This window comes from Vibrio sp. 1-2 (7-a) (assembly GCF_013048515.1).
Taxonomy (GTDB): Bacteria; Pseudomonadota; Gammaproteobacteria; order Enterobacterales; family Vibrionaceae; genus Vibrio; species Vibrio diabolicus.
Map to the genome: position 1 here is coordinate 56,424 of NZ_VHSQ01000005.1, position 228,340 is coordinate 284,763.

The window sequence follows — 228,340 nt, forward strand, 5'->3', positions numbered from 1 at the left end:
GGTCGTTGAGGTAATCACCAAACGTCATGGTTTCTGCCGGAGTAAAATTCATCGTCTCTTGAAGGTGCTGAATGGCCGCGCCTTTAGAGGCCTCGGCATTCATCACATCCAGCCAAATTTTTGCGCTCACCACGACTTTATGCGTTGCGCCAAACTTCGCGTTCATGGTCGGGAACAGGAGCTCTTCCGAACCGTCAAAGTGACAAATTGCCACCTTAATAAACTCGTCTTCGACCTCAAGCAAATCCGGCACATATTCACAGCGGTGGTAGTACTTTTGAAATTCTTCCAGCGATTGCTGATCATGCGTTTCGATGTACGCCGAGCGCTTGCCACACAATACGATGTTCGCCCCGTCAATTTCACGAGCCGCTTTCACAATCTCCGCCACTTCCGCTTTAGGAATGGTGCAACTGTAGAGCTCTTTGTCTTGGTACATCACCAAGGTGCCGTTTTCGGCCACATACAACACTCGATCTTTGATTGGCGCGAACGTGTCTCGCAGACTGTAATACTGACGACCAGACGCAGCGGAGAACAAAATATCTTGCTCTTCCAGTTGCAAAAACAGGTCGAAAAACTCTGGATCCAAACGACCGTACTGGTCAAGCAATGTGCCATCCATATCGGAAGCAATAAATTTGATGCGAACTTGTGACATTAACTAAAACTCTAAATGACGCTGCGAAAATATATCCATGTAAGGTACAGGATCTTGTATGAATCTCAAGTCGGGATGACGACGCCTTTCGCTATTACCAAGGATGCTGTTTAAAGTAATCTTCACTGTGATCGATGAAAGCTCTCACCGCAGGAGACAAGTGTTTACGTGATGAATACAGCGCGTAAATGTTGAGATCATTTGGCTTCCAATCCGGCAACACCGACTCAAGCTGACCCGATTTGAGATAGATATTGCTCAAGTAAGTTGGCAACATCGAAATACCCATGCCTTGCAAAGCGCCATGCAATAACGCTGTGGCCTCATTGCTGGTTAGGCGACACTCAATTCCCACCGATTCGAACTGCTCGCCCTGAGACAAATGCCACACGTGACGCTCAAAGTTTTTGTAACCCAAACAGTCGTGTGAAGATAAATCTCGCGGATGCGCGATCGCGCGATGAGTTTGCAAGTATTGCGGCGATGCCACCAACACCGATTCACACACCGCAATCGGCTTACCAATCAAAGAAGGATCGGGATCTGACGCAATTCGGATTGCCAGATCGATGCGTTGCTCGGTTAGATCACTCACTGAATCTTGCAGATCTATGTCGATATGCACTTTGGGGTGATTTTGCATAAAACTGTTTACTGCTGGGATCAACTGTGAGAATCCAAATGAAGTGCTAGACGCGAGACGGATTTTTCCGGACAGCTCACCATCAACGGCAATGTTCGACGTCAACGTATCGGCCTGTTTTAACCAGCGCTCAATCTGAGGCAAGCTGCGTTCCCCTGCGGTGGTGAGCGACACTTTGCGCGTGGTGCGGTGCAACAAACGAGTTTGCAACCAGTTCTCCATCGCCTCTACATAACGAGTCACCATTGGCCGAGACATGTCTAACCGCTCTGCGGTCGCGGTAAAACTGCCAGAATACACCACATCCACAAATACTTTTGCTGCCGTTACTCTGTCCATACATTTGCTCGAAATAAGAAATAGTGATGCACATTATTGTGTATTTTTCCGAGCGTATCAATTTCCTAATATAGCTCCCGTTCCCAAGCCATGGTCGCTTGGCCCCAAATTCTTTAGGAGCTTATTATGAAAAAATTCACTTTGATTGCTGCATCCATTTTAATGGCAAGCCCTGTTCTAGCGGCAAACCACTCTCCCCTTACTCTTGAGGTTTACAACGCCGACGGTAACAGCTTCCACGTAAACTCAACCTTGGTATACGGTGAGACTGACGCCATGGTTATCGACACTGGCTTCACCAAAGCTGACGCGATGCGCATTGCCGCTAAAGTGCTGGACTCAGGCAAAACACTTAAAACCATTTTTATCAGCCAAGCGGACCCAGATTACTACTTTGGCGCAGAGGCCTTACACCAACAGTTCCCTGATGCGCAGATCATCACAACGCCTGCGGTTCAAAAAATTATTAAAGAGAAATTGGCTGGAAAGCTGGCGTACTGGGGGCCAAAGCTTGGCGCAAACGCACCGGTAAAACCAGTGATCCCTGTCGCGTACGATAAAGCATCATTAGAGCTAGAAGGTCATAAGATTGAAATCCGTGGTAACCATGGCACATCAGCACACCGCCCTTACCTATGGATTCCAGATAACAAAGCGATTCTAGGTAACGTAGCCGTGTACTCAAACGTACATTTGTGGATGGCAGATGCCGCTGACCAAACCGCCATCAATGCTTGGGAGCAGCAACTTAGCGAGATGCTTGCGCTTAAACCTCAAGTGGTCATTCCTGGTCACATGAAAGCAGGCACAAAGCTGAACGCAGACACCATTCGCTACTCGCAACAATACTTGCAGGATTTTCAGCAAGCGAAAAAACACAGCAATAACAGCGCTCAACTCATTGACACCATGTCTGCGAAATACCCAGAAGCTCAATTGCCAATCGCGCTAGAAATCGGTGCGAAAGTGCATACTGGTGAAATGTCATGGTAACCGTGCATTACTTCTTCGATCCCATGTGTGGTTGGTGCTACGGGGCATCACCACTCATCGAAGCCTTGATGGACACCTCTCAATTTAAGGTAGAGCTTCATCCCGGCGGCATGATTGAGAAACGCGCGATTGAACCTGAATTTCGTCAGCACATCATCAACAGTGACGCTCGTATCGCAACCGAAACCGGAGCAACGTTTGGTGAAGCATATCTGCAACGCGTGAAAAGCGAAGATGCGTTTGTTCTTGATTCTTATCTACCAACACAAGCGATCTTGAGTGCGGAAAAAATGGGGGTGAATCCATGGTACATGCTAAAGGCCATCCAATCTGCGCATTATCAGCTCGGGTTAAAAGTGAATGAAGCATCGATGCTCAAAGCCATTGCAGAATCGCTAGGTTTAGCAAACAATGTGTGGGAGCAAAACATGACGTTAAGCGAAGCCGAGCTAAACGAGAGAATTCGCTCTAGCCGACAGTTGATGCGCCAGTTACACGTTGGTGGTTATCCAACCCTGATTGCAGAAGTAAATGGCGAGTACTTGACCTTGCCGCACTCGACCTACTACGACAAACCGGCACAGTGGAAGCTTGCATTACAAAAACTGCAATAAGCTCTTCCCCACTCGCTCTTGTTCTTAATCCAAGAGCGAGTGCCAACACCGACATGGCAATCCTGACTCAAACAGGTACAATCCTCGCTCGAATTTTTACTCGCGCGGATACCCACCATGCACTCGCCTGAACATTGTTTTACTCGTTTTACTGCTGATACTTCTGGCTATGAATTACCAACGCAGTTTACGTTTCCGTTCTACTACACGCCGCATCCTCTTTGCGTTATGGCCGCAAAGCAATTGCAACAGCACCTATTAGCGCAAACCGACTTCGAACACGATTTTGGTTTAGTTAATGAAGAAACGGGGCGAGGCAAAATGTTTGGCGTATTGCTGGTAAAAAGCCCTCAAGGCGAGCTCGGCTTTTTAAGTGCATTTTCTGGCAAAATTGCTGACCAAAACTTGATTCCAGGATTTGTCCCTCCTGTGTACGACATGCTGACCGATGAAGGCTTCTTCCGCGCAGAAACGGATGCCATCAACGCCGCCAATGCGGAGTACAAAACCTGTGCCGCGAATCCGGAATTGGCGGAGCTTAAAGCGCAAATCCAAGCCGACCGAGCCGCTTATCAGCAAGAGGAGCAAACACAGCGCCAAGTGATGATTGACGGCCGCGCCGCACGCAAACGACAGCGCCAACAGGGCGAGCAAACACTCAATGCCGATGACCTCAAAATCTTGTTGGATGAGTTGGGTAAACAAAGTGTCGCCGAGAAAAACGTTCTCAAATACTTAAAGCAAGCGTGGGATGAAAAGCTTGCAATCAAAGAAGCGCGCTTGGCCGAGTTAGAGCAGCAACTTGCTCATCTGAAAGAGCAGCGCAAGACACTCTCCAACGCTTTGCAGCACAAACTGCATAAACAATACCGCTTTCTAAACAGCCATGGCGAAGCACGCGACTTGGTGGACATTTTTGCGGACACCACAAACCCAGTCCCACCAGCAGGCGCGGGGGAGTGTGCTGCGCCAAAACTGCTTCAATACGCGTTTAAACACGGATTCAAACCGCTGGCGCTGGCAGAATTTTGGTGGGGTGTGTCGCCAAAGTCTGAAGTTCGCCAACACAAAAAGTTCTACCCATCGTGTAATAGCAAATGTCAGCCGATTTTAGGTCATATGATGCAGGGGCTGGATGTCGAACCCAACCCATTGGCGGAGAATTGGGCAGAAGACAAAGAGCTAGAGATAATCTACCAAGACGACGCTATGGTCGTCGTCAACAAGCCCTCGGGCTTACTTTCAGTGCCGGGTAAAACCATCAAAGACTCTGCTTATTCGCGCCTACAAGCGATGTTCCCTGATGTGGAAGGGCCGTTTGTGATTCATCGCCTCGACATGGCGACCTCTGGCATTTTGGTGTTTGCCTTAACTAAGCGCGCGAACAAAAGTCTGCAAAAACAGTTTATGGCTCGCGGCGTACAAAAACGTTATATGGCACTACTCGAAGGCGTATTGAACGAGCCTGAAGGGGAAATTTCACTGCCAGTGCGTGGTGACCCAGACGACCGCCCACGTCAACTGGTGTGTTTTGAACACGGGAAACATGCAGAAACCTACTGGCAACTGATTGAAGTGAAAGATGGACGCAGCAAGGTATACATGTATCCGAAAACCGGGCGAACTCACCAACTACGTGTACACAGTGCTCATCACATGGGGTTAAATATGCCGATGGTTGGTGATGGTTTATACGGCGAAAAAGCGAATCGCTTACACCTGCATGCTGAGATGCTAGAGCTGGATCATCCATACAGCAAAGAGCGCATGGTGTTCAGAGCTGAGTGCGAATTCTAACTTCTTCCAGATTTTAAATAACAAAAAGGCACTGACTATCAGTGCCTTTTTTGGTTTCTAACAACAGAATAAGCGTGATGCGTGATACAGCAAACCGTTAGCTCACCTTAAACTTGGTCCACACCTGAGAGCGCCAACGCCTTGCCATGATGATACCACGCACCCATTCATCGAGAGCGATTGCCATCCAAGCCCCTAAAACGCCATAACCCATGTGGATGCCAAAGATGTAGGAGAAAAGCACGCCTAGTCCCCACATACTCAAAATCCCCATTTGCACTGGGAACTTGATGTCACCCGCGCCTTTCAGCCCCGCGATAAAAATCAGGTTAAACACACGTCCGGCTTCGAGCAAAATTGAGCCCATGACTAACGAACCGGCCAATGCGAGTATTTCTGGTTGATCGGTAAATACGCGCAAAATCTCTTCTCTAAACAGGTAAATCAGTGTGGTTGCCGCTGTTGATGCCACAAATCCCACTAAGAAGTAGATTTGTACGCGTTTTAAAATGCTGCTCACCCAACCTTTACCGATGTAGTAACCAGTCTGAATTTGCGCAGCCTGACCAATTGCCAACGCGAAAGCAAACGAGAAACGGGCAATGTTTTGTGCATAAGTGAAAGCCGCCAACGATGCCGTCCCCATTTGCACCACAAAGTACACAATGCAGATTTGCGCCACGTTATAAGACAGCACTTCACCCGCGTTCATGCCGCCGATTTTTAAGATTTTTTTGTAAATCTCTGCGGGCACTTGTTTCATGGTCGACATTGGTAGTTCAATGCTGCTGCGAGCGAGAATAAACCATAACATTAACGTACCGATGACTTGGCTGACGACAGTTGCTATTGCTACACCTTGCACACCATACACAGGTAAACCGAATGGCTGGTAAAGCGCAATGTAGTTACCAATGATGTTGAACACACCCGAGATCAAGTTCACCACCATTGGAGAGCGCGAATAGCCATGGCTACGCAGAATGGTCGTAAAAACAACGCCAATCGTAACGTTAAACGTCATCGCACCGCTGATCAGCAGATATTCACGTGCGTATTGCTCGACTTGTGCCTCCAAACCGTAATATGGGAGCAGGAATATCGCGCCAAGCACAGCAATCACACTCAATAGCACACCGATGATCACAGACAGCGCAATACTTGCAACGCCGACGCTCACAGACTCTTGCTCGCGCCCTGCGCCATTGTATTGGGCAATCAAAATCCCCGTTCCGCTGCTGACAAACGTCGAAACGATGATTAAGAAAAAGGTAATCTGCGTGATCACACCAACAGCGGATACGGCTTTGTCCGAGTAGCCACTCAGCATGAACACGTCACTGGTTCCTAAAGCCGTCCGTAGCAAAATTTCGACAAGAATCGGCCAAGCCAATGCCACGATGGACATTCGTTGGTTGATGTTTTGGCTTTTAGGCATGTTTTTAACCTTTCCTACAACTAAAAACTGCCTCACAAAATGTGTGAAGCAGTTTGGAAAAAGAGTAACTCGAATGAAGCTCGATATGAGGTCGTGATTTAGCGCGGATTCTAGTCGCATATTGGTCACAACGACAACAATATTTCGCTCTGTTTCGGAAAAATATTTCTAATGCTTTTTCACAACGAAAAACTCATTGCCGGAACTTAGAGGTCGTTGATTGACGAACAATGAGCTCAATAAGTAGAAGGCGCAGTTCATGCTACTCCCAACAGAGTTGAGTCAGGATAGATCCTGCAAATACGGCGGTGGAAATGCATTACTTTGAATTATTAATCGAACCATCTGAAACCATAAAGATCCGCCATGGAAAACTTTATAAGCCTGTGTTGCGCTTTGAGCACTCTCACCAAACCACACTTCTAGGCCCATACTAAAAATGACTGACATCACATTTGGAAACTTTGTTGTTCTATTCATCGCTAAAATACCGCCTAGAATAAGCGTACACGTTAATTAAGCAAGGATACGTAATGTCGACATTGGCTGGAGCACGCTTAGAGGAAATGGCGGATATCCGCTCAACAAGAAAAAAGAAAATTGTCTTTTTATGCTCCAGTATCGCCGCGGCATGTTTAACTTATGGCTCTATTGCTCAATTGTTTGAGGATAATTGGGGATTAAGCTTTTTCCATGCTCTGTGTGCCTTAGCCTGTTTAGGTATCAGTTATGTAATAAAGGTCCAACGACATCATCAATATGCCGACCTATGGCTGAGTGCAGTCTTGATGTTCGAAGGGTTATTGCTACTTCTGTATAACGATGCCCCCTCAGGTAAACTATTATGGCTATACCCCATTGTCGCCACTCTGGTGCTGATCAATGAGTTTAAAGTCGGTCTGCTGTTTAGTGGCACCTATATCTTACTGATCTTTTTTGGCGTCGTTTTTTTAGATCGGCTACCAACAGCCAGTGACATCATAGAACGACGATTTATGCTGACCCTGATAGCAACTGCATTTGTGTGTCACACATTCTCGTATTACTACACAAAAGTCCTCAACTACATTCAAACACTTTATCGTGAAGGGATTGAAGAGTTGGCGTATTTTGACCAACTCACAGGGCTTGCCAACCGCTGGAGCTTTGAAACTTGGGCGCGAGCAAAGCTCGATGAGATCAACCATTCATCTGATGACAGTATCACTGCTCTGGTCTTCCTAGATATTGATAACTTCAAACATATTAACGACACCTACGGACACGATATTGGTGACCAAGTGCTTCAAGCCTTTGCAACTCGATTAAAAAACAATGTTCGCCATAAAGACAGAAAAACCGACAAACACGACTACTCCATCGCTCGATTTGCGGGCGACGAGTTTGTGCTCATGCTGTACGACATAAACAGTAAAGATGACCTCGACAGCATTTTGAAGCGTATTGTGAATCTATTCCCAAAAGGCTACCGAAGCTACGATATGATTAACGAGTTAACGATGAGTGTGGGCGCTGCTATCTACAAACAAGATGCGAAGGATTTATCTGAATTGACTCGGTGCGCAGATAAAGCAATGTATGCGGCTAAACACACAGGGAAAAACCAATACGCGTATTACGAGCACTGCAATACCGAAGAGAAGTCAGCCTCTGAAACGCCGGCTGTGTCAGAAGCTTGCTAACGGTTAAGCGAATACATGCATCACCCATAGCCCCAGCACCAGAAATACGATTAGCCACACAGCTTGCAGCACTCTGCTCGGCTTATCTTGCTGGCGACCGAATTGGCCTTTAAACGCACGGTCCTTCACTTTGCCCATTAAGCCTTTTCCTAGAGCACGTCGATAGAATTCACGTCTCTTATGGGCTGCATTGGCGACCTCGGTAAAACGATGTCTTTGCTCATTGGTGAGATCTTTGTCCTCGTAACGAGGAGGGAGATCAGAATGCTTGCGTTGTACTGCCATCACTTCCTCCCTGGTCGATGGGTACATTTTTATTAAGTATATACCCAAATAACCAAAAGATGCGTTATAAGTGAAGGACATAGACGAAAAAACCACCCGAAGGTGGCTTTGTTACAGGCAAAAAGGACGCTTTAGAAGTACTCACATAAATACGCAGTCGCGTCTTTCACTTGAAGCTCAAATGAGGAGTTCCCTTCCACTTCAAAAAACTCACCACTTTGGTAAGTCGTCCAATCACTCTCGCCGACACGCTTGACCACAAGTGCACCTTTTACAACCGTCATACGCTCAGGCGCTTGAGTGCCGAACGTGTATTCACCAGGAAGCATTACACCAACGCTAACGTCCTGATCATTCTGGTTAAAGCCTAGTGATTTTACACTACCTGCAAAATAGCTATTTTCCTTAATACTCATTATTGGTTTCCTTATCAAAAGTCCGCTCTTTTTTACCTTGTTTCTTCCTGTTACTCAAGCTCTGAAAGCCATTAAGCTCAACGTTATAAAGCACATCCTTTGCTACTGAGCGAGGCCACCTTTTTCTAGGCTTAACCAGACGACGTAATTAGTGAGATAAAGTCGGTGAATTAGTTAACGCTAGCAAACAATAAAACCATCAATAAGAGTGTATCCGAATGTAAAAGTGGACATTAGATCATAATTTCTTAGTCTTAATGGCGGGATTGTTTGTTTTTGAGAAGGAAGGTTTCCACCATATTAAAAAAGGGAAGAAAAGTAGACCAATGACGGACTCAGCTCGCCGAAGGCGGAAAACAAGACAGGAACCAAAACTTTCATTTTGGGCTCGCAACCAATCCAAAGTCCTCAAAAGCGCATTTGCCGTTTTCGGGGTGGGTCTTTTGACGTTTTTCAGCTATCAAATCCACCTATCCTATCAAGACCATATTGACCCGGAAAAAGTCTACGGCGAGTGGATTGAGATCGGCGCGCCACCCTACCAAACAGAACGTCTGACTTTCACAGAGGATGGGGTATATCGAAACCATCGACTCATCACGACAGAATTTGAATTCGATGGAAAGATCATCACGTTGAACACTGGATTAGGAAAAACCGCGTACCAGATCTCGGGCTCTCACCTTTCACCTCAGATTCGCCGTATTGAGCCTCTTATTCCAGATCAACGATTCATCCGTAAGGGATTTGAGCATACCGTTCAAGGCTCAGAAACCGGAGCGGCTTCAAAACGTCGCGCTGCATTAAGTGAACATTTCAGCCGTGACTAGCACGTCTTCACGGCTATTTCTCCTTTCAACTCTCTTTCTACTTCAATGAAACAAAACCTTAATAAACAATGAAATAAGGTATTCATCGCATTTATCCCACCCGATACTGAGTAAACAATAATTTTAGTTTCTGCTGAGATTTTATAAATTATTGACTCAGTCTGACACTTTCTGTGTAACAGAGTGCGAGTTTTAGTTAAGTTCTCTCAAGTGCCTCGAAAACCGTCTTAATTTTTTTTGACGAAAAAAAACTCTCTGAAATGCTGAGTGTGATGCTTTTGCACATGGAGTAAATCCAATCATCTTATCTGGTGCAAGAGCAGCCTATGTTCTAGGTAGAACATGAATCCAAGGATTGAGAGAGAAGTTATGATTCGATTTAACCTATGTGCAGCTGGCGTTGCTTTAGCACTATCAGGTGCTGCAGTTGCGGCTCCAACCGCGCCAAGTATCGATATGTACGGTTCCAACAACCTTCAGTTTTCTAAAATTGAACTCGCGATGGAAACCACGTCAGGCTACTACGACATGGTGAAATACCATGAGCAAGCGAAGATCACTGTTAAGTTTAACCAGTGGAGTGGCACGCCAGGTGATACTTACAACGTCTATTTTGATGGTGCAAAAGTAGCAACCGGCCCAATCACTGGTAGCCAAACAACAGCGACATTTGAATATGGTCAGGGCGGCCTATACCAAATGGAAATCGAGGCGTGTGATGCGACAGGTTGTGCGAAAAGCGCACCAGCTGAAATCACGATTGCAGATACCGATGGTTCTCACTTGAAGCCACTGACGATGAATGTTGATCCAAACAACAAAACGTACAATACCGATCCAAGCGTCGTGATGGGTACGTATTTTGTTGAGTGGGGCATCTATGGTCGTGACTACACGGTCGATAACATGCCAGTCGACAACTTGACTCACATCCTTTACGGTTTTATCCCAATTTGTGGCCCAAATGAGTCTGTGAAGTCTGTTGGCGGCAACAGCTTCAATGCACTACAAACTGCTTGTACAGGTGTACCTGATTATGAAGTCGTGATCCACGACCCTTGGGCTGCTTATCAGAAGAGCTTCCCACAAGCTGGTCATGAATACAGCACACCTATCAAGGGTAACTACGCAATGCTAATGGCATTGAAACAACGTAACCCTGATCTAAAAATCATCCCATCTATCGGTGGCTGGACGCTGTCTGACCCATTCTTCGATTTCGTAGACAAGAAAAACCGAGACACATTTGTCGCATCGGTTAAGAAGTTCCTGAAAACTTGGAAATTCTACGACGGTGTTGATATCGACTGGGAATTCCCTGGTGGTGGCGGTGCAGCCGCGGATAAGGGCGACCCTGTAAACGATGGCCCAGCTTACATCGCACTGATGCGCGAACTGCGCGTAATGCTTGATGAATTAGAAGCTGAGACAGGCCGTACTTACGAGCTAACGTCCGCTATCGGTGTCGGTTACGACAAGATTGAAGACGTAGACTATGCAGATGCGGTTCAATACATGGACTACATCTTCGCGATGACTTACGACTTCTATGGCGGTTGGAACAACGTTCCTGGTCACCAGACTGCGCTTTACTGTGGTTCATTCATGCGCCCTGGTCAGTGTGACGGTAGTGGCGTTGATGAAAACGGCGAAGCTTACAAAGGCCCTGCGTACACAGCAGATAATGGTATCCAACTTCTTCTTGCTCAAGGCGTTCCTGCGAACAAGCTAGTCCTTGGTACTGCAATGTACGGCCGTGGCTGGGAAGGCGTAACACCGGATACGCTCACTGATCCAAACGACCCAATGACAGGTACTGCGACAGGTAAACTGAAAGGCAGCACTGCACAAGGTGTTTGGGAAGATGGCGTAATCGACTACAAAGGCATTAAGTCATTCATGCTAGGTGCCAACAACACTGGCATCAACGGCTTCGAGTACGGCTACGATGCCCAAGCAGAAGCACCATGGGTATGGAACCGTACTACGGGCGAGTTGATCACATTTGATGACCATCGCTCAGTTCTAGCAAAAGGTAGCTACGCTAAGTCTCTAGGTCTAGCGGGTCTATTCTCTTGGGAAATCGACGCGGATAACGGTGACATTCTCAACGCAATGCACGAAGGTATGGCTGGCGGTGTGGTTCCTCAACCAAACCGTAAACCAACCGCAGCTGCTGGCGCAGATCAATCTGTAACTGGCCCTGCAAGTGTGGTTCTAGATGGTAGCCTATCGAAAGACTCTGACGGCACTATCGCAAGCTACGCTTGGGAGCAAGTCTCTGGTACAGCAGTGGTACTAGCAGGTGCCAGCACTGCGAAAGCAAGCTTTGATGCAGCAGAAGTTACTGTTGAGGAGCAATTAACTTTCAAGCTGACAGTGACTGACAACGAAGGTGCAACGGCATCTGACCTTGTTGTAGTAACGGTGAAGCCAGCAGGTGTGGTTGACCCAGCGAACAATGCGCCAGTAGCGCAAGTTGTTGCTCCAGCAACAGCAAACGCTGGTGACGTTGTGGTTGTAGATGCGTCAGCCTCTAGCGATGCAGACAACGATACTCTTACTTTCAACTGGACGCTTCCTCAAGGTTTGAACGCAACGGTTGAAGGTTCTAAAGTCACGTTCACTGCTGCTGAATACCCGCAAGACACTAGCCTAAGCTTTACCGTAAGTGTGAGCGACGGCAAAGCGTCTTCAACGGCAAGCGCAACTGTTGTTGTTGCACAGCATACAACCGACCCAAACCCTGGTACCTGTGACAACGCATGGGATGCAAGCGCAGTGTACACAGGCGGCAACCAAGTCACTCATGCAGGTAAAACTTGGGAAGCGAAATGGTGGACTCAGGGTGACGATCCTAGCCAATCTGGCGAATGGGGCGTTTGGAAAGAAGTTGGCGTAGCTAACTGTAACTAAGCCCGACCTTGCAGATTTTCTGTAAAGTTAACGCTCAAAGGACAGCTTCGGCTGTCCTTTTTTTGTTTTTATCTCATAACGAGAAAAGCGATACCATAGACGAAAAACAATCCTAGGTATTGATTTCAAATCGAATTAGCCCAAAACGGACCGAGCCAATTAGCAAGCATGAAGATTACCAAGCACGATCGAGTAAACGGTCAAAACTACTGAAGACTTGTGCACACTTCATCACTCGGCCATGGCCTTGACCTTGCGTTGTCACTAACTCAACATTTTCAATCTCTTCAGCGGCTTGTGCAGAGATACTGTACTTAGTGAACTTATCCTGCTCATCATGAACAATGATGGCTGGAGACGAGCGCTCTGCCAAACGCTTCAGCGGATCAATTGACTGTAATGGGTAACCAAATTGATCTTCAACTTCTGAAACCACAGCATTAAAAAGCTTCATCGAATAACCTGAACGCGCAATGCTACCGAATAGGTTCTCTACGTAATTCAATACCGGTGCAATAAGCAGTAAAGGCTTGTTTTCTAATTTGCTATGTCTGCACTCAAGAGCAGAAGCGGTGCCCATGCTGTGCCCAACTAGACCAACAATATCGTCTACCGTATCTAACACATCTTCTAACCCTTTGACAAAACCCGGAATGTGCCCATACTGCCCTTCACTCTCACCATGTGCTGGATGATCGTATGCCAAAGCGGTGAAACCTTTCGACGCAATATGTTCCATCAACGGATAAAACTGACTTGCGGTGCCAGACCAACCATGAGTTAACACCCAAATAGGTCCAGAGCCCAAAGTGTAGGTTTTGATAATGCCTGCATGCCCTTTAATTTCACCCTTGGCAAGTCCTTGAGGTTCGGTGTTTTTAGGTGCTGTGCGAGCAGGTGTCAGGAGCAACTTACGCGCGGTATTCTTTGCATGGGAAGGGGCCAGCGTATGGTGTAAACGCGTACTGATGTTCACCAAACTGCGCTTAATACTGAAACGTTGCGATGTATTAAAGTAAATTTTTTCACTCATGATTATGTCCTTAACTATCAGCTACGCACAAAAATAGAACGGTCGTGCTTTTTATGCTGATAAGAAAGAGCGAACTCAGCCGCTCTTTATGATTTTATGTCTACAAATCTGGAAAGCGAATAACTGGTATCAGCCTTTCCAGCGAGAAAATAAGTTGTCGATCCCTTGCCAAAACAGGCGCAAGCTTTCTTCCTCACCTTTAATTGAGTAAAAAACATGCGCACTCAAATAAAGACCGTATAAATCAAACGTTGCTTGGCGTGTATCTAAGTCTGCTTCAAATTCTTGCTTCTCTTTGCCTTTCGCTATTTGGATCTCCAAATAGCTCAGCCAAGTGTCTATGGATTTACGCAGTCCGGCCTGAAGTGGGCAATCTTTATCTGCCGTGTCATTCCAAGCGTCTAGAAACATACAACTTCCTTGAAATGCGTGGTTCCAAGTCATCCAAGAGTCGAGCAACCCTCGAATTTTACGTTCGATATTGCCATCCCCTGCTTCACGAACAGGCTCAATAACCCGAGCAGCGAACACTTTATTGGCGTGCTCCAATACCGATAGTTGTAAATTCAACTTCGAATTGAAGTGAGCAAACAGACCACTTTTCGACATACCGCATTGCTTGGCTAACTCACCAATCGTAAGACTTTCTAATCCGTCTTCGCTGGCGATCTCAAAAGCCCGTTGCAGAATAAACTCTTTTGTCACTTTTCCTTTTTGCATAATCTTATTTTTAGCACGATCGTTCTTTTTTGCAATCTAGAGTTAACTGGTCTAACCATACATTAGTGTCATTTTCGACTCGCTAATCACGTATTGAGTTGGTTAATAGGTTAATAATTAAGAAGTTTGAAGTAAGTCTTAAATTTAAACACAGCTTCAGTGTAAGCGCGAGTCTGTTGACTTTTTCTCGCATTAATTCAGCCACAACCTGCTACTTTCACCTAAGTTTTTTTATTTAGGTAAGTAATGTAATGGCAAAGAAACAAAAAATAGCCAGCTTAGAGTTTGCGCGTATTATTGCGATGTTTGCAATTATAGGATTGCACTGCCAGATGGCCCTGACATACTGGCAATGGGATGGAATACCGTGGGTTGGTTATATGCTCAACCAATTGGCTCGTTTTGCTGTGCCACTGTTTTTTCTCATTTCTGGTTATCTTATCCAGCCCAAGTTAAGCCGCGCACCTATCGAAACACTAAAAAACTACGCCAAACCACTGATGAAGGTTTGGCTCATTTGGAGCGTGATCAGTTTATTGATGCCATTCCAGTGGCAAACTGTCGCTGAGGCGGGGTATCTCGCCGAAAGGCAGGGCTACTGGGGCTACTTAATGTCGACCCCGTTCAATTCACTCGTCGAAGGCGGGCTCGTTCACCTGTGGTTTATTCCAGCTCTGGTCATTGCCGTTGCCTTAATTGCCTTCCTCGTGCATATCAATATGGCTCAATTGGTACTGCCAACCGCCGTATTGCTATACATATACGGCGTGTTTGCTGGCAGTTATTCGACCATTACCGATCTGCCAGCGCCTTTCTTTACTCGTAATGGACCGTTTTTCAGTACTTTGCTGGTAACACTGGGTTATCTAGCACGAGAAGAACAGTGGCGATGGTCGCGAAACAATACGATTCGATGCATTCTTCTTGGTATGGCGCTGTATTTTGGTGAAGCTTATTGGCTAATGCAACACGAGGTCGCTTTTAATTCTCACGACTTCCTGTTTGGTACTGTTATCTGGGCCGTGGGTGTCTTCATGTGGCTCTTAGTCCACCCACATTTTGGCGATATGCCTTGGGTATTCAAACTATCTCCTAGCGTGTTAGGCATTTATGTTAGCCATCTGCTTGTGATAATTATTATGATGAATGTCGCTGGATTTATCGGGTTGCAACACCTCGCGAAAGACGCATTTATTTATCCTGCAACGATTGTCGCAACCATAATACTTGTGAAAGCAATTGAGGCTTCGCCGTTGAGAAAATGGCTGCTGCGCTAAATCCATTCAGTGCTCGATATAGCTAGCTCTAGCTCAAAAGGGTTAGAGCTAGCCAGTTAAAAATGAGATTTCTCTCTCACTGACCAATTTTTGACTTTCTAATCCTTCAGAATTTGCCGTCACTCACAAAAAACATTGTTCATTTCCTTTAAATTGGCTCGACTATTACAACATTGCTCATTAAACGGAGGCTGTATGTGGGCAGGTCAAGGACTCGTTCCTTTTTTAGAGATTAGCCATTGGTTAACTTACGGTTTGTATGCCGCTGTGGTTTTATTTGGCGCAGCAAGCATTGCGTCACTCAGAAAATAGTGGCGCACACTATCATTTCCTAACTCCTGCTGTTAATTCGAGCTCTCTCACAACTAACTCATTAATTTGTGGCTAATATTTCTCCAACCAGACAAAGGAGAAATGTCTATGCCAATCTATCCAATTGTGGCTTTCTGCTGTTTGTTATTCTCTAGCGCCACCTTTGCTGCCCCCACCAATGAACTGAACCTTGTTAATTCTGGTGTCGGCTACGCGGCTCTCATTATCTTTTCGATTGCTTACATACTGGTTATGTTGGAAGAGTATCTGAAAATGAGAAAATCCAAGCCTGTGCTGCTCGCTGCAGGGTTAATTTGGATTCTGATTGGCTACACCTTTGCTCAACACAACCAGCCAGAAATCGCCAAATCCGCACTAGAGCACAACTTGTTGGAATACGCGGAACTGCTGCTGTTTTTGTTAGTAGCGATGACTTACATCAATGCTATGGAAGAGCGCAAACTCTTCGATGCCTTACAGGCGTGGATGGTCGGCAAAGGCTTTGGCTTCAAAAAGCTGTTTTGGCTGACGGGGTTTCTCGCCTTTATTATTTCACCGATTGCCGATAACTTAACCACAGCCCTCTTGATGTGCGCTGTGGTGATGAAAGTCTCTGGTGATAATCCTAGATTCGTGAATCTTGCCTGTATCAACATTGTTATCGCTGCCAACGCTGGCGGTGCATTCAGCCCATTTGGTGACATTACGACCCTGATGGTGTGGCAAGCCGGGCATGTCAGCTTTGCTGAATTCATCCCGTTATTCGTCCCGTCACTGGTGAACTATTTGGTTCCTGCGTTTTTGATGTCACTCTTTGTTCCAAACACCAAACCGAATACGATTCACCAACACGTAGAACTGAAACGCGGCGCGAGACGTATTGTCGCACTATTCATTCTGACGATTGCCACCGCAGTCTCTTTCCACGCTTTACTGCACTTCCCACCCGTTATGGGCATGATGATGGGCTTGGCTTACCTACAATTTTTCGGTTATTTCTTACGCCAAACACTCAAACATTCTTTGGCAAAAAAAGCGGCCATGGCAATTGCCAATGGCGACGATCACGCATTAAAACGCTTAGGTTCAGTCGTTCCGTTTGACGTGTTCCACCGTGTATCTCGCGCAGAATGGGATACCTTGCTGTTCTTCTACGGCGTAGTGATGTGTGTCGGCGGTTTGAGCTTACTTGGCTATCTCGAACTGGTTTCAAACGTCATGTACAACCAATGGAATCCTGTCTGGGCCAACGTGATGGTTGGTGTTCTATCTGCCATCGTCGATAACATTCCGGTTATGTTTGCTGTACTGACCATGGAACCAAGCATGTCGATGGGGAACTGGTTACTTGTCACATTGACTGCGGGTGTGGGGGGCAGCTTGCTTTCAATTGGCTCTGCGGCAGGTGTCGCATTAATGGGAGCCGCGCGTGGTCAATATACCTTCTTTGGCCACCTAAAATGGGCTCCCGTCATCGCCTTGGGTTATGCCGCCAGTATTGCAGTGCATTTGTGGATGAATAGCGGTTTATTTACCTAAAAGCACCGCGCGTCAGGCGCTTAACTTGCGATATAACCTAGCGGTCGGATGGATGGTTAACGCCATCCATCACTTCGATAGTTCCCAATTCATATGGGTTGATGCCCTCTAAACAGCCGACATTATAGCCGTACTCACTCGGGTCAGAGCGACGCTGATGGTGCGTATAAATACCACATTCGCCACAGAAAAAGTGCTTCGCTGTGCGAGTGTTAAATTGATACAGCTTCAAAACGTCTTCGCCTTGCACGATACGAATACCATTCAGAGGCACAGATGCCACAATCGCGCCGCGACGTCGACACATGGAGCAATCACATCGCCTCGGCTTCTCAATACCATTAGGTAAGGCAAGTTCCAGCTCAACTTTTCCGCAGTGACAACTCAGTCGATGTAATGCGTTGATTTGGGTAGTGCCGACTTTCTTAATCATAACTTTTCCTTGTTGTTTTTCTACCTGTGTACATTATGTTAAACAGGCTAGCATCAGCACAATCTTGTCCAAAAACTCGACATTCATCACTTTTCGCGACATTTTATTGGCCGATTTGTTAGTTGCTATTTTGGCAACTGTTTATCGCGTTGAATGGACGTGTTGTCTCCGGCGCGGTTTTTAAACCAAGGAAAAAATTTTATGGATAAAGATCATAGTCTAAGAGAGAATCTCTTGGCTCTGACGCTCGGCAGTGCATTAGTGTCGCTTGGGGTAATATTTTTCAGCAAAGTAGGATTGCTCACCGGCGGTACGGCTGGTTTGGCGATCTTCCTTACCAAAGTGAGTGACTTCAGCTTTGGTCAGATATTTTTCGCTCTCAACCTCCCTTTTTATATTTTGTCTGTAATGCGCATGGGATGGCGCTTCACCATTAATACCTTCATTGCGGTCTCGATTGTTTCTTTTGCGGTCGATCATCTGCACCATGTGATTGAAATTTCACGAATCGAACCTTTCTATGCAGCACTTCTAGGTGGTGGGTTAATTGGAATAGGTATGTTGGTGATTTTCCGTCACAAGATGAGTTTAGGCGGTTTTAACATTCTAGCGTTGTACCTTCAGGAACGTTTTGGGATTCGAGCTGGTAAAGTTCAGATGGCGCTCGATTGTGCCATCGTAGTGATGTCGCTGTTCATTGTGGATGTGCACCTTATCGCTCTATCCGTCCTGGGTGCCGTGGCGACAAACTTGATTTTGGCGATGAACCATAAACCAGGACGATACCAGGCAAAAGCGCAAATAGCATAATCAACATCGTGTAATGAGTGAACTTACAAAATATGAGCCCGAGCCATTCGCTCGGGGCTTTTTTATTCAACGTTGAGATCATGTCAACGAACTCGTTGTGCAGTATTGCTGCATCCCCACATCCACTTGAGCTTTATATTTCTGGCTAAGATGGAAGTGCACTTGCATCAGCAAATCATGCGCATGGAACAGCTCAAACGCGTCACCACCATTTTGCTGACAAATGGCTTCGCAGCGCTCGGCATGCTGCTTGGCTTGTCCGGCTTCACCCGCTTTGAGTAAGCTCATCGCTAAGCGATACTCAGCACGTTCTTCTTGCATCCAACCACCCGCCACTTTCCAGTAATCCAACGCGAGCTTCGCCGCTTCTAGCATCCTCGATTTTTCCACATCCGTGCGCTCAGCCAGCGCTTCATACTGGCACGCCAAGTTGTTTGCTGTGATTGCGATAGAGCGCGCTAGCGGCCCTTCAGCATCTTGTGGTGTCATACCTAGCGCGGCTTTCTCCAACCATTGGCTCGCCAGTTCAAGCTGAGCAAGCGCAGAAAGTTCATTCGAAATCAGAGCGTAAACTCGGCGTTGGTCATGCTCTTCCAATAATTCCATATTGTCAGTGCCATCTACGAAGTAGCGCGCAACGGCAATACTGCGTTGCAATGCCGAACTCTCGGCAACCTTGCGTTCATCAAAGCGCTCTAAACAAGCAAGAAACGGTTCTGGACGCTGGAGGTGCCCAATCGCGGTGTGCAGCATCAATGCGAATATTCGCTCGATGTGGCTAACGTTTTCCACCTCACTCAGAGCCGTTTCCAATTGAGCATAAGTTTGTTCGGGCTGTGCTTCGTGATGCTGCCAACACTCACTCATGAATGCATCAAAATCCGTTTTGAAAGGCATGTCCTTATTATCCTTTTTCTATTCGTATAACGAATATGAAACTCTACACTATCGTTTCCCCTGTGAAGCACGCTTAATCACAATATGAGAATCGCCTCACTTAAAGTGGTGTACCTTGCTCCAACGCAAGTAAACGTTGCTTGCGCTCTACTCCACCAGCATACCCTGTCAATTTACCGCTTTTGCCAATAACGCGATGACAAGGCACCACGATAGAAATAGGATTTTTTCCGTTTGCCAACCCAACAGCGCGCACAGCTTTAGGGTTGCCAATCGCGTTGGCGAGATCTTGATAGCTCCACGTCTCGCCGTATGGAATGGTCGTTAGTGCCTGCCAAACTTGATTTTGAAAATCCGTGCCTGTAGCCGCCAAAGGCAGCTCAAATTCATTACGTAGGCCAGAAAAATATTCATTCAACTGGGTAACAGCTTGGCGCAAAACCGGGTGTTGATCGTCTCGCGCTCCCAGTACACTCGGCTTAGTGGTGCATGTTTCAAACCAAATGCCAAGCAAGCCCTCAGCGTTAGATTGGATGGTCACCGTTCCTAATGGGCTCGGCATTTCGGTATAAAATGTTTTCATGATTGATTCCATAAGTGAAACGTCGCGTAGCTTCCCCAAGGGGCCGCAGTGTGCGTATTCAGTGATGGGTAACGCTGCATCACCTTCTTCACCACTAAGTCTTTATCTAAAAAGCAATCGGGTTGAGATTGCCCTCGCAGTTGAGCATAACTGACTGTCCAAGGTCCAATGCCTTTCAAAGCAAGCCACTGCTGGGGGTCGGCTTCTGAGTTGTCCTGCATGAACTGGGCGAAGCGCACTAGCGTCTCTTTACGGCTTTGCGGCATGCGCAAAAAGCTCACGTCGGCGTTCGCAATATCACTGGGAGTCGGGAAAAAACGTTTATCTGACTCTCCACTAAGTGTGGCCACCAATAAGTTAAGTTGACCAATCGCCGCTTTAACCGACACTTGTTGGCCTAAAATCGCTCGAACTCCGGCTTCCCATGCATCCCATACACCAGGAATCCGAATACCTTTACTCGACACAAGCCCCGGTGCAACATAATCCAAATGCTGCTCAACAGTACAAATATCGGCGTCAAGATCGAACATACGACGAATGTCAGACACCAAGTTTTGCAGCTTCGTTACGTCTTCAATTTCAAACGCTAGCTCTAGGTACCCTTCACCTTTGGTTGCTTTAAACCATGCTTTACTGGTATCCAGACAAACATTGCGCTGGTAACTCTCATCACTCACCAGCTCAACCCCCTCAATCGCTCGTAAACGGTAAAAGTTCAACATGTGCTGCCAATTCAATTCACCTCGATAAGGCAAGGCAATTCGATTGCTACCCATACCGTCAAACTCTTTGCGACGGACTTGAGAAGGCGTCAGCTTGAGAAACTTTTGGAAAGCATCGTTAAAACGGCGCGTACTGTTAAAACCAGACGCAAACCCTACCTCGGTGACCGACATAGAACTGGAATGAAGCAACTGTTTGGCGAACATTAATTGTTGATATTGCGCATACTGCTTGGGTGACATGCCTAGATACTGCTCAAACAACATACGTAAGTAGCGATCCGAAATCCCAACACGCTCTGCTAGCTCAGACACCGAGTGGTGATGCAACTCCCCTCGATCAATTAACGAAATCGCTCGTTGAAAGGTCGTTTCTACGCCTTTCCATGCCCAAGAACCCGGCGCGCTATCAGGTCGACAGCGCAAACAAGGACGGTACCCCGCTTGGAGAGCTTGCGCTTTATCGGTGAAGTACTCTACATTTTCTTCTTTAGGTAAATTAGCCGGACAAATTGGGCGACAAAAGATCCCCGTTGTTTTCACTGCCACATAAAATCGCCCATCAAAACGGCTGTCTCGCGCGACTCGCGCCTTATGACACTGCTCGAAAGTCAGTGAGGTATGGGGGTGAATAAACATAGTGCTTTCCTTGCTCATGCCTTTTGTCATTTATTGTTCATAGGCATCGTTCAATATAGTGTTATTGTAGCTTGCTTAAGCGCCTACAATTAGCCATTTTCGGAACTCAATATTGAGATTTATTGGCATTAGCGCTTTTGTACACTAAAGTTAGATTCAGAACATCACAACAACGTCGGCTAAAGGGAATTGGCATGGACTTACACACTTGCGTAATTGTACTAAGAAACCAAAAGGTTATTACCAGTAAATCCGTAGATCATTCAATTGGAATTATCGAACGAGACTCAGATAACGAGATCTCAGAAATTCAAATTAATGCCACGGATGGACGTAATATTCGAACCTATCACTACAACAATGTAGAGGAGTCACTAGAGAGCTTAATGAACCTCTGACGGTTTTCTTTAACACACCTTTCTCCCTTGTTAATAGCGAAAGCAATAGAGCACAGCAACCTGTGCTCTTTTTTTGTTTAACAGCAAAAATGTTTATCGAAAATAATGATGGTTCCTGACTTAAAACACGACAAAACTGGCATAAAAAACTCATAAAAAACACTCAAGCAACTGATTAAAAATAACAAAAAACCATTATTCAACTTTTTAGAACGAGTTTATCAAAATACTCCCGTTATTTTTATTCTCACCGCCACCTAAACTGTTCTCAACAGCACGGGAGCACACGCTTCCCACTCATTGAAAAGAGTCAGAGGACAGAATCATGAAAGCACTATTACAGAAAATCACCACTTCAAACGCAGGTTACAGCGCACTATCACTTCGCATTCCAATCGGCATTATCTTTATGGCGCACGGCGCACAAAAACTGTTTGGTTGGTTTGGTGGCTACGGGCTAGAAGGCACAGGTCAGTGGATGGCATCCATCGGTTTAGGTCCTGGCGTGCTAATGGCATTCCTTGCGGGCAGCGCAGAGTTCTTTGGCGGCTTGTTCATCTTGCTTGGCCTACTAACTCGCCCGGCAGCCGTTGCTTTAGCGTTCACGATGGTGGTAGCGATATTCTCCGTCCACTTTGAAAACGGTTTGTTCATGGCAAACAACGGTTACGAGTTTGGCTTAGCTTTACTGGCAGCAAGTGTTTCACTGGCGTTTTCTGGCGCAGGTAAGGCCGCGCTAGATAACTTCTTGAACAAAAAACTCTCTTAGGGAGGCTCTATGATTACGGTAAGACATGCAGCAGACCGAGGTCGAGCAAACTTTGGCTGGCTTGATAGCAGACATACGTTTTCTTTCGGTAGCTATTACGATCCTCAACATATGGGCTTTTCTGAGCTGAGAGTCATTAATGACGATGTAGTCCAACCTGGCGCAGGTTTTGATACACATGGCCATCGTGATATGGAGATCATCAGCTATGTGCTGGAAGGTGTTATCGCACACAAAGACAGCGAAGGTAACGTGAAAACATTACCTGCTGGGGAATTCCAACTCATGTCGGCAGGGAAAGGGATTTACCACAGTGAGTACAATGCGTCGAACCGCGACACGCTGCGCTTTCTACAAATTTGGATTCAGCCAAATACATTTGGAACCAAACCAGGTTATCAGCAAAAAGACTTTGGTCGCACGCCTGGATTAACAACTATCGCGACTCCAACAGGAGAAAACGGTACGCTACTTATTAAGCAAGATGCCACATTACATCAGTTAATTCTTGAACCAAATAGCGAACTTAACTTTGAGATAGAATCGGGTAGAAACTTATTCGTTCACCAAGTAACGGGGAGCCTTAGCATCGACAATACCACCTTGACGGCGGGCGACGGCGCGAAGATCGAACAGAAAAGTAAGGTTGTTTTACACAATACATCGAACGAGAGCACAACCGCCCTGCTATTTGACTTGCCATAACTATCGATTCATCGAGATAAAAAGAAAGCCGCCTGGATTTTCCAAGGCGGCTTTTTAATTTCTCTGACTTTTCACTCAAAGCTATTCGCCGGAAGTGCCGGAACCAATTTGCTGAAAACTGTAAGCCGTCAGTGGATCAATCTCTTTGACAATTTCTTCCACTTGCTTAATCGCGTCTACAGACGAGCTAGCTTTACGATAGCTCAAATAGATAGGGCGACACCAATCTTCTACGCCAGACACCTTGTGAAGCTGCCCGTTGGCGATAAAGGGCTCTACCAGAGAGATGGGTAAGTAAGCGGCACCGCCCTTCTCTAAAATAAAGTCCAATGCTATACGCGCTGTTGAGGTGCGCAGATACGGAGCCGGGATCTTAGGGTGACGTTCAGAATGTTCTGATGAGAAGCGCGTTCCCCAATCCACATACACGTATTTGTTTTCAAAAACGGTGTCTAAAGAGTCTTTCTCAGTCGATACCAGAACGAGAACAACATCGGCCACTTTTTTGCAGTTAAGCTCATCAGCTTTGATTTGGTCGAACGCAAATGCCATATCTAACGTGCGCTCTAGCAAGCTGCGACTGAGCATTTCCCGCCCCATCACTTCTGCCATGAAGCCATAGCCTCCAAATGAATCCGTGACGACACTTAAACAGTTCTGCAAGTAGGCGTCCCAAATATTTGGCGTACCGCCTAACGTTAATTGCAGCGCTTTGCCATCTTCAAGCGATAACTCTAGCTTCGCTTGTTGCAATGTGGTGACCATCACCTCTGCATAACTGATTAAGCGCTCACCTGCAGAGGTCAACTTTATGTTATTTCGATCACGAATAAACAATTGCGTATCGAAGTAACTTTCCAATTGTTTGATACGTGCGCTCACTGCAGCTTGGGTAATATAAAGATTCTCAGCGGCGCGTCCGAAGTGACGAACCCTTGCCAGCTCTAAAAATGTTCGAAAGACTTTTACATCCATAAACCATCTCCTGGTTAATATAAAACCAGATTAACAACTAATTAAAATCATGACGACAAAAAAGTTTTGTTTTTCTTTTGTTAGCTTTACGCCTAATTTTCGCCGTAGTTCACTACATTCATCAATAACGGTTACAGAGGCTGTTGACATGTCTGACACTGAATTCCGTCATGGCAAAAAACGTTTTTACGACAACGTAAAATTCCCACGCGGCTTTGCAAAGTCTGGCGATTTTACTCTCTCGGAAGAGGAAATCCTAACAATTTATGGGGATACTATGCTTGGCTTAGAGTCAGGCGAATTAACACCTGAAAATAGCGAAGAGAAACACTTCATCAAGGTGCTAGAAAACCCAGGCAAAGCAAAAACAAAACTTGAGCGTACGTGGCTAAAGTACACCCAACTTGCTCGTGGTCGCAAGCGCTTCCACACGCTAAATGGTCGTAATAAGCCTGACGCGACAGAAGATTACATTGAAGAGAGTTTGGTCGAAGACGATTAATAACCAAATAAACTAATTCTCGCCTTTTTCTAGCAGTAGGCAGTAGGCGAAAGCTCGTTTGGTTTGACTGAGCGAGCAAAACAAGCTCATTTCTTCTCCTAAAGCCCAAGGGCGCGTTCTCCCAAGGGCTTTTTTAGTATTTAGTGCTAGTCTACTTGGCAAGCATCGCGATCTTTTTCAAAAAGCTCTCTTTCAAGTGCTCTTGGTCGTACTCCAATTGATAGGTATTGTGGAAGCCAACCTTTAGCTCAACACCATTCCCTCGTAAGAAAACGTTGTACCCGTCGTAATCGGAAAACGCTTCTACACCTTCATACATTTTGCCAAATTCGGTTGGTGTACCGTTGTTCATCACACATTCGTAAGCCTGTAGTACTTTGCTCGGATCTAACTCATTTTTCATACCGAATTCCTCACTGGTTTACACATTTCAATTATGGTTAAGGAATGAGCGTCGTGCCATGTCCATCCCATAATATTTGAAGTTCGTGTGCGGTTTCACACTCTGTAGGTTGTTAAAAAACAAGGTTAAGTGCGAAGACAGAACTTAATTTATATCATAAATTTTATCTATCAATTCGTCAGTTTCATAATGCAATTTCTTTGTAAAAAATCGGCTTATAAAAGCATTTAGATATAAAAACAGTCGATAAAATCAACACTGGTTAAAGAAAAAGCAAAATTTTGACCTAAAACAATAGCAGTTCGTCATTACTTATTTTATAATGCGAATTAATGTTTCGGTACATCGTAAATTCCAATAACTAGGGGCACAAAATGAGACTTATCCCGTTAACTCGAGCAGCACAAGTAGGTAAGTGGGCAGCTGCGCATATCGCTAAGCGTATCAACGACTTTAAACCTACTGCTGAGCGTCCATTCGTTCTGGGTCTACCAACTGGTGGCACTCCTCTAGCAACCTACAAAGCCCTAATCGAGCTTTACCAAGCCGGCGAAGTGAGCTTCAAAAACGTCGTGACTTTCAACATGGATGAGTACATTGGCATCCCTGCAGATCACCCAGAGTCTTACCGCTCGTTCATGTACAACAACTTCTTTAATCACATTGATATCCAAGAAGAAAACATCAACCTACTGAACGGTAACACTGACGATCACGACGCAGAATGTAAGCGTTACGAAGACAAAATTAAGTCTTACGGCAAGATCAACCTGTTCATGGGCGGCGTGGGTAACGACGGTCACATCGCGTTCAACGAGCCAGCGTCATCTCTGTCTTCTCGTACTCGTATCAAGACACTGACTGAAGACACTCGCATTGCGAACTCTCGCTTCTTTGACGGCGATATCAACCAAGTGCCTAAATACGCACTGACTATCGGTGTGGGTACACTGCTAGACGCAGAAGAAGTGATGATTCTGGTAACAGGTCATAACAAAGCTCAAGCACTTGAAGCAGCAGTAGAAGGTTGTGTAAACCACCTATGGACGGTTTCTGCACTTCAACTTCACCCTAAAGCAGTGATCGTATGTGACGAGCCAGCTCAACAAGAACTGAAAGTGAAGACAGTGAAGTACTTCTCGGAGCTAGAAGCGGAAAACATCAAAGGTTTTTAATCCATAGGATGACAGCCTAGATGCACGCTAAAAATACGAAACCCGTGATCAATCACGGGTTTTTTCTTATCTGAACAGCGGGCTTAAGTCGTTAATAAGCTTTAATACCAAACTGACGAAGACGCTTAGGCAGCACTTCATCTAACTTGTCTAGTTCACTCGGTTCGACTTCGATAAGGTTAAAATGATGCTGCTCATAAACAGTACGAATGGTCTCACGGTCAGCCTCAGCCATCTCCCCAGTATCACTTCCCCAAAACTGTAAATAGACTTTACCGCCTGGCAAATAAAAATCACTGGTGACATCTTGGTCAATCGGCAGTTGACGCTCATAAGCGTGCACCACACCAGCCAAGTACAGCCAGTTGTCGATGAGCAACTCCCCCTTAGAACGCACGTAATGCCCATCTAATGTTCGGTGTTTGGCTTCAAACTTTTGGCGAAAGCTTGAGTACGATTTATCCGTGGAGTGTGACTCCGCATCTTGCCCTAAAAATTCAATGACAGACTGCTTAAGACGCTTATTACGCAGCACCACATCGTGCCATACGACAAAGGTATTTTGTGTCTCTTTATCGGTTCTTTGCTGGCCACCAGCGCGTATACCAGCTTCAGTGACACTCCAACCTTCTTCAGATTTGGCGATCCACCCCAACTCACTCAACAGTTGGTTCATGCGCTTCGCATTCAGTTTCAGCTTTTCACCCAGCTGCGTGGCGCTTAATGTTTTCCCTGAGCTGGAAGTCAGCTCAATATGTAAATTGGTCGGCCAGACGATGAACAGGCCAAATTTAGGGTGATCCACATACTCGCCGCCAAACTTGGCGCCTTCTTCCGTCAGAATCCATTTTTCGTCTTGGCGAACAATGTAGCCAGCACGTTTGAGATCGGCAAACAACAGCTTGGCTTCAACCTTGCGCATTTTCGCTAATGCCGACGTCGATATTTTTTCAGACATGTGGGTACCTCATGCTGCTGTAAAACTGAACACTATGTCATCATAGTAACGTATTGATTTCACGGCTTGAAGTCAGAGAAACAAGATTTCGTGTTACAAATAACAAAGCCAATCTCAAGGGACTGGCTTTGTTATGTTAAGTTGAAAGAAGCGGGGGCTATTTAATAAAAGCAATGCAGCCTTGCAAAATCACTAAGTTCACAATGTCGATGAAGAATGCACCGACAATTGGTACTACCATAAATGCTTGTGGTGATGGACCATAACGACTCACGATAGAGCCCATATTCATGACCGCAGTCGGTGTGGCACCTAAACCGAAACCACAATGTCCACTGGCGATCACCGCGGCATCGTAATTACTGCCCATCATGCGGAATGTTACGTAATAAGTGAACACCGCGAGTACGGCAGACTGAATAGCAAGAATAATAAGGAATGGGATCGCAAGATCAAAGATATTCCACAATTTCAAGCTCATCAGAGCCATGGCAAGGAACAGCGATAGCGAAACCGTACCAAGAATATCAATGGTTTCTAAATCAACCTTGCGCACCTTGGTCACTTCCATGATGTTGGTGATGACAACACCAATAAACAGCGCATAAACAAAATCTGGGATCATCAACCACTTGATGCCAAAACTGCTCACCCAACTCTCCAGATAGCTCGCGCCTGTCACGCAAAGCAAAATAATGGATAAGCTTTCTACAACTCTTTTTGCCGTGACACGATCTTCTTCATGTTCGTTATAGGTCACCAATTCAGGGAAACTCTGATGACTTTGGTTGGTGCGTCCGTATTCCGATTCTAAGTTGTGCTTGTTGAGTAACTTTTGCGCGACAGGACTGCCAATAATCCCGCCCATGACCAAGCCAAACGTAGCAGAAGCCATCGCCACTTCTAGGACATTGTGCAAACCATACATTTCTTGAAAAGTTTGCGACCACGCCGCACCAGTTCCATGTCCGCCAGAAAGCGTAATAGAGCCGGCGATCAACCCCATGAGTGGATCTAACCCCAATGCGGTTGCTAAGGATACGCCGACCGCATTTTGGATAAGAATGTAGACCGATGCCACAACAAGGAAGATGAAAACCTTCGCACCGCCTTTAATCAGTTGGGTGTAATTTGCCGCTAAGCCAACCGTCGCAAAAAACATCAGCATAAAGGTGTTTTGCAGTGGTAAATCAAATGATACATCCACACCATTTAAGTGCATCGTCGTGATCACGCAAGCCACCACTAGACCACCAACAATTGGCTCTGGGATATTGAATTTCTTTAAGGTTGGTAATTTGGTGTTAATGAACTGCCCTAAAAATAACACGCAAATTGCGACGAGAAACGACTCTTGTGGGCCGATAGATATTACCTGATTCATGAGACCTCTTTACTCTCCTCTTTCTCATTCATTGAGCAAGCGCCCAACGTGAGATAGGTGCCTAAGTCAATCAGATTGCCTCTCGAACCTTTTGTTTTCTAGGGTGTATTTGCCACAAATTCTCATCATGTAAGAAATTGATTTACCCAAAATCCCACTGATTATCATTATATGAGAATACCAATACCAAGCTGGTGGTAAATGCCTTGATTGGATTAGAAAAATAACACTTCTCAACTTATGAGAAGTGTTTAATTTATGTTCATAAGAAAGTCTTCAAAATAGCTATCACATAGGTAGATATTTAGGGAAAGCGAAGGCTGGTACATACGCTTTATTTTAAATTATTACTTTCTCTCCGGCACACTAGGTGTTATACCTATATATAACACCATTTCAGCCAAGAGATTCACTCATGACCAATTGGCATGATCGCCAACCGATTTTTCGACAGTTGGCTGACCAGATCACTCAACAAATACTGCAAGGTATCTGGCAAGAAGGCGATGCTCTGCCCTCCGTTCGTAGCATCTCTGCGGATATGAAAATTAACCACCTCACCGTCATGAAAGGCTATCAATTGCTTGTTGATGAGGGATTAGTGGAGAAAAAACGCGGTCAAGGTATGTTTGTCGCTTCAGGGGCAAAGCTCAAATTGCTCGCAGACGAGAAGGCACGTTTTCTTCAACAACAAATTCCGCAGATAGCCGACACAATACAGCGTCTGGATATGTCACTCGACGAATTCATTCAACAACTAAAACCACACTTGAAAGGTGACCAATGAGCGCATTAGTCAGTGTAAACAATGTCTCCAAGCAATATCAGCAACAAGGAGAAGCACTGCATGAAGTGAGTTTCGACCTACATGCAGGACAAGTACTAGGCTTACTCGGCCATAATGGCGCAGGTAAATCAACGCTTATTAATGCCCTACTCGGCGCACATGAATATCAAGGCACTGTTCGTATCAACGGATTTGAACCCATTATGCAACGCGACAAAATAATGCAGAGCTTGTCCTACATCTCGGATGTGAACGTTCTGCCAGATTGGATGACTGTCGCTCAACTGCTTAACTATACCGAAGGCGTGCATCCAGGGTTCAATCGCGCTCAAGCAGATACGCTGCTTCGTCAAACGGACATCAAACCTCGTGCGCGCATCAAATCTTTATCCAAAGGGATGAAGGTGCAATTGCACCTTGCGATTGTAATCGCGACTAACACCCAAATCCTCATATTGGATGAACCGACACTCGGGTTAGATCTCGTTTATCGTGATACGTTTTATCGTCACTTATTGGAATGGTTTCACGACGGCGAGCGCGTGTTGATCATCGCCAGTCATGAAGTATCAGAGATTGAGCACTTGCTGACAGATGTGCTGATTCTTAAGCATGGTCGCCCCGTTCTGCAAACCTCGATGGACAGTATCAGTGAAGACTACTTCATCCTTGAGGCCAGCGACGAATACCGCACACAAATTGAAGCGATGAACCCACTCTCGTCACAAAAAGGCCTCGGTTCAACGAAATGGTTACTCACTGCCCAGTATGCCCAACAAGCAGAAACAATGGGGGCCATCCATGGGGTGAAGTTAGCGGATCTATTTTTAGCATTGCAGAAGGAGGCAGCGTAATGCGTTCAGTTGTCGCGATGTTGCAAAAAGAGTGGTTAGAAAACCCTCTTGTTTTACGTATTCCACTGTTTGTGTTGGCATGTGGACTTATCCTCTTTGTCAGTTTAATGAGTAACGACACTCTACAACACAATATGTTTTTTCAAATGAGCTTTGGTGGTGATGTTAGTGACATTCACAAAGAGCTTGGTGACGATGTAAACATGTTGATTACCGGCGGGGCGGGACTGCTGTCTATCTTATTAGCCGTTCAATACTTCCCGAGAACACTGCGCAAAGAACGCGCGGAGGGCAGTATTATGTTTTGGCGTAGTATGCCGGTCAGCGACATAAAAACTCACTTAGTGAAGCTAGGGTTTGGCTTATTGGTGATTCCGCTCGTTTGCTCGGCGCTTGTGCTCGCAGCAGATTTGATGTTGTGGTTGCTGAACATCTCTACCGATCACCAATTGGCTTTATTGTACCGCCAAGCCTCGTTAGGTTACGTGCTGCTGCATTGGGGAGAGTTTTTAATCAGAATGTTGTTCGCCGGTATTCTACTGTTACCGCTGGCATTAACCGCAATGGCTATTTCTCAGAAAGTGAACTCACCACTGGTCGTTTTGTTTATCGCTATTTATGCGCTGCGCTGGATGCCAATCGCACTATTTGGCTATTACGGCCTAGATCAGTTCTTCTCCGAAGTGCTTTACCTTCCACTGCACGCCATTGTTGCACCAAGCCCATTTAATGCAATTCCTCAGGCGGGCTGGTTAAACGTTGGCATTTACGCTTTCATCGGCGTTCTTGGTTGGACAGCTAGTCTCAAGTTCAGCCGAACCATTCAATAATCCGTCGTTCGATAAACGGCCAAAATCGAGCCATAAAAAAACGGTCACAACCTGTGTTGTGACCGTTTTTATTTCGACCTTAGGAGATCATGAACTTAAATTTAACCAAGGAATGAAATGTAACCTTGTAAAATGATTAAGTTAACGATGTCGATAAAGAAAGCCCCCACAATTGGCACCACCATAAATGCCTGCGGCGACGGGCCAAATCGGTTAACGATAGAGCCCATGTTCATCACGGCTGTTGGGGTTGCCCCCAAGCCAAAACCACAGTGACCCCCCGCAATAACCGCAGCGTCGTAATTGCGTCCCATCACTTTGAACGTAACGTAGTAAGTGAAGATAGCTAAGACCACAGACTGCACAGCCAAAATGACCAAGAATGGAATCGCTAAGTCAAAGATATTCCATAACTTCAAGCTCATTAATGCCATCGCCAAGAACAATGACAAAGAAACGGTACCGAGCATATCGACAGTTTCTGCATCTAACTTACGAAGCTTGGTCACCTCTAAGAAGTTCGTGATGATCACACCAATGAACAGCGCATATACAAAGTCTGGAATCATCAACCATGAGATTTCATACGTGCTGACCCATTGCTCAACATACTTCGCACCCGTAACACAGATCAGTAGGAAGAAGAGTTTCTCCACCACTTTTTTCGCCGTTACTTTATCTTCTTCGTATTCGTTGTAGGTCACCAACTCAGGGAATTTTTCGTGAGTTTTGGCATCTCGACCACCACGACCATACTCCGATTCAATGCTGTTTTTTTCTACGAGGCGCTGTGCCACTGGGCTACCAATGATACCGCCGATGATCAAACCAAAAGTGGCTGATGCCATCGCTATTTCCAAAACGTTATCCAATCCATACACGTCTTGGAAGGTTTGTGACCACGCTGCACCTGTACCATGGCCACCAGACAGAGTAATCGAGCCAGCAATTAACCCCATCAAAGGATCTAAACCGAGCGCCGCCGCGAGTGAAACGCCAACGCCGTTTTGTATGATGATGTAAAACGATGCGACAGCTAAGAAGATAAAAACCTTCGCACCTCCTTTCATCAACTGAGTGTAATTTGCGGCCAAACCAACCGTCGCAAAAAACATTAACATAAACGTATTTTGTAACGGCAAATCGAACTCCAAGTCGATGCCGTTGAAATGAAGAGCAGTAATCATGCAGGCCACAATAAGGCCACCTACAATCGGCTCAGGTATGTTGAACTTCTTTAAAATCGGTAGCTTAGCATTAATAAAATGCCCCAGGAAAAGCACACTGATTGCGACCAAGAAGGACTCCAGTGCACCTACAGATATTAAATGATTCATATCGCCTCTTATTATTGTTCTCTTCATCCTCCGTAATGATCGAGTGTTAATTTAACCTTCATTCAATAGCAAATGTTCTCTCTTTACTGTTTCGAAAATACTCAAAAGTTGGTGTAGATGCGCCTTAGGCTAGTTTAAGGGACGCTCCTTTAGCGATGTGTCAGTTTTCCGCTGTTAGCAAGCCCTTAAATGTGAAAGGAGCCGATATAGCTCCTTCAAATGCCCCCTCGCAATACCTGTGCGTTACTGCTTGGGGTATAGTGTTGTGAGTAAATTCTGGGTGACACTTTCTGAACCACATTGGGCTCCCTTACTTAAACAGAATGTGTCAATTACTATCAAACAAAGTTCCTTCCCGTTGTAACCTCTAAACGCCGAGATCGCGTTCAAAACAATTGGGTTTGCTTGTTCCTGTCGTAGTTTTTTAACTCTGGCTCATGGTGTGTAAACGAACCGAATCCAAGGAAACTCTCAAGCTGCAACAAACGTTTTCGTCACAACGGAGCCGGATTATAACATATTGCTGATAATTTTCTTCAATTCAGTGACATTCACCACTTCCATAATTCCACTCCATAATGATTAACTGCTGAATGGCATTTTTACAGACAAAAGAGCGAAGCGAATTCAACTTAGCCTCACCCCCAAAATAAACCTTAAAAGCCAATCACTTATCTATCGTCTCCTGAGTAAAACGTGTTTTGATAGGCTTTCTGGAGGGCCCAGCAACCAAAATGTACGGTGTTGTCATGGTAGTCTTTCGAGGCTAACTACCCGGTTCTGGGTGATAAAAACAATCCCAATTATGCATCACACAAAAACATGTATAATTTTTATGTAAGTTATTCAAATAACAAGAGCCCTACATGAAAATTCATTCGCGTTTCCCTGTGCTATTACTCTGTGCTATCTCATCTGCCACTGCAGCGGAAAATATCCGTATTGAATATTCTCCCGTGGAAACAACCCATGAAAACATCGCCCTGCAATCTATCCAAAACAGCGATGTAAACCCAATTTTTGTTGAGCTATCTCAGATCCACTTTCCATTTCGCAAACCACTCACACTGGTTTACGGCGGAGAAGATGGCCCAATGTACGATCCCGATACGCACACGATACACATTCCCTACACTTTTTATTTGGAATCACTCAATTACTTCTCCAATAACCAGTATGAAGAACGCCTTGGAAAATCCCCAAAAACAGGGGCGTTAGATACGTTATTACACACCTTGCTGCATGAAGCCGGGCATGCTTACATCGAAGATCAAAACATCCCTGTTCTCGGAAAAGAAGAAGATGCCGTCGATAATTTTGCCACGATCTTAATGATTGACTTCCTAGAAGATGGCGCAGAGATGGCCATTAGCGCCGCCGACATGTTCGCATTTGAGTCCGATGACAGACCGGACTACTACGACTTCGGTGAGTACATTGATGAACACAGTTTTGATTTGCAACGCTACTTCTCTACCTTATGTTTGGTGTACGGCAGTGATCCGGAACAGTACAAGTCGCTTCTCGATGAAGTTGAAAAAGACTACCTACGAGATCGCAAAGACTTTTGCCAATACAACTACGAGAACATACGCGCGAATTGGAACCACTACCTGCAACATAATGAACCAAAAGAAAAATCGCCACGTAGAACTCAGTAAGCCAAATCAAATAATAAGACGATCGCAATGACAAAACTCACCATATTTTATGACGGAACTTGCCCACTGTGCGCCAAAGAAATGCACGCACTTAAGCGACGAGATGTAAAACAAGCGATAAAAATCGTCGATATCTACAGCGATGAATTTTCTGATTACCCACAGATAGACGCGCAAAAAGCCAATACGATTTTGCATGCGCTGAATGACAACAATGAACTGATACTTGGTCTTGATGTGACTCACCGAGCATGGCAGTTGGTCGGACGAGGTTGGCTATATGCACCACTACGTTGGCCATTACTCAAACCAATTGCCGACTGGCTTTACCTGCGTTTTGCCAACAATAGGTATCGTGTCTCATACTGGCTTACTGGTAGCTCCCGCTGCAACTCGGGCCAATGCTCTCGCTAATTGTGATCCTGCTTAAAAATGTGAGTCTCTCTCGTCCACGATCACCAACTTCCTGTACTTCTCACCCGCCAACTCGGTTAATCTGCAATCAGTACAAAAATAAATATTAACTCTTTTATTTGGTAAAGCTATTGAAGTTTACCAGTTTGTAACGCTGCGCCGAGACGTAAGGAAGTACCTATGAATCTAACGATAAGAAAGCGACTTTATATTCTTTCCATCATTCCCGTGTTAACGATTGCTTTGGGTATGATGTGGTTTACCTACCTCCAAACCAGTACCTACAACCAACAACAAATCAATCATACGCACACGACGATGATGGCGATGAAGAAAGCGGAACTGAAAAACTATGTGCAGATGGCTCATTCCGCACTCAAACCGTTATTGGATCGTAATGCCTCATTGCAAGAAGCTATTCCAGTGCTCAAAGAGCTAGAGTTCGGCCAATCAGGTTATATTTTTGCGTACGACTCAAAAGGCGTGCGTGTTGTTGTCGGAAAAAACAACAAAGGGGTTGGAGAAAACTTCTATAACCTTCAAGACAAAAAAGGCAACTACCTGATCCAAGACCTGTTGAAAAACGCCAAAACGGGTGACTTCACAACCTACTACTTCCCTAAGTTAGGGCAAACCGAAGCATTACCAAAACTCAGCTACTCCATGTTCATTCCCAAGTGGGATATTATGATTGGCACAGGTTTTTATACTGATGATATCGATGCGATCATTACAGAGATGGAAAACACAGCAAACGATGAGCTAAACAATACCTTAGCCGCTATTGCTATGTTTTGTGTCTCTATTGCCGTTGTCGTGGCCATTTTTGCCGTACTCGTCAACCGTAGCATTATGCGCCCTATCGAACAGTTTGACAGCTCAATCCAATCTTTCGCGCAAGGTGACGCCGACTTAACCGCGCGTATGGAAGAATCTAGCGTGCCAGAATTTAAGCAGCTCGCGCATAACTTCAATATCTTCGTTGAGAGCTTGCAAGGAATTATTAAGAGCGTCAGCCATGTCGGACAAGAGGTAGTATCAGAAACGAACAACATGTCTCAACGCGCCTCACAAGTGGATGAATTGGCTTCTGGTCAACGTGAGGAAACGGAACAAGTCGCGACAGCAATGACAGAAATGACGGCCACCGCTCACGAGATCTCTGGCAATGCAAACCAAGCCGCCGATTCCGCTAAAAACGCCGATGACAACGCACAACAAGCGAAGCACATCGTAGATTCCGCCGCTAATTCCGTTGAAGCGCTAGCAAATGAGGTATCTGAAGCAAGCACTGTAATTTCACGTCTAGAGAGTGACGTGCAGAACATCTCATCCTCACTTGAAGTCATCCAAGATATTGCTGAACAAACCAACTTGCTTGCGCTAAATGCCGCCATTGAAGCAGCACGAGCGGGCGACCAAGGACGCGGATTCGCAGTTGTCGCGGATGAAGTGCGTAAGCTTGCAAGCCGCACTCAGGACAGCACAGGTGACATTCACAAGATGATCGATCAACTTAAAGCAGGATCGGATGCCGCAGTAAAAGCGATGGAATCTAGCCAAGCACGTGGCGAAGCGACAGTAGAAGAAGCACGTGCTGCATCGGTTGCGCTGCAAGATATTCAAGCAGCGATTGCGAATATCATGGACATGAACACGCTGATCGCTACCGCGACCGAAGAGCAAAGCCAAGTTGGACAAGAGATTTCACAACGCATCGAAGTCATTTCTCAGCAAAGTAGTCAATCGGCACACCTTGCCAATCAAAATCGCTCGGGCAGCCAAAACCTCAATCACAAAGCCAACGAGCTTTACGACTTGGTGGGACGCTTCACGGTTTAACTTCCTTAACCATACTTAATAGTAGAAACAGCGACGCCTTAACGTCGCTGTTTTTATTTCTGCTATCCTCAAGCGACTTAGCTATAATGCCGCCAACTAAGCACCCATAAGGGCAAAACCAGATGATTATCATGACCACCAATTTCGGTGACATCGAAATTGAATTGAATCTAGAACGAGCGCCAGTTAGCTCAAAGAACTTCAAAAAATACTGTGAAGATGGCTTTTACGACGGCACCATTTTCCACCGCGTTATCGACGGCTTTATGATCCAAGGTGGCGGTCACACCGAAGACATGGCAGAAAAGCCAACACGCGCCCCAATCGCAAACGAAGCAAACCGTGGTCTAAAGAACCTTGTTGGCACTATCGCAATGGCGCGTACCGATGCACCGCACTCTGCAACGGCACAGTTTTTCATTAACTTGGAAGACAACGATTTCCTAGACCACACCGCAACCACCAACCTAGGCTGGGGTTACGCGGTATTTGGTAAAGTGACCGCGGGTATGGATGTCGTAAATCGCATCGCGAAAGTGAAAACAACTTCTAAGCTTGGTCATGATGATGTGCCATGCGATCCAATCATTATTGAGAAGGTGACGATCAGCGAATAAGCACACTCGCCTCTTCGAAGAAGTCGTCACTATAAAACGATAAAAGCGCCTAACGTCTTATGACTTAGGCGCTTTTTGTTTTGAAGGCTCAGCTTATTAGTTTAAGTTTAGTAACGGAGTTATTGATAGAAAAGCTCGGCTTTTGCTCCAACCAAATCCAGCTCAGAGTCCTGAAAATCAGCCAGATATTCCGCGACAAGGTTGTACCCGACCCAATACCCCATGTACTTCGGCCAGCGGCTTTCATCACTGCCAAGAAAGTAAGCATCGAAGTTGTAATCTAAACTGGTCAGCTTGTCTTTCATCTCAGCATAGAAAGGACGCCAATCTTGATCTTTGATGTTCTCAAACAAGCTCGGAGTGACGCCACCATTCACCTTACGTTCGAAATGACAAGCTAACCCTTCCATAATCAGCACATCACCAAGTGCAACGCCATTCTCTCCTGCTCGCATACGGAACAGGTGATGCAACTCATGCGCTAGCACCGCAGCTAGTTCTTTCTCAATCACGTTTTTAATATCTGCACGTTGAGTATCAAGCAAAATTTCTACACGATGGGCGCTTAAGCAATAGCCACCAATCCCCGTCTGCGGTACGTCATTGCGATCAAACGGGCTAATGGTCAGGTCAACGTTACTTAAATCAAAGTAACTAGAAAGCTGTGAGCTCAGGTCATCAAGTTTCTGATGTAAATACTCAGCGAGTGGAGACAACTCTCCCGTCGCATTTAAGAGGGTGACGCGATAACTCATTTATCTTCCTTGATAATGTAGGTTAAGAGCAGCGAGTTTACAGTGTAAAGAGTGAGCAGTTCTAGCGATTACATCCCTTTGAACAAACTTTGAGATGCACGGCTCACAGCGAGCTTGTTTTCCCCAATGTGAACAAACATTCTTCCAGCAAAGTCTTTGTTTACTTTGCTAATTTTGCACACTTGCACCACGCTTGAACGGTGCACTTGCCAGAACTGTTCTGGGTTAAGCTGCCCTATCAACTCTTTCAACGATGTGCGAATCAAATACTCCTGCACTTTACCTTGTCCTTGTTGGGCATACACAGAAACGTATTTTTCTTCCGCTTTGAAATACAGCACATCAGACGTGGCGATCAGATGAATATCTTCCCCTTGCGTTGCTTTGATCCACTGAAGATATTGCGGCGTTTGTGGCGCGGATAATTGTTGTAACTGTTCTAACAGGCTGTTCATCTGCACATTGCTGCTTTCTTGCTCTCGCTTAGCAAGGCGTGCTTTCACTCTTTCACACGTCGTCAGGAGGCGCTCATCCGAGATAGGCTTGAGCAAATAATCGGCGGCATTTTGCTCAAAAGCTTTGATGGCGTAATCATCGTACGCAGTGACAAACACAATCAAAGGTGGGTTGGCGAGTTGATTGAGTTTTTGCGCTAATGTCATGCCATCCAAAACTGGCATACGAATATCGAGAAACGCAATATCAGGTTGATTTTGCTCAATGGCTTGCAACGCTTGTTCACCATCGGCGACTTTGGCTATTACCTCTAGCTCAGGCCACACTTCAGCTAGGCTTTTATCAAGATGACGCCTCAATAGCGGTTCATCATCAGCAATAATGGCAGTAAACCCTGTATTCATTCCTTTCTTCCTTGATTACGATTCCATTGGCCAGCGCAAGCGAACACAAACGCCACCCTGAGCAGACTCACTGATAGAGACCTCTCCTTGCCCTGCGAACAAAGCTTCAACTCGCTGCTTGAGATTACTTAGACCCACGCCAGAGCCCATGTGCCCACTAACATGATTTAAGCCAACACCTGTGTCTCTGACTTCAATCTGCAAGTTCTGTTGTTTGCGCTTGATGAGCAAACTGACTTCGCCGCCTTCTCGCTTTGGCTCAATACCGTGAACAATGGCATTCTCCACCAAAGGTTGCAGCATCATCGGTGGCAGTTCTGTTGTTCCTAAACCGTCTTCTACTTCAATTTTGTAGCTTAGACGTCCATCCAGACGTATCTTCTGAATACTCAAGTAGGCTTCAATTAAGGCAATTTCATTCTCAATCGTGGTGTGCTCTTCACGTGAGCTTTTTAGCGTCGCACGTAATAGTGCGGTAAGTTGATCCAACATCTGCTTGGCCTTATCAACGTCCTGGGACATCAACGCGCTGATATTTGCCAAGGTATTAAATAGGAAATGCGGTTCAATCTGGCTTTGCATCTGCTTAAGCTGACTTAGCAACAGTGCACGTTCCTGCTCTGCCTTTTCACGCTTGATACTCTCTAATTCACGCTGAGCAATCGCTTCTTTCTCTCGTGAGTGGAAATAAAAGTAACACATGCCGCTGAATAACAAGCCCATCAGCAACACTGGCAGCATGCCCGAAATGCCGAAGTATTCACCGAGCCAAAACTGCGCATTAATGACGCCAAACAACAAACAGGCGGTCAGTGACAAAGCAATTTCTAGTCTACGAGGGATGCTAGGAAACAACTTGTCGACTAACCAAGAGAAGAACAAGGCGGAGTAACCAAAACCAAAGCTCACCAATACATGCACATAGTAAGGACCACCCCAAACAGACAATGTCATTACCGAGATAAACAAACAGAATAAAGTCGTGACAACCACACTGCGTAGCCATCCACTTTCTACCATTAACTTAGCTGAATACATTTAGAATTTCCCTTTGATGTTAAATACAATCATATGCTTATCATTGATTTGTGCGTAAGTAGATTGGTCGTCTCCGGTTAAAAAGCGTGCGGCAACTTCCACTTCTACACTTTGATCGCCAGTATCAATCCATTGGTAGTTAAGCCACTGCGTGACAATCACACCGCCACCTTGTGGCGACAGCATCACATCCAACGTAGGGGTTACATCACTTAGCCAGCCCATATCCGCTTCGCCGTTCCATGCAGCCCACGCTTCCACATCCCAACTCCAGTGCAGCATTACGTTATGCTGAACGATATTGGCATGCTGAAACCCTTGGGCGTAGCTTGTCGCAAGTAGAGCGCTGCTAGCCAACAGAGAGTTGTTAGGTTCAGGGATCTGAGAGAGTGATTCGCCACGCTCTATTGCTTGCTGCCATTCGCTTTTCGACCATGCTCGGCTGTCGTACCAATATTCAGCAATCACGTTGTGTCCGGCTTGGTTTGCCCAGTTCACCCCAACTAAAGCTTGGAATGCACTTCCCTGCTCCTCAACTGAAACGGGTTGGTAAAGATCATCCTGCTGAAACTGATAGCCGACACTTTGCTTTTGCCACAGCATGGAACCGTGCATGGCGATGTATTCATCCCACACGGCAATGGCACTGGCTCCGAGTAAACCTCGGCGCACATCATCGTAATAACCAATAAGTTGATACTCGGTGTCACCCACCAGCGCATAACGACGAATACCAACACCTTGTTGCTCTGCGGCTTGATCAAGTGCACTTTGGTCTTGTTGCCCCCAGCTTGAATCGGTCGCAATGACGGTCCATTCGCCGGCCATATCGTAGTGTGAAAGTGAAAACACACCCGCACCCTCTTCTGCGACTAAGCCAACCGGGTTTTGTCGATAAGGCTTAAACAGATCCAAAGGTCGGTAGCCATAACCCACGCCCCAATCCACGCGCAACTTACCCAAACTCACATCAAGAGTGGTATCACCGACTTGCCACTCCCCTAGCCAAGCAAGCTCTCTAATCAGCAATTGGTTATCAGCTTCACTCCACCAATCACTCTTTCCTTGTTGATTGAGGTACAAACCTTGGCTATACAGAGCGAACAAACCACTGAAGTTCTGATAATTCACCTGCACATCCAACAGTGCATTAAGTGAATCACGAGAACTGCCCTGCGCCTGCATAAATGCGCTATCACGCTGCTTGGCAGTTTCGTAGCTGACAGCCCAATCCCACTCAAAACTCAGTTCATCATTGGCAAAAGCAGGGGCTGACGCGCCCACACACAATGAGGCAGCAAGCAACAAACTGGTGCTTTTGTTAAGGTTAGGCTGGTGCGGTTTCATGTAACTTCCTTGCTCGTTTTCATGGATCTATTTACGGAGTTCAGGCTAAAGCTGAGTCGTATTGGCTTTAGGCAGATAGCTTGGGTTGTAGAACTTGTTATCCAGTTGCCAAGGCACGATTTCTTGGTACTCGATAACGGTCTTTTTGCTCGGCTGAATGCTATCAAGCAAGGTCATCTCACTGACGTAGTCTTCACCGTTGTCGCTTGCACGTCCGTATTGCGCTTGCTTGGCGAGCTTGCCCGAGCGCAAGTAAAGATCAGCTTTGATTGGAAACGCATCTTGCTCAGACAACCACAAGTCGATCTTCTGATAGCTCGCCCCTTTGGTTTTCGCGGTTAACGCAAGGTGATAAGCCACGACACTTTCTCCGTTCACCGAAACAGTTTCTGTCGCTTTCCATTCACCTTGATAATCTTGGCTCCACGTCAGGGTTGAAATATCGCCGATAGACGCTTCACCGAGCAGCTTTTGCATCGGCGTAATGCGAATCGGGCGACGGCTCTTTGGCATTTGCAGCCAGTAGTTGTCGCCCATCATCAACATCTTTTGCCCGGCTTCAACCGCAGATTTGAACACCACCAACGATTCACGATTTGGACGCGTGTACACGTGGTAAAGGCGAGTTTTATCTAATTCTTGGTCTTGATATAGGCGCACTAATGACACCACTTTGGAGGAGTCATCTTGCAAACGGTAGCTGTCTGCTTTTTCAATCAATTGCGCAACTTGCTGTGCATCTAGTGCTGTTTCATTCGCACTGGCATTCATGCCTACAACGCCGCTTGCCGTCAGCAATGCAATTGGTAATAGTGATTTGAAATTAAACATAAATCAGTGCCTCCGTAATTGGCTTGTTCACCCCTTTGCGCGCCGAGAAAAACGCCGCAACCAAACAAATCATCAATACTGCGAATCCTGCGACAGCCACCAGCTCCCAAGAGAAGTAAATCGTTAATGGGTAACCTTCTGTGCGTCCTGGCGGTGGCGGCATTTGCACATCCACGACCATCAGTAAGACGGTAACTAACGCAGTAAACAAAGCGCCGATTAAGCTGCCAATCACCGCAAGTAACCCTGCTTCGCGCAAGAACCCAGCAATGATTTCGCGAGGATAGCTACCAAGAGCTGACAAGGTGCCGATTTCACGTGTACGCTCGGTGACCGACATGGTCATGGTGTTGAACAGCGCGACAAAGACCACCAACGCCATTACTGCGCCCATGATGCCGAAGATGCGGTCGTACAAATCTTTCACTTTGAGATAGAAGAACGCGCGCTCTTGCCAAGGCGTAATCTCAATATCTTGGTCGCCAAAGTTCTGCTTTTGCTTACTCAGGACCGAAGCCACTTGTTGCTCGACTTGGCTCGTTAAACTGGTATCGAACAGGAAGACAGATAACGCACTGACTTTGTCTGAACCGAGCAACGATTGCGCGCTGTTGATGTGCACGTAAAGCTGGCGTTTATCAAGCTCTGGTACGCCGGTTGAATAGATGCCACGGACTTTGAAGTCATACGCGTTCAATGCGCCATCGGTTGTGGTCGCCAGCAAGGTGATCCAATCACCAACGTGCACGCTTAGGTTGTTCGCCAAATCAAAGCCAAGCATCACTTCTGGCTCTGCTGGGTCATAACGCGATGCATGAATGTTGGAAAGTGTTTGCCCTTCGCGCACATCCAAAAACGGTCCTTTCATATCGAATTCGCGTTCGTTAACGCCAATGCCGATAAAGATCGAAGACTTGTTGCCGTTGGAAATCAAACCACTGAACTCAACTCGTGGCTGCACGCCTCGCACTTCATTCAAGCCAATCAATTGCTTGGTGATGTCGTCTGCATGAGTTAACCCATTACTCAGTGGCATCTCTTCTTCTTTAGCGAAGTAACCTGGCGTGGTTAACGTCAGATGCCCCGTATCACGCGCTGTCGATTCTTTCAAACTGTCGTAGGTGTACAGACCAAAACCACCCGCACTGGTTAAGGCAAACACGGCAATGGCGATGATCAGCATCGACAATAAACTGCGACGGCGATTGCGTTGTAGGTTCAACCAGGCAAGGCGAACTGAAACTGGAATTAGCTTGCCCATGAGACCTCCTCCACACTTGCGTGCGTTTGGGTAATTTTGCCATCCACCAATTCAATGGTGCGATCACAACGGGATGCCATACGAGGGTCGTGTGTGGCGACAATAAAAGTGGTGCCAAGCTCGTGTCCAAGTCCTTTCATAATGTCGATGACCTTGTTGGCAGTTTGGCTGTCAAGGCTTGCGGTTGGCTCATCGGCAATCACCAATGCCGGTTTGTGCACTAAGGCGCGCGCAATTGCCACGCGTTGTTGCTGACCGCCTGATAGGTTGTCTGGCATGTGATGAATAAACTCGCCTAAGCCAACGTGCTCTAGCATTTGTGTGGCGAGCTCGGTTTGTTCCGTTTTTGAAAAACCGTTGAGATGCAGCGGATAAGCCACGTTCTCTAGCGCCGTCATCACGGGGACAAGGTTGAATTTTTGGAACACAAAGCCAAGCTTTTCACGACGCATTTTCGCCGCCTGCATTTGTCCGGTTGGGTATGGGCTGCCGGCAAATGTCACCTGACCTTGGTATTGAGTATCCAGCATGCCAAGCACGTTAAGTAAGGTGCTCTTGCCTGAGCCAGACGGCCCGCACAATGCCACCATTTCGCCGGCAAATACTTCACCAGACACGTCTCGCAATGCACGCACCGTTTGGCTGCCAAGGGCGTAATCGCGACTAAGTTGATTAAAAACGATCATGACGCCTCCCTAATATTTCGCTAGCAGCGCTTTCGCGGTTTGCGTTTCTAGATTGCTGTCGCCCAATTGCTCCATTTGCGCTAACCATGTTTTGGCTTGTTGAACATCTTCAGCGCGCAATGCAGCTTCAATGGCGTAGCGATAAATCCAAGACGTTGCCGCAAAAGGTTGCTGACTAAAACTCGATTCATCGAGCAGAGAAAGGTACAGCTCGTAGCCACGCTCAAAGTGATTGAACATGTCAGGTAAAGAGGTAAACGTAGTGGCTGCCATGGCGGTGGCTAGTTGGTATTCCGGCAAGCCTTGTAAACGTTGTTGTTCTTGCAGTGGTACTGGCTGATTCGCCATTAAATCCAAACCCTTTTGGATTGTGGCAAGACCGCGCTCGGTGAACTTCATCTTGTTCCAAGGCATAAACGCCTCACGACCTTGCAACGTCTCAGCACTGCCTAAATACACCAAGGTCACCGGCGTTGCGCCCTGCTCTTCGAGTTGTTTGGATAGTTCGCCGTAAACGGTATCAACCAAACCAGAATCACCCTGCGCTGCTTGGTTGAATTGACTGAGTGTACGCTCGCTTGGGTTAGCCAGTACCAGATTGCTGCTGAGTGCAAATGCGGCGATAAACGTACTTGCCAGTTTGAGAGTTTTGATTGAGCGAGATTGAGAAACCATCATGTACTGTCCTTAGTTGAACGTGATTTGATGGTTTCAGATTAATGGAGAAGATCGCACGCTGCTTTTGCATGCGACCAATGGCAGTTATTTAGAATGAACGGTTGTTTGCTGCGATGAATGACATTCCATCCTTAAAGAGAACATTTATCCCAGCTTGTTTGTAAGCGTCTGTCTTTCACCACAATAGGAATAAAAATACTGGCTTAAAACCTGCGTCTAGTGTATTTATCCATTCCACAGCTTTCCAAGCAGCTTACCCATAACAGACGACATCGACGCTCCTCTCATACACACCTTTGCATGGTGTCTGTTATTTCCAAATAGGATTCTTAGCATCGGAATAGTTCGAACTCTCGAGTTCTGGTTGTTTTCGCGCTCGAACTGGGTGCGTTATTAGGTCGTAGAAAATGAATAAGCGTTTTTTCCCCAGGGTCGATTTGCCACTGCTGATGGCGATCATTCCGATCATGCTATTGAGTACACTAACACTTTGGAGTGCCAGTGGCTTTAATGAGGCCATGCTCTTCAAGCATTTAGCACGCTGCGGACTGACCTTGGTTTGTATATTGGTCATGTCATCGATTCCCGCCACTAGCTATCAACGCTCAGCTCCATATCTCTACATTATTGCGATTGCGCTGCTACTTGCTGTCGCTTTGTTTGGCGATAGCACTAATGGCTCTCAACGTTGGCTCGATATTGGCTTTTTTCGCTTTCAACCCTCGGAGCTAATCAAACTCTCGATTCCAATCATGATCGCGTGGATGCTACATATTGAAGGTGGCAGACCAGATAGTAGGAAAATCGCATTCTGCTTACTCATCACAATGATTCCTGCGGGGTTAATAGCGCTACAACCGGATTTAGACGGTGCAGTTTTTACCGTCATTTACGCCTTATTCGTTTTATTTTTAGCTGGCATGAGCTGGAAAATAATCGGTGGCTTTGTCGCGAGTATATTAACGTTGGCGCCAATTTTGTGGTTCTTCGTCATGGAGACGTATCAAAAAAGCCGCGTTACTCAGTTCTTGCACCCGGAGTCGGATCCGTTAGGTTCGGGCTACCAAATCATCCAATCTTTAATTGCGATAGGCTCCGGCGGAATGAAAGGCAAAGGTTGGATGAATGCTACGCAAGGAACACTTGGCTTTATTCCAGAAAGTCATACGGACTTTATTTTTTCGACTTATGCCGAGGAGTGGGGTTTTGTTGGTAGTTTAGTCTTGCTCGCACTGTACTTGTTTATTACCGCGCGCGTCATGTTGCTTGCATGTCAGTCTGAACACTTTTTTAGTCGGCTTGTGAGTGGTGCATTAGCGATGAGCTTTTTCCTGTATGCTTTTATCAACACAGGCATGGTGAGCGGCTTGTTGCCTGTAATGGGAAGCCCTCTACCGTTCTTTAGTTACGGCGGCACGGCCATGCTGACGCAAGGCATCTGTTTTGGTGTGATCATGTCACTGTGTTATTCCAAATATCGCAACGCATAATGCTGCTAGCAAAGAGAGTGATCAAAAAAGGCTTCCCTCGGGAAGCCTTTTTACAACGGTGGAAGCTAAGAAATTATAGCTCTGCGTTGTGGTAAACCTGCTGAACGTCGTCACAGTCATCTAGAAGATCTAAGAATTTCTGGAACTTCTCAGCATCTTCACCCGCTACTGGAGTGTGAGTTTGAGGAACGAAAGTGATTTCTTCCACATCGATCGTTAGATCTGGGAACGCACCATTTAGTGCTGTTTTCGTCTTGAAGAACTCTGTATGAGGAGCGAATACAGTGATCACTCCGTCTTCTAGCTCAACGTCAGTTACGTCCACATCTTCCATCATTAGCGTTTCTAGGATGATTTCATCATCGTCGCCTTTGAACTGGAATACCGCTTGGTGATCGAACATGTGAGAAACTGAGCCCTCAACACCAATTTTCGCACCCACTTTAACAAAGCATTGGCGTACATCTTGGAAAGTACGGTTGCCGTTATCGGTCAGACAGTCAACGATAACACTAGTACCGCCAGGGCCGAAGCCTTCGTAGCGCGCTGGTTGGTAATCTTCACCACCGCCGCCACTCGCTTTGTCTAGTGCTTTGTCGATAACGTGCGCTGGTACCTGATCTTTTTTCGCTTTCGCGATCAGGTGGCGAAGAGACAAGTTCATGTCTGGGTCACTACCGCCGTTTTTCGCGCACATGTAAATTTCTTTACCGTATTTGGAATAAACTTTAATTTTCGCGCCTGCAGTTTTCGCCATAGAGGCTTTGCGCACTTCAAAACTTCTTCCCATCGGGATGTCTCTCTAAATTCAAATTTAATGCGAAGGATTTTAGCAAAAAGCGAAACCTTTTCAATTTCGCTTAGCAAAGGAATGGGGAGGTTACCTCATTCGCCACATAGTTTTATACCGTTGTCACGATTCGCGTTAAGCGACACCCATTACTCGTTTGTACTTTTCGACCGATTGCTGAAAAAACGCTTTTTCATCAGCATCGTTAATCTTGGACAACTGTTCTTCTATTGCTTCAGGACCAGATTTGGCCTCTCTGAGCTTCCAAACCAAAAACGACGCTTGTTTATCCAGTTCGATTTTGTTTTTTTCATCAGGCGGCAATAGGGATAGATTGAACGACATTTACAGCCTCAAGGTACTTTAAATACTAGCCGCGCACTATAGCATACAGAGTTACAATTGCAGAATAGAAACGCACTTAACTTGATCAATTTCAAGTTAACTATTTGGGACCCGCACTGATTTTCAGCGCTTTTGGTAAAAACTGCTCGAATATTTGATGCAACCGATCTTTGGTCACAGGTTTGGCGACAAACTCATTCATACCGACGTCAAAGCAATGTTGTTGATCTTCTTTAATAACATTGGCACTCAACGCAATAATGGGAACGTGTTTCCCCCACTCTCCCATTTGTCGAATACGCTCAGTAGTAATGAAGCCATCCATTACTGGCATTTGGCAATCCATAAACACCAAGTCAAAAGCTTGCTTCTCACATAGCTGAAGCGCTTCTTCACCATGATTTGCGACGCTCACTCGAACGCCGAGCTTTTCCAACATAATACGCACGACTTTCTGGTTTACGATGGTATCTTCAACAATCAATACCCAAGGTTGATTGTCATGCTGGAGGCTGGTTTCATTATCTTCAACTTTTGGAAACGTCAAAACATTAGGTCGTTCCGAGTAGGTAGACCGTGCTTTTACTACAACTGGAATCGAAAACTCAAAACAACTACCGAGCCCCAACTCACTTGTCAGCTGGATTTCTCCTCCCATTAAGTTCACCAACTGAGCACCAATCGCCAAACCAAGGCCGGTACCACCGTACTTTCTGGTTGTACTGCCATCGGCTTGTTGGAAACGTTCGAAGATCGCTTGTTGGTTCTCTTTCGCAATACCAATGCCAGAATCAACGACGCGAAATCGAATCATGGCGACATCATGCTCTTGACGTGTTAACTCAACAAGAAGCTTCACATGACCACGATCAGTAAATTTGATCGCGTTGCTCAACAAATTGTTCAATACCTGTTTTAAGCGCGCAGCATCACCTTGCACTTCCGCTGGCAAGTGAGGATCAATATCGCTAAGCAATTGCAGATTCTTCTGCTTGGCTTTGACGGTATGTAAGCTGCTCACATCATCCAAAATACGGCGCAGATCATAACTCGCATTTTCTAATTCGACTTTACCTGCTTCTACTTTAGAAAAGTCGAGAATATCGTCGATGATCGTCATTAAAGAGTGAGAAGAACTATCGATGATCTCTACAAACTCTTTTTGCTGAGGATCGAGTTTGGTGTCACCCAGTAATGAAGCGACACCAATAATGCCATTCATCGGTGTTCGAATTTCATGGCTCATGGTGGCAAGAAATTCACTTTTTTTGCGGTTGGCGACTTCCGCTCTATCTCTTTCTTCTTCAAGCTCAGTCTGATGTTCACGGACTTTCTCAACGCTTCGGTTGTATTTCTCCGCCAACACGCTCACTTCATCAAAACACCAACGCTTTGGGAGCGTAACTTTGCTTGGGACCTTCCCGCCACTAAAATCGCTCACTGCGCCAGAAAGCAGTTGGAGAGGATTGACCAAGAGGCGGAAGGCGACCCAAAGCACGCCAATTATGAGCAATAGGATCTTGATCGCTTCTGTCGTGAGCAAGAAAAAAAATTGTTGCCAAAGATCTTCATAAATCGAGCTCAGATCCGCCTGAACAGTCAATGTCGCCAGATCATAGGTTTTATCACCAACACGATATTGCATCGGCCAACTTCTTTCTACGACATCCTCAGAAAGAGCGGTGCCCAGTTCGATGATAACTTCATCTTCATTAGCAATACGTAAATAATCCACAGAGGGCATGCGCATTGCGCCCTCTGCCTGAGTGAGTAACAGCTCCCTATCCTCCACCCATAAGCTGGCAGAAAAGCTCGATAAGTAACTGGATTCGACCTGCTTTAGCTCGACGTGCAAATGGGCTACATCTTCGTTAAAAACTCGATATAAACTCACAGCGGAAATAATGACGGTAAAGATTAAACTCAACGTTAGCACCGCCAACATAAGTTGGTTACCGATACTAAATCGACGTTGAGATCGCTCTTTTTCATCCATATGAAATCGCTCCGATAAACTTGCGCTACTCTAAATATAGCCACGCGTAAATAATAATCGAGGATACGATGAAAAGACTTCTACTTAGATTGGCTTTTAGTTTTATTGCGATAGGAACTTATGCTACTGCCGCTGAAGTGAACTATTACGTTATCGCCGACCAAGCAAGGCCATTTCAAATAGAACAACAGGGGCAAATGCATTCCGGGATTGTGACTGACATAGTCAGTGCCATTTTCGCTGAATCGGATTATCAGGTGAATTATCACACTTATCCGTTTAAACGAATGATTTCCATATTAGAAGAAGGTGGCGAACCAAACTGGCTAACTTACGGCAGCCCAAATTGGGGCAAGGTGCAATCAGAAAATTTGTCTGAAGAGCCCATTTACACTGTAAAACATGTATTGGTCTCTAGTAGTGAGAAACCGTTAGAGTTCAAGAATATGGACACCATGCATGGCCGATCTATCGTATTGCTACTCGGTTTTGATTATCCGAATTTAATCCCATTCTTTGAGGATGGTAGTGTGAATGAAATGCGAGTGAAAGATTATGAGGCTGCATATCGAGTAGTAACCCGAACACCAGGAGATACAGCCTTCGTCGAAATGGAATCGCGCGTTATGTACAACTTAAAACGCCTCAATTTGCCACTTGAGGATTTTCAGATCCAACCTTTCAGTTCAGTTATCCCCGACTACTCAATCTATTTGGCCTTTTCGCCCCAAATGCAACCAGAAACTCAGGACTACATCAATACACGTTTGGTTGAGTTAAAAACATCGGGCGAAATTGATGAGATCATTCAAAGATATCAATAAATGGCCTAACGAATGAAAACGCCAACGATAGTATCGATGGCGTTTTCATCTATTGATGACATAGATGATGCTTTACTTGGTGTGATTGACAAACTTAGGATCAAACATGTGCCCTAATTTACTCGCCTTAGTTTGCAAGTAGTGTTGATTGCTCGGATTATTACCTTCTTGCAAGGGCACACGCTCAATGACGTTGATATCAACCGCTTTTAACGCAGCCAGCTTACGTGGGTTGTTCGTCATTAGTCGCACCGCATCAATGCCCAAATGCTCTAACATCCCTTTACAGAATGCGTAATCACGCATATCGGCAGCAAAGCCCAAACGTTCATTGGCTTCTACAGTATCGGCGCCATCGTCCTGGAGGTGATAAGCTCGAATTTTATTAATCAAGCCAATACCACGTCCTTCTTGACGCAAATAAAGCAGTACACCACATCCCTCTTCGACAATATTTTGTAGCGCCCTGTTGAGCTGAAAACCACAGTCGCAACGTGTACTAAACAAGGCATCGCCAGTAAGACACTCCGAATGCAACCGAATAAGCGGTGCAGCGCTGTTTGCAGGCTCCCCATACACGAGGGCAAGATGCTCTTTGTTCGTGGCAGTTTCAACGAAGCCATACATCATAAATGTGCCCCATTGGGTTGGCAATTTGGCTTTATCGATGAACTTCACGAGATTGTAGGGCTCGACATGTCTCAGCTCAGCCCGAACGTTCATCAGAATTTCTCCTAAATGATTTTCTCCTTTACCGTCTCCCCCATCCCCCCAAAAGGCATCTTTGTGAGAATGCTCTGTAAGACAAGCGTTACCCGTTCTCATTAACTGCTGCGCTAAAGGTGGATTTTGCAGAAACTTTTCTCTAACGATGAAAGCCATAACGGCCAACTTCATATCCTCCCAGTCACTTCTGACGAAATGTTCGTACTTTCGGCTTAAGGCGAATGCTTCATCGGGAGTGCTCGCGTGTTGAATTTTGCTTTGTAACTGCGCATCGAGGAACTTTTGGGCTTGATAATAATGTTCGCTGGTGGGCCAAGTTTGGGAGGATATATTAACTGGGGCATGGCAAAAGTTGGAAAGAAAACCGTGGGGCTCATCGGGCTCATAAAAAAGGATTTGGTCAACCATACTCGCGCTCCTTGCTTTGTGGTCGCGATAATCAACAAAAAGCATATCGCTATTTATATATCTTTTAGTAACGCTAGGTAAGATTGTCAAACTTCTACACAGATGAAAATGAGTTTGGATCTAGAACTTTTTAGGTGAAATAGAGGTGAATTAGAACGTATGGATAAGAAAAATAAAGAGATGTGAGATGTTGTGGTAAGACGCAATGGCTAAAATGGAGCGAAAAATAAAAAGGGCAGCCCGACGACTACCCTATGGATTGCTATACCAAACTAGAGCAATCAGTGTATCAAGCCAAGCTCCCTTGCTTCTTCAATGGTCAATCCACTTTCACGGATTTCACGTAGCGCTTCAATGCGTCTTCTGGCTTCTGCTGATTTCACTGTTTTCTCAGGCTTCACAACGGCTTCTTCATCAGGTAATTCCCATTTGTGAGCGATGTTGGTCATCTCGTCATGGTCGATAGAATTAATGGACATATTTCCTCCGAACACACCATGTTTTCGATGCGTAATCTATAGCAAAACAGGAACGAGGTGGTAAGAAAAACTGTAGGGAAATGTGACCCCTCCCGCCCTTTCGTTAACTCCTTAATAGATCCATCATTTAAGTTTTGCCAAGGGGCAAATTTACGATTAGATTTGAATAATTCCCCCTAAGAAAAGTGTGCTGATCCAGCTCTCAATTCTCGTCTTCCTTGACTTCATTAACAACGCCGGATACCACTTTTTATTTCGCCTAACTTTCGAGTCACTTCACTGATTCACCGCTTGCCACTTTCTAAAAACCATCACACCTGATAATGATAATAATTATCTTTTACATTAGTAAGGTGTTTATATGGATGGTATTAACTTAAATCATGCATACCACAATAATCCGGTCATCCAGATCCGAGATTTATGCGTCGATTACATCACCGATCATGGTGATTTCAATGCGGTAAAATCCGTCAGCTTCGATATCGGCAAAGGAGAAGTATTTGGACTTGCTGGTGAATCGGGGTGTGGCAAAAGCACGATCGCATTCTCGATCAATCGTCTCCATAAGCCGCCAGCGTTCATTTCTGGCGGTAAAATATTGTTTGATAGCAAAGACATTCTTAGCCTCTCAGATTCTGAGCTAACCGCTCTGAGGTGGAGTGAAATCGCCATGGTGTTTCAAAGCGCGATGAACTCACTCAACCCTGTCTTAACGATCCAAGAGCAATTCGCAGACGTATTGCGTCATCACCAAGGACTCACCAACGCTCAAGCGAAAGATCGAGCAGAAAAACTATTGGACTTGGTCAATATTCCACGAGAACGGTTAACGGAATACCCTCACCAATTTTCAGGTGGAATGCGTCAGCGCTTGGTGATTGCTATTGCTTTGTCTTTGAACCCTAAGCTGATCATTATGGATGAGCCCACAACCGCTTTAGATGTGGTGGTACAAAGGGAGATTTTACAGCAAATCTATCAGCTTAGAGATGAATTTGGCTTCTCAGTACTCTTTATTACGCACGACTTGGCGCTGATGAGCCAATTGTGTGATCGCATTGCCATCATGCGGCATGGAGAAATCGTCGAAGTTAATCAGGCATACGAAATTCGTAATAATCCTCAACATCCCTACACACAAAAGCTATGGGCTTCTTTCCCAAACATCCACGACGTCCACAAACAACCAGAGCGACCAGGAGCGCAATCATGAATCAGCCTATCATCCAAATGAAAAACGTGATTAAAGAATTCAGAGTAGGCGGTGGTTTAGCGAAAGAGGAAACCTTCCGTGCGCTCCAAGGCGTGAGCTTTGATCTGTATGCAGGAAAAACGCTGGCTTTGGTTGGAGAATCAGGCTGCGGTAAAAGTACGTGTGCTCGCTTGATCACTAAAGTCTATCCGGCAACAGAAGGCGAGATCCTTTTCAATGGCACTAATATCAATGAGATTACGTCACGCTCAGCGCTCCAAGAGTATCGCAGTAAAGTACAAATGGTGTTTCAAGATCCGTTTGGCTCACTCAATCCAACTCATACCATTCGCCATCATCTCACACGCCCTTTAAAGATTCATAAGCAAATCCAAAGCGAGCGTGACATTCCTGCCCGCTTGGAAGCGCTTTTAAAGCTGGTGGAACTACCTGAAGAGACATTAAATAAGTTTCCTCACGAGCTTAGTGGTGGACAACGTCAGCGAGTAAACTTAGCACGTGCTCTCGCCGTCGGTTCGCAAATCATTCTTGCGGATGAGCCAACATCGATGCTGGATGTCTCCATTCGCCTCGGGGTACTGAATCTAATGCAGCGCATGAAGCAAGAGCTAGGAATCGGCTTTTTGTACATCACTCATGATTTGGCGACCGCACACTACATCGCGGAAGAAACAGCTGTGATGTACAAAGGGCAAATCGTTGAATGGGGTGATACACACTCAATACTGAAGAATCCGCAGCACCCGTACACCAAACTATTGATTTCAGCCGTTCCCGATCCAGATCTTCCTTTTGGTAACTTAGTGAAAAGTGAACCAAACTATTCGATAGATGCCGATGAAATTCGTAGTCGTAGCAGCATCATTGTCGACGAATTTGATCAAATAGGACCCAATCACTATGTAAAACAATGGACTGAGGCTGCGTAATGGAATTGAGGACTTGGCAAGATCAGATCGCCATGTGGTATGAACATCGGAAGCATGATCAAGTTGAAAAACTGGAAGCGATCTTATATCAAGCGCCCGACGGCGTGTTTGGTCCAGAACTGAACGAAGTTCAAAGCAAAGCGATTGCTTGCTGGCTAGACGGTTGTTTACGTGTGTTTCAACATGCTAGGTACCGAGATCCTCAAAAAGCGTATCAAACCTTGCTTTACACGAGCGCAAAGCTCGAGCAAGCGGCATGTCAGGTATCGACCGATATTCTGATCAAAGATTGGTGTTTAAAGCGACTTCAGCACCTTACCGTTTTAGCGTTAGAGTTTTGTAATCAGCAATGTGATCAAAATGAGTGGCAAAAACAAGCACATAACTTGATCGAGTCGCATGTTGCTTTGATGCGTTCTTTACATTGGAATGAAGCCAAGAAGCATGATCAAGGTTTATCTCATTAATCTGGAAAAATGATCAAGGCTTACTTTGAGGAATTTGAGGTAAAAAAAAGCGAGTTTCCTGAGGAGAAACTCGCGAAGTCTATTCAGAATGAATGTAACAATATGAGCCAATCTATTAATCATCAGAAAGGACAAAAGGTTGTCTATTCGTGATAAATAGTAGTCTCAGGCTTGGCTCCTAATGTCAGTGATTTGTTAGAGTTAAGTCTGTTTTTTATCATCGAAAGACATTGTTACATTTCAAATCAATACGCCACGCCTATTGCTTGATACACATCAAGCAACGCTTTTAAATCGCCATTTCATCCAGAGCGCGGAATACCATTTCATCCATGTGGCCATCGAAGATTTGACGGCACACCTTCCTACGTACCGCTAATCCAGCAATCAAGCGTTCAATGGTAAGATGCTTAATATCATTTTGAGTGTTAAACAGCTCGACGGTTTTGCTTAATGTCTCATAAGGAATTGGCTCATCCCCTACCCTTAGCCAATCAAGCTTCTCTATGTAATCAGAGCACTCTTCTTTGATTGAGGCATACGAGTGCCCTGTCATCGCAGATAAAGCCGTTATACTGCGTTCTAGAGCCTCTGGTGAGGTATATTTAGATAAAGTAATGGTGATCTCGTCTGCATTGATCTCTACCAGGTGTTTTCTTTGCTTCACGCGGCGGCCTAAATTCCCTCTTGGAGATGGCGCTTTGCGTTGGATAGGCTCAAATTCGCCGTCTATGATGCCTGAGAGCTCTTCAAGCTGTTGTCGGGTAACCATCTCATTACGAAGTGGGTTTGGCAGCGTAGGCGCCATGTTACGCTTTCCTGCGTTGGTTGTTCGCGCACGTGAATAACGTAAGACTTCTTCCACATCGCATTTAATATCGATCTGGTAGTCCATCAATTTGTCATTCTCGATCATAGTTTCGATTGTCAGGTGATAACCCCACAAATTCACGACAAACAGCTCATCCGTTCCCTTACCATCCGATAAACGCTTCAGCTCTCGGATCAAATCCATCGAGAATCGTCGCCATTCGATGTTACGTGCCAGCTTCTGGTTTAATTCACTCAGCAGCATGCAGTCAGTATGACGACGCACCATGCGGCTACGGAAGAAAGAATACAGTTGGAATACCAAAGTATGTTGCTTCAAGATCTCTGGTGGGAACAAGAAGAAATAATCACGCGTTAATAGTTCTTCATAAAACGAAGGCTCCCAAACCAAAATGTACAAGTTTGGCTTGATACGAATTTCACCATCGCTTCCCTCTACAGGCGCTTCTTCAGACGCAGTGATGGTTCGAGCAAGAAAACGAAAACGATCACTTTTGAATCCTTCTGGCATGTTTTCACTTAGCCAACGACCAGTAAGTTCATGCAGCTGGAAATCGGTAAACTCAATACGATCAATGCTGTCGCGAATAGAATCACGTGCTGGACCACTGTCTTTTTTGCCTCGAAGCGACAAAATATCAGTAATGTATAACGGCGTCTTGTTCGGCACGTGTGCTGCGTCGAGTTGATACTGATCTTTGTGATGATCATGGTATTGCACGGTCAACGTGAACAGAGCAAACAAGGTCATCAGATCATCCACAGTCATGATATTTTTGGATGATCGCGTTTCAATAACCGCTTTTGTGCCAGAGATCGACACCATGGATTTCTGATAACTTTTTCGAGTTCTTGGTGGTGCAAGTGCTTGGTCAATGATCCCAGCCCAATTCGTTGGAGACACGACAAATTGATCGGCTTCATCTTTCATCGTTGGAGGGGTATTCAACCCATGTTCATTCAACAAACGCTTGTTCACTTTGGTTTGAGCCAATGCTTTTGAACGTTTTTGCTTTTCGTTTTGGCGTACTTTGTCTGTAACAAGACTTGTTGCACCCAACACTGAAATAAGCTGATTAGGATTAACAAACTTATGTAACATCGTCTTACCAGCAAGTCCTTCTTCAAACCGCACTGGAGTTTGAGTAAACAAACCAATGTTTACTGCTGCACGTAAGCGTTGTTGCAGAGCTGCACGAGTGAGTTGTCCGTCCGTTGCTTCCACAATCTCTGTGGTTGAAACCAATCCATCTTTGCTGCTGAAACCTCGCAATGAGATCAGATTAAGCAACTCTAAGATGCTTTTGGTCACCCCTTTGAAATGTTGGTACTGCTCTACCCAATCTGCAGAGGATTCATGTACCTCAAAAAGATGGCCATCCTTATGGCTTCTAGGTGCTTTAATCAGAATTTTTTCATCAGCCGTCATTTTAGATCCAGATCACACTAGCCGTAGTTGTGCTATGGTTCCGAAGAATAAAGAAAAACAGATCATAAATAAAGAAAAAAGATTGTTTTTTAAATAACTGATCTTTTTGATTAATCTGATCTTAATTGATTATATGATCTAATGATCTGGCTATCGTTTTCCCGCTAAGTGCATGTTCTATAAAGTGATTATTTTCATGCATGTCGGAACTATGATCATGTTAATTCTGAAACTATGATCAACAATAGCCTGAAAGCATGATCACATTTGCTCGTAAGCATGATCATTAAGTTTATGAAAAGATGATCAAAAGAGTCTTGAAACGATGATCATGATGTTTTTACAGGTTATCCACAGATGCTGTGTTTAATAATGATCTTAATGAGAATTTTATTGAGCATTGTCGATGTTATTGATACTCGGATCGATGATCAAGAGCTGAGATAGCTATCGTTCTGGAGACAATATTGATGATAAATTACGCATGTGATGAAAATACATCCAAGTAGCTCTTATTCCGCAGTAAAACCTAGTTTCGGACTATTCTTAGGAAGCATGATCATGAGAGTAAGATTTATCATAGTCACTTGAACAATTTCATTGTTCCGGCTTCTCTATCCACTAATTTCTTCTCCATCCCCCATTCTGACTGCATTCAACCGTAAATTAGAGACAAAAACTCATGCTTCCGAGAGATTCTATAGCTTGATCATATTTCCGATTGATGGATCTTATTTAATCCGCGTGTTTACACCCTCGTCTACTCTATTTTTCCATGATCATGCTTTCGTATTTGTGTTTTATCATGGAAGCATGATCATAAGTATGCCTTGATCATACTTCCATAGGAACATCACTTGAACTGCCCTTTTTGGCTCGGATACATGATCAAGGTTGTTATTAGCGTTCATGTTGAAAGATTGCTTTCTATTTTTTGTTTAAATTAGGTTGGCCTAACATAATCCGTAATTTAGCTTAAGAATATAATCGTTCCGGTAGAAAATTGATTTACATTGTAAATGAGTGACGCTGTAACACTTTTATTTTTAAGTTTAAGGTGTCCATTTATTCGAAGATTGTTTAATTAAAAATAGTTATGTTTTTTACCATAAATCATAAAAGCGTCGATTTGAGTGTTTTTTTATGTGATGGTTATTCAAAATGTTCGTGCACCTTTTTGTTGTTTTTGGTCTTTATTGCTGTACAATTGCAAGCATAAATCCTTCCAACGGAATTTGGCATGAAAAGAGAAAAAACGATTGAAAACCTTCTTGAGTTGGCGGAGCTGACTCAGCAGGTTCAAGCTGACCGTATTGAAATTGTTTTAGAAGAGCGAAGCGATAACTACTTCCCACCAATGTCTAAGGCGATGATGGAAACCCGTTCAGGTTTAACTCGTCGTAAGCTCGATGACGCGATTGGTAAGATGGAAGCGGCTGGCCATCAATTTACTAAAAATAACGCGAATCATTATTCAATTACGTTAGAAGAAGCACATATGCTTATGGATGCGGCTGAAGTGCCTAAATTTCATGAGCGTAAGAAGAATTCAGGTAACAAACCTTGGATTATTAACGTGCAGAACCAGAAGGGTGGTACAGGTAAATCAATGACAGCGGTCCATTTAGCGGCATGTTTAGCGCTAAATTTGGATAAACGCTACCGTATTTGTTTAATCGACTTAGACCCACAAGGCTCACTACGTTTATTCCTCAACCCGCAAATCAGCATGGCAGAGCATGATAATATCTATTCTGCGGTAGACATTATGTTGGGTAACGTGCCTGATGGTGTGGAAATTGACAGTGAATTTTTGCGTAAAAACGTATTGCTGCCAACGCAATACCCGAACTTAAAGTCGATTTCAGCGTTTCCAGAAGACGCAATGTTTAATGCTGAAGCATGGCAAACGCTATCTGAAGATCCATCACTCGATATCGTTCGTCTGCTAAAAGAGCAACTGATTGATAAAATTGCTGATGACTTCGATATCATCATGATTGATACCGGCCCACACGTTGACCCACTAGTATGGAATGCGATGTATGCATCAAATGCGTTGTTAATCCCTTGTGCGGCTAAGCGTCTGGACTGGGCTTCAACAGTAAACTTCTTCCAGCATTTGCCTACGGTATATGAAATGTTTCCGGAAGACTGGAATGGTCTTGAGTTTGTTCGCTTGATGCCAACCATGTTTGAGGACGACAATAAGAAGCAAGTTTCTGTTTTAACTGAAATGAACTATCTTCTAGGTGACCAAGTTATGATGGCTACTATCCCTCGTAGCCGTGCGTTTGAAACCTGTGCCGATACCTACAGCACAGTATTTGATCTGACAGTAAGCGATTTTGAAGGCGGTAAGAAGACGCTAGCCACCGCACAAGATGCTGTTCATAAAAGCGCACTGGAATTAGAGCGTGTGCTGCATTCTAATTGGCCGTCATTGAATCAGGGGTAATAAGTAAATGGCTTTGAAAACGTCTGAATTAAACGCGAAATTATTTGGCAAAACGAATAAACGTCGTGTTGTGACTCCACAAGAGGCGCAAACCGCGGCAAAAGAAAAAGCTCAAACGATTGAGCTAGCTGTCGCAGGTGAAAACATTGTTCAGTTTGAACTTGTTCGTATTCCTGCAGAGAAAGTCGCGACAGAAACAACGGTGTTTGTTGATAACGCTCGTGAGCAATCGTTCTTAAACGAACATGCTTTATCTGATGTTTTAGTCACACTCAAAGAGCGTGGCCAACAATATCCAGCGGTGGGTCGTAGAACTAAAGATGGCAAGATTGAAGTTTTAGATGGTAGCCGTCGTCGCATGTCTTGTATCCTCGCGGAGCAAGATTTTTTGGTTTATGTTGCTGACAATATCAATACTGACCATGCAAAGTTTTTGTCTGATGTGGCAAATGCTCACAAGCCGCTCTCTTTGTACGAAAAAGGTAAAGAGATGCAGGCTAAACTAGATAGTGGTGAAGCTGAAGATCAGAAAGCATTGGCGAAAATGTTCCAGTGCAGTGAAGCGTTGGTAAGTGGCGCTTTAAAAGCGGCGGCATTACCGTTAGAACTGCTTCAAGCGTATCCCAATGTCGGCGATCTTGGTCGTCCAACTATCGTGAAACTGCACAAACAGTTTTCAACGTTGACGCCAGAGCAGCAGCAAGAGCTGTTAGATAAGTGTCGCTCTAGCGAAGGCTTTTTATGGCAGCGAAGCACAGCTCAAGGCGTTGCTCGTCTGACAAAAGAAGTCACGGAAAGCATCGAAAACTGGATTGCTGAGCTTGCACCAGCAAAACCTGGCAAGAAGACCGAAAAAGTCGACTTAGTAAAAGGTCGAGCAAGCTACAGCCGAAAAGGTAGCAGTCTGGCGTTGAACTTGAAGAAAGTTGACGACAGCTTGATGGAAGAGATTCTTGCCTTTGTGCAAAACAAGCTGCAATAACAAAAGATGATTGAATCAACCGCCCCCGGGCGGTTTTTTTATATCTGAGAAGCGTCAAATTAAAGATGTGATACCATTGCGTCAGTTCAACGTTGGATAGACAAAATGCAGACACAATCTGATTTCCTTTCATCACTTCAACAACAAGCTCACCAATCTTTCCAAAGATTCGGCATCGTTATTCAAGGCGAGTCTTCTTGGCAAGATGCATTGGTGTCAGAGTTCCATAAAACACAGATGTATCAACGTTGGTTTTGTGTCGGCGATTTTGGTTTGGAAAACGCATACAGTGTTTCGCCTAAACAAGGGCACATGTTGTTAGGCAGAGAGTGTGACGTTCTATTGTTTGATGCTCGAAATGGTTTTGACGCAAATAGCTTTACCGCCGCGCTTGGTTCATTGGTTGGCGGTGGTCTTCTTATTGTCATTACTGAGTCGCGACAACCTACGAATTTTGCTCAGCAATGGATGCACAAACAATGGGAGAAGCTCGTTGTTATTGAGCAAGACAAAGCATTGCCAACGGCTCCAGACATCAAGCAAGCAGAAAAAGAAAGCCACTACACGGAACAAGAACATGCCATTTCTCTAATTGAAAAGGTGGTAACTGGACATCGAAAGCGACCGTTAGTTTTGACCGCTGATCGTGGGCGCGGAAAAACAAGCGCCCTCGGCATTGCGTGTGCGAACTTATTACAGCAGAAGCCACTTAGAATCTTAATTACGGCACCATCTATAAAAGCTGTTGAGCCTGTTTACCAACATGCTTTACGTTTACTCCCTAACGCACAGCGTATTAAGAAGGACAGATTAGAATTAGGGCAGGGAGCCATTCAATTTATTGCTCCTGACGAACTTCTATTGAGCCGACCTGAATGTGATTTGTTACTTGTCGATGAAGCGGCTGCAATTCCAGTTCCTATGCTCAAAATCATTACCGAACATTATCATCGACTCGTTTTTTCTACGACTATTCACGGTTATGAAGGTTGTGGCCGGGGCTTTACGATTAAATTTGTTGATTGGCTTCAGAAACAGCGTTTGGGAATGAAAACATGGCACATGACACAGCCCATCCGCTGGAGCATGAATGATGCACTCGAATCATGGCTCTATGACGCGTTTTTGTTGGATGCGGAGTTAATGCACCATCAACTTAACCAGGTCGACTCAATTTCCCTTTCTAAAGCCGATAAGGACGATTTGATATCGCAGCCTAGTTTGCTGCGCGAGTGCTTTGCTCTTTTGGTGAATGCTCATTATCAGACCTCGCCGAATGATTTGATTCACCTTTTGCAAGACGACAACAGTCAGCTCTATTTTGCTAAGCAAGATAATGCGGTTGTGGGGGTAATATTAGCGGTCGAAGAGGGGGGGCTTGACGCTGAATTGGTTGAAGAAATTCAGCTTGGTAAGCGTCGTCCTAAAGGACACTTAGCCCCAGTTACGATTGCAAACCAATTAGGATTTCCGAATGTCGCGAATCTATCGACGCTGCGAGTCATGAGAATTGCTGTTCATCCGGAATTGCAAGGAAGAGGCATCGGTCAAAAAATGCTGCAGCAACTTGATCAAATGTCGGCTAAACACATTGCTTACTTATCCACGAGTTTCGGTGCGACGGAAGAGTTGGTCCATTTCTGGCGACAATCGAACTTCCGTGCAATTCGCTTAGGGTCAATGCGCGATGCTGCTAGCGGTTGTTATTCAGTCTTGATGGTCAAAGCTTGTGATTCCAAACAGACGGCTTGGGTCGATGAATCTCAGGCGCTATTTGAAGAAATGTTGTCTAACAATGTGGCTGACGTCTATCCAAAATTAGAAGCCTCAATTTTTCGAGCTCTATTACCGCAACCTTTGGGAATGAGTCCACTTCATCCCGCTAAGTTATTACTAATTGAATGCTATGCTGATGGTGGTAACAGTTATGAGTCCGTGTCTGCTTGGCTTCAGCAGTGGTTACTTAACTTAGGTTTGAACTCCGCTTCCGACTTGATGATCAGTAAGCTTTTTCTTAACCGTAGTTGGACTGAATGTGCTCAGCAATTTGGTTTACCTGGAAGAAGGCAAGTTGAGCAGCAGTTAAGGGACGAAGTTAGACACATTTGGAACGATTTACACTGTAAACAATAAAGGGAAATTTACACTGTAAATGAAATAAAAAGGAGCTGATTTTACACTGTAAATCCAGCTCCTTTTTATTTCTGTGTGTATTTTGATTGAGCTTTAGGTTAAATCGAAATGCTCTCCTAATATCTGTTTAACCGTTATTAATGGATTACTTTCTTTAGTGACGTGAGCCCTATAATAAGAAATGCGAGGTTTGTTCAGAAAACGGATTTGGGTAGACTGAAAGTGTTGATGGGAAGCAAAGTGGTAAGGGTATGTGGAAGCTGTGTCTTGAGTTATCTGAAGATAAGACCAAGGTGATAGCCCGTCTTCCGGGAGAAGTGGACCTCGGTGGTGAGCTAAATCAAAATGAATTAAACGAGCAGCTCGTCGCAATGAACGCTGAAAAGATGTTTGTTGTTGAGGGGGAAGTCGTGAGATTCATTAACTGCGCCAAAGAACGTAAAGCCGAAGCTTACGAAGGCATCGTCATTGCGGAAAAACGCAACGCGCAAGTTGAGGTTGAATTATCGAATAATGACATGCTCGCCAGTATGAACGTTGTCGGCGCGTACGGAGGCCGAGGTTTACGTGGCCCCGAGATTGTTCAAGCCCTTGCTCAAGCGCGAGTTTCGAAAGGCATCAACAAACTGGCTTTGAAGAAAGTGTTGGTTGTCAGCACTCAGCTCAAACCCGGCGAAACTTTTTCTCAACCTGTAGCGGTTGGTAAGCAACCTATCAAAGGCAAAGACGCTCTTTTTACTCCTCTCGTTAAAGACATCACCAAACGCATCCTCAAACCCAAAGACGGCCAATCTGCTAGCGACAAAATTGATTTACGTAACCTCGGTGAAACTATCGCGGTTGACGTAGGCGATGAGGTGATGCGCCGCACGCCTGCGACCAAAGGTACGCCAGGTTTTACTGTTCAAGGGCGAGTGATTCCTCCACAAGCTGGAAAAGACAGCCCAATGAAGCTAGGCAAGGGCACCGAGATAAGCAAGCGCGACCCAAACCTATTGATTGCATCGGTATCCGGTACGCCTCTGATTAAAGACAAAACCATTGAAGTTGATAACGCACTTTGCCTCAATAGCGTTGGCGTGAATACAGGTCACGTGAAATTTAAAGGGAATGTGATTATCGGTGGCAACATTGAATCCGGAATGATTGTTAAAGCTACGGGCTCTATTACTGTAGGCGGCTTCATTGAATCGGCTGACGTACAAGCGCAAGACGACATTCAAGTTGGTAAAGGGATCATTGGCCACACCGTGAGTGATGGCCAGCCAAAGAGTTGTCACGTCAAAGCCAAAGGTTCGATTCGTGCCAGCTACGCCCAATATTGTGATTTGCAAGCCGGCGAAGATATTGAGTTGGCGGTGCACAGCATGAATAATGATATTGTTTGTGGGCGCAATCTGACGGTGCTAGACGCGAACGGTAGGAACGGCACGCTCAGCGGCGGAGATGCAAAAGTCGGTGGCAAAGTGGTGTGCTTACAATTGGGCGTAGAAGGCGACACCGCCACTAAGGTAGAAGCGTTCGCACGCTATTCTGCATTTAAGGAACGATTAGCAGAGCTTAAAGAACAATACAAACGCGCTCAAGAAGGCACGATGGATGTGATTCGTAAAGAGCTCGAATTTAAGAAACGTCCTAAAGCCGAACGTACCGACGAAGAACAAGCTCAGATTGACGTGATGAAAACACAAAACAACGAGCAGCTTGAAGCGATAAAGCAAAAGCTAGAACAAACGGAACATGACTTTGAAGTCGCGTTAGAAGAAAATATTGTCGAAGCCAAAGAGCGTGTCTTCACTCGCGTGACGGTGCAGTTTGGCGACGAACAAGTAACGACAAAGCGCACTCATGGCGGTTGTTCGTTCCGTTTCAATCAATACGAAATTAAAGTCTCGGCGAACTTGGAAGAAGAGGACGTCGCTGCGGTTTAAGCTTTCTTACTCACTGAGCCCACACGTCGCAACAAGATGTGTGGGCTTTTTTATCTACAAATCGACAATGTGCTCTTGATAGTAGTCCGCAAGCACACCGACTTGGCTGCTACACATTACTTTCATTGCTTGTTTAATATGTTCTATTGGCCAGTTCCACCATTGGATATTGAGTAGAGTTTCAATCTCTTTATCGCTAAATCGTTGACGTACGACTTGGTTGTTTCCAACCACCACAGAATAAGGTTGCACGTCTTTCGTCACTACGGCGCGTGCTCCGATGACGGCTCCATCGCCGATGTTTACTCCGGGCATGATCATCGCCTCACTGCCAATCCAAACATCATTCCCCACCACTGTATCTCCGGCACGCTCGAAACCGTCTTGTACGCCTTCTCCAAATTTTTCAGGAGAGAAGGGGAATGTCGAAATCCAGTCAATGCGATGACCTTGATTTCCTGCCATCATGAAGGTGGCTCCAGAAGCGATGGAACAAAACTTGCCGATGATTAATTTGTCGATGCTATCGGGTTCTCTACTTTGCCATTCTTGAAGTGTGACGGGGTCACCCAACAAGTAGCGTACCGCTTGCTCTTCGAAGCTTTTTTGATGATAGAAGCCCGAGTAATAGCTGTAATCGCCAACGATGATATTGGGATTTGTGATGTGATCTTTAATGACTTGACCTTTTAACCACGTGTCGAAAACACTCATAACTCATCTTTTCAAATTTAGGTTGTACAGAGTTTAGATGCTTTCTATTATTTCCAGTAGTTTGATTTTAGAGATTCAGAATTACTGTATGGAAATAAAATGGCTCAGTTACGTACCACTTTACGTCGCTTTGTGCGAAGAGCGAAGTATTGCTGGCGCGGCAAAGCGCCTGAATTGTTCGAATGCGCATGTAAGTCGGCAACTTAAACAGCTTGAAGACATATTGTCGGTGCAGCTTATTCAGCGAACTACGCGCCAGTTTAATTTGACCTACGATGGTTTGCGGTTTTATCAGCAGGTAAAGAAACTGCTTGAAGGCGCTGAGCAGATCAATGAGCAAGTCATGGCAAACGAGATCGTATCGGGAAAATTGAGAATAGCGGCGTCTGCTTCTTTCGGAGCCGCGTTACTCAGCCAAACATTGATCGAGTTTCGATTGCAGCATCCACAAGTGAGCGTCGAAGTGATCTTTACAGAGACACCTCTCGACTTGATTGAAGCTGGGTTTGATATCGCATTCTACTTTACCGAGACTCCTCCAGAGGGATACGTCGGCCATCAGCTACGCACTTTACACTGTAAACCGATCGCTCATCGCTCGTATTTAGCTGATAAACCAAATATAAGCACGCCAGAGGAGCTTGGCGACTTGGAGCACATCCTTTATAAAAGCCGCGACTTGGTGTTAGATAAATGGACGTTTACGCATAAGCAAACTCAGCAGCAGTACAGCATTGAGTTAGAAAGTACGCTGAGTTTTAATCTTGTCCAGTCCATGTTGGATGCTACTTTGGCTGGCTGTGGTGTAGCCATGTTAGATGAATTTGCACTGGCTAAACTCGAACCTGCACAAAAAGAACAACTAATGAGTTTGCTGCCAGATTGGCAAACGGATGCGATTTTGCCGCTTTATCTGCTTTACCCAAAACGTGAGCACTTACCAAGAAGAACGCGAGCGTTCATTGATCACTTTAGGAACATATATTCTGTCGGCGAATAACGACAACAAACTTAGCAACAATTGAGGAAGCAAAGGAATGCGAAAACACTGTCACCAGTTTTCCTGATGCAGGCGTGTTGGTCAAAACAGGTAACGAAGAAAACATATTGCGAGGGTGAGCTTCTTCAAATCAGCATTAAAGGCAATAACTACTGACCGGACACAGAAGAAGCTCATGGATTCAGCTAACTTACATTAAGTATCGTGCTTACAGCTCGTAACGCAGACCTAAGTGGTAGTAGCTTTCGTCTGCGTGCGCACCGCCAAACGAGACTTCTTGTCCATTGCTGTAGCCACGCGAACCGTTACGATCAACGTAGTTTGTGTAGATAGAAGAACGAGGAGTCAGTTTGTATTGCACTTCTAGCGTTGTATCTTTCAGCTCTAGCTCGTCACCATCACTGTTTTCTAAAGAACGATAACCAGCACGCAATGCCCATTTGTCATTTACACTGTAAACCGCCGTCAATTCCATCACTTTGTCGGTACTGGTTTGCGAGTAATAGCCCTCTAGTTCATCTTCCGAGTACAACGCACCCAACATCAAATCACCTAGGTAGTAACGCGTACCTGCGCCCCAGAATGTGTAATCGGTGTCGTTGCTTTCACGTGCATCACCTTTATTTTTCTGCATCGCTACCACTGGTGCCAAGGTACCCAAATTCCCCATGTCTAGCGTATAACGCAGTGCAGCGTTGTAACCGTAGTCGAGCTCAGAAGTGTTGTTTCCTAAAATGTACGCGACAGAAAAATCGAAATTACCTAAGCTGTTTTGGTATTGCAGCGTGCCATCTTGACGGAAAACTTGCGTCGCGGTTTTGTCGACTTTATTCGCTTGGCGCGCCATAGAAACATCGGAAGAGGCGAACACATCACCAATGTCGGTAAACATAATCAACCCAGATGCCACGCGACCACCAGTAATGCGACCATAATCTTTCGCATCAACACCCGCCCATACATAACGTGCAGTCAGAGACGGTTTGTCGTTTACTTGGTTTGCGTATTCAGCGGCACCCACTTGGTATTGCGCTTGGCCGATGATCGACGCGTACTCGTTGATGGTTTGTGAACCGTTTAAACCAATACGGCCATCAAACTCGCCATTTGCATCGCCGTGCTCGTCATTTTTACTGGTGACATTGAAACCAAGACGAGAGTAAATATTTAAAACTGACCCATCTTCCGCTTGATACAGCTGCGCTGCCATTGCGTTTGATGCCATCAACGTAGGGAGAAGTAGAGTCAAAATGTGCTTTTTCATGATTAACGACCTTTCATTTCTATTATTTTAGGTACGACAAAGCCCCTTCCGAGTAACGGAATAAGAAAAATTGTCGTGAAGTAGAGAGAGGGGGCGCCCTTGTTTGCCAAGGGCGCGAGCTAGTCCATTCCTATAGGGGAAGAATGATTTAGCTTAAATCGACGTCTTTGCAGCCAAAGAAGTAAGTCGCGAGGAAGCCGACGATGTAAGAGATAAGCAGGCCAGCAACAAACACCATCATGCCCGGGAAGATGCCATTTTCTGATGTCATGAGAGGAATCGCCACGATACCGGACGGGCCAAACACCGTATTAAGACCAACTGGTAAGCCAAGGTAAGAAACTAAACCGATAAAGAAGCCGCCCGCAGCGCCGCCAATACAAGCGGTAACGAATGGTTTTACGCGTGGTAATGTCACGCCGTAAATCAATGGTTCGCCAATGCCTAGAAGGCCAGGAATAATAGCGCCTTTAACTTGAGTGCGCAGTAGAGCGTCTTTTTTGGCTTTGAAATACAGCGCCATTGACGCGCCAACCTGACCGCCACCAGCCATCGCCAGGATAGGGAATAGCGAGTTAAAGCCCTGTGCTTCCATCAATGCAAAGTACACTGGAACAAAACCCTGGTGGATGCCAAATACCACAGAAATTAAGAACAAACCTGCCAAGATTGCAGCGCCTAATGGGTTATCGTTCAAGTTGAGGAACAACCAAGACATCCCTTTAAACAGCTCGCCGCCGATTGGCATGATGATCAAGAAGGTTACCGCACCCATGATCAACAGAGTGATAACGGACGTTAAGATCATGTCCAGATCATCTGGCATGTATTGACGAACCTTACGCTCGACTTGCGCACCGATGATCGCCGCCAAAAGTACGCCGATAATGTTGCCGCGCGGATCAATCGCAAAGCCGAAAAACTCGTTCATGCCAGAGTAAATGCCGGATGTCGCCTCAGGGTTGTAACCCAGTACAAACAAAGAGGCGAGAATGGCACCATTAACACCAGAGCCGCCAAACGCTTGCTGCGCGTTGTAACCAATCAGAATACTTAAGAAAGCAAACAGACCCTTACCAAAGACTTTCATGTAGGCGATCAAATCCAACATAAACTGGCTTGGTGTCTGGTCGAGAACAAACATCTGTTCCAATAACGTCGCAAAACCTAGCAACAAACCAGCTGCAATAAAGCCAGGGATCAACGGCGTAAAGATGGTGGCAAACTTGCTTAAAAAACGCTGAACCGCACTGGTTTGTTTGCTCTTCATCTGTTTTTTCTGCTCGGCCGCGACGGCAGAAAGATCTTGTTGCGGCATATCTGGTTCTTCACTGTCACCAGAAGTTAAGCTGTCGATCAATTGATTCATCATCTCAGCCGCTTGTTGAGCTTTTCCGGGACCGAGAATGATCTGAAATTGCTCATCGCTTTCCACCACACCCATTACGCCGGGAATTTGCTTGATAACAGACTGATCAGCCAAACCATTGTTGGCGAGCGATAAACGCAAACGCGTCATACAGTTACCACATTTGCTTACGTTGCTGCTGCCACCCACTGCGGACAGCAACTGCGATACTGTGTTTGAAGTTATTTTTGCCATAGGGTCTATCCTTCAGAACTCGGATTATTTAGTTATTATTTAGTGCTGCGCGAATAAAACCGTTGTGCGCGGCGAGGCGTGATTTGGCTTGTTCGGCATCCAAATCGGCCAAAATCATTAAGATGGCAGTTTTGCAGTGGCGATCGCAGGCATTTAATGCTCGCTCTGCTTCTTCTTTTGATGCGCCAGTTGCTTCTACAACAATGTTGGTTTGGCGTTGGATGAGCTTGGCGTTGGTGGCCTCTACATCCACCATTAAGTTACCAAATACCTTACCGCTACGAATCATTGCGCCTGTCGTGAGCATGTTTAACACCAGTTTTTGTGCAGTGCCGGCTTTCATGCGAGAAGAGCCAGTAACGACCTCTGCGCCAACAATCGGCAGAATCGCGATGTCGGCCGCTTTTGCCATGGCACATTCTGGATTACAGGCGATAGATGCGGTCGTAGCTCCGATGGATTTAGCGTACTCCAAACCACCTATCACATAAGGTGTGCGGCCACTTGCTGCAATGCCTACAACCACGTCATGCTTGGTGAGGTGAAGCGCCTTTAAGTCGTCTTGACCCATTTTCGCGTTGTCTTCTGCGTTTTCTACCGCTTTCAAAATCGCCTGATGTCCACCAGCAATTAAGCCAATCACCATATCTGGATGCGTGCCGTAGGTAGGAGGACACTCGCTCGCATCAAGAATGCCTAAGCGACCTGACGTACCGGCTCCCATGTAAATTAAACGGCCACCATTTGCAAAAGCTTGGGTAATTGCGTCAACTGTCTCTGCAATTTGTGGTAGCACCGCTTTTACCGCGAGCGGGACTTTTTGATCCTCTTCATTAATGACTTGCAGCATCTCGATGGTCGAAAGCGTATCGATCTCGGCACTGGCTGGGTTACGGCTTTCTGTCACCAATCGGCTTAAATCAATTTTCATGTTTTGCACTCTTCGTAATGTTTAATCTGAGGGCGATTTTATGGAATAAAATATTCAGGTTTGGTGATAAAAATCACACTTGAGGTTATTCTTTATGCAGGAGAAATTTGGAATAATGAGAGAAAATATACGTCTATTACATCCGGGATTAACTGGCTTGGTTAGAATAATCAGGGGGTTAAATCAAACTCCTATTATTTTTGTTTTGGAATAATTTATTTAAAATTTTTGAGGTTTTTGTTGTGTCAGTTATCAATAAGATAGTCGCGAGGCGTACTCAGCTTTCGCAAAGTGGTCGTTTGGTCGGCGATTGGATTGTTGAAAACGCAGAAAAGGCGGCGCTGCTCACCAGCCAAGAACTTGCGGCGCAAGTAAAAGTGAGTCAATCGAGCATTGTGAAATTTACTCAGCGTATCGGCTTTAAAGGTTACAGCGAGTTTAAATTAGCTCTGAATGAAGAGATTGGCCGTAAGCATGCGATGCAGTCGACACCGCTGCACAGTGATATTTTGGCTGACGACCCCATTGCGGTTATTTCACAGAAACTGGTGAAAGCGAAAACCGATGCTATGTTTCAAACCACCAATACGCTGTCTTACGAAGCGTGTCACCAAGCGGTGAAATGGTTGAGTGAAGCGCGTCGAGTGCAAGTGGTCGGGATTGGGGGCTCTGCACTGACCGCGAAGGATTTAAGCTTTAAACTGCTTAAACTTGGTATTACGGCGCTTTCTGAACAAGACAGCCACGTGCAGATTGCTGTTGCCCGCACGCTCTCTCCAGAAGATGTTCAGATCGCAATCTCGTTTTCGGGTGAGCGCAAAGAAATTCTCGTCGCGGCAGAAGCGGCAAAAGAGCAGGGCGCGAAGGTGATTGCGTTATCTGCTCCTGGGAGAAGCCGCTTGCGCGGTATTGCCGATATTACGTTTGATACGATTGCCAATGAAACGGAACATCGCAGCTCATCCATTGCTTCACGCACCGCGCAAAACGTGATCACCGATTTGCTGTTTATCATCTTGGTTCAGCAAAGAGACGACAGTGCCCGTCAGTTGATCAGCGATATCAGTACCGACATCAAACAGATCCTCACATGATCGCTTAACCAACAGCGAACTAAAGATCCGGATCGTGCATCAGTAAAGCAATAAAGGCGGGGAGATGCTTTTCAATGGTGAGATCGGCAGAAATTGCCGGTAACTCCAACGTGATGCAAGGTAAATCACGTTCACTACACCAAGTGCCGAATGAGCCGGGTGTTTCGTAGTCGACATCGTCAACGATTGGCAGTTGAAACTGCTCGCCGAGCCATTTGGCAAGGTTGGAATGTTTGGGATCATCTACAAACGCAAGCGGTTCATGAAACGACACCACAAACTTTGGCTTGCGCAGTTCAATCAAGTTAATTAATGCGCTAACTTCTGGCTCTAGCTGGTTTTTAGTGCCAGTTTTCACTTTTACGTCTCGAACGGGTGTGTGAGAGCTCCATCGATACACGGTGCCATGCTCTGTCCAATTTGGGGTTGGAAACGCGCGATTGAGATCCACTTGGTTTGCATTTGCACGTGTGCCTAGCTGGTTGCCGTCAGGATTCATTGACAGAATCACATCATGTCGTAAGTTTTTAGCTGGCAAGCTTCTTAGCGCACAGGACAAACCTGCAATCGAGGCTGTCTCATCCCCGTGAGTGCCTGCCAAAATCAAACCTCGCGAAGCACTTTCGACTTGAGCCGGAAAATACAGTAATGGCGCACCAAGCACGGATTGACCGTATATTGTTGGCCGAATTAAAAATGCCGCTCTTTCCGTTCTTGGAATTAGACTCACCGTAATCTCCTGATTGATGAAGTAGTATCAATATCTAAGCTAATTACACCTAGCTAAACTGAACCGTTTAAACTCGTCAACGGTTGAAATGTTAATTGTGGCACTTGCTTCACAAGACGCGTTAGGAGAACGAAAAACGATATGGATTTTAAAAAACATTCAACGGCGTTGCTGATTTCCTCTTTATTCACCCCTTTTCTTGCTACATCAGTTGCTGCGGAGACCTTACCTAAAGGCATTCAACTTGCCGCAGAACAGCATTTAGTACGTGCGAATGACGCAGAGGCGGCGACGCTTGACCCAGCGAAAGCCGAAGGTCTGCCAGAAATGCATGTGATTCGTGACTTATTTGAAGGTCTTGTGATTCAAGATAGTGACGGAAACATCATTCCCGGTGTGGCAGAATCATGGGAAACCAAGGACAACCAAACTTTTACTTTTCACTTACGCAAAGACGCAAAATGGTCGAATGGCGAGCCTGTGACGGCGGATGATTTTGTCTATTCACTGCGCCGAGCGGTGGATCCGAAAACCGCGTCTCCAAATGTTTGGTATCTCAAGCTCACCAAGATCAAAAACATCGCCGATGTGGCAGAGGGCAAAAAGCCTCTGGACGATCTCGGTATCGCGGCGGTGGATAAATACACCCTACGTTTTGAGTTGGACAGTCAAGTTCCGTACTTTGTTGCTATGACTGGGCACACGTCCATGATGCCAGTGCATCAAGCCACAGTGGAAAACCGCGACAAGCCGTGGAGCGATCCAGACCAATTTGTTGGCAATGGTGCATTCACATTGGATAAGTGGGTCGTGAATGAGCGCATTGAACTGGTTAAGAATCCAAGTTACTGGGACAGCGCAGATACGCATTTAAACAGAGTGACTTACATTCCGTTTGAAAACCAAAACGCGTCGATCAATCGTTATGCGGCAGGAGAGCTGGATATCACGTCAGATGTGCCGACTCATATGGCGCAGAAGCTTAAACAAGATTACAAGCAGGCTTACACGGTGGTGCCATTACTGTGCACGTATTACTACGCGTTCAATACCACTCGTCCGCCATTTGATGATGCGCGAGTGCGTCAAGCGGTGTCGTACTCCATCATGCGTGATGTGATTACGAATGGTGTCACGCAAGTGGGCAACCTTCCTGCTTATACCTTTGCGCATCAGTACACCGCCGGGTTTGATGCGACGCCGCCTGAATACAGTAAGTGGAGTCAGCAACAACGTGACGAGAAAGCGCGTCAGTTGTTAAAAGAAGCGGGTTACAGCCAAGACAAGCCGCTCGATTTTAAATTGCTGTACAACACCAGTGAGGCAAACAAATCGATCGCGGTTGCGATAGCGTCGATGCTACAAAAAAATCTCGGTGCAAACGTGGAGTTAGAAAACCAAGAGTGGAAGTCGTACTTAGTGGCGCGTAAACAAGGCAATTTCGATGTGATGCGCGCTTCCTGGTGTGGTGATTACAATGAAGCGTCTACTTTCCTGAGCTTACTTCGCTCAGGTTCTTCGGGTAACTTTGCACGTTACAGCAGTGAAGCGTATGACAACGTGATGAACAGTGCATTGGCTGCAACCAATGAGAAAGCGCGCCAAGGATTTTACGACCAAGCTGAACAGTTGCTGGCGACAGATATGCCTATCGCACCGATTTACTACTACATGCAAGCGCGTTTGGTTCGTCCTACGGTTGGCGGTTTTGCCAAGAACAACGTAGAAGGTCGTATCTACTCGAAAGACCTCTACATCAAGAAGTAGCGCTCAAAACAAGCGATAAATATGAAGCCCCGAAGATGTATCTTACGGGGCTTCTTTTTATTGTTAGCGAGTGGAGAGCTTGTTCACGAGCATAGCGACTCGTTTGCCAAGATACTCTGCTGTTGCAACATCAGAAGCATGCAACTGACCACCTTCACCACCTTGTGCAACAATACCACCTTGTACACCATAACGATTCAGGTTTTGCTCCCCAGAATTGCTGATCTTATCCAACCCGACCCACATCATGCCGTGTTGGTTAGCGAGCGTTTGTAGATATTGTAATGTGCAAGATTGGTCGCCATTCATTGCTCCACCACTGGTAAAGCCAGCCGCGATTTTGCCCGCCCATTTTTGGTAATACCAAGATTCACTGCTTGCATCTGCAAATGCTTTAAACTGCGCTGCTACACCGCCCATATAGGTCGGTGAGCCAAAGATAATCGCATCACACTCAGCAAGCTCATCCATTAAGTGAGGGTTCACAAAACGTCCCTCAATAATCTCACTGCCTTCAATTCGGTGAGAGAGGATTTCACATTCGCCTTGTTGCTCAACGCCTGCGGCAATCGCTTGAGCAAGCTGACCAGTAACGTCGGTTTTAGAGAAATAAATAATCGCAATTTTGGACACAATGGTTCCTTTTTTCATTGTTGATTTTTAATCGTGCGACTAAGGCTAAAACCTCAAGCCAAGTTGAGGTCAAGAAGAGATTTGAGATAGATAAAGTACGAATTGGTATCTAAAGAGCTTTCTTATAGGGTAAATCGACGGCATAACTACAGTGAATGCAACGACGATGAATGTCGTGTATAAAAGCGTTAAAGGAAGATCTTAAAGATGTAGAAAACTCTCTTGGAAACAATGATAAAGGTACCGATACTAGTGATGATTAATAGGCGGAAAAATAGATTAAAATATGTAAACTCAGACCTGATCCAAGGAGGGAAAAGTACATTTCATCGTTTCTTAAGGCGAGGGATTATTATCATTATGGTAGGAGGCCTTTCTACAGCCTCTTCCACGGTATTTGCACACTTTATAGGGGGGGGTTGATGTGGATATGAATGTTCATCCAGAGAGCTTAGAAGAAAAAGTGCATGCACTACTTTTTGTTTCGGTCAGTCTTGTTTTTTACCTCTTTTCTGCCCTTATCTCGCTAAATATTAGTGGGTGGCTCATAATGAAGCTAAAAATATAAGCTTAACTAAAACCATGTCCTTGTATTTTAAGGAAGATGGAACTAGTGACGATTGTTTCTTTGCTTGCACCATCTCTATTTTTTGTATTTATTTAAGGTTCGTAAAGAAGAAGCTTACTTTGGTTAAAGTGGCGCTTTTGGTTTCGGCGATGTGTCATGTGTTTATCATGAAAGAATACAGCGGTGACCTTTCAGTTTATACGTTTTGTCTCTTCACTGTTGTTCTCCATTAACTTTGGGTTATTTGTGACTACCAAGTGATATTAAAAAGCCGATGTAGATACATCGGCTTTTTAGTGGGTTATTTCTTTCTGCGAGTATAAATCCGAGATTTTGCTTTACTTGGCTCTGGCTTGTTTTTTGCCAGCTTTAGCACTGCTTTTTGCAAAATCTGGTTGTTTGGGTAAGTGATCAAGTTTCCGTTGTCGTGCTTAATTAACACGTGAAACATGCTGATTTCCTGAATCTCGCCGCTGATGTCTTCGTCTTTGTCTACGACTTTAATGCGATCGCCCACTCGGTATGGGAAGACAAAAAAGATCAAAAAGCTGGCAGTGATGTTGCTTAGAATTGACCATTGCGCGATAAACGCTACACCCAATACGGCGAAAATGGACGATAGGAACAATGACACATCACCATAGCCAATACCGGTGATAATGGCAAAAACAGACGCGGTTAAAAATAAAAGCACGACGTTAAAACAACGCTGAATAAAACTCAGGCGGGCCTTTTTTACACCTTTTGAGGTCGCTAAGTTTAAAATGGCTCGATTGACGATTCTCTTCAGAATGCGATAAGCAATCAGGACAATAATGCCCATTAAGACTTTGTACCCGAGAGAGCCAGCGGTGAAATACTGGCTCACTTGATCTAGATGGATCCAATCATTCATTTCTTCAACTCGACGATATTAAGAAAACCGCTGTTATAGCTGATTTTCTGATGTAAGTAATCACAAATTTTTCTCTCCATTTTCGTCTCTCTACCTAGGAATTTCGCCCTAGAGCCTACGGAGAGTTGTAGAGTTTTATCAATAGTGTGCAGAGCTTTACTTCTGTTTGCGCTCACCGCATATATTCAACCAAAGTTGATGCGGTTTTAAAGTGTTTAATGTTTGAGCTGTATCTCATATCCGGTATTGTATGAGGCTAGGATCGTATAAACGTGCTGAATATGATTTTTGTCCTGATAACCTAAGACGTGTTGAGTGAAATGGCTTGCTAGGATATCTATCAAATGGAAGAAGATGAAAAGGCGATTATGATTTTATTCGTGATTGTTGGCCTTGTACTCGTTTGGATAGTGCTTGAAGAGCTTAACTATCTTGGATTCTCAATAAAATAAGCCCCGTTAAACATGAGTCAAACGGGGACTTTCTCTTTTCTAAATGCTAATTTCGGTTAGCTAACCGCACGTACTTTGCCTTGCTTCAGGTCATTCAGCACTTGCGCTTTAGGACCATCAGCAATGATGCTGCCTTTCTCCATCACAATTACTCGATCAACGATGTCGAGCATCGACGTTTTATGCGTAATCAGTATCAATGTTTCGCTCGGTTTGAGCTGAGATAGCTGGTGTTTAATATGCATTTCAGAGCGGTTATCCATCGCGCTGGTCGGTTCATCCATAAGTAGGACGGGAGGACGGCCCAAAAATGCACGAGCAATCGTGACCGCTTGACGTTGACCACCAGAAAGCATCGCACCTCCTTCACCAACTTGACGTTCTAAACCAGCTGGATCCGATTGTGTAAATGCGGTCACGCCTGCACGGTTTGCTGCATCAAGCACGTCTCGGTCATCCGTTAGTGGGCGACCCAAGGTAATATTGTCGCGAATCGAACCGAAGAATAGATTCGAATCTTGAGGCACACAGCCGATGTTACGTCGAACATCAACGTGGTGAAGCTGTGCGATATCAGTATCATCTATACGTACGTGTCCCTCTGTTGGCTTATACAAGCCCATAATCAAGCGCTCTAACGTTGTCTTACCCGAACCAATCCGACCGATTATCGCGACTTTTTCACCAGGATTTATCGTGAGAGAAATGTTACGTATAGACGCGACAGGAGAGTCTGGGTAATGAAACGTTACGCGATCAATTTCAATCTTACCTTGGATGATTGGGCGATGGATGTAGCGTTTCCCTTCTTCTTGCTCGTCCGGCATTTCCATGACTTGATTGATAATCGTCATAGAAGACTTCGCTTGGTTGTAGCGCGTTGAGAGCAAAGACAATTGAACCAACGGTCCTATGGCGCGACCACTCAACATGGTTGCGGCGATTAAGCCACCCATAGTGAGCTCGCCCTCTGCAATCAGATAAACACCGAGAATGATCATCCCAACGTTACTACTTTGCTGCACGAAGCCTGCCGCATTCTGGATGCTGTCGGTAATGCGGCGGCTTTTGATGTTCCAGTTCGCCATGTGCGCCACCGCTTCTTCCCAACGGTATTGGAATTGGCTTTGCGCGCTGAGCATTTTTACGGTTTCTAGCCCCGCTAGACTCTCAATTAAGTTGGCGTATTTTTGCGATGCTAAGCGTGACCCTTCCTCTATAGAGCGACGCAGCGGTCCTTGAATCAGTAGTGAATGAACAATCAAAATGACCACGCCGACCATTGGAACATACACAAGATCGCCAGCCATTAGCCATATAATCACCAAGAACAGAATGGCAAAAGGCAGGTCAATTAGGGCACTGACGGTTGCAGACGTGAAGAATTCTCGAATAGATTCAAACTCTTGAAGATGGCGAGCGAATGCGCCGACTGAAGGCGGCTTGGACTCCATTCGGATGCCCATCACTTTGCTGAACAGCTTGGAGGAAATCAGAATGTCAGACTTCTTTCCTGCGACATCAATAAAGTAGTTTCTCAACGATTTGAGTATGAAATCGAATAGAAAGACAACAAAGATGCCGCTTGCCAATACCCATAAGGTTTCAAACGCGAGATTCGGCACCACTTTGTCGTACACCAAACGAGTGAACAGCGGGGCGGCAACGGCAAAGAGGTTGATGAGAAGTGAGGCGATTAAAACATCGCGGTAGATACGTTTTGACTGCCACAAGGTTGACCAAAACCAGTGACCTTCGTTGGTTTTGAGCACCTCGGGAGAGCGCTCATCGAAACGGAATTGCTTTTTAACTAAAAAGTAGCGACCAGTGTACTGCTCAAGTAGGTCTTCTAATGGAATGGAGATTGGCACCATTCCACTTTCTAAGGTGGTGACTTCGGCTTCGCGTGTCTCCGCATTAATGCTGTTGAGAACGCATGAGTCACCGCCTTTAAGAACTAAGATTGCCGGCAGAATCAGGCTGGAGATGTTCTCCAGCTCTGCACGGTTTTCCTTGGCAACCAATCCGGCCCTTTCCGCTGCTCTTGGTAGCAAAAATGGAGTTAGCTTGCCGTCTGAAAGCGGAAGGCCATTGACCAGCGCTTCTGGCGAGTTAGCTAACCCATAGTAACGGCTAACGTAGATGAGCGAATTCAGTAAAGGGTCTTTCATCTGTGGTAAACCTTTTTATTCCTTGTCGACGATGAATCCTTGGAATACCTCAACAAAATGCTCGGTGAGGAAGTCCAACTGGATTTGAGTTTCAATACGCGACGCGATAGTCGTAATGCCTAGGTTATGGGCAGTACGAGAAATCGACGTTAGCGTGAATTTCTGTTTTTCGTCGTGTAAGTTGTGTGTGAATAGGTAATCGAGCTTCACATAGTTAGGGCGGAACTCTTGGATGTACTCCAATGACTGGAAGTTACGTCCATAGTTATCTACGCCAAACTCAGCCCCAGATTGGCGAATGGCATTACATAACAGCGCCGTGTGGTGAGGCTGATCAATAAAACACTCCTCTGGAATTTCAAAGTGTAGCTTAGAGGCCACTTTTGCGTGTTTTTCCAGCATGCTGGTGGTCCAGCGAATGAACGATGGCTGAGACAAGCTGCTTTGTGCAATATTGATCGCGACAGGATCGGTTAGCTCGCCACTTTCCAGCATCTTAATCATCGACTCAATAACGTATTGGTCGAAAATATTGGTGGCGTCTAACTGCTCTAGTGCGAATAAATATTGGTTGGCACGGAACGTTTCGCCCTCTTTTTCGATGCTTGAGAACACTTCGTTATGGAACACTTTACCCCAAGTGTTCTTCGCTGCTTGGAAGCGGAATTTAACCCAATCGCTATGAATCGCTTCTTCAACCAGCGCTTTCCACTGCTGTTTACCCATTAAGTTAGAAGGTGTGTCACTGCCGATAAAGCCGTAAGCTTTGTCTGGTTGAGCTTTGGCTTTCGAGAGCGCATTATCCACCATAGATAAGATTTCAGAGCGCGTTTTTTGGTCTTTACTATGCGCAACACCTAAGGCTGCTTTTGGTTTGGCTAGACCTGTTGGATCAGTGTTCAACCCGTTAACGCAGTTCACGATGCTGTCCGCCAAAATGCGTAGTTCGCTTTCATCCATGTGTGGGAAAAGCAGGCCAAACTCATCACTAGATAGGCGTGCAATGGTAGCTCCCGGCACATCAATGGTGTTTTTCAGACGTTGAGACAGCTCTTTTACGTGGGCATCGGCGCGTTGGTAGTCTTTTGTCTCGTAAATGTCACCAATGTATTCTGCATGGAGTAGCGCGATACCCCCTTGCGTTTGCTCTGCCAACCATTGGTCGATTTGGTTGATGTAGAACGAGCGATTACCCAGTTTGGAGATAGGGTCGAGGTAAGCTTGAGCACGCAGTCGTTGCGCCTCTTTCGCTTGTTCTTTGAATGACAGCTCAATTTGAGCAGACATCATGTTAATGCCATCTACGACCGCGATCAGATCTTTAGTTCTTGGACGAGCAAGTGGTTCACCAAATTGGTTATTAGCGATTTCATGCATTTTCTTCACGATGGCCGCTAATGGTTTTAGTGAGCGACGGAGGATGTACGAAATCGCAATTAAACCAGCCAGGAAAATGACACTGAATGCAGATAACAAACCAATAAAGCCTTGCCAGAGCTGCTCGTAAGCTGCTCCTGGGTGGCTAATGATTTCCACTTCAGCAAGTTGCATCCAACCACTGGTCACTACGCGCTTATCGTGAATGGCTTTGAATAGATTCATGTCGATAAACCATTGTGGCACCGTACTAGGTTTAACCGGGTAAGTGCGCACGATTTGGTAGTCAGAATCTAAAGCGGTCAGGCGAACAACCGAGTAGGTGCTGCCGTCAAACAGAGCATTAATCACGGATTCTACCGCGACTTTATCTTTGTCTTTAAGGTAAGGAGCCAATGCCAAACCTACGGTGTTAATGGTGTTGTTGACCTCTGAACGTTGCTGTTGTTCCAAGCTGTCTCGAGTCGTGTTGAATTGGATTACGAATACTGATGCCAACAAGAGTATAAAGACCGTAACCATTCCCACTACAAGCTTCTTATATAGGGTCATGTTTCTCACTCGTCATAGTTAATTTTAGGTTTATTTAACTGCAACTTACGTTCGCGCGAGCGTAAGTCATTCCAAAGGCTCAACCGTGATGCTTTCCCTGCCAGCTCTCCAGTGCTAGCAGAAGACTTCATCAACCACAGGTTTGTACCATTAAAACTGTATATCGGTAGCAAGTCGCTACGTTTAGAGGCTCGGACAATATCAGGGTTGATATTGTCGAGAATGAGCGGCTCAGAGCTTGGGGTTGGGTAGTAAGCTAATACCATGTGAAACTGATTCAGTTCGATGGCTTTTACGTAGATCAAACGCATCTTAGAATCTGGTATTCCTAGCTCGAGTAACGAGAAGTACTTGGCGATGGTGAAATCCTCACAATCCCCTGCATTACTCCCTAAAAATTCGAGTGGCGTAGCCCAATAATCTGTCTTTCCCCACAGTTTTATGTCGTCAACAAAATACAGCTGGTTAAAAAAGTCGTTGACGCCAGCGAGCTGTTCATGTGTCTCTAATTGTTTAAATAAGTCGAGGTTTTTTCGCCATGTATTTACGCGCAATCCCGCACGTTCGCCGTACACCGCTGTGACCGTATTGACCCATTGTTGTTCTTTACTGCTTAACGCACCAATTTGGAACGAAAAACAACTTAAACTGATTAATAATGTAACTTTACGCTTCAAATTGGATCGCATATTCGACTCATATCACAAGTATACTCTTCTAAAGGGTTCGTCAGTGAGAAACAAGTGCTTTTTATTTAATCACTTATCGCTCAATACTCGCCGTTGTGAGTACCTTGGTGTGATTTACTCCTTCAAGGCGTTCGTTTTGGCACTTAAAATCGGTTTAAGTAGATATTCCAAAACGGTTCGCTTCCCTGTGATGATATCGACCGATGCCGTCATTCCTGGAATGATTGGTAAATCTGCATCTTGACCAAAATTCGTTTTATCGGTGCGGACACGAACGATGTAAAAGCTATTTCCTTCTTCATCTTGGGTTGTATCTGCGCTGATGTGCTCCAATTCACCCTCTAAGCCGCCGTACTTAGTGAAGTCGTAAGCCGTAAACTTCACGATGGCGTGTAGGTCTGGGCGCAAAAATGCAATGTCTTTTGGCGCAATTTTCGCTTCTACTAATAACGTATCTTCAGTTGGTACAATTTCGACGATATCCATGCCTGGCTGGATAACCCCCCCAACGGTGTTGATGTTCAGCGTTTTGATTTTGCCTGTTACTGGCGAGTTCACAACGGTTCGATTAACTCTATCTTCTAAACCCACTGCTGATTCAACCAAGGCAGATAACTGGTCTTGGGCGCTGTTGAGTTTCTCTTGCTGTTCAGAGCGGAATTTGAGCGCAACATCGATGCGATTAAGCATGGATTCTCGAATCGCTGATTTTAATACCGGGATTTTGAGCTCACTGGACGTCATTTCGCGGCGGGTGTCGTTGACTTGGCGTTGTAATTTGAGTAATTCAATACGAGGTACAACACCTTCATCAGCCAACGGTTTGGTGATGTCTAATTCTTTCTTTGCATATTGATAGCTTTGACGTAAGTTCCTTACTCGCGCTTCAATCTCTACTAAGTCCTGCTGCTTTTGCTGAACTTGTTGGTCAATCACCGAAAGTTGGTTGCGTAAATTGTCTAAATCTTCGCGGTACTCTGCTTTCTGGCGCTGAGTGAGTTTCGGCTGAGTTTCTTCTAAAGTTGGTGGAAAGGTCAGTTTGCCATAATCGAGTACTACGCTTTGGCGCCAGTTTTCCGTTTCAAAATCACGCTTCACAGCAACACTGTTGATTGAAGCTGAGAGTTGCAGAACAGACGCAGTTAGGTTGGCAACTTGTTGTTCACGCTCACGAAAATCAGAGCGAAAGCGAGTGTCATCGATCAGAAGTAACTGCTGACCTTTTTCAACCAACTGACCTTCTTTGACTAAAATTTCTTTGACTAAGCCACCTTCTAAGTTTTGGACAACTTGAATCTGTGAAGAGGGAATGACTTTTCCCTGACCAACAGTGACCTGGTCGATTTCAGCCCAAGATGCCCAGCCTATTGCAGCAATAAAAAACAACACCATCACCCAGAGCATCAAACGTGCGCTGTTGGGGGTGTTGAGGAGCAATGCTGCAGTTTTGTCGTCAACAAAATCCAACTCTTCATTGTTGAGTTTGTTGTAGTTATCTCGGCTCATCACAGTCCCTGCTTATATAAATGCTGATTATCTTTTTGATCTTATTATTATTAACCGATCATGTCAGTATGCTCGGCGAATAAAAATATGAGACGAAGACCATTCTCTCTCCGAATGAGCGTTTTCAATGCTTCTCTAGCAAAAGAAAAGTGAAGATATCGTCAGAGTATGGCTATTGCGCCTTGAACTTGGTTTTATCCAACTGATGTTTTTTTAGTTTGTCGTACAAGGTTTTGCGTGATACCTGTAATTCTAGTTGAACCTCTTTGAGTCTGCCTCGGTGTCTTTGTAGTGCATCGAATAATAAGCAATATTCAAAGTATTCTGTGCGCTGAGTCATACTCTGAATTTCGATACTTTTTTCACTGTTCCAATCTTCCATTCGGAAGGTATCTGGCTTGAGTGCGCGAAGTTCTGCAAATTGGCGCAGCTGCTTAATATTTTCTGGCCATTCTAAATCGGTCAGATGTTTGACTTCTTCTAAGCTAATGTGTGGCGGTTGAAGCTGATAACGGCTCGCTGCGTGGCGTACAAAATGCTTGTATAAAGGTCCAATGTCTTCTTTTCTTTCATCGAGTGTCGGCAAGTGAATTAGAGTAGCCAGGGCTTTGATAGACGGATCAACTTGGGTTGTTGCACCAAAAACACGCTCAAGTTTCGGGTGCTTAAACAAGCATTGCCATTGTTCATGTGACACATGTTCAGCACTATGTAAGTACAAGCTGCAATGGCTTTTTCCTTCAATCAAGCGATGTATGGCTTTATCGAGGGCTTCTAATGAAAGCTCATAGAGATCCTCACCAGAAGCGGCGATTAACTCGCTGTCTGGCGTTGCATGTATGTCGTGGGCAAATTGTGCGGCGAGCCGGCGACCTGTGCCATCTTGACCAACAAAAATGATCGGCTGGTTCGTTGGTGCGCTGATCAAAGCGCGACGAATGCTCACCATGGCTTTACTGTGACCAATCATTTTCGGACCAACATGAGTTTGCATGTCGAGCTCTTTCTTAAGCCAGATGTTTTCCTGCAATAGATTCAACTTATCGCCAGCATTATTGAGCGACTTCATAAGTTGTTCCGTTGAAAAAGGCTTTTCGAGAAAGTCGTACGCGCCGCTTTTCATCGCATCTACCGCGGTTTTGACATCACCGTGTCCTGTGAGCACGATAAATTGGAAGTGATCGTTTTTACTTCGCAAGGTTCGCATGAACTCCAATCCATCCATCACGGGCATATGGATATCGGTGATGATGATCGCTGGCGTATTTGGGTCGATAACGCGTAAGGCTTCCACGGCGTTTGGTAAGCAGGTGACGTCTATCCCTTCAATAAGCAGTGCTTGAGCGACGGCATCACGAATATGTGGTTCATCATCAACAAAGAAAACGGGATTATTCATGGTTGTTTTCCACTTCTGGGTTGCGTTGGTTTTGGATAGCGATTGGCAGCGTCACGATAAAGGTCATGCCTCCTGCTTGTTGTTCCGTGTTCTGATGTTTATAAGCACTGAGTGAACCGTGATAGCTTTCTAAAATGCGTTTGGAGATGGTCAAACCTAATCCTAAGCCCTCTGGCTTAGTCGTAAAAAATGGGTCAAAGACTTTTGCTAAGGCTTCGTCCGACATGCCGGGCCCGTTGTCAGAAACAAGAATGTCACAGCTGTCATCATGACACTGAACGGCAATAGATATTTGCGGATCAATGCAGTAGTTTTCCATCGCTTGTGCAGCATTATGGAAGAGATTGATCAGAACTTGCTCTAACTCAACGCTGTGAATTGCTAGCTTCACATTATAATCGATGGCTGGGACTTTTAATGTCACCCCTTGTTTAATGAGTTTGTTGCTCAAAATGCTGGTGGCCGTATGTACTGCGTCGTGCAGTACCGCGATTTCATTGTGTGAATCGTGCGTGGCTTTCCGAGTAAAGACTTTTAAGCGAGCGATCACTTCCGAAATGGTGTCATTGAGTGTCAGCATTTTGCCCAAATTGTCGGCGACCATTGGGTATTTTTCCATTGCCAACAAACGCTGCGAGTTTTCGGTATAGGTTCTTAGTGCGGAAAGTGGCTGATTTATCTCATGATTAATACTGGCAGACAGCTCGCCCAACAGTGCCAATTTCGCGGCTTGAGTCAACTCTTGTTGTGTTTGTTTAAGCTCTTGTTGGCTTTGCTCATATTGGCGGATGGTCTGTTGTAGCTTTTGGTTGGCCTCACTCAACACTAAGGTTCGTTGCACCACTTTTTCTTCTAGGCTCACATTAAGGTCGGCTAGGCGTGCCTTGTTCACGAGTGTTTGGAACCACGCCAACGCAATCAGCGCAATGAGCGCATATAGAATCAGGAAGACGATATCAGCCTGTAAAACGGCGGCAAGGACGGTATTGTGGTTTATCAAGGCAACGACGCGAAATCCTTTATCCAATAAATGTGTCGCGTATGCGAGGTAATTGGGTGAGAGGAGCAATTGATTATCAGCAAACTCGGTGACGCCACTTTGCGCGGTAAGCTCACCAAAATACTCTGGTAAGGTATCGCCATACTGACGCGTTTCGGTAAGCTCGTTTATCGCACTCGGTGACAGCGGGAAAAGTGCACGATAGCGCCAGTTAGGCAAATTGCTCATAAACACGACATTGTGTTTATCCGTGATGAGTACGTCCGTCGTGGTTTGCGAAAGACGCTGTTCTAACTGCTCCAAATTCACTTTTACCGTGATCACACCAACGACCTCATCATTTACCCACAGCGGAGATGAGAAGAAGTACCCACGTTTATTTGAGCGAACGCCTAACCCGACATATTGAGCAGGTTCACCGCGTCGCGCATTTTTAAAATAGGGACGATAGCTAAAGCTGGAACCAACAAACGTATCTTCTTGCTGAAAGTTACTTGAGGCAATGACTAACCCTGTGCGGTCATGAACGTAAATCGTATCGGCCAAACTTTGTTTCAACCAATCTGCTAACAATAGGTTGAGCTCGTGAGAGGGCGCTCCGCGTTCTACTGCTTTGAGTAATCTCGGATCGTGACTTAATAGGTTTGGTATCTGTTCAAACTTTGCCAGCTCGTAGTCGACTTCTTGCGACACTTGCGCTGCTTGTCTCTCTAGCTTTTGTTGCCACTGATCATGTTGGTATTGAGTTGCGTAATGATGAGTAAGCGCAAGCCCTGAAATGCCAACGGCACACAGTAGGAGTAAAAAATGACGTAGGGCTTTGGGGTTAAGTAAGTTCACGATCAGCTCACTGGTTTTTTGTGTCATGGTATCAAATGACACACTGTGATGCTGTGAGCGGCAACGATAACAAGCACAATGATGTCCTTGTATTTCCTCAGTATCGGGAGCACAATCGACAAAAACGAGTGAAGGAGTAAAGATGGAACTTGCTGATATTCGTCGTGAGTACACCAAAGGTGGGCTGCGTCGTAAAGATTTGAAAGCTGATCCTATTGATCAATTTAATCTGTGGCTAGAGCAAGCAGTTGAAGCGGGTTTAACGGATCCGACTGCGATGACAGTTGCAACGGTTGATGAAAATGGCATGCCGTTTCAACGCATTGTTCTATTGAAAAACGTCGACAAAAATGGCTTTGTATTTTACACCAACCTAGGCAGTCGCAAGGCCCAGCAGCTTGAGCATAACAGCAATATTAGTTTGCACTTCCCTTGGCATCCGTTAGAGCGCCAGGTTCATATTACTGGTGTGGCGGAGAAGCTCACCGCCGTAGAAAATATGAAATACTTTACTTCTCGTCCAAAAGAGAGCCAATTAGCCGCAATCGCGAGCAAGCAAAGTAGACGTATTTCTGCTCGAGGTGTATTAGAAGGTAAGTTTTTAGAGCTAAAACAGAAATTTGCGAAGGGTGAAATACCGGTTCCAACCTTCTGGGGTGGCTTTCGCGTAAAACCACAGAGCATCGAGTTTTGGCAGGGTGGTGAACACCGTCTTCATGACCGCTTTCTTTTCTCCCAACATGATGGAAGTTGGGACATTGACCGTCTAGCACCATAAACTCTCGTGCCTCATGAATAAACAAACACCGCCCACTTGGGCGGTGTTTTTGTAGGTAGAAAGTGGCGCGAATTATCGTTCTCCATTCAACACTACCGATAATTGATGCTTAAGCAGCGTTTTGGGTACAACAGAGCCGTAGCCAGCTTCCATTGCTTTATCTATTAGTTCGTTCTTGCTGTTCGCTGCAAACTTATTACGTAAGCGTGCGACGTGACCTTCAACGGTTTTTGTTGATATGCCCATGACCTGAGAGATGAATTGTGGCTTCTTGCCGTAGAGCAAGAGGAAAAGCGTTTCTTGCTCACGACATGTGAGCTTCTCAGGTTTTGGTTGTAAATCAGAGAAACGAAAGATGGATTGCTGATTAGGGTTGGTGCTGATTGCACGACAAACCCAATACCCAACTTCAATCACGGCGGTGTCGGTGAGTTCTCTTCCGTAGAAAATGGTCCCTACGATGTTACCATTGTCATTTCGCCACGGTGTTTTAGTAAAGATATGCGCTCGCCAGCGGCCATCTGGATAAGGATGGATATCAAGAATTTTGAGTGACTCACCAGTTTCGATGACGTGTTTATCTTGGCGTTGAAATTCTTGTGCACATTCAGTGGTTGGGCTTGCCATCTCAAAATCAGTTTTACCGACGCACTCCTCGGGCGACGTGTGTCCCAACAGTTCTGCGTATTCCTGATTTACGTAGCGGAATACCGAATCTTTATCTTTGCATCCCCAACAACCTGGTAGCTGTTTAAGGAGGGATTGTTCTATGGTATCGACTGAAATATTCACAAAAGGACTCACTACATACTGCTTTTACCAATACAGAGACGTTTGTGTTGCGTTGTTAATATTGACATTGCCAAGTAGGCAGTCACGTTGCTAGAACACGTTCGTTGATTGGCGCTCAATCCAATTAAGTTCATGGTGTTCGATATTTTCGTCACACAGCGACAAACAACAACGAAATTGAACGAAGAATTTAATTGGGAAAATGGTCTGTTTCATTACAGATATGTGCGCTCACGGATGTCCGCCTGATGTTCGGCTTACAACTCGTATCGTCCTTGATCATGCTTCCTACAACTCAGTTGTAATTTAGTTGGCGTTCATATCACTCATCGAGAGGGAGAACGGCGCCTAAGTCATATGAGAGGGACAGTGAGACGAAATCTATAATATCAGCTTATGCCATTGTTTTCATTGTTGAGAAGCGAAAAAAAAGCCAGCCTGAAGACGGGCTGGCAACACAAGATATAATCTTGTCGACGTGTAGAAGAGGTTCTAAATTACCTAGCGAGGGTCTGCTAAGTAAGTTAGAGGTATCAATGAGATACCGAGAGCTTTAGATCGTATGCATCTTAAAGCTCGAGGACTAATGTATTGAATCAGAAGCATATTAGTAAGGGGGGAAATCCCTCTATGTTGATTTCAAGAGGTGGCTTTGATCTGTTTATGAGGCGATTTATCTATTTTGAACCGCAGTGTTCTACCAAATAACGGATTGTTCGGTAACAAGGATCTTTATATCTATTGGTTATGTATACGTAAGGTGCTTCTATCTATCCGTTTTTGTTAATAAAGTTGGTTGCTCATTGACCGTAAGTTAACCTCGCATGATCATCGTTCCGGAACTATGATCATGTAAACCAACTTGATCATGCTGTTTTGATCTTGTGCGATTGAGTTGGGGAAAAGTTGCAACCCAACAAGGAAGGTATATGATGCCAAGACGTAAGCTGACCGTGTAAAGACGACTGTTTAAAATGAGTGATTCAGATAACCCCAAAGCCCCGCCATATCAAGAGATTATGCTGCCTAAGCCAGCAGAACTGATCACACTTCCGTCTTATATGGACTGCCATGATCATTCTTACACACAGATCGTGATTGGTTTAAAAGGACAAGCCGAATTTGAAGTGCGTGGACGAGGTAATCTTGTCGGTCCTGGCCAAGGTTGTGTGGTAACCGCATGCTCTGATCATGCTTTCGGTGGCGTCATTAATCAATCGGATATTTTGGTGCTGAATATGCCAAAACCGACAAATGATGATCCTGAAATGCTGCAGAAAATCAATAATCTAGAAAGAGACCATGTCTACTTTCAGTTAGACGGTCAAATTCAGAAGCTGATACAGATGTTGGTTCAGGAAATGCGAAACCATCCGGACGACCTGCTGTTAAGTCGCGCGTGCAACGACACCGTGATTGCATTAATGCAGCGCCATATCTCGGCATTTGAGACTAGCCGAAAAGAGTCACGCTTTGATTTGGAGGCGATTGATCGCTACATCGAGCAGCACCTTAGCCATAAAATCAGTGTGGCTCAGTTAGCGGGACGAGTGTTTCTAGGGGAAAGTCAGTTCCATTGCTTGTTTAAGGAGCAGATGGGGATTACACCTCATCAATATGTTCTCGGAAAGCGTATCGACATGGCTCGTGAATTAATCGAGCAAGGCCACCTTTCTTTAGGGCAAATTGCCGAATTCACTGGTTTCTCAAGCCAGAGTACGTTTACTCATACTTTTACTCGCTTACAGGGAATATCGCCATCCCGCTATAAAAAACAAGTTGGATAACAACGCGTATTTTTAGGTCAAATTAGCAGCAATCAGAACAAAGCCATGCAATATGCATGGTTTTTTTGTGTTTTATTCACGTGACCTATCTCTCGTTTTGTTAAATTCTCTGTCCTTTGGTGTGACTGATATGCCACTTGATCCTACATTTTCTCTTAGAACGAGCGCTTCACAAAAATCTTATTGATATTCCTGACATTTTGTTGTGAATGCAATGAAAAAATTAAAATTTACAACACAAAATATTACCTATTTGAATGTGACTATGTGGATGTTTTGTTATAAAAGCGAGTTTTTGGCAAAAATGTCGTAGTTTTTGACAAGTATTCTTATCGGCCTCAAAATACACTGCCAGCCATTGATAATCCTCGAAGCGGTTTTCGAGGAGTGAGATTGAGGAACACACATGTTTACAGCTACGAACGTGTTGACACCGGAATTTATCGGGCAGCCGCTTGATAAGTTGTGGTCACTGATCTCGCCATTGTATATGGTGGACGAGTCTCAATGGCTAGAGCAACTATTGCCACTAGCGACGCCGACAGAGGATGAAAAATCGGCGATCACTACCCAAACGACCCAACTTATCGAAGCCATTCGTGCCGATAAGAAGTCAATCCAGATGATTGATGCTCTATTGTTGGAATACAGCTTAGATACTCAAGAAGGTATCTTGCTGATGTGTCTTGCAGAAGCATTAATGCGCATCCCAGATGCCGCGACAGCAGATTCTTTGATTAAAGATAAGTTGAGCGTCGCAGACTGGAAATCTCACCTGAAAAACTCTGACTCTGTGTTTGTTAACGCATCAACATGGGGCCTCATGCTAACAGGTAAAGTGGTTGGCCTTGGTGAGCAAGGCACCCAGAGCCCAGGTCAGGCTGTAAACCGTCTGGTAAATAAATTCTCTGAGCCTGTGATTCGTAAAGCCATGTATCAGGCAATGAAGATCATGGGTCATCAGTTTGTTCGTGGTCGTACGATCGAAGAAGCGCAAAAGAACGGTCGCCCAATGCGCGACAAAGGTTTCACCTACTCATTTGATATGTTAGGTGAGGCGGCGTTAACTACAGCGGACGCGAACAAGTACTTCAAAGATTACCTAATGGCGATCGAAGCGGTAGGTCGAGAGACTTACGGCAATGACACCAGTCCTGCGCCTTCGATTTCCATCAAGCTTTCTGCATTACACCCGCGCTACGAAGTCGCAAATGAAGAACGTGTAATGACAGAGTTGTATGACTCACTAATGCAGCTATTGAAACGTGCAATTGAAGTCGACGTTGCAATCACAATCGATGCAGAAGAAGCGGATCGCCTTGAGCTTTCTCTGAAGCTATTTGAGAAAGTGTACCGTAGCGATCTTGTGAAAGGTTGGGGCAAGTTTGGTTTGGTTATTCAAGCCTACTCAAAACGTGCTCTACCAGTCTTGGTGTGGCTAAACGCACTCGCAAAAGAGCAGGGTGACCTTATTCCGCTGCGTTTGGTTAAAGGCGCTTACTGGGACAGCGAAATCAAGTGGTCTCAACAAGCGGGTTACGCTAATTACCCGGTATACACTCGCAAAGAAGCGACGGACGTTGCGTACCTAGCTTGTGCTCGTTTCCTACTTAGCGAAGGTGTTCGTGGTAATATCTACCCGCAATTTGCAAGCCACAATGCCCACACGGTGACGGCAATCGCCGTTATGGCTGAGCACAAAGAGTACGAGTTCCAGCGTCTACATGGTATGGGTGATTCACTGTATAACCATGTTATGGAAATGTATGGTCAGCCAGTACGTATTTACGCTCCTGTCGGTAGCCATGCTGATCTTCTTCCGTACTTGGTTCGTCGTCTGCTGGAAAATGGCGCGAACAGCTCGTTTGTACACCGTCTAGTTGATGCGCGTTGTCCGATTTACGAGTTGACTCATCACCCTGTGGATGTGTTGACGGGGTTTGACACGCTACACAACGACAAGATCCCATTACCTGCCGATATCTTCCCTGAGCGTAAGAACTCATACGGCGTCAACATTGATATCGACAGTGAGGCGAAGCCATTTGAAGCGCAAGTAGAAAGCTTCATGGACAATCAGTGGGTTGCAGGCCCGATGATCAATGGTGAGCGTTTTGCCGAAAGCATGATCAAGGAAAATGCGGCTGAGATCATCACCGCACCGTACGATCGCCGAATTGAAGTCGGCAAGGTGGCATTTGCAACACTTGATCATGTTTCCGCTGCAATTGATGCGGCGCAAACCGCTTTCTCTGATTGGAAAGGTGTGCCTGTTGAGCAAAAAGCGGCTTGTTTAGAAAAGCTTGCTGACTTAATGGAAGAAAACCTGGCTGAGCTGGTGGCGATTTGTCACAAAGAAGCGGGCAAGACGATTCACGATAGTATTGATGAAGTTCGTGAAGCAGTGGATTTCTGTCGTTATTACGCGAAACAAGCGCAAAACCTACAGCCATTTGAGCTAGAAGGTTTTGACGGTGTGAAACGCATTTCTAGCCGTGAAGGTCTTGGTGTGTTTGTATGTATTAGCCCTTGGAACTTCCCTCTGGCTATTTTTCTTGGTCAGGTAACGGCAGCACTGATTGCGGGTAACACAGTGGTTGCCAAACCTGCTGAGCAAACAAGCTTAATTGCCGCTCGCGCTATTGAACTAATGCTTGATGCGGGTTTCCCAGCTGGTGTGATTCAGTTACTTACTGGTCGCGGCGCTGAGATCGGTCATGCACTGACTTCTCATGATGCCATTGCTGGTGTGGCATTCACTGGTTCAACGGCAACTGCGCAACGCATTAACGTCACGCTCGCGGAGCGTACTGCGAAACCGGTTCCGTTTATTGCGGAAACAGGTGGTCAAAACGCGATGATCGTGGACAGTACTGCATTGCCAGAGCAGGTGGTGCGTGATGTGATTCGTTCGGCGTTTGCATCTGCCGGTCAGCGTTGTTCTGCCCTTCGTGTTCTATTTGTACAAGAAGATGTAGCAGACCGTATGATCAACCTGATTCAAGGTGCGATGAATGAGCTGCATGTTGGTTTACCTTACCTACACAAAACGGACGTTGGTCCGGTTATCGACAGCAATGCAAAACAAAAGCTCCTTGCTCACCTTGAGCAAATGAGCAAAACACAGACTAAAGTCGCTCAGCTACAGCTGGATGAATCGTGCCAGCATGGTGACTTTGTCTCACCAAGTGCGTTTGAAATCTCGGGCATTGATGTGCTGAAAGAAGAACAATTTGGTCCAATCTTGCACATTGTTCGCTTTAAAGCGTCTGAATTACCGAACGTGGTTGCGCAGATCAACAAGACGGGTTTTGGCTTGACGATGGGTATCCATAGCCGTAACGAAACCACGTACCGTTGGATTGAGAAACACGCTCGAGTGGGTAACTGCTACATCAACCGAGACCAAGTTGGTGCTGTGGTTGGCGTACAGCCGTTTGGTGGTCAAGGCTTGTCGGGTACTGGCCCGAAAGCTGGTGGTCCACACTACCTATTCCGCTTTACTCAACATCTTCTTGCTCAAGCAGAAAACGCATAAGGAGTCGCATTATGGTTCATCAGATCACCTATTTTAAAGATGCATTCTCTGCGTGGGAGCAGTGGAATCTGACTGATTTTGATTACAAATGCGAGCATGTTCTGGCATTTAAATCTGCATTAGAAGGGCAGCAGTCTACCGTTGCCAAAGTGGTTTCTTACCACTTGCAACAAGCATCAGCTCTTCTTGCAGAAACTCACCAGTTAGTTGGCCCTACAGGGGAAACTAACGAACTGTATGCCGCAGGACGCGGTGTGGCTTTGGTGATTTGTGAAAACAACATCGAGCCTGCTGATAATGCGTTATACAGTGCTTTTGCGATGATCACCTGTGCCTTAATTGCAGGCAACAGTGTGGTCGTTTGCAGTGACAATGCAGAGCTAAACCAACTGGTTAAGCAAGCTGTAGCGTTGGCAAACTTCCCATCTAACTTAGTCCAGGTTGTTGCGTACGATGCGTCTGCTCCGTTGCTTGAGAGCGATGTACGTAGTGTGGGTTATGTTGGGCGTTCACAGGTTGAGCATGCGCTCAATCTTCAACTAGCTAAGCGTGACGGTGCAATCGTCGGCTTAGTTTCTGAAACGGATTTAGAGTCACCGAAATTGGCTCATGATCCTCATCTCTCGTTGCGCTTCATTACCGAGCGCACTCGAACGATAAATATTACTGCGGTGGGTGGTAACGCGACTCTACTCGAGTTGGGGAACGAAACTCACTAACCTGACTTGTGATACCAATCTGGAGTAACTGGACTGAGAGCCGGTCCAGATTGGTTTCTTATACTCTGATGTATTGCTGAGACGGTAAAATATCAGGGCAGGCAAGGAAGGAAATAATTATAACGAGGACTATCTAATGATAGAAAATAGCTTTGCTATCACGTCCACTTTTGTGGCGTATTTACTGATTATGGTTGCTATTGGCGTTTACGCGTATAAGAGGACTTCCAATTCATCTGATTACTTCCTAGGTGGCCGTAGCCTAGGTCCGTGGCCTGCTGCATTATCTGCAGGTGCTTCAGATATGAGTGGCTGGTTGCTGCTAGGCTTGCCTGGCTATGCGTACGCTGCGGGTATCGAGGCCTTCTGGTTAGCCGGCGGTCTACTTCTTGGTACATGGGCAAACTGGCTCATCAGTGCAAAACGCCTACGTACCTACAGTATCCAAACTGACGCGTTAACGTTGCCAGAGTTCCTGTCACGTCGCTTCAACGATAAGTCGAAACTGATCCAGACAATCTCTGCGTTTTTCATTCTTCTATTTTTCCTTTTCTACACCAGCTCAGGTTTGGTCGCAGGGGGCAAACTTTTTGAGACGGTATTCGGTCTAGATTACACCTACGCTGTTATCATCGGTACGGTGTGTGTGGTTTCTTACACACTATTCGGTGGTTTCCTTGCGGTATCTTGGACTGACTTAGTGCAAGGCTTGCTAATGGCGGCTGCGCTAATGATTGTTCCTGTTGCAGTAATGGACGGTGGTCTAGGTCAGCTAACTTCTGATCTGCATGACATCAACCCAGAACTTGCAACGCTATGGAATGACGCCAAAGGCGAACCACTGTCTGCGATTGCTATCATCTCTTTAGCGGCATGGGGTCTTGGTTACTTTGGTCAGCCACACATCCTAGCGCGTTTTAAAGCGTCTCGTTCAAATAAAGATCTAACGACTGCACGTCGTATCGCTGTGATCTGGACAGCACTATCTATGGTTGGTGCAATGCTTGTTGGTCTTGTCGGTCTGGTTTGGGTTACGGGTCATCCGGGCACTCAACTAGAAGATGGCGAGAAGATCTTCATGCTATTGGTTAACGCAGTATTCCACCCTGTCGTTGCGGGTATGTTGTTAGCAGCAATCCTAGCGGCGGTAATGAGTACAGCAGACTCACAGCTTCTTGTTTCATCTTCAGCGCTTGCAGAAGATTTCTACAAGCAAGTATTCAAGCCAGAAGCCTCTTCTGAAGAAATCGTAATGATTGGCCGTATCGGCGTTATCGTGATTTCGCTTGTTGCGCTATTCCTAGCAATGACACCAGATAGTTCAGTACTTGGTCTTGTTTCTTACGCTTGGGCTGGCTTCGGTGCTGCATTTGGTCCTGCGGTTGTACTTAGCCTTTACTGGAGCGGTATGAACCGTAACGGCGCACTAGCAGGTATCCTTGTTGGTGGTATCACTATCGTAGTTTGGAAGCAGCTAACTGGCGGTTGGTTTGATGTGTACGAAATCGTACCGGGCATCATCTTCTCTACGCTTGCTATCGTTGTTATCAGCAAAGCGACAGGCGGTGCAGCGCAAGACGTATTAGACCAACATCAATCGTACGAGAAGAAACTAGTTGAACTAGACTAATTACTTCCTTTTACGAACACAAAGCCCGCTTATACAGCGGGCTTTGTTTTATCTGAACTTAATAAACGTTAATGGTGATTGCTTGAGGCCAGATTTTCACGTCGCTTTATTCGTTGTGAGTGTGTCAGTCACGACGAACTTTGGCGTAAATGACGGTGTTACTCAGCTCGCCAGAAGGCGCACGCCGAGCATTGCGTAGCTCACCTTCAAACTCATACCCACAGCGCTCAGCAACCGCACGACTTTTGCGGTTATTCGCATCGGCTAAAATCGCGATTCTTTTCGCGTCCAACGCTTCGAATGCATAGTTTTCAATCGCCGCTACCGCCTCAGAGATATAACCGTAGCCTACCGCGCGATCATCAAGCCAATAGCCAATCTCAAATGCCGGTATCTCTTGATCATGGATCATTAACCCAATGGCGCCTAGTAAACGATCGCTTTCCTTGTCGATTAGGTAGTAGCGCAACTCTTCTTCGAAGTTTTCAAAGTTTGCGATGGCTTTCTCTGTCCCTGCAATCATCGCTTCTAAAGTGAGCACGTGAGGTACCCATGGCAGGTAAACTTCAAGCGTTTTTTGGCTACGAACAACGGCCTGATGTGCTTCTTCTGCACGTTCCAAGCAAGCTGGGATGAGCTTTAAACGTTTGGTTTCCATGTCGAATCTCCTAGGCTTTTATACTCCAATCGTCTCGTAATGCAGGATTCAGAGCGTTATCACTAAAAATCATTTAAACAGAAACACTTAGAGACATCTAGCCTTCGCAACAACATTATTCACTTGGTTTGTAAGGGAGAAGCTGAGAGAATTGAGGCGTTATAAACATAAAATGGTTTAATATGAAACTTCTAGTAAGAAACTTAGCTCGTGAGACGACAGAGCAAGACATCCGTACTCTGTTCTCAAACTACGGCAAAGTTGAGCTTTGCACCGTCGTGCTTGATCAAGAGACGGGTTTATCAAAAGGGTTTGGTTTTGTGATCATGCCGGATGAAGCCGAAGCCGTTGCGGCGTTGGAGGCACTAAACCTGTCTTCAGTACACAAGAGCAAGATTCGTGTGAAAGTCGCACAAGACTAGTATTTTTGCCTTTCAAGGTGAAAGATAAAACCAGCTGAGAGGCTGGTTTTTTAGTGCCTTAATTTTGAGAGGTTGCTACGGTTACTTGAGGCGAAAATATTTGCTGGTATACGCAGACTTCTCGTTCTTTTCCCTGCATTTTGATGATGTGATTGTCGATATACGTCATGCCCAACTTTTGAATGACTGATTGGGATTGTCTGTTTTCGACCAAGTGCATCGCTTTTAGGCCCGATAACTCAAAATGTGGTCTGGCAAATTGAATTAAAGCCATTGACGCTTCTTGAGCAAACCCATTACCCCAATAATCGACGCCAAGCCAATACCCTAATGTGCCGACTCCCTCGGAGATGTTTAGCAGACTAACAGCACCAATTAACGCTTCGTCTTGACGCAGGGTAATGGCATATATGATCCCACTACGTTGGTGATATAGGCCAACATGGCTCTTAATCCAAACTTGTGCCATCGGCTCTTCATAGGGATGAGGAATATTTGCCGTCATATCTGCAATGCTCTTGTCTCCTGCGAGTCGTGCGACTTTTTCGCTGTCTGTCGGATGAAATGGGCGAAGAATAAGCCTTTGTGTCGTGAGTGTTGGTTGAAGCGTCATCGTGCGTCCTTGAGATGAGTCAGTATCGTGGAAATTGCAGATTCACACTGTAAATCAGGCTTGTTTAAACAACCAAGTAATGCCTGAATCGAAAATGTGAGTGAAAGCCATATTTAAAGCGCCATAAAATTGATCATTGCAGATTGAAATAGCGAGTAGCAACAATTGCTTATGTGTGATGTGTCGTATTATTACACACATAAGCGCGTTCGTTCATAATAATGGTACAAAAGTTGAGGTCTGACCAATGTCTCAATTTTTTGATACTTTCGTCCAATTTTTTGAAGATAGAACACAAAAAATTAAAGGGGCTTTTTTATTGTGGAATTATTTTGAACAAAATATGTCAATTGTCAGTAGTACTGAAAAACAGGGAGAAGAGAAATGCCGGATATATATTGCGCAGCTTGTAGAAAATCAACGCAACATAAAGTGATCATGAAGCGTTGCGAGCCACAGCCCGTTGATTCGTTGACAGGTAAAGTGGTGAGTTTTACACAGCTGATGGCGAAATTTGTATCAGGTGAACACTACTACGAGATGGAACCACAATACTACTGCCGATGCTGTAATCATCGTGCAATTGGAGAAGTGATTCCTCATCCTACCAGGCATACGTCGGCAGCTCTCTAATTCAGAGCGATAGCTATGATTAATAGCTAAACAGGGCGGCTTGCCCCGCACGCCAGATCTATAAAGGCGTATCACACGCTTTCAAATTTGCGACTCTACGTGAGCCGCTAGATTACTTTTGTTCTTCATACTCGGTTATGGAGAGAGCGGCAGTAATCGCAGCCCTTTCCTTCCTTAGTTATTTTCTAATTATTCTCTGCTGAATTTCACATGCTGTGCATTTGATGGTTTGCAATTGTTTAAGCAACGATTAATGTGATGCTTCCTGAGTGGTTACAAGGATGTGGTTAATGAGTTACCAATTGGACCGGATTGATTTACACATTTTGAGAGTGCTTCATTCAAGAGGCAGAATTCCAGTTGTTGAACTCGCAAAGCAGATCAACTTAACGACCTCGCCGTGTTCTGACCGCGTGAAGCGGCTAGAAAAAGAGGGGTATATCAATGGCTACCATGCGGAGCTGAATGCGGAAAAATTAGGGTTGGATGTGCAAGTATTCATCCATATTCGCTTAGACCAAACCAGTTTTTCCATTTTTGAAAAGTTTGCGAAAGCCGTCGAATTGATGCCGGAAATTGAAGAGTGTTATTCGCTCTCTGGGGACTTCGATACCATGATAAAGGTTCGTGTTAAGAGCATGAAAGCGTATCAGGAGTTTATGTCGAGTAAGTTAGGCACGCTTCCGGGGGTGATCCAGACTCGTAGTGAAGTGGTAATTGAAGAACATAAAACAGGATTTGGCGTGAACCCGGAGCTCCTTGGTTAGGCGAGGCTGATGTCTATGACTGCAGCGCTTATGCGTTGAGCATATTATTTAACGTGACCTGGCGTATTACTTTTTCAAGATCAAAAAAGGAGCCGAAGCTCCTTTTTGATAAATCGGTGAGCGACTATGCTCCGATAAAGGTGCTGATAAGGCCAATTAAACCGCCAAAAACACCGCCCCAAACGACTAGCCAGCCAAGGTGTTCTTTAATCATTTTTTGCACCATTTCTTTGACCAGTGCGGGTGTTAATTCGCTCAAGCGCTGATCAATGATGCCTTCAATGTTCTGCTTTATCTCATCCATCATAGCAGGAGACTCGAACTGCTCTTTCAGTGCTTCTTTGATGTTATCGCTCTTGCTCAACTCAATAATGGATTCTTGCATCTTTTCGACGAAAGGCTGCCGCATAGGTTGTAATGCCTCCGCGCCGCCAAACATCGCTAGCATGCCGCCAAATTGAGAGCCTTCGATCACTTCTACCAAAGAGTCAAACGCTGGGTTTAAATCCACTTTCTCAATCACAGGTTGAAGATCGATGTTTACACCGCCCGCCATTTCTTTGTTCAAGAATCGATCGATGTTCGCTTCGGTAAAGAACTGCTCCATCATCAAGTTTTTGATAGCCAGTTTAAACTCTTCAAATCGCGCGGGGATCACGCCAGAACCGTATAATCCAGGCACTTTTTCAAACAGCATGTGGATGGCAAGCCAGTTAGTGATGGCGCCTGAGAACGCAAACAGCCCCGCATACCAAAGGTAGTCGTTTTGTAATTGATGACCTCCAGCCATCAAAGCGATAGCGAGGACATTCGTTAGCAAACTTTTGTTCATAGTGACCAGTTATATGTGAATATCGGAATAAATAAGTGGGCCTGATTCTATACCTAAGTCACATTGAGATGCTAGGTTTTGCCGTGATGAGTGACCGTGTTGCGAAGGGATAAAAATGGATGTGCAGAAAAACAAAACCCGACAATTACTGTCGGGCCACTGCTTTTTCTTAGAAAAACTAAGATTCTATTTTTAATTTTAGATGCGGTAGATCTTACAACAAAGTTGGCATTTCCATCTTTCTGAGTAGCCGAATAGCTTGTCAGCCCAACTTGGTTTGAGTTGTACGATCTGCATTGAACCACATTTACACATAAGCTAATTACCTTATTGTTAATCTAATAACTAAGCCATCTATTGAGTATAGCTGCTTCTCAAAAAGTGAAATGACAAATGAAGACGGCTCAAAACTCTGTATTGTGTTCATTGCAATGGATACGCAACGAGGCGGTATATTAGCAGAAAAAATGTGAGCTTTATCATGGAGGATGTTTCATATATGAGAAACTATAATGGCTATATGAGTATAGGGTTATCAATAAAAATGAAAAACGGCGCTTCATGCGCCGTTTTTATTGGGTTTCTCGCTAATTAAGGAACGTGTTGATTTTCTAACTCTTCAGCGATAAATCCGCCAGTTTGATGGGCCCAAAGCTGGGCATAAATACCGTTGTTCGCGATGAGCTCTTGGTGAGAACCTTGTTCAACAATACTGCCTTTATCTAGCACGATGAGGCGATCCATTTGTGCGATGGTCGACAATCGGTGCGCAATCGCAATAACGGTTTTTCCTTGCATTAACTCATTCAAGCTTTCCTGAATGGCTGCTTCGACTTCTGAATCCAGAGCTGATGTAGCTTCATCCAGTACCAGTAATGGTGCATCTTTGAGTAGCACACGAGATATTGCGATACGCTGACGTTGGCCGCCAGACAGTTTCACACCACGTTCACCAACTTGTGCATCGTATCCGACGTTGCCAAATGGGTCGGTCAGAGTTTCAATAAACTCATGGGCATGCGCTTGCTTAGTGGCTTTCAGCAAATCTTCTTCTGTCGCATCTGGGTTGCCATACAAAATATTGTCTCGAATCGAGCGGTGTAGCAGAGAAGTATCTTGGGTCACCATACCGATCTTTGAACGCAAAGAGTCTTGTGTGACTTCTGAGATGTTCTGTCCATCGATCTTAATGCTGCCGTCTTCGACATCGTGGAAACGAAGTAACAAGTTCACCAGAGTTGATTTTCCGGCGCCGGAGCGCCCAACCAAGCCGACTTTCTCTCCTGGTTTGATGTTGAGATCGAGGTGGCTAATCACGCCTTTGTTCTCACCGTAATGGAAGCTGACGTTATCAAAGTGAATGCCACCTTCAGTGACAACTAAGTCTTTTGCGTCTGGTTTATCTTTAATATCAATTGGCTTAGAGAGCGTTTTCATTCCATCGACTACGGTTCCCATATTTTCAAAGAGGGCGCCAACTTCCCACATGATCCACATCGACATACCATTTACGCGTAATGCAAGGCTAACAGCAATCGCAATCGCGCCAACGCTGATGGCACTATCCAACCACAGGTAAATCGATAAAGCAGCAACGGAAAACACCAAAATATAGTTTGAGATCTCTACAGCAACGTCAAAGCCGGTCACTAGGCGCATTTGACGATAGACCGTATTCAAAAATCCCTTCATGCCTTGCTCAGCATATTGGGTTTCGCGCTGGCTATGAGAAAACAGTTTGACCGTCTGAATATTGGTATAGCTGTCGACGATGCGTCCTGTCATTGTCGAACGAGCATCGGCCTGCGCTGAAGCGACGTCTTTGAGCTTAGGGACAAAATAGATTTGGATAGCGATGTAAGCGAGCAGCCAGACGATCATTGGGATCATCAAACGCCAGTCTGCCGTCGCTAACATAATGATCATACTGGTGAAGTAAACCGTAACATAAACAAATACATCCATAGCTTTCATGACGGTTTCGCGCACAGCTAATGAGGTTTGCATGACTTTAGTTGCAACTCGGCCTGCAAAATCATCTTGATAGAAGTTTAAGCTTTGATTGAGCAAATACCGGTGTGCAAGCCAGCGGATAGACATTGGATAGTTGCCCAATAATGTTTGGTGAACGAGCAACGAATACACGATCACCAAAATGGGCATGACAACCAACAATAAGGTTCCGTAAAAAATCAAATCTGCTTTATTGTCTTGCAAGAACGTTTCTGGATTGCTGGTGGACAACCAATCAACCAATTGTCCCATCGCGCCAAACAACATAACTTCAACGACAGCAACAATCGTGGCCATCAAAGACATGATGATCAAAGGCTTTTCGTAGCCGCGGGTGTAATAACGTAAAAAAGCGAGCATCCCTGAAGGAGGCTGATCTGGTGTGGATTTGGGGAACGGCTCTGTAAAGCCTTCAAATCGTTTAAACATAACTCATCCTAAAGTTAAAACAGTGCCATTTGGGGTGGCTAAATCCATCGATTCACGCAGCTTTGGACGAAGCCGCGTGTATAAGAGTTTTTGGCTGCTCTCGAGAAAGCAGACAGATTGACGAGAGGGGCGAAAAAATAGTCTAACCGATTGTGTTTTAAATGTAACTAGTTGGTTATGGGTGTGGTTGTCTATGGTTCTGATTCTTATGATGAATTCTTCGCATGTTCATCGCGATGCCATAAAACCTTAAACCTGCATAGTGACAATAAAATTTCGGGAGAAATAAGCTAAGTTCAGTGAAAATTACTTCTAGATAATTAAATTAATTGTGAAAACAGCAAAACTGAAGTTAACAATAAATTTACAATCTCCTCATTCTAGTGATAAGGAATGTATTGGATGCTATTACACGAATCAGTGACCCAATTTGCTAATGGGAAAGAAGAAAGCACGCAAAGTGCTCAGCGCCAAACCGCAAACTGCGTAGTGATGGTGCCACCGAAAGAGTTTCGTTTTAATGAAGAAACCGCACAAGATAATGAGTTCCAACATAAAGTGTCACTCAGCCAAGAAGAAGTCTCGCGTAGAGTGATGGCCGAGTTCGCGAGTATGGTAGCAACGCTGCGTCAAGAGGGCGTTCAAGTTGTTGAGTTTGATTATCCAGCTTCAGATGTTGCGACGCCAGATGCGGTATTTCCAAACAACTGGTTTAGCACTACGCCAGATGGCACGTTGTACACCTTTCCAATGGCCTGTGAAAACCGTCAAAAAGAAGTGCGTCCCGATGCGCTTGTGGCGGCACTAGCGCAAGCTGGGCGAGAAGTTCATCGACGTAGCAGCCTAACTGAATATCTTGATGAGCAAGCGTATTTAGAAAGCACGGGTGTGATGGTCTTTGACCACTTAAATAAAACGGTCTATGCCGCACTCTCACAACGTTGTGATCGTCTGGTTTTAGAAGATTACGCCGATCGCATTGGCTATGAACGAGTGATCTCTTTTCAAACTCGTTTGCCATCTGGTGCGCCTATTTATCACACTAATGTGATGGTGGCGGTTGGCGAACAGTTTTGCGTGATTTGTGACGAAGTGATCCCAGAATTTGAGCGTCGTTTTGTCATGAAATCTCTCGCTAAAGATAAACAAGTGATCTCTATTTCGATTGAGCAAATGAACCAGTTCTGCGGCAACATTCTTCAGTTGGAAACCATCAATGGAGACAAAGTCATTGCGATGTCGCAATCGGCATACGATGCTTTCTCTCCAGCACAAAGAAATCAACTTTCGACGCACGGTAAATTGCTGCCATTCGATGTTTCTACCATAGAATCTATTGGTGGTGGCTCGGTTCGCTGTATGTTGGGTGAGGTATTTTTGCCTAGTCGACAAGCGGTGTTATAAACAATATTGCGCAGTTTTGCTTGCAAATGCAGGTGACGTTCATTCTCTCCCAAATAATAAAACCGTTAGCCTCGAGGCAGTACGAGGCTGACGGTTTCACTTTCTAACTTCTTCCTAGGATATTCCGAGCTTAACCCATACTCTCGCGCAAAGACTTGATGTCTTTGGATGGTGGCGCACCAAATAAACGGCTGTATTCACGGCTAAATTGAGAAGGGCTTTCGTAACCCACTTTAAACGTAGTCGCCATGGCATCGAGGTTTTCTGTCAGCATTAAACGCCGAGCTTCGCTGAGTCTTAATTTCTTTTGAAATTGCAGTGGCGTCATAGAAGTCATAGAACGAAAGTGGGTATAAAACGCCGATTTACTCATGCCACTGTAGGCAGCTAACTCACTGACACTTAACGGTTTTACGAAATTATTCTTCAACCAATCAATGGCCTTCGCGATTTGATGGCTGTGACTTCCTGCAGTCACGATTTGATTAAGACGAGCGCCCTGTTCGGTGATTAACAGTCGATAAAAAATCTCTCGTTTAATGATCGGCGCTAAAATTTTGATGCTTTGTCCTTCATCCAGCAGCTCTATTAAACGCAGAAAGGCGTCAAGTAATGGCTCCGACAACTCTCCAACCGCTATGCCTTTTTGTGCTTCTTTGCTTTGATTAAACGTCAGTTCACTATCGACAATAAGTTGAGATATTTCAGTCAGATCCAGCTCCATAATCACCCCTAAATAAGGTTTATCTTCACTGGCTTCAATGATATTGGCGATAATCGGCAAGTCGACAGAGGAGATCAAAAAGTGGTTCGCATCGTAAACAAAGCTATCTTCACCCAACAACACGCGCTTTCTCCCTTGAGCAATTAAGCAAATACTTGGGTTATGGGTGTAGCTTGTCGGTGGTGTTGGGGTTGCCCAGCGACTGAACCTTAATCCTGGAATTCCTGTGTCATATTGGTTCGCGCCATTTGCCCATTTCTCAATGTTCTTGGCAAGCTTTTCTATTGCACTGGCCAGGGTTGACGAAGTGTTTGACGGTACCTCTTGCATAAGTCAGTGCTCTCCTCTGGTTTGCCTCAGGTTCGGGGTTAACGGCATGCGATTTCTGCCTTTGTAGTTAACGCCTCTTCGGAGTCAATTAAGCGACTTCATTAAGCATAGTTATAACAGTTCATTTCTTTAAGTAAAGAATATTGGGCAAGTGTCTATTTCGAGGTTAAGCGATCAGAGAGTGATCTTTCTGGTTGGTTTTTGAGCGGGTTAATTGTCTGTCATGAATTTTATTATTTAATAGTCAACTACTTATGTATAGATGAGTTTTTATTCCGTTTTTTCTAACCGGTCTCAAGTATGGTTGTCTTTTGTATTGGTTTGGAATATTGGGCAAGTATTAGCAATGAATAGGCTAACGGTCATCTATCAAAGCGCAATACAGTGAACCCATGGTTTGGTGAGTTGTAAGCACTCAAGAACACTATTTGGAGTCATGATGAATAACAAAAGCAATACTCAAATCCCTGACGTACTGCAAGCCGGTGTATTTCAAGGTCGAGGCATTTTCGAGTTTGGTGAAAAGAATGAAGCGTATGCGGATTACTTTACCGGTACGAGTTATCTGGCGTTGCTCAATCAGCCTGGTCTTATCGTGGCGAACGTAACGTTTGAACCAGGGTGTCGCAATTTTTGGCATATTCATCATGAAGGTGGGCAGATTCTGTTAGCGACAGGAGGGCGAGGTTGGTATCAAGAATTTGGCCAACCAGCACAAGAGTTGAATGTTGGTGATGTCGTGCATATCGCGCCAGGTACTAAGCATTGGCATGGCGCAGCTAAAGACAGTTGGTTTTCACATGTAGCAATAGAAATACCGGCTGAAGGCGCAAGTAATGAATGGTGCGAACCAGTCTCTGATCAAGAGTACATGCAACTAAAGTAGCCCGAGCTAAGTTTTCAGTGAGAAAAGGGAATCTCGATGAGACAGGCATACCGTTTCAATCAGTGGGTGAGATGCGTTTTGGTGGAGTAGTGCCTGGATGTTCCCCTGCATTGTAAACGCAGAAGTTAATAGCGCTGGATTGGAGGAACATATGGTGAAAATTCGTTTTATTTTCGATGATTGCAGTGTTTTAGGCACATTGAAGAGCAGTGCGAGTACAGACGATTTTGTTCGTCAATTGCCTCTTACATTAGATCTACAAGACTACGCAAACACAGAGAGAATTGCTTACTTACCGAATAAGTTAACTCGCGAAGGCGCACCTTCTGGAACTCAAGCAAAAGCGGGTGACATCTCTTATTACGCCCCTTGGGGAAATTTAGTTATCTTTTATAAAGACTTTGGTTACGCGTCTGGGTTAATTAAATTAGGTCAAATCGATGATGGGATTCATTGCTTTATTTCGAAAGAAACAAACCGTGTCACTATCGAAAAAGTAAATTAATGACCCAGTTAACAATGTGAATTATTAATGTAGAAATCAGAACGCTAATAAATATATTTCTAGAACTTCTATGGATTAGAACACCGTTACATAATGGAATTTTTATATGAAATCATTAAACAAATCTGTTAAATCAATATTAATATTGGTGCTCACTATGACAACGCTATGCACAACGAATATCGCTTCAGCATCAGAAATATTCAGTGATAAAGAGCGAGCTATTATTCCTATTTCTGCTTTTACTGCGAGTGGTGAAATAGAAAAACTAACACAAAGCCTTAATGATGGGTTAGACGCAGGCCTAACGGTCAACGAGATAAAAGAACTGCTGGCTCAGTTGTACGCGTATGCTGGATTTCCGCGCAGTTTGAATGGACTAGCAACATTTATGACGGTGTTGGAGGAACGTAAAAGCCAAGGTATTACTGATACCTTAGGGCGAGAATCAAGCGCGTTACCTAACGATAAAACCAGCTTAGAATTTGGCGCTGAAAACCAAACACAACTTGTTGGTGCAGAAGTAAAAGGCGCGCTATTCGATTTTTCTCCGCAAATTGATGAATACCTAAAAGCACATTTGTTTGGTGATATTTTTGAACGCGATGTGCTCACTTGGAAAGAGCGTGAAATTGCTACGATTGCAGCATTAGCAAATATGAACGGTGTTAATAGCCAATTAGCAGCTCACTATAATATCAGTATGAATAACAATGTTTCTATTCAAGAGTTAGAGGAATTTATTGTTGTATTAAGTGAGTACTGTGGTGACAGTGTGTCTAATAATGCCCACTCGGTCCTAAAAACAGTTTTGGGAAAATAAATATTATTTGGCCAATCATATCAATTAGAAAGGAATTCGTTTTATGAAAAATAAATCATCATTGTTTATTTGGTCTGTGCTGTTGTCGACGGGATTTATGCTTCCAATTGCTCAAGCAGCCGATGGTAACTCATCTTCGCAGCAAGTTTATCGCTCTGCTGATCAGAAATCGTTTCAAGGACCTGAAAACCTATTTACCGGGAAAGTTAACGTCGAGATGTTGTTTCCTGAAAACGAAGTTGCAAACTACAGCGCCGCCTATGTCACTTTTGATGCAGGAGCTCGAACCGCTTGGCATACTCACCCTGCAGGACAACACATGATCGTCACTTCTGGTACCGCACTTACAGGAACGCGTGATGGGCATGTAATTCGATTTGCTGCTGGTGATAGTGTTTGGTGTCCGCCTGGTATCGACCATTGGCACGGTGCAACACCAAATGCGCCAATGACTCACCTAGTGGTTACGGCGTCAAAAGACGGTGAAAACGTTATCTGGAAAGAGCAAGTTACCGATGGTCAATATGCAGCAGGACAGCAATAACAAAGGCCACGTTTTTATAGCGAGCGCAGAGCTTTTACTCTGCGTTTTTTATTGTCTTGTTGGGCCAACCAAGCGCATGTCCCAATCTTCGACTTCGCCAGTTTCTAGGCGGCGCTCGACCAACTTGCCCCAAGACTCGACTAACGGCAGTTCAGACAGCTTAGTGAGTTCTTCTCTATCTAAACAGCCAGTGAAAACCGCGCCCATGATGCGAGCCAGTGGCCATTCTGGATAAGGTCTTTCGCACAGAATAATCTCGTCACCTGCACCGATATCGCCTTCTTCCAAAACTCGGAAATACCAGCCTGTTCGAAGCGTATCTTGCAGTCTTCTCGCCATGTCGTGTTGGTCAAAGCGTACGTTAAGTTTCCAACAAGGCATGCGACCTTGCGACACTTCCAGCAGTGTTGAGCCGATACGGATTTTATCTTTCAAGCAAATCGTGGATTCGGTGACGCTCTCGGAGCTGATGTTTTCGCCAAAGCCGCCAGCGGATTGGAAAATTGTTCTTTCGCCTAATTCTTGTTGCCAGATTGGGTAGTGCTCGCTTGGGTAAATATGAAGCGCTTTTTGAATGCCACCATGAAAGCGTGGATCGCCTTGCTCATCACTGGTAAAACCAAGCTCTGTTGCGTGCTGGCGATCGGGCAACACTTGTTTGTTGATTGCGCTTTGCGCTCCATGAGCATAAGGGACAGTTTTCCCTGCTAGCACAGCTTTTACGACGCCGATTTTCTTCATGTAACCTCCTTATTATTTGAATGAGAGATAAAGTGTTTACCTTCATTCGCGATGCGGAGCATGATAGCCTAGTGAACTCGTGTCGGAATAGGGATGAAAAGACAATCAACAATGCTAACTCGCCAAATTGATTCGAAGTCAGGCGTCATGACCTCCAATGAGATGATGGCCGCGAATCCCCATTCTCCTGTTTTGGTGAAAACCATCGACATGCCAAAAGGTTACATTGATGCGCTGCATCAACACACTTGGCATCAAATCATCTTTCCTATCAAAGGGTTATTGCAAACGCAAACGGAGCATTATCAGCATTTGGTTCCGCACACTTCTGCGTTATTTGTTCCTGCGGGTGTTCAACACGAGTCGATTGCTCTGAGCAACACGATATTTGTTGGCATTTACCTCAACCCTGAGTTTGGCGCAACGTACGAGCCACAAGTGAGAACCATTGCTTTAACGCCGTTTTTAAATGAGCTTTTACAAGAGATCCGCAGACAGTGTGAAGGTGAGACAAGCCACGAAGAAGTGCTGCATTTGCTGGTGGTGTTGCATGATCAAATTTTGAAAAGCAACGTGCAGACATTTCAGTTATTGCTGCCACAAGACAGACGACTAAAACTGATTTTCGAACAGTTGACCGACGAGCCCGCGTTGAGCTGTTCGCTAAAAGAGTGGGGGGAGAAAATTGGGGCGTCTGAGCGCACTTTATCACGGTTGTTTGCCAAGGAATTCAACACTTCATTTCTGCTTTGGCGGCAACAAATTCGGCTGATTTACTCGCTTTCTTTGTTAGATGAAACGTTGCCAATCCAAGCCATTGCAGACCTAGTGGGTTATCAAAACGACTCATCCTACATCAAAGCATTTAAAGCCTATTTTGATATGACGCCACAACAGTTTAGAGTGAACGGCGCATCGCGCAGGTAGAAATACAGAGCTTCGACTTCACTTAATGCTTTTGAGTAGAAGTCGCGAAACTTCCTTTTTGAATTTCAATTACATGGTATGAATAACAATGGCACCAACGATAAATACTCGAGTGAATCAATTCTGTTTTGGTCAGTCCAAAACGTCGCTGTCGTTGGAAAAAGAGCCCCTCAAATCGCTTGTTCAGGGCAAGATTCGGGTGAGGCTCGAAGCTACAAACATTAACCCAAGTGACTTGCTTTCCATTTATGGTGTTGGGCAATACCGCCGCGTTCACGTACCACCTCGCGTGCCGGGATTTGAAGCGGTTGGGCGTGTGGTGGAAGTCAGTGCTGTTGGTCAAACTGACCTTCAAGTTGGGCAAAAAGTGTTGGTGGCGATGAGTGGTACTTGGCAATACTACATAGATGCTTCGCCTGAGAATCTTTTTCCGCTACCTGAGAGTTTGGATAACGGCTATGCCTGCCAGTTGTACATCAACGCGTTAACCGCGTGGGTGATCACCACTAAAGTGGCTAAGTTGAACAAAGAGGATGTGGTGATCATCAATGCGGCGGGTTCGGCGATCGGTAAGATATTTGCCCAGCTCGCCCATTCACTGGGTTTTACACTGATTGCTGTCACTTCAAAGCCAGACGAGTATCCGTACGATACGATTCCAGTGTTGGACGCGAAGCAAGACTTACACGCGCAACTGCAAACGCGCAAACTGCCACAACCAACGGCCGCTTTGGATGCGATAGGTGGTGAGGCTGGCACGTATCTCATTCGTACCTTGAAAGAAAATGGCCAATACATCAACTACGGAACGTTGTCGTTAGCGCCTTATACGCCTGCGTTTTTTGAATCGATGAAGATCAACAACATCGACTTTAGCCCCTTCTTTTTGCGGTATTGGGAAGAATCGGTAGGTAAAAGCGTGAGAAAGGCGGTATTCGCTGAAATGTTAGACCACTTTATTGCCAACGATATAAAGTTAAATGTAGCGTCTGAGCTGCCGCTAGAGGATTTTCAAACTGCGATTGAAATGGTTGAGCAACGCTCATCGGCGGTGTCAGGAAAAATCATTTTGACGCTATGAATTACAGTGAGTCTGTTGAGAAAAGGGAGGATAAAATCCTCCCTTTTTTGATGGGTTATTTGTAATGATGGGACTATTTTAGATGGAAAATTTGCTCTGTCTCGAGCGATGTCATCGTACGTACTTGACGCCAAATATAATAAAAAATACCGAACATCATTAACATGCTTGGAATTGCAATCATCGGGTAGCTGTAAAGCGTCATCTTACCCAACTCTTCATTAAAGGCAGCCGTGCCCGAAGGACTGGTCACGATCCAAGTCGCAAGGAAGTAGTTCATCGCGGATGAGAACGCAAAAGTACTCGCAAACAGATAGTTTGATGACATTAGACAACGTTCAAATGCCTCTGATTGACCGTTCTCTTTCAAGCGTTCGTTAATCAGCGATAAATTCAATACCGTGTCATTCAGTACTAACTTCTGCATCAGTGGGTAGCGGGTAAACGTTGAGCCCAAAACCGCTAAACCGATCAGGCCAGGGATCAGGGCTTCTTTCAAGGCTAACCAACGTGTATCAAGCTCTAACAAGCCAATGCCGCCAGTTAATAAAACACTGATAAAGCCAAGTGCAGAAATAAAGTTAAATTTCTTGTTCCGGACAAGGTCCATACCGCCGTAAATGATAGGAAATAGCAAAGCGACAACCAGCGCCATTGCTGTTCCTAGGTGTTCATCGCCGCTAAACTTCATCAAGATAAAGGAAGGGATAAATACGTTAAAAAGAATCTCGAATAGGGGATTCGGCTTTTTCGCCGTTGTGTTACTCATAATGTTTTACTGACTCTACTCTATGTCGGCTGTTATTGTACTTTGACGAGAAGTGTTCATCTAGTCGCGCTTGATGTAAAGCGTTAAAGCGCCGAGTTGTGTAACGACTTATGAAATAGACCGGAGCATAGCCAGTTAGTTGACATGATTGACTACTTTTTTTGTGTCTTAATCGCGCTCCCTCTGCGCAATGATCTGATTGCGTGCTCTGAATAATCGAGTCGCCACGGTGTTGTGATTAAGCTCTAATACTTGAGCAATTTCATTATGATTAAACCCGACTACGAGTTTTAAGACCAATGGCTCTCGGTATTTGGGTTCGAGAATCATCATTTGTTTTTGAAGCCAATCTTGTGCCATGTCGTGGTCACTGCCAGGGTAGGTTTTTGCCTGTATTACACACTCATCAATATCGACAAAATCGTACTGCTTTTTATCAAAGCGCCGAGCATTCTCACGACGCAAAATGGTGATGAGCCAAGGCTTCGCGGCATTGGGATCATTTAAGTTATCAAAGAATCGCCACGCTTTCAGGAAGGTGTCTTGCGCCAAATCTTGAGCAAGGTGATGATCTTTGCATAGCCAATATGCGAGACGATAGATATCTTGGTATCGCTCCTTCGTCAGTGCTTCGTATCGTTTGTGTTTTTCCATAGGATTAAGATCAGAAGTGTAGAGCTGAGTAGTAAGGTAACCTCTGAAGCTCAAAGGTTACCTGCGGTTTAGTTCTTGCCCGCTTAAAAGGGCTGGGTAGAAAAACGTGAGTATTGAAGGGCGTCTGCGACTTCTTGAGCTTTAGATTCTGAAGTCATGAGATGCAGCAATTTAAGGGCGGCTTGATAGCTAACTAGGCTGCCGTTTGAGGTGATGACACCCTCATCAACAACAAAATTCTGGTCGACCTGTACATCAACTGCTGGATAGTCTTTTTGTAATCCGTTTTCACCTCCTGCCCACGTCGTCGCTTTCTTACCGTTTAACAGGCCAGCCTCGGCCAATAGATACGCACCAGAGCAATTACTTGCCATCCAATCTGCCGCCTTTGATGTGGTTTGAATAAAGTGAATGAGATCCTTGTTTTCGATTAGCGCATCCATGTCGTAGCTGGATGTTAAAACCAGCACGTCGAGTTCCGGCTGATCGCCAATCCAAGCATCCACACCAATTTTTAATCCCTCTTCAGTGGTGATGGTTTTCTGTTCAGAGACGGAAATAGTGACTACTTCATAATCGCTAAACCAAGTCAGACGACTTGCAACGCCAAAGACCTCTAAAGGCGCAGTAACATCAGAGGTCAGTACGCCGTCGTAAACTAGAATGCCAATGCGTTTATCCGTCGCATGTGCCGTTTGAAGCACCCCAAAGAATAGGACTAAGGTCGCTATCAATAGTTGTAGTGCATTCTTTAATCCATTTTTACCCATTGTTTTTTCCTCGCTAACAGAGCATCAAGTTATTGAGATTCATTATATTTGGGCTGATTGGTGATTGAAGAGCCACTTTGTCTTTACTAAAGTGAATAAAGTTCACGAATGGAGTGCACGAGTTTTATGGATAAGATACGGTCCCTACGATTTTTTATTGCCACTTTAGAAGGTGGCAGTTTTGCTGCGGCCGCCAAAGCGTATGGCACAGACCCTTCTACGGTGAGTAAGGCCATCCATCGTCTTGAAAGCGACTTGGGAATACAGCTTTTCCAACGTTCTACGCGACAGATCCGTCTGACAGAAGCCGGTCGTCGATACGCAAATACCGCTAGGTTTGTACTGGACGAACTGACGGCGTGTGAGGATTCATTGAAAAGCCACAATGATGCGCTTTCAGGACTGCTTAAGATTAACGTGCCGATCTCCTACGGTCGCCTTTACATTCGCCCTTTATTAAAAGAGTTTTGTCGCCGCTACCCCAGTATCACTATCGATATTCATTACGATGACGCCTACGTTGATATTATTGAACAAGGGATTGATGTGTCGATTAGATCTGGTGTCGTTCAGGACAGCCAGTTGATTGTGCGCCAGCTGAGTCCTATCGATTTTATTATTTGTGGCAGTCAGGATTACTTAGCGCGCCATGGTGTTCCGAGTGGCCCGGATGTATTCAATGACCATTCTTGGGTTCGTTTTCGTTTTAAACAAACGGGGAAACTGTTGCCGATTCGGATGCCAGAATCAGACGGTGCAAGTGAGTATAACCCCGAGAGAAATTTTATTGTAAATGACGGCGAATCGATGGCAGAGCTTTGCGCAGAAGGTTTAGGGTTAACTCAGATTCCTCATTTTATCGCGAGAGACTGGCTCAAAGCGGGGCGTTTAGTGCCGATATTTCCGAGTATGCGCCAAGCAGGAAATGGCGTGTATCTTCTCTATGCTAACCGGGAATATGTGCCTGCCCGAGTGAGGGTGTTCATCGATTTTATCACTCAAGCAATACAGGATATGGATGAAACGCCATTCCATACGTGGGCTGAAACGTTGCCAATTTATCAACCGAACCAAGGCGATTGAAAACTTCATGTGAGTCTTTGGTTAAAACACTCTAAGTCATATGGTGCTTTTATTGGTTTTTGTTAGGTTATTGGGCGTTATTATCGAAAAGCGCAGTTTGCTCTTCGTCACTCATAAAGGAAAGACAATGCCAACTAAGATCTTAGTGCCAGTTTTGGCTCTACTTCTCAGCGCATGTGGCGGCGACGGGGAGTCGTCAGCACCTGTAGAAAACGGTTCTCAAAACACAGGTTCCACATCATCACAAGGCATATTTGCCGAGCAGATGCTCGCAGCGGTGAACAGCGCTCGCTCTACTACACAACAGTGTGGCGCAACCACCATGCCACCTGTTGGGGCACTGACTTGGAGCTACGATTTGGAAAGCGCCGCTTATCGACATTCGAGCGACATGGCGAACAGCGATTTCATGAGTCACACAGGTTCTGACGGCAGCAATATGTCAGATCGAGTCAACGCAACGGGCTATGCTTGGAGCGCTATTGGTGAGAATGTCGCCGTAGGGCAAAGCAGCATTAACGCCGTCGTTAATGCTTGGTTATCGAGCGAAGGTCACTGCCTCAATATCATGAGTGCGGATTTTGATCAGATGGGCGCGTCGCTTGTCGAAAATCACTCGGCAAGCTACGGGTATTACTGGACTCAGGTTTTTGCCAAACAGCGCTAATGCGATAAAGAAACCTGATAGATAAACTAAAACGCCAGCAGTAACCATCTGCTGGCGTTTTATTGTTTACGTCTCTTTTAGCTTGTCAGGTTACGAAGTTTTGGATCATCCGTCAGGTATTCAACAAATTCGATCTCAAAACCTGCAGGGTCAACAAAATACACATTCTTGCGATATGGCTCATCAGCCCCAGGTTGGGCAATCGGATAACCTGCATCGGTCAGTCTTTTTATGATGGCATCGACGTTGTTGGTCACATAAGCAAAATGCGCTAGCCCTACTTGGTGGCCGCCCAACTCGCGGTTCTCACCTTCACCGTGGTCACTCATGGCAATGTATTGATACTCGTCGCCAAAATGTAGCCAGTTTCTTGGCTTGCCACTCCATTCGCCTTTCCCCTCATCACGCACGTACCAATGTGGAAATGCAGTTTGATAAAACTTCAGCATTTCAGGGATGTTTTTCACGACTAAATTAATATGTTCTAGTTGGATCATGATGTGCTCCTTTTTGTCATTTGCTAGCCAACGATGAACATGCTAAAACCTCAAGTTAAGTCGAGGTAAAGGGCTTTTTTAAATTTTTTTAGGGTTGGTGTCTTTGGAGCTTGATACATGGAGAGATTCGGTGGGGTGGTACTTTGAATCTGCGAGTTGGGTTATGTGCTTGCAACCCTCATTCATCTTTTGTTTGTTCGTGCTAATCATTTTCGAGCGAGTTTGTGGTGAGTAGATTCCCAGTCTCACCTAGGTTCGCGGGAATGACGTGAAGAGAGCGCTAAACGAACAGTGTCATTCTGAAGGAGCCTAAGCGAGTATTCAGAATCTATTCTCAGCGCTTTGTGATGCTGGCGGTGTGGAGTTAACTGTCCACGATTGCAGAACCAGTCCCTCCCCTTTGAGCCCGGTGTGTTGAGATCTTTAGAGTTTGATACAAGCGAAGGTTAGGTGGGGTTGGTGGTTTGAGGTTGAAAGGAGGATCATGTTCAGAACCCTCTAACCGTTGATGCATCACGTGTATGTGTGTGAATTTCTTTCGTTCAAGCTTACGGTGAGTAGATTCCCAGTCTCACCTAGGTTCGCGGGAATGACGCGAAGAGAGCGCTACACGAACAGTGTCATTCTGAAGGAGCCTAAGCGAGTATTCAGAATCTATTCTCAGCGCTTTGTGATGCTGGTGGTGTGAATTGAATTATCCACGATTGTAGAACTTGCCACCTTGAGCTCGGAGTGTTGAGATCTTTAGAGTTTGATACAAGCGAAGGTTAGGTGGGGTTGGTGGTTTGAGGTTAAGAGGAGGATCATGTTCATGAATCCTCTAACCGTTGATGCTTCACGTGTATGTGTGTGAATTTCTTTCGTTCAAGCTTGCGGTGGGTAGATTCCCAGTCTCACCTAGGTTCGCGGGAATGACGTGAAGAGAGCGCTAAACGAACAGTGTCATTCTGAAGGAGCCTAAGCGAGTATTCATAATCTATTCGCAACGCGTTTTGATGCTGGTGGAGTGAACTGAATTATCCGTGATTGTAGAGCCATTCCCTCCAGTTTGAACTCGGAGTGCTGGAGGATGTGCTTACACCCCTCCCCAAAACCAAAAAAGCCAGCAGTTGGTACCTGCTGGCAAAGTCTTTGGGCTTCTAGGTTTTTTGCTTTTATTTCTTGTTACTCATCGCTGTCACGGTGCCCCGATTGGTTTTCCGGGAAAGAAAACACAGCACCGCGCGCTTTGTGCTCAAGAAATTGGAGATTAACCTTGCTTACGGATTAGGTAGTCAAACGCGCCTAAGCTTGCTTTTGCACCTTCACCCATCGCTATGATGATCTGTTTGTAAGGAACCGTCGTTGCGTCACCGGCTGCGAAGACACCTTCTAGGCTGGTTTCACCACGGCTACCAACTTCAATTTCGCCGCGCTCAGAAAGCTCTACTTCTGAATCTTTTAGCCATTCTGTGTTTGGTACTAGACCGATTTGGACAAAGATACCTGACAGTTCAATCTCTTTGATTTCATCTGTGTTACGGTCTTTGTACTTCAAGCTTGTTACGCGAGTACCGTCACCCACTACTTCTGTGGTTTGTGCCATCGTGATGATGTCGATGTTTGGTAGTGAGTTCGCTTTGTCGATAAGCACTTGGTCTGCGCGAAGTACGTCTGCAAATTCAAGAACGGTTACGTGCTCAACAATACCTGCAAGGTCGATAGCCGCTTCGATGCCTGAGTTACCACCACCGATAACCGCGGTTTTCTTGCCTTTGAATAGCGGGCCGTCACAGTGTGGGCAGTACGCGACGCCTTTGTTGCGGTACTCTTGCTCACCCGGAACGTTCATTTCACGCCAGCGTGCACCAGGGCTAAGGATGACACTCTTACTTTTCAGCGTTGCGCCGCTTTCAAGTTGGATATGAATCAAGCCATCATCTGTGTGCGCTGCGCCCATCAGTTTTTGCGCTTGTTGCTCAGTCACGACGTCTACGTCGTATTCTTTTAGGTGCTCTGCTAGGTCAGTCGCCAGTTTTGGACCTTCAGTACGTTTTACCGAGATAAAGTTCTCGATTGCCATGGTGTCTATCACCTGACCACCGAAGCGTTTAGCGACAACGCCAGTGCGAATACCTTTACGCGCTGCGTATAGTGCTGCTGCACTACCACCAGGGCCACCGCCGACAACTAGCACGTCGTATGGGTCTTTTTCGCTCAGTGCTTTGGCTGCTTTCTCGCTCGCGCTGTCATCCACTTTGTTTAGGATTTCAGTCAGAGACATACGACCTTGACCGAATAGCTCTCCGTTTACGAATACGCTTGGTACTGCCATGATGTCGCGTTGTTTCACTTCATCTTGAAATAGTGCACCGTCGATCATGGTTGCTTTCACTTTCGGGTTGATCGCTGCCATCATGTTGAACGCTTGAACCACGTCTGGACAGTTTTGGCACGACAGTGAAATGAACACTTCAACTTCCAACTTTTTATCTAGCGCTGCGATTTGTTCAATCACTTCCGGCTCTAGTTTGATTGGGTGACCACCAGAGTGCAGCAATGCCAATACCAGAGAGGTAAATTCGTGACCCATTGGTAAGCCAGCAAAGCGAAGTGCTGTGCCTTTTACTGGATTGGTCACCGTCATCACTGGTTTACGTGCGCTTGCGTTGTCGTCACGTTCAACGGTGATAAAGTCGCTCATCTCTGCGATTTGGTTCGCCAGAGACAGAATGTCATTCGATGCTTTGCTTTCATCTAGACTAACCACTAGACGAACGTCTTCTTTTACATTAGCCAGATATTGTTTGAGTTGTTGTTGGATCGCTTGGTCTAACATAGTTGTTGTTACCTTAAATAAACAAAAGAGTGGTTACTCTGGATAAAATCAGTAGGGAGAGAGCAAACCAGGCAGAAGGTCGTCAAGGTATCTAACCTGGAACGCTCTCTAAGTTAAGCGTCAATTAGCATGTTAAATTGAGCTTAAATTCAGTGGCTTAGATTTTGCCTACTAGGTCTAGAGAAGGAGCTAGCGTTTCTTCGCCTTCTTTCCATTTTGCTGGGCAAACTTCGCCTGGGTGTGCTGCTACGTACTGAGCTGCTTTCACTTTGCGTAGTAGGTCTTCTGCGTCACGACCGATACCTTCAGCAGTGATTTCCATTGCTTGGATAGTACCTTCTGGGTCGATTAGGAACGTTGCACGGTCTGCAAGACCTTGGCCTTCACGCATCACACCGAAGTTGTTTGTGATGTTGCCTGTTTGGTCACCAAGCATGTAGTACTGGATCTTGCCGATGGTTTCTGAGCTATCGTGCCAAGCTTTGTGAGTGAAGTGTGTGTCTGTTGATACTGAGTACACTTCAACGCCGCGTTTTTGTAGCTCTTCGTAGTGGTCTGCTAGGTCACCTAGTTCTGTCGGACATACGAATGTGAAGTCTGCTGGGTAGAAGAAGAATACAGCCCATTTGCCTAGAACGTCTTGTTCTGTTACTTCAACGAATTCGCCGTTTTTGTATGCTGTAGCTGCAAATGGTTTGATCTTTGTATTAATCATTTTTACTTTCCTCAGAATGTTTTAGGGTGAGCAGTTCTTGCTTTCGGAAAGTATATTCGCATTGGATTGTGTTTAAGGAAAATCGCTTGTAACTATCCTATTGATAGTCATTTCCTATCTTTATTCATAGGGAAGCCCGATGTAAGTGAGTTTGCTTTGATAGGTTTTATTGAAGATGAAGGCCGAGTGGTAATAGAGATACCGATGATGACCTTTAAGATATCGTCTGGCTAAGATCGAAAGAACCTGCATCTCGGCAGGCTCTTTCTAATAGGAAGTGGGGAAGCTGATGCTTTTATTTTTTAGTTCAGATTGTCGAGCACCTTGCCGCACAACTTCTTCAGCATGATCATTTCATCCAGCTCTAACGTGATTTTACACATCATGGCGTTTGGCACTGATTTGGCTTGCTCTTTGAGGTCACGACCTTGCTCTGTAAGGTTGAGTACGCGTACGCGCTCATCGGTGTCACTGCGACCACGTTCTACATAGCCTTTTGTTTCTAATCGTTTAAGCAGCGGCGTGAGCGTGCCTGAATCCAAATGCAGTTGCGAGCCCAGTTCTTTAACACTGGCACCGTCTTTCTCCCACAACACCATCATCACTAAGTATTGCGAATAAGTCAGATCAAGTTCGTCCAGCAAAGGGCGGTAAGCTCGGATCACCGCATTTGCTGCACTATAGAGCGGGAAGCAAACTTGGTTTTCGAGTAAGAGTTTATCGTCGTTGGTCATGGTGTTGTCGGTGTAACACTGGCTCATTGGCGTTGCCTACCTGCTTACAGAGAAAGAGAGTAACAAAATAAATTGTGCACAATATAGTTGCAAACGATCTTTACTTCGATATAAGATTGTAAGCAATTAAATTGCGCGCAACTTAAATTAAGAAGGACAATCGCATGACTACTCTATACAAAACTCAAGCTACTGCTTTGGCTGGTCGTAATGGTCAAGTAAAAACAGATGACGGTCTTCTCGATCTAGAGCTGTCATACCCGAAGGAAATGGGCGGCACAGGTGCAGCAACTAACCCTGAGCAGCTTTTCGCAGCGGGTTATTCAGCATGTTTTTCTAACGCGATTCTGCACGTAGCACGTGAAGGTAAAGTAAACCTGAAAAGTGCACCCGTAACAGCGGAAGTGGGCATTGGTCCGAACGATAACGGCGGCTTTGCATTAACAGTGAGCTTAGCGGTAGAGCTAGATATGCCACAAGAACAAGCATTAGAGCTAACGCGCATTGCACACCAAGTTTGCCCATACTCAAACGCCGTTCGTGGCAATATTGATGTTGCTGTTACAGTAAACGGCGAAGCGATCTAATCGATTTAGACATTATTTCTAATAGAAGGAAAGCCTGCGAACGTGCAGGCTTTTTTCGATTATTTGATGGCAGTGCAGAAGCAGACGTCTGCATGGTGCGTTTGTGGATCGTAGCTATGATAAAGTTCGAAGCAAGGTCGACAGTCGTTTTCAATACCAGATTCAACCACTTTGCTCATCAAATCATCCCATGCTTTAGGGTATTGGCTGAATTCGGTAATTTGCTGGCGCATCACCGCATATTGACCGCCGGGGAAGTCTTGCAGCTCAATGCCTTTTGGTACTTCGGTATCTTCTGGCACCATTAGACAGATATCAGTACGACACTTCTCGTCTGGCGTGATTTCTGGGTTATCGTGATAAATGAAGATACAGGTATTGCCCGCCAAACCTTTCATTCCTGCCCATTGATACAAGCGACCTGATGGTTCTTCATAACCTTGGCCATAAGGGCCGTTTACGCGAATGTAAGCCAGTTTTGCTTTATCAAAGTTTTGCGTTTCCATATTGTTGCTCCATGTTGTGAGTTCAGAGTCAGTATATGAATCGCTTAGGGCTCGTTCGTTTCCATTCTTGCGCAGTGCGTGTCCAATCTTGCTGTTTCGCGCGAGTTCAGAAAATTGCTGGTAGTTTTTACAGTCGCGAAAGGCGGTTGGTGTTACGCCATAATGCTGCTTAAACGCCTTAGCTAGGCTTTGCGAACTAGAAAAACCGTACTCTAACGCGATGTTCAGCACTGGTTGCTTTGATTTGAAAAGGTCGTCTGCTGCCGCCTCTAGCCGTAAACGTCGGATGAAGTCGGCTAATGTTTCGCCTTGTACCGCCTTGAAGGTACGGTGAAAGTGATAGGGAGAGAGGTTTGCTAGCGCTGCCACGTCGAGCAAATTGAGAGGATCGTTAAAGTGCTGTTCCAGATAGCGAATAACAGGAACGAGTCGTTGGTGATAATCGACACGCATGAGAGGGGCCACCCTTGTTTGATTTGCTCAAAGCGTACCGCAACGAAGCAAGGATTCAAGGCTAGTATCGAATAAATGCGTCGTAGTCATTTATTTCTGATTATGATGCATTCTGTTGCGGGTAGGAGATGGTTCTTAAGATGGCTTCTCAACGGTAATTGAAATCCGTTCAGAGCGCTTAGTATCCCGTCAGCTCCATATAACCAGTCCCAGAATGAGAGCCCTCAATACGCACAGGGCCTTCCCAATAAGGCACAGAAAGGGGCATTTTCGCGTTCGGGTTGAGTGCAGAAATAGTAAGCTCGATTTGCTGATTAGGAATCGACACTTGCCACTCGGTTGGATACTTTCGCCCTTGGATTTCTGTTTGCTTGGTCGCCTCTAACTGAATGTCTTTTTGTGGGATAGCGATGCCAGAACCATCTTGCTGCATCAGCCTTGCGTTGGCGTAACTGGCTTGTCCTGTTTTGGCATCCCGCAATTGGAACACTACCAAGCTGGTTTCGTCACTCAACCTTAGAGCAAACCAGTCCCAGCCTTGTTGTGAGTCGAGTAAGAATTGCGAGCTCCACTCTCGGTCTATCCAACCTTTGCCCGACACTTGATGGATTTCACCGTCGATAGTGACTTCACCAGAGACATCAATAAACGGTTGGCTGTAGTAATACGAAGCCACCTGACCATCGGCGCTTTTGGTGCTGTAACCTTGCTCGCCTTGCTTTTGATAAGGCGCACTGCTGTTAAGCGTCAGCGAATAGCCAAACTGTTCGGAGTTCGCCTTCAATGTGGCAGGGAAGAGGTCGTTGGTTGAAGAAGTCCACTGCCAATCATCGAGATAAACCCGAAATGGTGAAGTATCAACACCTGCTAGAGAGGCTTGAGCGCGTGACCATTTCTCATCTGCATAGTGTTTGTCCTTCGTCGTGACCGCGCTGTGCGCCATGTAGATTTGTTGAGCTTGCCATTCGGTTTTCTTCACGTCATCTTCGTCCGTTGGTGGCGCAGCAGAAAAGCGAAATTGTGTCCATTGAACGCCAAGTGGGTTGCCGTCTTCATCGATTAAGTTAGCGGTTAAGTACCACCATTCATGACGAAAATTCGGGTGTGCTTGATGGTCTGCTGGGAAGGTCAGTTCGACACCTTTTTCCACGGGTGTGAATGGGTTGCTCTCGCTTTGTGTTTCTCCACTGCCCAGCAAAGTGCCCATATTTTTTTGTTGGGGATCTTCACATCCAAATAGGATCAAACTGCCTATGAACAGAGTAAGTTTGCTTGCCAATCGAACCATCACAACACCTCGCTTTGCAAACTGGACACGACAGGCTTACTGACCAATCGCCACAGCGGAATCAAGGTTGCAATCACTGCCACCAAGATGGTGATCGCCGCAATGCTGAGGGCATCACTCCAATTCCACAGATAATTTAGGCTCCAACCAAAAGCGCGCAAGGTGACGATGTCTGTCAGCACATAACCCACCATGGCTCCGAGGGGTAGGGCGATAACCAGAGTAAAACTGACCAAAGCGACGATCTGTCCGACCACCATGGTCATTAATTTGCGACGGCTGACGCCAAGTGCATATAGCCTTGCGATGGCGGCTTTGCGCGCGTCGAGCAACATGAAACAAGCACTGAACAAACCAATCACCGCGACCATCAACGTCACGCCGTTGAGTGCGCGTGTAATGGCGAAGGTCTGCGAGAAAATATCCAACGCGATGGATTTGATTTGCGCTTGATCGTAGAGCTGACTTGGATGCAGATTCAATTGCTCGCGCAGTTGCTCGTAGACGATTTGTGGGTCCCCCAATACTTTAATGCCAAGGCTTGTCGGCAGGTCGGTAAAGCCACTCTCTTGCCATAATTTGGGTGCCAATAACACTTCACCATTGGGTGAACCGTAATCGTGGAATATCGCACCCACAATCAGGTTCTTATTTGGAACGGCATCAAGCGTGAGCTCGCTACCCAGTGATAAACCCAGTTTGACCGCGGTTGGTTCACTGATGGCGACTGATTCACCTTGGTAAAAACGTGACCAGAAGTTCTCCAAATGCGATTTGAACACCATGGTTTGCTCTAAGGTGTCTTTGTCTTTGGTACCAAGCAAAATCGGTAAGCCTTGCAGGTTATCTTCGACGTAGTATTGCTTGTAGACGGTCTCAACTTTGTCGAACTGCCCTAACGCGCGCTCCACATCTGCGATTTCCCCTTGAGCAGGGCTAACGTAAATGTCGGCGTGTAGCCTTTGTTCTAACCACTGTTTTAGGGTGGATTCAAAGCTGCCCACTAAGGTATTCATGCCCATATTGGCTGTAACGGCGAGTAGCAGTGCCATCATGGCGAGAGAAAGCGGAGAAATCAGCTCGCGCAGCTCTGCAAACAGATACTGCATCAAACCGGAACTGGTGCGTTTTTCACACCAATTGGCTAATACGCTGAGTGTTTTGGGTAGATATAAAGGAATCGACACCACAAGCACGCCGAGCCACGCCATGGTAAATCGGTGGTGCTCACTCAGCCATAACCCTGCAAGTGCGAGAGCCGTCAACGCCGCACCTATCACAAACAATTGGTTTTCGTTAGAGGCTTCAGGTGCTTGATAAAATCCGCCATGAGAGGAAAGCGGCTGGCGCACTCGCTGTTTAAAGTGCTGCCAACACGCCAATAGGGTTGCGGCTAACGTGAGCAGCAGCGCTTGCGCCCACCATTGCCACTGCCAAGTGCCGGGCAGCAGTGTCGCACCATAAAGTTGTTCTAAAGTCAGTGCTACGGTCGGATGCAACCAATGGCTAAGCTGCATGCCCAATACAAAACCGAATGAAGCGCCGATGGTAACGAGAATAGTGAGTTCAACTAGCAGCGCAGAGAACACAATGCTCGGCGCAACACCCGCCTGTTGAATCTGCACTAACAGCCGATTGCGTTTCAGCAAGCTGTACTTTACGCCGTTGTAAGCGATGAACAGCCCGACTAAAAAGGCAAGTAAGCTCATTGCTGTGAGATTGAGATGAAAGCTGTCGGTCAGTGAGCCAAGGTCTGTACTTTGATTATTGGAAATCCATTGTCCTTGCTCGCCAATCAGCTTCTGCCATTTTGTTTGCTTGTCTTTATTCCCTTTATCACCCGAATGGAAAACTGCAATGTAACTGAGTTGTCCTTGTTTATTGAGCAGTTGCTGGGCAAAGCCAATGTCCAGCAACATTCGGCTACCTAACTGCCATTCGTCAGGTAGCACCACCACTTGGGTTGGGATGTCGTCCAGAGTTAGGGTGTCCACCTCTCCTAGGTTTTGATGTTGAGATTGGCTCATCATCACGATGGGCTTGCCAGCTAAAAGCTCTGGCAAAGGTAAAGCACTGTCGAACAAAGATACGTTCTGCTGGTTTTCTGATGAATAGCGAGAACGTGAAGAGATGGCGGCAATTAACTCGCTACCTTGTACTGACCAGCGACGCCCTTGTTTGTCTCTCACTCTCCCTTCGATTATAGGTAGCGCTGCACTGAGTCCGTTTTGTCTAAGGGTGAAGTAGAGCGATTCGGGCAGATAGTTTTGCCCTGCTGGTGGAATAATTAAGTTCTGAGCTTGTGCGCTAAGCTGCTCGGTAGACTCTGCATAACTGCGCTTGGCATTGAGGTTGATGGCTTGCACCGCAACAAACAAGGTCACTGCCAGCACGATACCGATCAGAATTGCGGCGGCTTGCAGTGGCGCCTGCCGATAGTGCGCTGCAAACAGATTCAGTGCGAGTCGAGTATGTGTGAATCTGGTGTTTGAGAGCCTAGCTTGCTTCATGATGTTGCTCATTTACATCGCGCTGATTTTGCGTCAGTCCGCTTTGCAAACGACCATCCTTTAAACGCCCATCCTTTAAACGTAATTGGGTTTGCATAAACTCGGCACACTCAGAGCTATGCGTCACCAAGAGCACGGCGGTATTGCCTTGGGTGGTGATTTCATTCAACAGTTTCATCACTTCCAAGCCAGCTTTTTGGTCTAGGTTTCCTGTGGGTTCATCAGCAAGCAGTAATTTAGGCTTGTGAGCCAATGCGCGTGCAATAGCGACTCGTTGTTGTTGACCGCCGGAAAGGGCAGAAACATGTCTGTCGAGAAGTTGGCTGATGCCTAGAGTCTCGACCAAATAATCGCACCAGTCGTTCCATTTCTGTTGATTCAAATTGAGAGGAAAGGCGATGTTTTTCTTTACGTTAAGAGGTGTTAAGAGGTTGAATTGCTGAAAAATAACCCCGAGTTTTTGATGGCGAAATCGGCTCCATTGTGGGTCTTTCCAAGCCGCTGTGTTATCGCCATCTAACCACAACTCACCTTCGGAAAGTGGCTCAAAGCCAGCGATGATATTGAGTAAGGTACTTTTACCGCTACCACTTGCGCCCGTCAGCGCAACATTCGCTCCTGTGCTCAACGTGAAGTCGACCCCTTCCAACACGCGATGTGTCTCTTTGCCATCAACAAAGCTTTTGCTGGCGTGTTTGAGTGTGACAAGTGGGCTTTCCATTTCCTCTCCCTACAATCAAAAGGTGTCGTTTCTTTTGGCAATGGTTATTACAGTAAGTTCTATAGAAACTTTAGCCAACAATCAGATAAAAACAGCGATTTACATCGATTTCTTAATAACTTGTACTGAATAGAGGAGGGAATAGATTAATCGAGAAAGGGATATGACAGGCATTAAAAAAGCCCGAGTCAAACTCGAGCTTTCAAAGATATTCAGCGTGGTCAGCTTACACGTAGTACGCTTCAACTTCGCCTTTAAGTTTGATTAGCATTGGGTTACCGAAACGGTCTTTTGCTTTAGGAGAAGCAATTTTCACCCAACCTTCGCTCACGCAGTATTCTTCTACGTCTGTGCGCTCTTTGCCGTTAAAACGGATACCGATTTGGTGATCGAAGCATTCTTTGATGAAGAATGGGCTACGTGGGTTACCCGCTAGGCGATCTGGTAGAGCTGGTTTAGCTGTATCTGTCATTTTGTGTGACCTTGAAGTCATTAAAAAAAGTGCGTCATTGTAGTCAGTGCAAGGCGAGTGTTCAAGGATTGTGACTGGTTTTAATGGACCGAACTGCAATAAAGCCCTGATTTTTATCTATCTCCTTTTGCTCTTTCGGTGAGCCCTTTTAAAACTAATTCAATCATTATCTTTTTATCATTTTGATTCTCTTACTAGTAAACAGTTTCTCAGGTTCTCGTTGTTTATACTATGGTTATTAGGTGCGATAAGTATTAGGAAAACAAATGGAACTTGTGATCTTAGCTATCGCTAGATTTCGAAGTGATCAAAAAGAAGCAATGAGTAAAAACTTCGTCAATTTAGCGCAGTGCTTAACTGAGAATGGACATCATGTTGTCACTGTTTCTCCAACTGAGTTTCGTTCTCATATTAAGGTTGAACAACATACCTTTCGTAATGAGAGTCGATATGAATCTCTGTTTGAGGGGCTGATGAATCTAATTTACTTATGTAGAGAGCTCAACAGGCTGCTCGAGAAAACCAACAGTGCGAAGGTTAACCTACACATTGCTACGCCTGTAGAACTATTGGTGGTTTTTTTCTTTTTAAAATCTCGATATCAAAAGCAGACGACTTTATCCATTTGGCAGTCATATTTGACCTTAGACGAGGTCCGTAATAACAAGCATTATTTTTTTCGGAATTGGTTTAAGTATTTACATTTACTTCTATTTAATTCGTTTATCAGTGCGCCTTTATACAAGAGTTTGTTAGACAATTTTTGTCAAGCGATTGTGCACAGTAACTACCAGAAATTTCAGTTATCTTCTCTGTCTCATTTGCCAGTCTATTTCATTCAAAATGGGGTTTTTTCTGAGCACTTTTCGCGACCTAACCCTGCAAAGAAGACACAAAGAATGTCTTTACTTTATATCGGGCATTCTAAGCCATCAAAAGGCGTTGACGCTTTAATTGAATTGGCTGCAATACTAAAGAAGCGAGAATGTATCGATTTTGATCTAACGCTCTGTCTCAGTGGCTTCGGCGACCAAGCAAATATAGAGAAACTTGTTTCTAAACATGAGCTACATCACCAAATAGAATTTAAAGAGAGCATTGATATTTCAGTTGAGATGGCGAGTGCAGATTTGTTGGTTTTACCACTAAGGACATGTGTCGGAACGAGCCTAACACCTAACCTAATCGTGGAGGCGGTATCTTGCGGATTACCGATTGCGATTCCTGATTTCGAGCAATTATCGGATGTTATTCAATTTGGTTCTAATGCCATTGAAATTGATCTGGATGATTTAGAAGCGAGTGCAAGTGCGATAGAGAACGGTTTTAAGTTAGGTCAACTTGACCAGATGTCTAGAAATCAAATAGAGCAGTTTAAAGTTCGTTATACGTTAGAAAGTTTTGTGTCTGGCTATACGCGAACACTCGGCCTTGGGTAGGAGGGAGTATGGATAAAATTAGCTTTATCGCTCCGTGTTTTAATGAAGAGTCTGTCATCGAGGAGTATTACTCGCGTTTGTGCGAAATTGCTAAGCAATACGATCAGTATTTGTTTGAGTTTGTTGTAGTTAATGATGCTAGTGTTGATAAAAGTGCAGTAATTTTAGACAAGCTGGCTATGGCGGATGAACGATTAGTGATCGTGCATCTTGCTGCGAATGTAGGGCAGCAAACCGCTTTGTTTGCTGGAATCGAAGCTGCAACTGGAGATATTAATATTACCATTGATATTGATCTTCAAGATCCCCCAGAAGTTATTACACAGTTCTTAAAAGAGATCGATAAAGGCTTTGATATCGTCCATGCCCAACGCTTGTCGAGAAGAAATGAAACCGCTTTTAAGCTAATTAGTGCAAAATTGTTTTACCGCTTTTTATCCCTAACTTCTCCCGCTAATTTAATTGAAGATTGCGGTGATTTTCGGGCATTTACTAAGCCAGTTAGAGAGGCCATTTCATGTTACCGAGAGAAGCACAAATACTTGAGGGGTATTTTTGCCATTATCGGATTTAATCAAACCATTATTCAATATGAACGTGATGGTAGACATGCAGGAGAAACGAAGTATTCACTTACTAAGATGTTTGCTTTAGCGTCAGACGCGGTACTTAATTTTTCCCGCTTTCCTATTCAACTGATGTTTGTTATCTCAACATTGATGTGGTCACTTGGCTTGTTATATCTCACCAAAGCACTAGTAAGTAAGTTCGTTTTTGGCACAACTGTCGATGGTTGGACATCAATCATCTTTTTCCAAGTCTTTTTCTCAGGGATTTTATTGTTCTTTATTGCCTTAATCGGCTCTTACGTCGGGCGAATTTTCGAGCAAGGTCAAGACCGACCCGATTACATTATTCGTTACACAAGGAATATAAAGAGTAGCGATGAAGATAGTTAAGTTTGGTTCAGTGGGTATCATGAATACTCTGGTCAGTTACCTCGTTTTTTGTGTGCTTATTTATTTTGATGTCTATTATTTGACATCTTCTGTTTTGTCTTTTTTAGTGGGTTCTGCCTTTAGTTACATCATGAACTCAAGATATACGTTTTCTGTTTGTGCAAATGTAAGAAGCTTTTTTAAATTCATCACAATAACGGCAGGATCATTGTTCTTGAGTGTTTTACTGCTTTATATCTTTAAAAGTATTGTAGGCATTCATGTTCTCATTTCGCAGATTTTGGTCGTGTTGATTCGTTTCCCAATTGTATATCTATTAATGAAACGCATTGTCTTTAATCAAGCTCATTTGTTTCAGCGCTGAAAAGAGGTGACTTATGAAAACGAATCGGCAAGAAAAACAAGATTTCTACAGTGATTCTGAAACGGTGAAAAAGTATGAAGATCTACGTTTTTCAAATGTTGGTGGACAATTTGTACATCAGTCTGAAGTGTCTTTGTTTTCACAGTTTCTTAATATCTGCTCCTTGCAAGAGTCAATTCTAGATATACCCTGTGGCACGGGAAGAATGCTTCCAACTATTACGGCGTCTGGCTTTCAACAGGTTTATGCGGCAGATTACTCTGATGAGATGCTCGCAGTTTGTTACGAGAACCCTTTGCTCCAAAAAACACATTTTTCTAAACAAGACATCTATTCAACGACATATCCAGAGCAGCAGTTTTCAGTAGTATTATCTAGTCGTTTTCTGTTTCATTGCGATGATCAAGATCGGTTGTTTGCAGAGTTTGAACGGTTAATTGCACCAGAAGGATATCTTATTTTTGATAGCCTAAGGTGGTCTCCGCGAACTTGGACCCGACTTTTTTCGGAACAGCTAGGAGGAGATGTTTACACCAATAGCACATCTAGTATTTACAAGCTGGCAGATGCACACGGTTTCGAAGTTATAGACTCTCAAGTGATCCTGCTCTTTCCTAGCTTTGTCTATAACTTTATTCCAGGCATTTTAATGCGCCCGTTGATATGGCTTGAGTCAATTTGGCCGAGTTTACTCAAAACGAAACAAGTTTGGATACTTAAGAAGCGATGAGTGAAGAAAGAGTTAGATGGCTACTTGGGATTAACTTAAGTCTGTTATTCGGTTTTTATGTTTACATCATATTCAATCTCGCGCTCGTTAATGATGATTACATGGCGCTTTATACCACATGGTTAATGAGCGTTGGGAAACGGCCGAATCTTGACTTCAATGTTGATAGCTATACTTTGCTTTTTGATTGGATGACGCCAGTTTACTTTTTCTTTGGTGATCGATTCGAGCTTATTTACGTTTTTCGTTCGTTTTTTGTTTTGTTTTTGTTGGCGATAGGTTGGCAAGTCTATGTGCTTCTTCGCCAAATATTTACAGTCAATATTGCACTCACTACATTGTTATTGCTCTTTGCCTCTTCTGCGATGGTGATGCGTGGCATTGACCTTCGTCCTGACCTCGTTATTCTTTTTCTTTGGTTACAAATAATCATTGTGTTGTATGTGTGCCCAGGAAGTGATGCTCATAAATTGTTTTGGGTGGGGTTATTATTCGGGCTTGCGATACTCTTCAAATTTAAGGCGATTTTGATTGGCGTAGTGATTGGTCTCTTCGGGCTTATTCGGCTAATTCAAAAGCGCTCCGTACGTGACTTTGTCTTGGATGTCAGTGCGCTGTTGTTAGGCATTATCTCTTGCACGGCTTTGTTTGTTGCGACCGTTGGAATTTCTTCACTTGAACTGTTTTTGTACACGACGTTTGATTTATTTCTGTATTCGACATCGCATGTTAGTGACGCAAACTCTCTGAAGGTTGATGTACTGATACAGTACTTTTTACATGATATTGTTTATTGGCTGTTTGCTCTCATAGGCGTAGGAATATGTGTCGGTAAGTGGAAAGTACTGTCGTTTAAGCAAGCTCAGTTTTTGATAGCTCTGGTTATATTATCTGTGTTGTCGGTTTTGGCTAACCCCCACTATCATGCATATAACTTGGTCACACTTTACCCTTTGCTTGCGGTATTTGTTGCGTTCTCAATCCAGTACGTTGTTTCATCTACTCGGGAGTGGTCGAAAGGAACGGTTACCACTTGTATCGTACTATTCTTGATTGTGATTGCTCGTATCATCCACTATCCGGTACAACATAATAATCAGCACCAAATCGCCCTACACACATTCATAGAAAGGCACACGCAAGTTGACGATGCGGTCTTTGCCTATGAAGGAATAGGTCTTTTTCGTCCATCGACTTATCATTGGCGAACATCTGCCATCATGATAGACAACTACTATCGGGGTCAGTATGACGTTTGGCAGGAAATTCGTGCAGTAAAGCCGATACTCATCATCGAAAGTTATCGAATTCCTGATTGGTTATTAGAGGAGGACCGTGATGCTCTTCGGCAACACTATGTATCTATTGCTCCGTTTATTCTGACTCTTGGGTTAAAAACACAATCTAGTGTTCGAGGCGATTTACTGCGCTCGGGTTGGTACGTGCTTGAGAGTGATCGCTTGAACCGTTGCTTTATTGATGGTGTTGGTGTGTCTGTCGGAGAGAAGATATGGCTCAACTCCGGAGCGTATACACTGATGTCCCAAGATGGTACTTGTACTCTTCATTGGTATTTTTCTCATCTTGGCATTGAGGCGCTCAGGCAAAGCAATCCTGAGAGTTCCCCCTATTTGTTTGGCCCTTAGCAAAAGTTGTAGAACCTAGATATATCCCTCTACAACCCCTTTAAATACTGCGCGTTGGCTGTTGGTTGAATCATGGCATTCAGCGTTTGGACGGTTTGTTCGCTGTGTTCTTCAAGTAGAGCTAAGAACGCGTCAATCAACTCAGGTTTGCTTGCTGAGACTTTCGTTTCGGTCTGGATATCACGCAGATCGATCAACACATCGGTAAACAATTGCGGCAGATCGTGCAGCACTCGCAGGTTTAAGACGTTGTGTTCGCTGTAGATCGAATTGTGGCTGCCTTTCTGTTTTTGCACCACGTAAGGATTGTCTTTTAAGTTGATGATAGACGTGCGTTTATCACAGCGTTTCAAACAACCTTTGTTGACCTTCACCTTACGGCACCCTTCGGTTTGTTGGAACAAACATTGGCGGCTCGTAAGTAGGGTATTTGGATGATAAATGCTGTAGAAGCTGCGCATGTTTTTCGGACGCTTGATGTGGCGCATCTGCTTCATATTCAGCTCGTTAGAAACAAACGCGCCACTTGCCGCGAACTCGTCTTGAAGGCATTTAAACGCGTATGAGTTCACCGTGTTCATTTGTGGGCCTGCCACCCAGCCTAAGCCGAGCTCTTTTGCGATCATGCCGACGCCTGAGTTGTTGGTGATCGACAATTTAGGTTGGATGGTTTCCAAAAATACGCGTGCGGCTTGGTAGTCTTCGCCAATCAAAATGGCAGGAAACCAAGGTTTGAGCATTGGGTTGGCTTGGAACAACTCAATCATCGCGCTCAGTTCACCAGACAATCCCATTGGCAATTGATAGTAAACATCTATGTTGTGGTATTCGCACAGCATGGCTTCTTGTGCTGACGAGATCAGAACCGATAATTTTGGCGCACCTTGGCGAGGTTCTGGTTGAGGTAACGCTGGCAGAGTTGGCACATCAATCGACCCTTTCAAGCTGCTGCCGGATACTTGTGTCGAAGTGAGATCGAACGACTTAGTTTGCTCTGCCACTTTCTCAATGATCGCGGTTTTGTCGTCGTAGAGTTTCTTTTTCACCGCTTGCACATCATCAGCAGACTGGCATTGATAAACCTTCGAAAAATGCTTTACAGCGTGGTCGCGCGGGTTGTCGATGTACATCGCCTTGCCGAAATCACCTTGCAAAAATGCGTTGGAGAAATCGCGGTTGAACACCGTGTATAACTCGGTGGTGTCTTCAGAGAGTTCCAAACCCTCGCACAAGCGATCGATTTGCTGACGCCAATTATCGACCACGGTATAGACGTAGTGCGATTTCTTGATTCGCCCTTCTACTTTTAAAGAATACACGCCAGCATCGGCAAGCGCTTCCAAGTCCCCAAAGGCGGAGTTGTCTTTCATATTGAGTGGGTAGTTGTTGCCCGTTTTGGTCGTTTCGTACTGTTCGCGACAAGGTTGGCTGCAGCGTCCACGGTTACCTGATGCGCCATTGCGAGCGGAACTGATATAGCAAATTCCGGAGAATCCGATGCAGTATGAGCCGTGGACAAACACTTCCATCATTACGTTGTGCTCGCGACCAAATTGCGCCAGATGTTTTATTTCATCGATGTTAAGTTCGCGAGATAAGTTTACTCGGCTTGCGGTGAGCTGGTTGAGAAAGAGGATCTGGCCTTCGTTATGCGTGTTCAGTTGCGTTGAAGCGTGCACATCCAAATCGGGAAAGTGATGTTTGAGAGTGTAGGCCAGACCGAGATCTTGCACGATCACGCCATCGATTTTGGTGGTGTTCAGTTGGCTGAGTAAGCGAACAATTGCTGGAATTTCACTTTCTAAAATCAGCACATTCAACGTTAGGAAAATCTTACAGCTGTGCTGATGGGCCAACGTTAACACGCCATTTAAGTTATCTAAGGTGAGGTTGGTCGCTCGGTTACGAGCATTGAAGCGGTCGAGCCCACAGTAAATTGCATCGGCGCCAGCGGCAATCGCGGCTTTGATGGAATCTAAATCACCACCGGGTGCTAATAACTCAAATTGATCACGTGTCACTACTTTTCTCTTTCTTACTAAAATAGGCTGCAAATGTTACGTATTTCACGCTTTTGATGCTCAGCTAGTTAATGCTTTATTAATCTGAATCAATTAATCCGTGTTACACGGTCGACTCTTGAGTAGGTAGAGTGCAATTCGCGATAGCGGAATCTGACTTCTATAGTTTTCCTACACTTGGTTTTTATATAGTTACAGTTTTCGACTCAGATAGAGAGGAAGGGACGACAAATGAAAAAAGTAATCATCGGGTTGGTCGTGGCGTTGACGTCATTGAGTACGTTAGCTGGTGAGGGTGTGGTAACCGTTGCGAGCACGCATTCAGCAAAAGATACGGCGGATAAATTTGTCGCTATCGCGCAAGAAAAAGGGTTGAACGTCTTTGCGCGCATTAACCATCAAGAGAATGCCACGAAAGTCGATATGACGTTGCGACCAACTGAAGTTATCGTGTTTGGAAACCCTAAAGTGGGCACGCCACTGATGATCTGTGCGCAGGAAGTGGCGCTCGATTTACCCCAAAAAGTGTTGGTGTATGAAGATGCTGAAGGCAAAACGTGGTTAGCTTACAACGATCCTATGTATTTAAAGCAGCGCCATCATATTGAAGGCTGTGACGAGGTATTGAACAAAATCAGCGGCGTGCTGGGCAATTTAACCAACGCGGCGGCGAAATAGGCCTGGTTATTGGCTTCGCTTTTTTTACTCCGAAAACGAAAAAGCCAACCTCACAAGGAGGTTGGCAAATCTTACCTAGATTGGGGGAGGTAAGATCAGGAGGTGGCGAGTACGCTGTGCACCTCTGACTTAATTGAGTCAGACTGCGTACCGAAAATCGCTTGTAAACTGTCGCCAATCATTAACACATCTCGCGCGCCAAGTGCTTTTAGCTTAGCAACATCAACGTTGGCAATGTCTTTCACCGAGACACGCAGACGGGTGATACACGCATCGACTGACTTGATATTTGCTTTACCGCCCAATGCAGCCACTACATCCACCGCGATTTCATCAGGTTGTCCGGCAATCTTCACTTCTGCAATGTCAGTTTCGCGACCCGGCGTTTTCAGATCCAACTTTACAATTAGGAAACGGAACAAGCCGTAGTACAGCGTCGCCCAGATTGGACCAATAATGATGAACATCCACGCGTTGCTCGACATTGGGTAGTAAAGGAAGAACTGGATCGCGCCGTGCGCAAAGTCAGTACTGTGTTTGATTTCCAAAAATGCGGTGATCGCAAACGCAATACCGGTAAGGAAAATATGGATCACGTACAGCACTGGCGCGACGAATAGGAAGGTAAATTCGATTGGCTCTGTGATACCAGTTAACCAAGAGGTCAACGCCGCAGACATCATCAAACCGCCGACGATTTTCTTACGCTCTGGAGACGCGCAGTGGTAAATCGCCAGTGCCGCTGCTGGTAGCGCCCACATGGAGTACATAAAGCCACCAGACAGATAACCTGCGGTTTTATCGCCTGCGAAGAAGCGAGTGAGCTCACCAGTAAACTCTTTGCCGGTTTCTGGGTCTACATAGCTGCCAACTTCAAAGAAGAACGGCGCATTCCAGATGTGGTGCAAACCAACAGGGAGTAATGAACGTTCGCCCGCGCCGTAAACCGCCCACGCGAGAACAGGGTTTTGGTACGCTGCCCAGTGAGAGAATGCATCAAGAAGTTGTCCGACAGGTGGCCATGCAAACGCGAGAATCGCACCAACGACGATCGCCGATAGACCGGTGACAATGGGTACAAATCGCTTACCCGCGAAAAAGCCCAAGTACTCCGGCAGTTTGATATTGTAGAAGCGGTTATACATGATTGCCGCGACCGCACCGATAAAGATGCCGCCAAACACCCCGGTTTGCAGCGTCTCAACGCCCATGATGGTGGCGTCAGTTTCTAGGCCGCGCAGGCCAGTCACGATACCGAGCGATGCGTTCATAATAATTAGGCCAACTAAGCCTGCGAGCGCAGCGGCACCGTCATTGCCTTTTGATAACCCGAGCGCCACACCGACCGCAAACATCAACTGCATGTTGCCGAACACGCCTTCACCGGCGGCGAGCATCACTTTGTTGACCGCGTCTGGAATAAACGCAAAACCCGCGTTACCAATACCCAGCATCAAGCCAGCCACTGGTAACACCGCCACAGGCAGCATCAACGACCGCCCTATTTTTTGTAGTTGTCCAAATATACTTGCAAACATGGTTTCCTCCTGACGAATGCCAGTGTTGTAGGACCTGATTCCTTCAGGTCATGTTGTTTCACGTAAGGTCAGGATGATCATAGCGAGCAAGGCGGCGCCTAAGGTTACAAAAGGCAATCAGTTTGTAAGTGGCCGCTTACAAATCTCTTACACTGAGAAGTGAAAATTGTAATCGGCTCGATTGTGCATGGGCGTTTAAGAATGCATCATATTGGCCAGCGCTAAGCACAGGCACAGGGAAAGTAGGATGGAAAACAAGCAGATACTGGTCGTCGATGACAACCTCGACCTTCGCGAAGCGTTGTCAGATTACCTTGGCCGCGCAGGGTTTGAAGTGCTTTGCGCGGAAAACGGCGGCGTGATGTGGCAACTGCTCAACGATCACCATCCTGATTTAATCATCCTCGATATTATGATGCCCGGTGAAGACGGCTTTACCCTGTGCCAGAAACTGCGCAAAAACTCCGATATCCCGATCATCATGCTGACCGCCGTCACTGAAGAAGCCGACCGAGTCGCAGGGCTAGAAATGGGCGCTGACGACTACATCACCAAATCATTCAGCCCGCGAGAACTGCTCGCGCGCATCAAAACGATTTTGAGACGCAGCCAATCGACCGCCAATAGCAAACTGACGCGTAAAGTGCGTTTTGACGATTGGTTATTAGATACCGTAACCCGGCAACTGACCCACGTTGCTAGCCGCGAGGTTAAGCAACTGAGTGGCGCGGATTTGTCGCTGCTCGGTTTGTTCGTCAACCACGCGCAATCGATATTGTCTCGCGATGACATTGCGCGCGAGATCTGGGGACGCGATGCCGACCCGTTTGAACGCGGCATCGACGTGCAGATCAGCCGCTTGCGTCATCACCTTGAAGATAAAGACCGCTCGCTGATCCTAACGGTGCGCAACAAAGGCTACATGCTGACCACGGACGTGCATTATGAGAATTAAACGCTGGACGGGGTCACTGGTCGTTCGTACCAGTGTGTTCCTGTTGCTGGTGATCATTCTGGCGCAGGTATTATCCGGGATTATCTGGTATCAACACGCCAGCGAACGCGATAAAGAAGGCTTGACCACCACAGTCAAAAGCTTAGCACTGAGCGCTTCTTCCACCATCGCTTTCTTTCAAACCCTCCCTTCGGAATATCGCCACTTGGTGCTCAATCAACTACGCAACATGGGTGGTACGCGCTTTTTCGTCTCACTCAACAATCACCAAATTGACGTCGACCCGCTGCCAGAAAGCGAACGCAAAACGTTGGTCATCAACCAAGTTCGCGAGGTATTAGAAAGCGAGCTGAGCGGCATTCCTAATATCGAGGTGGAGTTCACCCAGCGCGACAAACTCAAAGTGTTCAACAACGAGCTACCTATCGATGAACTACCACTATTGTGGGCGCATTATTCGCTTTCGTTTGGTGACCTCAATCCACCCATTCTGGTGATGCAGGTCGAAGTCGCGCAGAACGAATGGTTTTATCTCGCGGCGGTGCTACCCGCGCCTTACATCAACCTAGAGACTAACTATTTTGAGCTGCGCCAATGGCTGACGCTATTGGTGTCCGCACTAATGCTGTTGCTGTGCACCTGGTTTATCGTTCGCAAAGAAATTCAACCAATTCGAGAGCTGGCAAAAGCCGCAACCCTGATGTCGAGCCGATTAGACGTGCCCGAAGTCTCTGAGCGCGGCAGTAACGAACTGAAAGCGGCGGTACGTGCGTTTAACAAGATGAATCGACGCATCGACAGCCACATTAAAGACCGCGAGATGCTGTTCAGCGCCATCTCCCACGATCTGAAAACGCCGATAGCCTGCCTAAAACTGCGGGCGGAAATGCTGGATGACGACGCCGACCGAGAACGTTTTGTCCGCCTGAGTAACGACCTAGATTTGATGGTCAAAGGCGCATTGCAATGCATTAAAGAGACCGATATCCACGAGGAAATCGAGCCGATCAATTTCACCCAACTGATTCAGCACATTTCCGCCAATATCGCCGATGCGCCGGACACAATTCGCATCCACGGTGAAATCCGCACCCACTTTGCTGGTAAACCGTTAGCGATTAAGCGCTGCATTCAGAATCTGGTCGATAACGCGCTCAAATACGGCCATCAAGCAGATATTACGCTGAGTGAAAGCCCAGAGTCGATCCAGATTGAAATTGAAGATCACGGTGACGGTGTTGACGATTTATTACTTGAAAAGCTCTGCCAGCCATACTTCCGCGCTAGCAACGATAAAGAAGGCAGTGGGCTGGGGTTAACCATTTCACAGAGTATTGCAAAGGCTCATGGCGGCAACTTGCTGCTGAGCCATTCTCAGTTTGGCGGCCTCTGCGCCACGCTGACTTTCCCGAGAGACTGACTATGAACAAACTGGCATTCTTGTTCCCACTGTTGCTCGCCCCTTGCGTCGCTCACGCTGAGTCGCCACAAGGGGTAGAGTTTTTACATTGGTGGACTTCTGACGGCGAACAGCAAGCGCTGCAAACACTTAAAGCTCAGCTAAAACGGCACGATATTGAGCTGCTGCAAAGCCCGGTGCTAGGCGGTGGTGGCGACAGCGCAATGACGGTACTGCAAGCTCGCGCGCTGGCGGGCAATCCACCGAGCTTCGCGCAAATCGAAGGGCCAAGTATTAAGGCGTGGGATGCCATCGGTATTTTGCACAACGTCAACGCGGTAGCGGATGAGCAGCGCTGGGACGAGGTGCTCTATCCGCTGTCTATCGAAATCAACAAAACACACAACGGCTACATCGCCCTACCACTCACGCTGCACCGCTTGAATTGGCTGTGGGTCAACCACAAGCTGCTTAAACAACTGAATCTTTCCGCGCCGAAAAATTGGCAAGAAATGTTCGCCGCCATGGAGCTTGCGAAGCAAAATGGCATCGTGCCAATCGCGGTCGGTGAGCAGCCGTGGCAAGTCGCCCAACTTTTCGAGAACTTAGTGATCTCCACTGGCGGCGTTGAGTTCTACACCAATGCAATGGTTAAACTTGAGCGAGACAGCATCGACAGCGATACACTGCGCCAAGCGCTGACGCAATTTCGCCGCCTGAGCTTGTTGATAGACAACCAATTACCTGACAGTAAGTGGGATACCGCTACCCAAGCGCTAGCCGACGGTCAAGCGCTGTTTCAAATCGGCGGAGATTGGATTTTGGGTGAGCTGCTCGCCAATCAAGTCTCAGTTCCGCAAGAGATCGGCTGTTACCCAACGCCGGACAGCGATGGCGTATTTCTCTACAACATGGACAGCTTGGTGTTTATGTCGAGCAAGTCGTTTTCTGCCCAGGCAGCTCAGCAAACCGCAAGCGCGCTGGCAGACGTCGAGTTTCAAGCTAAGTTCAATAAGGTAAAAGGCTCGATTCCGGTACGTACCGATATCGACATCAGCGATTTTAATCCGTGTCAGATCCAGTCATATCAAGACTTTCACTACGGCGTTAAACACAACCTCGCTGTGCCGAGTATGATTGATTCGATGGCGGTCAATCCGGTTGCTCAGCAAGCGATAAACTCGGAAATCTTCCGTTTTTACCGCAATCCCAAGATGGAACCCGACGAGCTGATAAAACGCATTATTGCGATTTCGAAAAGCGGTTAATGGCAATGAATCTGTGCCGAGTGGAATAAAAAAGCCCCAATGATTGGGGCTTGAGTGAAGCGAAGTATGCCGTTTAGAAATAATGGAAGATCGGCGGTTCATGCATCAAGAAGTTTTGATGGGAGATGTTCCACGCATAGGCGCCCGCTAAGGTAAACACAACGTAATCACCAATATCGACGTGGGCGACGTGTTGATCGCGTGCCAGCACATCTTTGGGCGTACAAAGCTGGCCGACAAAGGTCGCTTGTGCATGCTGAATTGGGTGAGAAATCTCATGGTGTTGCTCGCTTTTCAGGATGACGAATGGATGATTATGGCTCTGCGCTGCTGGCGTGCGGAAATGGTGGGTTCCTCCGCGCGCGATGACAAAGTTTTCGCCAAGATTTTGCTTAATATCCAGCACTTCCATTACGTAATAACCGCATGCCGCCGTGATGAAACGTCCGCATTCAAAACGCAGTGTCCAGTCTTGCACTTGCTCTTTAGCGATCAGGAATTCCAACTTGTCGCAAAACTCCATCCACGGAAAGTGTTGCTCAGGGTTTTGGTAGTTGATGCCCATGCCGCCGCCCAAGTTGATCATCAACTCACCGAGTTCAAACTCTTGTTGCCACGTTTTCACGACTTGGAAATAGCGCTGCATTAACGCTAAGTGACGCTCAACATCGAGCTGATGCGACATCAAGTGAAAATGGAAACCTTTCAGTGACACTTGCGGGAAATCGCGCAGCAACATCAAAGCATTGCTCAGTTCGGACTCGTCCAAGCCAAACGGAGTCGGCTTGCCGCCCATTGCCAACTTGCTGAGCGTGATGTCGCCAATATCGATGTTCATACGCAAAAAGATCGAGGCAGGGCGGTTGAGGCGCTCGGTTAGTGTTCCAATGCGTTGCAGCTCGGTGAGGCTTTCGACATGAATTGCATCAACATCCAGCTCAATCGCTTGTTGCAATTCACTTGGCATTTTTCCTGGGCCACCGAAGATCAATGGCTTATCGAGTTGTTGCTGGTGGAGGTGTGTCAACTCCCCGCCAGATGCCGCTTCAAAACCATCGACATACGGCGCGAGCGTGTTGAGAATCGGGCCCGACGGATTGGCTTTGGCTGCGTAAAATAGCTCGACATTTTTCGGCAAAACGTGACGCAGTTGTTTGATGTGTTCTTCTAAGGCTTTTAGGTCATACAAGTACGCGCACAAGGGTTGATTTTGCTGCTGTGCGAGCGTGTGAACTTGCTGGCTAACGCGTGTCGGTAGGGAGAGTGAATTAGACATGTTGCGCTCCTTTTTCGTGTTGCTGCCAAGGCGCGGCGACTTGGGTATAGCCCGACTCCTTATCGGCTTTTTGCATCAAACGCGTGGTGAAATTATTTTTGCTTGGGAAGTGACCGCCATTCAGCAACGCTTCTAGTTCCGGCTGTTTTCCATTCACTGACTGCCAACGCACAATGGCACTTTGCACCGCATTCCATAGCGTTTGCTCTAGTGGCTCATCACCTTCTGCGATGAAGAAAATCGCTTCGCTGATGTTGTTGATAAAGGTGCAGTATCCGATGCGATTCCAGCCTTGTTCGCGACTGTAGTAAACCGATTGTCGCGCGCGTTCAGACAAATCAGTTAATGTTTCTGCTGGCCAGAACTCCGGCAGTAACTTGGTGCCTTCCAAATCACGAATCCAAACACAACACGGCATCTCTTGCTCAAAGCCAATCAAGGTGTTTTGCAAATGCGGCTCAAACGCCACCCCGTGTTTGAAGTAGTAGTTAAACACACCCGGAATTAGGCAATGCAAATAGCGTTCAAACCACAGTGTCGCGATGTCGGAATAGCGATTTTGCGTAGTATGCGCTTTGTTTTTAAGGCGTTGAGCAATGCAACTGTGGCCGTTTTTGTCGTAAGCAAACAGAGCGCCAGCGAGGGTTGGTTTTAAGATGTCGACTTCGCTCAGCGAGAAATTTTCGCGGTATAAAATCCCAAACGATTCGCGCGCTTTGGTGTTGTCGTCCCAATTACGCTCAGCGACGCTTTCTAGATTCAACGTGGTGGCGTAAGGCTCTGTCATCACTTTAAATACGGGGTTGTGCAGCTGTTCGTTTTCTCGAATCGGTTTGAGAATCGACGTGAGCTGCACGGCGCTGTCGAGTTCGTACCACGCGTTTTTTCGCACGCAATTGGTTAATCGTACGTTGATGGAGAATTTCGCAAACCAATCCATATCTGGGTGGTAGAGGGTACGAACTGAAGAGGTCGGCTGCATCTTTTCACCACCTAAACCCAGTGGCGTGATCTTGCCTTGTTCAATGGCACGCTTCACGCTTGGGTTGCTCAAAATGGTGTAGCTTTCCCAAGGATGGCAAGGGTAGAGTGTCTTCCCATTGCTGGTGGCGTGTTGTGACGCGAGCTGTTGTAGCATGCGTTGCGCAGGGTTAGCTTCTCCGTCGGAACTCAGCACATCAAGTAAGGACGTATCCACTTCAAACCAGTACAGCGGGACTTGCGCGCCGACTTCTGGAGAAAACGCCAAGAGATCATCCATGGTGACGCCCGAACGACTTTTTGGGGTCGGATGGAAAGTGTGCCCCCAAATCAGAGACTGTTCCGAAGCGATAAATTCGTTGTGATGCGATTTGGGCGCGACGTTGAGAAACTGCTCGGTAACCAGCACGCTATTTTCCAGTTGTTCGATCAACTCATGGTTAAACGGGATCGCCAACACCTGCTTGAGATAGTTAAGCAAAAGCGTAAGAGTTTGCGTGGCATCCAATTTCGCCCAGCCAGATCCCGGCATTTTCGCCCACGGCAGTTCTGCCAATTTGATTTTGCCCAGTTTGCTCGCGTAGTGAATCGGCAAAACCAGCACGCCATTTTGTTGAGACAGATGAACGGCTACCCGTTGCTTGGCGGAATAGTTGCGTTTTAACGTTTGGGGTAGCGATGTCGATTGGTAGCGCCATTCCACTTGTTGATTCGGTAGCGCAAATTCACGTAAGTAACAATTAAGAACACCCATTATCGTGTTGAGTTGGGCCTTCTCCCGATTGAGCTGCACATCATGCGCGCGCAACTCGCTAGTCTGAGAGGATTGAGTTTGTAACATGTTGATTTCCAAATTTTGAATGGAGAACCAGCGCGATCAAGGTGATTACGCTGACTATCGCAGAAAGTAGGAAAGGAACCTCAAGTAGCCCCAAGCTAGAAATGAAAGAAGCGCAAAATCCCGCCGCCACGCCACCCCATTTGGACATGGCATCAAAGCGAGAAAATACTTTGCCACTGAGTTTGCGATCCAGATTGCTCGCAAGATGCTGATGCAATCCGTGATAACAACACACCATCGCGATGCCGAAGACAATTCTCGCAGCAATGAGTGCGGTTTCGGACGCAATCAAATGCAAGGCAGAGCTCACGGCAAGCAATGCAAACCCGAGCCACAACGTGCGCAGCGGTTGATGGCGATTCAGCCCATCTGACAACACGTGGATTTTGCCTGCCAGCAACAGATAGACGCCATGCGGCAGTGCGTACAAAAAACCGATCCATGCGTGGTGAGTGATGCCATATTGCTGCACAAACGGCGAGAAATAAGGAAAGGTCACCACCATGGAAAACGCAAACCCGAACTGAGCAAAGAAGATCCAGCGAATGGCATGCATTGCGTTTTTATGTGCAACCGGTTTTTCTTGCTGAGATTCTGAGTTTGGCTTTTCGAGGTTTCGTTCGGCGGGTTTATCCGCAGGCAGTGTTAGCGTGATGCCCATAGCAATTAAAGGCAAAACGCATAACCACAGGTACGCGTTGAGTGGGTTGGTTTCGGACAAGCTCCAGCCGAGCCCAATGGGCGCAACGATCAGCGCCAAGCGAGCAGATAGTTGGGTTTTATTGAGTGACTTGCCGAGTGTTTTGGCTTCTTTAATTTGACTAGATAAGTAGCTGTTCGAGGCGGCCATGGTGCCGCCAAAGGTTCCTTGAACAATAAGACCAAACACAAACATGGCGAGGTTGTCTGCCAAGCCGCACAGCGCAAACCCTGCTGCAAGGCCAAGTTGCGCACGCAAGAGTGAGCGGCGGCGACCGTAGCGATCGGCAAAGTTGCCCCAAAATCGCGCCGCCAACGCAGTACAAAACGTAGGTAGGATAAACAATACCCCTGCCCAGTCCGCATCAATGCTTGCGCCTAATGTTGGCAACACGACGGGTAGAAATAGCGGCATACCTAACGCGGCAAACGCAGCGATAAAGTGGCACAACAACACACTGTAGATGAGTTTGGTCATAATCGTTTAACGTACGCTTTTTTTGATGGCTTCTAAGTAGGCGCGCTGCGCTTCTTCGCTAGAAAGCAGTAAGAAGTTCGGGGCCGACAAACCATAGAACTTATTGATGTCACTCGCGCCGGAGGCTTCTTTCGAGAGCAAACTGCCAGAGCTCAACAAGTACTTGGCGTACAAATCAGGCGCCTCTTGCAGTAACTCGCGTGCCAGTTTTGTTTCTAACCCTTCGCCTTCCAATCGGTTGAGTTGCTCTGCAATGCTTTTGGCCACGATGGCGTAAAGCGATGCTGAAGAGGCAATGCCCTTCGCTGCCATGGCTTCTACAATCGCTGCAATATCCAGTTGTAATGTGATGGTGGTAAACATCTGACCGAGCGCCAATTCATTGTCGACTTTGATGCGTTGGTCGAGCAGTTCATCGCAATCCACTGGAATTGTTCCTGCGCCGTGTTTTTGGGCTGCATGCTCTGTTGCAAAGTGGAAGCGCTCAGGCCAAATTCGCGCCGCGTCGTTGTCTTTCATCGCGAGCGTCATTTTGCCCTGTTGATCAAATGCAATGATGGCGTTTTGCTGGTTGGACTCCAATGCGATGCCATAACGAAGCCACAGTGTGAGGTGCACTTGGCATAATAGGTCGACGTAATCTTGGAACCACGCCAGCGTATCTTGTTGATAGTAATGCTCTGCCAAGTGTTCTAAGAACAAGCGGTCGTCAGGCATTGGGCTTGCCAGTGCGGCAACCGGAACTAACGCTTTGTCTTCGCAATGAGTAAGTGGGTACTCACGTACGATGTACGCGAAGGTTTTATCATCGCCGACGTGTCCACCGTGTTTTTCGTTGCAATGGAACAAGCGACTGTTTAAATCGGCGTCCGTTTGTTCAAGGTGGCTGAGTAGGCGTTCAAACCAGTGGCCGTCATACAGTGTTGAAGGCTTGATTAAGCGAATGTTTTTCGTGCCTAGCGATCGCATGATCAGCGGAACTTTGATGTGAATGTGCGGCGCGTCGTTGGCTACCACAGTACGAACGGAAAGCGTTGGCGTCACGTCTAGGTACGTAAACGGCGCTTCTATCATGCCTTCGGGTAAGGCTTCTAAAGAGCGAAGGGTGAGCGGATGCGCAGGGAACAGTACGTGGCTCAGTGCAAAATCAGCAGGAAGCCCAACTTGTTCCATCGTCGGCCAGCAATCAGGTTGTTCGCTGGTTAATGTCACCAGTGATTTTTCAATCGCAATCCAATGCAGAGCAAAGCTTTGTGCGAACTCGGGCGCGTACTTAGCAAGGTCTTCATCGCTCAGACCAAACTTCGCACGCGCAGTTGGATAGTACGGGTGGTCAAGGTAAGAAGCGATCTGGTCGGCAAGCAGCAGTTTTTGATGCCAAGAGCCAAGCTTGGATATTGGTTGAGAAATGTGGTCTGCGTGATGATGAAACGCTTGGTCACACAGTGCTTTGTGTTTCTCTGCGCATTCCAGTTCTTGAAGATACCCCGCCAACAATTCGTGAGAGCTCTCATGCGCCAGTGTCGTTAGTAGCGCAATCCACTCTTGATAATGCTGCTGATGCTCGACTTGGCCATTTTTCTCCACCCACCAACCTAGCGGCGCTTCGCCATTGGTTTGGCCGTAACACCAATGCTGCATGTAATACGTTGGCACAACAGGTAAATAGAGCGTGAAATCCGGATTATCAAAGGTTAGCCAGACTTGCTCGCCTTGAGGAACAATTACCCCTTTTGGTGCGGCGCTACTGAACTTGGCATTCGATAAGATGCCAAACATGTCTTCGCGTAAGCAAGTGTCGATCAATCGTTGCGTTAGATACAAAGCGTTGTCATTCATGCTGCCACCTCACGAGTCGGAGCTAGATTGAAATTGCTAAGCGCGTTCTGCAGCGCTTGGTCGAGGTTTCGCCCTGATGGTGAGACAATCGAAATTCGGGCGAGATAATCCTTATTGGAATAACTCTGTTGGAAGTGTTCTCCAGCGGTTTTTAGTACCTGTTGCTGGGTGATGATATCGTCATCGTGTTGGATGAACGACGTCGAACCTCCGTCGATCACACCACTGTGTTCCGCAACTACGTAGTGCACGTGCGCTGACCCATGAATTTGGTAATCGCCGTCCAATCTTCGACCCAGATGCAGACCCAAAATCGTGCTAAACCAGCCGAAGTGAGCGAGATTGTTGAGCAAGAATTCGCGGCCATCCCCAATGCTGCGATAGTTGATTTCCACCAGAACTGGGCCGTTTTCAGTGATAATAAATTCGCTGTGGCAAACACCAAAACCAACGCCAAACGCTTTCAGGTGAGCCAAGCAAGCTTCTCGGTGAGCAATGCCGTTTGGTCCGTTCCAGTCTGCGGCCGTTTCGATAAAGTAAGGCGGCTCAGAGAGCGACACATCAAAACCGCCCACGGCGATAAGGCGCTCACCATCTCCTAAAGTTTCTAGCGTAACCAACGGCCCTTGAAGGAATTGCTCCACCAGAATGGCGGCGTTTGGGTGTTTTTGCCAAAACGCATCGCAGTATGCGTCGAGCTCGCTTTGGGAGTCACAGCGCTGCACATCTAAACTTGCCACGCCTTCTTTGGGTTTTGCCACGACAGGAAAGGCCATGCCTAATGCCACATTCGAATGGCGGTGCAGCAAACAGCTTTGTGTGTTGGGTAGGGCTTTTTCATTTAACACTTGTCGAGTTAAGTGTTTGTTTTTGGCTTTTAACGTGACAGACCAATCTTTGGATGGGAGGCCAAAAAATTGCGCGCAGATGGCGGTGGAAGTTTGTAAGTGATCACTATTGCTGAAAATAGCGTCTGGCTTTAATTCATGCTCCGTGATGGTTTCGATGAGTTCTAATGGGTTGAAGACATCACATTCTAGAATGGTATCCGGATTAAAGTGACTATCACGACTTGCCTGCTCTAAATGGCTGAGCTTGTGGTCGGTGATAAGAACGACGTGAAGGTCCATCGCTTTAGCTGCAGGCACGAAGCCGTGAGTGACTGCATCGTTAACGACATGACTTACGATAATCATCGTAGATTTCATGAGCTTTCCTAATTTTCTAACATTTTCTTCTAACGTTGATAAAGTCGCTCACGGTCGTCTTCCAATGTGCCTCTCGCGAGACGGAGGGCAGAAGTTTTAGTGTTTATTGTTATTATGTTTGGTTTTTTTTGTTGTTAGTTGTGTTTTTAGGGTAAATAAATATAGAGCATAAAATTAATATTGCAAATAGAAATAATATTTGTTCTTATTTACATCCGTTGGCTTTATAACAACTAAACGGAATTATGGAATGAATAAATTATTGACCCTGACCCCCTTGGCGGTCGCGATTGGTTCTTCACTAGTAGCACCAAGCGCAGTGGCTTCAGAAGAGACGAACTCAACCTCATCAGCAACTGAAACGATTCAAGTCTTCGGGCATCAGTACGAAGGTTATGCTGAACACATGCCTCAATCAGGCACCAAAACCGATGTGGAATGGCTTGATGTGCCACAAGCGGTATCCGTAGTAACGAAAACAGAAATGCAAGACCGAGGCGTGGTGCGCTTAGTGGATGCGCTAGATGGGGTAGCCGGGGTCAATAACACCTTGGGCGAAGGCAGCCGCGATCAGTTCATGATCCGTGGTTTTGATTCACTCAACGATATGTACCGTGATGGCTTGCGAGATGACGGTACGTTGCAGTCTTACCGCAGCTTAGCGAACGTTGAACGCGTTGAAATTGTGAAAGGCCCTGCGGGTGCTTTGTATGGCCGTGGTTCGGCTGGGGGCATCATCAACTTGGTGACGAAACGCGCTAACGGTGAGAATTTTACTCACATAAACGGCAGTGTAGGTAGCAACAACCAGTATGTCGGTCAGGTCGACAGCTCAATGGCGTTTTCAGATAAGGTCAACGGGCGTATTAACTTGGAATACCGTCAAGCCGACTCGTACGTTGATCATGTTGATTCAAACGATTTCTTCATTGCACCGACCATTCGTGTGTTACCAGCGGAAGGTCACACCATTGATATTGACGTGGAATACGCCCATCAAGAACTAGTGCCATATCGTGGTGTGCCATCAAAAAATGGCAAGCCAGTTGATTTGCCAGTAAGCACTTACTTTGGCGGCACAAACGACTATCAGGAGTCAGACAGTCTCCGTATTGCGGTGGATTACGAATGGCATCTGAATGATCAATGGGTATGGAACAACCGAGCGGCGTTCAACCATATCGAACTTGAGCAAAAAGGCACGCGTCAGGGCAAAGTGACGGGTAATGAAGTGTCTCAAACCGTTAACAACTTTGGTTACGATCCACGTACTACGACCACTTTGCAATCTGAGTTGGTTTGGGAAACCAGGGACAATCAATTGATGGTGGGTGCAGATTTCAACCAGATCGATATCGACCTAACGTTGGCAAGTGATAAAACGCTTCCTCCGCAAAATATCTACGACCCAGTCGTTGGTCCAACGACTGATCCGGGCTTTAAGCCATTTCGTGACAATACCACCACCACGACAGGTTTGTATGTGCAAGACGTCTATACGTGGGGCGACCTTTCTTTGATCGGTAACGTGCGTTACGACTCGATGGAGCTCGAACAACAAAAAGCGGGCTCAGATAAGGAAAAATTGGATGATGACAAAGTCAGCTACCGTGCTGGTTTGGTATACCGTATCAATTCCGACACATCCGTATACGCCAGTTTAGCGCGCTCTTGGCAGTTACCGTACGCTGGTATCTACATCAATCCAAAATTGGCGGAATTCTTCCACACCGACTTAAAAGAGGTGGGTGCAAAAGCGTACCTTTTGGATAACGCATTAATGTTGAATGCGGCACTGTTCCAGATTGATCAAGAGCAACCACAAACTAACTTGGACGGCGATGTGATCGATAAAATTGAAGTGCGTCACCAAGGCATTGAATTAGAGGCTCGCGGTCAAATCACCAAACAGTGGGACATCTCTGTGGGTTACAGCTATTTGGATGCGGAAGACAAAGCCACAGGCAAAAAGCCGAACGATGTATCAGACCACTTGTTCTCTCTTTGGAGCACTTACCAATTGGATGACAACTGGCGTTTAGGCGGTGGTGTGAAGTACGTGGGCGATCGTTACGCAGGTAACGACGAAGCAGTCGCACTTGGCGATTACACAACGGTGGATTTGATGGCGGCGTACACCACTGGTCGTCACAAAATCCAAGCGAACGCTTACAACATTTTGGATGAGAAATACATTCTTGGCGCAACAAACGGCACGTCTGGCTTAAACCAGATTGGCTACGGCGCACCAGCCGAGTTCATGCTTAGCTACGGATACCAGTTCTAGGCTTGTTGTGCGTAGTTAGCGCCTGTTAGCCAATTTTTACCTCATATTGAGGATGTTTAGCCCCGAGAGCCTACGGGATGTATTCTGCCCGAGGCTCAATTTCTCGCAAAGGAGATCTTAATGTCTTACCAGAATTTGGATGGTAAAGTGCGTGTACGTGCTGGTTTGTCTACCACTTACAGTGTGCTTGCGATTGCAATCGCTTCTGCCACATCCATGAGCGCGGTTGCCGCTCCTGCTAAAAAAGAACAAACTACCGCGATGGAAACCGTCGTTGTCACTGGCAGCGTGATTGGCAACTCTGACATTGAAGACGTCAAAGAGTACCCTGGTGCTCGTACCGTCATTACCCGTGATCAAATTGAGAAAACCGCAGCGGGTTCGATTGATAATGCGCTACAGCGCGTTCCGGGTATTAAAGTTCAGGATGAAAGCGGAACGGGCGTATTGCCTAACATTTCTGTACGTGGTTTGAAAGCAAGCCGTAGTGGTCATGCTCAGTTCTTGATGGATGGTGTACCGCTAACACTTGCGCCATATGGTCACACTGGTCAGTCTATCTTCCCAGCAACACTGTCGATGCTTGATCGTATTGACATTGTACGCGGTGGTGCCGCAGTACAGTACGGCCCAAACAACGTCGGTGGTGTGATCAACTTAGTGACCAAACCGATTCCACACACGTGGCAAACTGAAATCAGTAACCGTCTTACCGTGTTTGATGGCGGTGATGCGCCGCTGAATGATTTTTACCTGCGCACGGGCGGCTGGTTAAGCGACACGTTTGCACTGCAGTTGGAAGGTAACTTCCTAAAAGGTGAAAGCTTCCGTGAACATTCCGATACGGACGTGAAGAACTTTCAAGCTAAAGCACAGTGGCTATTGAGTGACACTCAAGAGATTCAAGCATTCCTGCAACGTTACGATGCTGAAACGCAAATGCCTGGTGCACTTTCGCCACAAGACTACGAACAAGATCGTCACCAATCGAAACGTCCTTACGATGATTATGAAGGTAAGTCGACACGCTGGAGTGTTAAGTACATCCACGATTTGCCATTTGCCGACAGTGCTGAGCTAGAAGTGCTAACGTTTGGTCACAAGTCAGAGCGTCTTTTTAAGTGGGGCTTTAACAGCGCGGGTGGCCATTGGGCGGATCCGGCTTTGCCAGCGACGGACGTTCGTACCTCTCCACGTGAATTTACCGTGTACGGCATAGAGCCAAAAATGGCGATGTACTTTGGCGAAGGTAAATCCGTTACTCAAAACTGGATCGTGGGTACCCGTTATGTTAACGAAGACATTGACTACAAACTCACTCAGACTCCAATCGCCGGTGGTGCAACCAGCGTTCCGCGTGATTGGCATTTAGATACGGACGCGTTTGCTGGATACGTTAGCAACGAAATTGGTTTGTTCAATGATACATTGAAGGTAACGCCTGGGTTGCGTGTTGAGTCGGTTCGAATGACGTTTACCGATCATGGTAAAAAGCAAACGGCAGACAACACGGTGACCGAATGGTTGCCGGGTTTGACGGTGGCATATAACGTGACTGATCAATGGATAACGTATGCGAACGCGCAAAAATCACTTCGTGCGCCACAAATTGCCTATATCCGAGGCTTGGGTGAAGAAGGTAGCGAACTGGCTTGGAACTACGAAGTCGGCGCGCGTTACACCCAAGATGCGACCAGCTTTAACGCTGCACTTTATCGCATCGACTTTGAAGATCAATTGCAATGGCAAAGCTCAACGCAGACCTTCGATAACATCGGAAAAACACTTCACCAAGGCATAGAGCTTTCTGCTCGTTACGTGCCTGAAGCACTACCTGCACTGAGTTTAGGCGCAAGCTACAACTATCTAGACGCTACGCTTGAAGAAGAAGGCGCGAATAAAGGTAATCAACTGCCTTACACCTCTAAGCATCAGCTTGGTTGGGATGCAACCTACGCATTTTACGGCATGGACACCACGCTATCGGGCTTCTACTTCAGTGATTCGTATACCGATAACGCCAACACCAGTGCCGAAGACGCAACAGGTGCAACGGGCAAAGTGCCGTCTTACATGGTGTGGAACTTCAACTTAGGTACGGATTTATACAAAGACGACAAAGGCAAGTTGCGCATGAATGTTGCGGTAAACAACTTGTTTGACGAGGAGTATTACTTCCGTGGGATTGATACCAGCCCAGTTGGTCGATACCCAGCTCCGGGACGCTCTTACACACTGGATCTGAACTATCAGTTTTAAGCGTTTCGTTCACCGAGTTTGAAAAGAAAAGTCGCCAATTTACCTTGGCGACTTTGCCGATCTTAGGTACTGGAAAACTCTAGCACTGGAAAAAAGCAAGATGAAAAATAAAAAACAATTTACGATCAAACACTTTTCAACCGTTTTGCTGATGCTGTTGAGCTCAGTTTTTATGTCATTTTCCGCAAGTGCTCAGGTGCGTAGCGTGCAAGATGAGCAAGGCACGTTTGAGCTAGAAGCGATACCTCAACGTATTGTGGTTTTGGAGTTTTCGTTTGTGGACGCTCTGGCGGCCGTCGATGTCTCACCGGTAGGCGTTGCCGATGACAACGATGCCACACGAGTCATCCCTGCTGTTCGCGCCAAGATTGAACCTTGGCAATCGGTCGGCATGCGTTCACAACCGAGTTTAGAGGCGATTGCGGTGCTCAAGCCTGATTTGATCATTGCCGATGCTGAACGCCATCGCGCGATTTATCAAGATTTGCAGCGAATTGCGCCAACCTTGCTGTTAAAAAGCCGTGGAGAGACGTATAAAGAAAACCTCGAATCTGCACAGAAAATCGGGGTTGCGATTGGCAAGCTAGAGCAAATGACGCAACGCATTGAGCAGCACAAACAGACCATTGCGGAGTTCAAACAGCATTTTGCGACACAAGAAACCATTCAGTTTGGTGTGGTTTCCGACAAAGGGATGTGGCTGCATAGCCCGGTTTCTTACGCTGGTGGCGTTTTGAGCACACTAGGTATCCAAAGCCCGCTGGCTCCATCTGAGCAAAAAGCGTATATCCCAACCAGCTTCGAACTTTTACTAAAAACCAACCCTGATTGGTTGTTAGTTGGACTTTACTCTCAACCAAATATTGTGGATGAATGGCGCAAAAATCCGTTATTTAAGCTGCTAACTGCTGCGAAAAAACAGCAACTTGTTGAGGTTTCTCCTGAGCTGTGGTCGTTAAATCGCGGCATGTTGGCTGCGGAAGAAATTGCTCGCAACCTTGAAGCGTTATTGGAGCGCTCATGAGTGCGGCGATAAGCTCAGAAAGCGCGTCTTCGGTTAGCAAATCGCATTGGAAAGCGAGCTTGTTTGTCTGTGCTATGGCGTTGTGTACGCTGTCAGGCTATACCGCCTCAATGATTGGCTGGTCTAACTTTTCCTTGAGTGTTAATGACCTGACAAGCTATTGGTTTGCGTTTGATGAGGGCAATATGCTGCATCAAATCCTCGCGACGTTGCGCGCTCCTCGCACCTATGCTGGGTTATTGATTGGTGCTTCGCTTGCGGTATCTGGCGTTCTGATGCAAGGATTAACTCGCAACCCTTTGGCGTCGCCATCCATTCTCGGCATTAATGCTGGTGCGGCGTGTTTTATGGCCTTGGCCTCCATCGGCGTACCATTCTTTAGTCAATTGAACCCAATCATCAACGCAGTATTCGGCGCGCTACTAAGTGGTGGTGCGGTCATGTTGTTGGGTGGTTTTTTCTCTGCGCGTTCTCACCCGTTGCGTTTGGTGTTGGCGGGCATTGCCATCAGTGCGCTATTGATAGGGTTAACTCGTGCGTCGGTAATTTTGGCGGATGACATGGCTTACAGCGTGTTGCATTGGTTAACGGGTTCACTCTCTGCGGTAGATTCTCAGCAGTGGCAGCAACTGTGGCCTTTTGCGACTTTAGGTTTGGTGCTCGCCATGGGATTAGCGCGAAACTTAAATTTACTCGCATTGGGGGACGAAGTGGCTGTCGGGTTGGGTGGTAACATTCGTCTTACGCGATTAATCAGTGGTTTAGCGGTTGTGCTGTTGGCAGGTACTAGCGTGGCGATTGCTGGGCCAATTGGCTTTGTCGGGCTGTTGGTGCCGCACTTGGTACGCCCGATTGTTGGTCACAACTATCACATTCTCATTCCGGTTTCCGCTTTGTGTGGCGCGGCATTGGTGACGTGGTCAGATGCTTTATCACGATCGATTGCCTTTCCGGCTGAAACGCCAGTGGGCGTGATTACCGCGCTGTTGGGCACACCTTGCTTTATCGCGATTGCAATGAGGAAATCATCATGATGAATCAAACCAAACTGTTTGCATTACTTGGATTGTTGCTGATTGCGTCTTCTCTCACGTTGTTTGTTGGCGCGGCGAATCTATCGGCTCAACAGGTTTTTGCATTGCTGTTTTCTTTCTCTGATTCGGACTTTGTGATTCACCAATATCGACTGCCGAGAATGTTGCTCGCCATTGGCGTGGGCGCTGGGTTAGGGCTATCAGGCGTTTTAGTGCAAGGCGTCATCCGTAATCCACTTGCCTCCCCAGATTTAATGGGGATAAGCGCAGGTGCAGGGTTGGCGGCTACCGCTTGTTTGGTGCTGTATCCAAATGCGCCAGTGGCAATGTTGCCGATGGTCGCCATGGCGGGAGGTTTGCTTGCTGCAGGCTTTATTGCTGTGCTGGCTTATTGGTCGAAGCCAACACCTGCGCGCTTGGCGCTGATTGGTGTTGCTGTCAGCGCATTTTTAGCCAGCGGTATCGACTTTCTTCTGATTGTGCACCCTATTGAAATCAACACAGCGATGGTCTGGCTAACGGGCAGTTTGTGGGGACGAAACTGGCAACAAGTGCCGTTTATTTGGAGTGCTTTATTGCTGCTACTACCATTGGCGTTTTGGCTGGCTTGGCGGCTAGATGTGATGGGACTGGGAGAAGAAAGCGCTACTACACTTGGCACGAAACCAAGACAGATCCAAATTCTTGCGTTGATTGCTGCCGTGCTATTGGCGAGCATCAGCGTGTCTGTGGCAGGCACGATCAGCTTTGTTGGCCTGCTTGCGCCGCATCTTGCGCGTTTGCTGTTTGGCCACAACCACAAGTTGTTGATTCCAGCCGCTGCAACCCTTGGCGCTTTGTTGGTGATTTGCGCCGATGGTTTAGCGAGAGGTTTACAGCCACCAATTGAGCTACCAGCGGGAGTGCTGACATCTGTTATTGGCGCACCATATTTCATTTTTCTTTTGTATCGTTATAGAGGTTGGTAAGCATGTTACGAACGCAGAACTTATCCGTCGCGTACGGCAAACAGACCATCATTCCAGATCTCTCTTTGTCGATTCCTCAAGGTAAAATTACCGCACTAGTTGGCCCAAATGGTTGCGGTAAATCGACATTATTAAAAACCTTGGTACGCATTAACAAGCCAGCTTCCGGCCAAGTGTTGTATGACGAAAAACCACTAAGCAACTACAGCGATAAACGCTTGGCGCGTTCGTTGTCTTTGCTGCCGCAAATTCTTGTCAGCCCTGAAGGTATTACCGTCAGAAAACTGGTCGAATATGGCCGCTCGCCTTACCTCTCTCATTGGGGCAGGTTAAGTCAACAAGACAAAGCCTTAGTCGAGCAAGCAATGCAAGATACTGGCGTGATAGAGTTTGCTGACAAGCCAGTTGAATCGTTGTCTGGTGGTCAAAGACAAAGGGCGTGGATTGCGATGGTAATGGCGCAAGATACTGACGTAGTGATGCTTGATGAACCAACCACTTACTTGGATCTCTCTCACCAAGTTGAGCTGATGAAACTTATGAGGCAGATGAACGACAAAGGCAAAACTGTAGTGGTAGTGCTGCACGATCTAAACCAAGCTTGCCGTTACTGTGATCATTTGGTGGTGTTGGAAAAAGGTCAGTTAGTCACGCAGGGAACGCCGCAAGAGGTACTGACAGAAGGCATGTTGGCATCGGTGTTTGATTTACAAGCGAGAGTATTTAACGATCCAATCTCAGGCACGCCGATGTGTGTGGCGGTGTAGGTCTTACGTCTTTCGAAAGCTATCTGCAATTAAAACGCTGAGCCATAAAAATAAACCCCGCTAGTTATACATTTGCTAGCGGGGTTTGTTGTTTTTAAGTGCGTTCCTAGCGTGGCGTTTAAGCCAGTTTAAACGTCGCTACTTTCGAGTTGAGATCCTCGGCTTGTGATTTCAGCTCAGCAGATTGATTCATCGATTCTTCGGCACCAACCACCAAGTGATCGGTCACATCTTTAATTGACGTGACGTTTTGTGTGATTTCATTGGTTACGTGCGTTTGCTCTTCGGCTGCGGTCGCGATTTGCGTAGCCATATCGCTGATCAACGCAACGGCCGCGTTGATTTCATCCAGAGCCAGTGCTGCGCGATCGGCATCTTCCACTGATCCTTGCGCGAGCTGAGAGCTTGTATCCATGATGGTCACAGCGCGTTGTGTGGTCTGTTGCAAAGTCTCGATCGTCGAGCGAATTTCTTCGGTTGAGGTGTGTGTGCGTTGTGATAGCACGCGAACCTCGTCTGCAACAACGGCAAAACCGCGACCTTGTTCACCTGCACGCGCCGCTTCAATCGCCGCATTCAGGGCCAGTAAGTTGGTTTGCTCTGCGATGTCTCGAATCGTTGATAGCACGGTTGAGATGTCTTGCGCGTGCTGGTTGAGCTCACCGATCACAACGCTCGCTTGGTTGACTTCAGAAGACAAGTTATTGATGGACGATTTGGAGTTGATCACCAACTCATGACCGTTTTGTGTGCTTGCTGAAGAGTCTTGAGCGGCTTTAGCCGTCTGCTCTGCATGTGCTGCAATCTCTTGCGTTGCCGATGCCATTTCAGTCACAGCGGTCGCCACCATAGTGATTTCTTGTTGCTGATGGTTCAGATCAGAAACCGACTGATTCGCGCGAGTCGTGCTCAGCTCCGATTGTTGGCTCAGTTCTTCCGCTTGGTGACGAATGTGACCAATAAGTTGCTGCAAACTTTCAACGAACTGGTTGAAATTTTCAGCCAGTTCACCAACTTCGTCACGGTTTTCTACTTTGATGCGTTGAGTCAGATCGCCGCTACCGTTGGCGATTTGCGCAAGCGCATTCGAAACGTTGTAGAGTGGACGGAACAAGATGTTACATAGCAGGTTAAACAAAGCCACACAGATGACGACGACGATAGTGGTTGCGATGATTTGATCCCAAACGGCTTCGTAGAGAGGGGCAACTAACGAGTTTTGATCTAACACTGTAACCGTTGTTAGTTTGGTGCCCTCAATATGGCGCGCGTAAACCACATATTCGGTGTTGTTAATCGAGACGCGACGCTCTGTGCCGGAACGTGCGGCAGAGGTAATATCGCTGTTGTTTAGGCCTAGCTTGCTAACAGGTTGGTTCAACAGCTTACCGTCGTTATGGGTGAAAATATTGCCCTGTTCATTGGCAATAAACATATAGCCTTCACCCGGTAGGATCACTTGGTTGAGGCTGTTCAGAATATCACCTATCTCGACGTCAGCACCCAGAACGACGGTTTGACCATGTAGTTGCAGTGCTTTACCAAGCGACACGACGTTGGCCCCCGTGGCCGCTGCGACGGTTGGGTTATCCATAAAGACTTTCGATGGATTGGCAATGGCGTTGGTGTACCAACCCCACTTGCGAGGGTCGTTATTACCTGGTGGCAAAACCACCCCATTAGCGTTGTCTTGTGAGCCGTCTGGGTAAGCGAGAAAGACGTTATCAAACGCGCCAGAGTCTCGGACTTGTTTCAAGTGCGTAACCAGAGAACGCTTCTCTGAATCGGAAGAGAGTGACGTCAGTGCACGCTCTTTTGAGAGTAACCAGTCCTTTACGTATTGATTGTAAGATGCGCTGGTGCTTTCTAGTCGTTGCGCGACTTCGACATCCAGTCTGTTTAATGAATCTCGAAAAGACAGCCCTTCTACCAGCACTCCCCCGAGAATGATGGCAGCACTGGCAGAGATCGCCAGTTTGTTTTTTAATGATAGATTTTTGAACATAAAGCGAATAATAGATCTTTGAATAATAGTTGTTGTGTTTTTATTCTCATCAGGACTCACCGAGCCGTTGAATATGCAGCAGAAAGTCAGATTCGAATCTGTTCAATAATTATATTTTATTGCTCAAAATAAATACTGACTCCATGTCGCGAATTTGAGTTTTACATCAAATAAGAAAAAGGCTTTTAAGCTGTGTTATTTATCTATTTGTAAAGTAAGGATTTGTCTATTTTTGTAAATGATAATTAATTTCATTAAAAGGTGATTTACGTCACGTTTGAGTAGTAAATAATCCATTAAAAATGTGAAGGTCATGGAACGAGGATTATATTGATCGGCTTAATCATTGTTATGGGCAATAGTTATGCGCAGTATATTGTTAGTCCCCGCGTTATTACTGTCAGGGTGTGCTCTGACACAACAATCGACGCCGATTCAGCCTGACGCCAATTGGCATGTCGACCAGTTATCGAACGGTATGAAATACCATCTTTACCCAACAAAAGACCAAGAAGTATCGGTCCGTTTGGTTCTGAATGTCGGCTCATTCCAAGAAGAAACCAATCAAAAAGGTTACGCTCACTTTGTTGAGCACATGGCGTTTAATGGCAGCACGCATTTTACCGGCAACGACGTTGTTAAACTTTTCGAGCAATCTGGTGGTAGCTTTGGTGCCGATATCAACGCCTTTACCACTTATCAGCAAACTTCTTACCAACTTGATCTTGCCAATAATACAAAGCTGGAAGATGCCCTGAAGTGGATGAGAGATATCGGAAACGGACTTCAGTTTGCTCCTGAACAAGTAGAGAAAGAAAAAGGGGTGATTCTTGGTGAATGGCGACGTGCTAACCCGGATGATAAGTCCTTTTCTATGCATGCTTATCAAGCGTCGATTGAAGGCACTATGTATGGTGAACACGACCCAATTGGTACTCGCGAAGCGATTCAAAATGCCTCATCAAGCAAGCTAAAAGCGTTTTACGACAAGTGGTACCAACCACAAAATGCCGAGTTGGTTGTGACCGGTAATATCGACGTGGATTCACTGTCCAATATTATCAAAAACAAATTCTCGAACTGGGAAAGCACCTCGGATACCGTAATAGAGAAGCGCCGCGATATTCGAGTGAATAACCAAAACCGAATCTTGCCAAGTAACACGATGGAATCACCAAGCCTTCATTTAGTGATTGAGCGTGGTCTAAGTGGCAGCACTACGATTGAACAGCAGCATCAAGTGTGGCGTGATGAAGTCGCAACACAGCTAATTCAACAACGTCTGATTCGTGTACTTAATGATGCCGCTGAACCTTTTCAGTATGCTTATGCCCAGCCTTACTATTCCAACTACCAGCGCATGATGTCGGCAGGTATTTCGTTTGGGCCTGAGCGTCGTGAACAAATGCATCAAACTTTCATCAGCACGTTGGCGTCACTGAGAGATTATGGTGCGACCCAATCTGAGTTAGAGAGCATCATGTCAAATTGGCAAGGTGAGCTCGCAAATATTGATTCAGACTGGGACCAACGTAAGCCAAACAGTTATGCAGAAGCGCGCGTTTTTCAAATTGACCAAGGCAGTGTGAGTCAATCAAAAGAGAGTTACGCCCAGAGTTTGTCTGAATTCATCAACAACGAGAATCTAGAGAGCATTAACACGCAATTGAATGCCTTGTTGTCTGAGCAACCAATCTTTGTGGTTGGGTTGGGGAAAAGTGAAGCGTCAGCTCAGTTCAATGATGTATTTACCGATCTATACAGTGCCTACCTCCAAACTGGGGAAAAACCGTTAGAGATGTATGACAAAGTGGATGGATTCTTACAGCCTACTCAAGAAGGTATCATCACCAGCATGCGTCAGGAAGCGGGTGGCTTTCAAGTTTATACGCTATCAAACGGTGTCGAAGTGTGGTTCCAAAAAGATGCCAAAGCGGGTGGCCGAGCTTATATTTACTATGCTAGCCAAGGCGGTAAAGCCGCCGTTGATCCAGCGTTATATGCTGCGTATGAAATCGCTGCAACGACGGCGATACGCAGTGGGTTAGGGGCATTTTCTGGTTCAGAGTTAGACAGTTACTTACGCAAAAATAACATTGCGCTTAGCGCGATTCTTGGTGCGACCAGTCACGGTTCACAAATTACCGCGCCAACAACGCATTTAACTTACGCGTTGAATGGACTATACAATCTAGCGACGGAGATTAAAGTCGACGAGCGCCAGATGGCGGCAGCGAAGCAAGAGTTTAAGCAGCAGAGCGGTGCTTTTTTTGAATCGCCGATGGGAAAACTGATTCAGAAAGTAAACGGTAATTCTTATTTGCCGGGTAGTCGTCATCGTATCGTGTCCAGTGACGATGTGGAGCAAGTGACTTCTGAGCAAATATTGGCGGTGCATGAGCAACTTTTCAAAACCAATGATGGTTTTAAGATGGTCATTGTGGCAAATGTCGAGCCGGAAGAAATTACGCCACTCTTGCGTAAGTATGTGGCCTCCATCGAGATGAAACCGAGTCGTTCGATTGATTACCATGTTGCGTTCAACACCGACGTGCCGGCGCGAACAGTCGTTGCGGATGGTCATGAACCTTCATCCTTGTATGTAATGCGTTTGACTAACACGAACGATTACCAACGTACGGCAAGGGATACGGTTATCGAAGATATTTTGCAACGTATCAGTAATGCGCGTGTCTTGGATATTGTTCGAGAAGAGTCTAGTCTCGATTACAGCCCAAATATTTACACTGTGACGCAAGATCGCGAACCAATCTCTGATTGGCTCTTGGAATCTCAAGTTGAGCCCGAAGACGTGGCAGTTTTAGATAGCAAGTTAGGCAAAATGTTTGATGACTTAGCTTCGAACATCACGCAAAAAGAAGTGGATACGGCAGCGAAGCAATTGGCGGTAGCGATGCAAGGATTAGATGATAACCCTGCTCAGCGCGCATGGTCGTATACACGCTACTTGGTGCATGATTACGGCGTCGATGTGTTACTTGACGTTGAAAAAGCGGCTAAGAGTGTGACATTAGAAGAAGTGAAAGCGCATGCGAGAGCGGCTTTTGGTCCACAAGCAAAGCGCTCGGTGATGATTTTAAACCCGGCCGAATAATCACTGTAGCTTCTGACGAAGCTCGTGTCTCTAGTAATAAAAAAGACGGCGTGAAAGCCGTCTTTTTTATGCACTTTAACCAAAGAGTTTACGCTGATTTACGCGTAGGTCGCTTTTCATTGTTGGTATTGTTTTCTTTCGTGCTGGCGTTTTCTTGAGCCTTTCCTTTCAGTGTCACCACTTCTTTTTCAGGTAATTCGGCCGCCTCACCAAAGAATTTACCACCAGGTTCGATGCTGAGGTTATTACTCCAGATCCTCCCACTTACACGTCCCTTGGCAAGTACTTGAATGTGTTCTGCGTGACAGTTACCATCCATCATACCATTGATGATCAGTTGCTTAGCGTAGATCTCACCATTTACTCGGCCGCTTTCTGCAACGACGAGAGTGCCTTCTACATTAATTTGACCATCGACGATGCCATCAATCTGGACATCGTTTTCTACTTTGAGTTCTCCGCTAACAGCACAGCCTTTGGCGATGAGAGTTGAAGCTGCTGAGCTACTCGTTGTTCCACGGTTTTGATTAAAGATTCCCATCGTATTCTTCGCTCCTTAGTAAAAATGTCTTCGAAATCATTGAGGCTCCAATCGACAAATGGCTTCGGATTCAGTGCTCGCCCAACAAAACGCACCTCGTAGTGAAGGTGAGGGCCAGAAGAGAGCCCACTGTTGCCGGAAATTGCAATCAGTTGCCCTTTTTTGACGAACTGACCGCTTTTTACTTTGAACTTTTTCAAGTGCGAATAAGAACTCGAAAAACCGAAAGAATGTTGCAGCCTGAGGAAGTTACCAGAGCCTTTATTGCTGCGGCGGGTGACTTCCACAACCCCATCTGCTGGGGCATAAACCTTAGTACCGGTATTCACGGCAAAATCGAGCCCGCGATGCATCTTAGCGACTTTTGTCACCGGATGAATGCGCTTACCGAAGCGAGAAGAGAGCCGCGCTTTACCGACCGGAGACCCGCTTGGTATTTGGTTTAACAACACCATGCGAACGTTCGACGTAATCGCCGCCGCATCAAGTCGGGCATCCAAATTATCCGTGGTAGTATGTTCTCCAACTCCAAGGACTTTCTCTAACTCTCCCAAACGCTCCGAAACAAGTTGTACTCGTTCTTCTCGCTCTGAGAGATCACTTTCTAGCTCGGATTTTAATGCTTTCAGTGTGCTGAGCTCTTCACCCATAGTGCGCGAATGTTCTGTCAATTCAGCTTGTTTTAACGCGGCATTATCGACGCGAGTGTACAAGTGATGAATTAAGATCGCGGTTGCGGCCAGAGCAATGACAAAAAAGCATAAAAACGTTTTTAGATTGCGTTGCATCCTTTTACTGAAGTACCAATGTCTGGAGCCATTGATGGTTGATATAGAGATCGTCAACTGGTCTTTCATCGTCTTCTACTGCTCGTATCTGGTATACGTCTCGTCACTGAGTTAATGGGAATGTAAGGAAAACAAACGGGGACCGCTAGAGGCAAATTGGAAAGAAGTGTCAGGCCGTGAGGCGTTTTCAGATATTAGATAAAAGACTCAATAAAGATTTAATATCCTAGTGCTTTTGGTCGTAGTTACTCCAAATCGCTTTATTGAACTGAAGATTTTGATTTATAAGGTGGTTATCCGAGAAATTAGATTGTGAATATTGCCAATAGCATCCTCACGCAATTCAACTTACTTCACGGTTTACCTTATAAATGTTGGATAATTTATCAAACCGACATTCATTATATCGATAACTTGTTTATGATAGCGGTCGATATAAAAGTGCTATTCAAAGGCTTTAAACCTAAGCGTGATCTTTCGCTTAGGAACACATAACTATGACAACGGAGTTGGTCGTGAAAAAACTACTATTGGCTACAGCAGTGGTCGCAGCTGCAGGGGGCGCTGGCTACCTGTACCAAAACAATACTACCCCGAGTGATTCAGTATCACTACTTTCGCAAGTTCCTGCGGATTCGCTCATGGTGACGTATCAGACGGAACCTTTTAATCATTATAAATACATGAATGCATTTGGCACGGCTAACCAAGGCTCGATTGCTGAACTTTTTGCCGATGAACCACTTTCTCCACAGCAACAGTTTGCCGTTAACTTGTTTGATGGATATCTGGAGAGCGCTGCATCGCCAGAAACGTTAAAAGCCTACTTAGGTACCGGAGAAAACATTAATCCAGTGTTGTACACAATCGGTATGGTACCAGTGTACAAATTGAAGATTGAAGACCCTGCCGCGTTATGGAAAACATTGGATCACGAAGAGCAGATGAGCGGTGCTAAGCACGAGCTGGTTAAACTTGGTGAAGTGGAGTTTCGTCGTTACGAGATGACAGATTCGGTTGACCCGCAAGATGGCATTGGCTTGGTTGTTGCCGTGGTTGACAACGTACTTACGTTAACGGTTGATATTCCGCAACTGGGTGTTCAAAACCCGCTTAAAATGGCATTGGGACTTGAGTCACCAAGTCAAAACATTGCGGAGAGTGGACGCCTAGCGGCGTTGCAGGCTAAATACGGCGAAAACAATAACTCTTTCGGTTACTTTGATCACCGTGAATTGGTTAAAGGTTTGACGACGAAAGATGGCAATATCTTTGCGCGTCAAGTCAGCATGCTGGATGCCATTGATCCTGAGCCGACTATTCAGGAGATGCGCTCACCAGCCTGTCATACTGAACTTACTCAAGTTGCAGAAAACTGGCCTCAATCCGTCGCATTTGCGGAATACAAGTTGAAAGGCGAGCAGGCATTCATTAAAGGTGCTTTTGTTGTTGAATCGAAAAATAAAGTGATTCTAGATGCGCTTAAGTCGATTCGTGGCGTTTTGGCAGAATCGAACAATGATAAGAGCTTCTTTAGCGTGGCGCTTGGTTTAGACATTAATACGCTAGCGCCATCGATTGGTCAGATTTGGAGCGACTTGACTCAGCCTCAGTACCAATGTTCTTTATTGACACAAATGCAGCAAGAGATGGGTGGCCAAAACCCAGCCGCAGCTGTGAGCATGGGCTCCGGCATGGTTAACGGCCTGAAAGGATTAAGCCTGCAAATGTTTGATATCCACGTTGACACTAATGCTCAGCACGGTGAAGTATTTAGCCAGCTAGATGGTATGTTGTCTCTATCTGCCAATGATCCAATGATGCTGATTCAAACCGCGCAAATGTTCGTCCCTGAGCTTGCTCAATTACAAATTCAGCCGGATAACCAGCCTGTTAATGTCAGTGACCTGCTAGAAATGCATACAGGCTTGAAGATGGATGTGTTTGCTCGCTTAAACGAAAACCATTTTACGCTCTACAGTGGTGAGAATGCCGAAGACGCGAGCAAAGAAGTGATGGCACAACCACTTTCTCCAAATGGCTTGTTCAGTTTTGACTTCGATTCAGAACGTATTTTGGAAGTGTTGGAAAGTGCGTCAGCCGTGACTGGTGAGCCGTTACCTGATGATGTTATGAAAAGCTTACAAGGTGAGCTTGTTGGTGGTATGACGATGGATGTAACAGATCAAGGTATTGGTTTTGAGTTTGATTACCGTGGTGCGACCAAACCCGTGACGGTTGCACAGCAGTAAAACATCGAGTAGAAAAAGGCGGCTAGTGCCGCCTTTATTTCATCGTCGAACTCAGATTTGTTTACCATCGAGTCGGACATTCATCAAGATTATGACTGCAACCAAACAGGGTTACTCCAGGCTGTGCTGCCGTCTTTATCTTCGACTTCTAAACTTATCCATCCCTCTGCGTCGCTAGGTATAGGTAGCGACAGCTCTATGCGTTGAGTATCAACTTTCGGGTTAATCGTCAGGGTATTCAGCACGTTGCCGCCTTTACCGATCAATCGAATTTCTTTTAGACCATCGGCTGCAACGACGTGGATGTCCCACGTATCGCCAGCTGTTGCTGTTTCACCAAACATAATGTTTTGCGGATAAAGAATAGGGCCTTGTGTTGCGTAGCCATGGCCGGCTTTAAGTGCTTGCGCAAACTTCGACGGCGATAGCTCTCCATCGACTCTTGCCATCATTCGAATCTGCCCCGTGAGTTGGTTCCACGCATCGTGGGTGTCGGTTCCCGCCGTAAAGTACATTGCTTCACCCAGGTCCCAGAGTTTATGCGCTTTCTTCAATGTTGGTTCATTGTCTACGCGCGCATTAAGCTCCATAAGGTCGAAGCGATCCGTTTTACCACCAGGGACTGCATTTTTAGCGATATTCGTAAAGTAGCCATAATCGTTGTATGGATGGTTCATCGGTACGACTTCAGCCCCCATCTCATGTACGGCGTTAAGTAACGTGTGAACGTCAGCAGTGCCAGGATCGACCGTTAGCTCGGCGCCATTATCGATAGGAAATGGGTTCATATGTCCCCATGATGGCGAAACTTCGATCGACGGGATGAAAGGCACGCCACGTTTCGCAGATAGTTCTGCAAACTTCTGGTGGTTAATGGTTGAGTCATGATCGCTAATGAAAGTCAGGTCAAGATCCGTTGCCAACTGAGCGCGCACAACAATTTCTGGCGGAGTAACGCCTTCCAACACGTTGCCATGATGGTGTAAATCTGCGCCATACCAATGCTGACGGTTAGGAAACGTCACTTGAGGCACTTCTACTCGTTGCTTCGTCGTTTTACCGGATGTTAGGGTTACGTCTAATGTTTGGGTTTTAGCTGTAAAGCCTCCACCAGAGTTGATACCTAATTTGTATTGACCGGGTGCCAGTTTTAGCTCCGCATGACCTGCAGGCAGCAGATCGGTAAAGAAGGTGCGTTTACCCAAAAATTCAACCGGTGGCGCTTGACCTTCAAGGATGGTGATTCTCGCATCTTTGGCCAGACCTGATGTTGCCTCTTCAACTTGAAGTGAGAGAGTTGCTGGGCGTTTTAGAGACGTAAAATCGAGTGTTTGCTCGCTATTTCTCGCCACTTGAATCGATTGCTGCTCGCTGTTTGCGTGACCAGTCGCTGTGCCGTAGATTTGGTACTCACCCTCAGGCAGCGCCATGCTGTACTGGCCATCTTTGGCCAATGTCCAGGCATAGGGTTGTCCTTCTTTTTCGATCATCACGATGGCATCTTCAGGAACACGACCATTATCTGCGCGTAATTGGCCGTTGATGGTGCCTGTCGCTTGTCCTAGTCGGTCAGCTTCTGCCTTGACAATGGGGGCCATGTCTCCATTTGGAACCACTTGTAATCGGGATTGGAAAGTGCGGCTTTCACCTGCTTTCAAGGTATGCCCTAGGTACATGTCACGACCATTGTATTTGACGCGATCAAAATAAGGAGCATGAAGTGCAAAGGCCCAGTCTCGATCATAAGCGACCATGCGATCGGCGAGGGCATTGTCGGCCATGGATTCTTCTTTCCCTTCCAATCCCGGCACGGCAAATTGGTAGCCAGTATCTGGCCAAATGGTGTGCCCTGATTCTAACGCGAGATCTTTTTTACCTTGGTTGGTCATGACCGTTTTAAGCGCAATTGAGTCAGCTCCAGAAGCGAGTGTATACCATGTTGTGATATCAACGTTATCGAAGTTGCGGCTCACTTTAATGACCGCTTTATTGTCGCTGTCTTCGATAATTTCAATGGATTTGCGATCATTCGGCCATGCGGACCAGCTGTTAGGAATGAAGTCAGCAAAGGCAACACGGTCAAGGTCTACTTTGCCATTCTTTACTGCTGCCAAATCGACCAATGTTCCTCGCGGTACGCCCCATGGTGGTGCGGATTCAACAGCGAGAGCGAAGGCGACATGTTCGTTTTGAACGGTAATGTCTTGAGCGTGTGTAGCTTCGCCATCGGGGATCGTGGTCTTTCCTTGTGTGATACTCACTCCCGCATTCGCTGAAGTTCCAAGCAAAAGGCCAGAGATTAAAGTTGCCACTGCACTTTTTGAAAAATTATGCATGAAGACACTTCCTTTTTTTCATGATTTATTATGTGAGTTGTCGATGGCATTGTGCGTTAACTTGATTAGACGTTCAATTAAAAAAGCGAAAGAAATGAAGAGGTCAACTCGTTTCTATTATTGTTTTACAATTGATTCCTGAATCTTAAGTTTTGATTTTAAATGTATTTTGTTGTTTGATTCGTTTTTGTATAGAGTAATAAAAATATTTAGAACACTAATTATTTTGGGATAGATGTGAACGATTTTTGGCAGCATTGAGCAAACAAAATGATAACAATTACACTGTATATGTGAGAAAAAAGGTCAAGATAGTTCTGAGAACGCATATAATATTTTGAGTTAAATTTGACTTTTTATTCTTTATGTTTGGGTTTTTATCTTGTCTCTGACTAAAAGGCCTTTAATAAAGATTAGAGCAAACATAGAGACACTATGTTTTTTGAGTGAACTATATACGGTGGCAATATGTCGAAAACATATCAATTGATTGCTTGAGGTTTAGATGGGGTTTATTCGTAAATATAAACTGAGCGTAGTTTTATTTTTGAGCGGTGTGACATGTTTAATTGCGTACCACGCTCAGGGCTCTTACGTAGATGAAAATGGCTTATTAGTAGAGTCATTTGGGTTTATCCCTTTGTTTTGGCTCTTTTTAGGGTTAGCCTTCGCCTCTTTTGTGGGCACTTTTTTCAAACACCGTAATCGTAATTAAAGAGCAAACGTGAAGTTTACTCCTTTATCTGAGGATGGGAGTATTGCTGATATTTTGGTAACTCTTTCCTTAGGTTACTAAATGTTGCTCGTGCACTTTGTTTTGATAGTTTGTTGATTAGCCAGATTGGCAAAAGGCCTCCGGGGTCAGCAAACGCTTTGTAATCAATGAGTGTCGTGCCATTAGTGAGCTTCTGTAATTCCCAAGTTGCAGCAACCGAACGAATGCGAACATAGCCCTTTTGTTCAGCAAGATATGAGTCTGGTGCGCTTTTGATTTTTATCGTGAACCCAAGCTCATCGACCCAATATTCAGAGTAGGTGAGCATATCACGATTTTTTGCAGGCCATGGCGCCGTAAATTGGGTATAAACGATGTTTTCGGTGGCTGATATTTGATTTAAAACCCGGCTATGACTGGCATTGTCAATCCAGTTCGGGATATTGTCACTATCTTCCAATAGCGTTAAAAATGCGCCATAGCTGGTGGGTGTGAACATCCGAGCACGAATCTCAACTAAACCGTCGGTATGCTCTCGAGAGTAGATAGTGATTCCGTTATCGTCACTATCAAATTGCCAGTACTCGTTGGCTTTTGCGGCGGTGCCAGCGGATATAAAAGTGGCGAGTAGTAGCGCGCCAATTCGTAAATGCAACATCATGTTAGTACCCGCCAACTTATCCTTAGTTAAAGCTTATACGATGTGTTCTTAATTATAAGGACAATAGTAAGTCTTTTCGTTACTGTTCTGAAGGTTGCTCTGCTCCAAAACCTCGTTGAATATTGGTGAGCGTTATTGCTGCAAACACCACAATAACGATTGATAGATGCCAGGCTTGGCTTAAACCAAGCTGTACCAATGTTAAGCTGACCAATGAGGATACGATCATTTGTCCACCTCCAGACATGGCTGCTGCAGCACCAGCCTGCTTTTTGTAGGGTTGCATTACCATGGCTTGCGCGCAGGGTAGGGCAATGCCGTTACCTAAGATCATTAATAGTTGCCCCAACATTAAATACAGCGGTTCTACCGGGCAGAAGAACAACCATATTGCAGCACTGAGATGCAGGAATGGACTACAAAGTAGCATTCTTTTGTTGCCGATAATTGGCCTTACTCGGTTACAAATCGTGGTGCCGCCTAACATACCTAAAGCGGGAATGAGTGCCCACATTGCGTATTGATCGGATGTCATGCCAATTTGGTCTTGCATGATAAATGGCATCACGGACACGGTCGTTATCATCAGGCTGAAGTTTAACCAACTGATGCTGGCAAAACTCATAAAGTAACGTGACGTCACCAAGTCTCGATACTGGAAAAGCATGTTGCGTGGTGACGGAATAACAGATCGTTTTGCAATGGTTTCTGTAAACTTAAAGGCGATGATTCCCCAAGCGAGTGAGACATAACCTAGCAGTGAAATGAACACCATACTCCAACCAAAGTGGAAGTTGATAAAGCCGCCAATCACAGGCGCAATGAGTGGCGTGATCGAAGCTGCCATAGCGATATAAGACATGGCGACAGGGAGCTCATCACCGCTAAATCTATCTCGAGTCGATGCTCTTGCGAGTACCGCGCAGCACCCAGTTCCTAAGCCTTGTAGAAAACGCCCCATCACCATGCCTGTGAAGGTGTCACTAAGGAAAATGATCATTAATAGACCAGACATCGCGATGAGCAAACCCGTCAGTAGTACTTTTTTTCGACCCAAAGCATCCGATACCGGACCGTAAATGAACTGAGAGGGACCAAAACCGAGTAAGTAAATACTCACGAGCAGTTGGGCTTGATCAAGGGAGATAGAAAAGTCTTTTGCGATCCATGGCAAAGAGGGCATAACAAGCCCCATGCTCAATTGGCCAACACTGATAATAAGACAGGCGAGTAAGATAGTGCGAAAGTTGATTGGGCGACTCATGATGGATCACCATCAGAATAACCTCTTTGCTTTCGTGTTCTGAGGCAGCCTTCATCATCCACTTCATTTAACTTAGATTTGACGCGTTTTACGGTAGATAGGCTGACATCACACTGCTCCGAAACACTCTTCAACGTATAGCCTTCTAACAGCAACGTTGCGATCTGTTGGTGTTTAGTTTTGTCTGCTGGGCGTCCGCGAAATTTCTGTTTCCACAAATCTGGCTGCTCTTTAATGGCTTGTCGCCCTTGCTCCGCGGCAAACAGGCGATGTTCAGTCTGCACTTTTCCATATCCAGATAGCACGGTGAGTAGCGTTTGAGTTTGAACAGAATCCGGTTCAAATGTGAGTGGTTCACAAACGGTTTTCAGTGTGACCCCTTTTGCTAGTAATACTTTTATTGTATTTAACGCCTGACTAAAATCTCGACCAAATGCCGTTAGCCACCAGAGCACAATCGTATCACCTGCTTTGACGATATTGAGTAGCTGTTGGAAAGCTTCTCGTTCTGCTGGAGGCATGCAACCGCGAACCTTATCCTCAAAATGTTGGGCGTCAGGCACGAACGCTTTTAGGACACCGAGGTGCTCTTGATAAGCTCGATTCTTTGGCGAGTAACGTGTGTAAAGATAAGTAGCCATATGGACTATACGCCTTTTTAATTTGGTTCATATGCTGTAATAGCTCATAAATATACAGAGGTTCATTAATGCTTACAACACTAAGTGAACCCGAAGTCGTTAACGGACTTCGGGTCTTTTACTATTAAGTCGTGTATATAAGCTTTCCGGGCTGTTGCTCTATGATTGCTCCAATTTCGGCTGGTAATGCAAAATCACCATCGAAGTAGGTGATAGCAAAACCTCGCCTTCAGCATGCCCTGGGTTAAGGTTACGTACGTTTGTGTCGCAGATCGTTACCCATTCTTGCTTTCGCTCATTGGGGAGCTTAAAGCGCGCTGTAGCGTTAGTTTGGTTGATGAGATAGACCAGCTCTTGTCCTTCTTTACCGATGCCAAGGTGAAGTGCGACAGAACTTAAACGGTTCCAATCATCATGCTCCATTAAGCGACCGTCTGTTCGGCGCCAGAAAATGCGGTTGTTATTGCGGTTTTCGCCACTGAAAGCTCGGATAAATGGCACCATGTATTGATTTCGGTTGGCGACCATTTGTGACATCCACGTTTTGAAATGTTGCTTACGCTCCGTTTCTCCCCAGTTAAGCCAACTGGTTTCGTTATCTTGGCAATAGGCATTATTGTTACCGCCTTGGCTGTGAGACAGCACGTCAGCAGTGAGGATGTGTGGGATTCCAAAAGCAAACAGCAAGCTGGCAATAAGGTTGCGTTTTTGCTTCTCACGTGTGGCGATGATCATCAGATTTTCTGTCTCGCCTTCGACACCGTAGTTTTCTGAGCGATTGTCACCGTGGCCGTCGCGATTTTCTTCGCCATTAGCTTCATTGTGTTTGTGCTTGTAAGACACTAAATCTTGCAGTGTGAAGCCATCGTGATACGTGATGTAATTCACCGTGAGTTTGTATGGCCAATTCGCTGCACTATAAATATCACGAGAGCCCATTAATCGAGTGGCAAACTCTTTTAAATAGCCTTGATCACCGCGCCAAAAACTGCGGGAAATATCACGCAGTTTGTCATTACACTCGTTCCAACCAAATGGAAAGTTACCCACTTGGTAGCCATTTGGACCAATATCCCAAGGTTCGGCAATCAATTTGGTTTCACGCAAAATAGGGTCTTGCGCTACGGCTTTAAAGAAAGCTGCTTCTGGGTTGTAATCATCGCCCTGTCGACCTAACGTTGCAGCCAAGTCAAAACGGAAGCCATCGACTTTAAATTCGCTAACCCAGTAGCGCAATGTATCCATCACAAGGTTTAAAGCGGGTTGATAGGTGAGATCGACCGTGTTGCCACAACCAGTGTAATTTGCGAAGTGGTTGCCATGTTTGATGTAAAAACGGGAATCGAGCGCTTTCAGGTTGAAAATTGTAGGCCCTTCCCCCCCCTCTGCGGTGTGGTTGTAAACTACGTCGAGAATCACTTCGATGCCGTTTTTGTGCAGTTCTCGAATCGTTGTTTTGAGCTCTGTGACGGCGTCTTTTTCTGCATAGCGCGGATCGGGCACCATAAAGAGATAAGGGTTGTATCCCCAATAATTGACCTTTTCCATCTCTAGTAGGTGAGGCTCATGCATGCATGCTGCGACAGGTAGCAATTGCAGCGTGTTGATGTTTTGCTGTTTGTAAAAGGCCAGCATTTCAGGTGATGCAAGACCTAAATAGCGCCCCTTCAGCTTGTCCTCAACCTCAGGGTGGCGTTGGGTAAGCCCTTTGACGTGCGTCTCAAACAACACCATCTCTTCTCTGGGTATACGCGGGTGATCCGTGTTTTGCCAGTCAAAATCATCTTCGATAACGACGCACTTCGGCATATCGAAACTTTTGGCTGGAGAGTAGGGAGGATGATAGTGGAGGGCTTTATCAATTGACTTTGCGTAAGGGTCAGAAATTAATAGTGGCTCGTCCTTGTGGGAGACAAGATAACCGTATTTTTGCCCTGGCTTAATATCTGGAATAAAAGTATGACGTATGCCAGCGTATTCATTCGGTAAATCATGAAGCGCGTAACTGCCATCGTCTGCAAACAGGGCGAGTTTTATGTCTTTATTCCCTGGTGCGTGAATAGAGAAGTTACAACCTTCTTTATTTACAGTTGCACCCAAGGGGTATGGGCGAGAGAGAAGTCGTGTCATCGGAGATACTTTATTTAATATTTATTGCTACCTTTAGGAAACTATAAGTTAAAAACTTTGTCTTACTAAGGTCAACCACCCTAAATATAAAAATATTCATGTAATTTAATTACTTTATGTGACGGCTTAGAGTCAAAAATATGAAATGGCTATCACTTTGTAGCGGCTCAAAACCGAATAAACTTACTAATTCCTCCCTAGATTGGTGATCTGACTCGAAAAAACACCATTCGGTAAATTTTCTACTCCCTTCTCATCCCCCCTAAATTAGTTTGGGGCGGAGGAAGTCATCCTTGTACGCCTCGGGTAATCTCATAACTGTTGAAACAAACGGGGATTCGTTCCCATCTTACCTCTCTTTCTTTAGGTGTGTTTTTACTGCCTATATTCACCTAAAAGAGTGAGCAGGGAAGACAGAATTATAAATACCCTTAATGGAGTTAAGAATGAAAAAAGTAAGTGCAATTGCTGCTGCTGTGGCTGCAACTTTAGCTGCTGGTTCTGCGTTCGCAGTGGATTTCCACGGTTACATGCGTGCTGGCGTTGGCGTGAACGCTGACGGTGGTCAACAATTAACATTCGAAAAGAACAAGATCGGTCGTCTAGGTAATGAAAGCGATATCTACGGCGAGATTCAACTAGGTAAAGAAGTTTACAACAACAACGGCAAAACGTTCTACGTAGACTCTATGGTTGCAATGACTTCTAATGGTTCAAACGACTGGGAAAGCACTTCTGCTAACTGTGGTTTGGATAACGGCGAAGTGAAATGTGTTGACGATGCACAATTCGCACTACGTCAATTCAACGTTCAAGCTAAAGGCCTACTAAACTTTGCTCCAGAAGCAACACTTTGGGCTGGTAAGCGCTACTACCAACGTCACGACATTCATATCTCTGACTTCTACTACTGGAACATCTCTGGCGCGGGCGCTGGTGTTGAAGGTATCGAAGCTGGTCCAGGTAAAGTTTCTTTCGCTTGGGTTCGTAACGACCGTGGCGATATCGCAGATCCAGGTAACGATGGCGGCGATACAAACGTTAACACTCTAGACGTACGTTATGCAGGTCTTCCTCTATGGGACAACGGTTCTCTAGAAATGGGCTTGAACTACGCAATCCTTAACGAAACTGACGCTGCGCCAAACGGCACTAAAGATGCGAAAAACGGCGTAATGTTCACAGCAGAATTGACTCAAGGTCTAGACGCTGGTTTCAACAAAACAGTGCTTCAGTACGGTACTGAAGGCTACTCAAAAACAATGGCATTCTACGGCGACGGTAGCTGGTACGGCGCAGAAGCTGACAACGGTGCATCTGGTTACCGCCTAATCAACTGGGGTGTAATCGGCATGGGTGACAGCTGGGAAATGGGTCACCAGTTAGTGTACGGTGTTGGTGAAGACATGTGGGCTGGCCAAGACAAGTGGGAAACAATGTCTGTTGTAGTTCGTCCAATGTACAAATGGGATGACAACCACAAAACTATCTTCGAAGCTGGTTACGCTATCGACGATAACGACGGCGACGAAAACAAATACGGTAAGCTAACTGTTGCTCAAGCATGGTCTGCTGGCTCTAGCTTCTGGGCTCGTCCTGAAATCCGTGTTTACGCTTCTTACCTAACGGCTGACAAAGAAGACAACTCAAACACATTTGACAACGGTCGTTCAGACGATACGTTCCAATTCGGTGTACAAGCTGAAGCTTGGTGGTAATCATCTAACCACTAAGTCCTAAATTGTCCTAGAATGATACAGCCAGAACTTATCTGGCTGTATTTATTTAAAAAACAATAAAGAGTCGAGGTAGACAGTAATGAAAAAATGGCTTGCTCCCGTACTGCTGGGCATGTTGGCTACTGGTTGTGCGTCTGTAGAACAAGTAGAGATGAGTCCAAAAGGTCAGCAACAAGTGATCACGCAATCGGGTGATATTCAATGGGTACCGCTTAACGTGCCTGTGGTTACTGAATTCGCTTTGACTGATAAAAGCCAAATGTTGTTGGATGGTAACAGTGCTGGCGCTATTGCAGCGTTTGCTCTTCCAGGTAACCGTGGCAGTCTCGATATCAAATTAGAGACATTCGTAAGTAAAGAACTTCAATTTTATGCTCCTAATGTCGCAGTGATGAACTCGGCAGGAGAAACCATTTACCAAGCAGATTTTTCAAAGTTTAAGTATGAACCAGCAAAACTGTTGGACAACGATAAATTCGTACTTGATCTCAATGTGATTCCAGACATGACAGGTAACGATCTGCATGTGTTGGTTTACACGACTTCCGCCGATCTAAAAGGAAGTACACAAGTTTTACACCCTGCAAAAGCCTTCGCCATGGCGCGTCACACTCAGCCGCCAGATATTGCAGACCCTCTAGCGAAACATAGCCCACTCGGTCAGTTCCGCTTTTCGGTATCCGCGAATGATATTGTGAATACTAAGATTGTTGCGAAAAACGATAACATTCCCCAAGGTACGGACCTTACTAGCTACTACTACAGCTCAATTGAAGCGGCAGTCGCAGCGAACGATATTCCGAAAGCGCTCACTTTGCTTGATGAAGCAAAAGAACTGGGTATCGAAGGTGCGCAACAAGTGTTTGTGAAAGCCGTAAATAAAAAATAATCGAATATAAAAGGCCAGCAAAATGCTGGCCTTTTTTTCATAGAATATAAACCAATAAAAATACCCCTACATAGAGTTATCTTATTCACATAATTATTTTTATTGTTTTGTTTTTTATATTGGTTAGATCAATAATTATTGACAGTTCCTAACTTATTTTTTGTAATTAGGAAATAAATAAACTTCTCGAAGTAATTTAAATTCGCAATCCGACGATATTTATTTAGCGTTTGATATTTCCATTTTAATAACGATTAATATTTCTTTTAACCGTTGAGTTTATTTTGCTTTGGATATACTAAAAAGGAATTACGTGAAATGAACATGATGAAGACCTCTCTTGCTGCTGCCCTACTTGTTGCCTTAGTAGGTTGTCAATCGACGGCAGAACCAGAAGCGGCCGCAGAGCCTGTTGTTAATATGTCTCAAGACGAAGTAGTTGCTTTCATGAAAGCGTGTGACAACCCAGATAGCACAGCGAAAGGACCTATTTCTAAACCACTATTTGTGGTGGGTACGTTTGCGGATTCCGATTGGAAACACGTGCCTCAGCGTCAATACACCTACAAAGGGAATAATTTCTACCAAGCCGTGGTTCAAGAAAAAGTAGGCTCCTACAAAATGCAGTATGCGACCGAGTTGTGGTTCCCACAATTTACCGCAAAAGGTAATAGAATGAACGTTGGTGAATTAACACCATTAACATTTGGTGGTTACGGTACGGATACTTCGGTTGATATTAAAGAAGATGGTAAATATGTATGGAGTCTTCAGTTTGAAGGAAAAAGCAAACCTGTTCATGTCATGGTAAATAAGTGCCAATAATATTCAATTCAATTATTTAAAATCTATTTTTATTTATTAACCCCTGCATGAAACACATGTCGGGGTTAATTTTATTACTCAAATTTCCGTAGTTTATTTGAGTAAGTTAGGGAGAATAAAATGCGTAATATCCTACGTAACCATCGCCTGTCTCGATCGTTGCTTGCGTTAAGTGTGATTGGTGCTTTATCTGCGTGTAATTCTTCTGGTGGTGGCGACACTAATAGCAGCACTCCGCTACCGGATACCAGTTATGCTTGCCAAGCCAATGTCATGGCGCAAAGTAACCAACTTCGTACTTATCAAATCATGGTAGAGAGTTTTGTGGATGGTGATGCGAGCATTGGTCACGGTACAGGTTATGGCACCAGCCATCATAACGGCGATTTGCAAGGAGTGATTGATTCACTCGATTACATCCAAGATTTAGGGATGAACGCGATTTGGTTGACGCCAGTTTTTGAATCGGAAGCGATAGCGGGCCAAGAACACTGGGCCGATCGTCTGGATGCCACGGGCTACTTTGCAACGGATTACTTCACCATTGATCCACGTTTTGGTGATTTAGAAACGGCGAGAACCTTGGTCGAGGAAGCACACAAACGCGGCTTATACGTGTTTTTTGATGGTGTATTTGGTCATCACAAAGATGGTTTGATCAAACCATCTCCCTCCGGTTTGTTGCCATCGGGATCGAGCAATCCCGTTGATTACCCGGCCAGTCTCGATTTCTACAAAGAAGTGGCAACGTATTGGATCAAAGAACTGAAGATTGACGGCTGGCGTTTAGATCAAGCCTATCAAGTTCCGACAGACGCTTGGACACAACTTCGTAAAGCCGTCGATGAAGCCTCACAAAGTGTGACGTACACCAATAGCAAAGGCGAACAAGTGAATCCGTTGGGTTACATGGTGGCAGAGATTTGGAAAGGGGAGTCTGAGATCGCGAATGAGGCGTATGGATCGAACAGCGATCCAGCATTGTGCTCTGCGTTTGACTTCCCTATGCGATATCGCATCGTTGAAACTTTGGCCGTGAATGAGAGCGGCGTGGGGGGGCGCGGTGCGGATTGGTTAGACAATGGCTACAGCACACACAACCAATATCCAACACATGCGCAGCCGAATTTGATGATCGGCAACCATGATTTAGTGCGCTTTGGTGACTTGTTACAGCGCGGAAATTTAGCGGATGTGAATGATGTAGAATATTGGTTACGCCATAAAGCCGCATTTGCTTTCCAAGCGGCGTACACCGGGCCAATCACGTTGTACTACGGTGATGAAATCGGGGACCAAGTGGATGGTTTTGCCGCAAAAGAAGACAACAGCACCTGTGCCATTCAAGGTTTGTGCGATGATCACGTTGCGCGCAGCAGTGCGAAAATTGAAGGCGTGACGGCGACGCTTGATGCAAACCAAGCCGATCTCAAATCTTATGTGACATCGCTGATGACAATGCGCGATGCGCATCCTGCACTTTATCAGGGGTCACGCACGAATTTAGTTGCGAGTAACGGCAGTTATGTGGACTTGAAACAATCTGGTTCGGACAAAGTCTTGTTTGCGCTAAATACCTTAGAGAGCGCTAGAAGCGTCACTCTTACTCAGGAGAGTGTTGGTACTGGTGAGTTGGTGGATTTGCTCACGAATGAAAAAATTACTCCGAGCAATGGTCAATATCAGATTCTGATGTCGCCACTACAAGGACGATTCTTTGCGGTAAAACCTTAAGGAATTATCCAGAATTGATGCTCACCAGTTGAGCTGACCACAAGCTTTCTTATAAACAAGCCAAGTGTTGTTGCTGACCCCCATAGGCGCACACTTGGCTTTTTTCTGTCTGTTTTACTTTTCCCTTAATGGTTTTACGACGATGTAGCCAACAAGTTGCTTCGCTTTTTGTATTGGCGTTTGTTTTCAGCAGATGGATATTTGTGAGATAAGCTGCACATTAAAAAGTAAATTAACACTTGTGCAACGTAAAAATGTGACTGAAGGATTATTTATGCCCCACTAATATGTTTATCGTGTCTGGGATTTATATAACTAATGGAAAAGTATAATGAAATCCATAACGAACTCCCTCTGTCTCCTTGCTGCTGTTAGCTCTCCGTTTGCATATAGCCAAATTATCAACGGTGACTTTGAACAGTGGAATGGCAATGTACCTACGCAGTGGTCAGTGATTGACGCTGGCATCGCGGTGTCGCCAAGCAGCGAACAAATCAAATCGGGCGGCCTGGCTGCTCAAGTCGTCGTGAATACAGGTACCCAAAGCAACACTGACCTTTTGCAAACCATTAATGTGGAGCAAGGGAAAACCTATCCGTTTTCTGTCTCGGTTTATCACACCGAAGGAAATGTAAAAGCACGTCTGGTGGTTGATGGTTATCACAATTACTCAGATCCGCAGCAGGTAAACCAGTGGCAAGAGCTGGCGCATAACTATACTGCGAGTTCGAACAAGACCATCAATGTCGGGTTGCGTTTTTATGATGAGGCCGGGTTTGATGGCTCAGAAGTTGTCTACGTCGATAATTTTCAACCGACCGAGACAAGTACACAACCTCCTGTAGAAAATTGTAGCGATCATGAAGTGGTTCTTACACTCACGACGGACAACTATGGCTCAGAAACTAGCTGGGAGTTGAAAAATAGCCAAGCGCAAGTGCTTTTCTCTGGTCAGGGGTATGAGTCGTCAACCACTATTGAAAAGACCATGTGTTTAGCCGATGGTAACTACCAATTTACGATTCAAGACAGCTATGGCGACGGCATTTGCTGTGGCAATGGTTCGGGGTCTTACGCGTTGAAGGTGGGGGATAATACACTTGCCTCTGGCGCTGAATTTGCGAAAAGCGAAACCACTGACTTTACGTTAGGTGACTCAACCACGACCCCACCAGTAGTTGATGGTTACTACCAAGCGGCGTCTGGCAAGACGGGCTACGCTCTAAAAACAGCGCTGTTTAACATCATCAACAACCACACTAGCCGAGGTTATTCTGCGGTGTGGACCTTGGTAAAAGATGCTGATATTGATCGCTATTACGAAAATGATGGCTCTATTCTCGATATGTATTCAGAGAAACCTGCGGGCAGTGATGCTATCAGCTTCACGAAAGTGACAGACCAATGTGGTCAATATAGCCAAGAAGGGGATTGCTACAACCGTGAACACTCGTTCCCGAAAAGCTGGTTTGGCGGCAAAGTTGAGCCGATGAACTCAGATGGTCACCATTTGTTTGCGACCGATGGCTATGTGAATGCGAAGCGCAGTAACTGGCCATTTGGTGAAGTTGCCACCGCGACGTACGTGTCTAGTAATGGTTCTAAACTTGGTCAAGCAAGTACTAGCCTAGGTTATTCCGGTACGGTGTTTGAGCCGATCGATGAGTTCAAAGGCGACTTTGCTCGTGCCTATTTCTACATGGCAACCCGCTATGAAAATGTTGTAGGTAACTGGGAAGGTAACTCAAGTAATGCGGATGCTGTCCTTGATGGTTCAAGTTCAACGGTTTTTGAACCTTGGATGTTAAACATGCTGAAACGTTGGCACAAAAATGATCCCGTTAGTGAAAAAGAACAAAACCGCAATCAACAAGTGTTTGAGTTTCAGGGCAATCGTAATCCATTCATTGATCACCCTGAGTTTGTTGAACAGATTTGGGGAAACTAACACCTTCTTGATTTTGGTATCCACCATTTAGTGACGCCAACAAAACAAAGGGGAAGCGTGATGCTTCCCCTTTTTCATTACGGATGTTTTTAAATGAAACTAGTTTTTCGTTACCGTCACGATTGGCGCCGACTTGTCAGCCGCGTTGAAGTGGAAGTTGTAATTTCCTGCTTCTGCAATCGCAATTTTGAGGTTTGCACTACCGCCACCGACTTCCATCGTTAGCGCTTTACCAAGCTCAACACTGCCTTCGCCACCGAAGTTGGTGTCTGCTGCCCAGTCTGCGCTCGCAACTTTCATCTCGTAGTTGCCCGCCGCTAGGTCAATGTCTAGCGAGTAAACGTCATTTGCTACATAGCTGAACTTCGCAGTGGAGTCTTGCGCTGGAGTATCCCATGTGGTGATAGTGCCACGTAGGTAAAGTGCTGTTTCACCGAACGTTGGTGCATCTGCTGACTTCGTCACTGAAACGACAGGTTTTTCTACGCTTTCATCTTGAACATGTAACGCGTTCAGAGTGAAGTTGTACTTACCAGTTTCAGCGACAGACAACGTACAGTTTCCCGCAGAGCCTAAGTCTAGTGAGCCAGAAGCCAAATCCGCAGCATCACAACCGATGTTTGGATTTGCCCATCCTGAATCCGCAAATTTGAACTCGTGTTCACCAGCTTCAAGCACGCCAGTTACAGAGTACATGCCATTGCCAATAAAGGTCATCGCCCAGTCACTGCTATCTGACCACTCGTTCATGGTGCCTTTGACGTAAACCACAGTTTCGCCGTAAGGAGGAATGCTCGATACGTCTTTATTGTCCGTGTTTACTGATAGGCCTGCACCTTGCGCGCCGTCTTGTGGCTGTACGAATACCGCTGTTGTCAGTGCTGGTACTGTGAACGTTTCATTGGCGAAGCTTGCACCTTTCACGATGTCATCCGCAGAGTTGTGTTGAACTTCATGCAGCTCGAAACCAGTTGCGCCAGCAACTTTGAAAGATTTCTCAGTTGATGTTGAGTTCACAACGGCCACGATCGCATCGTAGTTCGAATCCAAATCGGCACCTGCTGATGTGCCATCGTCGATAGACATCACAATCAAGCCTTCTACTTGGTCTTGGCCCACGTTGCGGAAATCAACACGATTCATCACTTCTTGCGCGGTGTCTAAGCGGAACAGTTCGCTTGTACTGCGGATTTTTAGTAGCTCTAGGAATTGTTGCTTCGTCAGCTCGATGTCCGTTGAGTCTGGTTTCGCCGTGCTGTCACCGACGATGGTTTTGATCAACTCCCAGTTTGCACCGTCTTTGTCTTCACGTGGTAGACCAACGTTCCAGTTATTGTCGCTTCCATCGAAGAATACACGGTTGAACCAGTCACCAGAATCGTACGAGTCACGCTGCATTGACTTAGAGCGCAATAGCTCAGAACCCATGTGAATGAACGGAATACCTTGACCTAGCATCACCGTTGATAGTGATACAGACTGCATTCGTGCTCGCTCAGCAGATGAAGTACCTGTCGCAATCTTGTAAGCGTTGTTGTCCCACAGCGTTTGGTTATCGTGCTTAGACACGTAGGAAATGTTCTCTGATGGCACTTTTGTGTAGCCTGCTGGAGCACCATTGTAATCAACATTCTTACCAAGTTTGGTTTCGCCTTTGTAATCCAGAAGGACGTAGTCAGCTAAGTTGCCAGCCATACCTAGACGGACCAGATCTTGGTTGTGTAGGCGGCCATTCACAGATTCTGCATCAGTTTTAGTTTCTTCGTTCGGGTAAGCGGCGTTACCAAAGCCTTGGTTGAAGCGAAGTGGGTGCTTACCTTCAGAATCTACACCGCCATCAAAAGGGCTTCCGCCACGAACTGCGTCACGCAGACGATCAGAGAAAGTACCGATTTCTGTCCCCGCCATGTTGACTTGTGTCGCTTGATCGAAGCGAGCGTTTTGCGCAACTTCACCGAAGTCCCAGCCTTCGCCGTAGAACAAAGTATTCGGATCAATTTCACGGACTTTTTCAAGTGCGTAGACCATGACATCTTTCGGCTGGTGGCCCATAAGGTCAAAACGGAAACCATCGACTTTATAGTCATCCGCCCACACCATCAATGAGTCAACCATCAGTTTACCCATCATTAGGTTTTCGGTGGCGGTGTTATCACAACAGGTTGAGTTTTCTACGCCGCCAGTGTTGACGTTTAGGCGGTGGTAGTACCCAGGGACAATTTTATCCAGTACTGATTTTTCGTTCACACCAGATGCATTTGTGTGGTTGTACACGACGTCCATGACCAGTTTCAGATCCATTTTATGCGTCGCTTGAACCATTTCGCGGAACTCAAGAATACGCTTAGACCCGTTAGGATCGGTCGCATAACTGCCTTCTGGCACGGTGTAGTGGTAAGGGTCGTAACCCCAGTTGAAGCTGTCTAGCATGCGAAGATCGTTCATCAACGCTTGTGCTTTGCCCGTTGTTGGGTCGTAGCTATTTAATACCTCTTCAATCACTTTGCCGTCATCTTCGGTCTCACAAATGGAGGCTTCTGGCTTGATGCCACAAAGTTTACCCACGGTGTCGGTGATATCGACTCGCTTGTCAGCGTCTTCATCCACGGTTGCAATATCAAATGCTGGCAGGATATGTAGCGTTGTTAGGCCAGCATCTTTCAGAGCTTGTAAGTGAGATACAGACTCACGCTCAGGTTCTGTAAGCGCCAGATATTTGCCATCAAGACTTGGTGTGCCTTTACTGTCGTTAAAACTGAAATCACGAATATGTGACTCGTAAAGGACGTGGTCTTCGTCTTTTTTAACCGTTGGGCGTGCGTAGTTTTTCCAATCTTGAGGCATTAAGCTTGGATCATCTAAATCAACCACTTGCGAGTATCGTGAGTTCTTAGACAAGCTCATTGAATATGGGTCTGTTACCAAACGCGTTTCAACGACGCCAGTTGTTGGGTGGTATACCTTAACTTGGTAGCGATAGTATTTGTTAACGACGTTGCTTTGTGCCTCAGAAACCCAGATACCTGTTGCTGGGTCTTCCGTCATGGCAACGGTCGCTTCTTCTGCTAAGTTTTCATCGTAGATTATCAGATCAACATCTTGGGCAGTTGGTGCCCATAGTTTGAAGGTTGCGGCACCGCCTTCCACAATCGCGCCGAGTTCTTGACCAATCGCGTTACCTGCCTTGGAATCGGCAAACACCGCATCCAAAACGCCCGGCTTTTGCACTTCAGTTGCAGAAATGACGTCACCATTTGCGTTGTAAGCTACCATAACGATTTGTGACTTCAGGATCGTGCGTAGGGTTGCGTCATCGACATCAATGCCTGCAGCTTGGAGGCTAGCAAGGTGACGGAAGCGTGATTTCAGGCCATCAGATAAATCACCTGCTTTCGTCAACTCAACCGCTGTGCCACCGGAGATTTGCTTGTCTTCATCCATTTTAATGTCATTGCTAAGGCTGTAGAACAGCTTCATGGAATCCGCATTGGCCGCCGCTTCCCACGCGATGGTGTTGGCATCTAGCCAATGCGCTTTTTGACCATCAATATCAACAGGGCGTTCTTCGATTGGCTCGTAGTAAAGTTCACTGCTGCCGTGGAAGCCAAACAACCCTTTGGATTCGCCGATTTTCGTCAGCTCTACTTTTGAGTTTGCACTGCCGAATGCTTTCTCATCACCTTTGTGCAGAATGAAGTTCATGCATTCGTGTGGGTCAGAGGCATCTGGGTTCACTTTCAGTACGTAGTAAGCACCGTAGGTGTCGTTGATGCCATCGAATGGATGCGGTGCCGACCAATCCGTTCCTGTGCCAGGAATGCCCATTGCGTCTAAATCTGTGCTGGTACAGCCTTCACCGTTCCACAGGTGCAAGCCCCAACCTTCGTAGTCGCTGGCCGTTGAAGCGGACGCCACATCGCGTTTGTAATAAATGACGACCTCGTTCTCTCCCGCAGGGTACAAGCCTGAGCCCGGGTTCGTCGTATCTTCGTTCGTGCTATCACTACCACAACCGCTGATGACTGCGACGGAAATCAAAGGCAGTACGGTTTTGGCAATTGTTGATAATTTAAATGTCTTATTGTCCACGTTTACAAATCCATTGTTATTGAATTGATATTGAGCTGCGCGCTGCCTTCGCTGACTCAGTCATCAAGAAGGTTTCGCACACGCTAGAAAGGCAGATGCCGAAAAAGGAAATGTTCAACTAGATGCTAATACACTGAATCATCAGCAAAATGTGAGAGCAGGCAGTTAAGTTTTTTACAAGTGAAAATTTTCTATCACAGTCGATTTTGTTCACAAATTAAATAATAAAACAGACGCATAGTGAGAGCTTCTGCACATCATTAAAATGTAAATTTTTATAGGAGGAGCAAGGGGGGATGATAGGGGAGGAGAATATCTCAGCCCCAAAACCGTGACTAAGTTCTATAAAAATCACAGTGATATTTTTCAATTAAAAATAAGTTGCAGTGATATTGCATAAAATACCGCCATTAAGTCTTGGCAAGCTTCAGATTTTCGCTAAGTGGTCGTTATATAATGAAGGTAGTCGGCGTTATGTCGGCGCGTAATCTTAAGATTTCCCTGAGAGGGAGATGAATTGGGCCCTGAAACCAAAAGAGGCTATTTATGAGTAGTATGGGCATTGCCATTGCGGCAACTGGCCTTTCACTCGTCCTGATATTTGTGTGGATGATCTCGTTGTCGATGCGGAAACAGAGACTCGAGGCAGAGAGGAAAGCTCGCGAAGCCGCTTATCGAAAGGCGATGCAAAAAGCGCGAGAGCAAGAGCGTAAAGAGCGTGAGTTCAAAGCAGAAACCGGACATATTCCCACCATTTTATTTCTAGCGAAAGAAGCTGAGAAGGACAACATTCGTCAAGCGCTGTATTGGTATGATAAAGCCGCTAAGTTGGACAATGTGACGGGAATGTACGGTATTGTTCGCTTGAGTGAGCGCATGCGTGAAGATGTGATTTTAAAAGAGCAGGCAAACTTTTGGCGTACCGCCATTGCCGGAATGGAAGGGGATACCGAAGCGAAATTTGCGACAGGCAAAGCGTTGGTTTTTGGTCGCGGAACGGAAAAAAATATTCCCAAAGGTAACCAACTGATTGAAACTGCAGCCGAAGAAGGCTGCATTGATGCCATGCTTTACATGGGTGAATGGCAACTTTCACCAGACAATAGTGCAGGACGCAGTGCAGATGCGCTTTATTGGTTTATGAAAGCGGCTGAAAAAGACAGTGCGGACGGAAAGATCCAAGTTGGCTTATGTTACCTAAATGGTGTTGGTACAGAAAAAAGCATGGTCAAAGGCTGCTATTGGCTTGAAAGAGCCGCAGAAGGTGGCAGCGCCGAGGCGATGTATCATGCTGGCGAAGCGTGGAAGGACAAAGGTAAAACAGGCAATGCGATTGCTTATGTTTGGTTGTTTCTTGCTGCCAATATGGGGTATCAGCCAGCGCGTACGTTGCGTGACGAAGTGGCAACCAATATTGGTGTTGATGTCGTCGTTGGATTGCAATCCATAGCGAAACCGTTGCAAAGAAAGCTGGCGTCAGGGATGGTGAGAAAGCATTCCATTATTCGGGCGCTGAACAAGGTGTACAAACGCGAAGCGTATTTTCCTGCAGAGGAGGAACTTAACGCGGTGTTGAGTGACGAAAATAAAGACGATGCTAACGCATGGGATGAAGCATCGGCGCCGAACTTCCAGCCTGACATGACGACCGCAACGACGGAGGGACAGACAACCACATCGTCCACCGAAAAAAAGCTCTCTAAAGAGGCGCTCGATTTCACGCAGAATTTCCTTCAACCATAATTTATCTTATCCATAAGCCTCATAATTGAGGCTTTTCTTTTGCCTTTCTGTCTCAGTATCTCTGTCGATCACAATTACAGACTGTAAACTTATCTAAGCGATTTATTTACTGGATTGCATACTATTTATTCGATTTTTCAACACATTTTTAGTACTTCGCTAAGGCGGGATATGTTTATCTTCAAATAGAGGGATTTCCCTCTTTATCTACTTCTCCTGTTGGGCTCAAATCAAGTCTCTTCAATTGATAGTAATAATGATTGAAGAGCAATACTTGATGCCCAGAGTAATAGGTGAATAGTATTCATTACTTTATCTAATAATGTAAATTAAAAATTGTATTATAAATCTTAAATTGTGTTTTTATATTTAGGCATGGATTATTGATTTTATAATTAATTAGGCGCAAGATGACGTACAAAATAAAATAGCATAGATAATATGCAGAATTACACTAGGAAGTAACTTTTTCATTACATGTTTCAGCAGAAATGGAGCGAATTAGTTTTCTCTGTTTTTATTTCTATTAGAGATTTGTGTATGTTGAGAATCATTAGTGCAGATAAATTCATCTCTTCAAGATTTATCTTAGAGTACAGCAAGGCTGAGTTCGCTTCTTTATTAGGCGTTTCCGTTGCTAAGATAAGTAATATTGAAAGTGGAAAATCTTCAATCCCCCCGGTGTACGATTACGCCATTAATTATTTACTTAGTGAGCATCCTTTTAAAGATAGTGCTGTTGACGCTTTATGCTCTCACGAAACGTTAAACTTTGCTCGGCGTATTGACGTCAACACCAAAGTAAAGCGCCTGTCCTGCAAGCGCTGCGATAGCCGAAGGCTGCACGTTATGGCAGGAATGAGTGGGTTGTATTTTGTTGAGTGTATGGATTGTAAACATACCATGTACTCGTCAGGCATGTCTGTAAAGCGTTATCAACAATGGTCGAATGGTGGAGTCAAGCTAGATAGTCATTTATTCAATTAAGTTGTTTTTTCTTTATATCCAAAGTAAAGAGCCATCAATACATGTGTTGATGGCTCTTTTATTATGTGTTTAAATTTGGTTAAAAGTGGAGTATTTTAAACTGCAATAATATAATTTAACTTATTATATAGTGATGGAAATCTCAAAACTTTATTTTCTTATAATAACCTTCTTTTTAATAATGGGCGTTGTCACATAATTATTGAAGGTTCTTTCCTTTTAGGTGCGTTTCAATATCATTGAGATAGAAGCTGGAAAGTGATGAAAGTCTCTAAATTTTAATTCGATAAAATAAGTCTTTTAAATATGAAAATTTAATCACGAAATTTGTAATTTGAATTTTAAATAAATATTTCGTTTGTAATATCTGTCCTTGTCATTTTTAAAGAACAAAAAGAGATATTTCAAATGAAACGTTTAATTATAGGTGTTAGTAATTACATGCCTGAAGACTTTAGCTTATTAGCTGAATCTTTAGATGAACAATTTAATCGTCACTTACTGCCTTTAGAACAAGTTGAATTAACCGACGTTGGTGCGGCTATTATTACGTCAGCAGACATTAAAGCGGGTCTGCACAGAATGATTTCGGAAACAGGGTACGGAATTCCTGTTTTCTTAGTGACCGATGAAACTCCAGTTTCGGCAGAAGATTACGTTTGGTTAACGGGGGTTATTGATTTAGAAAGACAATCTATCGATTACTACTGCCGTCAAATTAATGAAGCCGTGACTAAATATGAGTGTCGTCTGCTCCCTCCTTTCTTCAAGCAATTAACGCACTACGTTGAGATGGGTAACTCGGCGTTTGACTGTCCAGGGCACCAAGGTGGTCAGTTCTTCAAAAAACACCCTGCTGGTAAACAATTCTACGATTTCTTTGGCGAAAACCTATTCCGTAGCGACTTGTGTAACGCGGACGTGGACTTAGGTGACTTACTGATCCACGAAGGTTCTGCACACCAAGCGCAAGCACACGCTGCAAAAGTATTTAACGCTGACAAAACTTACTTCGTACTCAACGGTACTTCTGCTTCAAATAAAGTGGTGTGTAATGCGCTAGTAACTGAAGGTGATTTGGTATTGTTCGACCGCAATAACCACAAGTCGAATCACCACGGCGCGTTAATCCAAGCGGGTGGTATGCCAGTTTATCTAGAAACAGCGCGTAACCCTTGGGGCTTCATTGGTGGTATGGATGAGCACTGTTTCGATGAAGAGTACATTCGTGCTCAAATCGCGAAAGTATCTCCAGAGCGTGCACGAGATGAGCGTCCGTTCCGCCTGGCCATCATCCAGTTGGGTACTTACGACGGTACAATTTATAACGCTCGTTACGTCATGGATAAGATTGGCCACCTTTGTGACTACATCTTGTTTGACTCGGCATGGGTAGGCTATGAGCAGTTCATCCCTATGATGAAAGATTGTTCGCCACTGCTACTGGATCTGAAACCAGAAGATGCGGGTGTGATCGTGACCCAGTCTGTTCACAAGCAACAAGCTGGTTTCTCTCAAACGTCGCAAATCCACAAAAAAGACCGCCATATCAAAGGCCAAGCTCGTTACTGCAATCACAAACGCTTTAACAACGCGTTTATGATGCACGCATCGACATCTCCTTTCTATGCGTTGTTTGCTGCATTGGATGTGAACGCGAAGATCCACGATGGTGAAGCAGGCTTACGTTTATGGAGCGACGCGGTTAAGACAGGTATCGAAGCGCGTAAAGAAATTCTCAAAAGTTGTGAGTTAATTCGTCCGTTCATTCCAAATGAAATTGAAGGTCAACCTTGGGGCAGTTACGACACTGATGTGATCGCGACCAACAAGAAGTTCTTCATGTTCGAGCCAGATGCAAACTGGCACAAGTTTGAAGGTTATGGCGAAGGTCAATACTTTGTTGACCCATGTAAATTGTTGCTAACCACGGCAGGCATTGCCGAAGACGGCAGCTACGCAGATTTCGGTATTCCGGCAACGCTATTGGCGAACTTCCTTCGAGAAAACGGCATCATCCCTGAGAAGTGTGACTTGAACTCCATCTTGTTCCTACTCACTCCTGCCGAAGATATGGGTAAGATCCGTCACCTTGTGGCTCAAATTAACCGATTCGAAAAATTCATTCGTGATGATGCACCTCTCAGTATCGTGCTACCAGGCGTCTACGAAGCGAACAAAGAGCGCTACCGTGGTTACACCATCCGTCAGCTATGTCAGGAAATGCATGACATGTACAAAGAGCTGAACGTGAAACAGCTACAAAAAGCGATGTTCCGCAGTGAATACTTCCCACAAATGGTTCACAAACCGGACGTGGCAACGCGCAAATACTTTCGCGGTGAATGCGATTACTTACCACTTAAAGAGGCCGTCGGCCGCGTAGCCGCCGAAGGTGCACTGCCTTACCCTCCAGGCATTATCTGTGTGATCACTGGTGAAATCTGGACTCAACAGGTGGTGGATTACTTCTTATCTCTAGAAGAAGGCATCAACCGATTCCCAGGCTTCGCGCCAGAAATTCAAGGTGTGTACCTTGAAGATGTCGACGGTCGCACTACCGCACATTGCTATGTCCTAAAAGATTAATCTACCCGTTCGCACCACGCTCCGGCGTCGGTGCGAACCGCTTATTCGTGGAGAATAATTTATGAGTACTGAAACTAAAAAAATGTCGGTGGTGCAGTTAACCATTCTGACGTTCATCAACATGGCTGGCTCCGGTATCATTATGCTGCCAAGTAAACTGGCGCAAGTGGGCACCATTTCTGTGTTATCTTGGCTGATCACGGCAGCGGGCTCTTTGGCGTTGGCTTATGTGTTTGCAAAATGTGGTCGCTTTAGTAAACGTGACGGCGGTATGAACGGTTACGCGTCTTACGCATTCGGTAAATCTGGTGCGTTTATGGCGGGCTGGACTTACGGTTTGTCGCTCCTTATTGCGAATATTGCGATCGCGATTACCTGTGTGGGTTACGGCTCCGCATTTTTTGAAGTGACCCTATCTCCGGTCGAAACCTGTTTGTATACCATCGCCATTCTTTGGATTTGTACTTTCGCTAACTTCGGTGGTGCGAAAATCACAGGTCAAATCGGTACCTTCACGGTATGGGGTGTGATCCTACCGGTATGTTCGCTAGGTATTGTTGGTTGGTTCTGGTTTAACCCAACCATGTACATAGAAGCTTGGAACCCACACCACCTACCATTTGGTGAAGCTGTGAGTGCTTCTATTGCCATGACACTATGGGCGTTTCTTGGTCTTGAATCGGCCTGTGCGAACTCAGAAGCGGTAGAAAACCCAGAGAAGAACGTACCAATCGCAGTATTGGGCGGTACGTTGATTGCTGCGGTGGTTTACATTGTATCGACAAACATCTGTTCTGGTATCGTTGCAAACTCTGAGCTTGCCGCTTCTACCGCACCATTCTCAACCGTATGGTCTGTGATGCTTGGCTCAGCAGCAGGTAAAGCGGTTGCTGGTATGGCGGTATTGGCTTGTGCGGGTTCTCTATTAGGTTGGCAGTTCACTATCGCGTCAGTGTTCAAATCATCTTCTGATGCGGGCTTCTTCCCTAAATTGTTCTCTCAAGTGGACAAACGTGGTACGCCAATCAAAGGTATGGTGGCCATCACGGTTATCCAATCGGTGCTGTCTTTAATGACTATTTCTCCAACGCTGAACGAGCAGTTCGAAGCGCTGGTTAACCTAGCGGTAGTAACGAACGTTATTCCTTACATTCTATGTATGGGCGCAATTTTCATCATGCAGCAAGTGGCACACGTGCCAGAGCGCGAGATGAAAACCACCAACATTATCGCTCTGATTGGTTCTCTATACAGCTTCTACGCGCTATATGGTTCCGGCTACGAAGCGATGATGTGGGGCTCAATCGTAACCTTCTTAGGCTGGAGTGCTTACGGTCTGATTGCTGCCAAGCATGAGCCTTTAGCAAATTAAAAAATAATAATGAAAGAGCCTTCCCAAACGCGGTGTGGAAGGCTCTTTGTTTTTAGGCGCTTATGCCAAGCCCAAGTCAGAACAAGGCTCTTGGGAATAAATATCCAATGATGTGAAAACTCATTTTCGACATTTGGAGGACGAAAGATGATAAGTCAACCTGTTAAAATCGGTGACGATACCGCCGTAGTCATTCCAAGCGTAATCCTGACTCAACTCGGGATAAGGGAAGGAGATACCCTAGAAATCGCACTGAATAAAGACAAAATGGAAATCAAGAAGATGGTGTTGAAAACCAGCGCTCCAACTTACTCTGAAGAAGTTAACGAGAATTGAGTTAGAGAATCTTGGTTTGTCGGATACACTACTGGTTTCGCAAAACTGGCGCTTGCCGCTGTCTTTGAACTATCGATAACAACAATAAGAGGTAAGGTACTATGCAAGGTATCCTCTCTATACAATCTCATGTTTCTTTTGGTCATGCTGGTAACAGCAGTGCCGTTTTCCCAATGCAACGCATGGGCTTCGAAGTATGGCCGATTCATACCGTTCAATTTTCTAACCACACGCAGTATCAAGAAGGCTGGACTGGGCGAGCGTTTGCGGCTGAAGACATCAGCGAGTTAGTTCGTGGTCTTGGAAACATCGGTGCATTGGAAAAATGCCAAGCGGTGTTGACGGGCTACCAAGGCAGCGCAGAGCAGTGCCTTGCTGTTGAAGAAACCGTGACGAAGGTGAAGCAAGCGAACCCGAAGGCACTTTATGTTTGCGACCCTGTGATGGGCGCGCCAGACAAAGGCTGTATTGTGGCGCCGGGTATTGCAGAAAACTTGTTAAACCGTCTGATGCCAATGGCAGATGTGATCGTGCCTAACCAGTTCGAGCTAAGCCAATTTGCAGAGATGGAAATCCACTCGTTAGACGATGCGATCACGGCATGCCAACGTGCACTAGCGAAAGGTCCAAAAGTTGTGCTAGTTAAGCACCTTTACTGCCTAGAGAATGGCAGCTTCAACATGTTACTGGCAACGCAAGAAGGCATTTACTTAGCGAAGCGCCCTCAGTTTGAGTTTGCCAAACAACCTGTGGGTGTAGGCGACCTTATTTCGGCGATCTTCACCGCTGGATTATTGAAGGGGTGGTCTCCTAAGCAAGCTTTCCAACACTGCCATGACGCGTGTTACGGGGTATTAAGCGCCACTTACCATGCAGGGGAGTGGGAGCTGCAAACTATCGCGGCACAGCAAGAGTTTGTTGAGCCAAGTAAGCATTTCTCAATTGAAGAGGTGGCTCTGGCCACCGCGTAATTGAGCGCAAATAATTAGTATATAAAAAAGGGGAGCCATCATCGGCTCCCCTTTCTATTTGTTCTGTCAGTCTTACTGAGCTTTTTGCTGTTCTGATTTACAAACTGCTGCTGTGAAGACAACGTCTGTTGAACTGTTTAGCGCAGTTTCAGCAGAGTCTTGAATCACGCCGATGATGAAGCCAACCGCTACAACCTGCATTGCTACGTCGTTTGAGATACCAAACAGACCACACGCAAGTGGGATAAGTAGTAGCGAGCCACCTGCAACACCTGATGCGCCACATGCAGAAACCGCAGCCACAATACTTAGTAGTAGCGCAGTCAGTAGATCAACTTCAATACCCATAGTGTGCACAGCTGCAAGCGTTAGCGTTGTGATAGTGATTGCAGCACCAGCCATGTTAATGGTCGCACCTAGTGGGATAGATACTGAGTACGTATCTTCGTCCAGTTTTAGCTTCTCACATAGTGCCATGTTTACCGGGATATTCGCCGCACTTGAACGAGTGAAGAACGCGGTTACACCACTTTCACGTAGGCAACGGAATACAAGTGGGTAAGGGTTTTGCTTAGTTTTAACGAACACGATCGCCGGGTTTACAACGAGAGCGATGATCATCATAGCGCCAAGAAGAACCGCCAGAAGGTGTGCGTAGCTTGCTAGTGCGCTAAAGCCTGTTGTTGCGAACGTTGAAGCAACTAGGCCAAAGATACCAAATGGTGCAAGACGAATGATAAAGCGAACAATGTGAGACACGCTGTGGCTGAGATCTTCAAACACGGCTTTCGTTGTTGCAGATGCGTGGTGTAGCGCAAGACCCAGACCCACACCCCAAGCAAGAATGCCGATGTAGTTTGCTTCTACTAGTGCATTTACTGGGTTGTCGACCAGTTTAAACAACAGTGTGCGTAGAATTTCAGCAATACCTTGAGGCGGCGTTGCACCTTCAGCGCCGGTGACAAGCGTTAAATTGGTCGGGAAAAGGAAGCTTAGAACCACTGCTGATAGCGCCGCGAAGAACGTACCCATCAGGTACAGTACAACGATTGGACGCATGTACGTGTGCTGGTTTTTCTTTTGGTTCGCAATTGAAGCGGCAACCAAAATAAACACAAGGATTGGCGCGATCGCTTTAAGAGCACCAACAAAAAGGCTACCAATTAATCCTGCACTTTCGGCATGGCTTGGGGAAATTGTGGCGAGCAAAATACCAAAGACAATACCGACAAGGATCTGGACGACGAGGTTACCACGAGCAAATCGGGCAACGAGGCTGTTGTGTTGCATACATCATTCCTGCAATTTTATGGCAGAGCGAGCAGGGCAATAGTCCATCATTACACGGCGATAATGCCCTTGTATTGCAAGGGGTGAGCATTGCTTCTGGTCACTAAGACACATGATTATCAATTATCCTGTTTTTATAAATTCAGCCATTTTCTTGCTGAATATCACATATCTTAGCTTGGTAATATTTTGTGTCTAGTTTTAGTTTGTTTTTGGATTAAATGTTTGCTCAATGTTATTTAAATAAGATTTTTATGTTGAAAATTATCATTAGTTATGAGTAATGGTTTTTAATAAAGTTGTTAAAAAGGAGACTTTCGTCTCCTTTGATTTTATTGACAACTCAAACGTAACAAATCAATAACTTTGTTGGCGCCTGCGCTTATCACTCATGGCATTTCGAGTGAGTTTCCCGAACTGTCGACTTTGAGCTCGTTGCTCTGCCAAAGTCGCGCCGTTAAAGGCTTGTTCTCGCAATAGTTTTTGATAGTTATTGAAACGACGAACCTCCAGTTTGCCATTTTCAATCGCAGCTTGAACTGCGCAACCCGGCTCAGTTTGATGCTGGCAATCACCAAAGCGACAACGCTGAGCGAGAACCTCAATGTCAGAAAATGCCTCACTGACGCCCACTTCGCAGTCTGCTAGTTGAAGCTCGCGCATTCCCGGAGTATCAATCAAGATGCCGCCATCAGGTAATAGATGGATAGAGCGCGATGTGGTTGTATGTCGCCCTTTGCTATCGTCTTCACGAATATGCCCAGTCGCCTGTTCTTGCTGCCCGAGTAATGCATTCACAAGAGTTGATTTGCCAACGCCTGAAGAACCGATAAAAGCGACGGTTTGCCCCTCATTACACCAACTCATGAGCTTAGAAGTACTTTCTGCATCTAAGCCGTTGACCGTCTCAATGACTAGCAGAGGGTCTAGCTTCTGTACTTGGCTTTTGAGTTCATTGACGTCGTCACACAAATCGGCTTTGGAAAGGACGATGACGGGTTCGACTTCGGCTTCATGAGCCAAGGCGAGATAGCGTTCAATACGACTTAAATTGAAGTCGTCGTTAAGGGAACAGACGATAAAAACGGTATCCACATTTGCGGCGATGAGCTGCTCTGCCACTTTGCTGCCTGCTGCTTTGCGGCTAAAGAGGCTCAAGCGATCCAGTAAACGAACAAATTGCTGATCGTCATTTAAGATAGCCCAGTCTCCGACGGTCATATTGGGTAGAGAGTGGTGGGCATTGAGGTGGACTTGCCCCGTTTCTGTCGCCAATAGGTAACCACTTCGGTGATGCGCAATCACACGTGCGAAGATAGTGTCGTCGTAATCGTCTAGTGTAAGTTGTTGCTGAAAAAATGGTTTCCAACCCAATCGTTTTAGTGGGTTTGAAGTTGAAATTAATGTGTCACAAAAAGTATGTGTTTGATTCATTGTTGAATTATCCCAGACGCAAAAACGCGCCTTAATACAAATCGCATTAGGGGCTAATTCGGATAGAGTTGACCCCGGTGAAGACCGGGCAGAGAAGGGGAGTTGTGGCTATGCCACGCAATTGGTGCGGTTAGGGTTACCCTTGCGATGCCCAGTTAGTGTTATTCAATACAATCATCATTTGTCCTCTTCGTTGGTTAATAAATAAGTGAATTAATTAAGCCAAGAGAGTATAGCCGCCCTTTTTCTTAGAGGGTAGCTATACTGCGAAAATATTAGCTTTGTTTGTTGATGCGCTCTTCCATTATCTGCGAATACGTGTTGGCTTTTAAGCCGTATATGATTTGGACATGACGCTCATCCAATATCACGACGCCATGTGCGCCATGATTTTTGAGTGCATTTTTATCGATGATGGACGTCGTTCTAAGGGTAAGACGCAGCCGAGTCGCGCATGCCCCAGTTTCTAGCAGGTTTTCTATCCCCCCAATGGCGTCAATGATCGTATCGACGTCTTGTTCGACATTGGGGTTGGTTTGAGTTAGGAAACTGAAAAACTGTTTCAGCACTGACTTAACTGTCATTTGAGGAGCCTTCAGTCGTCAGTTTTGAAATGGCTTCAACAATCGGTGCCGGCGAGAGTGTATGCGGTACCTTGGTGATTAACGTGCCATCCGGCTTCAAGAAGTAAAAGTAAGAGCTGTGATCAAGCGTGTATTTGAGCTCCGAGCCTTCCAATTCGGTTTTGCGGAAAATAACACCATAGTTGTGTGCCAGAGGTGTGGTTACATCAAGCGGTGCCGATAGGCCTTCAATCATTGGATGGAAGTAATGGGCATATTTCGCCGAGGCATCGGCCTCATCACGCTCTGGATCTAAAGAGATGAACATTGGGCGCAGTTGCGCTTTTTGCGCTTCATCGATTTGATTCAGGGCCCCTGCCAGCATAGCAAGCGAAGTTGGGCAAACATCTGGGCAGCGAGTAAAACCAAAATAGACGACTCGAATGCGAGGGTCATTCACATCGAAGATATTGACGGCTTGGTCATTTTCCCCAAACAATACCGTTTGTTGAGAGGTGGAACTATCCACTTGCTCTGGCTTCGTTTTCTGATTATCTAAATAGCTTTTTACGCCAAACCCGAGGGCGAAAGCAACTACGAGAAATAGGGACCAATTGCGGCTCATAACGATTCCTTATCTTTGCATTTTTATAGCAGGGTAAACGGTACTCTCTCCATCACTGAGTTCACCAACCCAGGTCATGGCGTCTTGAGTGCAAACCGGCAGAATGATGTCACCTTGATATTGACCGGGAGCGACTTGCTTCAGTAAAAACTTGGGTTCTCCCATCTCCATTTCTCTTCCTGAAAGGCTTAGGACGAGTTGTTCAGCATCGCTTGTGTGCCACTCAACATTCAGAGTAGTAGGGACCAAGGGTTGAGCAGTATCTGCGTTGAGCGTCATCGTAACATTCTCTTGAACGCACGAGGCAGTAGAGAGAAAGCAATACTCATCTATCGGTTTGATCGGAGTGGATGAAGAAAAGCTTTTTAGTAAAGTTGGGGCATAAAATCCCGCAACCAGTGCGGCTGAAACAGCGGCGACTTGTAACACTTTCATTAAGGTTCAGCATTTATCACTTAACATTACCTGCATCGTAGCACAGAAGCGTCATTCGCCAACTCGTGGCCTAGATAAATTGTGCGTTGTGCCTCGATGACAGAGATCAAAATAACCGCGCGGTATAGGGGTTGTTGAATCAAGCCCATAAAGATTTTCAATTGCGATGATTTTCTCTTAGCCAACAAACAAGAACGAAGCCAATTGGCTCCGTTCTTGTTTGTTGATTCCGAATTGATTTGATACCCAGTTACTTGTCTGAATCTGCAAATTTTTCGAGACTCAAAACCAGCGCAATGGCAGCAAGCATCATCACAACGGCAAGCACTAACTGAGAGGGTTGTGATGTCACGTGTTCAAATTCAAATGGTGATAGGTTGTGCTGTAGTAAGGGCACTTGCTCACCCTTTGAATTGGTGCGCCAAGTGATGGTTTCTTTCCAAGGCCAAATCTTTGGCAACGTACCAATCATTAATCCAGTCAAAAACATCAGAGTGAAATCGCGGAACTTGCGTAGTAACCACGACAATAGATGCGAAAAGGACAGCAAACCAATCACACAACCTGACAAAAACAGCGCCAATGTATCGACTTGGAAGCCTTTCACGGCGGCTAATACTGGCGCATACATCCCAATCAATAACAAGATAAAGCTGCCAGAGATGCCCGGTAAGATCATCGCGCAAATCGCGATAGCACCAGCGAACAATGTGTTAATAGCCGTTGGTTCCATGTGCAGAGGTTTAAGCACGGTGATGCTGTAAGCAAACCCGACACCAACAAGTAAAGTCACGAAGCGGATAAGATCACGTTGTTCAACCTGACGAATAATGTGATAGACCGATACCAAAATCAGGCCAAAGAAAAATGACCAAAGTGGGATCGGGTGTGTGTCAAGAAGCCAAGTGATCAACTTTGCTAGCGTAGCAATGCTGGTGAAAATACCGGCAAACAGAGCGATAAGGAAGAAACCGTTGATGTGATTAAAGGCAGCTTTAACCCCTTTTTTTCGCCAAATAGAGAAAAGTGATGGGTTAATGCGTCGAATGCTCTCAAGCAGCGTATCGTAAATGCCGGTGATAAACGCGATGGTGCCGCCTGATACGCCAGGAACAACATCTGCTGCGCCCATGGCGATTCCTTTGAAGAAAGTAATTAAGTAGTTCATTGCTCTAATGCTAAGTCGTTTCGATGGCACAGAGTATACAAACATTGCGACGAAAAAAGTATGAAATAGTGCTGTAGCTACTGGGTTTTATATCCAAGTAATTGCTTATTTTTGTTACAGGTTATGAGGTGATTCCAATACAACGATCTCTTAATATTTGGTTTACATTATTGAGATGATTAACTGTACTATCAATGGCTACGTTTGTTGCATTATGCAAATGCAATTTGATAATTGAATTTGCGTTTTGCTATATTTTATATAGACAAATTCACTTTATATGAGATCCTGTGCCCAAAAATAAGTCTTTGCATTTTGGCACGATTAATGCATAATACTGCTCGACCCTTCTTAAGCCGAGGGTCACCTAGCCAACTGACGTTGTTAGTGAATACAATTTGTTCACACTAAATATAAGCCAATCGCGATTATTGCGGTTGGCTATTTTTTTATATGAACAACGTTACTTACGTGCTTTGCAAATTGCACTTCCCTCGTTCTAGACTCATAAAAAAGGGCTGACGCATCACGCCAACCCCTTATATTTCACTTTAGGTTTTAATCTGTTTTCTTGAGCTGATCAGTACCCCATCAACTGGAGTAAATTTTCAGCTGTCACAATGGCCTCTTTACGATTGGCGATATTGAGCTTTTGGTACAAGTTGCGAATGTGGGTTTTAATCGTGGTGCCTGCCACATCAAGCTCTTGCGCGATTTGCTCATTACTGAAACCAGAATAAATCAAACCAAGCACCTGCCACTCACGTTGAGTCAGTGGGCTTGTGCGAACCAGTTCCGGTACGTTAGGGTGGTTTACCAGCTTCTCAATGAAGTCTTCATCAAAGTGAATAGAGCGGCTGCGCTGATTGGACGAAATATCCTTCATCAATTGTTGAGCGCGGTGACGTTCTAGATCGCCTAGCTCATGGCGTAGGCTTAACTTCTCCAGTAGCCCGCCAATGGTGGCGCCATCAATGAGGAAATTACCTACCATCCCCGTCTGGTTTGTCATCACTAACGCTTCTTTTAGCAAAGCTTTTGCTTGCTCTTCGTCTTTTTGACGAGCAGCAAACACCGCTTCGACCACTAAGTTGCGATTAGTATCTGTGATCAGGTTGGTTCGACGAGCTTCACTTTGGAGGAAATCCAATGCTGCGCGCGCTTCGGTATATTGACCTAAGTTGATGTGTGCGCGTGCAATGTTACGCCATTGCAATTGTGAAAAGTGGTTGCATGCCGATTCAGGACGAACCGCAGTGTTGAGCCATTCTTGCATTGCATCGGTGTTACCGCGCGCTTGCCAAAATAGGATCAACGATAGTGAAGCGTTTGCTGTCCAATCTACGTGGTAAGTCGACTGTTTCATCAAGTGTTGGATATGCTCAATGAATTTACCAGCTTTGTCTAGCTCGCCACGGCCAACCGCAATACGCGCCAGCATCGAGTAGCTGTGTAAGTGCTTACTTGGCGAATGGTTTTCGAGAATTTGTAGACCTCGGTAGGCACATTCCTCTGCTTCATCAAGTCGGTTCCAGCACCAAAGCACTTGCGCTCGAATACGCAGCAAAAACTCGTGCAGAGGAACATGTTGAAGTTGCTGATCTTCAATCAGGCGGAATGCGGAATCTTGCAGCTCAAAGGCGGCTTGTACGTAACCTTGCGCAATCAAAATCTCGCTTTGTTGTAAAATCGCCCATAACGCTTGGTGGTAAACTTGGTACTGACGCGCCAATTTTTCGGTTTGTTGCATCATCGGTAACGCGCGGTCGAGTTTACCTAGCACGTGGTTAACTTCGCCAACAACCGAAGTTGCCACAATGCGGCTACGGTAAATCGTGTTATCAAGTTGGCTAAGTGCTAGCTCCGCTAATTCGAGTGCTTTCTCTGGTTGGTTGCTGTTGATAGCTACTTGAGCAAGCAGCGCGTTTGCTTGACCTTGATAATGAATATCTAACTCGATGTTACGCTTTTTATGCTCCTCTTCCGCTTCTTCAAGCAGGTGGCCTACTTGGTTATAACGGTGCTGACTTTGAGCCAACCAAGCTCGGAGCATCGTAAGTTTTGGGTGGCTGAACAGAAGCTCAGCATCCAACTTATTAATTGAGCTTTCCAGTGTGCTGAGCTCGCCTTGGTTAAACATCTTCCAGCCGAATTCGTTTAGAATTTCTACCACCAAGTCTTTATCGTTCGACTTTTGTGCATGGTGAATCGCTTGGTGCGGTGCTTTTTGTTGTAACCAGGCAACAGCTGCATTGCGGTGGAGATCTTTTTCTTGCTGAGGAATACGCGCTTGGCGCTCATGAGACAAAAACTCACCAAATAAGTTATGGAATCGGAACCAGTTTTGCTCCCCTTCGAGCGGGTAAATGAATAAGCCGTAGCGGTTTAATGATTCGATCAAACCAAGCGCATCTTCGCGTTGGGTGAGGGCAAACACCAACTCATCATTGAAGTGGTCAAGCACGGAAACTTGCATCAAGAAATGACGAGTTTCGTGATCGAGTAGGTCAAATACTTCTTCGACCAGGTAATCCCACAAATGCGCGTGATTGAACTGAGATACCGACTCTACGGTTTGTGCCAATGTACGGTTTTGATGTTGCGCTTGCAACGCGATCAACTGCATCGCCGATGGCCAACCTTCCACATAGGTTCTGAGGCTGTTTGCCATGTCTTCGTCGATGCCATCAGCAATACGCTGATTAAAGAAGCGAGTCGTTTCTTCGGTATCGAACGCCAACATCTCGTTGCCTATTTCGATCATTAAATCACGAACACGTAAGTTTGCAGTACCCAGAGGCGGCGCTGCACGACTTGTTACCACAACGGTGAGGTTGTCTGGCATGTGTTTTAAGAAGAAACGCATGGATTCATGAATTTCATCGTTGGTGATCAAGTGATAGTCATCTAGCACCACGTAGCACTCTTGATGAAAATCAGCCATTTCCGCGAACACTTCGCTGAATAAAGAACGTAGAGAAGAGATTTGGCGTTTTTCCGCCAGTTTTTGTGCGTTAGAGCAACTGAAGTTGGTGGCTTTGTTTAATGCTTGAAGCAGGTAGTTCACAAAACGAAAGCCGTCGTTATCGCTGTCATCAATGCTGTACCAACCGACGTTTGGTTTATCGGATAGCCACTGCGCTGCCATGGTGGTTTTTCCGTAACCTGCTGGGGAGCGGAATAAAACCAATTTGTAGTAAGGCGCTTGCTGTAGTAAGTCCAACACTCGTGGGCGCACGATGGCATTGTGCAGGCGTCCTGGTCGAGTAAGCTTAGATGGAATCCACATTAGTAATTATGTCCTTATTTATGTATACCCAAGTGATTGCGACGTGATCATTTCAGTAAGGCCCCCTCGAAAGCTTCATCTTACTGAATGATGTCATCTGCATCAAAAACTGATTGAATGCCGGTTAATGTCGCCTCCTGTTGGGGCTTGCATCCGTCTGAAAAAGCATTCCATACGGTCACTTAGATATAAAAGCTAGCGAAAACTAGAAATAACTCACACCGCCTAATTCTAGTTTGTATAAAAAGCGTACAATCCTGTGAGCCGTGTGGGATGGTACGACATCAGAAATGTCCGTTACTTTGATCCACTTCCTAATTCTCAAGGGTTGATGGATTTACCATCAACTACGCCCTTTATTTGTGATTTTTGTCACTTAAATATCTTTTGTTTCGAACGTATTAAGATCTCGTTGCACATCGATTATGAAAAATCTTTCCATGTTAACCAAGTTAATGTGACCAATATTACAATTTTCACATCATCAGATGAGTGGGCTATAAAAAGCGTCATGAACGGGTTTTAACCTTTCTCATATTCCATTGTGATCAAAATCACTAAGAACTGGAGCAAAGCTCACTTTGTTGAGATTTGGATCACTAACCTAGCAATGGTACCCCCTCTACGCCCTCAGCCCTCCTCCTTCAAAGGAGGAGAATTAGGAGGATGTTTATTCACAGAGGTAAATGCACGATGTATGGCAGATGAATTACCAAAAGACGTGAGAATTTCGTAATGAAACCTACTCAACAAAAACAATTTGACAAAAAGTCGTTCCAAGAAAGCGTAAAGAAACACCTATCTGTAACTTACGCTCACACGATTGAAAACGCAGACAGCCGAGCTTGGTACCTAGCAATGGGTCATGCACTGGCTGAGTTCACTACTTTAGATTTGCTTGCTACTGAAGAAGATCCACGCATTAAAAGTGCGAAGAGCGTTAACTACCTTTCGCTAGAATTCCTTATCGGTCGTTTGACGGGCAACAACCTAATCAGCATGGGTCTGTACGAACAAGTAACAGAAGCAATGGCTGAACTGGGTTACAACCTAACTGACCTGCTAGAAGAAGAACGTGACCCATCATTGGGTAACGGTGGTCTTGGTCGTCTAGCGGCATGTTTCATGGATTCATGTGCGGCACAAGAATTCCCAACCGTCGGTTACGGCTTGCACTACGAATACGGTTTGTTCAAACAGTCTTTCAAAGATGGTCGCCAGCAAGAAGCACCTGACGCATGGCGTGGTGTAGAAGGCTACCCTTGGGAAATTGCTCGTCCAGAACTTGCACAAGAGATCGGTTTCTACGGTCACGTTGAAGTGGTTAACGAGAACGGTAAAGAAGTTCGCAAATGGGTTCCTGGCATGTCTGTAAGAGCAATGCCTTGGGATCTACCAATTGTGGGTTACGAATCAGACACGGTTTACCCGCTACGTCTTTGGGAATGTCAGGCAATTGCACCATTCTCGCTAGCAAGTTTTAACAACGGTGACTACTTCGAAGCGCAGCACGCACTGATCGACGCAGGCAACATCACTAAAGTGCTTTACCCGAATGACAACCACGAGAAAGGTAAAACACTGCGTCTAATGCAACAGTACTTCCACTCTGCTGCGTCTGTACGTGACATCCTACGTCGGCACGAAGCAGCTGGCTACTCGCTAGCGGATCTACCGAAGCAAGAGACTATTCAGCTTAACGATACGCACCCAACGATTGCGATTCCTGAGCTAATGCGCATCCTGATGGACGAAAAAGGTCTAACTTGGGAAGCGGCTTGGGAAATCAGCTCTCAAACATTCGCGTACACAAACCACACGCTACTTCCAGAAGCACTAGAGACATGGCCAGAGTCGCTAATTCAGCACCTACTACCACGTCACATGGAGATCATTTACGAGATCAACCACCGCTTCCTACAAGACGTACGTGCAATGTGGCCGGGTGATGTCGCGAAACAACAGAAGCTTTCTATCATCGAAGAAGGTTTCCACCGCATGGTTCGCATGGCAAACCTATGTGTAATTGGCTCTTACGCAGTAAACGGTGTAGCGGCACTTCACTCTGAATTGGTTAAGAAAGATCTGTTCCCAGAGTTCCACGAAATGTACCCAACACGTCTACACAACGTAACGAACGGTATTACGCCACGTCGTTGGTTGAAGTTCTGTAACCCAGGTCTTTCTAAGCTAATCACAGAGAAAGTCGGTCCAGAATGGCCTGCGAAACTAGAGCAACTAGAAGGCATCGCTAAGTACGCCACTGACGAGAAATTCCAGAAAGAATTCATGGCAGTGAAGAAAGAGAACAAAGAACGCCTAGCTAACTGGGTGAAAGAGAACATGGGTATCGAACTCGATACTAATGCGATCTTCGATGTTCAAATCAAGCGTCTGCACGAGTACAAGCGTCAGCACTTAGACCTTCTACACGTACTGTCTCTGTACCATCGCATTATTAACGAACCAGGCTTCGAATGTGTGCCTCGCGTTGTGTTCTTCGCAGCGAAAGCGGCACCGGGTTACCACCTAGCGAAAGAAATCATTTTCGCTATTAACAAGATTGCTGAGAAAGTGAACAACGACCCTCGCATCGGCAACAAGCTGAAAGTGGTCTTCATTCCTGATTACCGCGTGAGCATGGCTGAAATTATTATTCCTGCGGCGGACGTATCACAACAAATTTCACTTGCGGGTAAAGAAGCATCAGGTACTGGTAACATGAAGATGGCGCTTAACGGTGCCCTAACGATCGGTACGATGGATGGTGCTAACGTTGAGATTCGTGAAGAAGTAGGCGATGAGAACATCTACATCTTCGGTCTAGACGTTGAAGGTGTGAAAGCGCTGAAAGCTCAAGGTTACAACCCATTTGATTACTACAATGCGGATCATCTACTCAAAGCGTCTATGGACCTACTACTGGGTGAAGAATTCACTCCAGGTCAACCAGGCTTACTGCGTGCAACGTACGACAGCCTACTAGATGGTGGTGACCCGTACTTATGTCTTGCGGACTTCGCATCTTACGTGAAAGCGCACGAAGACATGAGCGAACAATACAAAGACCAAGCTGGCTGGGCGAAGAAAGCCATTCTTAATACCGCCCTTGTCGGCAAGTTCACCTCAGATCGCTCAATTCGCGACTATGTGAACAACATCTGGAAACTAAAAGCGGTTCACCGTTAATAGAACAGAGTTAAGACCAAGGTAGCCAAGCGCTACCTTTGGTCATTTTCCAAAAGAAGTTATTGATAACAATAAAACCCTACATGGAAGGTGTTGGTATTACCTTCGGAGAAAGCGATGAAAGAACAAACAGCATTAAAGAAAGTCGCGGAAATGGCGAGATTGGCTGATAGCTATGTCAGTGCTTGGGGAGATGAGGCAAAAGTGTCTGAGGAGACGCTACGCCGCTTGCTCGCTTCGCTTGGCTACGATACTAGCAGCGATGAAAAACTATTGGCTTCTGCTGAAAAGAAACATAAAAAAGACGTACTAGCCCCTGTTCTTGTTTTACGCGACGGCGAACCAGTCGAAGTGGAACTAAACCTAGGTACGAGTGCTCGTGAGAGTGAATTCAGCTGGCGTTTAGAAACAGAACAAGGAGAGGTACTTGAAGGCTATCTTCAGTCCCAAATTGTTCGTGATGAGCGTGCTGAGGGTGGCCCTCTAGTGTTTGCATTGCCAAAGAACTTGGCTTGGGGTTATCACAAATTGATTGTCAGCCGTAAGCGTCGTAAAACGCCTTACGAGATGTCATTGATCATCACGCCGAAAGCGTGTTTCAAACAAGACGATCTAAACCAACATAAAAAGCTATGGGGTCCTAGTATCCAGCTTTACACACTGCGTACTCAGCACAACTGGGGTATCGGTGATTTTGGTGACCTAAAACAGTTGGTGAGCGATATCGCTTCTCGTGGCGGTGACTTCATTGGTTTGAACCCGATTCACTCACTGTTCCCAGCGAACCCAGAAGGCGCGAGCCCATACAGCCCGTCTTCTCGTCGTTGGTTGAATATCATGTACATCGACGTAAGTTCTGTACCTGAATTCGCACTGAGTGCTGAAGCTCAGCAACGTGTTGGCAGTGCAGAGTTTCAACAGCGTCTACAAAAAGCACGTGACTCTCATTGGGTGAACTACACAGAAGTTTCGCAACTGAAAATGAGCGTTCTTCCGCTGCTGTTTAGTGAGTTTAAAGCTCGCCATTTAGACAAAAACACCGACCGCGCTCGTGCATTCTTGGACTTTGTAGAAAAAGGTGGCGACAGCTTGTTACACCAAGCTGCATTCGATGCGCTTCATGCTGATTTACACGCAGAAGATTCAAACATGTGGGGTTGGCCTGTATTCCCTGAGAAATACCGCACATTCGACGCAGCCGGTACTCAGAAATACATCAAAGACAACCAAGACCGCGTTCACTTGTACATGTACCTACAGTGGATCGCAGACGATCAAATCAAAGAAGCGCAGTCACTGGCAGAAGAAAAAGGCATGGCTGTGGGCTTGTACCGTGACCTTGCTGTCGGTGTTGCCGACTCAGGTAGTGAAACTTGGGCCGACGACGGTAACTTAGTGTTGGACGCCAGCATCGGTGCGCCGCCGGATGTACTTGGTCCACTAGGCCAAAACTGGGGTTTGCCTCCGCTTAACCCTCAGGTTCTAGAAGCGACGGGCTACGACGCTTACATCAAATTGCTACGTGCTAACATGAAGCATTGTGGTGCATTGCGTATCGACCACGTACTTGGCCTGCTTCGCCTTTGGTGGATTCCAAAAGGCGAGAAGGCGACAGAGGGCGCTTACTTGTACTACCCAGTGGAAGACATGCTCGCAATCCTAGCGCTTGAATCTCACCGTCATCAGTGCTCTGTGATTGGTGAAGACTTAGGTACTGTGCCAGATGAAATCGTCGATATCCTACGCGATGCAGGTGTGCACTCATACAAAGTGTTCTTCTTCGAAACATCGAAAGAAGACGGTGGGTTCATTTCTCCGAAGCACTACGCAGAGCAATCGATGGCGGCACTGTGTACGCATGACATGCCAACCCTGCGTGGTTTCTGGCACTGCGATGATTTGAAAATGGGTCGTGAGATTGGCCTGTACCCAGATGAAAAACAGTTGGAAGGCTTATTTGCTGATCGCTTGAAGTGCAAACAAGGCATCCTAGACAGCGTTCGTTGGCACGGTTACTTGCCAGAAGGCATTGGCCATGATGCGCAGTTCGTACCAATGGATTCATACCTAAGCGAAGCGCTGCAACTGCACGTAGCAGCGGGTGACTCTGCACTGCTTAGCGTTCAGCTTGAAGACTGGCTAGAAATGGATCAACCTGTCAACATTCCTGGAACGGTGGATGAGTATCCCAACTGGCGTCGTAAATTGTCGATGAACCTAGATGAAATCTTCAGTCGTGAAGATGTGAATCGCATTTCTAAACGCCTCACTGAAGTTCGCGCACAGGCGAGCAAATAAGATGCGTAGAGTGACGTAGATGAATGAGCGGATTACCAATTTTGTTAGCTCAGAGGTACGAAAGTTCCGTCTAGGTCACTCATTCAACCCACACAATCCGTTAGGATGAAGTACCGTTATTATGCCCGCGACAATAGCGGGCATTTTTGTATTTTGACGCCGTTTACGCGACGAACGTGAGAAGCGGAGTCTTTTGTGAGTTCACAACGTTGGCTGTGGAGAAACCAACATTCGGTTCAAACGAATATTGGCTCTAGGGAGAAAGATTTGAAAATCACCAAAACAAAGAAAATAAAGAAAAAACACGAACGCGCGTACGAACTGCTTGCTGAGGCGGCTTACTCAGATCCATTTGCGGCGTTGGGCCCATTCATTGATGACGGCGAAGGTTCGCTGCGAGTGTGGATGCCGGGCGCAAACAAGGTTGAACTGCTTGTTAATGGTGAACCTCGCGTGGCGCTTGAACGCGATGGCGACAGCTGTTTTATCTTAAAAGAGCAACGCGACTTACACCTGACCCACTACCGTTTAGCGGTCGATTGGAATGGTGTTGAACAAATTATTGATGACCCGTACCAGTACCACAATATCTACCAAGAGTACGAGCATCTGCATACGCCCAAAGACATGTATCACTACATGGGCGCGCACTTTGTCACGCTAGAACGTGGCGGTGAAAACATTTCCGGTGTTCGTTTCCTTGTCTACGCTCCGCATGCATCGGCTGTTAGCCTTGTGGGTTGCTTTAACCAATGGGATGGTCGTCGTCACCCAATGCAACGTTTAGATTATGGCATTTGGGGTTTGTTCATTCCTGGCTTAGAAGAAGGCGTTCAGTACAAATTTGAGCTCAAAGGGCCAAATGGGGAAGGGCTGCCACACAAACAAGACCCTTGGGGTTTCTACTCTGAGCAATACCCATCGTTCGCATCCATTACTTACGATCACAAGCGTTACCAATGGCAAGATGCGAAATGGCAAAACCGCGCAGTGACACAAAAGCGTGATGAAGCGTTATCGTTTTATGAGCTGCATGCTGGATCATGGAAGCGCGACGAGAAAGGTGATTTCCTCAACTACCGCGAACTCGCAGAGCAGTTGGTGCCATACCTTGTGGATATGGGCTACACCCACGTTGAGCTGATGCCTGTGTCTGAGCATCCATTCTATGGTTCATGGGGCTATCAACCCGTTGGCTTATTTGCGCCAACCAGCCGTTACGGCTCTCCTGATGATTTCAAATTCTTCGTGGATGCGTGTCACCAAGCTGGTATCGGTGTGGTGTTGGATTGGGTTCCGGCGCATTTCCCATCGGATGACCACGGTTTAGCAAACTTTGACGGCACACCGTTGTTCCACGACCCGGACCCGCGTCGCGGTTGGCACCAAGATTGGAACTCATACATCTATGATTTAGGCCGTGAACATGTGCGTCGCTTCCTTGTATCGAATGCGCTGTACTGGTTTGAACAATTCCATATTGATGGTATTCGCGTGGACGCAGTCGCATCGATGCTCTATCTCGATTATTCACGTAGCCACGATCAGTGGGTACCAAACGTCGACGGTGGTAACGAAAACTACGACGCAATCGCAACCTTAAAATGGATGAACGAAGAAGTGTACAAGCACTTCCCGAATGCGATGACGATTGCGGAAGAGTCAACGGCGTTTCCTGGAGTGTCTGCGCCAACCTTTATGGGTGGTTTAGGTTTTGGCTTCAAGTGGAATATGGGGTGGATGCACGACAGTCTTTCATACATCAAAGAAGATCCTGTTCACCGCAAATACTACCACAATACCATCACATTCCCACTGGTTTATGCGCACAGCGAGAACTACGTCTTGTCTCTCTCTCACGATGAGGTGGTGTACGGCAAAGGCTCTATCCATAACAAGATGCCGGGTGATGAATGGCAGCAAACCGCAAACCTACGTGCATACTACGGTTACATGTATGGTCAACCGGGCAAAAAGCTGAACTTCATGGGTGCGGAAATTGGCCAAACGGCGGAGTGGAATCACGATGATCAGTTGCAATGGTTCTTGCTGGAATATGAGCGTCATCAAGGCGTGCAAAAGCTGATGCGAGATTTGAACCACTTGTACCGAAATGAAGCGGCGATGCACGATCAAGATTGTGTTCCTGCTGGTTTTGAGTGGCGTCTACAAGACGAAGCCGATGCGAGTATCCTAGCGCACGAGCGTATCAGTAAAGAAGGTGAGCGTATTCTCATCATCACTAACTTTACGCCCGTACCACACGAGCGTTTCCGTTTAGGCGTTCCAAATGCAGGTCAATACGAACTGCTGCTGAACACGGACGACAGCAAATACGGCGGCAGCGATTTTAAAGTGCTGACCAGTGTGAAAACGGAAAAAGTCGAAAGTGAATCACTGCCTCAATCACTTGAGCTTCGTTTACCACCACTTTCAACCGTGTTCTACAAGCTGAATAAATAATTCAGTCTAATCAAATTCTAAGCCCGTTTTACATTGTAAATCGGGCTTTTTTTGACCTATTTTTTACCTCAAAAACTTGTTGTTCCTGATTGAATCAGGCAAGCTCGCTGGTTTGTTTATCATCAATCGCTAATGCATTGGGGAACCACACATGTTGAAAAGGCTTAAGTCATTTCTATTTAAAATGGTGTTGATATTACTGATTGCCCCAATCGTTTTGGTTGGTGTGGTGAAATATGTCGATCCACCAATATGGGGATGGAAGTTAAGCCGCATTGTTGTGCCACCAAAGAACTATCCAGACAGCAGCCAACACGAATGGGTACCCTTGTCGCGTATTTCAAAAAATATGCAGTTAGCGGTGATTGCGACCGAAGACCAAAAATTCCCTCATCACTATGGATTGGACTTCGAATCGCTATTCGACGTGATTTCCGAGGCTGGTGATAATGGTCCGTCGAGAGGCGCGAGCACCATTACCCAACAAGCTGCGAAAAATGTGTTTTTGTTTCCTTCTCACTCCTACGCTCGCAAGGCTTACGAGCTTTACTTTGCCTTGCTAATGGAGCTGATGTGGAGCAAAGAGCGCATTCTCGAAGTGTATCTAAATGTGGTTGAATTTGGTCCCGGTATTTACGGTGCTGAAGCGGCGGCGCAGAATTATTTTGGTGTCAGTGCAAAGCAACTCTCGAAGTGGCAAGCAGCGCGTTTAGCCGTGGTGTTGCCAAACCCATATCGAATCAAAGTCTATCCACAAAGTGATTACACTGCTCGCCGCACAAGATGGGCGATGAACCAAATGAGCAATCTTGGCAGCGTGCAACTTTAAGTCCCTCAATCCATTGCGCTTAAATAGAACTACGCCCCTATATCAATAAAATGTGAAGCGTCACAACCTTTGGGGCGTAGGCAATTAGAATGATGTGTTCAGTTTCTTATCTAGGCACAATTAGTGTGAATAAAACTAATAAATGTGCATGGTTACCATGTGCTGCCAATGGACTGAACGATGAAACTGAACCTGATTACCACTACTTTATTGCTTGCGTCGGCAAGTGCCATCGCCGAGCCTAACATCACCATTTCTACCACGACCAACAGCCGTGACTTCCCACTAAGTGCAGAACAGCCTTTGGTTGTGCCTCTAACCAAAGACGGATACACGCTTAAAATCACGGGCGTTGAAGGCGACTGCATTGCCCCCGATGGTCAGAAAGTGAAGTTCAATAAACCTCTTGCGCTGAACTGCGGAAAACCAACGGAACTACCGTTAAAAATCCGCTTTACCGGCGATTACTCTTTTGCTTTTGATGCAGAAGCCAAAACACTGCGTTTTAAGCGTGAACCTAAGAAAGCCGCCAAGAGTGAGTTCAAACGCCCAATTCCACAAGTGCAATGTGAGGTTTACCAAGGCGAAGAAGTCACCATTGCGTTGGGTGATAGCTTCCCAGATGGTACCAAGTTGCGTGATGCCTATTCTGGTCAAATGGTCGAAGTAAAAGATCAGCAAGTATCGCTGACGCCAAGCAAAGACTCTGGCGGCCTAGTGCTTTTAGAGCCTGTACAGAAAACCAAAGAAGCGGTGCTATTTGATTACCGAAACGCGAACATTTACTTCGTGATGGTTGACCGTTTCAACAACGCAGACGCAAGTAACGACAACAGTTATGGTCGCAAAAAAGACGGCAAAGAAGAGATAGGTACTTTCCACGGCGGTGACCTTAAAGGCGTGATTGAGAAACTGGATTACATTAAGAGCTTAGGTACAGACGCGATTTGGTTGTCGCCAATCGTTGAGCAAGTGCACGGCTTTGTCGGTGGTGGCGATAGTGGTTCATTTCCGTTTTATGCATACCACGGCTACTGGACGCGTGACTTCACCAAGATTGATGAGAACTTCGGTAATGAACAAGATTTAAAAACGCTGGTGGAAGAGGCACACAAACGTGGCCTCAAAGTCTTGATGGATGCGGTTATCAACCATTCTGGTTACTCAACATTGGCGGATCTACAGTTCGATGATATCGATGTGTTAAAGCCTAATGCCGATCTGACCAAGAAATGGGGCGACTGGCAACCAAAAGCGGGTGAAAATTGGCATAGCTATCACCAGAATATTGATTATCAGAGTCCTAACTGGGCGAAGTGGTGGGGCGGCGATTGGGTAAGAACCGGCTTGCCAGGTTACCCAGCTCCGGGCAGTAGCGACATTACGATGTCTCTTGCTGGCTTGCCAGATTTCATTACTGAATCCAATAAAGCAGTCACGCCGCCGCAATGGTTGTTGAATAACCCTGGCACTCGCGTAGAAGCTCGTGACAATTACACCGTCTCGGATTACTTGATTGAGTGGCAAACTGACTGGGTGAAACGCTTCGGCATTGATGGCTATCGCGTCGATACGGTGAAGCACGTTGAAGGTGATGTGTGGAAACGCTTGAAAGAAGAGGCATCGAACAGCTTAGAACAGTGGCGTAAAGAAAATGGCAAATCAGGTCAGCCGTTCTGGATGATGGGCGAAGTCTGGGGACACACCGCGTATCGAAGCCCTTATTTCGATGATGGTTTTGACGCGTTGATCAACTTCGATATGCAGAAGAAGCTAGACAAAGGCGCGGCGTGCTTTAGCCAAATGGCAGACACTTACCAAAGCTATGCGGAAACTATCGCGAACGAGAAAGACTTCAACCCAGTGAGCTACATGTCTTCCCACGATACCGAGTTGTTCTTCTCTCGCTTCAAAGACCACGGCATGCAGCGTAACGCCGCCAATGCACTGCTTCTGAGCCCAGGTGCTGTTCAGGTTTACTACGGTGATGAAGTGGGTCGTAACATTGGTCCTTACGCGGATGATTTCCACCAAGGCACACGTTCAGACATGGTTTGGAAACTATCGGATGAGAAGCAAGCGCTGCTCAAACATTGGCAAACCCTTGGTCAGTTCCGTCAAGCACACCCTGCCATTGGCGCAGGTCAGCATCGAGTGATTGAACAGGAAGGCGCGTACGTTTTCTCTCGTTCGCTTGGCAATGACAAAGTCATCGTGGCGTTTGTAGGACGTAATAAGTAACTAAACGCTCTTTATGTCGATAAATAAAAAGCCCTTCCTTGAGTTATCAAGGAAGGGCTTTGTTGTTTTAGTTCGCCAGTTCTTGGTCGATGACTTTTTCTAGCTCGTCAAACGGCACATAGCCAGGAATGACTTGATCATTAATGATCAACGCAGGCGTGCCGCGTAAACCAAGTTGCGTGAAATACTGATAGTTCTTATCAAGCAGCGCTTTGGTCTCTTTGTCGTCGACAAGCTGCGCTTCTGTCCCCGTTTTTTTCGCGATTTGTTTTAACGAACGTGCATCATGTGCGCCCGGTTTTTTCACCAATAACTCATGCACTTGTTCGTACTTATCTCGCTGGTTTTGCCAAACATTTAATGCGTAACTTGCCGAGTTGTAGCCGTTTTTCTCGTATTGTTCTTTAAAAGAGACATTGAGGTTAAGCACTTTTATCTGCGGGTATTCCTTACCAACTTTGACCAGTTCTCCTTCTAAACGTTTACAAAAAGGGCAACTGTAGTCCGTTACGTTAATAATGGTTAACTCTGGGGGTTCAGCACCAAAAGAGGAATGTTTGCCATCACTTAGATAGTGACGAACCTCCTTCAAGGTGTCGCCAAATGACTGTTGATACGCAATGTACTCTTGCAGGTTTTGGTGCAATGAATCAAGAATTTGAGGGTTCTCTTTTAGTATCTGAGTAATTTCCTCTAGCTTTTGTTCTGAGGTCTTTTCTGATGCGAAAGATACGGCAGGTACGATAGCCATCGTTAACGCCAAAAGTGTACGAGTGAATGTCATAATATTTCCTAAAACTTTTAGATTTCGTTGTTTGTTATGTGAAGTGAATAAAATACGTACAAAAGTCAGGCGAGTGGGTTTCTCGCCTTGCTGGGTTTATTCTCTAAACACGCAAAGTTTTAGGTGAACCCGATACTTTTCCCGTATCGGTTCTGTGTATTCCAGATAACGAATTGCTGTGGATGCCATCGGCAGCGCCACAATCAAAGCAAACAGAAAAAATGGAATAAGAATATGATCAAACTGGTGTTGGTACGCTTGAACTAGCTTCTCTGAAAGGTCGCAAGATGGTGATAAATTCACGCTTTCATCTTGCTGACTCTGTATTTGGTGAGCCTTAGGGCAGCTTTTCGAGAAGCCGGAGTTTTGGCTTAAACATACCATCACCACCCAAAACACGAGGGCGAGTGTCCACTTGGCTATTTTAGGTTGTGAGCGTAACAATGGGCTGCCTAGTCCTGTTGATTCTGGTTTATGCCGTATGCATATGACCGGACAATCCTAACCTAAATTTCATTATGGAATGTTACTTTCGAGTTAATCGATATCGCCTCAATGCCAAAGTATGAAGTACGTCATGAATGTTGTAGAAAGCAATATTCGTCAGAATCATTTGTCGGGTTGATGAAGAAGTCCTGAGGTATCGATATAGATTAATATACCTAATTGTTAGCACAAATTTTTATTATCTTTCAAATGTGATTAAAATCATAAAACAAAACTTCATAATTGAGTCGCCAGAATGTTCGGCAGACGGATTGATTTTGATCATCTCTCTAGCACATTATTCGGGTGAACATATGTGTCCTATCCCACATGTGTAGGTAATGTTATGAAAAATCCTGTTCAAACTGAGCGCAAGGTTACGCTGGGGTGCTACGTTGCACTGGCGTTTGCGGTCGTCTTCTTTTCTGGTCTCATGCAATCGAACGAATGGTATGGCGTATTTGATTTCACCACGTTGAATGGCTCTTTCGGCAAGGTGGCTTATGGTGTCACCGAAACGGCTGACGGTGTGCAAGTTGCAACAACGTCGCTTCGTGGTACTGGTGGTAGCGGTGCACGTGACGGTTTCATTTTTGCACTTACTTTGATTCCTACCGTTATGTTCGCACTGGGTATGATCAATGTACTTGAGCACTATGGTGCGCTTGAAGCAGCTCGTAAGCTTCTTACTCCTCTTCTACGTCCTCTAATGGGCATCCCAGGTAACTCTGGTCTGGCTCTGATTGCTTCTCTACAAAGTACCGATGCAGGTGCTGCGATGACTCGTCAGCTTAAAGATGAAGGCCATCTTACCAAACGCGAAACCGATGTGTTCACTATGTTCCAGTTCACCGCTGGTGCCACCATTGTTAACTTTTTTTCCTCAGGTGCGGTGCTGTTTACGCTAACGATGGCGGATGGCTCGCTTGCCGTAACGTCTTCTATTGGTTTGGCGGTTGTGGTTATGTTCTTGTTTAAAATTGTGGGCGCGAACTTATTCCGTATCTACCTAAACATCACAGAAGGTAAAGAAGACAAGCAAGATCAAAACAAATCTGAGAACTTAAAAGAGGAGACGGCGTAATGAGTGACGTAAAAGTAAGTAAGCCGATGGTGACGGATATTTTCGTTGAAGGCGCTAAAAAAGGCTGGGTTATTGCGACAACATCAACCGTGCCTAACGTTCTTATGGCGTTTGTCATCATTAAAGCGTTGCAGATTACTGGCGCGTTGGATTTGATGGGCTCGGTATTTTCTCCAGTAATGGCGGTTTTTGGTTTGCCAGGTGAAGCGGCTGCGGTGCTGATTGGTGCTTGGATGTCGATGGGCGGCGCAGTTGGCGTGGTTATCACATTGTTTGACCAAGGCATCTTGAACGGTACGCACATTGCGATTCTTGCACCTGCAATTTACCTAATGGGCTCACAGGTTCAGTACATGGGGCGAATTATGGGACCTATCGGTACTGAAGGTCGTTATATCCCAATTATGATTGCGATTTCCGTATTGAACGCATTTGGCGCAATGCTAGTCATGAACTTGTTTGTTTAGGGGGCAATCATGCAGTTTTCTCTCAATGAATATCTCGAAGAACTTCGTCCTCTCATCAATGTCGATTGTGGCACGTACACCACTGATGGCATTGAGTTCATCGCTTCTCAATTTGAAGGGAAGTACCAAGCGATGTCAGGTTGGAGCGTAAAACGCATCGACTGTGGCAGAGCGGGCATCGGTCTTGAAGTTCGAAACAAGCCTGAAGCTGAGCAAGTTGACGTGATGCTGATTGGTCACATGGATACAGTGTTCCCTGTCGGTACCGCTGGATTACGCCCTATGTCTCAAGACCCTGAAAAAGCGTACGGTCCGGGTGTCTCGGACATGAAATCTGGCTTGCTGAATATTGTGTACGCGATGCGTAACCTCGACCAAGCGGTGTTGGATAAACTGTCGATTTGTATCTGCATGAACCCAGACGAAGAAACCGGTTCGTTAGATTCGGTCGACTGGATTCAATCTGTTGCAAAAAACGCGAAAAACGTATTGGTGGCAGAAGCAGCACGCTCAGACGGCGGTTTAGTCAAAGCGCGCAAAGGCATGGCGCGTTACAAAATCACGTTTAACGGCGTGGCGGCCCACGCTGGCAACGAACCAGAAAATGGCCGCAGTGCAATTACCGAGATGGCGAACTGGATTCTCGCAATCAATGCCATGACGAACTTCGAATCTGGTACCACATTAAACGTGGGTATTGTGTCTGGCGGTAACGGCGCAAACATCGTCCCTGAGCACGCTGAAGCGATCGTGGATGTGCGTTTCTGGAATAACGATGAGTACGACGATGTCGATAGCAAGCTAAACGGTATGCTGGAGACACCATTTGTTGATGGCGTTAGCATCGAGTTGGTTCGTGAAGCTTACAAACCTTCTATGGTGCCAAGCGCGCAAACTGAAAGCTTGATGGCATTAGTTGAAGAAGCAGCAAGTGAACTGTCTATCGACATCAACTGGAAAGAAGTGGGTGGCGGCTCTGATGCAAACAATACGGCAATTCTTGGCGTTCCAACTTTGGATGGTCTAGGACCTATCGGTGCAGGTTTCCACAGCGATCAAGAGTATTTATTGCTTGAGTCTATCGAACCACGTATCAAAATGCTGATGCGTGTACTGGAGAAGATAGCTCAGTAGTGCACTCGACAACTTAGTTCCTAACATCACGATCCCCAGACTTCGGTTTGGGGGTTTTTCTATCTGTGTTTTTGTTTCACTTTACTATCATTTCTTTTTATTAATCTTGCGTTCAGGTTCGATTTATTAATATGTTGGCCACAGTCATAAATTTCGGAGGCAACGATGACCACAACAATGTCTGTAAAATCGGCGCCGAAAGACGCTAAAGATCAAACGATGCAAGCGCCAGATGAGAAAACCTTCTGGCGCAAAATGAAAGGGTCGGTTAAGAAAGCGGGTGAAGAAATTGCCGTTATGGGCATAAAATCATGGCTCGCGATGACAGATTCCAACACCGCCGTTCGCCATAAGGCGATTTTAGGTGGCGCGTTGGCTTACTTTGTATTACCAACTGATATGGTGCCTGACGTACTAGCAGGTGTCGGCTTTACCGATGACATGGCAGCGCTTACCTTAGCCGCAAACTCTGTAGGCAATGCCATCACTAAAGAACACGAAGCACAAGCTAAAGAAAAACTGAATTCGATGGCGGATTTGAAAGAGCATTTCTAGACGCGGAGAAAACAAAAGCCCCGATGTTTCCATCGGGGCTTTCTTTTAGACAGGACTATATAATTTCAGAATGGTAATCGTAGAACGATTTAGGCGTCAGCGCGTTTAAGATGCACTTCTTCTTCGGCTACGCCTGCCATTGGATCGTTGAAGCGAGCTTCATCCAATGCGCCTTCTGATTTTGCGACAATGACGGTTACTGCACTGTCACCAGTGATGTTTACCGCGGTACGAATCATATCAAGAAGACGGTCAACACCCATGATGAGCGCGATACCTTCAAGAGGCAGACCAACTTGATTCAATACCATGGCTAGCATTACAAGACCAACACCAGGGACACCCGCAGTACCGATAGATGCCAATGTAGCTGTCATGATTACCATGAGGTAATCGCCCATAGTTAAATCAATATTGAAGGCTTGAGCAATAAAGGCGGTTGCTACACCTTGCATGATCGCCGTACCGTCCATGTTCACGGTTGCACCAAGTGGTACTGTGAACGATGATACGCGGTTCTCAACCCCCATACGGTGCTTAGCCGTTTCCATTGTCACTGGAATCGTCGCGTTTGATGATGCGGTCGAGAAAGCAAACATGATCGCGTCTTCCATCTTACGTAGGAACGTAATTGGATTTAGACCAGTGAACCCTTTTAACATTAAGCTGTAAGTGACTAGGCCGTGCAGGACAAGCGTCCCCGCCAGTACTAAGAAGTACTCTGCCAGATTGACGATTGCGCCCAGACCAAGACCAGTAAATAGCTTCGCCATCAAGAAGAACACACCATAAGGCGCTAAGTTCATCAAAATCGCTACCAGTTTCATGATCACTTCATTCAGATCAGAGAAGAACGCTGCAATACGTTCACCAGGCTTGCCTGCTGCGCTGATCGCTATACCAAATAGCACTGCGAACACAATAACTTGCAGGGTTTTACCTTCAGCCATCGCACTGATAGGGTTGGTTGGGAACATATCGATGATCACCTGACCCAAAGATGGTGCTTCTGCTGATTTGAATGAACTTGCTGCGGTTAGGTCAGCGCCAGCACCTGGCTGGAACAGAGTACCCACAGTTAGAGCAAGCGTAATCGCGATAGCCGTTGTTGTAACGTAGAAAGCGAGGGTTTTACCACCCATGCGACCCAGTGTAGAAAGGTCTTTGAGGGAGCTAGTACCACAAACTAGTGAAACAAACACTAGAGGGACTACGAGCATTTTTAAGCTGGCGACGAAGATCTGTCCACCAACTTCAAATAATCCATTAACAATGTATGCGTCGACAAATCCGTTGCCGGCAAAAAGTATGCGAATTGCAAATCCTGTCAAGATACCCGCTACCATACCCAAAATTACGCGGCTGGTTAGCGACATCGGTTTCTTGGTATTCATGAGAACACTCCTTATAGTTATGCACCTTGAGTTCACTTCAAAGCGGCGAGCAGAGTAGCAGTGGAGTGAGAAAATACGAAAGAATAATCCTCTAAATGGTTAATAGATGTGAACTTTATCACTAATAAAAATAGAGTTTTAACCAAATCTTAACTATTTGACTGGTCGAAAAGTTTGTATTTTAACACTTTTATCGAACATACAACCGATAAGAAGGAGTGTTTACATTTATTTTTGGTAGTAAATGGAGTGCATATTATCTTTAAGGAGTGTTGCTCTTGCATAACTATCTAGATTTTATTCAGGCTAGAAGCCGTCTCTTTTTGACTGTTTTTGTATTGGGCTGAACACAAGGGGCTAACGAGCCGTCTATGCCCCTGCTTATGTTACCTATCCGCTGAATCAATGATGGTTGGTCAATGTAGATAATTGGAGGTGATCCCAACTCCAATAATTCTGATTGGTATTGCTAATACCCCCAACCCAATAGCATTGCTTCGCTAGCATGAAGCCTTCCAAACAATGCTGACCAGCCTCAGTGATATGGACGCTCTGTTCCAACCAGTCCCTTTCACGTGACTCAATCGTGATTAAAGGCGTTTGACATTGTGCTAGAGGGAGGAGTAAGGCGTAAAACATCACATCACCCAGGTAAGGTAGAGGTTCACGTTGTTGATATTGCTCAAACCAATCTTTGATGAGAATTGAACGATTTTGAGAACTTAGGGCCTCTAATGCAATCTGCTGAGTCAAGCTTAATCCTGTTTGTGAATGAGGTAACTCTTGCATATGGCGTATTAGCACGTTGAGCATATTGGGTAAGCAATCTAGATCATGCTGCTCGATCAAATTAACCATAGAGATGGGTGTCGGTGATGTGACAGCGTGCCAGGAATGTTTAGCCTGACTGAATAATTTGGCTGTCACGGGTTTACGGTATTGCCAACAAGCGCGAATAGCCTCTTTAGGCAACTGCCCCAAACCGATGAATCGCTCAGTGCCCGGAAACTGGTTCAACTCAATGATCTCTATAACTTTATTCTCTACATTCTCTAACTGTGTTAGAGCACGAATTAGCATCAATTGATCATAGCTGTCATGTTCGACCCAAAAGATGATTCGTTCAAATGTATCACTGAGCAGCGTATCAATATTAGCTTGCTCAAATTTGACAATATCTTGCACTGAATCTTCACGCTTCATCACGGGCAGCAGAGTCTCTACGACATATTGGGCACGAATGGCAAGGAAGTTTTGTGGTGTTGCTGGTATGGGGCCAATACAAAGCGGATCTATTAGGGCTAAAAATGTTCCCTCGAATCCGCTGTCTTTAAGCCGTTGCTGAATATCATGCCCACAGCGGACATGGAGCGTTTTTAGCTCGCTATCAAGAGGAGGGAAGTGTTTTTTGATGGCGTCTTTGTGAGCTTCTAACTCTTCGACATGCGCTTTTAATTTACTCCAACTTGGTAAACCTAATTCTCTGGCTAGCGAATGTTGAACGTCAGCTAATTGAATTGTATTGGGAGCTAATGATTCTGGTTTGGAGTGAAATCGCTTAACTCGATCCAACATCTCATCATCGTGTTGACGTATAGCTTTGAGCCTTTTTTTAGCAACGGATTTTTGTTGGTTAATGTTGATTAAGAAGCTATTTGTAGAGTTCATTTTTCACCTTTCTTATCTCTTCCACACTCGCCTAAATAGAAGCTAAAAAGAAGGTAAAAACAGATTGTTCCTGCTATACAGAGCAGGGTGGAAGAGTTGCCGTGAACCAAGTTCTTTCCGCGAGTGTTGGGGGCTTTAGGCGTGAGCAGACTGATAGTAGGGTTTCACAATCCATCATGCAACTATTCATGAGAGAGCTGCATCACAAAATATCAGCCCCATTAAAGAAGTGCTGAATAGTTTGACAGCCAATGCCTATGTAGATGTTAACGACCATCCGTTTTCTAGTAGATATGCATTACAGGATTCAGTAATAAAAAAGCCCTGCTAGGTCTAGCAGGGCTTTGTAATACATGTAGATATTAATTACTCGCTCTTGTAAGCGTAGTTATAGTAACCGTAACCATATCCGTATGAGTTTGACGCTTTCTTCTCTACGGCGTTTAGAATTACGCCTTTTACTTCCACGCCGGATTGTTCAAAGCGACCTTGTGCGACTTCAATTTCCTTCAAAGTCGTTTGATCAAAACGAGCTACCATCAATGTTGTTCCTGCGATTGCACCAACAATGCTTGGGTCGGTAACCGCGAGTACAGGCGGCGTATCGATGATCACAAGATCGTACTGCGCCGACATTTCGTCAACAAAGCTCTTAAAGCGAGGATGCATCAAAAGCTCTGACGGGTTTGGTGGTACTTGGCCACGAGTAACCACATCTAGATTGTCGATGGATGTTGATTTAATGATATTGCTATGGGATGTCTTGCCGCTCAAATAATCAGAAAGACCGTTATCCCAACGTAAACCAAAACATTGCTGCAAATAACCTTTACGCATATCCGCATCGATAAGCAGTACTTTCTGACCTGTTTTCGCAGCGACGGCTGCAAAGTTTGTCGATACGAACGTTTTACCGATAGATGGTGCTGGACCTGAAATCATAAGAACATTGTTCTTCGCTTCCATCATCGCAAAGTGCAGGCTAGTACGAAGACTACGCAGGGCCTCGATGGAAAGATCGGCCGGGTTAGCTTCAGCAAGAAGGACTAGCTCATCGTTGCTGCCTTTGTTTCGTTTAAGCTTGTTTGCAAATTCCAGTTGTTGAATAGATTTTGGAACGCTAGCGTAAACAGGCATACCAATCTGCTCAATTTGATCTGGTGTTTCTACACCACGGTGGAATGCCGCACGAATTAATACGAAAGCCACGCCTGCCATGCCGCCAAGCAGTGTGGCTAGCACAACGATAAGCGCCTTTTTCGGCTTGATTGGCTTAGAGAACGATTGAGCGTTATCTAAGATTCGAACGTTGCCAACGGTTCCTGCTTTAATGATGTTGAGCTCTTGAACCTTGTTCAATAGCTGGATGTAGATTTGTTGGTTTACTTCTACATCGCGCGTCATGCGTAGAACTTCACGCTGTGTTTTCGGTAACTTTTGAACTTGTTTATTAAGACGCTCTTTCTCTTTGAGTAGCGTCTCACGTTTATCAAGCAGAGACTTATAAGCCGGGTGATCTTGTGTAAAGCGCTGGCTGATTTCACTCTCTTTGAATGTAAGCTCATTTAACTGCGCTTCTAATTCAACCATCACTTTAAGCGTTGATTGAGCTTCAAGGCCTAAGTCGATAGATTCATTTTCTTGACGGAATCGATTTAAAACGTCTTCAGAAGCGGTCAGTTTTGTTTTGATGTCTGGAAGGTGGCCTTTCAAGAACTCGAGACTTTGCTCTGCCTCTGCTGAGTTTCTTTGAACGTTTTGCAAGAAGTAGTTCTGGCTAATGTCGTTCAAGATAGCTTGAATCTTAGCGCGATCTTCACCAGAGAAGCTTAAAGAAATAATCCCGGTTTGCTTACCACGTTCGCTTATCGATAAGTTTTCTTGAAGTTTATTAATTGCATCTAATTTGCTGACTTTACTCACGGTAAACGATGCGCCGTCTTGCGCTATCATTTCTGTAGCTAAGAATTGATAGCCGTTCTTTTCAATGAGCTCGCCAACCTTACCTTCTAAAATGACGTTATTGTCATCTTCTATAAGTCTGAACGTCTGTTTTTCAGAATCAATAACTTCGAGAGTTAGAGGAATTCCAACTGCGTAAGAAGGGGTATTAAATCGTGAAACGCTCAGACTGATTTGTTCGCCTTGCAGTCGAGCTAAGCCCTTACCGACGATAGGCATGTAATTCGGAGAGACGACCGTGGTTAAGTTGAACTTATCAACTGTACCACCCAAAATCATACGAGATTTAATGATCTCAATTTCTGTTGTCGCTGATGACTCTGCTGAAAACAGCTCTCCCATATCACCAACCATCGCTGAAATACCACCGGAGCTCTTACTTTCAATTTGGATAAGAGCGTCAGCTTTGTAGATAGGTGTTGATAGAATGGCAACGCCGACGCCTATAATTGAAAATAGGACTACGGTACATAGAATGAGCCATTTGGCATCAAGAATGATCCCAAATAACTTTCCCAAATCGATCTCATCGTCGGCTTGACGTGATTGCTTAATAGTTTGTGTTGTCATTACTTTAACTTCTTAAATACCTTGCCATTGGCGTTTATTTATTTAGCCTTGCGGCTTATAGTTTTTGAGACCACGCTTTTGCTGCTTTTTCTATAAGCGTATAAGCATGTTCGAAGGCTTCTCTACTTTGTCTGTATGGATCAGGGATGTTTTTTTCATTTATCCATTGTCCAAATAGCATCGTTTTGCCTCGTGCCTCAGGAGCGACTTTGGTTAAGGCTTCTAAATGACCTTTTTCCATAACCAATATCAGATCGTATTGAGCGCAAAGCTCAGGTGTTAATTGTCGTGCTTCGTGTCCATCTAAGCTTACGCCATGTTCGTTCGCGATGGTGGTTGCCATATCATCAGCAGCTTTTCCTGTTAAATGACTTTTATCCACCGCGATTCCCGCTGACGCGACATGTTTGTTTGGTAGTAAAGACTGCAAAAGCCGCTCTCCTGTTGGAGAGCGGCAAATATTACCTACACAGACGACAAGAATATTAGAAAACAAATGCTTACCCTATTTTAAATTGTATGCCTATGATCCCAACTGAATTGCTTGCTTCTTTATATTGCACAATTGAGCTACGTAACTATTGAATGCGTACCGCAAGAGATAACTTTCTTGCGGCACGTCGTTTTTACGGCCAAGTGCGTACTCGTAGTACACCTTCGGTTAATTCGTTAAAGCCGGAAATGGTTGGAACAAGTTGAGCAATAACGCGGTTCCAACGGCTAACAGGCGCGGCTGTTACATAGACTATGTCGTATGGGTTGAGATCAAACTCTGTTCCAATCACCAAAGCAGAAGCATCAGAAACATCTAACTGATAGATGTCCGCCATTTTAGCTTCTTCTTTTGAACGTCTGATGACGAAAACGCCAGTAGCATCGGCGGAGATTTCATTAATACCACCAACGCTACTTAGAGCTTCAGTAAGGCTCATACCGCTGCGATCAATTTTGAGTAGTTTTGGATCGTTAACTTCGCCCATAACAAATACTTTTTGTGCATCGTTACGGGGAATATGAACAATATCACCTGGCTTTAGAAGACGGTTTTGAGTTAAGTCGCCTTGTTGCATCAGAGCATACAAAGAGACATTTTCAACCACACCGTTTCGCGTCAGTGTTGCATTACGCCAATCGGCTTCGGCTGCCAGTCCGCCTGCTCTATTCACGGCATCAAGAAGTGTAAGAGGAATGTTTGTGATTGGTTGTTGCCCTGGCTTGTTCACTTCGCCAGTCACATAAGTCTTTTTAGAGCGAAATGCTGCAACGCTTACATCGACTTGCGGGCTCTCAATGTATTTTGCAAGACGGTTGGCAATGTCTGCACGAATTTGGCGAACGTTTTTACCTTCAACGTTTACAACGCCAATGTAAGGGTAGAAGATCGTGCCATCCGAATGCACCCAGTTACCTGCTTCGGCTGAACTACGATATGAGCCAGCTGGGATCGTGAGCTCTGGGTGGTCCCAAATAGTAATATTTAAGATATCACCAGGTCCTACTTCGTATTCATACTTGGCGATTTCAATATCTAACTCTGGATTTGGTTTTGAAAAAGGATCTATTGAATTTAAAGAGGTCACTCGCTCCAAAGTTAAAGGATAAACCGTAACCTGTGATTCTATATCACTCGATTCAGTGCTCATTACTGTTTTGTCACTGACCGAAAGATGGCTACCAGGCAGAGTACACCCTGTAAGAAGTATAGGAAGTACTGATATCCCCAAAAATTTATTAAATGTGTTCATTGGTTTATAACTACCGAAAGAAAGTTTGCCGACTGGAATTGATTCATTCTAATTGAACTGCATTTCATCAATGTTGACGATTTACTGCAGTTTTAAGCCTTTAGAAAGCGAGTCCATTCAGAATTATTTGTGTAATAAACACTCCAAATGGCTGCTAGCGACTTAGAGCTCTTAGTTTCATTTATGAAGGTGAAAAATCTACCCCACAAAAATAGTCAACCATTATCCATCTGGTTGCAATAAAGGCAACTACATACTTAAAAAATACTTACGAATACATGACAAAATTATGTCTATTTAGCGTTATTGAGATGAATGCATGATTTTGCACATGTAAACAGGCAGGAATGTGAAAAAACTCATGCCAAAGTTGTATGCATCCTATTTACACTATATGCAACTGCCGTTATGCTTCCTGTTGCGGTCGGATATAACAACAAATATTGGAGCTAATTTTGAAAATCAAACTTTTAACGGCAAGTGTGGCTGCAGTCCTACTAGCAGGTTGTGGTAGTGACAGCGATCCTGAGGTAAAAACATACTCAGTACAGGCTTATGATCCAGCTGTTATCGGCATGGAAGTCTCTTACGACTGTGGTGGAGATTTAAAAGGTAAGGCTGATGAACTGACAACAAACTACAAAGGTATGGTTGGCTATGCGCGCATTAGTCACATAGACGTAGTTAGTGCTCCAAGTGAGTGTACTTTCACATTAAAGCACACTGATAAGAGTGTAGATGCATCTAATGGTAAACGTATTACAACTGATTACAAAATTCCAAAAGGTCTAGCGCAAGCAGATGCACCTGTAACAGGTTCACCGTTTACTACTCTAGTAACGGATACTTTGGAAGAAGGTGCAATTTACACGCCAGAGGTTGCAGAGCAAGTGTTTACTGATTTAGGTCTTGATGTCAATGCGATGGGCGTTTCAGTTAATGATTTGCTTCGCAATACTGAAAGTGTAGTTAAGCAGTTAGATGAGAGTGGTGATGCTGCAACAAAAGCATTAGCGACTAAACTGGTTGCTACAGCGAATGTAGTTTCAGATGTCATTAAAGCGAACCCTACGGCTTCTCCGAAAGCAATTTCAGTAGCAGCCAAAGCTGTAACTGAAGAGGTAATTAAGAAGAACCCAAATTACCCTAAAAATGATTCTGGTGATGTTATTTACGTAGAGGTATCTGAAGAAGATACTAAAGATGTTGTTAACCAGGTTGAAAAAGAGATCGAAGCAGGAAAACCTGTAGATGATTTCAAACCGGTAGTGCCACCGATTCCAGATGCGAAGCCAGGCAAACCAGTTGATCCTGTTGATCCGCCATCAGGTGGTTCAGGCGGTAACTAATTAACTGTACTGATAATTAAAAGGCCTCTTCAGAGGCCTTTTTTGATCCTATCGTACTGTGGTCATCACCTTTTAGTGAGCCCTTTACCGTTTAAGTAAGGCAGGATGTGCGGACGTGATTCGCCAGCTAGTTTACTGGTGACTTCTTGTGACCAAGTGCTTTGTTTTTGATTGCTCGAACGGTTTGCATAGTAGTTTTGCATGGTTTGGTCATAAGCTTGTATATCATCCAAATTTAGGTCTTGATATTGATTCTCGTGCACCACGACATGAGCAGGTAGACGTGGCTTAACTTCAGGGGCTTGATCTGGATGACCAAGACACATACCAAATAAAATGGCTGTATTTTTAGGTAAGCCTAGTAACTCGTCGACTTTTTGAGCATTGTTTCGTAAGCCACCAATATACACGCCTCCTAGTCCCATAGACTCTGCCGCAAGTAAGCAGTTTTGTGCCATGATGCCAGAATCAACAGCACCGATAAGTGTTAACTCGGTGAAATCAGCTTGCACATCAGGATTGATACTGGCGTGGCGCTGGTAATCAATGCAAAACACCAAAAACTCAGCAGCGCTTTCAACGTACCCTTGATTCCCCGCATATTGTGCCAATAGCGTACGCTTTTCTTTATCGGTAACGCGGATAATTGAGACGACTTGCAACATACTTGATGAAGACGCCGCAAGGCCAGCTTGTAGAATCGTTTCTAATTGTTCGCTTTCAATAGGTTGCGAGGTGAACTTTCGAATTGAGCGGTGATTGAGAATTGTTTGTATCGTACTGTTCATGGTGACTTAACATCCCCTGTTACATGTAAAGGCTGAAGCCTCACCTTAGCGATATTTGATGAGTCGGTAAACTATCTCAAAAGAAAAACAATGCTTAGCGCATAAGTGTGAAGATGAATAGAGAATACATCACTCGTTCTGCTTGAGAGCGTATATACTGTTTTTAGAATCAACAATTTAACTGCAGTGGAAAATATGAAAGAACTCATCGTTCATACAGTCACGGTGTTTATGGGCTTCTTTGCGATCATGAACCCCATCGCCAATATTCCTATCTTTTTGAGTTTAACGGCTGATGAGGATAGGGAAACCGTACGTTCCATGGCGCTTCGTTCGGTTTTTATTGCATTTGTCATCATTGCGATATTTTCGATCGCCGGTAAATTAATTTTTGATTTGTTTGGTATCACGCTGTACGCCTTGCGAATAACGGGCGGTATCTTGGTGTTTTTGATCGGTTTTAATATGCTTCAAGGTGATTCGACGCATCAGAAAACTAAAGAGAAAGCGTATTCTCCAGCGCAGCAGCAGGCGGCGTTGAGCATTGCCGTTTCTCCACTTGCGATGCCGATATTAGCAGGGCCTGGAACGATTGCTACCGCGATGAACTTTGCTACGGCGGGTGGTTTTGATCAAACCATTATTACCATCGTTTCTTTTGCTGTGTTGTGTATTATTACCTATATACTGTTTTTATTTGGAGACAAATTGGTCAAAGCAGTTGGACCGAGTGCTCTGAACGTCGTGACGAAAATGATGGGCTTAATCCTAGCGGTTATCGGTACTCAAATGTTTATTGATGGCGCGGGCGAAGCCTATAAAACTGTTTTCTCTTAGGCGTTTCCCTCTCGTCTAAATCCACACCTACATTTCTAGCAGGTGTGGATTTTTTGAACTTTAGTTTTCACTTTCTAAGAAAGAAATAAATAGACTTCACCTATTTCAATAATAAGAATATTCAATTGTTTTGATTGCACGAATTTCATTACTCTTTTGGCAAGAATAATGGGGGAAATATGGCAACAAAAGCAATTGTAGTGGAAGGTGGCGCGATGCGAGGTGTCTTCGCAAGCGGAGTGCTAGATGCGTTTTTAGAGCAGAGTTATAAACCGTTTGATTTTGCCATTGGTGTATCTGCTGGCGCATCAAACTTGATTGGTTATTTGACCGACTATCCACATCGCAGCATTAATGTCATTACTAAGCTGGCAACGAGTAAACGCTTTTTTGATCCGACTCGATTCGTTAAAGGTGGGGATCTCATTGATGTGAAGTGGCTGTTTGAAGAGTCTAATCGTTTGTATCCCGTCGATGAAAATAAACTGTTTAATGGTATTCCTTTTCTGGCAGCGACGACGAATGTAGATACAGGACAGGCAGACTATTATCGCGTGACGCGTGATAATTTTCATCATGCGATTGAAGCGACAACAGCGTTACCCATTGCATACAAGCACACCCCTTGCTTTTCTGGAGGCTGCTATACCGATGGCGGGGTTGCAGATTCTATCCCGGTGCGTGAGGCTTATCGTCGCGGGGCTCGCGACATAACCGTTGTGCTTTCTCACCCGCTAAATTATGCCAAGAAGCCAGTAAAAACCACATGGCTGATGAAGAAGTTATTTGCCGAACATCCTAAAATGGCGGACGCGATGTTAAGACGTGCAGATAACTACAATCAATCGTTGGAATTTATTCGTAACCCTCCACCGGGAACGCATGTCAGAGTGATTGCACCACCAGATAATTTTCCTGTTCAGCGCTTATCAATGCGACAAAACGTTCTATTGGAAGGTTATGAAATGGGGCTGATTGAAGGGCGGGCTCATTTGGCCAATTTGTCAGGTGTTCATGGTTTAGATCGGGAAAACTGCCATTTTTGCGTTTGATAATGAAAGAGCCTCATAGCGAGGCTCTTTTTACTTAACGTTCAAAGGGCGATTTAGTTGACTTTGTCCCAAGCCATTTCCCAGTGTGAACCTGTTCCTGGTTCGTATTGGTTTGCGCTTTCTTTCCACTGTACACAGTAACCAGAGTATGGGAAGGGTTTACATTGGTAAATGGCACCGTCGCTTGCAAGCACTTTTGTGCCCGCTGTGTAGCTAGATAGCCCTTCAGGGAAGACAAAATCGTACTCGCCAGATGGTGGTGGCGTTACTGACTCTTCTTTTAAGTGAAAGTCGAGCGTTTGCTGATCCACCAAGTTGCCATCTTTGTCTTTAATACGAGTCACGAGCATATGGTGACCAGGCTCTGATTTGCTTAAAGCGAGCGATACTGCCTCCACCGAGCCGTCTTTCATTTCGTCTGCCCAGCTTGCAAGTGGCTCACGGTGGTGATTGTACACGGTGAGTTCTGCGTTTAAATCGCCTTCAGCAGTGAGTGTCAGATCCAACGTTGTCGGTGTTGACTCAATAATATATTCGTCTGCTAAGCCATCTACTGTGAGTGAGTACTCTGGAGCGGGAGTTTCTATCTTGTAGCCGATTTCTACACGCTCAAGGCCGCTATTAGCTTGCAGGTACACCGGGTTAGTACCATAAACAGGAGTGAATTTATCCTCGGCATACTGTCCAGCTTGCAGTTTAGTTTGCTCTTGGTTGATCTTCGTTGCTAGAGCGTAAGACCAATTTTTCGCTTTGCCCATGACTGCATCGGTAATTTCTAGCTCGGTTCGATAAGCTATGTTTTCACCCGCCTGATCAAATACGCGTGTATAAACCGAATCTCCAACATTTAAATCCATCGTCGGAATAATTTGACCGCCTTGCGTCCAATCTGGAATGACTGGACTGTCACCATCAAATTTCACATCGATCACGTTATAAAATGAAGCCGCTGTGTCGCCAACATCCCATACCGCCAGAATGACGTGATACCCCTCTCGCGTAGGCACATTACATTGATGGCTCACCTGTTTTGGAGGTTGAACCATATTGCCGTCGACTACACAGAAAGGAGTCAGATCAAACGAGTCGCGTGATAGTGAGGCATTTGGGTTCCAATCAGGTTTGGTGATGTAATATTTCCAGTCACGCGTCACATGGTTAGCGGTAAATGTCCATTCAAAAGTCTGTGTACCTGATTGAATAGGACGTTTAACCCAGCGGTCGGCAGTTTGTTCATCAAGAGCGGCAGCTAGAGCGGTTTCGGCACTTGCTATTTTTCCATCGCGAGGCCCTGTTTGTGGAAAACCATCAGGACCTTCAACACTTTGTGGCTCGTATTGAATGGCACCGCAGTTATTATTTTTTTCGTTAGTATCAGGTGTTGGATACTTACATAGTGCCGCGCGACTTGCAGCGACACCATCATTGGTTTCTGATACGTAGCCGTGAGCCGCAGCACTTGAGCTAATGCTTGCAAGTGCTAATGCAAGTACGGATTTGGTTGGGAAGGATTTCATCACATGTCCTCTGTTATGGCTGACAAATTAATGTCACACCTCGGCGCATGCTGAGCACGAAGCAACGCTGCATGAATCCATACATTTGGACAATGTAGTGTTGCAACATGGCAACCCCGCTATCGTGAGCATTACTTTTGATGATGGAATGCTGACAGACCGGAAGCTTTGCGTCCCACCCTTTCGAATGGTTTGCCGAAATGTGATTGAGCAGCCAAAATTTAGCTCAATAATTTACATGTGGAAAAGTAAACGACACTGACATGGAATCATGTTCTCAAATTGAAAGGTAACGGTACGCCAACCTCATTGATATTGTGCTGTTTTGTTTCTAAGGCATTGGTTTTGATGTTGTTTTTGTGTTTTTTATAGTTGGAGTGAATGGGTTGCTAGTTGTTGGGTTGAAGGTGGGAAGGGGCAGTATTAAGGATAGAAGAAGCACCGTTTAAAGGGCGGAATATACCGCCCTCCGAATCATTTTATTTAGGCATAATGACGGTATCAATAACATGAATGACGCCGTTTTTAGCTTTCACATCGGTTGCCATTACATTTGCATCGTTGACCATGACTTTGTCGCCCATGGTTTTAATCATCACGTCTTGCCCCTGAACCGTAGTTGCTTTGTCCAGCTTAACAACATCGGCAGCCATTACTTTCCCTGGGACGACGTGATAAGTCAAAATGGATACTAACTTGTCTTTGTTTTCCGGCATTAAGAGCATATCGATTGTACCGTCAGGCAGTTTTGCAAAAGCGTCATCCGTTGGTGCAAAAACAGTAAATGGGCCTTCTCCTTTGAGTGTATCGACTAGATCAGCCGCTTTCACTGCAGCGACAAGTGTATTGAAAGAGCCGTTTTCAGTGGCAACGTCGACAATATCAGCCTTCATCATGCCATGCTCATGAGCCTTGACGGGAAGCATAAAAGATAAAGTCGCCATCAATGTAGCCGTGATAACCAAGATACGTTTAAACATAATGTGTTCCTTACGAGTTGGGGGTACAACGGTTTCCCTAGAGAATGTCTTCGTTTGTACGCATCTAAATGAAAAGATGATCAACGAGCCCTGCTTTCTTTCGATGGCCTCACGTGTCGCGTTAAAATCCGCTTGCCTTCTTGTTTTACATCGGCCCGTTTCCGCCATGCCCATAGACGCTCCCTTGCGTCTTTAGCTGCGCTATTTAGGTCGACAATAGGCGCTAGGTAACGGCTATCCGGTTTCAAGTGGTACATGACGGTTTCCATCTGTGTCATTGTCCAGGGCTCGAACAATAGTGGGGTGGGGACCATTTGCAATTCAGGCACCCATTTATAGATGAACGCGCCATCAGGGTCATGTTCTTGGGCTTGCTTAACCGGGTTGTAAATCCGGATTGTATTGGTCCCAGTTACCCCGGCTTGCATTTGGAATTGTGGGTAATGAATACCAGGCTCAAAGTCGAGGAATAGTTGCGCTAAATGCGTCACGCCAGTTCGCCAATCCATGTTCATGTGATGAGTGAGAAAACTAACCAGCATGGCGCGCATGCGAAAGTTTATATAGCCAGTCTGATGCAAACAGCGCATACAGGCATCGATCAAAGGTATGCCAGTATATCCAGATTTCCATGCTGCTAACTTTTCTTCATCGAAAGTGCTACTTTGTTTAATCAACGATTCGTAAGCCCGGTTAACACAGTAAAACTCCATGTCGTATTCCGACTCGAATTTCTGTATGAAATGGCAGTGCCAATGCAGCCGTGAAGACAACGCAATTAAGCTGCGACGAAACCCAGCTACTTGCCAGTGTTTCAATAGGTATTGATAAACTTCACGCAAGGATATATTACCCCAAGCGAGGTATGGAGAAAGGCGAGTACAGGCTGTACGTGAGGCCGTAGGATTAGAGATGCTTCGATAATAATCGCGACCTCGTCGATTGAAAAAATCTTCCAGTGTTTTCCAAGCGAGTTGGCTTCCTCCCGTTTGCATTCCTTTGCATTTTGATAGCCAGGATGAAGGTGGCGAAAACGCGCAGCCGAGTGATTCTGCATCCAATGAATGCAACAAGTTGGTTTGCAGCTCAAGAGGGCTTATGGAGGCTCTCATGACCAAATCCCAATGTTTGTCCCAACCCTGCCGGTCTTTTGCTCCTCTAATAACAGCACCGTGCTCGAACTCAAACCACGTGATGTTCTGCTCATGCAGCCAGTCGGCAATTTGCTTATCGCGCTCAAAGGTGCAGTTGAGCCCTATTTCCTGATGAGAAAACACAGCGTTGATTTGATATTGCATTTGAATTGATTGAAAACATGCTAAGGCATCGCCAAACAGAACCGTGATGCGGTGTCCATAGGCTTTGAGCGTCTCATTCATGTCTTGCAATGATTGCCAAACAAATCGCCAGTGACGCTCAGAATAGTGAGGGTTGTTTAACAGCAACGGTTCAACAATATATAAAAGTACCGTTGGGTGCTTTGACGACAATGCTTGTGTTAAGGGCTGGTGGTCAGTCAGTCTTAAATCTCGTTTTAACCACACGACATTGATTGTTTGCATCGGAATCCTCTTTGTTTCCGATGTTGTACGCAAATGATCCGTAAGCGTCTTTAAATCGACTCATTCAATCCTTTTAATAAACGTCGTAACCTTTAACTTTTATCGTTAAAGGTACTCGAAAATGTCTCAGCATAGATCTCAGCAAGAATGGCTACGCCTTGTTCAG

At 45.7% G+C, this 228,340-nt stretch carries 188 protein-coding genes and 1 riboswitch (1 of these 189 running past the window's edge); of the genes, 92 read left to right on the forward strand and 96 right to left on the reverse strand.

Annotated elements, in window-relative coordinates; all coding sequences use genetic code 11:
- Together FKN08_RS14895 and FKN08_RS14900 are read right to left on the reverse strand one after the other, a co-directional pair.
- Positions 1–661 carry the 5' portion of an HAD family hydrolase gene (locus FKN08_RS14895; RefSeq protein WP_170892419.1) on the reverse strand. 143 nt of this gene lie to the left of the window's left edge, so 661 of the gene's 804 nt are visible here — the first part of the coding sequence; the start codon lies at positions 659–661; the stop codon falls past the left edge of the window.
- Between the two features lie 94 nt (positions 662–755).
- A complete protein-coding gene (locus FKN08_RS14900) occupies positions 756–1,643 on the reverse strand; it encodes a LysR family transcriptional regulator (protein ID WP_170892420.1) in 888 nt (295 codons plus the stop codon).
- Positions 1,644–1,769: 126 nt separating this feature from the next.
- Here FKN08_RS14900 and FKN08_RS14905 point away from each other — a divergent pair, with 126 nt between their 5' ends.
- From FKN08_RS14905 to FKN08_RS14915, 3 genes are all read left to right on the forward strand, one after another.
- On the forward strand, positions 1,770–2,636 hold the full coding sequence (locus tag FKN08_RS14905; RefSeq protein WP_006740944.1) for an MBL fold metallo-hydrolase: 867 nt from the start codon (positions 1,770–1,772) through the stop codon (positions 2,634–2,636).
- Positions 2,630–3,250 (forward strand): DsbA family protein, encoded by a 621-nt coding sequence (locus FKN08_RS14910; protein ID WP_170892421.1) that lies wholly within the window; start codon positions 2,630–2,632, stop codon positions 3,248–3,250. Before FKN08_RS14905 ends, FKN08_RS14910 begins: the two co-directional genes overlap by 7 nt.
- A gap of 117 nt (positions 3,251–3,367) precedes the next feature.
- Entirely contained in the window at positions 3,368–5,047 is a 1,680-nt protein-coding gene (locus FKN08_RS14915) for a pseudouridine synthase (RefSeq protein ID WP_170892422.1), read from the forward strand.
- A 97-nt stretch (positions 5,048–5,144) separates the two neighbouring features.
- Here FKN08_RS14915 and FKN08_RS14920 read toward each other — a convergent pair whose 3' ends face one another.
- Entirely contained in the window at positions 5,145–6,485 is a 1,341-nt protein-coding gene (locus FKN08_RS14920; RefSeq protein ID WP_170892423.1) for an MATE family efflux transporter, read from the reverse strand.
- Positions 6,486–7,018: 533 nt separating this feature from the next.
- Between FKN08_RS14920 and FKN08_RS14925 the strand changes: the two genes are divergently transcribed.
- Positions 7,019–8,167, forward strand: a complete 1,149-nt coding sequence (locus tag FKN08_RS14925; RefSeq protein WP_048625526.1) for a GGDEF domain-containing protein — start codon at positions 7,019–7,021, stop codon at positions 8,165–8,167.
- A 3-nt stretch (positions 8,168–8,170) separates the two neighbouring features.
- Here the strand turns inward: FKN08_RS14925 and FKN08_RS14930 are convergent, their stop codons facing one another.
- A complete protein-coding gene (locus FKN08_RS14930) occupies positions 8,171–8,452 on the reverse strand; it encodes a hypothetical protein (RefSeq protein ID WP_041853103.1) in 282 nt (93 codons plus the stop codon).
- 131 nt (positions 8,453–8,583) lie between these two features.
- Complete coding sequence (locus FKN08_RS14935; protein WP_005392006.1) at positions 8,584–8,868, reverse strand: pyrimidine/purine nucleoside phosphorylase; 285 nt, start codon at positions 8,866–8,868, stop codon at positions 8,584–8,586.
- A 326-nt stretch (positions 8,869–9,194) separates the two neighbouring features.
- On the opposite strand from FKN08_RS14935, the gene FKN08_RS14940 reads away from it, so the two are divergent.
- Together FKN08_RS14940 and FKN08_RS14945 are read left to right on the forward strand one after the other, a co-directional pair.
- Positions 9,195–9,698, forward strand: coding sequence for a DUF2850 domain-containing protein (locus tag FKN08_RS14940; RefSeq protein ID WP_170892424.1), 504 nt, complete (start codon positions 9,195–9,197; stop codon positions 9,696–9,698).
- Positions 9,699–10,067: 369 nt separating this feature from the next.
- Positions 10,068–12,614 carry a glycosyl hydrolase family 18 protein gene (locus tag FKN08_RS14945; RefSeq protein ID WP_170892425.1) on the forward strand — a complete coding sequence of 849 codons (2,547 nt, stop codon included), beginning with the start codon at positions 10,068–10,070 and terminating at the stop codon, positions 12,612–12,614.
- Between the two features lie 175 nt (positions 12,615–12,789).
- Here the strand turns inward: FKN08_RS14945 and FKN08_RS14950 are convergent, their stop codons facing one another.
- Together FKN08_RS14950 and FKN08_RS14955 are read right to left on the reverse strand one after the other, a co-directional pair.
- On the reverse strand, positions 12,790–13,647 hold the full coding sequence (locus FKN08_RS14950; RefSeq protein WP_074190254.1) for an alpha/beta fold hydrolase: 858 nt from the start codon (positions 13,645–13,647) through the stop codon (positions 12,790–12,792).
- A 129-nt stretch (positions 13,648–13,776) separates the two neighbouring features.
- Entirely contained in the window at positions 13,777–14,367 is a 591-nt protein-coding gene (locus FKN08_RS14955) for a TetR/AcrR family transcriptional regulator (RefSeq protein WP_170892426.1), read from the reverse strand.
- Positions 14,368–14,618: 251 nt separating this feature from the next.
- On the opposite strand from FKN08_RS14955, the gene FKN08_RS14960 reads away from it, so the two are divergent.
- Both FKN08_RS14960 and nhaD read left to right on the forward strand, forming a co-directional pair.
- On the forward strand, positions 14,619–15,644 hold the full coding sequence (locus FKN08_RS14960) for an acyltransferase family protein (protein ID WP_170892427.1): 1,026 nt from the start codon (positions 14,619–14,621) through the stop codon (positions 15,642–15,644).
- Positions 15,645–16,064: 420 nt separating this feature from the next.
- Positions 16,065–17,495, forward strand: coding sequence for a sodium:proton antiporter NhaD (nhaD, locus tag FKN08_RS14965; protein ID WP_005392020.1), 1,431 nt, complete (start codon positions 16,065–16,067; stop codon positions 17,493–17,495).
- A 37-nt stretch (positions 17,496–17,532) separates the two neighbouring features.
- Here nhaD and FKN08_RS14970 read toward each other — a convergent pair whose 3' ends face one another.
- The gene (locus FKN08_RS14970; RefSeq protein WP_170892428.1) at positions 17,533–17,928 is read right to left on the reverse strand and encodes a GFA family protein; all 396 of its coding nucleotides are present in this window, start codon (positions 17,926–17,928) and stop codon (positions 17,533–17,535) included.
- A gap of 201 nt (positions 17,929–18,129) precedes the next feature.
- Here FKN08_RS14970 and FKN08_RS14975 point away from each other — a divergent pair, with 201 nt between their 5' ends.
- Positions 18,130–18,738 (forward strand): YitT family protein, encoded by a 609-nt coding sequence (locus FKN08_RS14975; RefSeq protein WP_006740933.1) that lies wholly within the window; start codon positions 18,130–18,132, stop codon positions 18,736–18,738.
- Positions 18,739–18,816: 78 nt separating this feature from the next.
- Here FKN08_RS14975 and FKN08_RS14980 read toward each other — a convergent pair whose 3' ends face one another.
- The 3 genes from FKN08_RS14980 to FKN08_RS14990 form a co-directional block, all read right to left on the reverse strand.
- Entirely contained in the window at positions 18,817–19,635 is an 819-nt protein-coding gene (locus FKN08_RS14980) for a hypothetical protein (protein WP_170892429.1), read from the reverse strand.
- A 100-nt stretch (positions 19,636–19,735) separates the two neighbouring features.
- Entirely contained in the window at positions 19,736–20,218 is a 483-nt protein-coding gene (locus FKN08_RS14985) for a methylated-DNA--[protein]-cysteine S-methyltransferase (RefSeq protein WP_150917310.1), read from the reverse strand.
- Positions 20,215–21,582, reverse strand: a complete 1,368-nt coding sequence (locus FKN08_RS14990) for an AlkA N-terminal domain-containing protein (RefSeq protein ID WP_124008204.1) — start codon at positions 21,580–21,582, stop codon at positions 20,215–20,217. Before FKN08_RS14990 ends, FKN08_RS14985 begins: the two co-directional genes overlap by 4 nt.
- A gap of 194 nt (positions 21,583–21,776) precedes the next feature.
- Between FKN08_RS14990 and FKN08_RS14995 the strand changes: the two genes are divergently transcribed.
- The 3 genes from FKN08_RS14995 (at position 21,777) to FKN08_RS15005 (ending at position 23,454) form a co-directional block, all read left to right on the forward strand.
- On the forward strand, positions 21,777–21,980 hold the full coding sequence (locus tag FKN08_RS14995; RefSeq protein ID WP_017633816.1) for a hypothetical protein: 204 nt from the start codon (positions 21,777–21,779) through the stop codon (positions 21,978–21,980).
- Between the two features lie 325 nt (positions 21,981–22,305).
- Positions 22,306–22,749 (forward strand): DoxX family protein, encoded by a 444-nt coding sequence (locus FKN08_RS15000; protein ID WP_006740929.1) that lies wholly within the window; start codon positions 22,306–22,308, stop codon positions 22,747–22,749.
- Between the two features lie 9 nt (positions 22,750–22,758).
- Entirely contained in the window at positions 22,759–23,454 is a 696-nt protein-coding gene (locus FKN08_RS15005; RefSeq protein WP_053809320.1) for a pirin family protein, read from the forward strand.
- Between the two features lie 81 nt (positions 23,455–23,535).
- Here the strand turns inward: FKN08_RS15005 and FKN08_RS15010 are convergent, their stop codons facing one another.
- Complete coding sequence (locus tag FKN08_RS15010) at positions 23,536–24,429, reverse strand: LysR family transcriptional regulator (RefSeq protein WP_053809321.1); 894 nt, start codon at positions 24,427–24,429, stop codon at positions 23,536–23,538.
- 148 nt (positions 24,430–24,577) lie between these two features.
- On the opposite strand from FKN08_RS15010, the gene FKN08_RS15015 reads away from it, so the two are divergent.
- A complete protein-coding gene (locus FKN08_RS15015) occupies positions 24,578–24,931 on the forward strand; it encodes a DUF413 domain-containing protein (RefSeq protein ID WP_005392041.1) in 354 nt (117 codons plus the stop codon).
- 151 nt (positions 24,932–25,082) lie between these two features.
- Here FKN08_RS15015 and FKN08_RS15020 read toward each other — a convergent pair whose 3' ends face one another.
- Complete coding sequence (locus FKN08_RS15020) at positions 25,083–25,334, reverse strand: DUF3081 domain-containing protein (protein ID WP_005392042.1); 252 nt, start codon at positions 25,332–25,334, stop codon at positions 25,083–25,085.
- Positions 25,335–25,708: 374 nt separating this feature from the next.
- Here FKN08_RS15020 and nagB point away from each other — a divergent pair, with 374 nt between their 5' ends.
- Positions 25,709–26,509: a glucosamine-6-phosphate deaminase gene (gene nagB / locus FKN08_RS15025; protein ID WP_006740926.1), complete on the forward strand. Its 801-nt coding sequence runs from the start codon at positions 25,709–25,711 to the stop codon at positions 26,507–26,509.
- Positions 26,510–26,600: 91 nt separating this feature from the next.
- On the opposite strand, the gene FKN08_RS15030 is transcribed toward nagB, so the two are convergent.
- Together FKN08_RS15030 and gltS (FKN08_RS15035) are read right to left on the reverse strand one after the other, a co-directional pair.
- Positions 26,601–27,467, reverse strand: a complete 867-nt coding sequence (locus FKN08_RS15030; protein WP_053809322.1) for a hypothetical protein — start codon at positions 27,465–27,467, stop codon at positions 26,601–26,603.
- A 157-nt stretch (positions 27,468–27,624) separates the two neighbouring features.
- Positions 27,625–28,851, reverse strand: coding sequence for a sodium/glutamate symporter (gene gltS / locus FKN08_RS15035; protein WP_053809323.1), 1,227 nt, complete (start codon positions 28,849–28,851; stop codon positions 27,625–27,627).
- A 415-nt stretch (positions 28,852–29,266) separates the two neighbouring features.
- On the opposite strand from gltS (FKN08_RS15035), the gene FKN08_RS15040 reads away from it, so the two are divergent.
- Genes FKN08_RS15040 through FKN08_RS15050 form a run of 3 tightly spaced genes read left to right on the forward strand, consistent with a single transcriptional unit; the run spans position 29,267 to position 31,322 of the window.
- Positions 29,267–29,638 carry a GntR family transcriptional regulator gene (locus tag FKN08_RS15040; protein WP_005392046.1) on the forward strand — a complete coding sequence of 124 codons (372 nt, stop codon included), beginning with the start codon at positions 29,267–29,269 and terminating at the stop codon, positions 29,636–29,638.
- Positions 29,635–30,492 carry an ABC transporter ATP-binding protein gene (locus FKN08_RS15045; protein WP_065645244.1) on the forward strand — a complete coding sequence of 286 codons (858 nt, stop codon included), beginning with the start codon at positions 29,635–29,637 and terminating at the stop codon, positions 30,490–30,492. The genes FKN08_RS15040 and FKN08_RS15045 overlap by 4 nt, the downstream gene beginning before the upstream one ends.
- Complete coding sequence (locus FKN08_RS15050; RefSeq protein ID WP_170892430.1) at positions 30,492–31,322, forward strand: hypothetical protein; 831 nt, start codon at positions 30,492–30,494, stop codon at positions 31,320–31,322. The genes FKN08_RS15045 and FKN08_RS15050 overlap by 1 nt, the downstream gene beginning before the upstream one ends.
- A 101-nt stretch (positions 31,323–31,423) precedes the next feature.
- Here FKN08_RS15050 and gltS (FKN08_RS15055) read toward each other — a convergent pair whose 3' ends face one another.
- Positions 31,424–32,659: a sodium/glutamate symporter gene (gltS, locus tag FKN08_RS15055; protein WP_006740921.1), complete on the reverse strand. Its 1,236-nt coding sequence runs from the start codon at positions 32,657–32,659 to the stop codon at positions 31,424–31,426.
- Between the two features lie 866 nt (positions 32,660–33,525).
- Here gltS (FKN08_RS15055) and FKN08_RS15060 point away from each other — a divergent pair.
- From FKN08_RS15060 to FKN08_RS15075, 4 genes are all read left to right on the forward strand, one after another.
- Positions 33,526–34,320 (forward strand): DUF4344 domain-containing metallopeptidase, encoded by a 795-nt coding sequence (locus tag FKN08_RS15060; RefSeq protein ID WP_170892431.1) that lies wholly within the window; start codon positions 33,526–33,528, stop codon positions 34,318–34,320.
- A gap of 27 nt (positions 34,321–34,347) precedes the next feature.
- A complete protein-coding gene (locus FKN08_RS15065; RefSeq protein WP_005392063.1) occupies positions 34,348–34,734 on the forward strand; it encodes a DUF393 domain-containing protein in 387 nt (128 codons plus the stop codon).
- Positions 34,735–34,914: 180 nt separating this feature from the next.
- Entirely contained in the window at positions 34,915–36,576 is a 1,662-nt protein-coding gene (locus tag FKN08_RS15070) for a methyl-accepting chemotaxis protein (protein WP_005392065.1), read from the forward strand.
- Positions 36,577–36,698: 122 nt separating this feature from the next.
- Positions 36,699–37,193 (forward strand): peptidylprolyl isomerase, encoded by a 495-nt coding sequence (locus tag FKN08_RS15075; protein ID WP_005374458.1) that lies wholly within the window; start codon positions 36,699–36,701, stop codon positions 37,191–37,193.
- Between the two features lie 119 nt (positions 37,194–37,312).
- Here FKN08_RS15075 and FKN08_RS15080 read toward each other — a convergent pair whose 3' ends face one another.
- The 8 genes from FKN08_RS15080 to FKN08_RS15115 all read right to left on the reverse strand — a co-directional run bounded on the left by FKN08_RS15080 (position 37,313) and on the right by FKN08_RS15115 (position 44,649).
- The gene (locus tag FKN08_RS15080) at positions 37,313–37,948 is read right to left on the reverse strand and encodes a DUF2268 domain-containing putative Zn-dependent protease (RefSeq protein WP_047009727.1); all 636 of its coding nucleotides are present in this window, start codon (positions 37,946–37,948) and stop codon (positions 37,313–37,315) included.
- A 68-nt stretch (positions 37,949–38,016) separates the two neighbouring features.
- Positions 38,017–38,808 carry a LytTR family DNA-binding domain-containing protein gene (locus tag FKN08_RS15085; protein ID WP_170892432.1) on the reverse strand — a complete coding sequence of 264 codons (792 nt, stop codon included), beginning with the start codon at positions 38,806–38,808 and terminating at the stop codon, positions 38,017–38,019.
- 15 nt (positions 38,809–38,823) lie between these two features.
- Positions 38,824–39,846 carry a sensor histidine kinase gene (locus FKN08_RS15090; RefSeq protein ID WP_170892433.1) on the reverse strand — a complete coding sequence of 341 codons (1,023 nt, stop codon included), beginning with the start codon at positions 39,844–39,846 and terminating at the stop codon, positions 38,824–38,826.
- Positions 39,847–41,193, reverse strand: coding sequence for a hypothetical protein (locus FKN08_RS15095; protein ID WP_170892434.1), 1,347 nt, complete (start codon positions 41,191–41,193; stop codon positions 39,847–39,849).
- A gap of 45 nt (positions 41,194–41,238) precedes the next feature.
- Positions 41,239–42,024, reverse strand: a complete 786-nt coding sequence (locus FKN08_RS15100; protein ID WP_170892435.1) for an outer membrane lipoprotein-sorting protein — start codon at positions 42,022–42,024, stop codon at positions 41,239–41,241.
- Positions 42,017–43,285, reverse strand: a complete 1,269-nt coding sequence (locus tag FKN08_RS15105; protein ID WP_170892436.1) for an ABC transporter permease — start codon at positions 43,283–43,285, stop codon at positions 42,017–42,019. The genes FKN08_RS15100 and FKN08_RS15105 overlap by 8 nt, the downstream gene beginning before the upstream one ends.
- Positions 43,273–43,971 (reverse strand): ABC transporter ATP-binding protein, encoded by a 699-nt coding sequence (locus FKN08_RS15110; RefSeq protein ID WP_047009721.1) that lies wholly within the window; start codon positions 43,969–43,971, stop codon positions 43,273–43,275. The genes FKN08_RS15105 and FKN08_RS15110 overlap by 13 nt, the downstream gene beginning before the upstream one ends.
- Positions 43,972–43,980: 9 nt before the next feature.
- Positions 43,981–44,649 (reverse strand): hypothetical protein, encoded by a 669-nt coding sequence (locus FKN08_RS15115; protein ID WP_047009720.1) that lies wholly within the window; start codon positions 44,647–44,649, stop codon positions 43,981–43,983.
- 407 nt (positions 44,650–45,056) lie between these two features.
- Between FKN08_RS15115 and rodA the strand changes: the two genes are divergently transcribed.
- Positions 45,057–46,139, forward strand: coding sequence for a rod shape-determining protein RodA (gene rodA / locus FKN08_RS15120; protein WP_170892437.1), 1,083 nt, complete (start codon positions 45,057–45,059; stop codon positions 46,137–46,139).
- A gap of 73 nt (positions 46,140–46,212) precedes the next feature.
- Here rodA and FKN08_RS15125 read toward each other — a convergent pair whose 3' ends face one another.
- The 3 genes from FKN08_RS15125 to FKN08_RS15135 form a co-directional block, all read right to left on the reverse strand.
- Complete coding sequence (locus tag FKN08_RS15125) at positions 46,213–46,929, reverse strand: YebC/PmpR family DNA-binding transcriptional regulator (protein ID WP_005392082.1); 717 nt, start codon at positions 46,927–46,929, stop codon at positions 46,213–46,215.
- 135 nt (positions 46,930–47,064) lie between these two features.
- The gene (locus FKN08_RS15130) at positions 47,065–47,274 is read right to left on the reverse strand and encodes a DUF3283 family protein (protein ID WP_005374484.1); all 210 of its coding nucleotides are present in this window, start codon (positions 47,272–47,274) and stop codon (positions 47,065–47,067) included.
- Between the two features lie 100 nt (positions 47,275–47,374).
- Positions 47,375–49,270, reverse strand: coding sequence for an ATP-binding protein (locus FKN08_RS15135; protein WP_170892438.1), 1,896 nt, complete (start codon positions 49,268–49,270; stop codon positions 47,375–47,377).
- A gap of 68 nt (positions 49,271–49,338) precedes the next feature.
- On the opposite strand from FKN08_RS15135, the gene FKN08_RS15140 reads away from it, so the two are divergent.
- A complete protein-coding gene (locus FKN08_RS15140) occupies positions 49,339–50,094 on the forward strand; it encodes an ABC transporter substrate-binding protein (protein WP_047009717.1) in 756 nt (251 codons plus the stop codon).
- Positions 50,095–50,166: 72 nt separating this feature from the next.
- Here FKN08_RS15140 and ribA read toward each other — a convergent pair whose 3' ends face one another.
- Complete coding sequence (ribA, locus tag FKN08_RS15145; protein WP_006740907.1) at positions 50,167–51,228, reverse strand: GTP cyclohydrolase II; 1,062 nt, start codon at positions 51,226–51,228, stop codon at positions 50,167–50,169.
- 281 nt (positions 51,229–51,509) lie between these two features.
- The gene (locus FKN08_RS15150; RefSeq protein ID WP_005392088.1) at positions 51,510–51,707 is read right to left on the reverse strand and encodes a hypothetical protein; all 198 of its coding nucleotides are present in this window, start codon (positions 51,705–51,707) and stop codon (positions 51,510–51,512) included.
- Positions 51,708–52,068: 361 nt separating this feature from the next.
- Between FKN08_RS15150 and FKN08_RS15155 the strand changes: the two genes are divergently transcribed.
- Genes FKN08_RS15155 through FKN08_RS15165 form a run of 3 tightly spaced genes read left to right on the forward strand, consistent with a single transcriptional unit; the run spans position 52,069 to position 54,319 of the window.
- Positions 52,069–52,923 carry an ABC transporter ATP-binding protein gene (locus FKN08_RS15155; protein WP_170892439.1) on the forward strand — a complete coding sequence of 285 codons (855 nt, stop codon included), beginning with the start codon at positions 52,069–52,071 and terminating at the stop codon, positions 52,921–52,923.
- On the forward strand, positions 52,920–53,852 hold the full coding sequence (locus FKN08_RS15160) for an ATP-binding cassette domain-containing protein (protein ID WP_170892440.1): 933 nt from the start codon (positions 52,920–52,922) through the stop codon (positions 53,850–53,852). Before FKN08_RS15155 ends, FKN08_RS15160 begins: the two co-directional genes overlap by 4 nt.
- The gene (locus FKN08_RS15165) at positions 53,852–54,319 is read left to right on the forward strand and encodes a transcriptional regulator (RefSeq protein ID WP_170892441.1); all 468 of its coding nucleotides are present in this window, start codon (positions 53,852–53,854) and stop codon (positions 54,317–54,319) included. The genes FKN08_RS15160 and FKN08_RS15165 overlap by 1 nt, the downstream gene beginning before the upstream one ends.
- 289 nt (positions 54,320–54,608) lie before the next feature.
- Here FKN08_RS15165 and FKN08_RS15170 read toward each other — a convergent pair whose 3' ends face one another.
- Complete coding sequence (locus FKN08_RS15170; protein WP_170892442.1) at positions 54,609–56,579, reverse strand: replication initiator protein RctB domain-containing protein; 1,971 nt, start codon at positions 56,577–56,579, stop codon at positions 54,609–54,611.
- Between the two features lie 1,240 nt (positions 56,580–57,819).
- Between FKN08_RS15170 and FKN08_RS15175 the strand changes: the two genes are divergently transcribed.
- From FKN08_RS15175 to FKN08_RS15190, 4 genes are all read left to right on the forward strand, one after another.
- A complete protein-coding gene (locus FKN08_RS15175; RefSeq protein ID WP_005374503.1) occupies positions 57,820–59,037 on the forward strand; it encodes an AAA family ATPase in 1,218 nt (405 codons plus the stop codon).
- A gap of 7 nt (positions 59,038–59,044) precedes the next feature.
- Positions 59,045–60,019 (forward strand): ParB/RepB/Spo0J family partition protein, encoded by a 975-nt coding sequence (locus FKN08_RS15180; protein WP_006740903.1) that lies wholly within the window; start codon positions 59,045–59,047, stop codon positions 60,017–60,019.
- 105 nt (positions 60,020–60,124) lie between these two features.
- Positions 60,125–62,152, forward strand: a complete 2,028-nt coding sequence (locus FKN08_RS15185; protein WP_170892443.1) for a GNAT family N-acetyltransferase — start codon at positions 60,125–60,127, stop codon at positions 62,150–62,152.
- Between the two features lie 251 nt (positions 62,153–62,403).
- Entirely contained in the window at positions 62,404–64,083 is a 1,680-nt protein-coding gene (locus tag FKN08_RS15190) for a FapA family protein (protein ID WP_170892444.1), read from the forward strand.
- Positions 64,084–64,137: 54 nt separating this feature from the next.
- Here FKN08_RS15190 and catC read toward each other — a convergent pair whose 3' ends face one another.
- Positions 64,138–64,797, reverse strand: a complete 660-nt coding sequence (gene catC, locus FKN08_RS15195) for a type C chloramphenicol O-acetyltransferase (RefSeq protein WP_170892445.1) — start codon at positions 64,795–64,797, stop codon at positions 64,138–64,140.
- An 88-nt stretch (positions 64,798–64,885) separates the two neighbouring features.
- Here catC and FKN08_RS15200 point away from each other — a divergent pair, with 88 nt between their 5' ends.
- Positions 64,886–65,797, forward strand: coding sequence for a LysR family transcriptional regulator (locus FKN08_RS15200; protein ID WP_170892446.1), 912 nt, complete (start codon positions 64,886–64,888; stop codon positions 65,795–65,797).
- Positions 65,798–66,005: 208 nt separating this feature from the next.
- Here the strand turns inward: FKN08_RS15200 and FKN08_RS15205 are convergent, their stop codons facing one another.
- The 3 genes from FKN08_RS15205 to murQ form a co-directional block, all read right to left on the reverse strand.
- The gene (locus FKN08_RS15205) at positions 66,006–67,061 is read right to left on the reverse strand and encodes a porin (protein ID WP_029835078.1); all 1,056 of its coding nucleotides are present in this window, start codon (positions 67,059–67,061) and stop codon (positions 66,006–66,008) included.
- Positions 67,062–67,209: 148 nt separating this feature from the next.
- Entirely contained in the window at positions 67,210–68,664 is a 1,455-nt protein-coding gene (murP, locus tag FKN08_RS15210) for a PTS N-acetylmuramic acid transporter subunit IIBC (protein WP_005500182.1), read from the reverse strand.
- Between the two features lie 28 nt (positions 68,665–68,692).
- Positions 68,693–69,595, reverse strand: coding sequence for an N-acetylmuramic acid 6-phosphate etherase (murQ, locus tag FKN08_RS15215; RefSeq protein WP_170892447.1), 903 nt, complete (start codon positions 69,593–69,595; stop codon positions 68,693–68,695).
- A 242-nt stretch (positions 69,596–69,837) separates the two neighbouring features.
- Between murQ and FKN08_RS15220 the strand changes: the two genes are divergently transcribed.
- A complete protein-coding gene (locus FKN08_RS15220) occupies positions 69,838–70,689 on the forward strand; it encodes an SIS domain-containing protein (protein ID WP_033907250.1) in 852 nt (283 codons plus the stop codon).
- Between the two features lie 19 nt (positions 70,690–70,708).
- On the opposite strand, the gene mpaA is transcribed toward FKN08_RS15220, so the two are convergent.
- Positions 70,709–71,419, reverse strand: a complete 711-nt coding sequence (gene mpaA, locus FKN08_RS15225; RefSeq protein ID WP_170892448.1) for a murein tripeptide amidase MpaA — start codon at positions 71,417–71,419, stop codon at positions 70,709–70,711.
- A 141-nt stretch (positions 71,420–71,560) separates the two neighbouring features.
- Between mpaA and FKN08_RS15230 the strand changes: the two genes are divergently transcribed.
- Entirely contained in the window at positions 71,561–73,186 is a 1,626-nt protein-coding gene (locus FKN08_RS15230) for an ABC transporter substrate-binding protein (protein WP_170892449.1), read from the forward strand.
- A 63-nt stretch (positions 73,187–73,249) separates the two neighbouring features.
- Here FKN08_RS15230 and FKN08_RS15235 read toward each other — a convergent pair whose 3' ends face one another.
- The 8 genes from FKN08_RS15235 to FKN08_RS15270 all read right to left on the reverse strand — a co-directional run bounded on the left by FKN08_RS15235 (position 73,250) and on the right by FKN08_RS15270 (position 85,295).
- Entirely contained in the window at positions 73,250–73,819 is a 570-nt protein-coding gene (locus FKN08_RS15235; protein ID WP_124008172.1) for a flavodoxin family protein, read from the reverse strand.
- 869 nt (positions 73,820–74,688) lie between these two features.
- A complete protein-coding gene (locus FKN08_RS15240; protein WP_012842403.1) occupies positions 74,689–75,282 on the reverse strand; it encodes a mechanosensitive ion channel family protein in 594 nt (197 codons plus the stop codon).
- Between the two features lie 508 nt (positions 75,283–75,790).
- Entirely contained in the window at positions 75,791–77,905 is a 2,115-nt protein-coding gene (locus FKN08_RS15245; protein WP_006740888.1) for a type I secretion system permease/ATPase, read from the reverse strand.
- Between the two features lie 15 nt (positions 77,906–77,920).
- A complete protein-coding gene (locus FKN08_RS15250) occupies positions 77,921–79,834 on the reverse strand; it encodes an EAL domain-containing protein (protein WP_031780239.1) in 1,914 nt (637 codons plus the stop codon).
- Positions 79,835–79,839: 5 nt separating this feature from the next.
- The gene (locus FKN08_RS15255; protein WP_005392134.1) at positions 79,840–80,523 is read right to left on the reverse strand and encodes a transglutaminase-like cysteine peptidase; all 684 of its coding nucleotides are present in this window, start codon (positions 80,521–80,523) and stop codon (positions 79,840–79,842) included.
- A 114-nt stretch (positions 80,524–80,637) separates the two neighbouring features.
- Positions 80,638–82,029: an HlyD family type I secretion periplasmic adaptor subunit gene (locus FKN08_RS15260; RefSeq protein ID WP_124008170.1), complete on the reverse strand. Its 1,392-nt coding sequence runs from the start codon at positions 82,027–82,029 to the stop codon at positions 80,638–80,640.
- Between the two features lie 172 nt (positions 82,030–82,201).
- Entirely contained in the window at positions 82,202–83,428 is a 1,227-nt protein-coding gene (locus FKN08_RS15265; protein WP_124008169.1) for a response regulator, read from the reverse strand.
- Complete coding sequence (locus tag FKN08_RS15270) at positions 83,421–85,295, reverse strand: ATP-binding protein (RefSeq protein WP_152813828.1); 1,875 nt, start codon at positions 85,293–85,295, stop codon at positions 83,421–83,423. The genes FKN08_RS15265 and FKN08_RS15270 overlap by 8 nt, the downstream gene beginning before the upstream one ends.
- A 115-nt stretch (positions 85,296–85,410) precedes the next feature.
- On the opposite strand from FKN08_RS15270, the gene pdxH reads away from it, so the two are divergent.
- Positions 85,411–86,046 (forward strand): pyridoxamine 5'-phosphate oxidase, encoded by a 636-nt coding sequence (gene pdxH / locus FKN08_RS15275; RefSeq protein ID WP_124008168.1) that lies wholly within the window; start codon positions 85,411–85,413, stop codon positions 86,044–86,046.
- A gap of 72 nt (positions 86,047–86,118) precedes the next feature.
- Here the strand turns inward: pdxH and FKN08_RS15280 are convergent, their stop codons facing one another.
- Positions 86,119–86,838, reverse strand: a complete 720-nt coding sequence (locus tag FKN08_RS15280; RefSeq protein ID WP_170892450.1) for a helix-turn-helix transcriptional regulator — start codon at positions 86,836–86,838, stop codon at positions 86,119–86,121.
- Positions 86,839–87,812: 974 nt separating this feature from the next.
- On the opposite strand from FKN08_RS15280, the gene FKN08_RS15285 reads away from it, so the two are divergent.
- From FKN08_RS15285 to putP, 4 genes are all read left to right on the forward strand, one after another.
- Entirely contained in the window at positions 87,813–88,625 is an 813-nt protein-coding gene (locus FKN08_RS15285; RefSeq protein ID WP_006740882.1) for an AraC family transcriptional regulator, read from the forward strand.
- 406 nt (positions 88,626–89,031) lie between these two features.
- Positions 89,032–92,163 carry a bifunctional proline dehydrogenase/L-glutamate gamma-semialdehyde dehydrogenase PutA gene (gene putA, locus FKN08_RS15290; protein ID WP_170892451.1) on the forward strand — a complete coding sequence of 1,044 codons (3,132 nt, stop codon included), beginning with the start codon at positions 89,032–89,034 and terminating at the stop codon, positions 92,161–92,163.
- Positions 92,164–92,174: 11 nt separating this feature from the next.
- Entirely contained in the window at positions 92,175–92,882 is a 708-nt protein-coding gene (locus tag FKN08_RS15295) for a 1-pyrroline-5-carboxylate dehydrogenase (RefSeq protein WP_005383557.1), read from the forward strand.
- 136 nt (positions 92,883–93,018) lie between these two features.
- Positions 93,019–94,512: a sodium/proline symporter PutP gene (gene putP, locus FKN08_RS15300; protein ID WP_005392162.1), complete on the forward strand. Its 1,494-nt coding sequence runs from the start codon at positions 93,019–93,021 to the stop codon at positions 94,510–94,512.
- A 124-nt stretch (positions 94,513–94,636) separates the two neighbouring features.
- On the opposite strand, the gene FKN08_RS15305 is transcribed toward putP, so the two are convergent.
- Positions 94,637–95,170: a GNAT family N-acetyltransferase gene (locus FKN08_RS15305; RefSeq protein ID WP_006740879.1), complete on the reverse strand. Its 534-nt coding sequence runs from the start codon at positions 95,168–95,170 to the stop codon at positions 94,637–94,639.
- A gap of 182 nt (positions 95,171–95,352) precedes the next feature.
- Here FKN08_RS15305 and FKN08_RS15310 point away from each other — a divergent pair, with 182 nt between their 5' ends.
- The gene (locus FKN08_RS15310; protein WP_005392166.1) at positions 95,353–95,592 is read left to right on the forward strand and encodes an RNA-binding protein; all 240 of its coding nucleotides are present in this window, start codon (positions 95,353–95,355) and stop codon (positions 95,590–95,592) included.
- A gap of 58 nt (positions 95,593–95,650) precedes the next feature.
- On the opposite strand, the gene FKN08_RS15315 is transcribed toward FKN08_RS15310, so the two are convergent.
- Positions 95,651–96,205, reverse strand: a complete 555-nt coding sequence (locus FKN08_RS15315) for a GNAT family N-acetyltransferase (RefSeq protein ID WP_170892452.1) — start codon at positions 96,203–96,205, stop codon at positions 95,651–95,653.
- A gap of 384 nt (positions 96,206–96,589) precedes the next feature.
- On the opposite strand from FKN08_RS15315, the gene FKN08_RS15320 reads away from it, so the two are divergent.
- Together FKN08_RS15320 and FKN08_RS15325 are read left to right on the forward strand one after the other, a co-directional pair.
- Positions 96,590–96,838: a hypothetical protein gene (locus tag FKN08_RS15320; protein WP_012842405.1), complete on the forward strand. Its 249-nt coding sequence runs from the start codon at positions 96,590–96,592 to the stop codon at positions 96,836–96,838.
- Positions 96,839–97,128: 290 nt separating this feature from the next.
- Complete coding sequence (locus FKN08_RS15325) at positions 97,129–97,605, forward strand: Lrp/AsnC ligand binding domain-containing protein (protein ID WP_006740877.1); 477 nt, start codon at positions 97,129–97,131, stop codon at positions 97,603–97,605.
- Between the two features lie 124 nt (positions 97,606–97,729).
- On the opposite strand, the gene FKN08_RS15330 is transcribed toward FKN08_RS15325, so the two are convergent.
- Both FKN08_RS15330 and FKN08_RS15335 read right to left on the reverse strand, forming a co-directional pair.
- Positions 97,730–98,437 (reverse strand): hypothetical protein, encoded by a 708-nt coding sequence (locus FKN08_RS15330; protein WP_046875654.1) that lies wholly within the window; start codon positions 98,435–98,437, stop codon positions 97,730–97,732.
- Positions 98,438–99,028: 591 nt separating this feature from the next.
- Complete coding sequence (locus FKN08_RS15335) at positions 99,029–100,879, reverse strand: ABC transporter ATP-binding protein (protein ID WP_170892453.1); 1,851 nt, start codon at positions 100,877–100,879, stop codon at positions 99,029–99,031.
- Positions 100,880–101,281: 402 nt separating this feature from the next.
- Between FKN08_RS15335 and FKN08_RS15340 the strand changes: the two genes are divergently transcribed.
- Positions 101,282–102,283 (forward strand): arginine deiminase-related protein, encoded by a 1,002-nt coding sequence (locus FKN08_RS15340; protein ID WP_170892454.1) that lies wholly within the window; start codon positions 101,282–101,284, stop codon positions 102,281–102,283.
- Positions 102,284–102,413: 130 nt separating this feature from the next.
- On the opposite strand, the gene FKN08_RS15345 is transcribed toward FKN08_RS15340, so the two are convergent.
- Entirely contained in the window at positions 102,414–103,337 is a 924-nt protein-coding gene (locus tag FKN08_RS15345; RefSeq protein WP_170892455.1) for an AraC family transcriptional regulator, read from the reverse strand.
- A gap of 436 nt (positions 103,338–103,773) precedes the next feature.
- On the opposite strand from FKN08_RS15345, the gene FKN08_RS15350 reads away from it, so the two are divergent.
- The 4 genes from FKN08_RS15350 (at position 103,774) to FKN08_RS15365 (ending at position 106,095) form a co-directional block, all read left to right on the forward strand.
- Positions 103,774–104,223 carry a cupin domain-containing protein gene (locus FKN08_RS15350; protein WP_086015559.1) on the forward strand — a complete coding sequence of 150 codons (450 nt, stop codon included), beginning with the start codon at positions 103,774–103,776 and terminating at the stop codon, positions 104,221–104,223.
- Positions 104,224–104,374: 151 nt separating this feature from the next.
- Complete coding sequence (locus tag FKN08_RS15355; protein WP_212762705.1) at positions 104,375–104,728, forward strand: cyclophilin-like fold protein; 354 nt, start codon at positions 104,375–104,377, stop codon at positions 104,726–104,728.
- A gap of 157 nt (positions 104,729–104,885) precedes the next feature.
- The gene (locus FKN08_RS15360; RefSeq protein ID WP_227483985.1) at positions 104,886–105,551 is read left to right on the forward strand and encodes a carboxymuconolactone decarboxylase family protein; all 666 of its coding nucleotides are present in this window, start codon (positions 104,886–104,888) and stop codon (positions 105,549–105,551) included.
- Positions 105,552–105,594: 43 nt separating this feature from the next.
- Entirely contained in the window at positions 105,595–106,095 is a 501-nt protein-coding gene (locus FKN08_RS15365) for a cupin domain-containing protein (protein ID WP_167427836.1), read from the forward strand.
- Between the two features lie 48 nt (positions 106,096–106,143).
- Here the strand turns inward: FKN08_RS15365 and FKN08_RS15370 are convergent, their stop codons facing one another.
- Complete coding sequence (locus tag FKN08_RS15370) at positions 106,144–106,836, reverse strand: MOSC domain-containing protein (protein ID WP_170892456.1); 693 nt, start codon at positions 106,834–106,836, stop codon at positions 106,144–106,146.
- Between the two features lie 111 nt (positions 106,837–106,947).
- Here FKN08_RS15370 and FKN08_RS15375 point away from each other — a divergent pair, with 111 nt between their 5' ends.
- Together FKN08_RS15375 and FKN08_RS15380 are read left to right on the forward strand one after the other, a co-directional pair.
- The gene (locus FKN08_RS15375; RefSeq protein WP_170892508.1) at positions 106,948–107,763 is read left to right on the forward strand and encodes a helix-turn-helix transcriptional regulator; all 816 of its coding nucleotides are present in this window, start codon (positions 106,948–106,950) and stop codon (positions 107,761–107,763) included.
- An 88-nt stretch (positions 107,764–107,851) separates the two neighbouring features.
- Positions 107,852–108,844, forward strand: a complete 993-nt coding sequence (locus FKN08_RS15380; RefSeq protein WP_170892457.1) for a zinc-dependent alcohol dehydrogenase family protein — start codon at positions 107,852–107,854, stop codon at positions 108,842–108,844.
- Positions 108,845–108,917: 73 nt separating this feature from the next.
- Here the strand turns inward: FKN08_RS15380 and FKN08_RS15385 are convergent, their stop codons facing one another.
- From FKN08_RS15385 to FKN08_RS15395, 3 genes are all read right to left on the reverse strand, one after another.
- Positions 108,918–109,613 (reverse strand): VC0807 family protein, encoded by a 696-nt coding sequence (locus FKN08_RS15385; RefSeq protein WP_046875662.1) that lies wholly within the window; start codon positions 109,611–109,613, stop codon positions 108,918–108,920.
- Between the two features lie 168 nt (positions 109,614–109,781).
- Entirely contained in the window at positions 109,782–110,267 is a 486-nt protein-coding gene (locus FKN08_RS15390) for a sigma-70 family RNA polymerase sigma factor (protein ID WP_048625478.1), read from the reverse strand.
- Positions 110,268–110,350: 83 nt separating this feature from the next.
- Positions 110,351–111,037, reverse strand: coding sequence for a DJ-1/PfpI family protein (locus tag FKN08_RS15395; protein ID WP_114322697.1), 687 nt, complete (start codon positions 111,035–111,037; stop codon positions 110,351–110,353).
- A 126-nt stretch (positions 111,038–111,163) separates the two neighbouring features.
- On the opposite strand from FKN08_RS15395, the gene FKN08_RS15400 reads away from it, so the two are divergent.
- Both FKN08_RS15400 and FKN08_RS15405 read left to right on the forward strand, forming a co-directional pair.
- Entirely contained in the window at positions 111,164–112,120 is a 957-nt protein-coding gene (locus tag FKN08_RS15400) for a LysR family transcriptional regulator (RefSeq protein WP_170892458.1), read from the forward strand.
- Positions 112,121–112,247: 127 nt separating this feature from the next.
- Positions 112,248–112,787 carry a CAP domain-containing protein gene (locus FKN08_RS15405; RefSeq protein WP_170892459.1) on the forward strand — a complete coding sequence of 180 codons (540 nt, stop codon included), beginning with the start codon at positions 112,248–112,250 and terminating at the stop codon, positions 112,785–112,787.
- A gap of 77 nt (positions 112,788–112,864) precedes the next feature.
- On the opposite strand, the gene FKN08_RS15410 is transcribed toward FKN08_RS15405, so the two are convergent.
- From FKN08_RS15410 to FKN08_RS15425, 4 genes are all read right to left on the reverse strand, one after another.
- Positions 112,865–113,284, reverse strand: coding sequence for a VOC family protein (locus tag FKN08_RS15410; protein ID WP_025793617.1), 420 nt, complete (start codon positions 113,282–113,284; stop codon positions 112,865–112,867).
- A gap of 1,249 nt (positions 113,285–114,533) precedes the next feature.
- Positions 114,534–116,102 carry an alkyl hydroperoxide reductase subunit F gene (ahpF, locus tag FKN08_RS15415; protein ID WP_170892460.1) on the reverse strand — a complete coding sequence of 523 codons (1,569 nt, stop codon included), beginning with the start codon at positions 116,100–116,102 and terminating at the stop codon, positions 114,534–114,536.
- Positions 116,103–116,259: 157 nt separating this feature from the next.
- On the reverse strand, positions 116,260–116,817 hold the full coding sequence (ahpC, locus tag FKN08_RS15420; protein ID WP_005395542.1) for an alkyl hydroperoxide reductase subunit C: 558 nt from the start codon (positions 116,815–116,817) through the stop codon (positions 116,260–116,262).
- Positions 116,818–117,119: 302 nt separating this feature from the next.
- On the reverse strand, positions 117,120–117,578 hold the full coding sequence (locus FKN08_RS15425; RefSeq protein WP_005395543.1) for a MarR family transcriptional regulator: 459 nt from the start codon (positions 117,576–117,578) through the stop codon (positions 117,120–117,122).
- Between the two features lie 137 nt (positions 117,579–117,715).
- Between FKN08_RS15425 and FKN08_RS15430 the strand changes: the two genes are divergently transcribed.
- Positions 117,716–118,138 carry an organic hydroperoxide resistance protein gene (locus FKN08_RS15430; protein ID WP_005374640.1) on the forward strand — a complete coding sequence of 141 codons (423 nt, stop codon included), beginning with the start codon at positions 117,716–117,718 and terminating at the stop codon, positions 118,136–118,138.
- 59 nt (positions 118,139–118,197) lie between these two features.
- Here FKN08_RS15430 and FKN08_RS15435 read toward each other — a convergent pair whose 3' ends face one another.
- The 5 genes from FKN08_RS15435 to FKN08_RS15455 all read right to left on the reverse strand — a co-directional run bounded on the left by FKN08_RS15435 (position 118,198) and on the right by FKN08_RS15455 (position 124,088).
- Positions 118,198–119,097: an AraC family transcriptional regulator gene (locus FKN08_RS15435; RefSeq protein WP_170892461.1), complete on the reverse strand. Its 900-nt coding sequence runs from the start codon at positions 119,095–119,097 to the stop codon at positions 118,198–118,200.
- A gap of 178 nt (positions 119,098–119,275) precedes the next feature.
- Positions 119,276–120,385 (reverse strand): lipocalin-like domain-containing protein, encoded by a 1,110-nt coding sequence (locus FKN08_RS15440; RefSeq protein WP_170892462.1) that lies wholly within the window; start codon positions 120,383–120,385, stop codon positions 119,276–119,278.
- Positions 120,385–122,895 carry an ABC transporter permease gene (locus tag FKN08_RS15445; protein ID WP_170892463.1) on the reverse strand — a complete coding sequence of 837 codons (2,511 nt, stop codon included), beginning with the start codon at positions 122,893–122,895 and terminating at the stop codon, positions 120,385–120,387. Before FKN08_RS15445 ends, FKN08_RS15440 begins: the two co-directional genes overlap by 1 nt.
- Positions 122,882–123,616 carry an ABC transporter ATP-binding protein gene (locus FKN08_RS15450; protein ID WP_170892464.1) on the reverse strand — a complete coding sequence of 245 codons (735 nt, stop codon included), beginning with the start codon at positions 123,614–123,616 and terminating at the stop codon, positions 122,882–122,884. The genes FKN08_RS15445 and FKN08_RS15450 overlap by 14 nt, the downstream gene beginning before the upstream one ends.
- A 226-nt stretch (positions 123,617–123,842) precedes the next feature.
- Entirely contained in the window at positions 123,843–124,088 is a 246-nt protein-coding gene (locus tag FKN08_RS15455; RefSeq protein ID WP_005383498.1) for a DUF3297 family protein, read from the reverse strand.
- Between the two features lie 266 nt (positions 124,089–124,354).
- On the opposite strand from FKN08_RS15455, the gene FKN08_RS15460 reads away from it, so the two are divergent.
- Genes FKN08_RS15460 through FKN08_RS15480 form a run of 5 tightly spaced genes read left to right on the forward strand, consistent with a single transcriptional unit; the run spans position 124,355 to position 129,226 of the window.
- Positions 124,355–125,527 carry a glycosyltransferase gene (locus FKN08_RS15460; RefSeq protein WP_249373434.1) on the forward strand — a complete coding sequence of 391 codons (1,173 nt, stop codon included), beginning with the start codon at positions 124,355–124,357 and terminating at the stop codon, positions 125,525–125,527.
- A gap of 8 nt (positions 125,528–125,535) precedes the next feature.
- A complete protein-coding gene (locus FKN08_RS15465) occupies positions 125,536–126,486 on the forward strand; it encodes a glycosyltransferase family 2 protein (protein ID WP_005383496.1) in 951 nt (316 codons plus the stop codon).
- A complete protein-coding gene (locus tag FKN08_RS15470) occupies positions 126,473–126,850 on the forward strand; it encodes a GtrA family protein (RefSeq protein ID WP_025520528.1) in 378 nt (125 codons plus the stop codon). The genes FKN08_RS15465 and FKN08_RS15470 overlap by 14 nt, the downstream gene beginning before the upstream one ends.
- Positions 126,851–126,863: 13 nt before the next feature.
- The gene (locus tag FKN08_RS15475; RefSeq protein ID WP_124008149.1) at positions 126,864–127,580 is read left to right on the forward strand and encodes a class I SAM-dependent methyltransferase; all 717 of its coding nucleotides are present in this window, start codon (positions 126,864–126,866) and stop codon (positions 127,578–127,580) included.
- On the forward strand, positions 127,577–129,226 hold the full coding sequence (locus FKN08_RS15480) for a glycosyltransferase family 39 protein (protein WP_170892465.1): 1,650 nt from the start codon (positions 127,577–127,579) through the stop codon (positions 129,224–129,226). The genes FKN08_RS15475 and FKN08_RS15480 overlap by 4 nt, the downstream gene beginning before the upstream one ends.
- Positions 129,227–129,255: 29 nt before the next feature.
- Here FKN08_RS15480 and FKN08_RS15485 read toward each other — a convergent pair whose 3' ends face one another.
- Positions 129,256–131,247, reverse strand: coding sequence for a U32 family peptidase (locus tag FKN08_RS15485; RefSeq protein ID WP_170892466.1), 1,992 nt, complete (start codon positions 131,245–131,247; stop codon positions 129,256–129,258).
- 231 nt (positions 131,248–131,478) lie between these two features.
- Here FKN08_RS15485 and FKN08_RS15490 point away from each other — a divergent pair, with 231 nt between their 5' ends.
- Positions 131,479–131,925 (forward strand): DUF302 domain-containing protein, encoded by a 447-nt coding sequence (locus tag FKN08_RS15490; protein ID WP_170892467.1) that lies wholly within the window; start codon positions 131,479–131,481, stop codon positions 131,923–131,925.
- A 95-nt stretch (positions 131,926–132,020) separates the two neighbouring features.
- Here the strand turns inward: FKN08_RS15490 and ptsG are convergent, their stop codons facing one another.
- Entirely contained in the window at positions 132,021–133,463 is a 1,443-nt protein-coding gene (gene ptsG / locus FKN08_RS15495; protein WP_170892468.1) for a glucose-specific PTS transporter subunit IIBC, read from the reverse strand.
- A gap of 247 nt (positions 133,464–133,710) precedes the next feature.
- Here ptsG and FKN08_RS15500 point away from each other — a divergent pair, with 247 nt between their 5' ends.
- From FKN08_RS15500 to FKN08_RS15510, 3 genes are read left to right on the forward strand one after another with little or no spacing between them, the layout of a single operon-like run.
- A complete protein-coding gene (locus FKN08_RS15500) occupies positions 133,711–134,418 on the forward strand; it encodes a response regulator transcription factor (RefSeq protein WP_005383484.1) in 708 nt (235 codons plus the stop codon).
- The gene (locus FKN08_RS15505; RefSeq protein ID WP_170892469.1) at positions 134,408–135,838 is read left to right on the forward strand and encodes a HAMP domain-containing sensor histidine kinase; all 1,431 of its coding nucleotides are present in this window, start codon (positions 134,408–134,410) and stop codon (positions 135,836–135,838) included. Before FKN08_RS15500 ends, FKN08_RS15505 begins: the two co-directional genes overlap by 11 nt.
- A gap of 2 nt (positions 135,839–135,840) precedes the next feature.
- Entirely contained in the window at positions 135,841–137,085 is a 1,245-nt protein-coding gene (locus FKN08_RS15510) for an ABC transporter substrate-binding protein (RefSeq protein WP_170892470.1), read from the forward strand.
- Positions 137,086–137,158: 73 nt separating this feature from the next.
- On the opposite strand, the gene FKN08_RS15515 is transcribed toward FKN08_RS15510, so the two are convergent.
- From FKN08_RS15515 to FKN08_RS15535, 5 genes are read right to left on the reverse strand one after another with little or no spacing between them, the layout of a single operon-like run.
- Positions 137,159–138,361, reverse strand: coding sequence for a type III PLP-dependent enzyme (locus FKN08_RS15515; RefSeq protein WP_170892471.1), 1,203 nt, complete (start codon positions 138,359–138,361; stop codon positions 137,159–137,161).
- A complete protein-coding gene (locus tag FKN08_RS15520) occupies positions 138,354–140,183 on the reverse strand; it encodes an IucA/IucC family protein (protein WP_170892472.1) in 1,830 nt (609 codons plus the stop codon). Before FKN08_RS15520 ends, FKN08_RS15515 begins: the two co-directional genes overlap by 8 nt.
- Positions 140,155–141,360, reverse strand: coding sequence for an MFS transporter (locus FKN08_RS15525; protein ID WP_170892473.1), 1,206 nt, complete (start codon positions 141,358–141,360; stop codon positions 140,155–140,157). The genes FKN08_RS15520 and FKN08_RS15525 overlap by 29 nt, the downstream gene beginning before the upstream one ends.
- A gap of 6 nt (positions 141,361–141,366) precedes the next feature.
- Positions 141,367–143,199 (reverse strand): IucA/IucC family protein, encoded by a 1,833-nt coding sequence (locus FKN08_RS15530; protein WP_170892474.1) that lies wholly within the window; start codon positions 143,197–143,199, stop codon positions 141,367–141,369.
- Positions 143,196–144,407: a hypothetical protein gene (locus FKN08_RS15535; protein WP_170892475.1), complete on the reverse strand. Its 1,212-nt coding sequence runs from the start codon at positions 144,405–144,407 to the stop codon at positions 143,196–143,198. Before FKN08_RS15535 ends, FKN08_RS15530 begins: the two co-directional genes overlap by 4 nt.
- A 250-nt stretch (positions 144,408–144,657) precedes the next feature.
- On the opposite strand from FKN08_RS15535, the gene FKN08_RS15540 reads away from it, so the two are divergent.
- The 6 genes from FKN08_RS15540 to fecE all read left to right on the forward strand — a co-directional run bounded on the left by FKN08_RS15540 (position 144,658) and on the right by fecE (position 152,746).
- On the forward strand, positions 144,658–146,694 hold the full coding sequence (locus FKN08_RS15540; RefSeq protein ID WP_170892476.1) for a TonB-dependent siderophore receptor: 2,037 nt from the start codon (positions 144,658–144,660) through the stop codon (positions 146,692–146,694).
- Positions 146,695–146,814: 120 nt separating this feature from the next.
- Positions 146,815–148,953, forward strand: coding sequence for a TonB-dependent siderophore vibrioferrin receptor PvuA (gene pvuA, locus FKN08_RS15545; protein WP_170892477.1), 2,139 nt, complete (start codon positions 146,815–146,817; stop codon positions 148,951–148,953).
- A gap of 100 nt (positions 148,954–149,053) precedes the next feature.
- Entirely contained in the window at positions 149,054–149,977 is a 924-nt protein-coding gene (locus FKN08_RS15550; protein ID WP_170892478.1) for a Fe(3+) dicitrate ABC transporter substrate-binding protein FecB, read from the forward strand.
- Complete coding sequence (locus tag FKN08_RS15555) at positions 149,974–151,011, forward strand: iron chelate uptake ABC transporter family permease subunit (RefSeq protein ID WP_170892479.1); 1,038 nt, start codon at positions 149,974–149,976, stop codon at positions 151,009–151,011. Before FKN08_RS15550 ends, FKN08_RS15555 begins: the two co-directional genes overlap by 4 nt.
- Positions 151,008–151,979, forward strand: a complete 972-nt coding sequence (locus FKN08_RS15560; RefSeq protein WP_065646139.1) for an iron chelate uptake ABC transporter family permease subunit — start codon at positions 151,008–151,010, stop codon at positions 151,977–151,979. Before FKN08_RS15555 ends, FKN08_RS15560 begins: the two co-directional genes overlap by 4 nt.
- Positions 151,980–151,981: 2 nt before the next feature.
- On the forward strand, positions 151,982–152,746 hold the full coding sequence (fecE, locus tag FKN08_RS15565; RefSeq protein WP_170892480.1) for a Fe(3+) dicitrate ABC transporter ATP-binding protein FecE: 765 nt from the start codon (positions 151,982–151,984) through the stop codon (positions 152,744–152,746).
- A 118-nt stretch (positions 152,747–152,864) separates the two neighbouring features.
- Here the strand turns inward: fecE and FKN08_RS15570 are convergent, their stop codons facing one another.
- Positions 152,865–154,751, reverse strand: a complete 1,887-nt coding sequence (locus FKN08_RS15570; protein ID WP_065646140.1) for a methyl-accepting chemotaxis protein — start codon at positions 154,749–154,751, stop codon at positions 152,865–152,867.
- Between the two features lie 364 nt (positions 154,752–155,115).
- Here FKN08_RS15570 and FKN08_RS15575 point away from each other — a divergent pair, with 364 nt between their 5' ends.
- On the forward strand, positions 155,116–157,866 hold the full coding sequence (locus FKN08_RS15575) for a M16 family metallopeptidase (RefSeq protein WP_170892481.1): 2,751 nt from the start codon (positions 155,116–155,118) through the stop codon (positions 157,864–157,866).
- A gap of 88 nt (positions 157,867–157,954) precedes the next feature.
- Here the strand turns inward: FKN08_RS15575 and FKN08_RS15580 are convergent, their stop codons facing one another.
- Entirely contained in the window at positions 157,955–158,407 is a 453-nt protein-coding gene (locus FKN08_RS15580) for a polymer-forming cytoskeletal protein (protein WP_170892482.1), read from the reverse strand.
- On the reverse strand, positions 158,311–159,264 hold the full coding sequence (locus tag FKN08_RS15585) for a M23 family metallopeptidase (protein WP_005395595.1): 954 nt from the start codon (positions 159,262–159,264) through the stop codon (positions 158,311–158,313). The genes FKN08_RS15580 and FKN08_RS15585 overlap by 97 nt, the downstream gene beginning before the upstream one ends.
- A gap of 428 nt (positions 159,265–159,692) precedes the next feature.
- On the opposite strand from FKN08_RS15585, the gene FKN08_RS15590 reads away from it, so the two are divergent.
- Entirely contained in the window at positions 159,693–161,447 is a 1,755-nt protein-coding gene (locus FKN08_RS15590) for a hypothetical protein (RefSeq protein WP_170892483.1), read from the forward strand.
- 89 nt (positions 161,448–161,536) lie between these two features.
- Here the strand turns inward: FKN08_RS15590 and FKN08_RS15595 are convergent, their stop codons facing one another.
- Entirely contained in the window at positions 161,537–163,783 is a 2,247-nt protein-coding gene (locus tag FKN08_RS15595; protein ID WP_170892484.1) for a CehA/McbA family metallohydrolase, read from the reverse strand.
- Between the two features lie 505 nt (positions 163,784–164,288).
- On the opposite strand from FKN08_RS15595, the gene FKN08_RS15600 reads away from it, so the two are divergent.
- Complete coding sequence (locus tag FKN08_RS15600) at positions 164,289–164,498, forward strand: DUF3955 domain-containing protein (protein WP_005395601.1); 210 nt, start codon at positions 164,289–164,291, stop codon at positions 164,496–164,498.
- A 16-nt stretch (positions 164,499–164,514) separates the two neighbouring features.
- On the opposite strand, the gene FKN08_RS15605 is transcribed toward FKN08_RS15600, so the two are convergent.
- The 4 genes from FKN08_RS15605 to glgX all read right to left on the reverse strand — a co-directional run bounded on the left by FKN08_RS15605 (position 164,515) and on the right by glgX (position 169,194).
- Positions 164,515–165,159 carry an START domain-containing protein gene (locus FKN08_RS15605; protein ID WP_170892485.1) on the reverse strand — a complete coding sequence of 215 codons (645 nt, stop codon included), beginning with the start codon at positions 165,157–165,159 and terminating at the stop codon, positions 164,515–164,517.
- Between the two features lie 79 nt (positions 165,160–165,238).
- Positions 165,239–166,423: a multidrug effflux MFS transporter gene (locus FKN08_RS15610; protein ID WP_170892486.1), complete on the reverse strand. Its 1,185-nt coding sequence runs from the start codon at positions 166,421–166,423 to the stop codon at positions 165,239–165,241.
- On the reverse strand, positions 166,420–167,064 hold the full coding sequence (locus tag FKN08_RS15615) for a recombinase family protein (protein ID WP_145472363.1): 645 nt from the start codon (positions 167,062–167,064) through the stop codon (positions 166,420–166,422). The genes FKN08_RS15610 and FKN08_RS15615 overlap by 4 nt, the downstream gene beginning before the upstream one ends.
- Positions 167,065–167,223: 159 nt before the next feature.
- Complete coding sequence (gene glgX / locus FKN08_RS15620) at positions 167,224–169,194, reverse strand: glycogen debranching protein GlgX (RefSeq protein ID WP_170892487.1); 1,971 nt, start codon at positions 169,192–169,194, stop codon at positions 167,224–167,226.
- Between the two features lie 446 nt (positions 169,195–169,640).
- Between glgX and FKN08_RS15625 the strand changes: the two genes are divergently transcribed.
- The 5 genes from FKN08_RS15625 (at position 169,641) to FKN08_RS15645 (ending at position 176,329) form a co-directional block, all read left to right on the forward strand.
- A complete protein-coding gene (locus FKN08_RS15625; protein WP_006740823.1) occupies positions 169,641–170,912 on the forward strand; it encodes a maltoporin in 1,272 nt (423 codons plus the stop codon).
- 100 nt (positions 170,913–171,012) lie between these two features.
- Positions 171,013–171,822: a MalM family protein gene (locus tag FKN08_RS15630; protein WP_170892488.1), complete on the forward strand. Its 810-nt coding sequence runs from the start codon at positions 171,013–171,015 to the stop codon at positions 171,820–171,822.
- Positions 171,823–172,140: 318 nt separating this feature from the next.
- On the forward strand, positions 172,141–172,647 hold the full coding sequence (locus tag FKN08_RS15635; protein WP_170892489.1) for a glycosidase: 507 nt from the start codon (positions 172,141–172,143) through the stop codon (positions 172,645–172,647).
- Positions 172,648–172,767: 120 nt separating this feature from the next.
- Positions 172,768–174,381: an alpha-amylase family glycosyl hydrolase gene (locus FKN08_RS15640; protein WP_033906653.1), complete on the forward strand. Its 1,614-nt coding sequence runs from the start codon at positions 172,768–172,770 to the stop codon at positions 174,379–174,381.
- A gap of 331 nt (positions 174,382–174,712) precedes the next feature.
- Positions 174,713–176,329 carry an endonuclease gene (locus tag FKN08_RS15645; RefSeq protein ID WP_170892490.1) on the forward strand — a complete coding sequence of 539 codons (1,617 nt, stop codon included), beginning with the start codon at positions 174,713–174,715 and terminating at the stop codon, positions 176,327–176,329.
- Between the two features lie 99 nt (positions 176,330–176,428).
- Here FKN08_RS15645 and pulA read toward each other — a convergent pair whose 3' ends face one another.
- Positions 176,429–180,418 carry a pullulanase-type alpha-1,6-glucosidase gene (gene pulA / locus FKN08_RS15650; RefSeq protein WP_170892491.1) on the reverse strand — a complete coding sequence of 1,330 codons (3,990 nt, stop codon included), beginning with the start codon at positions 180,416–180,418 and terminating at the stop codon, positions 176,429–176,431.
- 546 nt (positions 180,419–180,964) lie between these two features.
- Between pulA and FKN08_RS15655 the strand changes: the two genes are divergently transcribed.
- From FKN08_RS15655 to pdxY, 6 genes are all read left to right on the forward strand, one after another.
- Positions 180,965–182,161 (forward strand): SEL1-like repeat protein, encoded by a 1,197-nt coding sequence (locus tag FKN08_RS15655; RefSeq protein WP_046875696.1) that lies wholly within the window; start codon positions 180,965–180,967, stop codon positions 182,159–182,161.
- A gap of 540 nt (positions 182,162–182,701) precedes the next feature.
- Entirely contained in the window at positions 182,702–183,148 is a 447-nt protein-coding gene (locus FKN08_RS15660) for a helix-turn-helix transcriptional regulator (RefSeq protein ID WP_031780583.1), read from the forward strand.
- Between the two features lie 408 nt (positions 183,149–183,556).
- Positions 183,557–185,737 (forward strand): ornithine decarboxylase SpeF, encoded by a 2,181-nt coding sequence (gene speF, locus FKN08_RS15665; protein ID WP_031780582.1) that lies wholly within the window; start codon positions 183,557–183,559, stop codon positions 185,735–185,737.
- A 61-nt stretch (positions 185,738–185,798) separates the two neighbouring features.
- Positions 185,799–187,109 carry a putrescine-ornithine antiporter gene (gene potE, locus FKN08_RS15670; RefSeq protein ID WP_005396773.1) on the forward strand — a complete coding sequence of 437 codons (1,311 nt, stop codon included), beginning with the start codon at positions 185,799–185,801 and terminating at the stop codon, positions 187,107–187,109.
- A 147-nt stretch (positions 187,110–187,256) separates the two neighbouring features.
- Complete coding sequence (locus tag FKN08_RS15675) at positions 187,257–187,445, forward strand: AbrB/MazE/SpoVT family DNA-binding domain-containing protein (RefSeq protein ID WP_005396772.1); 189 nt, start codon at positions 187,257–187,259, stop codon at positions 187,443–187,445.
- A 101-nt stretch (positions 187,446–187,546) separates the two neighbouring features.
- A complete protein-coding gene (pdxY, locus tag FKN08_RS15680) occupies positions 187,547–188,416 on the forward strand; it encodes a pyridoxal kinase PdxY (protein WP_170892492.1) in 870 nt (289 codons plus the stop codon).
- A gap of 72 nt (positions 188,417–188,488) precedes the next feature.
- Here the strand turns inward: pdxY and sstT are convergent, their stop codons facing one another.
- From sstT to malT, 7 genes are all read right to left on the reverse strand, one after another.
- Positions 188,489–189,706 carry a serine/threonine transporter SstT gene (sstT, locus tag FKN08_RS15685; RefSeq protein ID WP_005396770.1) on the reverse strand — a complete coding sequence of 406 codons (1,218 nt, stop codon included), beginning with the start codon at positions 189,704–189,706 and terminating at the stop codon, positions 188,489–188,491.
- A gap of 357 nt (positions 189,707–190,063) precedes the next feature.
- Positions 190,064–191,140 (reverse strand): ribosome small subunit-dependent GTPase A, encoded by a 1,077-nt coding sequence (gene rsgA / locus FKN08_RS15690; protein ID WP_170892493.1) that lies wholly within the window; start codon positions 191,138–191,140, stop codon positions 190,064–190,066.
- A gap of 275 nt (positions 191,141–191,415) precedes the next feature.
- Positions 191,416–191,724 carry a PTS transporter subunit EIIB gene (locus FKN08_RS15695; protein WP_046875700.1) on the reverse strand — a complete coding sequence of 103 codons (309 nt, stop codon included), beginning with the start codon at positions 191,722–191,724 and terminating at the stop codon, positions 191,416–191,418.
- Positions 191,714–192,328: an SCO family protein gene (locus tag FKN08_RS15700; RefSeq protein WP_145533904.1), complete on the reverse strand. Its 615-nt coding sequence runs from the start codon at positions 192,326–192,328 to the stop codon at positions 191,714–191,716. Before FKN08_RS15700 ends, FKN08_RS15695 begins: the two co-directional genes overlap by 11 nt.
- Before the next feature lie 9 nt (positions 192,329–192,337).
- On the reverse strand, positions 192,338–192,763 hold the full coding sequence (locus FKN08_RS15705; RefSeq protein WP_053809725.1) for a hypothetical protein: 426 nt from the start codon (positions 192,761–192,763) through the stop codon (positions 192,338–192,340).
- 250 nt (positions 192,764–193,013) lie between these two features.
- Entirely contained in the window at positions 193,014–193,931 is a 918-nt protein-coding gene (locus tag FKN08_RS15710; protein WP_041853110.1) for a DUF368 domain-containing protein, read from the reverse strand.
- A gap of 580 nt (positions 193,932–194,511) precedes the next feature.
- Positions 194,512–197,220, reverse strand: coding sequence for an HTH-type transcriptional regulator MalT (malT, locus tag FKN08_RS15715; protein ID WP_005396763.1), 2,709 nt, complete (start codon positions 197,218–197,220; stop codon positions 194,512–194,514).
- 735 nt (positions 197,221–197,955) lie between these two features.
- On the opposite strand from malT, the gene FKN08_RS15720 reads away from it, so the two are divergent.
- From FKN08_RS15720 to FKN08_RS15740, 5 genes are all read left to right on the forward strand, one after another.
- Positions 197,956–200,409 carry a glycogen/starch/alpha-glucan phosphorylase gene (locus tag FKN08_RS15720; protein ID WP_005396762.1) on the forward strand — a complete coding sequence of 818 codons (2,454 nt, stop codon included), beginning with the start codon at positions 197,956–197,958 and terminating at the stop codon, positions 200,407–200,409.
- 117 nt (positions 200,410–200,526) lie between these two features.
- Positions 200,527–202,707, forward strand: coding sequence for a 4-alpha-glucanotransferase (gene malQ / locus FKN08_RS15725; protein ID WP_104970424.1), 2,181 nt, complete (start codon positions 200,527–200,529; stop codon positions 202,705–202,707).
- A gap of 213 nt (positions 202,708–202,920) precedes the next feature.
- Positions 202,921–205,170, forward strand: coding sequence for a 1,4-alpha-glucan branching protein GlgB (gene glgB / locus FKN08_RS15730; RefSeq protein WP_170892509.1), 2,250 nt, complete (start codon positions 202,921–202,923; stop codon positions 205,168–205,170).
- A 151-nt stretch (positions 205,171–205,321) separates the two neighbouring features.
- Positions 205,322–205,999, forward strand: coding sequence for a monofunctional biosynthetic peptidoglycan transglycosylase (mtgA, locus tag FKN08_RS15735; protein WP_170892494.1), 678 nt, complete (start codon positions 205,322–205,324; stop codon positions 205,997–205,999).
- Positions 206,000–206,179: 180 nt separating this feature from the next.
- On the forward strand, positions 206,180–208,240 hold the full coding sequence (locus tag FKN08_RS15740) for an alpha-amylase (protein WP_170892495.1): 2,061 nt from the start codon (positions 206,180–206,182) through the stop codon (positions 208,238–208,240).
- A gap of 67 nt (positions 208,241–208,307) precedes the next feature.
- Here the strand turns inward: FKN08_RS15740 and FKN08_RS15745 are convergent, their stop codons facing one another.
- A complete protein-coding gene (locus FKN08_RS15745) occupies positions 208,308–209,024 on the reverse strand; it encodes a DsbA family protein (protein ID WP_170892496.1) in 717 nt (238 codons plus the stop codon).
- A gap of 96 nt (positions 209,025–209,120) precedes the next feature.
- Positions 209,121–209,408 (reverse strand): hypothetical protein, encoded by a 288-nt coding sequence (locus FKN08_RS15750; protein ID WP_015313644.1) that lies wholly within the window; start codon positions 209,406–209,408, stop codon positions 209,121–209,123.
- Positions 209,409–209,856: 448 nt separating this feature from the next.
- On the opposite strand from FKN08_RS15750, the gene FKN08_RS15755 reads away from it, so the two are divergent.
- From FKN08_RS15755 to FKN08_RS15770, 4 genes are all read left to right on the forward strand, one after another.
- The gene (locus tag FKN08_RS15755) at positions 209,857–210,594 is read left to right on the forward strand and encodes a nucleoside recognition domain-containing protein (RefSeq protein ID WP_170892497.1); all 738 of its coding nucleotides are present in this window, start codon (positions 209,857–209,859) and stop codon (positions 210,592–210,594) included.
- Positions 210,594–211,061, forward strand: coding sequence for a YjiG family protein (locus FKN08_RS15760; RefSeq protein WP_005458317.1), 468 nt, complete (start codon positions 210,594–210,596; stop codon positions 211,059–211,061). The genes FKN08_RS15755 and FKN08_RS15760 overlap by 1 nt, the downstream gene beginning before the upstream one ends.
- Before the next feature lie 9 nt (positions 211,062–211,070).
- A complete protein-coding gene (locus FKN08_RS15765; protein ID WP_170892498.1) occupies positions 211,071–212,195 on the forward strand; it encodes a M20 family metallopeptidase in 1,125 nt (374 codons plus the stop codon).
- A 165-nt stretch (positions 212,196–212,360) separates the two neighbouring features.
- The gene (locus tag FKN08_RS15770) at positions 212,361–212,750 is read left to right on the forward strand and encodes a YkvA family protein (protein ID WP_170892499.1); all 390 of its coding nucleotides are present in this window, start codon (positions 212,361–212,363) and stop codon (positions 212,748–212,750) included.
- An 89-nt stretch (positions 212,751–212,839) separates the two neighbouring features.
- Here FKN08_RS15770 and FKN08_RS15775 read toward each other — a convergent pair whose 3' ends face one another.
- The 5 genes from FKN08_RS15775 to FKN08_RS15795 all read right to left on the reverse strand — a co-directional run bounded on the left by FKN08_RS15775 (position 212,840) and on the right by FKN08_RS15795 (position 220,089).
- Entirely contained in the window at positions 212,840–214,144 is a 1,305-nt protein-coding gene (locus FKN08_RS15775) for a dicarboxylate/amino acid:cation symporter (RefSeq protein WP_170892500.1), read from the reverse strand.
- A gap of 402 nt (positions 214,145–214,546) precedes the next feature.
- Positions 214,547–215,812 (reverse strand): DUF1835 domain-containing protein, encoded by a 1,266-nt coding sequence (locus FKN08_RS15780; protein WP_170892501.1) that lies wholly within the window; start codon positions 215,810–215,812, stop codon positions 214,547–214,549.
- Between the two features lie 366 nt (positions 215,813–216,178).
- Positions 216,179–218,344 carry a polysaccharide biosynthesis tyrosine autokinase gene (locus FKN08_RS15785; RefSeq protein WP_006740799.1) on the reverse strand — a complete coding sequence of 722 codons (2,166 nt, stop codon included), beginning with the start codon at positions 218,342–218,344 and terminating at the stop codon, positions 216,179–216,181.
- A gap of 55 nt (positions 218,345–218,399) precedes the next feature.
- Complete coding sequence (locus FKN08_RS15790; RefSeq protein ID WP_047009636.1) at positions 218,400–218,840, reverse strand: phosphotyrosine protein phosphatase; 441 nt, start codon at positions 218,838–218,840, stop codon at positions 218,400–218,402.
- A 130-nt stretch (positions 218,841–218,970) separates the two neighbouring features.
- Positions 218,971–220,089, reverse strand: coding sequence for a polysaccharide export protein (locus FKN08_RS15795; RefSeq protein ID WP_053808252.1), 1,119 nt, complete (start codon positions 220,087–220,089; stop codon positions 218,971–218,973).
- Between the two features lie 455 nt (positions 220,090–220,544).
- Between FKN08_RS15795 and FKN08_RS15800 the strand changes: the two genes are divergently transcribed.
- A complete protein-coding gene (locus tag FKN08_RS15800; RefSeq protein WP_170892502.1) occupies positions 220,545–221,438 on the forward strand; it encodes a hypothetical protein in 894 nt (297 codons plus the stop codon).
- A 65-nt stretch (positions 221,439–221,503) separates the two neighbouring features.
- Here the strand turns inward: FKN08_RS15800 and nfsA are convergent, their stop codons facing one another.
- Positions 221,504–222,226 carry an oxygen-insensitive NADPH nitroreductase gene (gene nfsA / locus FKN08_RS15805; RefSeq protein ID WP_145472302.1) on the reverse strand — a complete coding sequence of 241 codons (723 nt, stop codon included), beginning with the start codon at positions 222,224–222,226 and terminating at the stop codon, positions 221,504–221,506.
- A 195-nt stretch (positions 222,227–222,421) separates the two neighbouring features.
- Between nfsA and FKN08_RS15810 the strand changes: the two genes are divergently transcribed.
- Positions 222,422–223,063: a MarC family protein gene (locus FKN08_RS15810; RefSeq protein ID WP_170892503.1), complete on the forward strand. Its 642-nt coding sequence runs from the start codon at positions 222,422–222,424 to the stop codon at positions 223,061–223,063.
- A 179-nt stretch (positions 223,064–223,242) separates the two neighbouring features.
- Positions 223,243–224,115, forward strand: coding sequence for a patatin family protein (locus FKN08_RS15815; protein ID WP_048625429.1), 873 nt, complete (start codon positions 223,243–223,245; stop codon positions 224,113–224,115).
- A 53-nt stretch (positions 224,116–224,168) separates the two neighbouring features.
- Here the strand turns inward: FKN08_RS15815 and gbpA are convergent, their stop codons facing one another.
- From gbpA to FKN08_RS15830, 3 genes are all read right to left on the reverse strand, one after another.
- Positions 224,169–225,632, reverse strand: a complete 1,464-nt coding sequence (gene gbpA / locus FKN08_RS15820; protein ID WP_170892504.1) for an N-acetylglucosamine-binding protein GbpA — start codon at positions 225,630–225,632, stop codon at positions 224,169–224,171.
- Between the two features lie 106 nt (positions 225,633–225,738).
- A riboswitch (cyclic di-GMP riboswitch) is annotated at positions 225,739–225,839 on the reverse strand.
- Between the two features lie 272 nt (positions 225,840–226,111).
- Positions 226,112–226,612, reverse strand: coding sequence for a fasciclin domain-containing protein (locus tag FKN08_RS15825; RefSeq protein ID WP_046875719.1), 501 nt, complete (start codon positions 226,610–226,612; stop codon positions 226,112–226,114).
- An 80-nt stretch (positions 226,613–226,692) separates the two neighbouring features.
- Positions 226,693–228,174 (reverse strand): deoxyribodipyrimidine photo-lyase, encoded by a 1,482-nt coding sequence (locus FKN08_RS15830; RefSeq protein WP_170892505.1) that lies wholly within the window; start codon positions 228,172–228,174, stop codon positions 226,693–226,695.
- Positions 228,175–228,340: the final 166 nt, after the last annotated feature.

Excerpts from the sequence above, each read along its gene's own strand:
- FKN08_RS14900 (WP_170892420.1), bottom strand. The coding sequence starts at position 1,643 with ATGGACAGAGTAACGGCAGCAAAAGTATTTGTGGATGTGGTGTATTCT.
- FKN08_RS14905 (WP_006740944.1), top strand. The coding sequence starts at position 1,770 with ATGAAAAAATTCACTTTGATTGCTGCATCCATTTTAATGGCAAGCCCT.
- FKN08_RS14910 (WP_170892421.1), top strand. The coding sequence starts at position 2,630 with ATGGTAACCGTGCATTACTTCTTCGATCCCATGTGTGGTTGGTGCTAC.
- FKN08_RS14915 (WP_170892422.1), top strand. The coding sequence starts at position 3,368 with ATGCACTCGCCTGAACATTGTTTTACTCGTTTTACTGCTGATACTTCT.
- FKN08_RS14920 (WP_170892423.1), bottom strand. The coding sequence starts at position 6,485 with ATGCCTAAAAGCCAAAACATCAACCAACGAATGTCCATCGTGGCATTG.
- FKN08_RS14925 (WP_048625526.1), top strand. The coding sequence starts at position 7,019 with ATGTCGACATTGGCTGGAGCACGCTTAGAGGAAATGGCGGATATCCGC.
- FKN08_RS14930 (WP_041853103.1), bottom strand. The coding sequence starts at position 8,452 with ATGGCAGTACAACGCAAGCATTCTGATCTCCCTCCTCGTTACGAGGAC.
- FKN08_RS14935 (WP_005392006.1), bottom strand. The coding sequence starts at position 8,868 with ATGAGTATTAAGGAAAATAGCTATTTTGCAGGTAGTGTAAAATCACTA.
- FKN08_RS14940 (WP_170892424.1), top strand. The coding sequence starts at position 9,195 with ATGACGGACTCAGCTCGCCGAAGGCGGAAAACAAGACAGGAACCAAAA.
- FKN08_RS14945 (WP_170892425.1), top strand. The coding sequence starts at position 10,068 with ATGATTCGATTTAACCTATGTGCAGCTGGCGTTGCTTTAGCACTATCA.
- FKN08_RS14950 (WP_074190254.1), bottom strand. The coding sequence starts at position 13,647 with ATGAGTGAAAAAATTTACTTTAATACATCGCAACGTTTCAGTATTAAG.
- FKN08_RS14955 (WP_170892426.1), bottom strand. The coding sequence starts at position 14,367 with ATGCAAAAAGGAAAAGTGACAAAAGAGTTTATTCTGCAACGGGCTTTT.
- FKN08_RS14960 (WP_170892427.1), top strand. The coding sequence starts at position 14,619 with ATGGCAAAGAAACAAAAAATAGCCAGCTTAGAGTTTGCGCGTATTATT.
- nhaD (WP_005392020.1), top strand. The coding sequence starts at position 16,065 with ATGCCAATCTATCCAATTGTGGCTTTCTGCTGTTTGTTATTCTCTAGC.
- FKN08_RS14970 (WP_170892428.1), bottom strand. The coding sequence starts at position 17,928 with ATGATTAAGAAAGTCGGCACTACCCAAATCAACGCATTACATCGACTG.
- FKN08_RS14975 (WP_006740933.1), top strand. The coding sequence starts at position 18,130 with ATGGATAAAGATCATAGTCTAAGAGAGAATCTCTTGGCTCTGACGCTC.
- FKN08_RS14980 (WP_170892429.1), bottom strand. The coding sequence starts at position 19,635 with ATGCCTTTCAAAACGGATTTTGATGCATTCATGAGTGAGTGTTGGCAG.
- FKN08_RS14985 (WP_150917310.1), bottom strand. The coding sequence starts at position 20,218 with ATGAAAACATTTTATACCGAAATGCCGAGCCCATTAGGAACGGTGACC.
- FKN08_RS14990 (WP_124008204.1), bottom strand. The coding sequence starts at position 21,582 with ATGTTTATTCACCCCCATACCTCACTGACTTTCGAGCAGTGTCATAAG.
- FKN08_RS14995 (WP_017633816.1), top strand. The coding sequence starts at position 21,777 with ATGGACTTACACACTTGCGTAATTGTACTAAGAAACCAAAAGGTTATT.
- FKN08_RS15000 (WP_006740929.1), top strand. The coding sequence starts at position 22,306 with ATGAAAGCACTATTACAGAAAATCACCACTTCAAACGCAGGTTACAGC.
- FKN08_RS15005 (WP_053809320.1), top strand. The coding sequence starts at position 22,759 with ATGATTACGGTAAGACATGCAGCAGACCGAGGTCGAGCAAACTTTGGC.
- FKN08_RS15010 (WP_053809321.1), bottom strand. The coding sequence starts at position 24,429 with ATGGATGTAAAAGTCTTTCGAACATTTTTAGAGCTGGCAAGGGTTCGT.
- FKN08_RS15015 (WP_005392041.1), top strand. The coding sequence starts at position 24,578 with ATGTCTGACACTGAATTCCGTCATGGCAAAAAACGTTTTTACGACAAC.
- FKN08_RS15020 (WP_005392042.1), bottom strand. The coding sequence starts at position 25,334 with ATGAAAAATGAGTTAGATCCGAGCAAAGTACTACAGGCTTACGAATGT.
- nagB (WP_006740926.1), top strand. The coding sequence starts at position 25,709 with ATGAGACTTATCCCGTTAACTCGAGCAGCACAAGTAGGTAAGTGGGCA.
- FKN08_RS15030 (WP_053809322.1), bottom strand. The coding sequence starts at position 27,467 with ATGTCTGAAAAAATATCGACGTCGGCATTAGCGAAAATGCGCAAGGTT.
- gltS (WP_053809323.1), bottom strand. The coding sequence starts at position 28,851 with ATGAATCAGGTAATATCTATCGGCCCACAAGAGTCGTTTCTCGTCGCA.
- FKN08_RS15040 (WP_005392046.1), top strand. The coding sequence starts at position 29,267 with ATGACCAATTGGCATGATCGCCAACCGATTTTTCGACAGTTGGCTGAC.
- FKN08_RS15045 (WP_065645244.1), top strand. The coding sequence starts at position 29,635 with ATGAGCGCATTAGTCAGTGTAAACAATGTCTCCAAGCAATATCAGCAA.
- FKN08_RS15050 (WP_170892430.1), top strand. The coding sequence starts at position 30,492 with ATGCGTTCAGTTGTCGCGATGTTGCAAAAAGAGTGGTTAGAAAACCCT.
- gltS (WP_006740921.1), bottom strand. The coding sequence starts at position 32,659 with ATGAATCATTTAATATCTGTAGGTGCACTGGAGTCCTTCTTGGTCGCA.
- FKN08_RS15060 (WP_170892431.1), top strand. The coding sequence starts at position 33,526 with ATGAAAATTCATTCGCGTTTCCCTGTGCTATTACTCTGTGCTATCTCA.
- FKN08_RS15065 (WP_005392063.1), top strand. The coding sequence starts at position 34,348 with ATGACAAAACTCACCATATTTTATGACGGAACTTGCCCACTGTGCGCC.
- FKN08_RS15070 (WP_005392065.1), top strand. The coding sequence starts at position 34,915 with ATGAATCTAACGATAAGAAAGCGACTTTATATTCTTTCCATCATTCCC.
- FKN08_RS15075 (WP_005374458.1), top strand. The coding sequence starts at position 36,699 with ATGATTATCATGACCACCAATTTCGGTGACATCGAAATTGAATTGAAT.
- FKN08_RS15080 (WP_047009727.1), bottom strand. The coding sequence starts at position 37,948 with ATGAGTTATCGCGTCACCCTCTTAAATGCGACGGGAGAGTTGTCTCCA.
- FKN08_RS15085 (WP_170892432.1), bottom strand. The coding sequence starts at position 38,808 with ATGAATACAGGGTTTACTGCCATTATTGCTGATGATGAACCGCTATTG.
- FKN08_RS15090 (WP_170892433.1), bottom strand. The coding sequence starts at position 39,846 with ATGTATTCAGCTAAGTTAATGGTAGAAAGTGGATGGCTACGCAGTGTG.
- FKN08_RS15095 (WP_170892434.1), bottom strand. The coding sequence starts at position 41,193 with ATGAAACCGCACCAGCCTAACCTTAACAAAAGCACCAGTTTGTTGCTT.
- FKN08_RS15100 (WP_170892435.1), bottom strand. The coding sequence starts at position 42,024 with ATGTTTAATTTCAAATCACTATTACCAATTGCATTGCTGACGGCAAGC.
- FKN08_RS15105 (WP_170892436.1), bottom strand. The coding sequence starts at position 43,285 with ATGGGCAAGCTAATTCCAGTTTCAGTTCGCCTTGCCTGGTTGAACCTA.
- FKN08_RS15110 (WP_047009721.1), bottom strand. The coding sequence starts at position 43,971 with ATGATCGTTTTTAATCAACTTAGTCGCGATTACGCCCTTGGCAGCCAA.
- FKN08_RS15115 (WP_047009720.1), bottom strand. The coding sequence starts at position 44,649 with ATGATGGTTTCTCAATCTCGCTCAATCAAAACTCTCAAACTGGCAAGT.
- rodA (WP_170892437.1), top strand. The coding sequence starts at position 45,057 with ATGAATAAGCGTTTTTTCCCCAGGGTCGATTTGCCACTGCTGATGGCG.
- FKN08_RS15125 (WP_005392082.1), bottom strand. The coding sequence starts at position 46,929 with ATGGGAAGAAGTTTTGAAGTGCGCAAAGCCTCTATGGCGAAAACTGCA.
- FKN08_RS15130 (WP_005374484.1), bottom strand. The coding sequence starts at position 47,274 with ATGTCGTTCAATCTATCCCTATTGCCGCCTGATGAAAAAAACAAAATC.
- FKN08_RS15135 (WP_170892438.1), bottom strand. The coding sequence starts at position 49,270 with ATGGATGAAAAAGAGCGATCTCAACGTCGATTTAGTATCGGTAACCAA.
- FKN08_RS15140 (WP_047009717.1), top strand. The coding sequence starts at position 49,339 with ATGAAAAGACTTCTACTTAGATTGGCTTTTAGTTTTATTGCGATAGGA.
- ribA (WP_006740907.1), bottom strand. The coding sequence starts at position 51,228 with ATGGTTGACCAAATCCTTTTTTATGAGCCCGATGAGCCCCACGGTTTT.
- FKN08_RS15150 (WP_005392088.1), bottom strand. The coding sequence starts at position 51,707 with ATGTCCATTAATTCTATCGACCATGACGAGATGACCAACATCGCTCAC.
- FKN08_RS15155 (WP_170892439.1), top strand. The coding sequence starts at position 52,069 with ATGGATGGTATTAACTTAAATCATGCATACCACAATAATCCGGTCATC.
- FKN08_RS15160 (WP_170892440.1), top strand. The coding sequence starts at position 52,920 with ATGAATCAGCCTATCATCCAAATGAAAAACGTGATTAAAGAATTCAGA.
- FKN08_RS15165 (WP_170892441.1), top strand. The coding sequence starts at position 53,852 with ATGGAATTGAGGACTTGGCAAGATCAGATCGCCATGTGGTATGAACAT.
- FKN08_RS15170 (WP_170892442.1), bottom strand. The coding sequence starts at position 56,579 with ATGACGGCTGATGAAAAAATTCTGATTAAAGCACCTAGAAGCCATAAG.
- FKN08_RS15175 (WP_005374503.1), top strand. The coding sequence starts at position 57,820 with ATGAAAAGAGAAAAAACGATTGAAAACCTTCTTGAGTTGGCGGAGCTG.
- FKN08_RS15180 (WP_006740903.1), top strand. The coding sequence starts at position 59,045 with ATGGCTTTGAAAACGTCTGAATTAAACGCGAAATTATTTGGCAAAACG.
- FKN08_RS15185 (WP_170892443.1), top strand. The coding sequence starts at position 60,125 with ATGCAGACACAATCTGATTTCCTTTCATCACTTCAACAACAAGCTCAC.
- FKN08_RS15190 (WP_170892444.1), top strand. The coding sequence starts at position 62,404 with ATGTGGAAGCTGTGTCTTGAGTTATCTGAAGATAAGACCAAGGTGATA.
- catC (WP_170892445.1), bottom strand. The coding sequence starts at position 64,797 with ATGAGTGTTTTCGACACGTGGTTAAAAGGTCAAGTCATTAAAGATCAC.
- FKN08_RS15200 (WP_170892446.1), top strand. The coding sequence starts at position 64,886 with ATGGAAATAAAATGGCTCAGTTACGTACCACTTTACGTCGCTTTGTGC.
- FKN08_RS15205 (WP_029835078.1), bottom strand. The coding sequence starts at position 67,061 with ATGAAAAAGCACATTTTGACTCTACTTCTCCCTACGTTGATGGCATCA.
- murP (WP_005500182.1), bottom strand. The coding sequence starts at position 68,664 with ATGGCAAAAATAACTTCAAACACAGTATCGCAGTTGCTGTCCGCAGTG.
- murQ (WP_170892447.1), bottom strand. The coding sequence starts at position 69,595 with ATGAAAATTGATTTAAGCCGATTGGTGACAGAAAGCCGTAACCCAGCC.
- FKN08_RS15230 (WP_170892449.1), top strand. The coding sequence starts at position 71,561 with ATGGATTTTAAAAAACATTCAACGGCGTTGCTGATTTCCTCTTTATTC.
- FKN08_RS15240 (WP_012842403.1), bottom strand. The coding sequence starts at position 75,282 with ATGAATGATTGGATCCATCTAGATCAAGTGAGCCAGTATTTCACCGCT.
- FKN08_RS15245 (WP_006740888.1), bottom strand. The coding sequence starts at position 77,905 with ATGAAAGACCCTTTACTGAATTCGCTCATCTACGTTAGCCGTTACTAT.
- FKN08_RS15250 (WP_031780239.1), bottom strand. The coding sequence starts at position 79,834 with ATGACCCTATATAAGAAGCTTGTAGTGGGAATGGTTACGGTCTTTATA.
- FKN08_RS15255 (WP_005392134.1), bottom strand. The coding sequence starts at position 80,523 with ATGCGATCCAATTTGAAGCGTAAAGTTACATTATTAATCAGTTTAAGT.
- FKN08_RS15260 (WP_124008170.1), bottom strand. The coding sequence starts at position 82,029 with ATGAGCCGAGATAACTACAACAAACTCAACAATGAAGAGTTGGATTTT.
- FKN08_RS15265 (WP_124008169.1), bottom strand. The coding sequence starts at position 83,428 with ATGAATAATCCCGTTTTCTTTGTTGATGATGAACCACATATTCGTGAT.
- FKN08_RS15270 (WP_152813828.1), bottom strand. The coding sequence starts at position 85,295 with ATGACACAAAAAACCAGTGAGCTGATCGTGAACTTACTTAACCCCAAA.
- pdxH (WP_124008168.1), top strand. The coding sequence starts at position 85,411 with ATGGAACTTGCTGATATTCGTCGTGAGTACACCAAAGGTGGGCTGCGT.
- FKN08_RS15285 (WP_006740882.1), top strand. The coding sequence starts at position 87,813 with ATGAGTGATTCAGATAACCCCAAAGCCCCGCCATATCAAGAGATTATG.
- putA (WP_170892451.1), top strand. The coding sequence starts at position 89,032 with ATGTTTACAGCTACGAACGTGTTGACACCGGAATTTATCGGGCAGCCG.
- FKN08_RS15295 (WP_005383557.1), top strand. The coding sequence starts at position 92,175 with ATGGTTCATCAGATCACCTATTTTAAAGATGCATTCTCTGCGTGGGAG.
- putP (WP_005392162.1), top strand. The coding sequence starts at position 93,019 with ATGATAGAAAATAGCTTTGCTATCACGTCCACTTTTGTGGCGTATTTA.
- FKN08_RS15305 (WP_006740879.1), bottom strand. The coding sequence starts at position 95,170 with ATGGAAACCAAACGTTTAAAGCTCATCCCAGCTTGCTTGGAACGTGCA.
- FKN08_RS15310 (WP_005392166.1), top strand. The coding sequence starts at position 95,353 with ATGAAACTTCTAGTAAGAAACTTAGCTCGTGAGACGACAGAGCAAGAC.
- FKN08_RS15315 (WP_170892452.1), bottom strand. The coding sequence starts at position 96,205 with ATGACGCTTCAACCAACACTCACGACACAAAGGCTTATTCTTCGCCCA.
- FKN08_RS15320 (WP_012842405.1), top strand. The coding sequence starts at position 96,590 with ATGCCGGATATATATTGCGCAGCTTGTAGAAAATCAACGCAACATAAA.
- FKN08_RS15325 (WP_006740877.1), top strand. The coding sequence starts at position 97,129 with ATGAGTTACCAATTGGACCGGATTGATTTACACATTTTGAGAGTGCTT.
- FKN08_RS15330 (WP_046875654.1), bottom strand. The coding sequence starts at position 98,437 with ATGAACAAAAGTTTGCTAACGAATGTCCTCGCTATCGCTTTGATGGCT.
- FKN08_RS15335 (WP_170892453.1), bottom strand. The coding sequence starts at position 100,879 with ATGTTTAAACGATTTGAAGGCTTTACAGAGCCGTTCCCCAAATCCACA.
- FKN08_RS15340 (WP_170892454.1), top strand. The coding sequence starts at position 101,282 with ATGCTATTACACGAATCAGTGACCCAATTTGCTAATGGGAAAGAAGAA.
- FKN08_RS15345 (WP_170892455.1), bottom strand. The coding sequence starts at position 103,337 with ATGCAAGAGGTACCGTCAAACACTTCGTCAACCCTGGCCAGTGCAATA.
- FKN08_RS15350 (WP_086015559.1), top strand. The coding sequence starts at position 103,774 with ATGATGAATAACAAAAGCAATACTCAAATCCCTGACGTACTGCAAGCC.
- FKN08_RS15355 (WP_212762705.1), top strand. The coding sequence starts at position 104,375 with ATGGTGAAAATTCGTTTTATTTTCGATGATTGCAGTGTTTTAGGCACA.
- FKN08_RS15360 (WP_227483985.1), top strand. The coding sequence starts at position 104,886 with ATGACAACGCTATGCACAACGAATATCGCTTCAGCATCAGAAATATTC.
- FKN08_RS15365 (WP_167427836.1), top strand. The coding sequence starts at position 105,595 with ATGAAAAATAAATCATCATTGTTTATTTGGTCTGTGCTGTTGTCGACG.
- FKN08_RS15370 (WP_170892456.1), bottom strand. The coding sequence starts at position 106,836 with ATGAAGAAAATCGGCGTCGTAAAAGCTGTGCTAGCAGGGAAAACTGTC.
- FKN08_RS15375 (WP_170892508.1), top strand. The coding sequence starts at position 106,948 with ATGCTAACTCGCCAAATTGATTCGAAGTCAGGCGTCATGACCTCCAAT.
- FKN08_RS15380 (WP_170892457.1), top strand. The coding sequence starts at position 107,852 with ATGGCACCAACGATAAATACTCGAGTGAATCAATTCTGTTTTGGTCAG.
- FKN08_RS15385 (WP_046875662.1), bottom strand. The coding sequence starts at position 109,613 with ATGAGTAACACAACGGCGAAAAAGCCGAATCCCCTATTCGAGATTCTT.
- FKN08_RS15390 (WP_048625478.1), bottom strand. The coding sequence starts at position 110,267 with ATGGAAAAACACAAACGATACGAAGCACTGACGAAGGAGCGATACCAA.
- FKN08_RS15395 (WP_114322697.1), bottom strand. The coding sequence starts at position 111,037 with ATGGGTAAAAATGGATTAAAGAATGCACTACAACTATTGATAGCGACC.
- FKN08_RS15400 (WP_170892458.1), top strand. The coding sequence starts at position 111,164 with ATGGATAAGATACGGTCCCTACGATTTTTTATTGCCACTTTAGAAGGT.
- FKN08_RS15405 (WP_170892459.1), top strand. The coding sequence starts at position 112,248 with ATGCCAACTAAGATCTTAGTGCCAGTTTTGGCTCTACTTCTCAGCGCA.
- FKN08_RS15410 (WP_025793617.1), bottom strand. The coding sequence starts at position 113,284 with ATGATCCAACTAGAACATATTAATTTAGTCGTGAAAAACATCCCTGAA.
- ahpF (WP_170892460.1), bottom strand. The coding sequence starts at position 116,102 with ATGTTAGACCAAGCGATCCAACAACAACTCAAACAATATCTGGCTAAT.
- ahpC (WP_005395542.1), bottom strand. The coding sequence starts at position 116,817 with ATGATTAATACAAAGATCAAACCATTTGCAGCTACAGCATACAAAAAC.
- FKN08_RS15425 (WP_005395543.1), bottom strand. The coding sequence starts at position 117,578 with ATGAGCCAGTGTTACACCGACAACACCATGACCAACGACGATAAACTC.
- FKN08_RS15430 (WP_005374640.1), top strand. The coding sequence starts at position 117,716 with ATGACTACTCTATACAAAACTCAAGCTACTGCTTTGGCTGGTCGTAAT.
- FKN08_RS15435 (WP_170892461.1), bottom strand. The coding sequence starts at position 119,097 with ATGCGTGTCGATTATCACCAACGACTCGTTCCTGTTATTCGCTATCTG.
- FKN08_RS15440 (WP_170892462.1), bottom strand. The coding sequence starts at position 120,385 with ATGGTTCGATTGGCAAGCAAACTTACTCTGTTCATAGGCAGTTTGATC.
- FKN08_RS15445 (WP_170892463.1), bottom strand. The coding sequence starts at position 122,895 with ATGAAGCAAGCTAGGCTCTCAAACACCAGATTCACACATACTCGACTC.
- FKN08_RS15450 (WP_170892464.1), bottom strand. The coding sequence starts at position 123,616 with ATGGAAAGCCCACTTGTCACACTCAAACACGCCAGCAAAAGCTTTGTT.
- FKN08_RS15455 (WP_005383498.1), bottom strand. The coding sequence starts at position 124,088 with ATGACAGATACAGCTAAACCAGCTCTACCAGATCGCCTAGCGGGTAAC.
- FKN08_RS15460 (WP_249373434.1), top strand. The coding sequence starts at position 124,355 with ATGGAACTTGTGATCTTAGCTATCGCTAGATTTCGAAGTGATCAAAAA.
- FKN08_RS15465 (WP_005383496.1), top strand. The coding sequence starts at position 125,536 with ATGGATAAAATTAGCTTTATCGCTCCGTGTTTTAATGAAGAGTCTGTC.
- FKN08_RS15470 (WP_025520528.1), top strand. The coding sequence starts at position 126,473 with ATGAAGATAGTTAAGTTTGGTTCAGTGGGTATCATGAATACTCTGGTC.
- FKN08_RS15475 (WP_124008149.1), top strand. The coding sequence starts at position 126,864 with ATGAAAACGAATCGGCAAGAAAAACAAGATTTCTACAGTGATTCTGAA.
- FKN08_RS15480 (WP_170892465.1), top strand. The coding sequence starts at position 127,577 with ATGAGTGAAGAAAGAGTTAGATGGCTACTTGGGATTAACTTAAGTCTG.
- FKN08_RS15490 (WP_170892467.1), top strand. The coding sequence starts at position 131,479 with ATGAAAAAAGTAATCATCGGGTTGGTCGTGGCGTTGACGTCATTGAGT.
- ptsG (WP_170892468.1), bottom strand. The coding sequence starts at position 133,463 with ATGTTTGCAAGTATATTTGGACAACTACAAAAAATAGGGCGGTCGTTG.
- FKN08_RS15500 (WP_005383484.1), top strand. The coding sequence starts at position 133,711 with ATGGAAAACAAGCAGATACTGGTCGTCGATGACAACCTCGACCTTCGC.
- FKN08_RS15505 (WP_170892469.1), top strand. The coding sequence starts at position 134,408 with ATGAGAATTAAACGCTGGACGGGGTCACTGGTCGTTCGTACCAGTGTG.
- FKN08_RS15510 (WP_170892470.1), top strand. The coding sequence starts at position 135,841 with ATGAACAAACTGGCATTCTTGTTCCCACTGTTGCTCGCCCCTTGCGTC.
- FKN08_RS15515 (WP_170892471.1), bottom strand. The coding sequence starts at position 138,361 with ATGTCTAATTCACTCTCCCTACCGACACGCGTTAGCCAGCAAGTTCAC.
- FKN08_RS15520 (WP_170892472.1), bottom strand. The coding sequence starts at position 140,183 with ATGTTACAAACTCAATCCTCTCAGACTAGCGAGTTGCGCGCGCATGAT.
- FKN08_RS15525 (WP_170892473.1), bottom strand. The coding sequence starts at position 141,360 with ATGACCAAACTCATCTACAGTGTGTTGTTGTGCCACTTTATCGCTGCG.
- FKN08_RS15530 (WP_170892474.1), bottom strand. The coding sequence starts at position 143,199 with ATGAATGACAACGCTTTGTATCTAACGCAACGATTGATCGACACTTGC.
- FKN08_RS15535 (WP_170892475.1), bottom strand. The coding sequence starts at position 144,407 with ATGAAATCTACGATGATTATCGTAAGTCATGTCGTTAACGATGCAGTC.
- FKN08_RS15540 (WP_170892476.1), top strand. The coding sequence starts at position 144,658 with ATGAATAAATTATTGACCCTGACCCCCTTGGCGGTCGCGATTGGTTCT.
- pvuA (WP_170892477.1), top strand. The coding sequence starts at position 146,815 with ATGTCTTACCAGAATTTGGATGGTAAAGTGCGTGTACGTGCTGGTTTG.
- FKN08_RS15550 (WP_170892478.1), top strand. The coding sequence starts at position 149,054 with ATGAAAAATAAAAAACAATTTACGATCAAACACTTTTCAACCGTTTTG.
- FKN08_RS15555 (WP_170892479.1), top strand. The coding sequence starts at position 149,974 with ATGAGTGCGGCGATAAGCTCAGAAAGCGCGTCTTCGGTTAGCAAATCG.
- FKN08_RS15560 (WP_065646139.1), top strand. The coding sequence starts at position 151,008 with ATGATGAATCAAACCAAACTGTTTGCATTACTTGGATTGTTGCTGATT.
- fecE (WP_170892480.1), top strand. The coding sequence starts at position 151,982 with ATGTTACGAACGCAGAACTTATCCGTCGCGTACGGCAAACAGACCATC.
- FKN08_RS15570 (WP_065646140.1), bottom strand. The coding sequence starts at position 154,751 with ATGTTCAAAAATCTATCATTAAAAAACAAACTGGCGATCTCTGCCAGT.
- FKN08_RS15575 (WP_170892481.1), top strand. The coding sequence starts at position 155,116 with ATGCGCAGTATATTGTTAGTCCCCGCGTTATTACTGTCAGGGTGTGCT.
- FKN08_RS15580 (WP_170892482.1), bottom strand. The coding sequence starts at position 158,407 with ATGGGAATCTTTAATCAAAACCGTGGAACAACGAGTAGCTCAGCAGCT.
- FKN08_RS15585 (WP_005395595.1), bottom strand. The coding sequence starts at position 159,264 with ATGAAAGACCAGTTGACGATCTCTATATCAACCATCAATGGCTCCAGA.
- FKN08_RS15590 (WP_170892483.1), top strand. The coding sequence starts at position 159,693 with ATGACAACGGAGTTGGTCGTGAAAAAACTACTATTGGCTACAGCAGTG.
- FKN08_RS15595 (WP_170892484.1), bottom strand. The coding sequence starts at position 163,783 with ATGCATAATTTTTCAAAAAGTGCAGTGGCAACTTTAATCTCTGGCCTT.
- FKN08_RS15600 (WP_005395601.1), top strand. The coding sequence starts at position 164,289 with ATGGGGTTTATTCGTAAATATAAACTGAGCGTAGTTTTATTTTTGAGC.
- FKN08_RS15605 (WP_170892485.1), bottom strand. The coding sequence starts at position 165,159 with ATGATGTTGCATTTACGAATTGGCGCGCTACTACTCGCCACTTTTATA.
- FKN08_RS15610 (WP_170892486.1), bottom strand. The coding sequence starts at position 166,423 with ATGAGTCGCCCAATCAACTTTCGCACTATCTTACTCGCCTGTCTTATT.
- FKN08_RS15615 (WP_145472363.1), bottom strand. The coding sequence starts at position 167,064 with ATGGCTACTTATCTTTACACACGTTACTCGCCAAAGAATCGAGCTTAT.
- glgX (WP_170892487.1), bottom strand. The coding sequence starts at position 169,194 with ATGACACGACTTCTCTCTCGCCCATACCCCTTGGGTGCAACTGTAAAT.
- FKN08_RS15625 (WP_006740823.1), top strand. The coding sequence starts at position 169,641 with ATGAAAAAAGTAAGTGCAATTGCTGCTGCTGTGGCTGCAACTTTAGCT.
- FKN08_RS15630 (WP_170892488.1), top strand. The coding sequence starts at position 171,013 with ATGAAAAAATGGCTTGCTCCCGTACTGCTGGGCATGTTGGCTACTGGT.
- FKN08_RS15635 (WP_170892489.1), top strand. The coding sequence starts at position 172,141 with ATGAACATGATGAAGACCTCTCTTGCTGCTGCCCTACTTGTTGCCTTA.
- FKN08_RS15640 (WP_033906653.1), top strand. The coding sequence starts at position 172,768 with ATGCGTAATATCCTACGTAACCATCGCCTGTCTCGATCGTTGCTTGCG.
- FKN08_RS15645 (WP_170892490.1), top strand. The coding sequence starts at position 174,713 with ATGAAATCCATAACGAACTCCCTCTGTCTCCTTGCTGCTGTTAGCTCT.
- FKN08_RS15655 (WP_046875696.1), top strand. The coding sequence starts at position 180,965 with ATGAGTAGTATGGGCATTGCCATTGCGGCAACTGGCCTTTCACTCGTC.
- FKN08_RS15660 (WP_031780583.1), top strand. The coding sequence starts at position 182,702 with ATGTTGAGAATCATTAGTGCAGATAAATTCATCTCTTCAAGATTTATC.
- speF (WP_031780582.1), top strand. The coding sequence starts at position 183,557 with ATGAAACGTTTAATTATAGGTGTTAGTAATTACATGCCTGAAGACTTT.
- potE (WP_005396773.1), top strand. The coding sequence starts at position 185,799 with ATGAGTACTGAAACTAAAAAAATGTCGGTGGTGCAGTTAACCATTCTG.
- FKN08_RS15675 (WP_005396772.1), top strand. The coding sequence starts at position 187,257 with ATGATAAGTCAACCTGTTAAAATCGGTGACGATACCGCCGTAGTCATT.
- pdxY (WP_170892492.1), top strand. The coding sequence starts at position 187,547 with ATGCAAGGTATCCTCTCTATACAATCTCATGTTTCTTTTGGTCATGCT.
- sstT (WP_005396770.1), bottom strand. The coding sequence starts at position 189,706 with ATGCAACACAACAGCCTCGTTGCCCGATTTGCTCGTGGTAACCTCGTC.
- rsgA (WP_170892493.1), bottom strand. The coding sequence starts at position 191,140 with ATGAATCAAACACATACTTTTTGTGACACATTAATTTCAACTTCAAAC.
- FKN08_RS15695 (WP_046875700.1), bottom strand. The coding sequence starts at position 191,724 with ATGACAGTTAAGTCAGTGCTGAAACAGTTTTTCAGTTTCCTAACTCAA.
- FKN08_RS15700 (WP_145533904.1), bottom strand. The coding sequence starts at position 192,328 with ATGAGCCGCAATTGGTCCCTATTTCTCGTAGTTGCTTTCGCCCTCGGG.
- FKN08_RS15705 (WP_053809725.1), bottom strand. The coding sequence starts at position 192,763 with ATGAAAGTGTTACAAGTCGCCGCTGTTTCAGCCGCACTGGTTGCGGGA.
- FKN08_RS15710 (WP_041853110.1), bottom strand. The coding sequence starts at position 193,931 with ATGAACTACTTAATTACTTTCTTCAAAGGAATCGCCATGGGCGCAGCA.
- malT (WP_005396763.1), bottom strand. The coding sequence starts at position 197,220 with ATGTGGATTCCATCTAAGCTTACTCGACCAGGACGCCTGCACAATGCC.
- FKN08_RS15720 (WP_005396762.1), top strand. The coding sequence starts at position 197,956 with ATGAAACCTACTCAACAAAAACAATTTGACAAAAAGTCGTTCCAAGAA.
- malQ (WP_104970424.1), top strand. The coding sequence starts at position 200,527 with ATGAAAGAACAAACAGCATTAAAGAAAGTCGCGGAAATGGCGAGATTG.
- mtgA (WP_170892494.1), top strand. The coding sequence starts at position 205,322 with ATGTTGAAAAGGCTTAAGTCATTTCTATTTAAAATGGTGTTGATATTA.
- FKN08_RS15740 (WP_170892495.1), top strand. The coding sequence starts at position 206,180 with ATGAAACTGAACCTGATTACCACTACTTTATTGCTTGCGTCGGCAAGT.
- FKN08_RS15745 (WP_170892496.1), bottom strand. The coding sequence starts at position 209,024 with ATGACATTCACTCGTACACTTTTGGCGTTAACGATGGCTATCGTACCT.
- FKN08_RS15750 (WP_015313644.1), bottom strand. The coding sequence starts at position 209,408 with ATGGTATGTTTAAGCCAAAACTCCGGCTTCTCGAAAAGCTGCCCTAAG.
- FKN08_RS15755 (WP_170892497.1), top strand. The coding sequence starts at position 209,857 with ATGAAAAATCCTGTTCAAACTGAGCGCAAGGTTACGCTGGGGTGCTAC.
- FKN08_RS15760 (WP_005458317.1), top strand. The coding sequence starts at position 210,594 with ATGAGTGACGTAAAAGTAAGTAAGCCGATGGTGACGGATATTTTCGTT.
- FKN08_RS15765 (WP_170892498.1), top strand. The coding sequence starts at position 211,071 with ATGCAGTTTTCTCTCAATGAATATCTCGAAGAACTTCGTCCTCTCATC.
- FKN08_RS15770 (WP_170892499.1), top strand. The coding sequence starts at position 212,361 with ATGACCACAACAATGTCTGTAAAATCGGCGCCGAAAGACGCTAAAGAT.
- FKN08_RS15775 (WP_170892500.1), bottom strand. The coding sequence starts at position 214,144 with ATGAATACCAAGAAACCGATGTCGCTAACCAGCCGCGTAATTTTGGGT.
- FKN08_RS15780 (WP_170892501.1), bottom strand. The coding sequence starts at position 215,812 with ATGAACTCTACAAATAGCTTCTTAATCAACATTAACCAACAAAAATCC.
- FKN08_RS15785 (WP_006740799.1), bottom strand. The coding sequence starts at position 218,344 with ATGACAACACAAACTATTAAGCAATCACGTCAAGCCGACGATGAGATC.
- FKN08_RS15795 (WP_053808252.1), bottom strand. The coding sequence starts at position 220,089 with ATGAACACATTTAATAAATTTTTGGGGATATCAGTACTTCCTATACTT.
- nfsA (WP_145472302.1), bottom strand. The coding sequence starts at position 222,226 with ATGAACAGTACGATACAAACAATTCTCAATCACCGCTCAATTCGAAAG.
- FKN08_RS15810 (WP_170892503.1), top strand. The coding sequence starts at position 222,422 with ATGAAAGAACTCATCGTTCATACAGTCACGGTGTTTATGGGCTTCTTT.
- FKN08_RS15815 (WP_048625429.1), top strand. The coding sequence starts at position 223,243 with ATGGCAACAAAAGCAATTGTAGTGGAAGGTGGCGCGATGCGAGGTGTC.
- gbpA (WP_170892504.1), bottom strand. The coding sequence starts at position 225,632 with ATGAAATCCTTCCCAACCAAATCCGTACTTGCATTAGCACTTGCAAGC.
- FKN08_RS15825 (WP_046875719.1), bottom strand. The coding sequence starts at position 226,612 with ATGTTTAAACGTATCTTGGTTATCACGGCTACATTGATGGCGACTTTA.
- FKN08_RS15830 (WP_170892505.1), bottom strand. The coding sequence starts at position 228,174 with ATGCAAACAATCAATGTCGTGTGGTTAAAACGAGATTTAAGACTGACT.